Here is a 230,686-nt window from a genome sequence, read left to right as displayed (position 1 = left end):
ATCAGCCGACGCTCGGCTGCGTCGCCGCGTATCTGCTCGCCGGCTCGGACGAGAGCTGGAGCCTCAAGAAAGGCGGTCTGCTGTGGCTTTCGAGTCGCGCGCGCGAGGGCAATGGGCAGACTGTGCTGCGCGCGGCCATCTCGCCCGATCTAGTCTGATTGGCCGCAATCAAACGCTATTTCATCCTTTCTGCTAAAGTCAAATCGGCGACACGTCACCGAATGGACACCGTTTTGCCACGCAAGCGTCACGGCCGGTTACTACATTGGCGGGCATGTCGTCTCCTTCCTTACGACCAGGAAAGCCTAATGCGAGAACTGCCGACGCCCACGCTCCCATTTGCCTCGCTACCTCTTGACCTGCCGCGCCGCCGTCTGCCGCGCGCGTCCGAAACGGTTACTGCTGAGTTCCGCCTGCGCGCCGCCTGGGCGCGTACCGAAGACGAGTTGCGCGAAGCGCAGCGTCTGCGCCACAGCGTGTTCGCCGAGGAAATGGGCGCGCACGTGAGTGGCCCGGCGGGCCTCGACGTCGATTCGTTCGACTCGTACTGCGACCACCTGCTCGTGCGTGATCTCGACACGCTGAAAGTCGTCGGCACCTATCGCGTGCTGCCGCCGCATCAGGCCGCGCGTGTCGGCCGCCTGTACGCGGAGGGCGAGTTCGATCTGTCGCGTCTCACGCACCTGCGCTCGAAGATGGTCGAAGTCGGCCGCTCGTGTGTGCATCGCGACTATCGCAGCGGCGCCGTCATCATGGCGCTCTGGGGCGGCCTGGGCACCTACATGCAGCAAAACGGCTACGAGACGATGCTCGGTTGTGCGAGCGTGTCGATGGCCGACGGCGGCCACTATGCGGCGAATCTCTATCAGTCGCTTGGCGACGCGCTGACGGCGCCTGAGTATCGCGCGTTCCCGCACACGCCGCTGCCCGTCGACGAACTGCAGACCGGCGTGAAGGTCGCGCCGCCGCCGCTCATCAAGGGTTATCTGCGGCTCGGCGCGAAGATCTGCGGCGCACCCGCATGGGATCCGGACTTCAATTGCGCGGACTTCCTGACGCTGTTCCGCCTGTCGGACATCAATGCCCGCTATGCGCGTCACTTCCTGAACGAACCGCTGCTGCGCTGAAGCTGCCCGGCTCGATGCGAACGACGGCACGGCGAATGCATCGCCGTGCCGTTGCTCTATTGGCGGTTATCAAGGAAGCGAAACGATGGAGTGAGTCGTGTCGCGGTGTCGCCGTGCATTCAATTGACGTGCGACGCGCTACGACCGCGCGCATTCCAGCGCGCAAACAACGCCTCTCGCGCCCGCCATGAGCGGGCATCAGGTGATTTCAAACTGGCACCGTCCGCGCGCTATGTTGGCGCGCCGCGCGCATCCGCGGGCGGCGTCGCGTTCGTCGTGCATGAGACGGTGGAAGAGAGGCGGCAGGGTGTCAGTGCTTGCGCCGCCAGTCGAGCAGATGATGCTCAGCCATCCAATGATGGATCATGCCTTCGCCGTTGTGCGAGCGCTTGTATTCACGCGACTCGTACACCGACAAGCTGACGAGCACCAGCAACCCGATACCCAGGCCGATCAGGCCCGCAATCGATTCGGCATCCATGGCAGCCCTCCTTTCACACCGGCATAGCGCCACGTCTACATAGTAGGACATGCCGGCGCGGACGCGAAGTCGCGCGTCGGCGTCATCGCACGCCAATTTCCAGTAGACTCGCCGGGCGCGATCCGGCAGAAACGGGGGCGCGATCGTTCATTGACTCCGAGGAAATTCATGACCCGCATCGTCATCGCCGCGCTCGTGGCGGCCGTGCTCGCCGGCTGCGCAAGCGATCCCCGGCAGGGCCGCCGCGGCACGCCGCCGCAAGATCCTCCCGATTATCAAGGCGTGCCGACCGACATGACGCCGCCGTCGATGCTCGGCGAACCCGGCGCAGGCGGGGAGGCCGCGGCGTCCGCGAAGCAGCCGCAATAAGCGCCGGGCACGGCGACTTGGCGGCGCTCACGCAGCGTCCTACGCGCTTGCGATGCGGGCGACGGTGCGGCTCGCCGATCGGCAGCGTCGAGTCGCACGACCCAGGCCGTTTGACGGCGCATTCACGTCGACAAGGCCGCCATCGGCGATTGACGGGATCGGCAAGCCCTGCGCCGCGGGCGACGCGAAAAACGCGTTAGCCTGCGATGTGCGCGATCGACGGCGCGCGGCCCGCGACAGCTCGCTCGAGCCCGGGCAGATGGCGCGCGAGCGTTGCGCCGCGCGCCGCCATGAACACGAGCAGCCCGACCCAGAGCCCGTGATTGCCGAACGGACCGACAAGCGCGAACGTCGCTGCCACAAACAGCGCGAACGATGCCGCCATCGCGCGCATCAGCGCTCGTGTATGCGTCGCGCCGATGAACACGCCGTCGAGCATGAAACCCCAGACTGAGATCACCGGCGACAGCGCGGCCCAGGGCAGGTAGCGTTCGGCGACGCTGCGAATCGACGGCTGATCGGTGAGTTGCGCGACGATCCAGCTGCCCGCGCCCCAATAGACGAGTGCGAAGCCCAGCGCGCCGATACCTGCCCAGAAGAACGTCACGCGCAGCGCTTGCCGGAACGCGTCGCGGTTGCGCGCGCCCGCCGCCGCGCCGACGAGTGCCTCGGCGGCGTGCGCGAAGCCGTCGAGCGCGTACGCCATGAAGGTCTGGAAATTGAGGAGGAGCGCGTTCGCGGCGAGCGTCGCGTCGCCTTGTCGCGCGCCGAGATGCGCGAACCAGCCGAACGCCGACAGCAGGCACAGCGTGCGCAGGAAGATGTCGCGATTGAGCGCAACGAGGCGCGCGAGCGCCGCGCGATCGAAGAGCTCGACGCGCCTGATCTTCGGCAGGCCGCGCGGATTCAACCAGCGAAGCAACAGTGCGCTGAGCGCGAAGCCCGCGATATCCGCCGTCGCGGTCGCGGCGCCGATGCCCGCGACGCCCCAATCGAAGCGATATACGTAGAGCAGCACTGCGCCGATGTTGACGATGTTGATGAACACCTGGATCGCGAGTGCGACGCGCACGCGCTGCATGCCGAGCAGATAGCCGAGCACGACGTAGTTCGCGAGCGCGAACGGCGCGGCCCAGATGCGCGCATGCGCGTAGTCGAGCGCGGTCGAGCGCACCGCGTCGCTGCCGCCGAGCGCGGCGAACGCAAGGCCTATGAGCGGTGTTTGCAGCGCGAGCACCGCCGCACCGAGTGCGAACGCGAGCAGCAGCGCGCGCAGCACGTTGATGCGGATGCCGGCGAGATCGTTCGCGCCGAACGCCTGTGCGACGAGCCCTGTCGTACCCATCCGCAGGAAGCCGAAGCCCCAGTACACGAAGTTGAAGAAGAGGCCGCCGAGCGCGACGCCGCCGAGATACTGCGGGCCGTCGAGGTGGCCGGCGACGGCCGTGTCGACCGCGCCGAGAATCGGCTGCGTGAGATTCGCGGCGATGATCGGCAGCGCGAGGCCGAGCACGCGGCGGTGCCAGCTCGCGGCGGAGCGCGGCTCGGGGTCTTCGTCGGGGTGCGCGGACGCGGAGGGGGCGGACATCGCGGCGTTACGTGCGTTCCTGCACGCACACCCACGGCGACACGACGACCGCCCACAGCTCCGGATTGCGCGTCGCGTAATCGTGCGCGGTTCCGGCCTGCATCCGTTCGACGTGGCCCGCGGACAGCCAGCGTGTGACCTGATCCTTGTCGTCGCCGGCGATCGCTTCGGCGACGCTCACGAGATCGAGATCGCGCGCGACCGACAACAGTTTGCCTTGCGCGAAGAAGCGCTCGAGATCGCACCAGTCGATCTTGGCGGTTTCGCCGAGAAGCTTTAGGTAGAGCGGGCTGTGTTGCGCGTCGAGGGAGGAGGGGGTATTCGGAGGCATGGAGTGAGGCAATTGAACTACGGTGAGCGCCACTATAAACCATTCGCGCGGCCGGCGAGACTCGGCCGTTCGGACGAGTTTTGCAACGCGCGGCGGCATGGGACGATAAGGGCGTACGCGTGCCGATGGATCTGCTTGAGCGGTGTGCGTGGGCGTAATCGCGTCGCTTTTGCGGCCGGTTCGATGCGCGTCGCTCGCTTGCACCGCACGCGTTTCGAACATCGGATGCATCACGCATTACGTGTCACGCAGTGCACGGCGGATGATCTTGCCCGTTGCGGTCATCGGCAGGCTGTCGACGAATGCGACCGCTCGCGGATATTCGTGTGCGGCGAGCCGGGTCTTCACGTGCGCCTGCAGCTCGTGTGCAAGCGCGTCGTTTGCTTCATAGCCGGTGTTCAGCACGACGAACGCCTTGACGATTTCGGTGCGGGTCGCGTCCGGCACGCCGACGACGGCGGCCATCCGCACCGCCGGGTGCTTGAGCAGGCAGTCCTCGATCGGGCCCGGACCGATCCTGTAGCCGGCGCTCGTGATCACGTCGTCGTTGCGGCCGACGAAGCGGACGAAGCCATCGGCATCGGCGACGCCGACGTCGCCCGTCAGCAGATAGTCGCCGGCGAACTTCTCGCGCGTTGCATCGGGCTTGCGCCAATACCCGATGAACATCACCGGATCGGGCGCGCGCACGCCGATGTTGCCCTCGACGCCAGGCGGCAGCGCATTGCCTGCATCGTCGACGATCACGATGCGATGTCCGGGCGCCGCCTTGCCGATCGTGCCTGCTCGCGGCTCGAACAACGCGCTGCACGACGATAGCACGACGTTGCATTCAGTCTGTCCGTAGAACTCGTTGATCGTCACGCCGAACGCGTCACGCCCCCATGCGACCAGTTCGGCGCCGAGCGACTCGCCGCCGCTCGCGACCGACTCGATTGCGAGCGTGTAGCGTTCGCGCGGCTGGGTGACGGCCGCGCGCATCAGCTTCAGCGCGGTCGGCGGCAAGAACGTGTGCGTCACGCGGTGCCGCGCGAGCAGCTCGAACGCGGCCACGCCGTCGAACTTCTCGAAGCGGCGCGCGAGCACCGGCACGCCGTGATGCAGCGACGGCAGCAGCAGGTCGAGAAGGCCGCCGATCCACGCCCAGTCGGCGGGCGTCCAGGCGAGGTGCGCGCGCGCCGGAAAGAGGTTTTGCGACATCTCGACGCCGGGAAGATGGCCGAGCAGCACCCGGTGCGCGTGCAGCGCGCCCTTCGGCTTGCCCGTCGTGCCGGACGTGTAGATGATGAGCGCCGGATCGTCGGCCGACGTGTCAGCGGGTTCGAGCTTGTCCGACTCGGCCGCGAGCGCCGCATCGAACGCGAGCACGCCGGGCTCGGCGAGATCGGGCGCGCCGTCGATGCAGTAGATCGTCGCGAGCGACGGCAGCGACGCGTGTAACCGCGCGATCTTCTCGTAGCCGGCGCGATCGGTGACGAGCGCGACCGCGCCGCTGTCGCCGAGGCGGAATTCGAGCGCGTCCTCGCCGAACAGCGTGAAAAGAGGCACCGCGACCGCGCCGAGCTTGTATGCGGCCAGATGCGCGATCGCCGTTTCCGGGCCTTGCGCGAGCAGAATGCCGATCCGGTCGCCGCGCTTCACGCCTGCGCGCGCGAAGCTGTTCGCGAGTCGATTAGAGGCGCTTCTCATCTGGTCGAACGTGTAGCGCGCGATGACGCCGTCCGCATGCTCGTGAATCAGTGCGACGCGGCCGCTGCCGTCAGCCCATTTGTCGCATGCATCGACACCGATGTTGTAGCGCGCCGGAACGCGCCATTCAAAGCGGTCGACGCGTTCGGCGTAACTGGCGGCGTGGGGCAGCATCGGGCGTCTCCGGTTGTTTTTTGTGCGGCGTTTCGACGCACAGTACACCGAATCGCCGGGCGTACGCGTGGCCGTTAGGGGCGATCCTAGAGGGCGCGTTCATGCGCATCATGCGCAAACCACAAATGCCGCGTATGATCGTTTCACCAACGATAGATACGACCATGGACCTGTTTCTGATAGCTACGGGGCTCAGCGTGATAGGGATCGGCGCGCTGGTGGTGTTCGCGCGCCATGTCGATCCGCTTTCCGGCCGTCTGCACGGCCGGTTGCGCAAACGCTGATCGTTCTCTTGATCCGATCGCCCGGCTCGCGCCGGAACGCGTATGACGCGCCGTGCCGTGCGCGCCGCTTCGCGCTGCGTCAGCGCGACGGCAGGTAGCGCGACGGATCGATCGAGCGGCCGCCGTAGCGCAGCTCGAAATGCAGCGCGACACGGTCGTTGTCGGTGTCACCCATCTCCGCGATTTTCTGTCCCTGCGCAACCGTCTGGCCTTCCTTCGCGAGCAGCGTGCGGTTATGTGCGTACGTCGTCAGGAAATCGGCGTTGTGCTTGACGATCAGCAGATTGCCGTAGCCGCGCAGACCGTTGCCCGCATAGACGACCGTACCGGCTGCTGCCGCGACGATGGGCGTGCCCGCCGTGTTCGCGATGTCGATGCCCTTCGACTTCGAGCCGTCGAATGAGCGGATCACGTTGCCGGCGGCGGGCCACACGAGCGATATGCTCGACGCGGGCTTCACGGAGGGCGGCGGCGAGGCAGTGGGCGACGACGGCGCCGGGCGGCTCGGGCTGCGCGAGGCGCTCGTCGTGCCCGATGTCGAAGCGGAGCCCGGCGGCGGCGCGATGCGCAGCACCTGGCCGACTTCGATTGCGTCGGGATTCGTGATCTGGTTCCAGCGGATGATGTTCGCGATCGACTGGCGATTCGCGCGCGCGATCTGGGAGAGCGTGTCGCCGCGCTCGACCCGGTAGAAACCGGGGCCGACGGGCGCCGAGCCGCACGCGGCGAGCAGCGCGGCAAGCGATGCGACGACGAGCCGTCTCGTGGTTTTCAGCAACATTGAACCTCGCAAAGCACCGCCGCGACGGTGCGCGGCGGCGGATACAAAAACATCTGATTTTAACGGGTTCGGCGGCGGGCTCGTCGTTTTGGGGTGTTTGGACGTCGGTGGCGGGTGTTCGGAAGGGTTGGCACGCGGGCGGAGCGGGCCCGCGCGGCAGCCGTTCGAGCAGGCTGCCGCGCCCGGTCGAGCGTGGTGCGCGGCGTTACGCGATCGGCGTCACGCGGATGCGCAGCGCTGCGGTTTCGGTTGCGCCCGGCGCGACGTGACGTAGGCCGAGGCCGTTGTGGATCGCGTCCGGCAGGCCAAGCCACGGCTCGACGCAATAGAAATCCGATCCCGGCGCTTCGGTCCACGTCGTCACCGCGTACCACGGCACCGAGCCTGGGCGGTTCAGGTCGATCTCGATTGCGTGGCGGCGGCCGGGCATCAGTACGCGCACCGGCTCGGCGGGCACGCCGTCGAGGCAGTGGAAGCGGTCGAGGATGCTCGGATCATCGAGCGTGTAGCGCGGCAGGCCGGCCTCGGGCGCGCTGATCGAGCCGTCGTCCAGTTGACGGCGTCGCTGCGTCGGCGGCAATTCGAGCACCGTCGACGCGCGTTCGGCATGCGGCAACGCGAAATAGAAATGATGGCCCGCATAGTGCGGCAGCGGCGTGTCGCCGAGATTGGTCGTGGTCAACTCGACGTCGAGCGTGCGCGCGTCGACGAGCCGATAGCGCGCGGTGAAGCGGAATTCGAACGGAAAGCCGGCGCGCGTCCGGTCGCTGCTTTCGAGCGTCAGCGCGACACCGCGGCCATCGGCGTCGACTTGCGCGTCGAACGGCAGGTCGCGCGCAAAGCCATGCATCGGCAATTCGCGGACGATGCCTGCACCGTCGCGCCAGAAGCCGATCCGCCCATCGACGCGGTGGCGGCCGAGAAACGGGAACAGCAGCGGATTGCCGCCGCGGATCTTCGCGGGGAGGGAACGGTCGGCGGATTCCGGCCAGAAGACGACGCTCGCGCCGTCGATGCTCCACGACAGGAGTCGTCCGCCCACTTGGGGCGCGATGCGCGCGAGCGACGCGCCGTCGATGAGTTCGAGGATGTCCTGATTCTGGAAAGAAGGCATGATGGCAGGCGTCGGCGTTCGCTAGGGTAGGGCCGCCAAGGATAGCGGAATCGCCGCGGGCTTGGGTGCGCGGGGCGGTGCAGCGGGTCACGCGCGGACAGCTAAGGGAAATCGCGCATGCGGGAAATCGAGAATGTCAAAAGTGGCAATCTGTAAGGACAATGACGCAAACCGGTCATTCTTAAAGCGCCGGATCTGTACCTAATAAGGAGCGAACATGGATCTGGCAACTGCAATGGCCCTCACGCTGTTCGGCATGTTCACCGGCAGCACCGTGCTGTTCTTCTACAAAGTCGGCCGCTGATTCGCCGCTTTTCGCTCCCAGAGCATTGTTGCAATCTGCGGCGATGCGCTCTCGTCCAAGCTTTCAATCGCATTAAAAGTGTATCTGGCTGTTAGCCAGATGCCCGATTCGCGCCAAACGCCTTGGCGCGGTCATTCTCGCTCGGCATAATCGGGGCGCGGTTTTTTCGGGCGGCGCAGCGATCTGCACGACGCCGTTCCCGTCAGTTCTCCTCGCTTAACCCTCTCCGATAAAAGGACCGACGCGTGAGCCTCTGGTTTCTGGTATTTCTGAGCGTCCTGCAGGGCGTCACCGAACTCTTTCCTGTCAGCAGCTTGGGGCACACGCTCCTCGTGCCCGCGCTTGTCGGCATGCACATCGACAAGCATGCGCCGCAATTGCTGCCCTTCCTCGTTGCACTGCACCTCGGCACCGCGTTCGCGCTGCTGTGGTATTTCCGCGAGCGCTGGGTCGCGCTGATCGCCGGCTTTTTCGCGTCGCTGAACGGACGCAAGAATGACGAGGGCCATCTGATGTGGGCGCTCATCGTCGGCACGATTCCGGCTGGGCTCGTCGGGCTGCTGCTCGAAAAGCGCATTGAGCGGGTGTTCCACGATTTGCGTATCGTCGCGATCGCGCTGATCGTCAACGGCATCCTGCTGTGGCTCGGCGACCGCATCCAGCGTGCGCGCGCACATCGTCCCCCCGAGAAGCTGACGTTCAAGCAGGCGTTTTTCGTCGGCCTCGCACAGATCGGTGCGCTAATTCCAGGCTTTTCGCGCAGCGGTCTGACGATGATCGCCGGCAACGCGGCGGGGCTCACGGCGGAGAAGGCGGCGGAGTTCTCGTTTCTGCTTGGCACGCCGATCATCTTCGCGGCGGGGCTGCTCGAATTGCCGAAGCTTTTCCACGCGCCGGATCAACTTGCCGACGCGTTGCTGGGCGGCGTGTTGACCGCGATCGCTGCGTATCTGAGCGTGCGGTTCCTGATGCGTTATTTCGAAGGGCGCGGGCGGCTTGCGTCGTTCGGCTTGTACTGCGTGCTCGCGGGCCTTTTCTGCCTCGGCTGGTTCATATTCCACACGCAGCCGGTTTGATGCGATTGGCGTTTCCGATCGCTTCCAGGAGGCGATCGGGTATAATTGCCGGCTCGGTTTTTGCCGGGCTTGCCGTGGGATGCTTGTCATGGCCGTCGGAACATTTCGGCAGCCTCCCGCAGCGCTGAAATGTGCGGCGCTTGCCGCCACTTTCCTCCTCCTCGACCGCCCTTAGCTCAGTCGGATAGAGCAACGGCCTTCTAAGCCGTAGGTCACACGTTCGAATCGTGTAGGGCGGGCCAATGAAATCAGTACCTTGGCTGAAATTTTCGAATTTCCCATCCTCTGTTGGCATGCTCGTGTAGGCGACGTGTAGGTATTTGTGGTCAACCTGGATCGCAACCAATCCATGTGAACCGGCTGCTCTCACGTACAGGCGCTTGCAATGCCGAGCGCGGTTGCGCGACAAGATCGAGGCGTGGATGCTGGAGCAGGCGGGTATCGAGTTCCATGTGACCGAGACTCTGGCTGTAGGCGGGCGGTAGCTGAACGTAGCTCGTCTCATTGTTGGTTTGGCACACGTAAAATCCGTGGGTGACGGTGCCGACCCGGCGCCGTCAGTTATTCCAATGCGACGACGGGGCCATGACAGATACAAAATCGCAACAAGAACGCATTGCTGCCGCTAGAGCAGAGGCAGGTGAGCGGAAGAGGATGGGGGAGCGAGAGTCTTTCTATCGCAATTTTCTGTCTTTATCCGAAACGATACAGATGGTTGCCAACTGCATCCAAATTTCGGATGACGAGCTCGACCTGGTTGTACTGCCGGACAGCGAGCTGGGGGATGTTGCCGCTTTTGAGGCAAGGGTTGCTGCAACTTCTCTCAAACAGCTATTTCGAACCTCGCGAGCAGCCGACATACTTGGCTTGAACATTGCCAACACACCGGCAGGTCACCGCTTGCGCTGGTTCGACGTGACGACTGCACGAGGGGAAACCTATTGGCAGAGCGCTGCGGCACGCGACGAAGGGCTGGCGCTTTTGGCTGACATGGCGAAATGGGAGTCCTCGGCTCGCGAAGCGCAACGTCGCCAAGCCATGTTCAATAGTTCACGCTGGTCGGCCCATGAGCCTGCGTCTGCCCCCCGGTTCCGCGATCTGCCGACGACTCCGCGGATTCGGTTGATCGGGTTGTGAACGCCGGTCCAAATCCGACACTAAACGACGGCGTTCTGGAATTGAGCGTTTGAAGTGGCCGTGCTTGGAAGATGATGTTTGCGGGGTAGCGACGCTGCGGATGCCTGACGCTTTGCGCGTCGGAGGGAGCCCGTAGGGCGAGTGCAGACGCGCAAAGCGCGTTGAGGGATGACGGCGCGGATCGGTTGCGGTAGAAAGGCACACCGCCGAAGAAACAACCGGCGCGACACCGGTCAAACCGCCAAGTTCACCCCGGGGTCGCGCCACACTGGACACAGGTGCGGGGCCACGGGGCCAAGCACAGGGACACGTGCAGCCGCAGTATTCCACGGCTGGGCGGACCCTGTCGATATCGACCTGCCATCGGCGTTCCACGGGGACCGCCGATGCTGCCCACGGGCCGCTTCTTCCTGTGCGCCCGCTGCCGGGCGCAGGTGTTCATTTGCCGCCGCTGCGATCGAGGCCAGATCTATTGCGCCGGCGGCTGTGCGCAAGCGGCCCGGCGCGCGAGCTTGCGCGAAGCGGCTCAGCGTTACCAGAGTTCTCGCCGCGGGCGTCTTGCCCATGCGCAGCGCGCCCGTCGTTATCGAGCGCGACACAATAAAGTGACGCATCACGGTTCACCTGCGACGGGGCCCAGTGCTCTACTGCCAGCGGACTCGATGCGCGCCGCTGTCACTCACAGTCGTGTCGCGGCATCGGCGCCGGCGACAACGCATTGCCATCGATGCGGCTGCGCCTGTTCGCCATTCGTGCGCCTTGGCCCGTTCGAGGAGGCTCTAAAGGTGACGATTGACGCTGAACTCGAAGCCCATATCCTGCGGCTCTACCACGTCGAGAAGTGGCGCTGCGGCACGATCGCGCAGCAATTGCACGTGCATCGCGGCACCGTCAAACGGGTGCTCGCACAAGCTGGTCTGCCGCGTCATGGACCGGCGCCGCGGCCTTCGATGATCGAGCCATACCTGCCATTCATTCGCCAAACGCTGGAGAAGTATCCCACGCTCACCGCCAGCCGCCTTTACGGCATGGTGCGCGAGCGCGGCTATCAGGGCCGGCCCACGCACTTCCGACATCTGATCTCTCTGCACCGGCCACGCCCGCCTGCCGAAGCGTACCTGCGGCTGCGCACGTTGCCCGGCGAACAGATGCAATGCGACTGGGGGCACTTCGGTCACTTGCATATCGGCCGTGCGCGCCGGCCCTTGATGGCCTTCGTGATGGTGCTCTCGTACTCGCGCGAACTGTATCTGCGCTTTTTCCTCGATGCGCGTATGGAGAACTTCCTGCGCGGCCATATCGGCGCCTTCACGCGCTGGGGCGGCCTCGGTAGGGTCGTCCTCTACGACAACCTGAAGAGCGCCGTCCTTGAACGCCAGGGCGACGCCATTCGTTTCCACCCGACGCTGCTCGCCTTCGCCGCACACTATCGGTTCGAACCCAGACCCGTAGCCATCGCGCGTGGTAACGAGAAGGGCCGCGTGGAGCGCGCCATTCGTCACGTCCGCGACGCGTTCTTCGCGGCCAGACAGTTCGCCGATCTGGATGACCTGAATGCGCAAGCCGAACACTGGTGCCGCACGCAGGCGGCGGATCGCCCGTGCCCGGAGGATCGCATGATCAGTGTGCGCCAGGCGTTCGCCCAGGAGCAGCCTACGCTGCTTGCGCTACCGGAGAATCCCTATCCCGTCGAGGAAACGCTCGCCGTCAAAGTCGGCAAGACGCCCTATGTACGCTTCGATCTGAACGACTACTCGATCCCGCACACGCACGTGCGGCGCACGCTCACGGTACGGGCCGATCTCGAGCAGGTACGCGTGCTGGACGGTGCCGAGATCCTTGCGCGCCACGCTCGCAGTTACGACCGCGGCGCGCAAATCGAAGAGCCCGTTCACATCGAGACACTGGTCGGCGTCAAACGCGAGGCCCGTCATCATCGCGGCATGGATCGCTTGGCCAAGGCTGCCCCCGCCAGTCAGGATCTGCTGCGCCGCGCGGCTGAACGCAATGCGAATCTGGGCACCATCACGGCGGCGCTGCTGCGGCTGCTCGAACGCTACGGCGCTGCGCAATTGCAGGCCGCGATCGGCGATGCGCTACAAAGCGGCGTGCCGCACCCGAACGCCGTGCGCCTGGCGCTGGAGCGCCGCCGCGAAGCGCTTGAACTGCCACCACCGCTTGCCGTGTGTCTGCCGCCACACGTACGCCAGAAGGACACGCCGGTCCAACCCCACCGGCTCGATACCTACGATCAACTTGCCGGAGGCACGGATGAGCTCGCTTGAATCATTGCGCACACGCGCGCAGGAATTGCGTTTGCACGGGCTGCTGGCCCACTGGCCCGAGGTTGCGCTGCAGCCGTGGGTCGCGCCGCTCGTGCAGTGGGAAGAAGACGAGCGAGCCCGTCGCTCGCTCGAGCGGCGCATCAAGGAATCACATCTGGGCGGCTTCAAAGCCTTGTGCGACTTCGACTGGGGTTGGCCGTCACGGTGTGATCGCGGTGCCATCGAAGAACTGATGACGCTCGGGTTCATGAAGGACGCCGCCAACGTCGTGCTCATCGGCCCCAACGGCGTGGGCAAGTCGACGCTGGCGAAGAACGTCGCGCATCAGGCGCTCGTGCATGGGCACACGGTGCTGTTCACCACCGCCGGCAATATGCTGGGCGAACTGGCTGCGCTCGATAGCGATTCAACGCTGCGCCGGCGCTTGCGTCGCTATGCTGCGCCCGACGTCCTTGTGATCGATGAGGTCGGATATCTCTCCTACTCGAATCGCCACGCCGATCTGCTGTTCGAGTTGATCAGCCGGAGATACCAGAACAACAGCACCATCGTGACATCGAATCGACCGTTTGCAGAATGGTCAGAAGTGTTCCCGAACGCCGCCTGCGTCGTGTCGCTCGTCGATCGCCTTGTGCATCTCGCCGAGGTCATCTCGATCGAAGGCGAATCGTACCGCCTGAAGGAAGCCCGCGAGCGGGCCGACAAGCGCGCCCGGCAGCGTGGCCCGAGCAAATCGGCCAAAGGAGGCGAGTCATCATGACAGCCGTGCCATTGCCCTCAGGCCTCACGCGCGGCTTGAACTTCGTCGTGCCCGACGACTGGACGCCCGAGCAGGCGCTCGCCGTGTTCGAACTGCTCGACGACTTGCGCGAACTCATCTGCGCACGCTATCTGCCCGACATGCAGCGTGTCCTTCGTGGCGATCGTCGGCAACGTGAACTGCCGCTCACCGAGCACGACCCGCCGTTCTGATCGGCGACATTCAAAACAAAGGGGCCCGCGTGGCCCCTTTGTCGTTGACTGTTTCGCTCAACCTTGTGCCGTCGTTTAACGGCGCTTTTACACCGGCGCTAACACGGGTTCGATCCGGACGAACTAATTGATTTCCTGTTGACGCGACAAATCCCCAACACCCTAGTAGCGGCGCTTCCGTTCTCCGAGGTGCGGGAATCTGCTCCGGCTCAGATTCCCACGTCGGCGGTATCTCGTGCAGAGAGACGTCCAAAATTTCGTGGCCCGCTAGCCGCGACTCTCGCGATGGCTTGGCAAATTGCTCATGACCGTGATAGTCCGCATTCCATGCTGCATGCGCTTGTTGAGCTTGCGCAGAGGAAGCCGCCACCGAGACCGCTCCACTCAGCTACGGACGATGGCCAGGAAGTTAAATGGGTGAATGATGAGGGCGAGATTCAAATTTTCACGATCAAGGACATGCAGAGCCGGATGCGTGTAATCCGCAAGACAAATACATAAACTGACGTAACTCGACGTAAGGCTGTCTGTCTGTCCGCATCTCGCTAAAGTTGGCTCCAAGCTGTTCGTATTGATCTAGGTTGATCCTGATCGAAGAAGGTTGATCAGGATCTCCAGGTTCATGCGACGCGAAACCCCACGTTTCACTTTGCTAGGAGCGATAGATGCATCAGAACGCTATCAAGACCGCGACGAATCCTGATCGCCGCCAGTCCATTAATGAGCTGCCGTGTCCGGTTCTCAACCACGCCTGCAACTGTTCCGCCGACGTCGAATCTGTCCATTCCGGGAGCGGTACCGCTGCCCACACTTTCCCCCCTTCGAACGGGCGCGAATACTTCACGACTGAAGAGGCTGCAGATTTCCTTGGCCTCCGTCCTCAGACGCTGCGCAAGGCGTATTCCAACTATGGCCGCTATTTATCCGTCGTGCCACGAAAATCAGCTAACCGGCGTTTGTATTGGAGGGCTGACTTGGTCCGTGCACTGATCGAGGGGGCTTAAATGTGCGCGCGATACAACCGCGGCTTCCATCTGCCAATTAACCCCGAGCGCTTTCCGACTGAGGCTCTCGGAACGAGAATGCGAAGCCTCTACGATTCTCTCGTCGACACGATTAGGATCCCGTCAATCGTCGTTGGACCGATCGTCGTGCATGCCGGTATCGCATATGCGAATCCAGTCGCGAATATGTCCTCACCACGCGGTCGAGACGGTCCGTTCGGTATCAACACGATGTTGAGCGCGGTGTCAGGTTGTGGTAAGACCGAGGCAAAAAACGCGGCGTTCGGTGAAATGTTCGAATTTCAGCGTGAGCAACTCGCGAACGCGGTCGACGGAGAAATCTGCATCGACAGTCACGTGATCCACAACGCATCGATGCCGGCGATCGTCAAGCGCGTCTCGAAGTATCCGGTTGCGAATGAGATCGACGACGAATTTGCATCGTCCCGAACCGGTTCGATGACCCGTGACGCTAATACGCGCGTCCAGTTGTTTGACGGGCAGACATTCTCCGTCGATCGCGCGACGACGGGACGCTACATTCTTCACGATCCGCGATTTACGAGCCTTGTGTTGACTCAGCCGCATGTACGCATCGCGTTCGACGAGCGGCATGCAAAACGCCTACGAGCATTAGGGCTTGCGACGCGCACACAGTTCGCTGAATACGCAGGCGAGCCGGTCGCACTCGATCTTGTCCCAGTTGATTCGCGCATCTGGGATGAAAACTGTCGACGTCTTCTTAACCTGTGGGTCGAAATCATGTGTGGACGAGCGCGGCGAGGGCTCGTTAAGTTTCAGCCAGATGCTATTCGACTCCTGAAAGAGATTGCCGAAGGCTACCGAGTGCGTGGGCTACGTGGCGGTGATCTGGAGGATCTTGTGGAGCACGCTGCTCGTCAGACCGAAAACATCGCGCGGTTGGCCGCCGGAATGCATGTGTTCGAGGATGTTCCCGGTGATGTATCGGCAGAAGAGTTGGAGCAAGCAGAGGCAATTGGTTTGTGGTTCACGGAGCACTACAAGCGCCGTTTTCAGCCGAAGCCAACTATGCCACGGGAGTTCGAAGAAGCCGACTGCCTTGTGCAATGGTTGCATGGGTTTGTGTACCGAACTCGGCAACTGACCATCAAACGTTGCGATTTACTTGCGTACGCACCGGACATGGGATTGAGTAGGGCTGCAGCAGTGCGAGCCTTGACGGTGATTTGTTCGTCCGGCTATGCCCGAATCTCTCCGGGCAAGACAGCATGGATTGAGCTTAATCCTGCCTACTTTCACACGCAATCGTTTGTGAATCCTTGGTCTTTTCGTACGTTGATCTGATCGACTCTGCCCCAGTCCCTGCCCCTTGTACCAGAGGGGTGAGGTAGGAAGTAACGCGAGCCAGTTCGTAGTCGAGGTGAGGATAGTGAATAAATTAGATAGAACTGCAAAGTAAGAAATTCTAAATATCGACAAAATTTCCGTGCGATTGATCGCGCCAAGCAAGCATGTTCGTAGCCACCAACTGGTGGCTACGCGTAACTAATAACGGGTGCCATAACGGATGTGGATGGCAGCGAATAAATAACAGGTGAACGATATGGCAGCAAAAGAAGATTGGTTTCAAGCAGGCCGGATCAAGGATCTGGTTGATGATTCCCGTGATGTCAACAGGTCAGCTAACAGCGTGTGGGGTGACCACGGCAGTGAAATTCTGCTTGGCCGAAACTTAGGGGCGCTGGTGTTCGCGGTGAGGTTCATGGATGGAGTGATCCGGACAAAAGACGTGGCTTTCAAGATTCAAGCCCGCAAAGGCCGGAAAGTGGCGGTGGCGTCGTCCCCCCTCGCGAGGGGGTTCGACCTTTTGGGGGCAATGGTTCGTGTGTACTCGCGCGGCTTTCATTTCTCGCCTCAGTTGAGGCTGCTTTTCGACTGCTTCGCGACGCACGAGATTCGTCGCTGTCTTCGAAGAAATCGAAACCTTCCTTTCGATAAAGACCGTATAGAGGCAGAGGTGTTCGAGGAGTTCATCGCGTTTCTGCGCGAAGAGGGGGCTCGTATCGGCATCGTCAGCCAGATGAACGATTGGGAAAACGCTAGTAACGGAAACGAGAAGAGTGTGTTGAACTATATTGGCGCGCTGTTTAGCCGCAATAGTTCGATCGTTCCTGTGGAAATGCAGTTGTTCTACAAGAAATCTTGCGTCGACGAGTTGAGGTTGCATGAAGTCGCAGAAATGGTAGCCAAAGAAGAGGCCGATGACATGGCGTGCCTGTATCGTCGTGAAGATACAGTCGATGCCTTGCCGGAGGCGCTGAGGCAACATGACGTGACTGAGGTGATTGGGGACCGTGATCGTCTCTTTCGCAACATGCGCTCGAAGCGGTCAATCTTCGGGAACATGGTGGGTTATGTATGGCGGCTTGATTGCTCCTATACCGGGTACTACCTGCGTGTTGTGTTTTTGTTCGATGGTTCGCTGGCAGCAGCAGGTGGCGCGTTGGGGGAACACATCGGCCAATACTGGGTTGACGGGATCACGGACGGTCGAGGTCAGTTCCGCAACATGAGCAGTACATCGCGGAAATTTTCGGGGGATGCTGACTTGATCAGCAAGATCAATCACGATGATGCGGAAAAACGAGAGGCGCTGACGCGCTTTTTATGCCGCTTGGCTCGACGTGACCGGTATGTGTGCGTGCAACCGTTGTCGGGCTTTAAGCGCTTCGGCACAGGTCGCGCGCAGATGGTGGCGCCTGCGGTACCCCAGGGCAAGGCACGAACCAAGACACTGAAGAAGTCGGAATAAGGCTTCTCGCTCGCAAGGTGGCGAGCGATGGGGCATATCGGAGATAGCTCTTGGGTCATATCAGAGTTAGCTCTTTTCCTTACCTGGCAACGACCTCCCGAGAGTCTCATTGGCCTTGCCCGCTTTCTGCATTTCCGCCCGAGTGACGAAACGGTCCCAAGCACGGTGTTCGCATCGGCCGCTGCAAGGTGGTTAGCTCACGTGGTAGCTGCGTCAACGAGGCGTAGCCGTATCGTCAATGAATAGTCCATGCCTCGGGTGCAGGCCGTTTATCGTGCGGGGCACCCGGGCGATTCTTGTTGGAAACTAAAATGAATACAAACGCAAAAACAGGTATCGTCAGCGAAACTGAAAGTTCAATGTCGGAAGCGCTGGCACGTTCACCGGACAACCGTAAGAATAGGGTAGTTGGTGAATTGAACATCGATGCGTTGAAGGCTAGTCTGGAAAGCTACGAACCTCCGAAGAGGTACACGACAATCGAGATCGTCCGTGAGCTATTTCCCCTGCTTGATGCGAAGCGGAAAGCCGGGGCATCGCCCGATCAGCTTGCCGATGTTCTACACGAGAACGGTTGCGAAATCACCGCGCAAACGCTCAAGACACTGATGTCGAAGATTCGGAAAGAAGCCTGCGTTGCGTACGCGACGTGTCCTTGCTGTAATTCGAAGGTGCCGGAGTCGATCATATCGGTTCGGCACGATAGTGCCACTGGCGGATCGTCGACGGTAGCGGCATAGGTGATGAGCGACGACAGCGGCTCACCGAACGACACATTGCCGATGTCGTCGCATTGACGAGGTGTTGTCATCGATTGAGATCTGACCAGAGATGCCAATAAATAGTCGGATAACGAAACAAGCACTCGATCGAACGGAAATGACGCGTTGTTGTAGACAAGACGAAAACACCAAGTTGACCACTTCACTATGTATGTGAACATCCGGCGTACGGAAGGTGATCTCGTACGAGAACTTCGATGTTGACTGAGTGAGATTGCTCTAGCAATTCCGGTTCTTTTCTTATACCTCATAGAGAAGTATCAAGGTATAGAAGTGTCGAGAAGTGTGGTGCGTCCCGTATCGAAAGAATGGCGAGATAGTAGTGAACAACGCTATCCGCAATGGAGCTCTATTCCCATGAGAAGGGCAAAGGTACAGTGCCTATCTCATTGCTCCCATGATGATCGGGAATGACGCATCGTGATGATGCCGCATGACATACGAGAGCGTGATGCCTAGTGATGTCGTTCAGTCTACTTCCGTTGCTTGGTCGAAGAATGTAAAAAAACACAAGAGGTAAATCAGATGGCGAAGCTGATAGAGCGACGCAGCGATGTGGAGGCTGCAGAACTGTTGCTCAATGCTGCAACCTACTCCGCGAAAGATCGTTGGAAAGAAGAACATTACGATGCAGTGGGTACTGTATCGCGAGAGGTGTCGCGTATTGCTAAATGCATGAAAGACGTCATCGATTCGCGAAGACCATTGTTCTCGATCAAGTTCGTGGAAAGTGCATTGCCGTGGCTTCCGGAAAGCGTCGAGGTGGTACCGAGTGGGACCGGAAAAACCTTCTTGGATTGCTTGAAGATTGAGTTGGAAAGTATCCTGTTGGAATATCCGATCGTACAGCAGCATCCGTACGTTGACCTATTCTTGAAGATTCTCTATCGCGATGAGCAATCGGACGCAACGCCGGGCGTGTATACCGTGTTCGATCTCCGTAACCGTATCGGCAATTTGTCGATCTTGAACGATGACGAGCGAAGGGCGGTGGTCGATGGACTGAACAATATTGTCGCGAAGATTCGAGAAGAAGGGCGCGGTGACGTGTTTCGCAAGCAGCTGAAGCGGTACTGGCGTCCTGCAGCAGAGAACTATCGGTCATTGATCGCCCTCGTCCGCGCGATACAGGCTCGGTATCACCACCTGTTAATCCTTCGGCTGGATCTGAGCTACATGAAGGTGCATAGGGCTTCAATCAGTTACACAGAGGCCCGTCGTCATCGAATCGCGTTTCGACGCTACGTGAAGCGTTGCAAGCGCCTGAAGGGGGCGTATTTAGGAGACGCCCTCAAACTAGAGTATGGGGTCGACATGGGGCTGCATTACCACGCGCTGGTGTTCGTTAATGGCGACAAACTGCATGGTGATGTAGACCTTGCACGAGCCTTGGGGGAGCACTGGAAGAGCAACATCACCGCGGGCCGAGGCAACTACTTCAACTGCAACAGTCAATCCTACGGGAAGCTGCGGGGAATTGGTTCGGTGCGGTATCACGACGAGCAAACGCGGCACAACCTCGAGACGCGTGTTGCGGCGTACATCACGAAGCCGGACTTCTACATCCGCTCGGTGAAGCGTGATGAAGATCATACGTTCTGGACGAGCCAGCCGCACAAGGACGAGCCGATAGGGCGAGGGCGCAGGCGCGGTAAGATCGATGCGCTGGCCGCATCGAGCAACAACCCGTTGCCGCTAGGGACAAGGTGCAAGCCACGATTGTCGGAACACAGCAGGGAGTTCGCGATGCACGCGCCGGGAACCTCCGTTGCTGTATCGGCATAGAGGCCGCCTTCAAATAGATGATGAAGTCTTGAAGCGTCAGCGGATTGCCTTCTGACGCCTCATCCACTTTCGAGACGCGTGCCCGCGCTCCAATGCCCCATCGATCCGGGGGAGATCCTTCTGCGTGGATACGACCGCTCTCAGGTGCGCAAGATTCTGGCCGAGGCGGAGTGGCATTTCACGCCGGATAACTTCGATTCCGCGTTGAGCCGGCTGCGCAAAAGGCGCGCGAACCGTACTAGTGAGCAAGGTAGCGCGGATGAATCAAACTCGCGCGCAACGACCGATTCGAGTGTGATAAGAAACGGTGAGCCACAGCCTACTGCTGATAGCTTTCTGGAACGGAAGGGTCCTGGCATGGGACATAGATGGAGATAAGCGAAGGCTCGCTGCATCACCTTGATCGTCGCCGATCGTGTCTATCCTGGACCGAGCGATTACCCCGAAATTGCTCAGCATCCTTGAGATCTACCCCTTGGGCCGGCGGTTGTACAGCCAGCCTGTTTTTTGTTCGATTGACAGTAAATCAGGGGGGTATATTAAGCAGGGTGCGGTAATCTGCTTAACGGTAGCGTCAGCCAGCATACAGTGTGATGCGCAAGATGCTTTCGTCTATATAACTCGATGAATTATGCACAATCTCGACAAGATTCTTGAGCATTTGGGGAAATGCAAGCCCTACGCGCAGCAGAATACCCCTGCCGCGCGGCGAGCAACATTTATTGGATGGGTGCTTTTCCTGATAAGTGCCGCGGCCATACTCGCTGTCAAACTAAGTGTAACGACTCTTCCACCCAGTGGCTCGGATCGATTCATCACAGACTCCGCCCGTATCGGGGTCGTGTTTGGCGCACTGTTACTCTTTCTCGCGTTCATTATCCAGATTGTCGTAGATATTCGAACAACGTTCCGTAATAGAGAGGGAGAGAATCAGAAGGCCGTTACCCAGCGACAACTTGAAGTCGACGAGAATAACGTGCTATTTTTGCTTGATCAGCCCGACAAGTCACTGGCTTATGCGCAGTGCTATCTCAAGCAAATGAATTCTCGATCTGGTGAATGGATCGCCCACCTGTTCGGAAACGCAGCGCCTCTTTTGCCACTCTCGGTCGTTCTGTTTGCTTTCTCTAGGGATCTTGGGGTGGTTCGTTGGCTTGAGAGAACATTGACGCAGGACCACCCGTCGAATCCGCTGGTACTGCGGTTGATCGTCTTTGCTATCGCCGTGGCGATTTTGATCTTTGTTTTTGCCTATGGTTTGGCTGCAGAGCAGCGGAGGAATAGCTACAGACTCGGATTGCTGGAGATGGCGATCACGCTAAAGAGCATGACGGACAAACCGCGTCGTGGTCGGTCGAGAGGCGGTGCTCGCTAACGCACTGCGTTCGATGCAACCGCTGCCGCGCGTGCGCTCCTCCTCGGTCAGGTCTCGGCAGTGCAGCTTGTGACGGGTGTGCAGGTACGCCTGCAACGCCGACGAGAGCATGCACAGGCATGCGTGGCCCAGCACGTCGATTGAATCGCTGGCCTCCTGCCATTCGAGCATGAACGCAGGTTCCAGGTCCTCCGAATATGGCGGCACAAAAGGCTCTTCCTTGTTCTCGATCTTGGTTCGACGATCGACGAAAGGCGCCGACGAACTGGCGTAAAGCTGCCGGATGAAATCCAGGCGGCGGTTCAGAAACCAGGCCACGTCCATGGCGCCGCACTGGGTGTGTTCGAAACGCTCCCGCCCGGCGCCTGGACGGCACCGGGCTCCGTGTCCGCTTACGCGGTTGCGCGCGCCTTCCTTTTCTTGACGTATTCGTCAACGAAGGCCTTGATGCCCTCGCTTCGTGGGAAAGCCTTCTTCGCCTCGGCGGGGGCAACGATGCCCGCGTCGAGGAGACTGGCCAGCCCATCCTTCCACCGTGTGAGGAGGTTGTCGTTCAGGAACTGTTCGACCTGCTCGAACGTGACCACGTTGTCCGTCGGCGAGCCGGTCGCCACGTACAAATCGGCGACCACCTTGTTCCCATCGTGGGACGGGAGGGGGGTGGTGGCTGCAATGGCGATGATGCGGGCCAGCAGGTCCGCCTCCATGTCCCTCCCGCCACCCGCGCGCATCGTGCTCATGAACACGTTCATAACGTCCGCGCCATACGTGCCGCAAATCAGCAGCGCGTCCTCGCTGTACTTCAACAACAGTTCGGGCTCGGTGTAGCTGGGGTGGTAGATCAGGCGGCGATAACCCTGGGCGTAGGCGCTTTCGATCGACGGCAAGAAGGGCAGTTGCTGGATCGCTTCCGGCACGTCCCAATCCTTCGATGGCGTCGAGCGGTGCCGCGCCATGATGCGGGCGGCCGGACCGGCGTGCTCGGTCAGCGCCAATGAGGCTGCCACGAGGTCCATCGCGGAATGTTCGGCGATGACGGCGGACCCGAACAGCAACAAACCATTCGTACGTTCAGCGAGCACATCACGCAGAGGTCCCATGAGCGGCGTCGGCAAAGCGTCGGCGGTTCCCGCCGGCGTGACCGGTTCTATCGTCGGCCATGCTCCGGAGAACGGCACGCGCGCTTGCAACTCGCCCTCGTCGGTGACGACGCCGATCAGCGCCGTTTCTTCGTCCACGTGCCCGTCCCGGCACGTGACCATGAGCCGTACGTCCTCGTGGAGCATCTCGGGTGTCGGGGAGTCGAGCAGCACCGCGACACGGTGCCCTGAGTCCAGCGCATACCTGCAAGCCGTTTCCAGACGGCTCGCGGTTTCGTCCCAGGATTGCTGGTCGAGTTCGAGAGGGCCGACCACCAGCAACGTGCCGCTGGGCACGCGATCCAGTCCGGACGACCAGAGGCCGTATTCACCCAGGTCGATGGCGCTGGGACAACCATTGCCGGCGCGTTCGGCGTAGAGCAGCGCGCCGTCGGTGGCGTCCTCGTACACCTCCAGCAGGGCGTCGATCGCCTTCTGGGCGGTCGCGATGTAGACGCCGGGAACGGGACCTGCCGGCCAGATCTGCGGGACCCTGCGGGCAACGACCGCGCCGGGCGGAGACAGGGCGACGAGCAACTCCTGGGGCGACATGTCGACCGCGTAGCGCTTCTTCAGGCGGAACGCCAGGCGACCGGTCGAGGTGGTATCCAACTCGGCGGCGGCGACGCGTTCGGGGAACGCCATCACCTCGGGCCAGTTACGAAGCCCGGGCAGCGCTGCAATCAGATCGAGCGCCTGGCCATGACCAAGGGAGGGGTGCGTGGGCTGCAAAAGGCCGCGGACGAGCCCGGCCAGCAGCTTCAACTGCTGCGTATTCATTGCTTTCTCCTGGGCGGCAAATCCGGTGCACGCTTTGCGGACCGCCCATCGAAAACAAGGACCATGGAATGGGGTAGGTGCGGCGACACATCGTCTTTGTCATGCCCCGAAGGGCGCGTGCGGCAGGCGACGACAGCCTACCACCACTATATCAGGAATACAGGGTCGTTCGGCACAACGTCAGATAGTCCTCGTACACCCGTGCAAACTGCGCTGCGAGTTTGTCGAGTTCGGCCGCATCGGCCAGGTCGTCAGCGTTCGGACGGTCCCGAAACTGTTCATGCACGACCCATATCCGATCGGCCGCCTTGCCGTACAGGGATGTGCGATCGCCCAGCTCCTCCGACAACGTGTCGCACGCGTTGTACAGTCCGCTAAACGCTTCACGCAGCGTCTCGTCGTAGAACGCGGTGGCGATCGTGCGCCAACCGTGCAGGAACGTGTGCAGGACGGTCACCGATTTGTACGGGAACGGGTGCCGAAAATCATGCTCGGCGAACTGCAAGACGGTCGTGTGGGGCAACGCCGCCTGCAGCTCGTCGAAGCGCGCCCGATCCTTGACCAGTCGTGCGTCGGGGCCACCCAACGCATCCAACCCGAAACCCCCGTAATGCTTGCGCAGCGCGTCTGGGCTGTTGCACAGCAGGTCTTGCAAATCAGCCCAGAACAGCACCTCGACGGTGAACTTCCGCTGTTCCTTGCGTTCGTCCGAGAGCAGCAGAACCTGGCGCTCGACGGGGCCATTCTTTTTCGCCGACGTGGCGATGCAGTAATGCTTGATCGCCGGCTCGAACGCTTCCGCTTTCTGGATCTCGTCGAGGATGATCTCCATCGTGATTCCGTCGGGCATGTTCTTGCACTGGTACGCGATGAAGCGGTCGTCCTTGTCCCGTCCGTAGACATCGACGCCAATCTGCTGTTGCCCAGCACGAGCGTGCAGGCGGAAATCTTTTGTGTCCCAGCGCAGATTCGCGCAGGTGCACACGATCTTTTCAAACGCTTGAAAACCTTCAGGCACGGGGAGGAATGTTTCGATTGGACTGGGCATGGCAGCAGACGGCAGTGGGCAAGGCGTGAGTTTATCGTGCGGAGAACGGGCTTGTTCGCCGCGCTGTGGGCACTCGCTCCCACTCGGTGGTTTAGCTCGGGGTCTTCGCGTTCTAGCTCATATGCCAGGCCTCGCGACCCTCGACGTTCCGCACCCGCAGGGCCCTACGTCCGAAGCGGTCGTTTACGGCATCCAGCGCGGCCATCTGGCGCTCCCGACGTGGAGCCGGGGGCTTTTGATTACAATCGTTCGACACAGGGTGAGGCTGGCGACACCGCTTGGCAGCCTCGCAATGCGTGGCGTAGCGTGAGGGCGGGAGTATCCCGGGCGCTGCGGTGGCGCCCAAAACGACAATAGACGGGAGCGATTTTGAGCATTCAAACGGTTTCGGGGTCGCAGTTCGCCAGAATGTTTTGCCTTCGCCCAACGCAATATGCATGGTTTTTGGGGGCGGGTGCCTCGGCCGCTGCCGGAATACCCACCGGCTACGCGATGATCACCGACTTCAAAAAACGGATCTTTTGCGAGCTGTCCGGGGCCAAGCTCAAGGAGGTTGATACTGACGATCCGCTTTGGATTCAGCGCATCGACGCGTTCCTTGCGTCACGATCGGTCCTCCCTCCGCCGAACGATCCAACGGAGTACGCCGCGGCATTTGAGGCGGTCTACCCGACACCGCAGGACCGGCGAAACTACATCAGCCTGGCGGTGCAAAAGGGCACGCCATCCTACGCGCACCGGGTGCTTGCAGGGTTGATCACCACCGGTCGTGTCCCTTGCGTGTTCACGACCAACTTCGACAGCTTGGTGGAAACTGCGGCGACGGTGACCGACCAGCTCGTGGCTCCCGACGAGCGGGCTAACCTGTCGGTGTCCGGGATCGACAACGCGGAACGTGCGATGCACGCCCTGGGCGAGAGCCGCGCGCTCTTGGCGAAGATCCACGGCGACTATCAGTCGGTCAGCCTGAAGAACACCACCGACGAACTGCGTGAGCAGGATGCGCAAATGCGTACGGTCCTGACAACTGCTTGCGGGCGGTATGGCTTGGTCGTGATCGGCTACAGCGGGCGCGACGCTTCCGTGATGAGTGCGCTGAACGATGCCCTGGCCCAGCCCACGCCGTACCCTGCGGGGATCCATTGGGTAGCCCGATCAGCCGAGGGGTTGTTGCCTGACGTCCAGGCCTTTCTCGAGGCTGCGGCGGCCCAAGGCGTGCGGGTCACGATCGTCGAGTGCCAGACGTTCGACGAGTTGGCGGCAGACATTGCCGATGGTTCGACATGGCCGCAGCAGCTCGACGCCCACATCCGGTCGTTCGCTCCGCCCAGCGTGGTTAGACCAGTACCATTGCCAACCAAGGAGCACAACGCTTTCCCCATTCTTCGTTGCTCGGCCATCCCAGTGCTGGAGATGCCGAGGGTGGCGAGGCGCATCACGCTGGAGCGGAGCGTGACCACGCCGGATGCTCGTCAGATGCTGAGGGACGCCGACGTATGGGCGATCGTCGCCAGCAGAGGAAAAGAAATAGCCGCGTTCGGGAATGACGAAGAATTGGCTCGTGCCTTCGGACCAGCGGGCGGGCGGCTCGACGGTACGGTCAACCTGGCACCCGCCGACGATAGTTGGGCGCTCGGACTGCTATACGACGCTTTGACGCGAGCCGTCTGCCGAAATCGTCCGCTGAGGGTGCGCTGGCGGCGCAGTGGTCATGCGGTGATGGTACGAGGCGACTCGGACAAGGAAACGCCGCAAGCGCGCGAAACGCGGTTGGCCCGGCAGGCTAGACTGCGAAACGCGTATTCGAGCGCGCTATACGGGAAGACGCCTCAGGGGTACCCCTTCCAGGAAGGGGTAGAGCTTCACCTGGAGCAGGCTGCCGATCGCTGGTGGTTGACGTTCGAGCCGGCCACCTTCGTCGACGTCCCTTATCCCGATCCCACGCAAGATCGCCCAGACACCGAAACGAGCCTTGACCGTCCGCGCTTCGTCGACCCCACCATCGACTGGCGGCGGGAGCGATGGGCTCAACGCTACAACCACGTTTGGTCGGCCATCATCGACGCGTGGGCCGATACGCTGGCTGGCGATGGGAACTGCGTTCTGCTGACGACGGGCGTTTCCCTGGACAAGGGAATCGACGCTGTGTTCAAGGTTTCGCCCATCACGGCGTGGAGCCGTCCGAGCCATGAGCATGCGTACTTCCAAAGGAACCAGTAACGATGGACTACAACCTTTCGAAGGCGCCATCGTTTTCCTTGCTGGACGAGCCGGCCCTCACGTTTAACAGCGAAGACACAGACCTCGACGAGAACCCGCTGCGCGGCCTTTTGCGTTTCGGTGCCTACAACGGCAAGACGTTCGAGGGGTACACGCCAAAGCTTCGCGTCGCGACGATCGCCCCTGCGTCAGGGTGGCCGAAGCTCCGAGGGCTGGTGGATACCATCCGATCGGGCCACGAAGCGAGCGACCGGCGCAACTACGTGCCATCGTTCCCCGGATTTGAAAACCTCTTTCGCGTTCCGCTCGTTGCGGGGCCGAAGGACGTGCACATTAAGTGGCCCGACGATCTCATGGCCCTGGCGCGTACTGGGGCGCCCCATGAGCGGTTGTTTTCGGCGATGTCGGGAGCCATGGCGCGCCTGGATGCGTTGCACGACCAGTTTGATGTCGTTTTGGTGCATCTCCCCGATGCGTGGGCTACGGCATTTACGGCCAACGGATTCGACGCGCACGACGCGTTGAAGGCCCTTGGTGCCCGGTACGCCATCCCAACACAGGTCATCAACGATCGTGTTTTCACATTCCGGCTCAAGGCGTCGTTGGCCTGGCGCCTCGCCATCGCGCTCTTCACCAAGGCGGGTGGCATTCCTTGGAAGCTCGCGCCGCTGGCCGGTGTGCCAGAAGACACGGCCTATATTGGTCTCGCCTACGCATTGCGCGGCGACCCCAAGTCCGCGCAGTTCGTCACATGCTGCTCGCAGGTTTTCGATGCGGACGGGGGCGGCATGCAGTTCGTCGCTTTCGAGGCCAAGGAGCAGGTGGCGGATCCGCGCGAAGCCAGGCGTAACCCATTTCTCAGCCGAAGCGACATGCGGGCGGTCATGGCACGTAGCCTGAGCCTCTACCTTGGGCGTAATGGTGGACGGCTGCCGCGACGTCTCGTTGTCCACAAAACGACGTCGTTCAAGGACGAAGAACTGCAAGGCGTCTTCGACGGCCTGTCGACGGTTCCAGAGGTGGAGTGCATCGAGATCGGAAGCAGCGCCACCTGGCGTGGCGTGTGGTTGAAGCAGGGGAAGAAGGGCGGACCCAGAAGTGTGCCTGATCGAGCGCCGGTGCCACGGGGAACTGTCCTCACGCGAACGGACCGGTCGGCGCTGTTGTGGGCGTCGGGCAATGCCCCGTCAGCAGCGCTCAGCGGTGCCTTGTTTTTCCAGGGAAGTAAGAGCATCCCGCGCCCGCTCAACATCATCCGGCACGCGGGCAGCGGTCCGCTGGAAGTGGCTGCGTTGGAAACCCTCGCGCTGACCAAAATGGACTGGAACAACGACGCGTTGTACGACCCGGTTCCGGTGACCATTCGCTATTCTCAACGGCTCGCGCGGACCATCGCCAACGTGCCAGACCTTCCGGGGCATGCGTATCCCTATCGCCTCTTCATGTGACTGCTATGTCGAGCCTGACCTCACGCGATCGTCGCTGCTTAGAACCGTTCCTCGACATGGGCAGCGGGTTCGTGCTCAACTTCTCCGACCGAACGATGGGTGAGTTTTTCCAGGAGCAGGTTGGCGTCAACATCTACGACGAGAAGTACCAGTTCAAAGGCACGTCCAAGGCTAAGCGGATGCGCGCATTCTGGGAACTGGAGTCCGACCACCTAGTGGCTCGGGCGCTCGCCGCGCTGATCGAATGGGGTGAGGCGTTCCGATGCTTGCCGGACGACCCGCAACTGCGCGCTGCCGTCGAAGCGATTGTTGACCGGCTGAAACTCAGCAGTCTGGTCCCCGAGGCCGATGCCTTTACGGCGAGCGTCAACGCGTTGGATTTCGCCGCTGCGGCGAAGCACATTCGGGCCGCGATCGAGGCGAACGAGCCTGCGACGGCTTTGGACCGCGTGCACGTCTTCATGATGAAGTTCTTGCGCACGCTCTGCGAGCGGCGCGGCATTGCCGTTACGCGCGAGAAACCGTTGCACAGCCTGATGGGTGAGTACGTGAAGCACCTGCGCGGCGCCGGCCACATCGAAAGCGAAATGACCGAACGAATCCTCAAGACCAGCATATCCAACCTGGAAGCGATGAACGCCGTGCGCAACGACCAAAGCCTGGCCCACGACAACCCCATGCTGAATCACGACGAGGCCGTACTGATCGTCAGCCACATCGGTGGCCTTGTCCGTTTTCTCAAAACCATCGAAGCGAAGATCCAGGCTAACCAGTCATGACCACCCAGAAGACATCCAAACGCGGCGAGTTCAACCCCAACTGGCCCGTGCCCGATGAATACCTGCTCGAACTCGGGCGCATGGTGAGCGTGTGGGGCTCCCTCGAGTCGACGGCTGCAATCGCAATCTCGAAACTGGCCGGCTATGAGTCTCCGACCGACATCCGCGCGTTGGCGATGGTAGCGCACAGCAACTTCCAGCAGCGGGTGGACATCGTAAGCTCCCTGTGCGGACAGCTCGTGGATCAGGTACCTCACTTAAAGGGCTACGAGATCGTCATCAAGAAAGTTCGGGCGGCCCAGGCGGGGCGCAACAAATACGCGCACAACGCGCTTTCTCTGGACGACGATGGCCAAGTTCACATCGCATACATGTCGGCTAGGGGCACCTTCAAGACCAACGTTGAGATCGTGCGGGTCGCCGATATTAGGGAGGTCACAGCGAAGATCCACGAAGCGGTGGTGGCGTTGCATGGGTTGATCACCAATACCGCAGCCAAACCCATGTGGGAGCGCTGAGCACCGGGCGACCACCCCAGTTTCGGGTGAATATCAAAAGCTTAGCCTTCCGTCAGGCGTGCGTGGTGCCGTGAGCGATTGTAGAGTAGTGGTTCCCCACGCTGGACACTGCGGTTCTGCCGAGATGTGGCGAGGATGCGTCCAACGAAACGAGAGGCGCATTGCGAGCCATCTGTCGCATGAGTAAATGCACCTTCTTTAAGCAGAAACACCATCTCACGGGGGGCGCGCCGAAGAGTATCCGCGCTGGAGTGCCGCCTACGGGCTAGTGACGCTGGCGGCGGTGCGAGGCCGGAAGAAACGGGGTTGCGGCGATTGATGCGAATCGCTCTTGAAACGATGATCATGCATCGCAACCAGGTGGAGCGGAAGGTGGGCCAGCAACTGCGGCAGCTTGGTAACTGGTCATAGGCGTTTGCGCAGACGGAATGTTTGGAGGCGGCGCGTCCACCAGGTCCGCTCGGGGTACGGGTCCGGCAGGTTGCGGAAGCGGCTGGTGCCACGGCTCTCAGAGGCGTCCAGGAACGTCCTGAGTCCGACATTGCCCTTGCGCGGGTCCGTCTCCTCGAAGATTCGATCGAAATCCGCGCGCTCGATCGGGTCCTGGCGATGCTTGGGCCACTTCGCGAACGCGTGGACGATTACGGCAGAATGCGGCTCGATGCCGTCGCGGCGCTGTGCCCGTGGTGCGATTACTTCCCGGTAGTAGGTCGGTTGGTGGTACGCGTCACCTTGGAGCGCGAGGTAGAAGAGGCAGCGCCAATGTTCCTCGTGGTCGTCGGCGATCCGGCGGTGGACATTCACACCGATCTCGCGCTTTAGTGCCTTGTAGGTTTCCAGGTTGCGCGCGGCGGTCAGCCAGTTCAACCGGTCAGCCGGGACAGGAGCGGTCTGGGCCCCGTCAACGGTCAGGGCGTTGTATGCGCGTTCGAGCGCACGCACGGCTTGGTCGAGCAGCGCCGCGCTTTTCTGGTAGCGCAACGGGCGGGTGATAGCGAAGACCGAGATGAGCACGGTCACCACCGACACGGAGCCGGCCAGTAAGCGCAGCTCGCCTTCGTTGAGGTGCCCGACGAACGATACCGCCGCAGTCGAGGCGTGCGACAACCACGCGATCATGCCCGATCTCCCGGCGCCGGCACGTTCAGCGCCACCGGCGCCAGCTCGACACTCAGGCGGTATTCCATGAGTTGCACGCGCGGCGCGACCTTGCCGGCGTATTTGAGCTTGTCGCTGATCGAGTTCGCCACGATCACCCCGGACACATTCTTGCCCTCGGCCACGTGGTGCTCGATCCACCCCATGTAACGCTGCACCTGGCCCAACGCCGCATCGGGGCTCCGGCCCAGTTTCAACTCGAAGACCACGAAGTTTCCGTCACGATCTCGGAATACCAGATCCGCGGGGCCGCAGTCGGTCTGGTACTCCACGCCGTCCCTTCCGTCAGTGTCAACGAATAAGCTGAGGGGGCCGTGTGTCGTGGTGCTGGGAGGGTTGTGCGCCAGGTAGTCACGCAGGTGGCTTTCGAGCGCGAATGCACCGCCGCCGAATCCGTCGCCCAACGGTTCCGCCGCGTCTATGTCCTGCGGGGCCATCACCTCCTCGTTGGTTTCGTCCACGCGACGCACCGCTAGGCGGTTCGACGTTGGCAACGTCTGCTCGATCGACCACATGCCGTGCTTGTCCGGGTCGTACCACGTGACCTTGCCGCGGTTGGTGGCAAAGAGGAAGTCATATGGACCGTTCGCCAGGCGGGGCTTCTTGTTCTCCGGATAGTTGACCCGGCCGACCCGGTTGACCGTGCAAATGGCTATCTGGCAGGCGATGGTAGCCTCGTTTAGATCCGGATACGCACGTAACAGGAGCTGCTTGATTTCCGCGTTGGTTGTCTCGCGGCCCAGTGGGGCCACGGCATCCCGGATGAGTTGCCAGATCGGCGGACGGTTGGTGGTGCTCACGGCTCAGGTTCCTCGTGTTGGTATGGTCGGTGGGCGACATACCCAAGCAGAACACGATTGAACCATGGTGCGACGAGCCGGCGCCAGAGGAAAAGTGTTGACCTGTCTGCGATCGCCAACTCGGTTGCAACGACCGGGTTTCAGCCGATGCGCGAGTGTGGCTGCTAGAAGAGCCGGTGCAGCGGAAAAAAATCAGGCTTGGCTCTTCGACCAACGATCCTTGACTTGCCGTTCTGGAATTTGTCTGCGCCGTTCGTAGCGGTCGGCGGTTCGATGGTAGAGTTGCCTCGCGCGAGGTCGGAAGCAGGAACGGGACCGTGGCAGTCAATTCGTCGAACGTTCTATCGACTCGGGCCGGCCAGCCTAATCTCGATCTTGATCTGACATGTTATGTCCCGATGATCTGCTTGAGAGCCCAGCCTGCGAGCATCTTGACGGTATCAAACGTCAATTCGATACCTTTCGTTTGGGCTGTCGCTTTGATCTTTTCCCAGACAGGTTGAGAACGCATCGTGTCGAGCAGATCGTGACCGGCCATCGTCAGGCGCGGCGAGAATCGACTCACCATGAAATGGCCATTCAGGCCCCGCGTTACCTTGAGTCCGTCAACGTAGCCGTTATCGATCAACAGTTCGAGGTGCCCTAGAATTCGTGATTCAGCAGCACGGTACTGTGCGTCTTGATGAGCGAATTCTTGTTCCGATTGATCCGTCCATTTTGGTTTGGCAGGAATGTCGGCGAGTACGTCGTGCTCTTCTTCAATGTCGATAAGCTGCTTGCGCAGCAGATCCCAGTCGCGTTTCAAGGTTCTCTCCCGAGATCGTGAGTAGGGCGATGGCTAGAATGCTGTTATTGCGCATTGGTCGATAACGCTTGGGGAGTTGCTTGCTCCACATTGTCGTCTTGATTGCTCTTCGACACACGGCGCCTTCGCGGTTTTGGCACGGAGTCAGTGAGCGACGAGCTTGGGCCAGATTGTTTAGTGTATGGCAGCGGATAGATTGTATCCGCCTTGAGCAATCTGCCGGCTGCGTCAGCTCGTAAGGCAACGAAAATCAGAAATGGCACCGCGATCAGGTCGAGCGTAAACATTGCAGCAACCGCGAAAGGGTCGATGAGTTTGCAGATAACGCCGAACAAGGCCAATCCAACATAGGGGAAAATGATCATCAACATCGTAATCTGAAAGATGCGTTGGAACGATAGCCTAGGATTTGGGCGTGCATCCTCAAAGCATTGCTCGTCCGCCCGGAATTTTATGATGGGGCCTGCCTGCTTGATGGTGCGAAGGACCGTCAGTGGGCAATCGCGCATGAGGGCAAATCGAATAGCATCGCCTGATAGCTCAACACCGAGCATATCCTTTGTCGCTAGCTGCAATGCACCAGAGGAGGCCGTATGCCCGCCGTTCTTCCGGTTCATGATGTCGTATAACCGTTTGGTGCGGCCTTGCGCTAACCTTAGACTACCATGTCGGAGTTTGAGCCACGTCACGGCCCCGAGAATTGGGGCAGTGAAAAAAGAGAAAGTTCCAATTGTTGCGATGCGGCTTTGTTGGACGAAGTCTACGATCGAGTTGATGTCCATGCATACTCCCAAACAATCTGCTATAGAAGAGTATGGCAGATTGCGGGCGTGACTTGCTGGATTGGCGGATCTTGTTTGTGCTCCGTTGTTGGAGCTGAGATCGAATAGGTGTCGTTCCGGCGACAGAATTCGCGCGTACATACGTTCATGTTGGCGGTCGCTTGCAGTAATGAAGGCGGTGACTGATGATGCGACACACGTTGTGATCGCTAACGAGAAAAAAAGAAAACGGCAGGGTGGCAAGGGATGCGCCCAAAGCGCATCCCCAACCCAATATGCCCATTGCTGACGACTTTACGACGGGCGCTTGCCGTCTTTACACCACGATCGCCATTCGCCGAGTTGGTCTGCCGTTACGATTGCGTCGTCGCCGTTCTCACGGTGAAAGGCCGCCGTCCAGATCGATACGCAGATCTCGTCGTCCGACGAGCTAGTCGTCGCTGCCGACTCAGATCGTCGTGTCGAGCTCGCGCTGCCTCTGGATTCTTCCTTGCATTCAGCTTCCCACCGGTTTCGTTGTTCGCTATTGACGTTTTCGCGAAGGTCGCCTGAGCGATAGAAAGCGGTGTATCGCCGATCAAGACATGCGGTGACAGCGGGAGCCGGCAGCGATTCTTGTCCGTTCTGATAATCCTTCTCGTAGACAAGCTTGCCGTCAGCATTCCAGCGTTTGACGGTGCCGTTCAACAGCCCATTTGTGTACTCCGCACGACCGGTAAGTTTCCCAGTCATCGGATCGTAGGTTTCCTCGGTACCTTCGGGTTTGCCGTTGACGAATATTGCTCGGTAGGTGATCTGTTTGCCGTCCGCCGCATAGCGCGTGAAAGGGCCATTGACCTGTCCGTTGACATACGTCGCAATCAAGATGCGGTTTCCGGTGTTTTCGTCGAACCCTTCTTCTTGACCTTCGGGAGCGCCCTTGGTCCAGTTCGAGGCGTGAACCAGTCGATGCGTGGTCGGGCTGTAGATTTCCTGTCGCCCGTCCGGTTCGCCGTCCCTGAACGCGATGGTGGCGAGCTTTTGACTCACACCGTCTGGTGTGTAAATGGTCAACTGGCCGTCGGGGCGTCCCCCCTTGAATGCCATTTCAAGCCGAACATTGTCTGTGTTCGGCGCTTTGCAGACGGCGTTACCGTCCAGAATCCCGTTGTCAACGTGCGTATCGCAGTAGACCGGAACCGGTATGCGCAGATCGGTCGGGAAGTAGTCGATGCCGACCGACCGAACGTAGTCATACGTGAGCGCGGGCAAGACGCGCTCAATGCTCGCGACGACTTTGCGGAAGCCCGATTGAGACTCCAGGACGATCCCGCTCGGCACGTTAGTAAGCGTCCCGGAGAACGGTTTGTTCGCGTCCCCAGCATAGACCTTGCCGTTGACGATTTGAGCATTGCGATAGTCGAGTACGTCACCTTTGCAGCCGGCCAACGCGAGGGCCGCAACGAGGCTAGAAAGAATCAGCGGGTAGCGGCAGTTCGGTACTTTCATGTGAATGGTCCTGTTCTTATGTGGAAGTGGAATCAGTTGAATATCAACTCAAAGAGATGAATCTCAACCCTGTAAGTCCTTCATGTCAAGAAGTCGATGCCCAACCATCTAGGTGGAATGGGAGCGGACATGCGGGATACGGAAGAAACGCGGCTCGCCCGGCGGGTCGGCAAGGCGATTGCTCGGCGTCGGGAGGAGAGCCAACTGACGCAGGAGGACGTAGCTGAGCAGCTCGGGGTCGGGAATGAAGCGATTTCGCGCATTGAGCGCGGCATCGTCATGCCGACGGTTGCTCGTTTGGTCCAACTGGCTAAGGTGTTTCAGTGCAATGTCGCCGACCTGTTGACGGAAGCCAGCCATCGGCCCGACGATCAGGCTCGGCATCTCAGCCAGTTGCTTACGAAGCTGAACCCGCAAGATCGAGAAACCTTGGTATCGATCGTCGAAACGCTCGCAGCTCGACTGGCACACAAATAAAAAAACCGACCGGAGAACCGGCCGGCGAAACGGTTCTGGCGATCCGAGGGTGATGTTTGCCAGAACCCAGGCACCGAACTACGACGTCTTTTCGGCCAACACGGTCAGGTGCGTCCGGTTCGAGATGCAGTGAGCGGACAGGACCTTGAAGCCCTGGTCCGTCATGAATCGCCTCATGGCCATCACGGAGAAGTACCAGAGGTGGCCGGGCGGGCCGAAGTGCTTCCAGTTCTGCCCGCGGCGGACAGCGGAGAAATGCGTGACGCACGGCACGACGAAGTACACGCGGCCAGCAGGCGCAAGCACGCGCCGTACTTCGGACATGAACTCGCCCAGATGCTGAACATGTTCGAGTACATGGAAACCGACGATGAACTCGAATCGGTTGTCCGGATAGTGCTGGTCGAACAGGCTGCCTTGCGCCACATCAATTCCGTTTGCGCTCATGTAGGCCATCGGCCCGGTCGCATAGTCGATGCCTCGCAGCTCGAATCGCCGCGTCTGCTTGAGCGCCATCAATAGGTGCCCTTCGCCATATCCGATCTCCAGCAGCTTGCGCCGACCCGCTGCGCACCGAACAAGGTTGCGGGCATGCCACCAGTTCTCAACCGATTTCGAGAAGCGCTTCGATAGCCGCTTCCGGGAGACCGGCACGAATTCGTTGACATCGCCGTAGTAGCCGGAATAGAACGCGGCGAGCGTCGCATCTGACGGTACGTTACGGACGTAGACGAACCGGCATTCCGGGCAGCGATCGATGTAGTAACCGTCCCGCTCGAAATACGGCATCGGCAGACTGCCACATACAGGGCAAGCCAGATTGAGGTAAGCATCCCCGCGGTGATGAACGTCTTTGGTCGTTTGCAACATCGTTTTTCCTTATAAGGGGCGGCTGAGGTCGTTGTCGGTCACCCGCGATGGAGCGGGAGTGCTCTGCTGCGCCTCGACAGGCGGTTCTGTATGCAGGACCGCAGCGCACGCTCGGTAAATCACCGGACCGACCACGCCGACGTTTGCGAGAGCGATTAGCCGCTCCCGACGGACTTGATCGGGAACGGTCCGGTCGCCGACGAGTAACCAAACCGCATCAATCAACGCTTGCCGTGCTGCGCTCCGCCGGCTCAGATAGATCGCCCCCGCAATGGGACCCAGACATACGGACGCAACGCCCCATGCAATCGGTGGCAAGCCGACGCGGCGGGCGCCGAGCCGGCGCATGTCGAAGACGACGGCCAGTGCAGTGACGACGCCGCCTCCCAGCCAAATCAGTTGAAACATGTAAGCCTCCCGAATATACCGTATACGGATACAGAATATTCGAAATGCGTATCTAGAATCTCTTCATGACTCATCCAATCCACGATCCCCGCTATCAGCGGATCGCGACGCTGCTCGGCGAGCTGCGCAAACAGCGCGGTTTGTTACAGCAGGACGTCGCCGACCGCCTCGGGCGCCCACAAGCCTTCGTCTCGAAGGTGGAAAGCGGCGCTCGCCGTGTGGATGTCGTGGAATTGCTCGATTTCCTGAGGGCGCTGGACGCGGATCCGCACACCTTCATCGACGCGCTGCTGAACCCGCCGATTTCGTCCCTGCCGCGATAACGCCTAGTAGTCGCCAGGCAGCAAAAACGTCGTCGATGAGCGATCCCATTCGGTGATGACCCAGACGGTTTGCCCGCCGGGTAGGACGTAGCTGGACAGCAGGCGCAGCCCAGCATCAATCGACAACTCGTTCTGCTGGCGGTCGGATTCGGAGAGGTCGCCCCAGTCGCCGCGGATGTGGCGGATCAACAGGTCGATGATCGACACGTGCGCGTCGGCAATTGCTACCAGCGCGGCGGGCGTGGCGAAGATCCGGCCGAGCTTGAAGCGCGGGCCGGCGGATTGTACGGATGGCGGATTCACGAAATACTCCAGGTAATGGGCGAACACGGGCCTCCGGATAAACCGGATACCGAGTCCGCTGAATGGATAAAGGAAAGACGAGACGCAGGACGCGTCGCGGAATTACCGGGCTTCGGACGCCACGGCGTTCGGATAGTGCTTCGCGAGGATCTTGTTCATTTTGTCGACCAGATCAGTACGCTTGAACATCAGGTGCCCGTTGCCGTTCTTGAACCAGCGCAGGTGGAAATAGCTGTTCTCGGCCTCTGTCTTTCGCTGACGCTGCGCGTCCGAAATGAGCGCTGACATGCCATGCCGATGATCCGGCTCCGGCTCGCCGTCGAGCACGCTGAATACCCGCGTTAGATCGTCCAGTTCGTTCGTGACGTGATAATTTGAGCTGCCTTGCGAGAGCAGATACCGCACGATGATGCGCTTGCCGAACTTGAACGGTTCATTCGTCCTGTAATTCCACGACAGCCGCTGGAAGCACTGCAACACGCCGCGTTCGAGCATGTCGCCGCGTGCGCCGTAGAGTTGAGAAAAAGTGGCTTCGATGTTTGCGACGGTGAGTTCGGGCACGTCGCCTTCGGCAATTTGCTTGCTCCATTGGTCACGCGCCTTCGCATCCATGAAGGTGCGCAGGCCCGACTCTGACAGCAGGTAGTCCCAGCCGCGTATGTCGATGAGGCGCACGAAAGTGGCTTCCGCCTCGTCGCGTTTCGCGTACTCCCCGGTAATGGTCGGTCGGCCGCGACAGCCGTAGCTTTCATCCAGCACGAGACGGGGGAAGCCGAGATGTGCAGTCTTGGCAAGCTGTTGGGCTTCGCCGAGCAGATCGAGGGCGGCGCGTACGCGCTCGACGACGGCGACGCGCTGGTTGGCGAGGTTCACGATACTGATGCTTGGAACGAGTTCGGTGGTATCCATGTGGCATGACGAGAATGAAGTGAAATGAGGGCGACAAGAAGACAGCCGGGCGCGCGGCCCGGCGCTATGCTGTCGAGGTTTGTTCGGCGAGCTGACGACGTAGTTCAGCAGCGCGGGCCTGAGAGCAGCCCAGATGACGGCGTATGTCGGCGACGGTGGGCCGGACGAGACCGGCCGCGACATCCTGAATGAGTCGCGACAGGTGATCGTCGACGGGGGCAGCAGTCGGTAACGGCGCAATCGGATCGTCGCGCGGCGCATGACCGGCGGTCGTACGGTCGGGACTGGCCGTCGTGGATTTGCGACTAACGGTCTCGTCGTTGTGGCTGGCCGCGACGGGCATGACTCCCGGCTGAGTCATGCCGCCCGTATCCGTGACTATCGTGACTACGGGTTCAGTCACGTTCGGCGCTTCCGTGACTGGCGTGACGATTGGCTGAGTCACGGCGGGCGTCACCGTGACTGCTGCGGGGGTAACGCCAGTCACGACGGGTAACGGCTTCGGTAACGGCAACCGAAGCGCGACTGTCCACAGCAGGCACGCGACGCCCTCCAGCACCGCCGCGAACACGAGTCCGGTCAGCAGATCGATACGAGCAGTCGTCGTGCCGAGTAACGCCGCAAGTCGTGACGCGACTGGATCGGCGAGTAACGCGTCCTGTCGTGCCGTGACTCGATCCGCGGCAGCCTGCTGGCGTCGCGCCTCATCGGCTTCGGCATTCAGCGCATCGATCCTGGCGGTGAGCGTGACCCGCCGACCTTCCAGCGTCACGCAGTTGCCGACGCAGTAACGGGCGTTGGCTGTGGCGAGCTGCGCCGTCACGGCGGCGCGTTCCGCCATGACGGCGATCAGACTCCGACCGGGCGACGGAGCAGAAGTCGCTTGCACCGTCGTCGCCCGTTGCTCGCCGGCATGCTGCTGGGCGAATGCGAAAAACACCGCATGCCCGTAGCATGCCGCGACCAGACACGCGCCCCATAAAACGCTACCTATGATCCGAACCGAAATCGGTGCATCCCGAATCAGCGCCGGTAACAGGTGCGCGCTCGTGACGAGCACCGTTCCGATTGCGATCCAGATGAGCCGTTCCGGCAACGTGCCGCCGCGCTGCCAGCCCGCCAGAATAGACAGGCTGAGCGCGGTCACCGTTGCCAGCGTCGCCAGCGCGAACCCCCAGCGTCGAACGCTCATGCTGCCTTGCCGCCGAGCAGGACGGCTTTGCGTTCGAGCTTCTGGCGAAGCGTGGCTGGGGTGTCTGCAGAGCCGCCGTCACCAGCGTCCGATTGTGGCGCATCGTGTGGATAGAACTCTTCGGCAACAGCGGCACGCTCGTCCGGACTGTCCTCGAATGCACCGTTGGCGAACCCGAGCCGAGCGGCGGCATCGAGTGCTGCCTGGTCGAACCCGGCTTCGCGTCGGCGCGTGTCCAGTTCCTTCGCCTGGATCAACGCCTGCTCGAGCGTGTTTCCCGAACGTACACCCAGGTCGACGTAATAGATCGCCGATCGATAACTCTGGGTGGTCGACTTGCCGCGCAACTTCAGTTCGAGCGGTAGACAGGCCAGCAGGTTGCCGGACACCGCGCGGAAGTAGTGCAGGCGCGCGGCGAGCGTCCGGATGCTGTTGTACGACGTGGTACGGAAGATGAATGAACTCATTTCGTCGTCGTCTCCGATGATCACGTTCAGCCGACCGTACGGCTTGCAACCACCCTGACGACCGAAGACGCAGCCGTCCGGCGACGGGCAGGGAAGGGCTTCGATACCTGCATCGGTGACACGTCGGCATTGTTCTCCGTTGCCGACACACACGGGCCGCCCCGTATCGCGATCGAACAGCGAATATTCCGACCTCAGGTTCAGGTCCGGATCGTTGAACAGCACGCGAACCGGAATCGCGCGCAGCTTGCCGGCCGTCGCTTTGCGCAGCGTTTCGTTCAGCGGATGCAGTAACCACTCGCCGCGCTGTTGTACTTGGGTCGTCAGGGTGAATTGGTCGTCGGCGGCGGGCACGCGCTTACCGTTCTTCTCGAGAATTTTGCCGATTGCGATACGACCAACAACAGGCGGAGTAATAGCCAGGCCTTTGAGCATGAGGGTCCTCAAAATAGAAAGGGGGAGGGGAACTGCGAGCACCGCGCCGGCTACTGTGCGAAGTGCGCTTCAAGCTTGTTGTGAATCTATCGAGCGACGTCTTGCCAGGCTTCGGCGCTGATCAGCGGGTGAACGCCGAATTGCTCTTGCAACTTGTCGAGGGGCGCGGTTGCAATACGCTCGGCGTGCTTGCTGAGTGCGTCCATCACGAACGCTTGGGCGAGCGCGCCGTACCGCGAGAAGGTCATGATTTCGGTGAGGCATTCGAGATTCGTTGTCGGCTTCGGCATAAGGAACCTCCGATCAGGTAGAAACGAGGAAGCGCCGGGAACCCGGCTTCGAGGTGGCGTACTGCTGTTCGAGCGATGGGTGATCGGCCAGCAGTCGGCCGAGGTCGACCGCCGACGAATCCTTGCTACGCTTGAAAGACACGGAGCCGGTTTCGAATACGGCCCGGGTCGCGTCCCCCATCGCTTGCTGGATCGTCTGCTTGAATTGCGCTTCGAGCGTTTGTCGTGTTTCGATCTCGGCCCGCACGGCGACAAGGTCAGCGAATACAGACGACAGACGCCGATCGTTGCTGAAGTCGATCGTGTCGCCGTTGCCGGGATACAGATGGCGTAGCGCGCGATCGGCGGATTCCGATCCGTCCGCAGGGGGCGGCGTATCGGTTTCCACGAAACGCCAAAATCGCTGTTCCAGTTCGATGAGCCGGCCGATCAAGGCGTCGTCCCGTTCGATCCGATGCACTTCCAGCGCCTGCCCGCACAACAGCACGGCGACATGCACTGCTGTCTTGCCGGTGACGGCGAGTTGATGTTGAACCTGGATCTGCACATACTCCGGCACGCCTTCGCGCCAGAGGCGGGCGCCATACTCGCCGGCCGTTTTGCATTCGAGGATCTGGACATCGGGCACGCCGACGACTTCCCGGTCGATGTTCGCTAACATCCACGGAATCGATCTATGACGGAGCACGGCATTGACCTTGCGCACGCGATTTCCGGTTGCGGCGGTGTAGGCCGCGGCGACGATGGGCTCCAACAGCGTGCCCCAATACGTCGGGGACGTCGTATCGCCCGGATCGGGCCGGGGCATGCCTTCCGCACGTCCGGTTTTGTCCAGAAATAACTCCAGCGCGCTCATGTACGGATTCAGCCCGACGGCAGCAGCGGCGTCGGAACCACCAATGCCGGTACGGCGCACAGCCAGCCAGTCATCGCGCGATAGATCCGCTGTTTTGACGAGCTTCAGAGCTGGCTTTCGCGTGCGCGGCGGCTCAGGGTGAGGGGTGTTCACGAGACCTCCAAGATGAAGAAGCCCGGCAGACGAATCTGACCGAGCCGAAGATGGGGAAATGCGGGGAAGGGCGCTACGTTGCGTGAGCGCGTCGGAATGCGTCCTGCAACGCGTCGTAGGCGAAGGTCACGAGTTTGCCGTTTCCGAGATGGACCGTCGTACCTTGGGGTTAGATTTGCAGGATCGTGGCGTAGCGGCCGCCGAACCGTAACCCGGCTCCGCGTGGGATCTGAATACGCATGTCGACGACCAGAGGCGGCGCGGGCTTGGTCATGCCACAAGCAGCTTCATCGCCTCGTCCCAGGCGCGTTGCTTGAGCATTGCTCCGGCGCCGAACCAGGCTGCGTCTGTACGGTGGTCATCGCTGCGCGCGCGCCGATGATGATCCACGTATTCAGTCACTGCGTTGAGCAAACCCCACGCGGTTCCCGATGCGGACGGCAGATCGGCACCTTTGCCACGCCCTGCATAAAGCTGGCCGACTGCCTTGATCGCGCGTTCGTTGACCGCGACTATTTCGCGATCCGGGAGACTGGCGGTCGAGTAGGTCAGCACGCGGCGCAGGAACGCTTCGGCCGCCGAGTCCGTCACCTTGCGTTCGGATAACGCTTTGGTGCGAGCCATGAAAGCCGACCAAGACGAAGTAGCGATCCCTAATTGGCGTTTGACTGCTTGCGCATCGAACTGCGAACGGTGTGATACTTTTATTGTGCCGTTGCCTTCTCCCAATGCGATTGCAAGCGTATTTGCACAGACCACTCGGATCGACGTGAACTGCGCCGTCGTCGCGAGCGTGCCGTCGCACGCCGTGGCGAGCAGCAGATAGCCGTTCACCTCGTCTTTGCCCTTGAGCGTGCCGGAATGACCGGTCTTGGCGAGCGCCCAGAGCTTGCGGCCTTCCTTTAACACGCCGGCCGTCTCGAGCTGGAAACCCCCGATCTCCGTCAGGTCTCGATAAAACTCCAAAATCTCTTCAGGTTGCACGACCTGATAGCGCGCGGAGACGACGGACAGCGGCGCCTTGGTGTCCGAGCGATAGAGGACCTTCTGTTCGGGAAACGCGTGAATCGAACCGAGATTGCGGCCGCCAGCGGCGACGAAGCGTACTTCGGCTTCCTCGATGCGCCAGTCCATGCCGGCGGCGCGCCTCCAGACTTCGAGCGGCTGTTTCGGGGCGAGCCGATGGCCGAGACCGTGCCAGGGTTCGGCGCCGACGTAGGCTATTGTTTGAACGAGATGCATGATTGCTCCTTGAAAAAAGACGCGGGCATACAGCCCGGCGAGCGCCGGACGGAAAGGGAATCGAGGGAGAAAGGCGAGAGGGGGCGAGTTGTTCAGCTTTGCTTGGTACTGAAGGTGTGCCCGCAGGCGAGGCAGTGATGATTGTCGAGAACGTTGTCATCAATTGCGCCACCGACAGCGGAACCAGCCGCGCAGCCCGCGGCGCTGCCGACGAGTCCGGCGATCACGGCGCCGGCGAGACCGCCGAACAGCGTGCCGATCGGACCGGCAATCGAGCCGACGACCGCGCCGGTTTCCGCGCCCGCGAGTGCCGCGGCCATGCCGCCCGTGGCGCCAGCAACGCTGCCGATCGTGCTGCCAGCTTTGCGGGCGCGATTGCGTGTGTCGATGCGCGATGACAGGCAACGCGGACAGCGAATCGTCGGCCCGGATGACGACGCCGTGGCAGGCTTGGGCGGTGCCGGCTTGTCCGGTTCGCCCATCAACAATTCGATCGCGTCGTGTAGATCGTGGCGGGCGTCGGTCGCTTGGGGCGCATGGGCGGGCTCTTCACGCCGACCGAACGGCGGATAGCTATCGACCGATTCGGCGCTGGCTTCATGCGCGGCGTGAACGGCGTGGTCGGGATACGGCGCGAACGCCTCCCATTCGTCGAATTCATCGACGTCGACGGAACGCGGGTCGGCAGCGTTGTGAGTCGGCGGGGGCGCAACAGCTGCGTGTCGGCGTGCCGGCCGGTCCTTGGTAGCGAGCCAATAGAAACCCACCGCGAACATGGCGGCGAGCGCGAGGCCCAGCCCGATCAGCACAAAGGTAGGGGGATCAGAGATCACGGAAACTCCTGAGCGAAGTGCGCCGATGCGGAAATGCATCGACGGAGTGGCCATAGCTGGCCTATTCAGGAATGTGATATGTGGTTGAAAAAATGTTAATTACAGGTCGCGCGTCGATTCGACCTCGCAATTCTGTCAGGGATTTTTTTGAGATGACGGGTGAGGTAAGATTCGCGCGGATTGCCATTAACAATACCGTCGATATTTGCAGCCGACGGAGTATGTCGCTCTCCGAAAGATCCAGATAACTGGGTCAGCGCGGCGGTAAAGAGCGATGTAATCGAGTTGCCCCGTCCGTCGCCTCTCGGCAACGATTGACACTCTTTGACGCTGCCTTTCGACAGTTTCAATTAGATTGCATGCGATGTTCGAGGCCGTGAGGGCGGATCGAACGAAAATCGCGAGTAGACCAAGGTCATGAATAAAAATCATTATCGGCTGGTATTCAGCCGTGTGCGCGGTATGCTGGTCGCAGTGGAAGAAACAGCCAGTGCAGCGGGGAAAGCAAACACGGGTGAAACGCGGTATACCGTCAATCGCGGCGGTGTGCATGTGGTGACGCAGTTCGCACTGCGCCGTGCCGCATTTGGTGCGTTGATTGCCGCCGGCGCGATGCCGATGTGGGTGCATGCGCAGATCGTCGGAGCGGGGCCGAACGCGCCATCAGTCATCCAGACACCTAACGGCCTGCCGCAAGTGAACATCAACAAGCCGGGCGGCGCGGGTGTTTCGCTGAACACCTACAACCAGTTCGATGTGCAGAAGAACGGCGCGATCCTCAACAACTCGCCGACGATCGTCAATACGCAGCAAGCGGGCTATATCAACGGCAACCCGAATCTGAGTGCGGGACAGGCGGCGCGTATCATCGTCAACCAGGTCAACAGCACGGCAGCCAGTCAGATCAAAGGGTATGTCGAGATTGCGGGAAGCCGTGCTGAGATTGTGCTGGCCAACCCTGCCGGTATCGTCGTGGACGGTGGCGGGTTCATCAATACCTCGCGCGCAGTCCTGACAACTGGCGTGCCGCAGTTTGGCGCGGACGGATCGTTGACGGGCTTCAATGTTAGTCGTGGCCTCGTGACCGTGCAAGGTGCAGGCCTCGATACTTCGAATGTTGATCAGACTGACATTATCGCCCGTGCTGTACAGGCTAATGCCGCGATCTATGCCAAGGACCTGAATGTAATCGCCGGTACGAATCAGGTCAATCACGACACGCTTACTGCGACGCCGATCGCCGGTGACGGTCCTGCCCCCGCTGTCGCGATTGACGTGGCTCAGTTAGGCGGCATGTATGCCAATAGGGTGTTTTTGGTTGGCAACTCCGCAGGCGTTGGTGTCGCGAACGCAGGGACGATCGCTGCGCAGGCAGGCGATCTAACGTTGCAATCGGACGGCCGGCTCGTGCTCACGGGCAAGACGACTGCGAGCGGCAACCTCGCGCTGTCGGCCTCGGGCGGCATCCAGAATAGCGGCACCACGTATGCGCAGCAATCGCTGTCGGCGAGCACCGCCGCCGATCTCACGAACAGCGGGACGTTCGCGGCACAGCAGAATACAACGGTCAACGCTGGCAGCGTCAACTCGACCGGCACGCTCGGCGCCGGCGTGAACAACGACGGTTCCGTCACGCACAGCGGCGACCTGAACTTGACGGTGTCGGGCCAACTGACCGCCGCCGGCCAGAATGTCGCGGGCGGCAACGCATCGCTGGCGGGCGGCAGCGTGAATCTCGCCGGCAGCCAGACGGCAGCGAACGGTAATCTGTCGCTGAACGCGACAGCCGGCGACGTGAACCTGTCGAACGCGACGACGAGCGCGCAAGGCACCATTCAGGCGAACGCATCGGGCACCGTGATCAACGATCACGGCAGCCTGTCGAGCGGCGGCGGCACAACGCTGACCGGTGGCAATCTGTCGAACCAGAGTGGCAAGGTTTCATCGCAGGGGCCGTTGTCAGTCAACGTGGCTGGCCAGATCGCCAACCAGTCCGGCGAACTGGTATCCGAAAGCACGGCTGACCTGAGTGGCGGCGCCATCGCGAACAACCAGGGCACCCTTCAAAGCGCGGCCGGCATGACGGTGGCTGGTGCGTCACTGGATAACACGGCGGGCCGAATTACGTCGCTCAACGGAGATGGCCTGTCGGTGACGACGAGTGGCCAGTTGACCAACGTCGCAGGGACGACCGCGAACGGTGCGCAAGGCGGTGTGATCGGCGGCAACGGTGATGTTTCGATCCAAGGCGCAAACGTTGTCAATCGCGGCGCGATTACATCCAATACGAATCTGCGGGTATCGGGGCAGGCAGTCGACAACGGTGGTGGCACGCTGCAGGCCGCGCAAAAGGTGGCTGTCGACGCGGGCGCGCGCCTGATCAACAACGGCGGCTCGATCGTCGGTCGGACCGCCGCACTGACTGGTACGACGCTCGACAACAGCGCCGGCACCGTGCAGGCGGACCAGATGTCGTTGAACGCGACCGACCTCGTGAATCACGGCGGCACGATCACGCAGACCGGCGCCGGCGCGATCAGCGTGAACGTGTCGGACATGCTCGACAATTCCAGCGGCGGCACGCTGCAAACCAACAGTACCGATCTGACGCTCGCCCCTGTCGCACTCGTCAACGATGGCGGCACGATCACGCATGCGGGCAACGGCACGCTGACGCTCGGAAGCGGTTCAGGCTCTGTGTCGAACGTCGGTGGAGCGATTGCCAGCAACGGGCGCGTCGTCGCGCAAACTGGCGCGCTGAACAACACATCGGGCTCGATCAACGCGCAGAACGGACTGACGGCAACCGTCGCCGGCACGCTGAACAATGCGGACGGCAAGCTGTTGTCGAACACGGATCTGAGCGTCACCAGCGGTACGCTGGCGAACGACGGCGGCCAGATCGGCGCGAGCACGAACGCGACGATCCACACCGGTTCGATGACGAACCAGGGCGGTTCGATCGTCGCGCCGAACCTGTCGGTCACCGCCGATTCGACGCTGGACAACAGCGGCGGCAAGCTCGAGGCGAATCAGCTTGCGCTGACGGCCGCGAACCTCGTGAACCACGGCGGTACGATCACGCAGTATGGATCGTCAGCGATGGGGATGAACGTCAGCGGCACGTTGGATAACTCAGCCGTCGGCGTAATCCAGACCAACGCCACGGACCTGACGCTCGACCCAACCGAGCTGAACAACGCGGGCGGCACCATTACGCACGCTGGCACGGGTACGCTGACGATCGCGCCGGGCCACGGAACGAGTGCGCTGAACAACGCGTCGGGCACCATCGTGACGAAGGGACAAGCCATCGTCAACGCGGCCGCCTGGACCAACGCAAGCGGTATCCTTGCGGCGCAGCGTGGCATCAACGCGACCATTGCGGGCGACGTGAACAACGCACAGGGCCTGCTGCGATCGGACGCGTCGCTGTCGTTGAAGAACGGCGGCGCTCTATCAAACCGAGGCGGCCACATCCAGGCGGGGCAATCGGTTGCGGGTGACACCAGCACACTTGCCATTCAATCGGCCTCGATCGACAACGCGGACGGCGCCATTATCGACCTCGGTGCCGGCAAGATGACGGTGCAAGGCGGCAGCCAGATCGCCAACAGCCACGCCGGCGGCGTAGCGGGCATGGGCGCGATTACCGGCAACGGCGAGGTGACGGTCAGCGCCGCGTCGATCAGCAACACGCAGAGTGGTCAGCTCAGCGGCGCATCGCTGCATGTTCAAGGCAACACCTTGGACAACAGCGGCGGCCGCATTGGCAACATCGTCGGCAATGTCACGAATTCGAACGGGGACGTGGACGTTACGACGACCGGTGCGATCACCAACACGAACGGTCAGATCAGCTCGACGCACGACCTGTCGGTCACGGCGGCCACGCTGCAGGGTGGCGGCACCTACAGCGCAACGCACGACGCGAACGTGAACCTGCAGGGCGATTACACGACGGCATCCGACACGCAGTTCAATGTCGGTCACGATCTCGCTTTCACGTTGCCCGGCACCTTCACGAACAATGCGAACCTGCAATCGGTCAACAACCTGAGCGTTAACGCTGGCACCATCTTCAACGTCGGTGCGTTGACTGCTGGCGGCTTGCTGCACACGCAATCGACCAACCTGATTAATACCGGCGCGCTCGTGGGCGCCAGTGCCTCGCTCAACGCGACGAATACGATCTCGAACCTCGGGCCGACTGCGCTGATCGGTGCATCGGACAGCAACGGTACGCTGGAAATCCTCGCGCACGACATCGAAAACCGCGATGACGCGACCGCGACCGATTCGATGGCGACGACGGCGATCTTCGGCATGGGCAAGGTCGTGCTGGCAGGAAGCAAGGACGCAAGCGGCAATTACATGAACGCCGCGCTGGTCAACAACGTGTCCGCGCTGATTCAGTCCGAAGGCGACATGGAACTGCATGCGGACAAGATCACGAGCACGCGCCGCGTGATGAAGACCTCGACGAGTTCGATCGATCCATCGCTGCTCGGCCAGTTCGGTATTCCGATCAGCGGCCGTACTGGCCAGGTTGGCGTGAAGGATCCGGACAGCATCGGCGGTGTCTACACCGATCCGCCTCATGGCGGTCAGTGGAACAGCACATATCAGTTCACGACCTACTACGCGGACAGTGCGACGGCGACGACCGTGACAGACATCAGCCCGGCCGCGCAGATCGTGTCCGGTGGCAAGATCGATGCGTCGTCGGTCGGTACCCTGCAAAACTACTGGAGCAACATCGCGGCGGTCGGCGACGTCAAGATGCCGGGTCACTACGACGCTGACGGTTGGGCGGCATCCGGCCAGAAACTGCCGGGCGTGACGGTTTCCTACTCGGGGCAGTATCACTACAACAACTACGACAATTCCGAACACGACTGGCAGTTGCCGTTCGGCAATGCGCCGTTCGTCGGCAGCCGTCCGGGCGGCTACACGCAGGCGGCACCGGCATCCATCAAGGAATACACGCTGCCAGGCTATTTTTCTACCCTGAGCTCGAATGGCACGATTTCGGGCACGGGCGTCAGCGTCAGCAATACGGCGGCCAACGCATCGATTCCGTCGCTCGGCTTGCTGCCGGGGCAGTCGGTGCCGGGTCTCACGCCCACCAACCTGAGCGGTAACGCGAGCGGCGCGAAATCGGGCGCATCGTCCGTGCACGGCGGTCCGCCGGCGCCGGTCAATCCGATCATCGCCAGTGCGACGGCGCTGAACGTGCTGAACAACCTCACGATTCCGCAAGGTGGCCTGTACCGGCCGACGACCGCGCCGAATGCGAACTACGTGATCGAGACGAATCCGGCGTTCACGAACCAGAAGAATTTCATTTCGAGCGACTACTTCTTCGGCCAGCTCGGCGTTGATCTCACGCATATTCCGAAGCGGCTTGGTGACGGCTTCTATGAGCAGCAGCTCGTGCGCAATCAGGTGACGGCGCTGACTGGCAAGGCGGTGTTGGGGCCGTACGCGGATCTGCAAACGATGTACCAGTCGTTGATGACGGCAGGCGCGGATCTGTCGAAGTCGCTCGATTTGCCGATGGGTGCGAGCCTGTCGGCCGACCAGGTGTCGAAGCTGACCGGCAACGTGATCATGATGGAAACCCGCGTGGTCGACGGCCAGTCGGTGCTCGTTCCGGTCGTGTATCTCGCGCAGGCGAACCAGCAGAATGTCAACGGCCCGCTGATCAGCGCGACGAATATCGATTTCCAGAACGCACAGTCGTTCACGAACAGCGGAACGATCAAGGCGGACAACACGCTGGCGATCCAGGGCAAGCAGATCGACAACGCGTTCGGCGCGCTGCAAAGCGGCGGGCTGATGTCGCTGAAGACCGAGAACAACATCGATCTGACGTCGGCGAGCGTCAAGGCCGGCAGTCTGCAGCTGGACGCCGGCAAGGACCTGATTCTCGATACGGCGACGAAGACGAACACACGCGTGAGCCGCGATGGCGCGACGAGCGTGGTGACGACGCTCGGGCCAACCGCCAAACTGGACGTCGCGGGCAATGCGTCGATCGTCACCGGCGGCAACTTCCAGCAGAACGCGGGCAACCTGTCGGTCGGCGGCAATCTCGGGATGAACGTCGGCGGCAACTGGGATCTCGGTGCGGTGCAGACGGGCGAGCACAAGATCGTGCAGCGGGCGAACGGCGTGTCGAATACCGACATCAACAAGGTCACCGGCAGCTCGGTGACGGTCGGTGGACAGTCGAGCATCGGCGTCGGCGGAGACCTGACGGCCAAGGGCGCGCAGATCGACCTTGGCCAGGGCGGGACAATCGCGGCCAAGGGCAACGTGACGCTCGGCGCGGCGAGCGCGACATCGACGGTGAACAGCAACAGTTCGGGCAGCGACAGTCACGGCAGCTATGCGGAGACGCTGCACACGTCCGATCAGGCGCTCACAGGCACGACGCTCAAGGGTGGCGATACCGTCACATTGGCGTCGGGCAAGGATCTCACGATCAGCGGCAGCACGGTCAGCCTGGATAAAGGCAATGCGAACCTGATGGCGAGCGGCGATGTGAATATCGGCGCGGCAACCGAAACGCATGTGCTGAACTCGCACGAAACGCACAGCCACAGCAATGTCGTGAGCGGCGTGCAGGTTGCAAGCGGCATCGACCAGACGGCGACCTATAGCCAGGGCAGCACGGTGTCGGCCGACGGCGTCAACATCGTCAGCAACCGCGACATCAACGTGGCGGGTAGCAACGTCGTTGGCACGAACGACGTGACGTTGCAGGCGACGCGCAACGTCAACATCACGACCTCGCAAGACACGACTCAATCGTCCAGCTATTTCGACAAGAAGGAATCGGGTCTGCTCACGAATGGTGGTTTGTCAGTGACGGTGGGTTCGCGCTCGGCCGCCCAGCAAGACCAAAGCAGCTCGGTGACGAATAAGGGGAGTGTGATCGGGTCATCGCAGGGCAATGTCACGATCCAGGCCGGCAAGGATGCCACGATTACCGGTAGCACGATTGTGGCGGGCCAGGATGTCGGAATCGCCGCTCAAAACGTGACGGTAAATGCCGCGTACGACACCTACAAGGACGCGCAGTCGCAGCAGTTTAGCCAGTCGGGTTTGAGTGTCGGATTGGGCGGCGGCCTGGTCGGACTCGGACAGTCGATGGCAGGCGCCGTCCGCCAAGGCCAGCAGTCGGGCGATTCGCGCCTCGCGGCGGTGCAAGCCGTGGCGGCTGCCGAACAGGCTTACCAGAACCGCGGCGGGATCAAGGACGCGGCCAATGCCCTGTCGAACGGGAACGTGAGCGAAGCTGCCAAGGGCGTTCAGGTACAGCTCAGCATCGGGTCGAGCCATAGCAGCAGCAATGCGACGACATCGATCTCGAGCGCGAAAGGTTCGTCGATCATAGGCAACGGCAACGTCTCCATCACCGCGACGGGCACACCGGACGCAAACGGAAACGCCCAGGCGGGTACCGGAAACATTGCGATGACCGGAGCGTCGGTGCTCGGCAAGAACGTCGCGCTCGACGCCAACAACGCGATTACGCTGCAAAGCGCCCAGAGTACGGAGCAGAATACGAGTTCGAACAGTTCGTCCGGCTGGAATGCTGGCGTCGCGATCGGGGTGGGAAAGAACACGGGCATCAGCGTTTTTGCTAACGGCTCGAACGCACATGGTCAAGGCAACGGGGACAGCGTCACGCAAACCAACACGACGGTGGCGGCCGGCAACACGCTGACGATGAAGTCGGGTGGTGACACGACGTTGTCGGGCGCCAAGGTTTCAGGCGACAAGGTCAAGGTCGATGTCGGCGGCGACCTGACGATGACGAGCCTTCAGGATACGTCGAACTACAGCAGCAACCAGCACAACACGGGCGTCAGCGGCAGCTTTACGTTCGGCTATGGTGGCGGCGTCGACGCATCGATCGGCCACACCAGCATCGACGCGAATTATGCGTCGGTGAACCAGCAAACCGGCATCGTGGCTGGCAAGGAAGGGTTTGATGTCAACGTGGCGGGCCATACGCAGCTCAACGGCGCACAGATCGCGAGCGCGGCGCCGGCAGACAGCAATACGCTGACGACCGGCAGCCTCGGATTTACCGACATCCAGAACAAGATGTCGTATTCGGGATCGTCGGAAGGTTTTTCGACGTCGGGCGGCCCGAGCTTTGCACAGACGGGTGATAGCGCGAGCGGTGTCACGCGCGCCGCGGTGAGCCCGGCGAAGATCGTCGTGAAGTCGGATGAACAGAACGGCACGGACAGCACGGCCGGGCTGTCGCGCGACACCGCGAACGCGAACCAGACGGTGGAGAACACATTCAACCTGCAGAAGGTCCAGAACAATATGGCCTTTGCGCAGGCGTTCGGCAAGGTGGCGACGTTCGCGGTGGCGGAAGCGGCGACTCAGCTGGAAAACAGCAGCCCGCAGATGAAGGCATTGTTCGGCGAAGGCGGTGCAGGTCGCGACGCGCTGCACGCCGCAGTGGCGGCGATCGGGGCAGCGCTGTCGGGTGGCAACATCGGCGGAGCGGTCGCGGGTTCACTGGCCGGTGATGTGCTGCAGTCCCTGGCGCAGCCGATCATCGATCAGACGGTGAGCCAGTTGCCGCTGAGCGCGCAAGCCGCCGCGCGGAATGCGTTGAACGAGATCGTGGCGACGGCCGGCGGTGCGGCGGCTGGCGCTGTCGCGGGTGGAGGTTCATCCGGTGCGCTGGCCGGTGCGGGCTCGGCTGTCAACAACGAGCTTTACAATCGACAGCTTCACGTAGAAGAGGTGAAGGTTGTCGAGCAGCTCGCAAAGGAAAAGGCGCAGGCGGTATGCCGCGGCGATTCAAGCTGCGTGGCGAAGGCAACGACCTACTGGACCGACATGCTCGAGCGCGCGGCGAAGGGAATGGTCGACGACACGGCGAACAAGGAGAACATGGCCTATCTCCAGACGCTGATCCAGACGGCGAACAATCCGACCAGCGAAGGCGCGATGGGGGGCCTCAGCTCCTACCTGACGAACCTTCAGACGGCGCAAGACATGTTGTCGCAGTATATGGGCAAGCCGATTCTGGTACGCGGTTCGCCTATCATCTCCGACGGTTCGGCGCAGACGTATTTCAGTGCGACACCCGAGCAACGTTCCAATCAAAGCCTGAATGCCATATTGGGCTCGCTGCCTGGCTCGATCGTGCCGGGTGCAAGCCAGCGCGATCAGAGTCGAGTGGATTCCTTCGCCACGCAAAACGGCTCCGTGAAACCCGATTACACGATCGAGGAAACGGTCATCGGCGGTATCCTTACAAACAAGATCGCGTCGACGGCTGCACGCGTGGGCGAGTCGATTGATGTTTGGTTGGCGGGACCGGTGAATCCGACAGGCAAAGGATTCATCAGCACCGGCAAGGTGACGATGGAGAGCATGCCGGTGAAATTGAATACCGCGGAACAAGGCGTGCTGTCACAACTCGACCAGCTGCCGTCGAAGGATTTGCAGGGCCAGGCCCGTGAATATGTGGCGAATAACTACTTCGTGCGGAATGGTTTTACCCCGCTTGACGGGAAGTGCGGCGCCAACTGCTTTGACGGAGTCTACGTTAAAGGAAATACTGTCTACGTTAACGAGGTCAAGCCTCTTAATGAATCTGGATCGATCAGTTTGAATCCTCCAAACAGCGCCACGGGACTTCCGGGGCAGCAGACGGATAACTGGGTCGCATATTCGGTTCAAAGACTGAAAGACACGGGTGACCCCCAACTTATTAAGACGGCCGAAGTTGTCGAGCAAGCGTTTAGAAATGGAAATCTCGTCAAAACGGTTTCTGGGGTCAACTCTAATGGGATGGTGGTTGTCAAGGTGCCAAGGAATACGCCATGAATCGTCGAGCCGAAATTGATAAATTGACTAACCTTGTCAATGTCAACAAGGAAATGATCCCCGAGCTGGTCCATGACCTGATCTATCGGAGGTCGAAAGTTCGTCTTGGCACGGTTTACGATGGACTAGCCAGCCGCGCAAGAGCGCAGGCAGTTTTAGATTACTTTGGCGCAAATAATATTGCTGCGAGCAAACAGAATTTTTATCTGTCGTCGAAATTGTCTATAGCGAGTTGTGGTCTGGATGGCGGCGCTAGCTTCACCAACGGACTCGAGCTACTATGCGCAATCTTATCTGACAATCAGAGCGTTATCGAGACGGCGGCGAAGATTGAAACCTCGGCGCTATTGGATGGAAGATGTGATCCGAAGTCAACGGCAGCCTTCCAATACAGATTCCAGCTCGCAATCTTGGGTAAGGATCAGGAGTTGGAAGCCCTGATCGAGAACGTGCGCAAAAATGGAACCAAGGCCGATCGACAGGCTATTTCAAATGGTGAGTATTTTTTCTCATTGCTTCTGGCGCGCGATGCTGCGGGGTTAAGGGCGTTGATTGAAAAGCGGCACGCAAACGTCAAATGCGTTTGGCCGGATTTGGAGAATTTCATCTCATACCTTGGAACGCTTGAGACAAAAATTTGCTGGCGTCGTGGTCTCCCAATTGAAATCGATCATCCGCTAGTGCCAATGGAGTTGATGCCGGTCAAGCCTCTTGATCGCTACGATGACGTCTACGACTTTCTGAAGCCGGGGTGGGTGCCCCCTCCGCAGGGACTGATCGGCCGGGTTTCCCGGTGGTTCAAGGCATGATCAGTCGACGTCGCTGACATTGAGGCAATGATGAAGAAATCCAAATGGCCCGTGGTCCTGGCGTTTGGCATGTCGGCGCTTCTCGCTGCATGCGAGACCGTGCCACCTGATGCACCCCCGCGTCCTCCGCCGAGGCCAGAAATGGAGCCCGTGTTGCCGTCGTGGTCGAGCACGATCTGGATCATGGGCTTTTGGAAATGGAGCGGTACCGAATGGGTTTGGATTCCGGGGCATTTAGCACCCAAGCCATAAAATCGAACGAACAAGACCACATTTATGACAATCCGTACCCCGGTCGTGCTGCTGTCGGCCGCATGGCTGATTCCAATGGCCGTGTCGGCGCAAGAAGCTCCTCGCCCGATCATTTCGGGCAACGACCAGCAAATCCGACAGCAGGAAGAAGCGCGCGAGCGCGAACGGACCGTCACAGCGCCCGGGGTGCGTTCGAGCGTAACGGCGAGCGCAGGGTATCCAGCGCTGCCATCCGAAACGCCGTGCTTTCGCATTGACCGTTTTGGGCTCGACGTACCCGATGCGCTGCCTACCTCGCTGAAATCGCAAGGCGCGTCGGCGTTGCCCATGGATCGCTTCGCCTTCGCGCGTGAATGGCTTGAGCACTATGCTGGCCAGTGCATCGGAAAACAGGGCCTCGACATCCTCGTCAAGGGTCTGTCGCAAGCGATCCTAGCGCGCGGGTACGTCACGACGCGTGTACTACTTCCTGAACAGGATCTGTCGACCGGTATCCTCAAGTTTTCGCTGATCCCGGGTGTGGTCCGCCACGTGCGCTTCGCCGACGAGAAACTGCGCGGCACGTGGAAGACCGCATTTCCAACGGGCGACGGCGAACTGCTGAACCTGCGCGATCTCGAACAGGGCCTCGAGCAAATGAAACGCGTGTCGAGCCAGGACGTTTCGATGCAAATCGTTCCGGGCGAGCTGCCCGGCGAAAGCGATGTCGTACTCGACGTGAAGCGAGGCAAACCGTGGACCGTCGTCGCGTCCGTCGACAACTCCGGCACGCGTGCGACTGGCAAGCTGCAAGGCAATCTGTCGCTCGGCATCGACAATCCGCTCGGCCTGAACGACGTCTTCAACATCGGCGTCAGCCAGGATCTGGAGTTTGGGGACAAGCGCCTCGGCTCGCACGGCTGGAACGGTTTCTATTCGATTCCGTGGGGTTACTGGACGGCCACGCTGTCCGCTTACACGAACACGTACTACCAGCAGATTGCTGGCGTGAATCAGACATTCGTCGCGAGCGGCAATTCAAAGACTGTCGATTTCAAACTGGCGCGCGTTCTGTCGCGTAGTCAGAACGATGTGTTCGGCGTGTACGTTCGCCTGTCGCGCCGTTTTGGACAAAGTTTTATCGAAGACACCGAGATCTCGCAGCAGCGCCGCAATAACACGATGATCGAGCTCGGCCTGACCGATCGTCACTACTTCGGCGGCGCGCAGTTCGACGGATCACTTGCATATCGTCAAGGTGTCGGTGGATTGGGCGCTCAGGACGATATGTTGGCGGCGGGAGGCGGGCCGACCTATCGCTTCAAGATGGCGGTGCTCGACGCGAACCTGTCGGTGCCCTTCGCGATCGGCAAGCAGCCATTCCGCTATGTCGGCACATTCCACGGTCAGTACACCGGAAACACGCTTTACTACATTGACGACTTGACGATTGGCAGTCGCTATACGGTGCGTGGGTTCGATGGCGAGACGATGCTCGCCGCAGCACGCGGATTCTACTGGCGCAACGAATTGCAGGCGCCGATCGGGCAGACGGGGCAGGCAGTTTATGCCGGACTCGACTATGGTCGCGTATGGGGCCCGCAGCCTGTCGCCCTCGTCGGGACGCAACTGGCCGGCGCCGTGGTCGGCATAAAGGGCAGCGTGGGCACGCGATTCGGAGCCTATGCGTACGATCTCTTCGCGGGTACACCTGTCTACAAGCCGTCCGGTTTTCCAACCGCGCGCGTGACGCTCGGTTTTCAGGTGACTGCTCAGTTCTGAAGACAATGAGCCAAGGCGCATCAACGCTGGTGTTCTGACGGCTTCGAGTTTCGTTGCGACAACGGCGAACCGCTGCGCCTAACGTTTGCGTTGGACTGCTGCGACCGCGAAGCGATGAGCTGGGCGGCGACGCTGAGAGTGTGGAGCGGTATCGCCGGCACACTCTGTCACTGATCGACGCGGCACATGCGGCGTTGACGGCGATGAACACGCAGCCGACACCGTCGGATGAGGCGCTGATCGCGTTCGTGAAACAGACAGACGACGCATGGAAAGTCTCGACTGCGCGAAAAATATCGTGATGTCGTTCACGTCACGAACACGAACGTGCCTACGAGATTTCTTGAGCCTCGATTGATTGAGGTGCCAGGAGCGCTGATGCGTCCCTGGCGCCGAAGGAACCGCTGCCCCCTATTCACCATCGTCGAGCGTGGCGAAAAAACCATCGTGGCGGTCGAGCCAAGTCGGCTGACCGCCATTTTCTTCGATCAGCGCGATCTCCTCGTCGGTGAGATCGAGTTCGAGTTTATCGCTCGTTTCGTGGAACTCGTCTTCGGTCTCATAAAACTGCTGGACTTTCAGGTTCGGCATGGCGGTTTCTCCACTTCGGGATTCTCCATCATATCCTGATCTTATAAGGATCGCACTCCCCTGTGAGCCGGGTGTATAAAGATCGGTCTTCCGTGGATTGTTATGCCTCGCGCTTGTGCCTCGCGTCGTAGCGCTCTCGCAGCGGTTTGGTGATTCGCAGGAGTTCCGAAAAATCATCGAAGGCCACCTCCCGGAGTTTTTTTGCGAAAACCTCATACGACTCCATGATCGGATTCGGATCGCGTTTCATATCTGAAAGCCATGATATTTTTCGCGTAAGCATCTGCTCCTCGAATCCACCGTGGACATAGCTCGATAGGTTGTCGTAAACCTTCGCAATCTCGGGAATCTTGTCCTCTAGCGACTTCACAAGGGTCATGACGTTGAAGCCGTCGCCTTTGAATATTCCACGAGCGGATTTCTCGTTCGATCGATATTTCGCCATTAAGCGTCCGACTCCTGATCGCAGATCTTCAAGAGTTGTTGTCCCTGCTTTGTATTGACGCCAAAGCCGCAGCCCTTTGTGGAGCCTGCCTGCCACTTCCACGTAGGCCCTAACAGAAAGCGCGTATGCATACTCGTTCCTAAATTCCTTTTCGACGAACAACGCGCTTTCGATCTGAACGATCGGCACAACGCCGGCGAAGTAGGAACTTCCAGTCAAATAGACTATGGTCTGCGAGAACAGATCCTCGACCTCCATCTCGTTCGCGTAAAGCCTAACCTTATTTAATTCAGTCCCAATCTCATTGAGTCGTCTCTGATGCTCAGAGCCCCAAATTCCATCGTAGAAAAGCTGCGCTATGTCTATTTCAGGCACCGAACTTGTCATAGATCATCCATCCCCTAAAGGGGTGTTGTTGGGTGAATACGTCTCATGGACATTCGTCGCCCGCGCGGCGCGATTCGAATGGCCCCAGTGCCGCCGCTCCCTCAGTCTTGCAGTCCCGCGTGCCGTATATGGGATCAGGGGAGAACAGTTCCGGCTCGACGAGCTCGGGTGAGGAGAAGTCAGGCCGCCACCTTGGCAAGTATTGATGCCCGTAGAGAGCCGGGCTCGGTCTCGTCACGGCCTTGCGGCATGCCGCACTTGCGCGTCAGTTTCGCACAGCGCGCCGCCGTCATGCGCGAGCCGTTTGCTTCGCCCAAATTTTCTCGACCGCGAACTTCTCCTGCTGTTCATTTCGATGCGGACGACATGCAATCCACATAGATCGGTCGGCGGTGGGATCTCGTCGACTCGAACGCTCGGTCCGCATCTACCTCTCGCGCGAATGAGAAGATATAGTTTGGCGATACGAGTCGCGGCGCGCATGCCGCGGTCATGAGAGAGCGCGAGAACAAGCCGATAGCGCGGAGGCCGTATGCAAAATGAAAGAACTGGGTCCACATGGAAAAAGTGGGATTTGCACGTCCACACCCCGGCATCAATCATTCACCATTACCCAGGAGGCGAAGACGCCGCGTGGGAGGCTTTCCTCTCCGATCTCGAGGAGCTGCCGGCCGAATTCAAAGTCATCGGCATCAACGATTATGTGTTCGTCGACGGTTACGAGCGGGTTCTGCGCGCGAAGCGGGAGCAAGGCCGACTCAAGAACCTTGACCTGATTCTGCCGGTTGTTGAGCTTCGGCTCGACAAGTTTGGCGGCGTCGTCCAAAAGACGAAAGAGGGATACTCCGAGTCGAATTGGAGCCGGATAAACCTGCACGTCATTTTCGACGAGATTGATCCCGCGTTGATCCGGGATCAGTTCCTAAGCGCGATCACGCGGCATTACAAGCTGATGCCGGAGGCGCGCGACCATGAGGCGCGATGGGGCGGCGTGATCACGCGCGAGAATCTACGCGCGCTCGGCGAGGCCATCATTGCGGCGGCGCCCGACGATCAAAAGTCAGGCTATGACGATCCGCTGACCGAGGGCTTCAATTCGTTGAATGTCAGCCTGGAGAAGGTCAAGGAGGCGCTCAACACGCCGTTCTTCGAGCGTCGCCATTTGCTTGCCATCGGCAAAACCGAATGGGACAGCTTGCGTTGGAGCGACCACACGATCGCCGACAAGAGAAGCGTCATCAACGAGGCGGATCTGGTCTTCACCGCGGCGGAGAGCCCGGCGGCCTACGAAAAAGCGCGCAAAAGCCTGGCCGAGGCGAATGTGAACGATTTGCTTCTGGATTGCTCGGACGCTCATTGGTTGCGCGAGGAGAAGGATAAGGACCGCATTGGCAACTGCTTCACGTGGATCAAAGCGGACGTCACGTTCGCGGGCCTGGTCCAGGCGGTCCGCGAGTTTTCGAACCGTGTCTACGTCGGCGACAATCCGCCGAAGCGCCAATTGGTCGAGCGTCATAGGACGAAATACGTTTCGTCCATTCGCGTGAAAAAGAAGCCTGGCTCGACGCTGCGGGATCCATGGTTCGATGTCGACATGCCCCTCAACAGCGACCTGGTGGCGATCATCGGTAACAAGGGGAGCGGCAAGAGCGCCTTGTCCGACATCATTGCGTTGGCGGGCGACACGAAGAACAGGGGCGGTTTTTCATTCTTGAACGAGCAGCGCTTTCGAAACCCGAAGGGCAAACCGGCGCAACATTTCACGGCGTCGATTGTTTGGCGAGACGGCACGGAATCGACGAGGCAGCTTGACGAAAATCCTTCGTCGACCAGCGTCGAACGAATCAAGTATCTGCCGCAACTGTATCTCGAAACGCTGTGCAACGAGCTCGGCGAGGGCGGCTCATCCACGTTCGACAGCGAGCTTAGAAAGATCATCTTCTCCCATGTTCCCGAAGAGGACCGACTTGACCAACCCTCAATGGACGCGTTGATCGACTTCAAGGTCGCGGAAATCAACGCCGCGAGGCAAGCCATCATCAAAGAGATTTCGAGGATCAACGCTGACATTCTGGCCACCGAGGATCGGATGAGTCTGAGTTCCGGACGGGGCTGGAAAAGCAGCTTGAGGCGAAGCGCTCCGAACTGGCGGCGCTTGACGCAGGCAAACCCGTCGAGGTCACAGACCCTGGCGCCTCACCGGAAGCGCAGCGCGAATCGGAGCAAGCGGCCGAGTTGATCCAGCAACTCGAAGCGCAAGCGGCGGCCGTCGACAAGGAGGAGGCGGAGCTTCGCGATCGCAAGGGGGCGGCTGTCAAGCGGCAGGCGTTGGCGAAGCGAATCTCGCAGGCGGTCGACAATCACAAGAAAGCTCACGACCAGTTTCTCCAAGAGCTGGCTCCTTTGTTGGACGAATTGGGCGCGGAAATTCTCCCCGATCAGCTTGTCTCATTGCAAATCAACCTGACTCCCGTCAATGAAGTTGGCGTGGCGGCGGCCACGGAGATTCTCAGCGTTGACGGGGCGCTTCTGAGTGAAGAGGCGGACGGCCTCGTTAAGCGACGCGAGACCGTCAAGGCGTCCATCGAGGCGACGAAGACGAAGCTCGGCGAGAGGCAGCGCCTATTCATCCAATACAAGGAAGCGCTCGCAGCGTGGGAAAGGGCGAAAACCGAACTGATCGGCGGGAAGGACAAGGCGAATAGCATTGGCTGGCTGGAAGCGGAGATCGAGGGGCTCGCCGCGTTGCCGGGGCGGCTTTCGGATTTGCGCGCGAGCCGGGTCGAGAGGGCCAAGCAGGTTCATGCGTTGATCGTGGAGGCCGTCAACGAATATCGTCGGCTATACGAGCCGGTTCAATCCTTTGTTCAATCGGCGCAGCAGATGGACATGCCTCTTCCGCTCGACTTCCAAGTTCGGATCGACGAGTCGGGTTTTCAGGAGCGCTTCTTCGCAAGCATTAATCGCCAAGCGCGAGGATCGTTTTACGGGATCGAGGACAGCGACCAACGGATGCGGGACCTTCTGAGCGAAGCAGACTTCTCAACGGCGGAAGGGACTATCGCTTTTGCGGAAAAGCTTGACGATTTGCTTCGCCACGACCGCAGAGACGACGCAGGGCGGCCGACGAGGCTGGCCGACCAAGTTCGACGCACGGCCGGGCCAAGAGAGGTGCTCGACTACCTCTATGGACTCGATTACCTGTCGCCGCGATATTCGCTGACTTACGCGCAGCAGGAAATCGGGCAATTGTCGCCGGGGGAGCGTGGGCTTTTGCTGTTGGTCTTTTACCTGCTTGTGGACAAGGACGACATCCCCATCGTCATCGATCAGCCTGAGGAGAATCTCGACAACCAGACGATCTACAAGATCCTGGTCAAATGCATCAAAGCAGCCAAGGAGCGGCGCCAAGTCATTATCGTCACCCACAATCCCAACCTGGCGGTGGTGTGCGACGCCGAGCAGATCATCTACGCGGAGTGCAACAAGACCGAGCATAGCTTCACTTATGAGGCCGGGGGTATCGAGAACCCGAAGATGCTCGAAAAGGTGATTCACATCCTTGAAGGGACGAAGCCGGCGTTTAAGAACCGCAGCGACAAATACGCGCTTTGAGCTTCATCGGCGATGGGCGCGAGGTGGCTGGCTGGCGCGTAGCAGGGCACCGATCGTGTTGATCGGCGCAGAGATTGAACGGGGAAGAGCCATGTCGCAGCGCAAGCATCAGTTGCCTCCTTTTCTGAGTGGCATAGTGTCGGAGCAAGTCTATTTCCGTTGGCTTGCTCGCAAGGCCGTTGCTCATGTGCGCCGAGACCGCAAGCGCTTTGCGAATGATGCGATCGGAGCCGCTTATCGCCAGGCGATTCACGAAGCGGTTGTCGCGAGTGGGGGGCGCGACGACTACACAGGCGAAGAGCTCGACTGGACGCTCCTCAGCAAATACGCGAACGCCGAATCCCAAGAGGGCCGGCATCATTACAAAGCGGGCTTCGCGTTGTTGCCCACAGTGGACCACGTCGAGGCGTCGGCAAGCGCAGCGGTGTTCAAGGTATGCGCGTGGCGCACGAACGACGCAAAAAGCGATCTGTCCATCGATGGCTTCATCGCTTTGTGCGCGCGGGTTCTGATTCATGCCGGGTATCGCGTTGAGCCTCCCGAGCAAGAGCGCGCGGCGTAGCGCACGCGGTATCAAACATAATCAGGGCGACTCCCTTTCTGAGTAACCGGCGCTTCTCGTCTAATTTCATTGATTGAGCGATCGAGCGCGCGCGTCGGAAAACCCGCCACCGTCACGTTGTTCGCATGGCGTAGGCGTCTATCGCCTTTTCAAGGGCGGCGCGCAGTTCGTTTTGAAACGTCACTCCTGTTGCGGTCTCTGCCGCGGCTAGCAATCTCGCTATCTGCCTCGGCGGATTCAAATCGTCGTTGATTGCATCGCGAAGTGATGACGCGGAAATTTGAGGTAACTTCAATAGCGCTGGGACCATGAGATGCTCTCGCCACATGTCCGCGAAATGAGGCGCCAGTGAGGCAAGAATGCCGCCGAATGCGAAAAGATTGGAAGCTCCCTTGCGCAAGCACAGCAGGCTCCAATGTTGGGCCAACGCGGTCAGCTTGGGCGAGCGTTTCGGGCTCGCGAGAAGCCGACACGCTGCGCCAAGTCGCGTTAGCGATGGGAGTCGATGGTCCATAAACGTTGACTCGGCGACTTGCAGATCAATCTGAATGCGACCTACTGCGACTTCGAGCGAATCGCGAAGCGCGCAACCGTCCGCGCTTTCGGCGAGTTTTTCGCGCCATCTCGTGGCAAGGACATCGCAGGGAATTTTTTTCAGAAGGCCGGCAAACAAGCCAAAAATCAAGAACAGTTCCATGTCGATGGAGCTATTTCGATCGATCTCTTCGTCCGAGCCATCGTATGGCTGGCGCGAATCAAGCCCACGTTTCTCCTGTGCCAAGTGCAACCATTGGGAGCGTTGGAGGCCGAGCACTCGATCGCATATTTCATGGAGGCGGCCTCGTTCGAAAGCGTCGTTGCACCAAAACAAACAATGTAGAAACTTCGCGGATGCGACACGGGTTTTTTCGAGATGACGGTCAAGCACCCCAACAATATCGCTATCGGGTGCGAACGCCAACGCAACACCGAAAAGGGACGCCGCATGCATGTCCCAGCTTACCAATGGGCCGTCGCCGATACGCTTGTCTGGCCGCGGAGCGCTGCACTGACCCGGCGCGGGCTCGTTGACGGTTTCTGCTGCGTCATAGCCTGGATAAACTTCACCTGTCATCCAAAGCAGGACCAACAGCGCCATCCTTTGTGCAGCGAAGATTTCGAAATGCTCCTCGGGATCAAAATCGCCTTGCAGAACCGAAATGCCTGCATAACTTAGGGAAATCGCTCGAGTCCATGCCTCGTCCTTGAACGCACAATAGGCGGCGTCCAGCAAAGCGCCTCCGACGAACGCATCTTCGTTCATTCCCGAGTCTTTTGCGGCCTCAGCAGCCCACTCGAACCATTGCGAGGCGCTGGAGAAATCACGCCGGAGTCCGGCTGCGATGCCCGCGCATCTAAGCATGTTTTTGTCTTTGTCCACCGTCTCGGTGTCAGCGCCAGGGCGCCAGAGCGATGTCTGCCAGACGGACAGCGCCTCCTCGTATTTCTTCGACTGAAAGTGGATATTCCCTCTTTGCGCTTCGAGGATAGCCGACTCCCCAAATCGAGAGGCGACGTCTCGAAGACAATTGATAGCTTTTTCCTGATCGTTCAAATGGCTGGCATAGACGACGGAGAGAGTTCGTCCCGCAGAGATCGCAAGGCGTTTGCATTTCCATTGGTCCGCCATGTTAATCATCCGCAGGAGGATGGACGTCGCATATTCCCAGCGAGGCGGCTGGCGCCTCGACTCCGCGACGAACGGCCCATCGACGAACAGATGACTCTTTCGAAAAAATGGAATATTGAAGGCCCGCAGCATTTGCTGTCGTGCTCCGGCGTTGGTCGCTTCCATTGCGTCTAGAAGCTCGCTGAGAGCATCGAGGCTGTCGAGCTGTCCGAAGATGAAGCCGAACGTTGTCGGGACTAGGTTTTGAGGCGTTGCAATGCCGTCTGGGAATAGGTCCGGGGAAATGTCGTCTTGTGCGTCGGGTTGGAATAGATGCTGGTGGCGATGCAGATCGACCAGCGCTTCAATGACGGTGTGAGTTGACAGCGAGGCTTCTCGTTTGCCTGTAATGAGGAAGGCGCGTATCAAGCAAGCACCGTCGCGCATACGGCCTTCTGGCAGCAGTTCGATCGTCGACTGCCATTCTTTCGCGATAAGCGGCAATTCAGCCGTTTTTTCTTGCTGGGCGACACGAAATTGAATCAAACGCAGAATGGCAAGCGTGCGTGGCCTGATGTTGTCTGGGATAACGCTACCGCTACGCCCGATAGACATAATCGGAGCGAGATGCTCGTAGACGATGGATCGCATCTCGCTTTGCTCATTCACGAGACATGCAAGGTATCCGGCGGCCCGATCGTCATCTCCGCTGTGCCAGGCATGCAGAAAAATCGGAAACGCTTGGTCAACGCTGATAGTTCCCTGGCCCGATAGCGCGTCGAACAAAGATGCATGGGCACCGCGGACTTTGCTTTTGGGCCATACGGACTCGGCTTGACCAGCTAGGAGAGCGGTAGTCCGATAACCTTGGACGCCAACCGACTCGATCCATCGTCCGACAAGGCGGTCCAAGGTGTCGCCCGGCATGTCCAAATTGGCAAATTCTGAACCGATCGACAGGATCGTGCTGCGATCGATTGGGTGAAGCGCGAGACTCATCGCGTAGAGCAGCTCTCGTTCCTCGTTTGTCAGCGACCTGGTCGCCTGTCTTCTTGCAAAATTTCTGGCTTCTTGAATGCTTCGCGGTGGCGAGGACGGCAATTCCGCTGTCGGCGTCGGCCAAGCCGCGTCTTGAAGCTCCAATCCTCGTAGATGGACGAGTTTGGGATGTCCACCACCGCTCTCCGCGAGGATTCTTTCGGACCAGAGATCGGACAAGTCTTCTGGACAGCCAAGGCGTCCCACAAAATCTTTTACTTCTGGCAGCGACAGGTCGGGAATTGAGTGAATGGCGACTTGTGCCGCACGCAACTTAGGATCGACAGCTTCGGGATGCACACCCTTGGCGGTGCAAATCAGCCTATGGTTGCCATTCCCGCACTCGTCAAAGATCGCGCTTACGCGAGCCCAGACGTCTTGCGCGAGTCCCTCGGTGACCGGAAGGTCATCAATGACGACCACGCGCGCCATTTTCGCGTAACGAAGTTCGGTCAATAGTCGCTCCAGAACGTCCGGAAGAGACGCGGTCTCCGTCGCTGAAAGGTCTACCCACCAATCGACATCGCCCAACTGTTGACCCGCGAGGCTGGCAACAGTCGTCTTCCCACGGCCCTCGGTTCCGACGATCAGCACCGGCCGCTTTGACTCAGTGATAGCTTTGACTAGGGGGCTTCGGGGTAGCACGAACGCAGGAAGCGATGGCTCCACGCCGAAAGTGGCTGGCGTGAATGTGATTGCGCCACCGCTGGTAGGCGCAGTGAGAGTCGACATGAGGGAGCTCGCCAGCTTGGTAAACATGGCCCGCGTCCCTGGAATCCTAATGTCGGTCTTCTCCTCAAAAATCCGAATCATGTCTTCGAGTGTCAGGCTTCGAAGCTCCAAAGTCTCTTTGGTCGCAGTGGCGCGGCAATGCGCGAGAAGGCCGTCGAGTGCCCTCAAAGAGTCTAAGGCTCCAACATCCCGAGATCGCCCGAGCTGAATTGCAAGCCTTTCGACGGTAATGACTGTCGCCTCGAAGCTAGGCTCTTCGGTTACCCACGCCAGACGCTGAAATAGTCGCTCGCGTAGCGCATCCGCGTTCGCCGTGGAGAGGAATTGGTTCAATTGCGCATCTTTGAACACGCCTTTCAGATAGAGCGCAATACGATCGGCCGCTTCGTCTGATCCCGATGCGGCCCTTTGCCAGAGCTTGATGCCGGGTTCTTTGCCGAATGGGTTGCCCTGTTCAAGTCCAATGCCGCCGCGCGTTAGAAATCGCATGGTGACGGATGCTCTTCCGACGTTGCGCTCAATCAGAAGCCAGCAATTTTCAATCGCTTTGCGCACATCTGCGGAGCCGAGAGTGATGTTGCTGGTGGTGATCTTGACTTGGGTGCTCTCGGCCGCGGAGTCGCTCACAATATCGAAGTCTTCGGCGCCCTCGAGAAAGAGGGCTTGGCCATCCGCGAGGTGCATCCAGGCTTCAACCGAGCGCCAGATCTGATAGTCGTATCCTCTGAGCGAGTCGACAGCTTGCCGTGCCGGATCGCCTGCCAAGGGGGCCGGAGATTTATGAGTGTGTTCGTTCACTGCTCGCCCTTCGGTTATGTCGCTTCCGCGCGGGCCATCCGTCGGCTCTGGCAAACCACTGGCTCACATCGGGGCACGTGATTTCGCCGCCTCGCGCGTCGCTCGCCAGCTTGTTTCGGCAAATACGGTTTCTCTGCGGCTATGCGTATTGGCTGCTTTGCTTCTGATTTGACGATGCCGGCCCGGCGCGCTCGAGAATGCTTGATTTTACTTGGCTATCGCAAGCGGACGATGAGCTTTTCGCAGGTGGAGCGACTTGCGAGCCTCTGCAAGGACGGGCTTAGTCGGGGAGCGTTGAAGGGAGTGGGAGGGGACTGTCGCGCAGGAACAACGGCCGGATGCTTGTCTAGCCGCGCTTAGAAAGTCGCACGCAGGTAATGCTGCATCATCGGGCTTGTGCAACTCAGCTATGAGCGGTTTTAGGTGTGGCCGTTATCGTCAGGGCGCCGTTTTTCCGCTTCACCAAGTAACGAGATGGTCGAGACCTGCTTGCAGCAGCATCCACGACTCAATTTTATCGTGCCACATCCGAAGAAGGTCGAGTGGCCGACGTCGATAGTGTTTCTCGGCCAACGCGGACGGTTTGTGTCCTTGGATCTGTGCGACGACGCCAACAGGGACTTCAACCCATTCCGAAAGCGTACCGAACGATCGTCGCAGGCCGTGTAATGTCAGGGGAGGCAGATCGGCGGCCTCGAGTGCACCGTTGTGGGCCTTTCTGGGCTCGGCGATCTTTCCGTCCTCCGATCTGTTACTGGTGAATACCCATTCAGAGGGCGACCAAGATTTTCCCTTTTCGGTGAGGCTGGCCAACTGCCGTCTGTTCGGCGGTATCTCGTTCATCTGCTTGAGATTCGTCAGGAGGCTCGCTAGGTACGGTGTAAGTGGGATAGTGCGGCCGCCGGTCCCCTCGATCTTGTCGTTCATGGTCAGGCTGCGCCAGCGGAAGTCCACGTCCTTCCAGCGCAATGCGGCGAGCTCCTCACGGCGAGCACCAGTAAGGAGGAGCCCCTGCAAGTATGCGCTGATAACCGGATTGCCGATCTGACGTACGGCCGCGAACCACGCAGGCAGCTGCTCTCGCTGTAGGCAATCACTTTTTGCCTTGGTGCGCGGTACTGCTGCGCGCACGGCCCGAGCGGCATACGCATTTGGAGCAATAGATCCTGAGTATTCCGGCTTGTCGTCGCACCACCGAATGAATGCGCGCAGTTTGCGGTAACTCTGCTCAGCGTTCGTAGGCCGCTTTTCTGCTTCGGCTTCAAGCCAGGTAGCCACTCGCTCAGCGTTGATATCTGTTAGCTTCAGCGGCATTAGTGTCGCCAGCGGCCCAGGAATTGTCGTCCCACGTCCACGCTTCCAAGGAAGGCCGCCCGCTTGTGCGAGCTTCTCGTGATCGTAGTAGTGTCGATCGCTCCATTTGCTGCGGTGTGCGTCCAGATAGGCCGACCATGCTTCCGATACAGTTGCGTTTTGCCTGAGGGATTCGAGTTTGCGGGCTTCGTGCTCAGCGCGCTGTTCCGCTCTTTCTTCGCGAGGATCAATGCCGCGATCCATCAGTGCTTTGAGTCGGGCCGCTTCCTGTCTCGCACCGAGACGTTCGATCGTTTTTCCTGTGGCTGCGTCGGTCGTGGCGTGTCGCTCGAGTAGCCATGCGTTGGGCGATCCGATGGTGATGCGAACGGTCTTGCCAAACAAGCGGCCCTCGAATACGTAGGACTTCACGCCCGAAGCCGTGACGCGAAGACCGAGCCCTTGCTGCTTCTTGTCCCAGTAGATCGTCTGTTGTCGTCCGGGTGCACACTCGTAACCCGTCACGCGTTCGATCGTGAAATTTTCCTTTGTCACCTGTAGTCCCCGCTTGTAGTGCCATGTAGGCGCCGTGTAGGGGAATTCTAGGGATGTCGGTCAATCCGAGTCAACATCGTAGGATGGTGAAGGGTTAAAATATCTTTATATTTCAAATATATAGTGAGGTGTTGGGATGTCGATCAATCTTGGTTCAAGTGATGGCGCTCGGCCTTCTAAGCCGTAGGTCACACGTTCGAATCGTGTAGGGCGGGCCAGAATTCTTCGCTTATTGTCAATGATCGCCGCTATGGAGCCAAACCGGGATCGGCGTATTGGCGCCACCTCAGGATCGGCGTAATGGAGCCAGCGGATGATCGCCGTATTGGCGCCACCCCAGGATCGCCGTAAAGGCGCCAGCCGATGATCGGCGTAATGGCGCCCCCCCCGCCGTAATCGGGAACGCGTTTCGAACTTCCATCAACTGGTTACCCTTCGAGCTTTTTGCTCGGAGGGGCCGTGAGTAACCGGAGGTTCGAAGTGTTTGAGTACCGCCAAGTCCTCGCGCGCATGCGCCAGGGCGATTCCGATCGCGACATCGCCCGCGCCGGGCTGATGGGCCGCAAGAAGTTAGCGACCATCCGCCAGGCTGCCCTCCAGCACGATTGGCTCACCCCCACCCGGCCACTGCCCGATGACGCCGTGCTGGCCGGCATGTTCGGCCGCAATCCGCAACTGCCGCGCACCTGCGTGTCGACGCTGGAGCCGTTTCGCGAGTTGATCACGCAATGGTTCCACGCCGACATCCAAGGCACCACGATCCACAGCGCGCTGCAGCGCAATCACGGCTACAGCGGCAGCTACTCGGCCGTGCGGCGCTTCCTGCAAGCGCTGGTCGTCGAGCGCGGAGTTCCGGCCACCACGGTGCTCGACTTCGCACCGGCCGACGCCGTGCAGATCGACTTCGGCGCCGGCCCGCAACTGCTCGACGCCGCCGGCAAGCCAGTCAAGACCTGGTTTTTCGTCGCTACGTTGTGCTGGTCACGCCACCAATACGCAGAGCTCGTGCTCGATCAAACGGTAGCGACGTGGCTTGCTTGTCACCGCCGAGCATTCGACTGGTGGGGTGGCGTCCCGGCGCGAACCGTGATCGACAACGCCAAGTGCGCCATCACACGGGCCTGCATGTATGACCCGGAAGTTCAACGCTCCTACGCCGAACTGGCCGAAGGGTATGGCTTCAAGATCGATGCATGCCCGCCGCGTGACCCACAGAAGAAGGGGATCGTCGAATCAGGAGTCAAATACATTAAGAAGTCCTTTGCTCCTTTGCGCGAGTTTCGTGATCTCGCCGATGCCAACCGTCAATTGCGCGAATGGATCATGAGCGAAGCCGGCAATCGCCTACACGGCACGACGCGCGAACAGCCGCTGGCGCGCTTTGCGCTCGAGCGATCGTTACTGGCGGCGTTGCCCGATGTGCCGCCGGTGCTCGCTGAATGGACCAAGGTCAGCGTGCACCGCGACTGCCACGTGCAGTTCCATAAAGGGCTGTACTCGGCGCCGTGCAAGCTCGTGGGCCAGACGTTGTGGCTCAAGGCGACGGACACCACGGTGCAACTGTTTCGTGAGCATGAGCTGGTCGCCGCGCACCCGCGGCTACATCGCCCTGGCGCTCGCTCCACCGTGCGTGATCATCTGCCGCCCGAAGCCCAGGCTTGGCAGATGCATGACCCGCAATGGTGTTTGGCCGAAGCCAAACGCATCGGCCCGGCTTGCCATGCCGTGATCCTCGCGTTGTTCAACGATCAAGTGCTGGTCAACTTGCGGGGCGCGCAGGGCATCTTGCGGCTCGAAGCGAAGGTCGGCGCCGCTCGTCTGGAAGCCGCCTGTCAGCGCGCGATGTCCTTCAGCAGCCCGCGCTACCGCACCATCAAGACGATCCTCGACAAGGGCCTGGATCAACTGGCCGAGCCCGTCCAGCCCGATCTGATCGACGTCGCCGACACCTATGCCCGCGGCGGCCGCTTCTGCCGTGACCTGCCTTCCATGATGAGCCACTGAGATCCCGACATGAATCCGATTCCCGAACTGAGCCCGATGCTCAAACAACTGCGCCTGTCCGGCATCCTCGACTCGCTCGAGCAACGTAACCGCCAAGCCATCGACGGCAAGCTCGCCTACACCGAGTTTCTCGCGCTGCTAATCCAGGACGAGATCGCCCGGCGTGAGCACAAGAAGCTGAGCACGCGGCTGGCGCGCGCGAGCTTCCGGCCCGGCAAGACGCTCGAGTCGTTCGACTTCGATCGGCTGCCCAAACTGAACCGCGCCGTCATCCAGGACCTGGCCACCGGCCGTTACCTACAGGAGAACGCCAACGTGCTGATCGCCGGCCCCACCGGCGTCGGCAAGTCGCATCTGGCGCAGGCGCTGGGCCACTGCGCCGCGCGTCAGGGGCACGACGTGCTGTTCCTCACGCAAACCAAGCTGCTCAACACGCTGCATGCCGCGCGCGCCGTCGGCAACTACGAGCGCCGGCTGCAGCAACTGGTGCGCGTGCCGCTGATCATCGTCGACGACTTCGCCCTCAAACCCATCACGGCGCCGCATGACGAAGCGTTCCACGACCTCGTCGCCGAGCGTTATGAGCGCCGCGGTTCACTGGTCTTGACGAGCAATCTGGACTTCAGCGAATGGGGCGACGCGTTCCCGGCCAACCGCATGCTCGGCGCCGCCACCCTCGACCGGCTGCGCCACGGCGCCTACCGGATCATCCTCGACGGCGACAGTTATCGAGTGCCCAAATCGATGCCGGAATCGCCTGTTTCAGGCATTGAAAAACGCGGCAAAAACTAGCATTCTTGACGGCGTTCGAAACTGCGTTTCCCAACCCTTCCAAGTGGCGCCTTTACGCCGATCTTCCCAGGCTCCATTACGCCGATCCGTGACACTTATTCAAGTATTTACGCTCTACACGCGTTCGCCCACATCCGACGGGTTGCAGGGCCAATCACAATTCACTGTGACTGGAGTGTGACCGGATTCTAGCTCCGGCTGCTCGACATCTGCTACCTCCCGACCCAAATTTGGTTTGCTTATCTGCGCGGCCTTACGCCACCCGCTCGCGCCTGCGCTCCCCGTGCGGGCCTGCGCATGTGCGCGTTCTGGAAGACGTGTGCGCGGGCGAGCGATAGCTCCATTGCAGCGCTGCGGATTGCCTCGCTGAGGCAGTGGACAAGGCGCATATGACAAGGCGCACGACAGCCCTTGAGACAGACGGGAGACGGTCAGGCATTCCAACGGGTAAACGGGTAGCCGAAAGGGCTGAGGAGGGCGCAGCGGGGCTGTGATCGAGCCTGAGCGTATCAGGTGCGGATAGCCCGGCACAAGCTGGACGCTTGTGCTTAGGCTCGCGTGCGTGCGCGTGTTGGCGGGCATCTGCTCGACCCAATACCGGCATGCACCCGCGATGGCGTCCAATCGGTCGTCGTGCTAAAGGGTGTTCTTGTCGCGCGTGATGTGCGCGATCTGGTGAAGCAGGGAGTAGCTCGGTCGCTTCTCCACGGGGTAGCGCTGAAGGGACTTCTCCTCGTCACGCGGAATGTCGTCGTTGAACACGAGCGAGCCGCGCGCGATGATCGGTTCGAGCACGTCGATGAGCTGTTCAGCCTTGCTTTGTGCTGAAGGCGTGCCCGCAGGCGAGGCAGTGGAGATTGTCGAGCACGTTGTCATCAATAGCACCACCGACAGCCGAACCGGCTGCACAGCCCGCGGCGCTGCCGACGAGCCCGGCGATGACCGCGCCGGCGAGGCCGCCGAACACGGTGCCGATCGGACCGGTGATCGAGCCAACGACCGCGCCGGTTTCTGCGCCGGCGAGTGCGGCGGCCATGCCACCCGTGGCTCCCGCGACGCTGCCGATTGTGCTGCCGGCCTTGCGGGCACGATTGCGCGTATCGATACACGAGGACAGACAACGCGGACAGCGGATTGCCGGATTGGGCGACGACGGCGCGGCGGACTTGGCCGCGGCTGGATCGGGCTTGCCCGGTTCGCCCATCAATGATTCGATCGCGTTATGCAGGTCGTGGCAGGCTTCGACCATAGGGGATGGGGCAGGTTCTTCGCACCGACCAAACGGCGGATAGCTATCGCCCGCTTCGGAACTGGCTTCATGCGCGGCGTGAACGACGTGATCGGGATACGGCGCGAACGCCTCCCATTCGTCGAATTCGTCGACATCGACGGAACGGCACGCAATCGGGAGCCGCCGCGATCAAGGGCAGTACGCCCGCCTGGATTGATCCGGTGATCGCGAGCGCGACCGCCGTGAACGTGCTGAACAACCTGACGATTCCGCAAGGCGGCCTGTACCGGCCGAATCCTGCACCGAACCCAACATATCTCATCGAGACGAACCCCGCGTTCACTCGAATGAACAATTTCCTGTCGAGCGACTATTACCTGAACCAGATCGGCGTGAATCCGCTGACCACCGAAAAGCGTCTCGGCGACGGGTTCTACGAACAGCAACTCGTGCGTAACCAGGTCACGCAACTGACGGGCAAGGCGGTATTGGGCCCGTATACGGACCTTCAGGGCATGTATCAGTCGTTGATGCTCGCGGGCGCGGAATTGTCGAAGTCGCTGAACTTGCCGCTCGGCATGAGCCTGTCGGCGCAGCAGGTGGCCGCGCTCACGACCAACGTGATCATCATGCAGACCGAGACGGTCGGCGGCCAGCAGGTATTGGTACCGGTCGTGTATCTGGCGAAGGCCGATCAGCAGAACACGAATGGCCCGCTGATCACGGCCGGCAATATCGATTTGAAGAACACGCAGGTCTTCACGAACAGCGGCACCGTGAAGGCGGACACGACGCTCGCGCTTCAGGGCAAGCAGATCGACAACGCGTTCGGTGCGTTGCAAAGCGGCGGGCTGATGTCGCTCGACACGACGGGCAATGTGGATCTCACGTCGGCCAACGTGAAGGCCGGCAGCCTCGACCTGAACGCGGGCAACAAGCTGATTCTGGATACTGCGACGCAGACGACGCACCAGGTGAGCCGCGATGGCGCAACGAGCGACAAGACGACGCTCGGGCCGGCCGCGAACCTGAACGTGGCCGGCGACGCGTCGATCAAGACCGGCGGCGACTTCCAGCAGAATGCGGGCAACCTGAATGTCGGCGGGAACCTGAACGCCAATATTGGCGGAAACTGGAATCTCGGCGTGCAGCAGACCGGCGAACACAAGGTCGTGCAGCGTGCGAACGGCGTGTCGGATACGGACCTCAACAGCGCAACCGGCAGCACAGTGAACGTCGGCGGCAAGTCGGCCATCGGTGTGGGCGGTGACTTGACGGCGCAAGGTGCGCAGCTCGACTTCGGCCAGGGCGGCACGATCGCGGCCAAGGGTGACGTAACCTTCGGCGCTGCGAGTACCACGTCAACCGTGAACGCCAACAGCTCGGGCAATGAGGGCAGCCGAAGCTATGCTGAAATGCAGCATGCATCGGACCAGACGGTGACGGGCACGACCGTCAAGGGTGGCGATACACTGAATGTGGTGTCGAACAAGGACATCAACGTCATCGGCAGCACGATCGACCTGAAGAAAGGCGATGCGAACCTGCTGGCGGCCGGCGACGTGAACGTCGGTGCGGCTACTGAAACGCATGTGTACAACTCGCGCGAGACGCACAGCCGCAGCGGCGTCGTGAGTGGCACGAAGATCGCCAGCTCGCAGGATGCAACCTCGACGATCGCGAACGGCAGCCTGATTTCGGCGGACGGTGTGTCGATCGGCAGCGGTAAGGACATCAATGTTCAGGGTAGTACGGTCGTCGGCACGCACGATGTGGCGCTGAACGCGGCGCACGACGTGAACATAACGACGTCGCAGGACACCAGCCAATCGTCGACCACGTACCAGGAGCAACACTCGGGCCTGATGTCGGGCGGCGGCCTATCTTTCTCGGTCGGCAACAGCAAGCTCGCGCAGCAGAATCAATCCTCGATCGTCACCAACAACGCCAGCACGGTCGGCTCGGTCGACGGCAATCTGACCGTCAACGCGGGCAATACGCTGCACGTACAAGGCAGTGATCTGGTCGCGGGCAAGGATGTGACCGGGACGGCCGCGAACATCGTGATCGAATCGGCCACCGACACCACGCATCAAGCGCAACAGCAGCAGACGAGCAAGAGCGGGCTGACGGTTGGCCTGTCGGGCTCGGTGGGCGATGCGATCAACAACGCGATCAGCGAGACGCAGGCCGCGCGCGAATCGGCGAAGGACAGCAACGGCCGCGCATCCGCGCTGCATAGCATCGCGGCGGCCGGCGACGTGGCATTCGGCAGCATGGGTGCCGCAAAGCTGCTGGACGGTGCCAAGGGGCCGCAGGCCCCGAGCATTGGTGTGCAAGTCAGCGTCGGTTCGAGCCATAGTTCGATGCAGTCGTCCGAAGACCAGACGATTCAGCGGGGTTCCAGCATCAATGCAGGCGGAACCACGAAACTGATCGCGACAGGCAACGGCACGCCGAAGGACGGCAACATCACGATCGCAGGCTCGAACGTGAACGCGGCTAACGTGGCGTTGATCGCGAACAATCAGGTCAATCTCGTCAACACAACCGATACGGACAAGACGCAAAGCTCGAATTCGTCGTCGGGATCGAGCGTTGGCGTGTCGATCGGTACGAACGGCATCGGCGTGTCCGCATCGATGCAGCGTGCGCACGGCGACGGGAATTCGGATGCGGCGATCCAGAACAATACGCATATCAACGCCAGCCAGACCGCGACCATCGTGAGCGGCGGCGATACGAACGTGATCGGCGCGAACGTGAACGCGAACAAGGTCGTGGCCGACGTGGGCGGCAACCTGGACGTGGCGAGCGTCCAGGATACGACCGTGAGCGCCGCGCATCAGTCGAGCGCGGGCGGCGGCGTCACGATCAGCCAGGCGGGCGGCGTCGGCGGGAGTTTCAGTGCGCAGAACGGTCACGCGGACGGCAACTATGCGGGTGTGAACGAGCAGGCCGGCATCCAGGCCGGTGCGGGCGGGTTCGACGTGACCGTGAAGGGCAACACCGACCTGAAGGGCGCGTATATCGCCAGCACGGCCGATCCGTCGAAGAACAGTCTGACGACCGGCACGTTGACGACGAGCGACATCGAGAACCACTCGCACTACAGCGCGAACAGCGCGGGCTTTAGCGCGGGTGCATCGGTCGGGCCGAGCAACAAGGCAGTTGGTCCGTCGTCGGTATCGGGCTCGGGCGGCGTGACGCCGATGGTGTTCCAGAACGACAGCGGCGACCAGAGCGCGACGACGAAGAGCGCGGTGAGCGCTGGCGCGATCAACATCACGAAGCCGAGCGAGCAGACGCAGGACGTCGCGAACCTGAACCGCGACACGGCGAATCTGAACGGGACCGTTTCGAAGACGCCCGATGTGCAAAAGACGCTGTCGCAGCAGGCCGATACGATGAACGCGGCGCAGGCAGCGGGGCAGACGGTTTCGCAGGGGATCGGGTTGTATGCCGACCACAAGCGCGATGCGGCGTTGGAAGCGGCCAAGGCGGCGTATGACAGCGGGGATCTGGCTGGCGCACAGGCGGCGCTGAACGAGGCCAAGGGTTGGATGGAAGGCGGGGCGTCGCGCGCGGAATTGCAGATGGGCGGCGGTGCGCTGATCGGCGGGCTCGGCGGCGGCAGCGCGCTCACGGCGATTGGTGGCGCAGCGGGTGCCGGCATGTCGTCGCTGCTGGCGAACCAGGCGGAGAAGATCAGCAAGTCGGTGGGCGATACCACCGGCTCGTCGCTGGTCGGCAATATTGCTGCGAACGTCGCGGCAACGGTCGGTGGCGCACTGGTTGGCGGTAGCGCGGGCGCGGCGATGGCGTCGAATGTGCAGCTTTACAATGCAGGTAACGATTCGAACAATCAAACGTCAAACGACATTTTTGCATCGTTGTCGAAGAAGGTCGCTCAAGCCATCGTCATGACGGCAGATGGCAAGGCCGGTGTCTGGAACGGAATGGTCAACGTCGCGGGCGTGATCGTCAACCTTCCGAACGGTGGGCCGTTTGCCACGCCGGGCGATCCGGGCTATGTCTCGCTTGACGGGCTGAAGAAGCCGTACAAATCGGGGACGTCGGTTGGTCCTGACGCGGAGTTCTGGACACCTGTCCTGGCGACACTGGGTCTCGGTGGCAAAGCGGCAGCCGGAACCGGTGCGACAACAACATCGGTGGATGGGGTCACGGTTGGAAACGGTGCGCTCAAAACCGCCAGTGGAGACTTGAGCGCAGCCGGCAATGCGGCAAGAACCCAACCGTATGGCAATGGCGCAAGCGCGTCACCCTCGCCGGGTACGGCGACAGCGGGGAGTTCGGGAGCGAATGCGCAACTTCCAACGGCCAATGGTGGAGTTGCGACGGCCGGTACATCATCGGCCACAAACGTGGGCAAGGTTGTTATCGACGGCAAGATCGGCGGCCAACTTGAGGCTCGTGGATGGACGCAGCAAGAAGTGCAAGCAGTCGTAAATGAGGGACCTGTCGGAACGACGATGGATAATCGATCCGCGGGGAAGACCCCAGATGGGGTGCCGAGAAATGATTCCGCATCCGTGTACGGTTCTAAGAGTGGTTACGTTGTGGTCAACGACCGGACCGGCGAAGTTGTCCAGGTGAGCGGCAAAAACGATCCTGGTTGGATTCCCGATAGTCGAATTAAATGGAAGTGAGTCGCGATGAATATTGATCTCCAACGACGCTACGATTCGTCGGATGACTTTTTCTCACTCGGCGGAAGCGTTGTGATGAAGCTGTCTGCCGATGCAGCAATTGCGGTTTGTGAACGGGCGGGTCAGCACGGTTTGGTTGTTGCTCGGGTCGAGGGAGGTATTTGGCATTTCCCTGGATTTGAAGCGAGGCTCGATTGCATTTGGGATGGAGTCGATCCGCCCGTTGATGTTGGTGTTGCGGAACAAAGCAATCTAGCCGCGGCTGAGTTCGTTCGTTCAGAGAGTCAAGAGCACGATGTCTTTGTTGTGACGGCCCCCCAGATGACGGGCTGGTAAAAGTGATTGTGAACGGGATTGAGTTCGCGGTGCCTATCAGAGTGACACCGGGTTCGCCTCCGTCGGTTCCTACCGCATATCCGATACGAGGTGCGAAATGAAGTGGGGCCATGCGCATGAAGTCGAGGGACCCGAGCAACTACTATATTGGGTTCTTACATGGGTGGTCGCACAGTCAGTGCCCCTGGATCATTGGCTCACCCCCATATTGCAGCCTAATGGGGGATTGGGGGGCGATCCGGGGTGGGAAATAGACCATATCCCAGACGCAGATCACCCTGGAAGGTACAAGGTATGGGCTGATCCTGATGTGAGCGGAATTGAGCCATCTGAAAGTATCTTTGACGCCCAGGCGTTTCGAAACGCATTGAAGGTGACATTGCTGGCCTTCGGGGATGAATTCCCTGAAAGAGGGGAAGAGGTTCGCGATGTTATTGCGAGGTTTGATTTGTTAATTTAGGTTTTGTCGCTTTCAATTTTGATCAAATGAGGCGAAAATGGCAGGATCGATAGTTATCTTTAAAGATATTCGCGTTCCGGTGAGTACGAGTCAGTTCGATTATTTGGTTAGCAGAATCGGTGATTGGTTTGACTCGTCTGACATTTGGGTTAAGGATGAGGTTTATCTTCCCATGGAAGAGGGAGAAATGAGCTTTATCTCAACGGAATCGTTGAATTCTAACGGGCTGTCAATTTTTTTGACGGCTGTGACGCGAGCTAGAACCGCTTCTCAGGCTGAGGAATCATTTCCCCTGTACGAGAATGTGTGGGATCAATTGGTTGAGAAGTTACGGCAAGACACCCGACTCGGAAATACGGGGAATTGATTCAAATCGCGACTATAGTTGGGGTGCTGATGCGAATTGATGGTCATTACCATATCGATAACGGGGGATGTTTGCTGTCTATTCCCGTCAATCAGAAAAATTAAATGAAAACGACCAGACGGCTGGCTGTGTTGCCAATCACTACTCTGATCACGCTTGCTGCGCAAGCACAACAGGCGCCGTCTCTGAGCGACCAGGCAGCAGCTGCTCGCGCGAACGCCGAGCAGAATCAGCAGGCGCAACAGCGCCGTGACGCCCTGCAGCGCGACGCCACTGTGCAAGCCCCGAGCGTGCGCTCGGACATACCGCGCCCGGAAGCCTATCCGGTATTGCCGACCGAAACGCCGTGCTTTCGAATCGGTCGTTTTGCGCTCGACGTGCCCGACTCGTTACCGGCCGCGTCGAAGGCGCAAGGCGCGTCAGCCTTGCCGATGGACCGCTTCGCTTTTGCGCGCGACTGGCTTGCGCACTACGCCGGCCAATGCGTAGGTAAGCAAGGCGTCGACCTGATCGTAAAGGGACTATCGCAAGCCATCCTCGCACGCGGCTACATCACGACCCGCGTGCTCGTGCCAGAGCAGGATTTGTCCACTGCCACATTGAAGCTCGCCCTGATTCCGGGCGTGATCCGTCACGTACGTTTCGAAAACGAGAAATTGCGTGGAACGTGGAAGACCGCTTTCCCGACTCGCGACGGCGACGTGTTGAACCTGCGTGACATCGAGCAAGGGCTTGAACAAATGAAGCGCGTGTCAAGCCAGGATGTGTCCATGCGGATCGCACCGGGCGACATGCCTGGCGAGAGCGACGTCGTCCTCGACGTGAAGCGCGGTAAGCCATGGACCGTTGTTGCGTCCATCGACAATTCGGGCACACGCGCAACCGGCAAGCTGCAAGGCAATGTGTCGCTCGGCATAGACAACCCGCTGGGCCTGAACGACATCTTCAACGTCGGCTTCAACCAGGATCTGGAATTCGGAGACAAACGTTTCGGTTCGCACGGCTGGAACGCGTTCTACTCGATCCCTTGGGGATACTGGACCGGTACGCTATCGGCCTATACCAGCACGTACTTTCAACCGCTCGCGGCCGTGAACCAGACGTTCGTTGCCAGCGGCAACATGAAGACGGTCGACTTCAAGCTCAACCGCGTACTGACCCGCAGCCGGAACGATGTGTTCGGTGCTCAGGTTCGCCTGACGCGCCGCTTCGGCGACAGCTACATCGAAGGCACGACGATACCGTCGTCACACCAGAACGCCACCTTCCTTGAGTTCGGGCTGAACGACCGGCACTATTTCGGCTCGGCGCAGTTCGATGGCTCGCTTGCCTATCGTCAAGGGCTCGGCTGGCTCGGCTCGACCGACAGCATGTTCGCGGTGGACGGCGGGCCGACTTATCGATTCAAGATGGCCGTGCTCGATGCGAATCTGTCGATACCGTTCGTGATCGGTACGCAGCCGTTCAAATACGTGACGACCTTTCATGGCCAATACACGGGCAATACGGTTTCGTACCTCGATAGCATCACGATCGGTAGCCGTTATACCGTGCGAGGGTTTGACGGTGAAACGCTGCTGGCGGGATCGCGCGGGTTCTACTGGCGCAACGAGTTACAAGTTCCAGTCGCGCAGACCGGGCTGTCAGCCTATGCCGGTCTCGACTACGGTCGTGTATGGGGGCCGGAACCGATTGCCTTGGTTGGCACGCAGCTCGCTGGGGCAGTGATTGGCGTCAAGGGTAGTATCGCAACGCGGTTCGGCGGATATGGTTACGATCTATTTGCCGGCACGCCTGTCTACAAGCCCTCGGGTTTTCCGACCGCGCGTGTGACCCTCGGTTTCCAAGTGACTGCACAATTCTGAAGACAATGAGCCAAGGCACTTCTCCGACACGTACACGTCGCAAGCCCGATGTTGCATATGCCCGTCTGGTCGAGGTTGCCGCTGAACGGGGGCTTACGCTTCTGACGCTCGAATGGCGCGGGCTGAAGTCCTACTATGAATTCCGCTGCGCGTCGGGCCATGACGTCACTCGCATAGGCACGGTCGCGATGCGAGGCACGATAACTTGCCTCGAGTGCGAGCAAATGCGCGTGCAGGACCGCTTTCGGGAGCTACCGAGTGAACGCGGTCTTGTTTGTCATGAGGGAACCTACCTCGGTCAAACGGCGCGGCAACATTTCACCTGTCGTTCTGGACACGAATGGACTACCGAGGCGCGCAAGATTCTAGACGGCCATGGCTGTCCACGATGTGCCAAAAACGAGTTGGCTGCTGAGCTTCTCCATTCCGATGGCTTGGAACGTCTTCATGACGCGGCGACGGAGCGCGGCGGTCGTTGTCTCACTGACACGTATAATCATGGCGTCGAGGCCGTTCTTGCCGAGCGGCTTGAGGCGTTGCTCACAGTCGGTGAGTTGCCCGATCTCAAGCAGTTGCAGCATGAATTTGCGCCGAGCCAAGCGCAGTGTCCGGACGTGGCGGTCGACATGTCGACGGCGGCGCTCTACGACAGGTTGATCGGCGAGGAGGTCGTGTCGTCGGGCTCCAGGCCCTTGAACTCGGCCCAGGGTGCCCGAAAACGAGCAAGTAACGCTTCGTTCATGATCAATTCGCTTTGAACTCTTGATGACATCATGGATGCAGACGCTTGTTCAGCTTTGCCTAAACACAGGGTGAACGTCGAAAGGTTGCGCAGTAATCGAGTGTGATGACAAGCCAGGTAGGACCGGGACTCGCTAAACCTGCATGCCGTGTAGAGCTTCGAGCTCGCCAGGAGAATGAGGTGCGAGTCAGCGTATTTCATAGGGGCCCGCAGCGGGCAGTATCGGCTGCAACAAGGCCGGGTATAGAGCTGCAGCCCATCCTGTCAAGTCTGACCACACGAAAACCGTTGCAAACGGGACGCGTTCATATTGAGTGGCAGCATGAACCGGCTCATCGACAGATTGGCGCTGATCGCCTTCGCGATCGTGATTACGGCGGTCGTATGGGCGTTGCTACATTACTCTGGCGAATGGTTTTTTCCAGTCGCGACGCTGACTGCTCTCACGCTGCTCGTGATCCAGAACCAGAAGCTCAAAAAGCGCCTCAAGGACCTCGGTGACGACGGCGGAAGCCGAAAATAGGGTGTAGAGTCAGTCGTCCGACGCTCTCGTCCAGATGGTGTGGTCGTCCGCGGAGATTATTCGCGCTTCGCTGCCCGTGCTCCGGGCGCACTCGTGGGGCGAACAACGAATGCATTTCGCCCCGCCAGCAGCCACGTCCCGCGTATGCCGAACAAGTGCGGCCCGCTGCGCGATGTAGTAAACGGACGCTCAGATCTTTTTCCAACCGAACGCACGTATTTCCGTCACCGATTGCGCAACAGATACGGCAGCTCGGATCTCTCCAGGCATGGGGACATCGATGACATGCCAGCGCTGAGTTGCCTCGACCGTCACGAAGCGAGCACTCGCTACACTACTTAACGAGCATTGAGCAACGTCAGCCGGCAAATCTTTCGATGCGCCGAGCAAGCTGTGCAAACGGGCCTGCTGTTGCGAATGGCCCGCATGTCGACGCGCTTCCGTGACATGATCCGGCATGGTCATGGTCCATACGCTCGATCTGGCGCCCTCTGGTAGCACGGCAGTAACGCCAGGTATCGGCATCGTAATGCCGATCCCCAGTGCGGTCGATGCAACGCCGATCACGATCCAGATGCCGCCGTATGCGATGTCCGCACATAGCGGTTCCGAGTCCGTCAGGAACCGGATGCCGGGATGGGTTGCCTGGCCATCGACGAGTTGCACGTCTCGCGGATCCATGTCCAGCAAGTTCGATGCGATCCAGCGCAGCACCACGCGTCCGGCGATGAATCGCTTGAGCAGTGCAGCATTGGGTCCCAGTCTCGCCCGTTCACGTTCGCTCTCGGAGAGCCAGCTTTCGCCTTTCTGCACTGTCACCGGAAGCCATCCGTAACGGAATCGCCAGAGATGCAGTTCGCCTGCGTGAGGTGGACGAAGTTCGGCCGGGTATTGCCGAGTCAGGCGCTGAGGATAAAAGGCGAATGTGTTGGCGTCGATCATCACGTCGGGTGAGCATTCGCGTATCACTTGATGCATCGGCGAGGGCGCCGACGAAGAGACTCGCGGGAGCATGCGATTTCCTCCTTCATGCACGATGATGCCTAGCGAGACGGTATGTCGCGCGAAGTCAATCGGTGCGTGATCAGCATCGGATCGCGTTCGATTGCCGCGTCGGAAAATGGCACCTGCAGCCAGCGCTTCGCGGCATACGCGCGCGTGCCGTCAGCGTAGTGCGGCGAATCGGAGTCGTCGGACTCGGAAGAGGCGAGCAGCGTCCGCGCGGAGACGCCATCGTCTGCGAACGATACGATCTGCAGATAGGTGTTGCCGAGCAATGTCCCGCTGGCGGGTGACGCGTGCGGATCCGGCTGACCGGACACGCAGGCCGCCGTGAAATAGCCGGCTGCATCGCACCCGCCGAACAGTGCGATGCGCTCGTTCTTGCGCTGCACGTACAGCGTTGCGTCGCGCGGCGCGTCAAGCGCGATACCCGCATTGCGCAGCACCGCGATGGCTTCGTGCAGCGCGGCGGCGAGCTGGGCAGGGGCGGCGGCGATGCCGGCAGGCGTCGCCAGCGGCCGGCTTGGATCGAACGGTACGGCATAAAGCTGTTCGGGCGGGATCAGCAGCAGGCGCCGCCACAGCGCGTCCCACAGAGCGGCACCGGCTGCATCGCTGGCGCCGGTGTCGTTCCATGCGGCGAGCACGGCGCATGCTTCGCGAAGCTCGTCGGGCGATGCTTCGGCCGGTCGCGTGTTACCGCACAGGCGATCGAGGACAGGCTTCTTGTAGAGTCGAGCCGACATTGACGTGCTGTCGAGCGCGGCACTGCCCAGCGCGTTGGCCGACACGCCCTCCGGGTCGGCCTGAAGGCGCATGGCGATCGCGTGGCCGAGGCGTGTGCGCAATGATTGCGGCACATCCGTCTGGCCGACGATCCGGGCATAGCCCGTCAGGGGCGTCGCTGGGTTGGCGAGCCAGTAACTGCCGTTGAAGTTGCCGACATAATCGCGCCGTAGCAGGCTCGGCATCTGTTCGGCCGGGAGCGCCCCGGCTTGAACTGAACGCGTGTCGACTTGCCAATTGCACGCGGTGTTCGAGCCGTCAAGCACCGGCACGCCCGGCATCACATGCGCGATCGCCACGCCGGTCGACGGCGTGCAACGTTGGATGAGCGCGTCCGGCGCATCGGGAACCGCGCCGATGTCCGCATACCACGCGCGCGGATCGCCACGTCCGATCGCGAGCGTATTCACCCAAGGTACAGCCGCGTTCTTCCGCTGGATGCGAATGAAATCGTCAAGCGAGCTTGCCTGGTCCCATTCGAGGAAGTTTTCGAACACGCGGAAATTGTCGGCGTTGACGTCGCGTATCGCGAAGGCCTGCTGCGTGTTCCAGGCGAGCGCGGGCGACATTGAACCGAGATTGACGAGCGGACCGAATCTCGAACGGTACAGCGTGCGCGAGACCGTCTGAAGCGAGCCGTCTGCGGCACGCACGGCGACCTGGATGCGGGTCGCCGTCATCGCCTCGACGCGGCCGTCGTAGACATACGTGGTCGGCGAGCCCGGCGCGAGCTTCAGTCTGAACAGGCCGAAACGCTTTGCGGTCGACACCGTATGCGTCCACGCAACGTTTCGGTTGAAGCCGATGACGATCAGAGGGACGCCGAGAAAGGACACGCCGCTCACGTCAAGTTTGCCGGGAATCGTCAACTGCGCCTGGTAGAAGCGGTCGGGTCCGGTCCAGAACCAGTGCGGATTGCCGAGCAGCAGTGCACTGCTGTTCCGGGTGGCATCGGCGCCGAATGCGAGGGCGTTGCTGCCGATTCCGGCGTGTCCGCCGACGTAGGGCAGTGGTGCATCGCTGGCGAGGGCGCCGGCCGGCCGGTTGCCGCGCAGGGGGCGGGCGCCCAGCGTAGCGGCTGCCGGGGCCGTTGGCGCTACTGCCGTCGCGATCGCGCTGGCAAAGCGGGCTTCTCCACCCGCCAGATTCGCCGCATACAGGCGCCGATACACATCTGCGCTGGTGATTCTGCCCACCCAGGGCGCTGAGCGGCATGCGCCATGCGCCGCAGGCACGGCGGCGTGGGCAAGATCGTCGAGATAGCGGTTGTAGCCTTCGGCAAATCCGTCGATCAGCGCGCGCATGTCGCGGGTCTGCGCGCGCCGGTAGCGCGCGACGGCCGCATCGTCGTCGACGAAACGGAAGAAGAAATCCGCATCGAGATTGTCCGGTTGCCCGAAGGTTGCCTGGTCGCTGGGACGGGCATTGGCGCCAAAATAGCGCGAGCGTTCGCCGCGATACGTGACGAAGCTCTCGGCCATCGTGCACAGATTGTCCTGTGCCTGCACGTAGCCGTAGCCGTAGCCGAGGCTGCCCCAATCGTCGGCCTTCAGGTGCGGAATGCCGAGGGCGGTACGGCGAATCTGCACCTGATAACGGGTGTCGGAGACAGGGTGCTCGCCGCCCGGATGGACGCAGCTTTGCAATCCGAGCGCGAGGGGCACACATGCGAACCAGCGAAGAAAACGATTGCGGCGTGACGGTAGTTTCGACGGCATGAGATTCTTTACGGTCGGGGTAACGTGCCGATGAGGCGGAAGATCGTCAGGACACGCGTGCGGCCGCAGGCGCGGCAGGTTCGACGCGCTGCAGCCGGACTTCCTCGACGATGCGACCTTCGTCGAGACGGATGTAGCGATCGGCGGCGCCGAAATAGCGGTCGTCGTGGGAGATCACGATCAGCGTTTTGCCCTGGCGTTTCAGGTCCGGCAGGATCTCTGTGTAGAAAATGCGCCGGAACGTCGGGTCCTGGTCGGCCGCCCATTCGTCGAGCACCATCACGGGGCGGCGTTCGAGATAGGCGTGCACCAGCGCGAGCCGTTTACGCTGGCCCGTCGACAGATCCGTGGTGGAGAATGCGCCGTCGCGGATGGCGACTTTGTGAGCGATTCCGAGGCGCTCCAGATAGCGTTGCGCCTCGGCGGTGATGTCGGCTTCGCCGGGCAGCAGCGTGTCGAACAGATAGTAGTCCGAGAACACAGCCGAGAACAGCTGGCGATACGCGTCAAGTTGCTCGTCGCCCACGGGTTTTCCGTCGAGCCGCAATTGCCCGGCGTCGGGCCGGTAAAGACCGAGCAGCAGCTTGATCAGCGTTGTCTTGCCGCAGCCGTTCTCGCCGACGATGAAGAGCGTTTCGCCGCGCTCGATCGTCAGGCTGAGCGGCCCGAGCTCGAATCCGCCGCCGCCATGAACCGGTGTGTCGCGCTCGTCTTGCGGCTGTGCGAAGCGGTAATGGGCATCGGTGAGCGAGAGGGTGCCGAATGCACCGTTGCGCAGCGCGGTATCGGCCGCCGGGTTGCCATCGACGAGCGACGGTTCGCGGGTCGAGAAGCGGGCAGACAAGTCCGTGATGCGCTGGAACGCGACCTGCGCGCGTCCGATCGACGGCAGGGCCGCGACGATCTCCTGGATTGGCCCTTTCATGTACAGCAGTACCAGCACGAAGCCGGTCACGACCGCCCGGTCGGCGTCGGGCGACCAGCGCTGCAATGCGAGCATCAGGCCGACGACGAAGAAGAACAGCAGCGAGCCGAACGCGTTCGCACTGACGAATACGTTGGCGGCGCGAACCCGCAGACGGCTGATCGCGTCGATCGTGCCCGACAGTTCGTGTCCGTACACGAAGCGGCGGCGCGGGCTGTTCAGGCGCAACTCCTTCGCGCCGTCCGTGATCGAGCGATAGTGCTTCTGCAAGCGGTCTTCCGCATCGCGCGCCGCGCCGAAGCGGCGGATGCCGACGCGTCGGGCCAGTGCCTGCACGATCGAGCCGAACGCGATCGCGACCAGCGCGACGAGCAGCATCGTGGGCGACAGGAAGAACAGGTAGCCGAGGCATCCGATAATCGTCGCGGTCGCGATCGCCAGGCTGGAGAACAGGAAGGCGAAAGCACTGATCGTGTCGATGTCCTGGTTCAACGCGGTGACGAGCCGATGCGTGCGGAACTGTTCGATCTGGCTGACCGGCGCGGCGATGATCTTCTCGCACAGATCCCGGCGTAGTGCCGCAATCACGCGCTGGCCGACGAGGTTGTTGCCGATGTCCGAGACGATCTCGCCGACGAGCGCGAGCGCGCACAGACCGGTGAAGCCCCACAGCAGCGCGGGCAGGGAGGCGGTGTCGTCGTGCAGCGAACGGTTGGTGACGGCAAGCAGCGCTGCGGTCGCGATGCCGCTCGCCGCGCCCATGGTGGTGGCGAGCGCGCTGATTGGCCAGAGTCGTTTGAGCAGTCCGAAAAGTTCTGCAAGCATCGAATGTTCCTCGTTTCTCTCGGGTTCCGGATTTAGCGGCGCCGGCTGAGCAGCCACATCAGATAAGGGGCGCCGATCAGCGTCGCGACGAGGCCGGCGGGCAACTCGCGCGGCATCAGCAGCGCGCGGCCCAGCCAGTCGGAAACGACGACGATCAACATGCCGATCAGCGCGGCCAGCAGCGCCTGCTGGCCCGGCCGGCGCGCACCCAGCAGGTGCGCGAAGTGAGGCGCAGTCAGGCCGACGAACGACAGCGGCCCGACGACCAGCGTGGCGGCGGCGGTCAGCAGGGCGACGAGCATCAGCAGCACGAAGCGGGCGCCGCGCGTGGCGACGCCAAGCGCGCGCGCCGACGCGTCGCCGAGCGGCAGGATCTGCAGCCAGCGATCGCACAGCGGCGCCAGCGCGCACAACGCGATGGTCAGTGCGGCGGCGTGCATCGCGTCGCCGGGCGTGATCGTATAGGTCGAGCCGGCCAGCCATTGCAGCAGCGCGGTCGCGCGCTCGCCGCCGCTCGCGATCGCGACGGCGACGACTGCCTGGAACAGTGCGCCGATGGCGATGCCGGCGAGCAGCACGCGGTCGGGCGCAAACCGCGAGCGCTGCGAAAACCACAGGATCGAGAGCAGGGCGGTCAACGCGCCGGCTGCCGTCGCGGCGATGCGCGCGGCGTGCCCGGTGTCGTAGCCGCCGACCACGAGCACGATCAGGCCGAGCGCCGCGCCGCCGCTCACGCCGAGCACGTCGGGGCTCGCGAGCGGGTTGCCGGTCAGGCGCTGCATCAGCGTGCCGGCGACCGCGAGCATCGCACCGGCCGCCGCCGCGGCGACGGCGCGCGGCACGCGCCAGACGGCGACGCGGGACAGTTCGGCAAGCGCACTGAAATGCCAGCCGTACGCGTCGCGACCGAAGTCCAGCGCCAGCACGCCTGCCGCGATCGTCAGCAGCACGAGCCCGAGCGCGCGTCGGCGCAGCGTCGAGGCGTCGACGATGCGAGCGCGGCTCGCATCCGTGTTGCGAGCGGGTAGCCGTGTGGCGCGATGAAGGCGGGCGAGAAGCAGCAGCATCAGTGGTGCGCCGAACAGCGCCGTCGCCGCGCCGGTCGGAATCAGGTCGCCCATGACGCCGGAAAGCTGCTGCACGGCCTGATCCGCGAGCCAGAGCAGCAGCGCGCCATAAAGCGGCGCGATCACCAGGCGCTTCGGCAGGCGCCGTGCCCCGGACATCTGCGCGAGCGCGGGCGCCGCGAGGCCGACGAAGCCGATCACGCCGACAGCGCCCACGACCGCCGCGCTCAGCGCCACCGCCAGCGCCAGCGCCGCCAGCCGCATGCGCTGCAGCGGCAGGCCGAGGCCGCGCGCGTTGGCGTCGTCGAGCCCGAACAGCGTCATGGGCTTCAGCAGCAGGAACGCGAACAGGCCGCCGATCGCGAGACGCGACGCGAGCAGTGCCACGTTGCTCCAGTCCTGCTGGACGAGCGAACCGCCGCCCCAGATGAACAAGCCGCGCAGGTAGGGCGCGTAGAACAGTTGCAACGCGACGCCGATCGAACCGCAATACAGCGTGACCACGAGCCCCGCGACCGCGACGCCGGCTGGTGCGAGGCCGCTGCGCCAGGACAGGCCGAACACGATCAGCGCGGCGAGCAGCGCGCCGCCGAAGGCGATCCATTGCGATGCATCGAGCAGAACGGGCGCCCACAGCGTCGCCACGGTCAGCGCGAGCTGCGCGCCGGCGGACACGCCGAGGGTCATCGGCTCGGCGAGCGGATTGCGCAGGACCTGCTGGAAGACCGTGCCGGCGAGCCCCAGCACGGCGCCGCACAGCCAGCTCACGAGCAGGCGCGGCAACCAGCTGTCGTGAACGACGATCTGGTGAAGGTCGCGCGCATCCGGCGACCACAGCGCGCGCCACCAGAGCGCGGGCGGCAGCAGGGCCGACAGGCTGACGATGCTGAGCGCGACGGCGATCGTCAGTGCGATCGCCGTGCACAGCGGCGGCAGCCACGAACCCGATGGAATGCGCGAGGCGCGCAGGCTGGCGATGTTCATGTCCTGCTCCGCGCGTCCGGCGTGCCTGCCTGCTTGAACGACGCAGTCAGCAGGCGGGAGAAGCGGGCGGCCGACGGCAGCATGCCGAAGCCCCAGAACGGCGGCAGCGGCGCGACGCGTCCGGCGCGGACCGCGGGCAGCGCGCGCCACAGCCGATTCGCCGCGAGCGTGCGCGCGACGCCGGCGGGCAGCGGATCGAAGAACAGCACGTTCGCGTCGGGCGTGGCGGCGAGCTGCTCGATGCCGGCCACGCCGATGCCCCAGTAGTCGGTCGGGCCGCGCCACGCGTTGGCGACGCCGAGTGCGTCCATCACGTCTTGGAACAGGCTGCGCGCGCCGTAGATGCCGATATGACGACCGTCGAAGAAACGTATCAGGTAGAGCGGCCGCGATGCATCGTGCGGCCGCATCGCGCGCCGGTACGCGGCGATACGCGCGCTGTCCTGTGCGATCGTGCGCGCGGTCGCGTCGACCAGCGCCTGTCCGGCGCTCGCGCGGTCGCACAGTGCGGCCAGTTGCAGCGTGACGTTTTCCGAATGGCGGTACGGCGCGCCGGCATCCGTATACACCGCGAAAGCGCGCACCGGCGCGATGCGTTCGAGCATCGCGCGCTGCGATTCCTGGCTCGAATTGATCAGGATCAGGTCGGGCGCGAGCTGCTGGAGCAGTTCGAGGCTCGGCGCGAGGCGCAGTCCGACGTCGGGTACATGGGCGGGCACGCGCGGCGTGACCACACTGTCGTTGTACGCGCCGATCTCGGCGACGCCGGCGGGTATGACGCCCAGTGCAAGCAGCGTCTCCACGAGCCCCCAGTCGAGCACGACGAGCCGGGGCGCGCGGGCCGGCGCCGCGGCTCGCGTCGCCGGCAGTCCGGTGGCGAACAGCGACGCGAGCATCGCGGATTGCAGGAAGGGGCGACGCCGCATGTCAGCGCGCCACGCCGAGCCGGCTGCCGCTATGCGGGTGCACGACGATGTCCATCGGAAGGCCGTAGATCGATTCGAGCACGTCGCCCCGCATCAGCTCGGCGGGCGTGCCGCTCGTGAGCAGCCGGCCGCTGTGCAGCGCGACGAGTTCGTCGCAGAAGCGGGCGGCCAGATTGATGTCGTGCAGCACGATGACGACGGTCAGGCGCTGGCGGTCGGTCAGCTCGCGCAGCAGCCGCAGCACCTCGATCTGATGTGCGATGTCGAGTGCCGACGTCGGTTCGTCGAGCAGCAGGCACGACGCGCATTGCGCGACCAGCATCGCGAGCCAGACGCGCTGGCGCTCGCCGCCCGACAGGTGATCGGCGAGCGTGTCGGCGAAACGCAGCGTGTCGGTGACGCGCATTGCTTCGTCGATCCTCGCATGATCGTCTGCGCGCAGGCGGCCGAGCGGACCGCGCCACGGATAGCGGCCGAGCGCCACCAGCTCACGCGCCGTCATGCCGGTGTCGAGCGGCGGATTCTGCGGCAGGTAGGCGACCTGCCGCGCGAAGTCGCGCGCTGCCCACGTGGCGAGGTCGGCGCCGTGCAGTTGCAGCGAGCCGCCCGACGGCCGCTGCTGGCGGGCGAGCAGCTTGAGCAGCGTGCTCTTGCCCGAGCCGTTGTGACCGATCAGCGCGATCATCCGCCCAGTGGGCAGCGACAGGTCGAGCGGCTGCAACAGGACCCGGCCGTCGGCTCTGAACGATACGCCGTCGAGCCGATACAGCGCAGGCGCGGCCGCGCAACCGGCCGGCGTCGCATGCTCGGCCGGTTGTCGTTCGCATGACTGCCGGATCATGTCGGTCAGCACGTTCATCCCTCCGCGGTTACCAGCGATAGCGGGCCGTGGCGAGGACTTCCACGCCATCGCCGTAGTTGCAGATGCCGCCGGTCTGGCACGATGCCACGTAGGTGCGGTTGAACAGGTTCTTGCCGTTCAGCGAGAACAGCCAGTGCTTGCCTGTGTCGTAGTGGACGGTCGCGTCGACCAGCGTGCGCGAGCCTACATGGATCGTGTTCGTCTCGTCGTAGCTCCCGCCGATGTAGCGCAGCCCGCCGCCGAAGCCGAGGCCGCGGAACGCGCCGCCGTGCAGCGTGTAGTCGAGCCATGCGGATGCCACGTGACGCGGAATGCCCCACGTCTGCAGCCCCTGCAGCGAAACCGTCGCGCCGGCGAGCGTCGTGCCGGTCAGGTTGGTGTCGGTGCTGACGTCGTTCAGGTACGTGTACGACGCGGCAACGTCGAGGTTGTCGGTCAGGCTCGCATGGCCTTCGAGCTCGAGCCCGCGCGCACGCACCTGGCCGATCTGGACGCTGTAGCCGAAGTGGTCCGGATCGCTGCTGGCGACGTTGCGTTCGCGCAGATCGAACAGCGCTGCGGTCACGAAGCTGTTGTAGCCAGGCGGCTGGTACTTGACGCCGATTTCATACTGCTCCGCGGTACGCGGGCGCAGCGGCCCGCCCGCATAGGTCAGGCCGATCTGCGGATCGAACGATTTCGCATAGCTCGCATACGGAGCGATGCCGTTGTCGAACAGATAGACGACACCGGTCCGCCAGGTGAATGCACGCGACGATTGCGTGACGTCGTAGCCCTGCAGCGGATTGTTGTCTTCGGACGATGCCCAGTCCTCGCGCACGCCCAGCAGGACGCGCCACTTTCCGTACGCGATCTGGTCCTGCGCATAGACGCCGAACTGTTTCATGCGCTCCATGTCGTCGGACGTGGTGTTGGGGGCAGCGATCGGCAGATACACCGGGTTGAACAGGTTCAGCGACGGCTCGGCGAAATTCGATCCGACGGTCTCGTTGTACAGCACGCGCTGGAAGTCGAAGCCGAACAGGACGGTATGCGACAGCGGCCCGGTCGCGAATTTGGCCTGGACCTGGTTGTCGATGTTGAAGAACTTGCCGGTTTCCTCGTTTCTGAACGCATACCGGTTGACGGTGGTGTTCGACCCGGCGACATAGCCGTTCGAGAATGGGAAGACGTTCGCGAAATCGTCGCTCACGACCGTGTAGCGCAAGTTCTGGCGGAACGTCCAGATGGGATCGAAGCGATGCTCGAACTCGTAGCCGACCGAATACTGGGTGCGCGTGTGGTGGTCGAAATCGGGGTCGCCGACGTTCGTATGGCTCGAAATCCTGCCGTTCGGGTTGAATAGCACGCTGCCGACCGCCGGCACGTAGTTGTAGTAGCCGACGCTCGGATCGCGTTGATATTTCGCGAGCACGGTGAGCGTGGTGTTTTCGTCCGGTTTCCACGTCACGGCGGGGGCGATGTAGATGCGCTGCTGCTTAACGCCGTTGACCTGCGTATCCGCGTCGAGCCCGACGCCGGTCAGGCGGTACGACAGCTTGCCGTCCGGCGTCAGTGCGCCGCCGAGGTCGAAGCCGAGCTCGGCGCGATTATGGCTGCCGGTCGTGAAGAACACTTCGTGGATCGGCGTCGTTGTCGGTCGCTTGCTGACCAGGTTCGCGATGCCGCCGGGGTTGGCCTGCCCGTAGAGCACCGACGACGGGCCGTGCAGCACGTCGATGCGCTCGAGCCCGTACGGATCGAAGTTCGGGATCGCGTAGCCGAACCCGGTGTCGCTCGGCAGGCGCGTGCCGTCGAGGAACTGTTCGAGCACGAAACCGCGGCTGTACAGGTACGGCGCGCCGGCCGTGGAGTCGCCGCGGATTTCCGGCAGCACGCTCGCGGTGTAGCGCAAGGCTTCGGCGACGCTGCGCGCGCCCTGGGCGGTCATCTGGTCGTTCGTGACGACCGACACGGACTGCGGCGTCTCGATGAGCGGCGTGTCCGTCTTGGTCGCGGTCACGGCGGTGATCGGCACGTAGCCGCCGGCGTCGCCGGTGCGCGATGCGGGGCGCTGACCCGTCACGGAAATGGTCGGCAATTGCCCGCCGTTCGACGACGCATCGTTCGACGGCGTCTGCGCGTGCGCGGCGGAGATGCCGCCCAGCAAGCAGATCAATAACGCGTTGTTCAGCGCAACGGCTCTGTACACCCCGGTCGTCATGTAGCTTCCTTCAGTCGTTAGTGAATAATGGTGCGAATGATTCGTAATAACTTCTCGGGTGCTGCACTGCCCGGGCTCTGATCGGCCGTCGGCAGGAATTCAAAACGAGTGGGGGGGACAACGGAACGCGAAGCGCGTGGTCCTGAATCAGACCAATTGCCACTATAATCCGGGCTCTTGTTGTCAGTCAGGACAACATTGGCATAAAGATGGACATTTTTGTCTGATTCAATGCATTGTTTCGAAATTTGTAACTGATCAGGTCATGGCCAAACCCATGTTGCAGACCTTCGGCGACGGATTCGCTGCGAGGAAGGTGATCGCGCAGGCGATCGACTACGCCGACGGCACCCATGAAATCGCGCACGTGCACTATCGTGCGCAGCTCGTCTACGCGACGAGCGGCATCGTGCGCGTCGTCACGCCGTTCGGCCTCTGGATGCTGACGCCCGGCAATGCGTTGCTGATCGGTTCGCAAGTCGAGCACGAATTGCATATGGTCGGACAAGTCGCGATGCGCACGCTGTACATCGATCCGGACGTGCTGGCGCTGCAAAAGCAGGCGTGCCGGGTGATCCCCGTCGGGGATCTGCTGCGCGCGTCGATCCTCGGCCTGTTTGACACCGATTCCGACGACGTGGAGGAAAGCCGCACCGCGCTCATCGTGCCGCTGATCCTGCGGCTGCTGCAGGATGCGAAGGACGAGCCGTCGACCGTGCGCCTGCCGTTGCCGGCCCACGCGCGACTGCGGCAGATCTGCGAAAACCTGATCGCGCAGCCCGCCAGCGCCGATACGCTGGAGCGCTGGGCCGAGCGGGTCGGCGCCAGTTCGCGCACGGTCGCGCGGCTGTTTCGGCAGGAAACCGCGATGAGCTTCGGGAAGTGGCGCGAGCAACTGCGGCTCGCGGAAGCGATGTCGCGGCTCGCGATCGGTCATTCCGCGGCGCAGGTCGCGGAGGAACTGGGCTATGCGGACGTGCGCACCTTCACCGTGATGTTCAAGCGCGCGTTCGGCAGTACGCCGCAGCAGTTCCGGCAGCAGTTCCGCGAACCGGCGGCGGTGTGACGCGCGCCGGGCACCGGGCGCGCGCAGCGGCGGCGATGCGGTGCCGCTCATTCGAACAGTCCGCGCACGCTGTCGAGCAGCATCGGGTGATGCATGATGCTCGTGTGTCCCGCCGGCACTTCGGCCAGCACGGTTTCGGTCGTGCCGATGCGCGCCGCCCAGTCGCGCGGCTTGCCGCTTTCCACCGATTCGGTCGACCACCACAGCGCGAGCGGCGTGCGCAGCGCCGGCATCCGGAACGTATCGGCGAGGCGGCCGTGCTCGAGAATCACGTCGCATGCCGCTTCGAATAGCGCGCGCTCGGCGGCATGGAGGCCGAGCGCGGCGTGTCGTGCGATCCACGTGCGCAGAGCGCGGACTTCGTCCTGTACGTTGTCGTCCGCGTCGCGATCGGGCAGTGCGTCGATCAGGCCGGCCAGTGCGACCTGCTGTGCGTCGCGCTCCAGGCGCTCGACCATCGACACCAGCACCCGGGCGCCGAACGACCAGCCGAGCAAGCGATACGGGCCGTCTGGCTGCACGTCGCGGATGCGGGCGACATAGTCGGCCGCCAAGTCGTCGAAGTCCGCCGCGCGCCAGCGCGGGTCGCCGAGCCCGGGGGCCTGCAGGCCGAAAAACGTCGCCCGCCCGTTCAGCGCCCGGGCAAGCGAACGGTATTCGGCCACGAGGCCGTGTCCAGCGTGAATGCAGAACACCGCGTGCGGCGCGCCCAGGTCGTTCAGCGGAACAATGCCTGCCGGCAGCGGGCCGAAGCGGCGCTCCGGCCCCGACGCGATCTTTCGCGGCGGCGCGAACCGGCTGCGGGCGAGCGCGCCGAGCGCGATTTCGAGCCGTACGCGCTGTCGCCACAGAGCGAAGACTGCGCGGTCCGCATCGTCGGCAGATTCGGCGTCTCCCTGGCTGTCTGGCAGCGTGACGGGCGATACGTCAGCCGGCGCCGGAGTCGGCGCATCGCGGCGGCCGCTCTCCGCCGGTTGCGTCGCGTCACGGCCGATCAGATCGAGGAGTACCGCTTCGAACCGGTTCGCCAGCCGCGCAACGGTTGCCTCGCTCAACACCCCCGGGCTGTATCGCCAATGTACGTTCAGCCGATCCGACGACACGAGCGCGCCGATATCGAGCGCATGGTCCATTGTGTCGCGATCGTCGGTTTGCGGGCCGGCATGCTCGCCGGAGAAGCGGAAACGCCCGTTCGCCGGCAGTGTCTGGTCGAATCGGCCGAGATAGTTGAAGCGCAGCGACGGCGCCGGCAGCGCGGCCAGCGTCGCGCGGCTCGCGTCGTCGCCGAAGCGCAGCAGCGATCCCCACGAAAACCCCTTGTCCGGCACCGCGCGCAACAGGTCGCGCACGGACGACAGCGTGCGCGCGGCGTCGCCGTGATGCGGCAGCGCAAGCGGATACTGGGTCGTGAACCAGCCGATCGTGCGGCTTAGGTCGATGCCGTCGATCAGGTCTTCGCGACCGTGGCCCTCGAGGTCGATCAGCAGGCGCGATGCGCCGGCCCACGGTCCCAGCGTCTCGGCCAGCGCGGCCAGCAGCAATTCCTCGGTGCGTGCGTCGTCCGGGCGCGCGCCGCGTCGCAGAAGCGCGCGTGTGGCTTGCTTCGGCAACGCGACGGTCACGACCCGGCTTTTCGACAGGCGCCGGTCACCGTCGCCTTCGAGCGGAAGCGCGGCGCTCGCGCCGTGCAGCATGCGCTGCCACCACGCGAGTTCCCACAGGCGCTCGGCCTGCTGCGCATGGTGCGGCTGGCGGGACACCCATTCGCTCCAGGGCGTCGTGACGGGCGGCAGCGCATCGTCCGGGCGTGCATGGAGCGCCTGCAATTCTTCGAGCAGAATGCGCCACGAGACGCCGTCGACAACAAGGTGATGGACGACGATCAGCAGCCGCCGGACGACGCCGGCATCGACGTACGCCGCGCGCAGCAGCGGTCCGTGCCGGAGGTCGAGGCTGCGGTGCAGCACGGCGCCTGCGGCCGCCAGCCCGGTTTCCCATGTGTCCGGTTCGAGCCGGACATGCCGCAGCAGCGTGGCCGGTTCTTCCGGTGCGACGCGTTGTCTCCAGTGCTGCGCGGCCGGCGACGAGAGCGATGCGGCGTCTGTGCGTTCGAAGCGCAATCGGAGCGCGTCGTGGCGCGTGACCAGCCGGCGCAGCGTGGTCTCGAGCGCCGCGGGATCCAGTTCGTCGCGCACTTCCAGCAGCACGGCCTGGTTCCAGTGTGCGAGACCGTCGGGGTGCTTGTCGAAGAAGGTTGCCTGGATCGGCGCGAGCGGCTGCGCGTCGTGCCGCTCGGCGGCCGCGGGCACGGCGTCGTCGTCGATATCGCGGGCGACCTGCGCCATCTGCGCGACGCTCGGATGCTCGAATACCTGCTTGGGCGTGAGCAACAGGCCGGCATCCCGGGCGCGCGACAGCAACTGCAGGCTCAGGATCGAATCGCCGCCCGCCGCAAAGAAATTGGCGTGAACGTCGCCGATCTCGCAACCGAGCACCTGTTCCCAGATTGCCAGCAACGTTTGCTCGCGCCGGTTGCGCGGCGCGACGCACGCGGCACCGGCGCCGGCGGCGGACGCGGGCTTGGGCGCCAGCAGCGCGCGCCGGTCGAGCTTGCCGTTCGCCATGACCGGCAGTCGATCGAGCAGGACGAAGGCGGCCGGCACCATGAACGCAGGAAGGCGCCCGGCCAGCGCCGCGCGCAACGTATCGGCGCCGGTGCCCGTGGCGGCGACGACGTAGGCGACCAGCCGTTGCTGCAAGCCGTCCGTATGCAGTGCGACGGCGGCTTCCGCGACGTTCGCGTCAGCGCGCAGCGCCGACTCGATTTCGCCGAGCTCGATGCGCTGGCCGCGCAGCTTGACCTGCTGATCGAGGCGCCCGAGAAACAGGATGGCGCCGTCGTTGCCCACCCGGCACAGGTCGCCGCTGCGGTAGAGCCGCGCGCCGGGCGGCCCTTCCGGATCCGGCACGAACCGCTCGGCCGTCGGCGACGCGCGGCCGAGGTAGCCGCGTGCGACGCATGCGCCCGTGATGCACAGCTCGCCCGCGCCGCCGTGGGGCATCCGGTTGCCGTCGGGATCGAGCACGACGGCGCCGCGCTCGGGGAAGGGGCGCCCGATCGGCACGACCGCTCGGTCCGCGTCGAAGGCGGCAGTCGCATGCCGTAACGCGGCGATGGCCGTTTCGGTGGGACCGTACAGATTGTCGAGTGCGATATGCCGCAGCGGCCCATGGTGCCAGCGCCCGAGTTCGTCGCGGGGCAGCGCTTCGCCGCCCACCGTGATCTGGCGCAGCGCATGCAGCGCCGCGGGCGGCGGCGCATGGCGCTGCCACTGTTGCCAGAGCGCGGTCGGAATTCGCGCGAAGGTGACGCCGCCGTCGACGAGCGTCGCGTTCAGCGTATCGAGCGTCCAGGCCTGCGGCCCGCGCATGCGGACTGCGCCGCCGGCGAGCAGCGCCGGCAGCAGTTCGTGCAGCGCGACGTCGAAATTGATCGTCGACGATTGCAGCATGATGTCGTCCGCGCCGATGCGGTAGGTGCCGCAGAAGTCGCGCAGATGCAGGCTGAGCGCCTCGTGATCGAGCGCGACGCCCTTGGGGCGGCCGGTCGACCCGGACGTGTACAGCACGTATGCGAGCTGGCGCGGATGCACGGATTCGTCCCATCCCGTCGCGTCTTCGTGAGCGACGTCGCCGACGTCGACCTGCGTGCGGCCGGCCAGCAATTCCCCGAGCTGCGCGCCGCATTCGCGATCGACGACGACCGCGCGGATGTCTGCATCGTCGAGCATGTCCCGCAGCCGCTCGCGCGGATAATCCGGATCGAGCGGCACGTATGCGCCGCCGGCCTTCCAGACCGCCAGCAGGGCCGCTGGCAGCGCGGCGGAGCGCGTCATGCAGACGCCGACCCGGGCGTCCGGGCCGATGCCCGCGCGCTTGAGCCTGCGCGCGATCCGGTTGCTCCAGGCGTCGAGCTCGCGATAAGTCAACCGCGTTTCGCCGCAATACACCGCGATCGCATCGGGGCGCGACGCGGCGCGCGCGAGGATGCGCGGCACGACGGGCTCGAACGGTTCGCGGCGCAGGGGCTGCGACGACAGGGCCGCGCCGGATAGCGCGATGTCGCCCGGCAATTGCTCCGGATGCCCGGCGAGCTGTGCGAGCACGGCGCGATAGTCGCGGGCCAGCCGCTCGACGGTGGCTACGTCGAACATGTCGCACGCGTAGCTGAATACGGCCCGCAGGCTATCCGCCGCCTCGACGATGTTGAGCGTGAGATCGAAGCGCACGGTGCCGGCGTCGCTGTCCACCGGCGTCGCGCGGAGGCCCGGCAGCTCGACGCGGGCGGCCGGATCGGCGTAGTCGAAATTGAACATCACTTGGAACAGCGGCGCTTGCGACAGATCGCGATCGGTTTGCAGCGCGTCCAGCAGTTGCGCGAACGGCAGGTCGGAGTGAGCCTGGGCGTCGAGCACGGTGTCGCGCAGTGTCCGCAACTGCTGCTGCAGGGACCGTGCCGGCGCGAGGCGGCTGCGGATCACCAGCGTGTTGACGAAGAAGCCCATCACCGCATGCGTCTCGGCGCGCTCGCGTCCGGCCACCGGCACGCCGACCCAGATGTCGGTTTCGCCGCTGTAGCGGTGCAGCAGCAGGTTGAACGCATGCAGCAGCGTCATGAAGAGCGTAGCGTCGTTGCGGCTCGCGAGGCGCCGCAGTCCGGCGGCGAGCGCCGGATCGAGATCGACCGCCACGCGAGCGCCGCGGCCGTCGCGTGCCGCAGGCCGGGGCCGGTCCGCCGGCAGCGACAGCACCGGCGCCGGCCCGGCCAGTTGCGCGGACCAGTACGACAGATGCCGGGCCAGCGCGTTGCGGTCGACCCACTCGCGTTCCCACGATGCGACGTCGCGGTACTGCAGCGCAGCCGGGGCCGGCGGCGGCGCGTCCTGCCGCTGCGCTGCACCGTACAGCGACACGAACTCGCGGATCAGCAGCCCCATCGACCACGCATCGGACACGATGTGGTGAATCACGATCTGCACGACGTGCGATTGCGCGCCGATGCGCAGCACCTCGAAACGCATCAGCGGATCGTGTTCGAGATCGAACGGGGCCGACGCGGTCAGCCGCAGGTGCGCGCGGAGCGCTTCGCTGCAGGCGTCGTGCTCTTCAGGCGAGGCTGCCGCGCGCAGGTCCCGATAGACCGCGCGCGGCCCACCGTCGACCGTGCGTACGTGCTGAAACGGCACGCCGCCCGCTTCGCCGAACGCAGTGCGCAGCGCTTCGTGGCGCTCGACGAGCGCGGCGAGCGCCGCGTCGAGCGCTGTGACGTCGAGTGGCCCGTCGATTCGCAGCGCGCGGACGATGTTGTACGCGCTGCTGGCGGGATCGAGCCGCCACATGAACCACAGGCGCTCCTGCGCGTGCGACAGCGGCGCGTGGGCGGGGCGTTCGGCGAGCGGCACGATCGGCAGAACCGAGCCGTCGATGCCATGCTCGCGCAGTCGCGCCTTGAAGCGTGCGCGCTTGTCGGCGGGCAGCGCGGCATAGCGTTGCGCGATGTCGAGATTGTCTTGTCTTGCGTCGGCGAGCATGGGGGTCTCAATCCAGTTCGGCCAGCAGCTGTTTCATCGTGTCGCGCTGCGCGGCGTGTGCCTGCCGCGCATGCGCGTCGGCATCGGCGGCGTCGGCCAGGTGCGCGGCCAGCCGCGCGACCGTGGGCTGCGCGAGCACGGCCGCTAGCGCGACCGGCCGCTGCAGCGTGCGCGTGAGTCGCGCGGCGATCTGCACTGCGAGCAGCGAATGCCCGCCGAGTTCGTAGAAGTTGTGGTGCACGGATACCGTCGACACGCCCAGCACGTCCTGCCAGACGTCGGCGATGGCCTGCTCGACCGGATCGCGGGGCGCCACCGGCTGCGCGTCCGCAGCGGATTCGGGCGCGGGCAGCGCGCGGCGGTCGAGCTTGCCGTTCGGCAGCAGCGGCAGCCGGTCGAGCGTGACGAAGGCAGTCGGCACCCAGGCTTCCGGCAGCCGGGCGCGCAGCGCGTGCGCCAGCGACGCGGGGGCGGCGTCGCCCACGACGTACGCGACCAGGCGCTCGCGCTCGCGTTCGCCATCGAGCGCGACGAGCGCGTCCGTCACGCCTGTGCACTGCCGCAGCGTCGCCTCGATTTCGCCGGGCTCGATGCGCTGGCCGCGCAGCTTGATCTGCTGGTCGATCCGGCCGAGGAACTGCGCTGTGCCGTCCGCGTCCAGGCGGCAAAGATCGCCGGTTCGATAGAGGCGCGAACCGGGCGGGCCGTCCGGGTCCGGCACGAACTGCGCTGCCGTCAGCGCCGCGCGGCCGAGGTAGCCGCGCGCGAGACAGTCGCCGCTGATGCACAGCTCGCCGATTCCTCCATGCGGTACGCGCAGGCCGGCTTCGTCGAGCAGCGCGACGCCGCGCCCCGGGTAGGGGCGCCCGATCGGCACGATCACGTGCGTCGCGTCGGCCGGGCCGGTGCGGTGATGCAGAGCGGCGACGGCGGTCTCGGTGGGGCCGTACAGGTTGTCGAGACGGATGCCGGCGAGCGGCCCCGCTTGCCAGCGCGCGAGTGCGTCCCCGGCGAGCGCTTCGCCGCCGACGGTGATCTGCCGCAACGCCGCGAGTGCATCGGCGGGCGGCGCGGCGAGCTGCCATTGACGCCACAGCGATGTGGGGATGCGGGCGAACGTGATGCCGGCGCCGACGAGCGTCGCATTGAGCGAGTCGATGTCCCATGCGTCGGGGCCGCGCATCTCGACTCGTCCGCCCTGCAGCAGGGCGGGCAGCAATTCGTGCAGTGCGACGTCGAAATTGATCGTCGACGATTGCAGCACGACATCCTGTGCGCCGATCGCATAGACCGACTGGAAATCCGCGAGGTGCAGGCTCAGCGCGCGATGGCTGAGCGCGACACCCTTCGGCTTGCCGGTCGATCCGGACGTGTAGATCACGTACGCGAGCTGACCGGGTTCGATCCGCGGCTGCCAGCCGGCGGGCGCCGGCGCGGCTCTCGCGTCGCGTTCGACCCGGATCACGCGGCGCCCGGCGAACCATCCGCCCAACTGGCGGATGCACGCATCGTCGGCGACGACGTGGTGCACGCCGGCGTCGTCGAGCATGTCGCGCAGGCGTTCGGGCGGATACACGGGATCGAGCGGCACGTACGCGCCGCCCGCTTTCCAGATGCCGAACAGCGCGGCGGGCAGGCCGACGCCGCGCGTCACGCATACGCCGACGCGCTCGTCGGCGCGCACGCCGGCGCAATGCAGTTGCCAGCCGAGCTGGTCGCTCCATGCATCGAGCTCGCCGTAGCCGAGTGTTTCGCCGCGGCAGGCGATCGCGACGGCATCGGGCTGCCGTGCCGCGCAAGCGGCGAAGCGCGGCATCACCGGCGAGAAGTCGTAGACGCGCTGCGGCTGCGAATCGAGCGCGCCGCCCGATAGCGCAATGTCGCCGAGCACGGCGGCGCGGCCGTCGGATGCGGTTGCGCGTTCCGTCACGGCGTCCGCCAGTTGCGTGAGGATCCGCGCGTAATCCGCCGCGAGCGCGTCGACCGTTGCGCGCTCGAAGCATTCGCCGTCCCACGACCATTGCAGGTCGAGCCGGGTGCGGGGCAGCACCGCGAGCGTCAGCGGGTAATGGGTGCGGTCCGCGCTCAGCACGCTGCGAATGGACAGGCCGTCGTCGTCCGCGCCGGCGATCTGGTCGAGCGGATAGTTCTCGAACACGAACAGCGTGTCGAACAGGTTGTCGCCGCTGCGGCCGGTCCATTGCTGGATGCGCGTGATCGGCGTGTGCTCGTGCTCGCGCAGCGCGTGGTTGAGCGCCTGCAGGCCGCGCAGCCAGTCCGTCGCCGGCGTGCCGGCGGGAACATCGACCCACAGCGGCACGCTGTTGATGAAGAGGCCGGTCATGCGCTCGACGCCGGGCAGGTCCGCCGGGCGCCCGGACACGGTCACGCCGATCGCCGCCCGGCGCCGCCCGCCGTATCGTGCGACGAGAATCGCCCACGCGCCCTGCATCAGCGTATTCAGCGTGACCTGCGCGCGTTGCGCCGCCTGCAGCAAGCGCGCGTGCAGCGTGTCGTCGAGCCGGGTCGACGTATCGTGCGAGCCGGGCCGCGGCGAACGCGGGCGCGCGAGCGCCGGCGCGAGCAGCGCCGCTTCGTCGGCGTCGGCCGCGAGCGATCGCCACCAGCCGGCATGGTCGCGCGCGGCCGCGTCGTGCATCAGCCACCGGACGTAATCGCGGTACGGCGTGGCGGCGGCCGTGTCCGCAGGCGGCTCTGCGCCGCCCGCGCGGACGCGATAGGCGGCGCAGAGCGCGGCCAGCAATTGCGCGCTGCTCCAGCCGTCGAGCAGTGCGTGATGGCTTGTCCACACGAGATCGTGCGCGCCGTCGGGCCGCGCGAACAGGGTGACGCGCATCAGTGGCGCCGCGCCCGGCTCGAAGTCGGCGCGCACGTCCGATGCGAGCCACGCGGCGAGCCGGGCATCGTAATCGGCGCCGGCCTCGCTGAAATCGTGCGCCGCGAAAGGAAGCTCGACATGGCGATGCACGACCTGCAGCGGCCCGCTTTCCTGGCCGAGTTCGAAGTGCGTGCGCAGGACCGGGTGACGGTCGAGCATGTCCTGCCATGCGAGGCGCAATGCCTGCGAGTCGAGCGCGCCGTCGATCGTCAGGCGCAACTGGTTGACGTACATCCCGGCGCCCTTGTTCAGCAGGCTGTGAAACAGCAACCCTTGCTGCAGCGGCGTGGCGGGATAGATGTCCTCGATGTCGCCGAGCGGCAGCCGCATCGCGTCGAGCGTGTCCTGACGCAAGCGCGCGAGCGGGAAATCGGCGGCGGTGGCGCCGGCAGGCGCCGCGGCGCAATGGTCGATCAGTGCGCGCAGCGTCTGCGCGGCCTGCGACGCGATCCGCTCGACATACGCCGGCGCCAGCAGGCCGGGACTGAAGCGCCAGTGCAGGTCGAGCGCGCCGTCCACCACGACGGCGGTGAGGTCGAGCCGATGATCCATCGTGTCGTGACCGGCGATCGGCGCACCGGCGAAGTCTGCAGAAAAGCGCAGGCGCGGTTCGTCCGGCGCGCCGTTCGCGGCCGCGGCAAGCGCCTGGTCGAACTGCCCGAGATAGTTGAAGCGCACCTGCGCGTGGCGCCATGCATCGGCGCTTGCCGGCAGGCGGCCGGCCGAGCGGAGGCGGCCGAAATTGAAACCGTGCGCCGGCACGGCGCGAAGCGACTCCTTGACGGCGATCAGCGTGGCGGTCTGCGTCGTCGCGTGCGGCAGCGCAAACGGATGCTGCACCGTGAACCAGCCTACCGTGCGGTCGAGATCGCAGTCGTCGAGCGGCGTGCTGCGGCCGTGCGCCTCGAGCTCGATCAGGATCGGCGCGTCGTCGGCGCCGATGTCGGACGACTCGCGCAGCGTGTGCGCGAGCGCGGCCAGCAACAGGTCGTCCGGACGGGTTCGATACGCGTGCGACGTATGCTGCAGCAGGCGTCGCGTCGTATCGGCGTCGAGTGCCGTGGTGATCGTGCGGCTGGCCGAGAGGCGGCGGTCGGCTGCGGGTGCGACGGTGTCGCGCCAGGCGTGCCGCGCGTCGCGCAGTGTCCGGGTCCAGTAGTCCGTTTCGGCCTGTTCGTGGTTCGCGCCACCATTCTGTGCGGCCACCCATGCGCTCCACGGCATCGTGATCGCGGGGAGCGGCGCGCCGGCGTACAGCGCGCGCAGGTCGTCGAGCAGCACGCGCCATGACACGCCGTCGACCGCGAGATGGTGGATCGCGATCAGCAGGCGGCGACGCGGGCCCGCTTCGAACCAGGCGGCGCGCAGCAACGGGCCGTGCTCGATGTCGAGACTTTGCTGGATTGCCGCGCCGCCGCTTGCCAGCGCGTGCTCCCAGTCGGCCGGGCCGATGGAGACGGACTGCAGCAGCGGCGCATCTTCGTGCTCGATCACGCGCTGGCGCCAGCCGGTGTCGTCGCGCACGAAACGCAGCCGCAACGCGTCGTGGCGCCGGACCAGCGCGGCCAGCGCGGCATCCAGGCGCGCAACGTCGAGCGGGCCGGCCGCATCGAGCAGGACCGACTGGTTCCAGTGCGATTCACCGTCGGGATGTTTCGCGAAGAAAGCCGCCTGGATCGGCGTCAGCGGCAGCAGGTCGTGCCGCTCGATCGCATCGGGCGTGCCGCTGCGACGCGCCGTCATCAATTGTGCTTGCTGCGCGATCGTCGGGTGCTCGAAGATCTGCCTGGGCGTCAGATGCCAGCCCGCGCTGCGCAGTCGCGAGATCAGCTGCAGGCTCAGGATCGAGTCGCCGCCGGCCTGGAAGAAGTTGATGTGGACGCTGGCGACGGGGTGGCCGAGGACGGACTGCCAGATGTCGAGCAGGGCGGCTTCGCACGGCGAGCGCGGGGCGACGGCGGGAGTGTCGTCGTCCTGCCAGGCGGGGTGGGGCAGCGCGCGGCGGTCGAGTTTGCCGCTGGGCGTGAGCGGGAAAGCGTCGAGCGTGACGATGGCCGACGGCAGCATGTGGGCGGGCAGCGTGTCGGCTAGTTGTGCGCGAAGCGCGGCGCTATCGGCATTGCCGGTCACGTAGCCGACGAGTTGCTGCCGCGGCGCTTCGCCGTGCAGCGAGACGGCGGCATTCTTCACGCCGTCGCAGGCGCGCAGCGCGGTTTCGATCTCGCCGGGCTCGATGCGGAAGCCGCGCAGCTTGATCTGCTGGTCGAGGCGGCCGAGCGGCTCGGGGCGGCCGTCTTCGCGCAGGCGGCAAAGGTCGCCGGTGCGGTACAGGCGTGCGCCCGGGGGGCCGTCGGGATCGGGGACGAAGCGCTCGGCGGTCAGGCCGGGTCGGCCGAGATAGCCGCGGGCGAGGTTGGCGCCGCCGATGCAGAGTTCGCCGAGGCCGCCGTCGGGGACGGGGAGGCCGTGTTGGTCGAAGACGCGCAGCACGGTGTGGGGCAGCGGATCGCCGTGAGTGATGGGCTGGCCGTCGAGGACGGGTGCGCCGGCCGAATAGATGGTGGTTTCGGTGGGCCCGTAGAGGTTCCAGAGGGTCACGCCGCGCGCGATGAGATCGGAGGCGAGATCGTCGGGGAGGGCTTCGCCGCCGCTGAGGCCGAGTAGCGGCGGATGAGCGACGTTGAGATCGTTTCGCCAGCCGGCCTCGACGAGCATGCGCCATCCGGAGGGGGTGGCCTGGAAGACGGTGGCGCGGGACGCGTCGAGGCGCTGGGCGAGCGCGATGCCGTCGCGTGCGGTGTGGGCGGAGACGAGTTCGACGGGAATGCCGCGCACGAGGGGGAGACAGAACTCGAGCACGGAGATGTCGAACACGGGGGCGGACTCGCTGAGCCAGAGATCGTCGTCGCGCAGGCCGGGCCGACGGGCGATGCTGGCGACGAGGCGATCGAGCGCGCCGTGGGTGACGCCGACGCCCTTGGGTTGTCCGGTGGAGCCGGAGGTGTAGATGACGTAGGCGAGCTGGTCGGGGTGGACCGGAGCAGACGTAAAACGCGAATGGGCCGCTGCGCCGCGCAGTGCGGACGGATGGATGACGGCGAGCTTGTCGAAAGCGGCGGGATGCTGATCGATGACGGCGTGAGCGACCCGGGCATCGGCGAGCATGGCGGCGATGCGGGTTTGAGGATAGGCCGGATCGATCGGGAGATAGGCTGCGCCGGCCATCCAGACGCCGAGCATGGCGGCGATGAGAGCGGGGGTGCGCTCGAGGCAGACGGCGACGCAGGCATCGGGCTGCACGCGATAGGCGCGCAGGCGCTCGGCGATGGCGGAAGCCCAGTTGAGCAGTTCGGGACCGGTCAGGGAGTCGGCTTCGCCGACGAGCGCGATCCGGCCGGGGTGCGACGCGGCCATGTCGGCGATGCGTTGCGCGATGGGCATGAACGCATGGCCGTCGAGCGGCACGGCGGTACGCGCCGGCGCACCCAGCGCTAGCGAACGCAGCTCGATACCCGGCGTCGCGATCACCCGATCCAGCGTTTCGACGAAATGGTCAGCGATCTGCTCGATCATGCGCGTCGCGAAAAGATCGTCCGCGAAATCGAAATGCAGCCGGACATGGTCCGCCGCGCCTGTCACGTCGAGCTTGAGGTCGAACTGCACCGCATCCGCCTGCGCGGCCATCGGCTCGATGCGCAATCCGGGCAGCGGCTGGGCGACATCCGCCGCCTGCTGGTAATTGAACATCACCTGAAACAGCGGGGAGGTGTTCAGCGCGCGATTCGGCTGCAGCGCCTCGACGAGCCGTGCGAACGGCAGGTCGGCATGCGCCTGCGCATCGAGCGCGCGTTGCCGCACCTGGGCGATCAGCGCAGCGAATGTATCCGCGGCGCCGACGTTCGCCGTCATGACGAGCGTGTTCACGAAGCAGCCGACCGTGCGTCCGGTGTCGGCGTGCGTGCGGCCCGTGACCGGCACGCCGACGCGAATCCCGTCCTGGCCGGCATAGCGTTGCAGCAGCACGTCGAAAGCGGCCAGCATCACGATGAAAAGACTGGCCTGATGCGACGCCGCGAGATCGCGCAGCGCCCGTAGGCGCGCGGCGTCGATCGTGCGCACGATGCGGCCGAGCCTGCGTTGCCGCTGCGCGGCGCGGGTCCGGCTGAGCGGCAGTTCAAGCACGGCGTCGTCGTTCCCGAGCATCCCGCGCCAGTAGTCGAGCTGGTTCGCGAGTTCGGCGCTGTCGGCATGGCGGCGCTGCCAGCATGCGTAGTCGCCGTATTGCGCATCGGGCGCCGGCAGCGCGGCGGCCAGGTCGCCGCCGGTGCACGCCGTGCGATACAGCACGGCCAGTTCGTCGATCATCAGATCGAGCGATTCGCCGTCGCCGATGATGTGATGCAGCGCGAGGTGCAGCACGTGACGAGCGTCGCCGGCGCGGGTCAGCGTGACGCGCAGCAGCGGGCCGTCCGTCAGGTCGAACGGCGCGCGCGCGGCCTGCTGCCACAGCGTCGCGACAGCGGCGTCGCGCATGTCCGCCGGATTCGCGCGCAGATCGTGCTCGGTCCATGCAAAACGCGGCAGCGCGTGAATCTGCTGATAACCGACACCGTTCTCCTCGCCGAACGACGTGCGCAACGCTTCGTGCCGGATCGACAGCGCGTCGAAGGCCCGGCGCAGCGCCGCGGCATCGAGCGCGCCATGCAGATTGACCGCGCAGGTGATGGTGTACGCGGTATCGCGCGGGTCATACTGCCAGAGGAACCACAGACGCTCCTGCGCATGCGACAGCGGCACGCGCGTCTCCGATGCGTCGCGTCGTGCGATCGGCTGCCGCGATGCCGGCGTGACCGTGCCGGCCGCGTCGATCCGCTCCGCCAGCGCATCGAGCCGTGGATGATCGAAGAACGCGCGCAGCGGCAGGCGTACGCCGAACGTCTGCTCGATGCGTGCTCCGAGCGCAATGGCCAGCAGCGAATGGCCGCCGCGTGCGAAGAAGTCGTCGCAGGCCTCGACGCGATCGACGCCCAGTACGTCACGCCAGAGGGCCGCGAGGCGGAGACCGGTCGCCGTCAGCGGCGTGGCGGCGTCGCCGGCAGGCGCATCGAAAGCAGCGTCGTCCGGCACGGGCAGCGCGCGGCGATCGAGCTTGCCGTTGATCGTCAGCGGCATCGCGTCGAGCACGACATAGGCCGACGGCACCATATGTGCGGGCAGGCGAGCGGCCGCGTGCTCGCGCACATCCCGCCGCAACGTTGCGATGGCGCGGCGCGCCACCAGGTAGGCGACCAGTTGCGCGCCGCGCCGCGGATGGTCGTGCACCACGACTTCGGCCGCGGCGATGTTCGGATGATTCAGCAGCGCCGCGCGCGTCTCGCCGGGTTCGATCCGGAAGCCGCGCAGCTTCGCTTGCGCATCGTTACGTCCGAGATAACGGAGCTCGCCGTTCGCAAGCCGTCGCGCGAGATCGCCGGAACGATAGAGGCGCGCGCCGGACCGGCCGTAAGGATCGGGCACGAAGCGCTCGGCGGTGAGCGCCGCGCGATTCAGATAGCCGCGTGCAAGCCCTGCGCCGCCGACATACAGTTCTCCCGTCGCGCCCGGCGGAACCGGGTTCAGATCCGCGTCGAGCAGATGGAGTTGAAGATCGCCGAGCGCGTCGCCGATCGGGCTTGCCGCCGCACTCGACGCGCCGTGAATATCGTCGCTGTGCAGCGCGCGATGCGTGACGTGTACGGTCGTTTCGGTGATGCCGTACATGTTGACGAGTGCCGGCGCACCGGCGCCGCGGGCGTGCTGCCACGCGGCGAGCGCGGCCGGCTCCAGCCGCTCGCCGCCGAACACGACGACGCGCACGTCGCCGAATGTTTCGGGAGCATCGAGGTCTGCCTTCATCAACGCATCGAACGCGGACGGCGTCTGGTTCAGCACCGTCACGCGCTGCTCGCGCAGCAGGCGCTGCATCGCGGCGGGATCGCGGGTCGTCCAGTACGGGACGACCACCAGCCGCCCGCCGTGGACCAGCGCGCCGAAGAGTTCCCACACGGAAAAATCGAACGCGTGCGAATGGAACAGCGTCCACACGTCCTGCGCATCGAAGCGGAAGTGCGCGGCCGTGCTGTCGAACAGGCGCGCGAGATTGGCATGGGTGATGCCCACGCCCTTGGGGCGCCCGGTCGAGCCGGACGTATAGATTATGTAGGCGAGCTGCTCCGGATGCGGCGCGGCGTGCGGCATCGGCGGTGCGGCGTCGGCGCCGCACGCGTCTTGCAGCGCGGTGGCGTCGATCATCGTCATCCCGCGCGCGGCGGCCCAGTCCCCCAGCGCGGCGAGGCCTTCGGCGTCGGCGACGATGCTGCGCACGCCGGCGTCGAGCAGCGTATCGTGCAGGCGCTCGGCGGGATAGCGCGGATCGAGCGGCACGTAGGCCGCGCCCGCCTTCAGGATGCCGAGCGTCCCGGCGACGAGGGCGGAGGAGCGGCCGGTGCACAGGCCGATGTGCGCGTCGGCCTTCCGGTTCGCGGGAAGCTGCGCGACGATTCGCGAGCCGATCCGGTTCGACCAGCTGTCGAGTTCGCGGTAAGTCAGCGTGCCGGCGTCGGTGGTGACCGCGGGCGCGTCGGGACGCAGCCGCACGTGGTCGGCAATCCGCTGCAGCACGTCGCGCGGCGGAGGCGCGCCGTCCGCGAGCCCGGCGGCCGGCCGCGCTCGCACCGCATCGCCGACCTGCAGGTCGGCGATGCGGTGCGTCATGTCGTTTGCCAGTTGGGCGAGCAGCGCGAGGTAGTGATCGGCGAGCCGTTCGATTGTGGACGCGTCGAAGCGCTCGGTGGCATAGATGACGTTCAGTCGCGCGCCGTGCGCGTGCTCGACGAGATTGAACGACAGGTCGAACTGCGCGCTGCCGGTTTCGACCGGCCGCGCAGCGACCGTCAGCCCGGGCAGCCGCGCGAGCGCCGCGCGGTCGCTGTGCTGCATGCTGAACATCGCGTGAAAGAGCGGCGCGTCGTCGGTGCGCGACGCGCGCAGCGCCTGTACGAGACGCGCGAACGGCAGTGCGCGGTGCGCTTGCGCGTCGAGCAGCGTCTGGCGCGTGTGCACGAGCAGCGAGTCGAATGTCTGCGTGCCGGTCACGTGCTGACGCACGACGAGCGTGTTGACGAAAAATCCGATCAGGTTTTCCGTGCCGACATCGTCGCGCCCGCTCGAAGGCACGCCGATGCGCAGGTCGGTCGCGCTGCTGTAGCGGTACAGCAGCACGCCGAACGCAGCGAGCAGCGCCATGAAGAGCGTCGCGTCGTGCGCGGCGGCCCGGCTTTGCAGGCGAGCAAGCCGCGCGGCATCGATGTCGCGCTGTACGCGTGCGCCGGCGCCGGTGGCGTGAGACGGTCGCGGCCGATCGAATGGCAGCGGCGACGGCGGCGTGTTCGTGCCCAGTTGCGCGCGCCAGTAGTCGAGATGCACCTGCAGCGCGTCGTCGTCGAGCCATTCGCGTTGCCAGGCCGCACAGTCGCGAAACTGCAGCGCGGGTGGCTCGGGTCGCGCCGGCTCGCCGCTCGTCGCGACGCGATACGCGTGCACGAGCGCCCCGATCAGCACGGTCATCGAATGCCCGTCGGTGACGACATGGTGCAGCGTCAGCAACAGCACGTGCCGCGCGTCGTCGACCTGGAACAGGTCGGCTCGCAGCGGGGGGCCGGATTCGAGATCGAACGACTCGACGGCCGCGTGCCGTAGCGCTTCGTCGAGCGTCTGCGGAGCGCCGCGCAGGTCGTGCAGCCGGAGTGCCGGCAGCGGCGCGTCGCGGACGGTCTGGCGCAACGTGCCGTCCGGTTGCCGGACGAACCGGGTGCGCAGGCTCTGGTGCTGCTGCGAGACGATGCGCAATGCAGCCGCGAGCGCGGCGACATCGAGGTCGCCGTCGAGATCGATGGCGCCCGGCATGTGGTAGGCGGGATTGTCCGGCTGCAGCTTCCACAGGAACCACAGGTGCTCCTGTTCGAACGACAGCGGCGCGTCGTCGCCGGCGGTCGCGATCGGCACGATCGGCAGCGTGGCGGGATCGATTTGCTGAGCGACGACCCGTTGCCGGAAGGCGGCGCGCCGTTCGGGCGGCAGCGCGGCGTATCGGAGCGAGATGGTCCGCATGTGCGGCGTGGCTTGAGTCATGAAGTCGAATCCAGGGTGGGAGATGGAGCCATGGCGTTACTCGAGGTCCGCAAGCAGTCGGCCAAGCACGACGGCGTCGGCATCGGCGGCGCCGGCATGCGCGTCCTCGGCGTCGAGGTAGTCGGCGAGCGCGCGGATCGTCGGATGGCGGAACAGCACCGCGAGCGGCACGGTGCGCGCGACCATCTGGTTGATGCGGGCTGCGACCCGCACGCCGAGGATCGAGTCGCCGCCGGCCTGGAAGAAGTTGATGTGGACGCTGGCGACGGGGTGGCCGAGGACGGACTGCCAGATGTCGAGCAGAGCGGCTTCGCGCGGCGAGCGCGGGGCGACGGCGGGAGTGTCGTCGTCCTGCCAGGCGGGGTGGGGCAGCGCGCGGCGGTCGAGTTTGCCGCTGGGGGTGAGCGGGAAAGCGTCGAGCGTGACGATGGCCGACGGCAGCATGTGGGCGGGCAGCGTGTCGGCCAGTTGTGCGCGAAGCGCGGCGCTATCGGCATTGCCGGTTACGTAGCCGACGAGTTGCTGCCGCGGCGCCTCGCCGTGCAGCGAGACGGCGGCATTCTTCACGCCGTCGCAGGCGCGCAGCGCGGTTTCGATCTCGCCGGGCTCGATGCGGAAGCCGCGCAGCTTGATCTGCTGGTCGAGGCGGCCGAGCGGCTCGGGGCGGCCGTCTTCGCGCAGGCGGCAAAGGTCGCCGGTGCGGTACAGGCGTGCGCCCGGGGGGCCGTCGGGATCGGGGACGAAGCGCTCGGCGGTCAGGCCGGGTCGGCCGAGATAGCCGCGGGCGAGGTTGGCGCCGCCGATGCAGAGTTCGCCGAGGCCGCCGTCGGGGACGGGGAGGCCGTGTTGGTCGAAGACGCGCAGCACGGTGTGGGGCAGCGGGTCGCCGTGGGTGATGGGCTGGCCGTCGAGGACGGGTGCGCCGGCCGAATAGATGGTGGTTTCGGTGGGCCCGTAGAGGTTCCAGAGGGTCACGCCGCGCGCGATGAGATCGGAGGCGAGATCGTCGGGAAGGGCTTCGCCGCCGCTGAGGCCGAGTAGCGGCGGATGAGCGACGTTGAGATCGTTTCGCCAGCCGGCTTCGACGAGCATGCGCCATCCGGAGGGGGTGGCCTGGAAGACGGTGGCGCGGGACGCGTCGAGGCGCTGGGCGAGCGCGATGCCGTCGCGTGCGGTGTGGGCGGAGACGAGTTCGACGGGAATGCCGCGCACGAGGGGGAGACAGAACTCGAGCACGGAGATGTCGAACACGGGGGCGGACTCGCTGAGCCAGAGATCGTCGTCGCGCAGGCCGGGCCGACGGGCGATGCTGGCGACGAGGCGATCGAGCGCGCCGTGGGTGACGCCGACGCCCTTGGGTTGTCCGGTGGAGCCGGAGGTGTAGATGACGTAGGCGAGCTGGTCGGGGTGGACCGGAGCAGGCGTAAAACGCGAATGGGCCGCTGCGCCGCGCAGTGCGGACGGATGGATGACGGCGAGCTTGTCGAAAGCGGCGGGATGCTGATCGATGACGGCGTGAGCGACCCGGGCATCGGCGAGCATGGCGGCGATGCGGGTTTGAGGATAGGCCGGATCGATTGGGAGATAGGCTGCGCCGGCCATCCAGACGCCGAGCATGGCGGCGATGAGAGCGGGGGTGCGCTCGAGGCAGACGGCGACGCAGGCATCGGGCTGCACGCGATAGGCGCGCAGGCGCTCGGCGATGGCGGAAGCCCAGTTGAGCAGTTCGGGACCGGTCAGGGAGTCGGCTTCGCCGACGAGCGCGATCCGGCCGGGGTGCGACGCGGCCATGTCGGCGATGCGTTGCGCGATGGGCATGAACGCATGGCCGTCGAGCGGCAGCGCCATCCGTAACGGCGCGCTCGGAACAAACGTTCGCAACTTCCGCTGCGCAGCTGCGACTTCCGGCGTACCGCATTGTGCGAGTTGCGTCAGCAGTTCGACGTAAGCGCGGGCCAGCCGGTCCACGGCGGATGCGTCGAGCCGCAGTCCGTTCCATTCCCATTCGAGTCGCAGCGTCGGCTTCGGAACCACCATCAGCGTCAGCGGATAGTGGGTTCGACCGGTCGACTGCACGGCGCTCACGTTCAGCGCGCCTTCCTCATCGGCGGCGCCCAGCGCATCGAGCGCTGCGTCGAGCGGGTAGTTTTCGAACACGAACAGACTGTCGAACAGCGCGTCGCCGCTGCGTCCCACCCAGCGTTGCAACTGCACGAGCGGCGTGTGTTCGTAGCGCCGCAGGTCCGCGGCCTGTTGCTGCAGCCGGCGCAGCCACGCACCGACCTCCGCGTCGCCGGGCAGGTCGGCCCAGACGGGCAGGCTGTTGATGAACAGCCCCAGCATCCGCTCCGCATCGTCGAGCGCTTCCGGGCGGCCCGACACGGTGACGCCGAACGCGACCTGCTCGCGGTTCCCGAAGCGGGCGAGCAGCAGTGCCCACGCGCCTTGCATCACCGTGTTGAGCGTCACGCCGAACGTGCTGGCAGCGGCGCGCAACCGCGCGTCGAGCGTCGCGCCGAGTTCGCGTTCCGCGCGAAACGCGCCGGGCCGCGGCACGGGCGGCGGCGCGAGCGATGCGGTCAGTGTCGCGGGATCGTCGCAGGCCGCGGCTGCCGCGCGCCACCAGTCACGCCCGTCGGGCTGCGCCGCGAGCCAGTCGACGTACGCGCGATAGGGTGTCGTGCGGACTGCGTCCAGGCCTATCGCGTCGTCGAGTGCGGCGCTCGATGCGCGATAGGCTTCGCCGATTTCCGCCAGCAGCCGTGCCGCGCTCCAACCGTCGAGCAGCGCATGGTGCGTGGTCCACACGAGATCGTGCCGGCCGTCGGGGCGCGCGAACAGGTCGATGCGCATCAGCGGCGCGTGCGTCGTGTCGAAACCGCGCGCGAGATCGTCGCGCATCCATGCCGCGATGCGCGCTTCGTACGCATCGATGGTGTCGTCGCGCGCATCGTGCATGCCGAAGGGCAGCTCGACGGTTCGTTCGACGACCTGCCACACGGTATCGTCGCGCCATTCGAAGCGGGTCCGCAGGATGTCGTGGCGGGTCGCTGCGCGCTGCCACGCGGCGCGCAGGCGCGCGACATCGAGCGAGCCGGCGAGCGTCAGGCGACGCTGCGTTACGTACATGCCGCCATTGTCGTCGTGGTTCTCGCGTTGGGCGAGGCTATGGAACAGCAGGCCCTGCTGCATCGCTGTTGCCGGATACGCGTCCTGCACCTGCCGTGGGTCGAAGCCGAGCGCCGCGAGCGCATCCGCGTCGAGCGGCGTCGTGGCCGGCGGGGGCAGCGCGCCGGCTGCATCCGGACGAAGCGGCTGGGCGAGCACGGCGAGCGCGCGCACGGTCGGCTGCGCGAACAGGTGGCGCGACGTGATGACGAGGCCCGCACGGCGCGCTTGGGCGATGATCCGGAACGCGTTGATCGAATCGCCGCCCGCCGAGAAGAAATCGTCGTCGATACCCAGCGAGGGCTGGTGCAGAACCTGCCGCCACACATCCAGCAGCGTGCGTTGCAGCGGCGTGTCGGGCTCGGCGGCGGCGCCGGCCGCGCCGTGCTCGCGCGGCTCGGGCAGCGCACGGCGGTCGATCTTGCCGTTGCGGGTCAACGGCAGCGCGTCGAGCACCACGATCGACGCGGGCACGAGCGCCGCGGGCAGACGGGCGGCGAGCGCATCGCGCAGGGTTGCCGCGTCGAGGGCCGCGCCGACCGCGTACGCGATCAGCCGTGTCCGTTGCGACGCATCGGGCCGGCCGATCGCCACCGCGTCGCGCACGCCCGGCAGCGCGCGCAGATGCGCGGCCACTTCGGCCGGTTCGACGCGATAGCCGCGGATCTTCAACTGGTCGTCGGTGCGGCCGAGGAATTCGAGCTGGCCGTCGTCGCGCATGTGCGCTTCGTCGCCGGTGCGATAGAGGCGTGCGCCTGCGACGAACGGGTCGGGGATGAACCGCTCCGCGGTGAGCGCGGCCCGCCCGCGATAGCCGCGCGCGGCGGCGTGTCCGCCCGCGTGGATTTCGCCGCGCGCGCCCGGCAGCGCGGGATGGCCGTCGAGATCGAGCAGGCAGACGCGCGCATGGCCGAGCGGCTCGCCGAGCGGCAGCGCGCCGTCGGCGCCGCGTTGCGACGTCGTGACGCCGATCGTCGTCTCCGTGGGGCCGTAGTGGCCGAGGATCGCGCAATCGGGCCGCAACTGCGCAACGCGTTCGAGCAGCGTGCCGCCGGCTGCTTCGCCGCCCAGCAGCAGCGCGCGGCGCGGCAGGACCGAGGCGGCGTCGGCGGCTTGCAGCAGGCCTTCGAGATGACTGGGCGCGATCTTCAGCAGGTCCGCCGGATGGGCGCGGCACCAGTCGGCATACCGGTCGGCGTCGAACGCACGCGCGTCGTCGATCAGGTGCAGCGTCCAACCCGACCAGAGCGCGGTCATCAGCGTCGAATGGCCGAGGTCGGCAGCGGGCGTCGACAGGTAGGCGGCGCTGCTTATGCCGTCGGGCAGCCGCGAGAGCAGCGCGTCGACGTACGCGGCGAGCGCCCGGTGCGACACCAGCACGCCCTTCGGTGTGCCGGTGGAGCCCGACGTATAGATCAGGTAGGCGCCGAGATCGGCAGGCAGCGCGGCGGGCGAGGGCAAGGCGGCATCGGCGGCCGGTGCATCGGAGCCGGTTGCGGCGGCGGCGACGAACGCGACGTCGGCGGGGCGCCAGCCGGCGTCCGCTTCCGCGATCACGCAGTGCGCGCCGGCATCGCGAATCTGCCAGCCGAGACGGCCGGCCGGCGCGGATGGATCCAGCGGCGCATACACGCCGCCCGCGCGCCAGACCGCGAGCATCGCGACGACCAGCTCCGCGCCGCGCGGCAGCACGACCGCCACGACCGTCTCCGTGCACACGCCGCCCGCCACGAGGCGAGCCGCGAGCTCGGCGGAGCGGCGCCAGAGCGTCGCCCAATCGAGCGCCTGCGTTGGGTCGCGCAGCGCCATTGCGCCGGGCTGGTGCGCGGCATGCCGCGCAACGCGCGCCAGCAGGCCGCCGTGCCATGCGGGGGCCGACGGCGCGGCGCCGCCGTCGGCGGGCACGTGCACCGCGCCGAGCGGGCGCGCCGCATCGGCAGTCAGCGCGGTCAGAGCGAGCTGAAGCTGCGCGAGCAGGCGCCGCAAGGTCGCGTCGTCGAAGTGCCGCGGCTGCGCGGCGAGCGTCAGGGTCAGTTCGTCGCCCGGTACGGCGATCAGACTCAGCGCAAAGTGATTGCGCCCATCGTGCGCGTGGCCGTCGGCGCCCGCGGCGAGGCGTTCGATCGCCAGACCGCCGGCGAGCGGCGCGCGCAACGACGCATCGAGCGGATAGTTTTCGAATACGAAGATGCTGTCGAACAGCGGCTCGCTCGCCGCCCCCGCGATCTCGTGCTGCAGGGTCGCGAGCGGTGTTTGCGCGAGCGCCTGCAGCGCCAGATTATTTGCCTGCAGGCCGTTCAACCAGGCGTGCACGGTTTGTGCGGGGGGCAGCGACACCGACAGCGGCAGTGTGTTGATGAAGAGTCCGGCGGTGTCGCCGGCACCCGGCCAGCCATCGCTGCGCCCGGATACCGTGACGCCGAACGACACCTCGCGGCGGTTCGCGTGGCGCGCCAGCAGCCAGGCCCATGCGCCTTGCACGAGCGTGTTCAGCGTCACGCCGCAATCGCGCGCGAAACGCTCGGCGTGTGCGTTCAGTGCGGCGGGAAGCCGGATCGTGTGTTCGAGCGGAGGCGGTTCGCGACTGGGGCCGGGCGCGGTACGCAGCGGTGCGGCGGCGGTTGCGCCGGTAAGCGGCAGCGGCGTGCGCGACCAGCCGGCGAGCCGCTCGCGCCAGGTCGCGAGCGCCGCCGAGCCGTCGCCGCGTTGCCGGTCGAGCCAGCGCACGTAGTCGCTGAACGCCGGCGCTGCGGGCAGCGCGCGTAGCCGTTGCGTCGAGGGGGGCGCGTGGCGCGCGGCGTCGTACGCGCGCAGCACGTCGCGCAGCACGAGGCCGATGCTCCAGCCGTCGAGCTGCGCGTGATGGAAGCGCCAGACGAACCAGCGGCAATGCGCGCCGCGCTCGATCAACCACAGTTGCGCCTGCGACGCATGCTCGAAATCGAAGCTGCGGGATTGTGCGTCGCGCCAGTGCGACGCAAGTGCATCGCGTGCCGTGCATTCGTCCAGATGGCGCCAGTCGAGCTTCTGCACCTTCACGTCCGCCCGCGCATGAACCAGCTGCACCGGCGCATCGAGTCCCTCCCATCGGAAATCGGTGCGCAGCGCGGCATGCCGGTCGACGGCGGCTTGCCACGCGGCGGCGAACGCATCGGTGTCGAGCGGTCCGTTCAGCTCGAACACGCGCTGCAGATAGTACGGGTCGCGCGTCGCGCGCTGCGCAAGCGACAGCAGCCCTTGCTGCAACGGCGTGGCGACGCAGAGATCCTGAAGCGCGGCGCGTTGTGCGGCCGTCAGACGCAGCGCGTCGGCGAGGGCGCGATCAGGCATCGCGGGCGCCGGCCGGTCGTCGCTCTGCACGGCGCTCGCGGCGGGTGTCGCGACGCGGGCCAGCCGTTCGACGGTCGGATGTTCGAATACCTGCTTCGGCGTGACGACGAGGCCGGCGTCGAGCGCGGCGCCGGCCACGCGCAGGCTGACGATCGAATCGCCGCCGGCCGCGAAGAAGTCGGTCGTGACGCCGAGCGGGCCAGTCGGCAGCAACGCGCGCCATATTTCGAGGAGACGCGCCTCCGGTGCGTTGCGCGGTGCGACGGGGCTTTCCGCGTCGTTGTCGGGCGCCGGCAGCGCGCGCCGGTCGAGCTTGCCGCTCGACGTCAGCGGCAGCGCGTCGAGCTTGACCCACGCGGCGGGAATCGACGGGGCCGGCAGGCGCTCGGCAAGCGCGTCGCGCCAGCGCGCGGGATCGGCCGCGGGTTGGTCCGCGCACACCACGTATGCGACGAGCCTCGGCGCGCCGCCGTCGCTGCGCAGCGTGACGGCGGCATCCTGGATGCCGTCCAGCGCGCGCAGCGCGGCCTCGATTTCCGCCGGTTCGATCCGGTGTCCGCGCAGCTTGATTTGTTGATCGAGTCGACCGAGATAGTCGAGCCCGCCGTCATCACGCCGCCGGCACAGGTCGCCGGTTCGATAGAGCCGCGCGCCCGGCGGCCCGAACGGATCCGGCACGAAGGTCGCGGCGGTGGCGGCCGCTCGGCCGAGATAGCCGCGGGCGAGATTGTCGCCGCCGATGCACAGCTCGCCCACCGCGCCGGCGGGCGTCGGCAGCGCGTCCGCGTCGAGCACGCGCAGCACCGTGTCATGCAGCGGCCGGCCGAGCGTGATGGGCTCGCCGGGGCCGAGGGACGCCATGCTCGACCAGATCGTCGTTTCGGTCGGGCCGTACAGGTTCGAGAGCGTCAGGCCGCGCGCCAGCAGCGCCGCGGCGAGATCGGTCGGCAGCGCCTCGCCGCCGCACAGCGCCTGAAGCGGGCCGCGCAGCGCGAGGCCGGCGCGGGCTTCGCTGGCGATCAGCATGCGCCAGCCGGCCGGCGTCGCCTGCATGACGGTGGCGCGACTGTGCGCGAGCAGACGCAGCAGCCGGGCGCCGTCCAGTACCGTTTCGCGTGTCGCCAGTTCGACACAGGCGCCGCGCGTGAGCGGCAGATGCAGTTCCAGTCCCGCGATGTCGAAGGACAGCGTGGTGACGCTGAGCCAGACGTCCCGCTCGCCGAAATCCAGACGCTCGCCGACGCTCGCGAGCAACCGGTCGAGGCTGCCGTGCGTGACGCAAACGCCCTTCGGTTCGCCCGTCGAGCCGGACGTATAGATCACGTAGGCGGCTTGCCGCGGGTCGACAGGTTGCGGCCAGCCGCGAGGCGCTTCGTCGTCCACGTCGTCGGTGCGCACCAGTGTGCGGCCCGCAAGGCAGCCGGCGAGGCGCGCGGCACCGGCCGCGTCGGCGACGACGAGATCGACGCCGGCGTCGTCGAGCGTGCGGCTCAGCCGCTGCGGCGGATGGCTCGGGTCGAGCGGGACATAGGCGGCGCCCGTCTTCGCGATGCCGTAGAGCGCCGCAACCATCGCGCCGGAGCGCTCGACGCATACGCCGATACGGTGCTCCGCCTGCACGCCGAGCGTCATCAGGCGACGGCCGATGCGGTTCGACCACGCGTCGAGCGCCGCATAGCTGAGCACGTCGCCGTCGCAACGCACCGCCGGTGCGTCAGGGCGTCGCGCGGCCTGCGCGGCGAGACGCGCGCCGATCGGCTGAAAGCGGTGATCGGCGAGACGGTGCGGCGTTTCGTGCGAGGCGACGGCGGCTGGCAGGTTCCCGACGGCCGAGTCGCCGGCCGCGCAGAGTGCGGCAAGCATGTCGCGCCAGCCGTCCGCGACGCGGGTCAGCAGGGATTCGGTGATCCGCGCGCGATCGGCCAGCCAGACGACGCGGCCCTGCGCGTCGTTCGACACCAGCATCGTCAGCGGGTAGTGGGTCTGTTCGACCGACGCCACGCCGCTGACCGTCAGGCTGCCGAAGCGGCCGCGCAACGCGGCATCGACGGGATAGTTCTCGAACACCAGCAGGCTGTCGAACAGCATGTCGCCGGTCCTGCCGCTCCAGTGCTGAACGTCGGCCAGCGGCGTGTGTTCGGCGGCATGGCGCTCGCCCTGTGCGGCGTGCAGCGTGCGCAGCCACGCCGAGACGGGCTGTGCGGCCGGCACTTCGATCCACACGGGCAGGCTGTTGATGAGCAACCCGACCATGCGCTCCACGCCCGGCAGTCCGGCGGGGCGCCCCGAGACCGTCGTGCCGAACGCGACGTGGCGGCGATTGCCGCGCCGCGCGAGCACCAGCGCCCAGGCGGCCTGCACCAGCGTGTTGACCGTCACGCGGTGGCGTTGCGCCGCGGCGCGTACTTGCTCGACGAATGCGCCGCCGAGGATCTGCTCGCGGGTGAGCACCGCGTGGGGCGCGTGGCCCGGCGTGCCGGCGAGCGATTGATGCTGGAGCAGGGGCGCCGGTTCCGGGTGGCGCGCGAGCTGCGCGAGCCACCAGTCGCGCGGCGGCGTTTGCGCCGCGAGCCATTCGACATAGCGCCGATACGGGACTGCGTCGACGTCCGGCGGCGTGCGGCCGGCTGCCCGCGCGGCGTAGTCGTCGGCGATCTCACCGAGCAGTTGTGCGCTGCTCCAGCCGTCGAGGAGCGCGTGATGAATCGTGCGAACCAGATCGTGGCGTCCGTCCGGCCGCGCGAAAAGCGCGATGCGCAGCAACGGCGCGCGAGACAGATCGAAGCCGCGCCGCCGGTCGGCTTCGCACCATGCGTGCAGCGCCTGCTCGTATTCTTCCGGCGTGCGTGCGGACCAGTCGAATGCGTCGAACGGCAGCGCGACACGGCGCTGTACGATCTGCAGCGGATCGGCGCCGCCGGGGATGACGAACCGCGTGCGCAGAACGTCGTGCCGCGCGACGGCCGCCTGCCACGCCTCGCGCAGCGCGTCGCGTTGCAGCGCGCCATCGAGCGTCAACCGCAACTGGTTCACGTACACGCCGTGTTCGCCGTCCGACAGCGCATGGAACAGCAAGCCCTTTTGCAGCGGCGTCGCCGGATAGACGTCCTGCACGTTTTCGGCGTCCGGCAGCAGCGCGTCGAGCGTGGCCGCATCGAGTCGAGCGAGCGGAAAATCCTCGGCGTCGAGTGGGCGCGCCTCCGTCATGCAGCGGCGGGCGAGCGCGGCCAGCTGCGCTTCGAAATCGGCCGCCAGCGCGTGCGCGGTGTCGCGATCGATCCGTCGCGGGTCGTAGCGCAGCGCGACCGTCAGACGCTGGTTCGATACCCAGGCGTTGATGTCGAGCGCATGGTCGAGCGGGGTCGCGGCACTGACTGCTTCGCCGACTGCTTCTTCCATCGCGAACGACAGCCGGCCCGCCAGCGCGCCGGTGCGCGGCAGGCTCTCGTCGAAGCGGCCCAGGTAGTTGAAGCCGATCTGCGGGGCCGGCAGCGTATCCGCGAAGCGTGCGCGCACGCGATGCCAGTGGACGCCGCGTTGCGGAATCGCACGCAGTGTGCGGCCCGCGGAAGCGAGCGGATCCGCTTGCAGGTCGCACCACACCGGGAAGCGGGTGGTGAACCAGCCCACCGTGCGACTGACGTCGCGCGCCGGATCGTCTCCCGCTTCGCGACCGTGTCCTTCCAGTGCGAGGAGCGCGCCGCGCGCGCCGCTCCAGCGCGCGAGCGACGCATTCAGCGCGGCGAGCAGCAGCGCTTCGGTGCTGGTGCGCGCGGCGGACGGTGCGTCGCGCAGCAGCGTCGCCGTGAGGGCCTCGGGCAGATGCAGCGTGTGCGTCGCGCTGTCGCGCAGCAGCGGCCGCGCATGCGGGCCCGCCATGGGCGCGCCGGTGACGATCGCCGCAGCGTCGTTGCCGGGCAGCGCGCCGCGCACGTCGGCATCGCGCAGCATGCGCTGCCACGCGGCGAACTCCTGGTCGAGCGCAGCCGCATCCGGCGAAATCTGCTGATGCCCGACCCATCGGCTCCACGGCAGGCTCGACGGCGGGATGACCGGCGCATGCTGCGCGAGCGGGTCGTAGGCCTGCCGGAGCGTGTCGAGCAGCACGCGCCACGATACGCCGTCCACGGCCAGATGGTGGATCGTGAACAGCAGGCGGCCCTCGTCGCCCCGCAGGCGGACATACGCCGCCTTGAACAGGCGGCCGGCCCGGATGTCGAGGCCGCGTTGCAGCGCCGTGCCGATGTCGAGCAGACGCGCGGGCCATTGCGGCGAGTCGCTCGCGTCGTCGAAATCGACGACGTCGAGCAGCGCCGCCGTGCCCGGCACGTGCTCGGGCGGCCTCACCTGTTGCCGCCAGTCGTGCGCGTCGCGCAGGAAGCTCAGGCGCAGCGCGTCGTGTGCTCGGACGACGGCGTGCAGCGCCCGTTCCAGTGCCGCCGGATCGAGCTCGCCCCGCACGCGAAGCGCGATCGTCTGGTTCCAGTGCGATTCGCCGTCGGGAAAGCGCTCGAAGAACCACGCCTGCATCGGCGCGAGCGGCAACGGATCGTGCCGTTCCGCGACGGGCGCGGAACAGGGCGATCCGTCTCGTGCGACGTCGGACGCGAGGGCGGCCAGCCGGGCGATCACCGGCTGCGCGTAGAACTGCTGCAGGCTGAAATGAATGCCGCGTTGCGCGGCGCGCGCGACCACCTGCAGGCTCAGGATCGAATCGCCGCCGATTGCGAAGAAGTCGTCGTCGACTCCGATCGCGTCGGCGCCGAGCACGGTGCGCCAGATGTCCAGCAACTCGGCTTCCCGCGCGGTGTGCGGCGCACGGCCGGCGCGACCGCCGACGTCGTTGGGTTCGGGCGGCTCAGGCAGCGCATGACGGTCGATCTTGCCGTTGAGCATCAGCGGCAGTGCGTCGAGGCGCATCAACGTCGACGGCACCATATGCGACGGCAGGCGCGTCGCCAGCCGGTCGCGCACGGCCTGCAGATCGAGCGACGCCGCGCCCGTCACGTATCCGGCCAGCGTCACGCGTCCGTCCTTCGCACGCGCTTCCACGGCCGCGTCGCGAACCCCCTCGCATTGCCGGAGCATGGCTTCGATCTCGCCGGGTTCGATGCGAAAGCCGCGCAGCTTGATCTGCCGGTCGATCCGGCCGAGAAAATCGATGCCGCCGTCGGCGCGCTGGCGGCACAGGTCGCCACTGCGGTAGCAGCGCGCACCCGGCGTTCCGTCCGGGTCCGGCACGAAGCGCTCGGCGGTCAGCGCCGGCTGGCCGAGATAGCCGCGCGCGAGCGTCGCGCCGCCGATGCACAGCTCGCCGACACCGCCGGGCGGCACGGCGTTGCCGTCGGCGTCGACGACTTGCGCGCTGCGCGATGCGAACGGCTTGCCGATCTGCACGACGGTCTGTTCCGCGTCGGCTTCGCTGGTGCGGTGGCGCAGGCATGCCACCGTCGTTTCGGTCGGACCGTACAGGTTGTCGACGTGGATCGCGCGCAGCGGCCCCGCTTGCCAGCGCGCGAGCGCATCGCCGGGCAGCGCTTCGCCGCCGACCGTGATCTGCCGCAGCGCGGCGAGCGATGCGCGCGCCGGCGGCGTTTGCAGCCATTGCTGCCAATAGGCGGTCGGGATGCGGGCGAACGTGACGCGAGACTGGCTCAACTGCCGGCTCAGCGTGGCCAGATCCCACGACTGAGGGCCGCGCATCACGACGCGGCCGCCTTGCAGCAGTGCGGGCAGCATTTCGTGCAGCGCGACGTCGAAGTTGATCGTCGACGATTGCAGCTGGCAATCGCGCTCGGTGATCGCGTAGGCCGCGATGAAATCGGCGAGGTGCAGCGACAGCGCGCGATGGCTGATCGCGACGCCCTTGGGCAGGCCGGTCGAGCCCGACGTATAGATCGCGTAGGCGAGCTGCTCCGGGTGTGGCGGCGCGAAACGATGCCGGGTGCGTACCGGGTCGCGACGCCGTGCCGCGTCGATGTCGAGCGGCGTGCAGGCGTCGAATACGTCGGCGAGCCGCGCGAGGCAGCCGGCGTCGCCGACGACAACCTTGACCCGGGCGTCGTCCAGCATGTGCCGCAGGCGTGTCTCGGGGTAGACCGGATCGAGCGGCACGAATGCCGCGCCGGCCTTCCAGACGCCGATGAGTGCTGCGATCATGCCGAGTGAGCGCGCGGTGCACAGGCCGATGCAGGCATCGGCGGCGACGCCGAGGTCGAGCAGGCCGTGCGCGATCCGGTCGGACCACTGATCGAGTGCCTGATACGTCAGTGCTTCGCCGTCGCATTCGAGCGCGATCCGCTGCGGCCAGGTGTCTGCCGCTCGCGTGAACAGTTCGGTGACGGACGCGGGCGCGGCGGCGTCGTGCTGCGCGCGGCCGGGCGCAGGGGCGGGCCGGCGCAGCGCGACGTCGCGCAGGTGACGCGCCGTGCCGTCGGCCACTTGTTCGGCCATCGCGAGATAGGCGTCGGCCAGTTGCTCGATCGCGCCGCCTTCGAACGACTCGAGCGGGTAGTCGAACGTCAGTTGCACACCGGTGCGGTCGCGGTGGAGGTTCAGCGCGAGATCGAACGGCGTCGCCTCGGCGCCGTGCTCGAAGCGCTGCAGTTCAAGCGTGGTCGACCGCAGCGCACGGCGCCAATCGACCTGGTCGAAATTGAACACTGCCTGGAAAAGCGGTGCGCGGCGCTGTTCGCGCGCGGGCTGCACGGCAGCGACCACGCGGTGGAATGGCACGTCCTGGTTGGCTTGCGCGTCGAGCAGCGCGTCGCGGGCGGCGCGCAGCAGGTCGTCGAAGGGCAGCGAGCCGGCGAGCGCGAGGTGAACGACTACCGTATTGATGAAATAGCCGATTGACGCATCCGCGTCCGCGTCGCGCCGTGCATTCATCGGTACACCGATCCGGACGGCGGGTTGGCCGCCGTAACGGTAGAGCAGCGCGGCGAAAATCGCCATCAGCGTCATCGGCAGGGTGGCGCCGTGGCGGCGGCTCAATGCGTCGATACGCGCGACGAGCGTCGCGGACAGGTGTCGCGTGATACGGCCGCCCACCGTGTCGCCGGCCGCGTGGCGGCGCGTCGCCGGCAGGATCGGCGCGGGCTGCTCGCCGCCGAGGCGCGACCGCCAGTAGTCGAGTTGCGCATCGGTTCTCTCCGCGCTCAGCGCGCGGCGCGCGCGCTCGATCGACGGGAAATACGTGGATCGCGCCGGCGTGCTGGCCGGCGCATGTCTGTCGTAATGGCGGAACAGCGATTCGACGAGAAGCGCGAGCGACCAAGCGTCGGCGATGATGTGATGCAGCGTCAGTTGCACGATGTGCTCGTCGGGGCCGATCCGCAACAGCGCGACGCGCAGCAGCGCGTCGCGGTGCAGATCGAAGGGCGCATGCGCGATCGCGATCAACTGATCCTGCAGATATGCCTCGCGGCTTGCCGCGTCGAGCGACGAGAAGTCGGCGTCGTGCCAGTCGAAGCGAGGCGCCGCCGTGCGGATCTGGCACGGCACGCCATCTTGCTCGTCGAAGCGGACCCGTAACGCATCGTGATCCGAGCCGGCGCGGACAAGCGCATCGCGCAAGCGTGCGGCATCCAGCACGCCGCGGGCGCGCAACGCGCCGGATACGTGATATGCGGTGCTGGCCGGATCGAGTCGCCACTCGAAATACAGACCTTCCTGGGCCGGAGAGAGCGGGAGCGGCACGCCGTCCGTCACCGGCAGCGCCACGGCCGGATCGGGTTCGGCATCGGCGTGCGGGTTCACGTCGAACGCGGCGTCGAGGTCTGCATCGCCGAGATGTCGCGCAAGCCGGGCAGCTTGCGATGCGATCGTACGGGACTCGAACACGATGCGCGCGGAGGTTGCGGTGCGACAGACTTCGCCGATGCGTGCCGCGACGCGCGCGGCCTTGAGCGAATCGCCGCCGAGCTCGAAGAAATCGTCGTCCACGCCGATGGGCGAGTGTCCGAACACGGCCTCCCACACTGTTGCGAGATGGCGTTCCGCGGCCGACGACGGCGCGCGATACGGGGCCTGTCCGCGCGCGGCGCCGGCGTCGTTCGATTGCCGATAGACGGCGACGGCGGACAGCGTGCCGTCGCGCCAGCCCGACGCGCACGCGCTACGGCGCAGCTTGCCGCTCGACGTGCGCGGGAGCATGCCGGGCGCAAGCAGCAGGATCACGCTCGCCGGCTCGCCGTGCGCCTCGGCGACGGCCCGGCGGATCTGCGCGAACAGCTCGCCGGGGTCGGCCTTCGCGACGGCATGCGGCACTTCCGCTGCGATGCCGATGCCTTCCGCTCCGCCTTGGTCGACCGGGAAGGCGATGACGCGCCCCTTGCGCACGCGCGTGACCTGCTTGCCGAGTGTCGCCTCGATGTCCTGCGGATAATGATTCTGCCCGCGGACGATGATCAGATCCTTGACGCGCCCGGTCACATGCAATTCGCCGTCCAGCATGCAGCCGAGGTCGCCCGTGCGCAGCCACCGGCCTGCGGTATCCGCGACGAACGTCTCGGCGCTTGCCGCCGCGTTGCGCCGGTAGCCGGTGGCGACGCTCGGCCCGTTGACCCATATCTCGCCGATCAGCCCTTCGGCGAGCGGCGCATGCGTGCCGGATTCCACGATGCGCACCGCATGGGCCTGTGCGACGCGTCCGCAGCTGACCAGCGCGGCGTGCTCGTTCGCGCGCGCGGTGGCGCCGTCGGCGAGCGCGGCCGTAGCGACATGGCGGACCGTCATGCCCTGGCCGGGTTCGGCGCCGCTGACGAACAGCGTGGCTTCGGCCAGCCCGTAGCAGGGGAACAGCGCGCTTTCGTCGAAGCCTTGTTTGGCGAAGCGCGCGGAGAACTGCGCGAGCGTCTCGGCCCGGATCGGTTCGGATCCGCAGAACGCGACCCGCCAGCGATCGAGCGCGATGCCTTCGAGCTGCGCGTCGCGCACCCGTTCGGCGCTGAGCTGGAACGCGAAATTCGGTCCGCCGCTGACCGTGCCGCCATACTTGCCGATCGCTTTTAACCAGCGGGCCGGCGCCTCGAGAAAATGCTGGGGCGCCATCAGCACGACCGGAAAGCCGGTGAACAGCGGCGCCAGCAAGCCGCCGATCAGCCCCATGTCGTGAAAGAGCGGCAGCCAGCTCACCATCGTGTCGGCGGACGTGAACGCCATCGCCGCGCCGATCGCGCGTTCGTTGGCGGCCAGATTGGCGTGACTGACCATCACGCCCTTCGCGGCGCTGGTCGAGCCGGACGTGTATTGCAGAAAGGCAATGGTGTCGCCGTCGATGCGAGCGGCGCGATCCGCCGCTGTTTCGCTGGCGGCCGGCGTCGGCGCATCGATGCACAGCGTCAGTGGTGAACCGGCTGTACCGTCGGGGCGCGGGCGGTCGGCGTCGAGTGTGCGGACAGCGTCGACATGCGCTGAGTCGGTGACGAGCAGGCGCGGTTCGGCATCGTCGAGAATCGACAGCAGTCGCTCGAACGGCTGAACCTGAGCGGGCTCGGGCGGATACAGCGGCACGGCGATGATGCCGGCGTACAGGCAGCCGAGAAAGGCAACCGCGTAATCGAGGCCGGACGGCAGCAGCAGCATGGCCCGCTCCTCCGGCGCGGCATGCACGAGCAGCGTGGCCGCGAATTGCCTTGCACGCGCATCGAGCTCGCGATAGGTCAGCGTGCGTTCGTCGGTTTCGCCGTCGGCGAGAAATCGGATCGCGATTTGCTCCGGCTGCTGCGCGACGTGCTTCGACAGCGCCTCCAGCAAGGTGACCGGCGCGGACCGGGGCGCTTCGATCGATTCGGCCGGCCCGTCGGCGGATGGCGTGGCGGCCTGCTCGCGCGGCGGCGCGCCATGCGTGATGCCGTCGGCGCCCGCTGCGTCACCGTGGCGATGCGCGTCGATGGCGGCTTGCATCAGCCCGGGGTTGCGCCGCAGGAACGGGCACGCGCCGAAGTTCGGCACGTCGGCGTCCTGCAGGAAATACTGCTTCCATTCGCGATTTTCCGTATCGCCGAAGTAGCCGAGATCGGGGTGAGGCGGCACCTCGTCCCACACATGCAGGCGGCGCCGGACCTCGGTGCGCGCCTGGGTGCTGATGGCCCGATTGGTGACCTTGTCGACGAACACGGCGCGCGGCTGGAACAGCAGCACCATGCCGGGCCCCAGATTCCGGCTGTGGCGCTGGCCGAAGGACGGGCACGCGCAGACCACGAAGGTTTGCAGGCCGGCGAACGAAAATTCCCAGTCGGGGTGCGATGGATCCAGCTGCTCGCCGACCTTCGGGTCGGGATCGTGATCGTGCAGGTACTGCAGCGTGTGCCAGAACGCGTCGTGATACGCGTCGTGAGACAGCGGCTGTGGATCGGGTTCGAAGAAGACGGCGATGTTGTTCTTCTCATACTGCGGTTGCGTGGCCAGCTCGGCGAAGGTGGCCATGGTCGCGGGCAGCAGCGAGATGTCCTTGCCGTCGACCCACGAATAGAACATTTCGCCGCGCTTTTCGGCCTGTGTGCCAAAGAAGCATGGATAGCCGGGATCCATGACGTCGGCGCGCATCCGTTCGTATGACGTCGTCAGCCAGTCGGGAATCGGGCGATCGAACGCGTGGGCGCCGACGCGCCGGCCGCTGATGATGCGGGATTGCCAGTCGGCCGGGTCGATTGCATCGCCTTCCGGATCAGGGCGAACAGGGTCCTTGTCAGACAGCATCAAATGCTCCAGATGTGCGTGTGCTTGCACCGGGGCGCCGCGTGCGCTCCGGATGGCTCGGTCCATGAGGGGAGGCTCTGCGTCGAGCCTTCAGCTGATCGGCGGAGCGGCTTGCCCCACCGATCGACGACATCAGGTTGCGACCGCCGTCGTGGCCGCTCGGGCGGTTGCCGGAGGGGCGAGCTCCGCGATCCATTCGTCGGGAATGATGGGCTGGTGGTAGGTGCACGAATCCGACGTCACGGTCGAGCCGTGCAGCCGGCCGTCAGGTATCAGCACCATGTCGCCGGGGTGCATGGCGAGCTTCATCCCGAGGTTGCCCCAGAACAGCATGTCGCCGCTTTCGATCACGACGAGCCGGTGCTCGTTGTGCACGTGCGTGGTTGAACAAAGTTCATGCGGCTCGATGAACGTATCGCGGTCGATGTCCGGATGGTCCATTTCGATCTTGTCGTAGATCTGGCGTGCGTAGTCGCAGTACGTAGCGATCGACGACAGCCAGTCGAGTTGCTCGCCGAGATCCCAGCGGGCTCGCTCGGCCAGGCGTTGCGCGCCGGCCACGCCCTGCGAGAACTGATGAAGCGCACGGGCGCCGTGCCGTTCCAGGAGCGTTTCGACCGTCCGTTCGAAACGGAACCGCAGCGCCTTGCCCAGTGCGATCAGATCGTCGCCGGCCGCGAGGTTCGGCGCGATGTGCGCGCAGGCCTTGAGCAGGGCGCCGCCGAACGCAAGATGTTCCGCTTCGGCGACGAATGCCGAGCCGGCGAGCGCGAACGCGCGATCCGGCCGGGAACCGAGTGCGTAGAGCAGGTTGCATCTGGCCAGGGTGGTCGGCAAGTAGAACTGCCAGTACGAATGGGTCTGGCGCGTGACGCCGCACATCGCGGCGATGCGCGCGAAGCGGGTATCGTCGGGTAGTGAGCTCGCAAGACTCGGGCGCAGCTCGCTTGCGAGCCAGTCGAAGTAGCCGGAGCCGGCGGCGCGTGCGAGCGCGGCGCGCCGCGATGGCAGCGTCGCCCAGCGTTGCAGCACGATGAAACGCAACCCTTCCTCGAGGAAGTGGCGTTGCAGCAGCTTCTCGAAGCGGGCATGCCAGAACTGGAGCTCGTCGTGCAGCGTTGCGTCCAGGCGCGCGCTCAGCATCTCGAGCGTCTCGGCGGGCCGCGCCTCGTTGCCCAGATATTCGAACGCGTAGGCTTCGAGGTAGGGCCGCAGGCGCGCCCCGAGAATGCGCGGCTCGTCGGCATAGAACGCGGCCCAGCGCTGCTGGTCGCTTTCGTCGAGTCCCGGCGCGCGCGCAATGTCGAGCTCGTTGATCGTCAGCAGCGTACGCTGGCTCGCGAGCGACGGAAGGCGGCTGACGTTGCCGGCCCGCACTGGCTTCTGATACTGCAGGAAGTTGAAATCCTCGGGGCGCAGCGGGCGCCGGTAGAAATCGTCGTTCAGCACCAGCTCGTCGACCGTCGCGCTGCGAAACGGCTCGTAGGTCGCGAATTCACGCAGCAGCGCGAGGAACATGTCCCGATGCGCATGCTGCGCGGAAAAATTGAATAGCGGCAGTGAGTCTCTCGAATTCATGAAAAGCGGCTCCGATTATCGGAATTGGCCGGCACGCAGCGGACATGCGGATGACTGCGCGCCCATCTTCGTTTCAGTCGACCGGCTGAATATCGGCGTGTGTTCGATGCGACAGGGCGTTGTTCAGGGATACTTCGATCGTTCCGATCAAATCGGCACGATGACTGTTGATGAAAAAATGGCCGCCTTCGAACATCGAACGTTCGAAACCGCCGTACGTTTCGTCTCGCCATGCGTCGAGTGTCGCGATATCGCGCGTGTCGTCGTCGTGACTGCCGCCGAACGCATGAACCGGGCAGCGGAGCAGCGCCCGTGCACCGGCCCGTGGCAAGCGCCAGGTGCCGTAAAGATGGAAGTCGTTGCGCACCACGGGCAGGATCAGTTCGACGAATTCGCGATTCGCAAGCAGTTCGGGCGCGGTTTGTTCGAACGACCTGAGTTCGTCGAGCACGTCGCTCTCGGAGCAGGTCAACCAGTCGGATCGAGGTGCGTGGTGCCGAGGCGCGACACATCCCGACACACCCAGCCAGCAGGGCTCCGAGCCCGTCCTGCGCCGCAGTTCGTGCGCCAGTTCGAACGCGATCAACGCTCCGAGGCTATGCCCGAACAGTGCGTACGGTCGGTCGGGGGCGGCTTGCACATCCTTGCTCAATCGATCGATCAGCGACGACCAGTCCGGGATCAGCGATTCGTGATGGCGGACGCCGCGGCCCGGCAAATGAATCGGCGCGATGCGCAGCCACGCTGGTGCGAGGCGCGGCCAATCGCGGAAGATCGCGGCCGCTCCACCCGCATACGGCAGGCAAAACAAGGTGATCGATTGCATGGAGACGGATTAGTGCGTGGTTGGCGCGGTGGAGGGCGTGTCGTCGGCCTGGGTCGATGCTTCCATTGCACGACGCAGGCTGAGCGGGCGCATGTCCACCCACACTTCGTCGATATAACTGAGGCATTCGGCCTTGCTGCCCTGCTTGCCCGCGGTCCGCCAGCCTGCTGGCAGACTCTTGTAGGTCGGCCAGATCGAGTACTGTTCTTCGTGATTCACGACTACGTCATAGACGGTGTTTTCATCGCCCCAGCTCATGATGACCTCATTAGTTATCCGAAATATATGACAGGGTCATATAGTCGGATGAGGGTTGAAATGAAAATGAAATGATTTTCTAGGGAATTCGGCAAGGAGGTTAAGATTCCTTACTGATTCATAACGGCTTGCGAGAAAAGGCTGGCGTTATACATGGAAAGCAGAATAGGGTACCCGCGAAAGCTCGTCAAGAAATGAGAATCATTCTCATTTAAAATTGGATTCGCGGAGTGGAACGCATCCCGACGTTGGTCTGCGTCGAACGGGTCTGCCGATGGCCTGCACCGTCGTATTGCCGATTCGGCGGAAGTTCTGCATGACCGATGGCGAGACTGACGTGATGTCATGCCAAGGCGAATCGGGTTCGGTCGTTGAAGTATTTGGCGATTTTGATTCGTTGAAACCACGCTTGGCCCGACCGATTGATCGCATCCGTCGGAGCGGAGCGGGGCGGCAGCAGCCAACTGTGTCTGCTCAGATCGGAGTCGTGCGATCCCAGTCATTATCCGGACACCGGCATGGACGATTTGCTTCGTGCGGTCTGCCGGACACCGGACGGGATCGAGAGCAGCGATCCTTTGTGGTCATCGGCACGTTCAGGCTGCCCAGGTCGGATAACGTCGGCAGCCTGGAGAATATAGATGGCAGCATCACGCGTTCGGCCGGATCGCGTTTTGCCACGGCTCGGCGGGCTTGCCTTGGTACGCCGAAGTTCGAGTGGCAACGGTGCCGTCCGCAGATCGCCGCGCAAGACCATTCACCGCTATGGGCAATTCTGCGAAGCAACAGGCTGCCCATCGCGATATGGATCATGGCCTCGGAGATGTCGGCACGCTGCTCGTAGTCGCGCACCAGTCGACGCCTGCGCACCATCCAGCCGAAGGTGCGCTCGACGACCCAGCGGCGCGGCAATACGACGAAGCCCGTCTGCTGTTCGTGGCGCCGTGCGATCTCGATCACGAAATCCAGGGTCGCGGTCTTGTCCATGAGTGCCGTTCGGTCGTATGCGCCGTCGGCAAATAAGTGCTTCACGGCCGGCCAGCGCTTTCTCACGGCTTCCAGCACGGCCTGCGCACCCGTGCTGTCCGCGATGTCCGCCGGCGTCAGGTCGACCATCAGCAGTCGCCGCTCGGTATCCACTGCCGCTCGGTATCCCCTGCGATATGCCGTTTCCGGCCGGCGATCTTCTTCCCCGCATCGTAGCCACGCTTGCCGGCCGATGGCGCCTTCACCGACTGGCTGTCGATGACGACTGCGCTCGGACACGATTGTCGCCCCGCACGTTCCCGATCCAGCATGACTACCACGTCATGCAGCGTGCGAAACAGGAAACGACGCATCAGTCGGCGAAACCACCCGTACACCGTTTGCCAGGGCGGAAAATCCTTCGGCAGCATGCGCCAGCCGCAACCGGCGCGCACCAGGTAGCGCAATGCGTTGACACCTCGCGCAAATCGCACTTCCGACGACGCCCGCCTGAAGCCGCTCGAGGCAGCAATTCCCTGATCGCAGCCCACTCGACGTCCGTCATGCCACTTGGGTACCGCTTCGTTTTGCGAGCCAGCTTCGCTTGCCGTTCATGATGTTCTTTTTTCCACATGCCTCCTTTAAATCATGTCCGAGCCCAATTTTCAAACGCGCTCTAACTCAGAACGGAGGGTGCATCGTGCAGCGCGGCTCCGTGCAGCGCGGCTCGACCGGGAAAGCGCCGTGCGCTTCGTCGTCGCGACGTTCCGGACGCTCGGCGCGAGCGGGACGCGCCCGCGCGGCGAGGGCGCGGAATATCCGCGGCATCCGGTCGCCGGTATGATCGCGATGACGCATTCGACGTTCGCCGCTTGCTACGATCGACGTCGCCGCGAATGGCACGATCGGCCAACGCACGGGGCGCGACGTGGACTGCACCCGAATGTTCCGGTAAAGTGGGCCGTCGCGTCGGCCCTGGCTGATTGTCCGCGCAACGTTCGTCCATTGAGGGGCCGCCCGGCGGCTCCGGCCGTTCGCGAATCCGCCGAACGAGGTGGGCCGTCGTGTCGTCGGCATCGGTTGACCGGCGTGCGACGGCACTTTCGAGAATCGCTGATGGATGAACTCCTCTCATACTACGAACGCGAATTGGCGCTTCTGCGCCGCCATGTGCGCGATTTCGCCGAGCGCTATCCGAAGATCGCGAGCCGCATGCAGCTCGCGAGCGGCGCCGACGGCAGCAGCGAGGATTCCCAGGTCGAGCGATTGTTCGAGTCGTTCGCGCTGACGGGCGCACGTGCGTCGCGGCACATCGAGGACGACTACTCCGAATTCACGAAAGCGTTCGTCGAGGCGCTGTATCCGCATTATCTGCGGGCCTTCCCGTCGTGCGCGATCGCCTGCTTCGACGTGGATGCGAGCCGCGCCGCGCAGATGTCGACGTCGGTCGTCGTGCGGCGCGGCACGGAGCTGTCCAGCCGGCCCGTCAAGGGCGCGAAGATATTCTTCCGCACCGCCTACGACGTGACGCTGTCGCCGCTGCAACTGACCGCCGCGCGCTTTCACGGCATGTCACAGGCGCCGCAGTCGTTCCGGCTGCCGCCGAAGGCGGGGGCGCAGATCTCGCTGTCGTTCGCGATCCGTTCGCCGCATGCGTCCGTCGCCGACCTGAAGCTCGATGCCGTTCGCCTGTACGTCCGCGGCGAGCCGCTGATGAGCGCCGCGCTGCGCGATGCGCTGTCGATTCGTGCATTGCAGGCGTACGTCGAGCCGGATCACAGCGGGCGATGGGTGGCGCTCGATCGGGTGCCTTTCGCCGCAGTCGGCGTGTCGCGCGAGGACAGCCTGATCCCTTGCCCGGAGACCGTGCATCCCGCGTATCCGCTGCTGACCGAGTATTTCGCGTTTCCGGAGAAGTTCGGCTTCTTCGACTGCGACCTGCGTCAAGCCGGGCGTCTCGGCGGGCGGCATTTCACGCTCCATTTACTGCTGAAAGACATTCCGGCCGATTCAGCAACGGCGAACGTGCTCGAATCGCTGAGCGCCGAGCACGTGCAGCTCGGCTGCACGCCGGTGGTCAATCTGTTCGAAACGTCCGGCAAGCTCGGCCCGCAGCCGAGCGCCGCGTCGGACACGCAGATGTATCCGCTCGTCGTCGACAAACAGAATGCCTATGCGTTCGAGGTCTATTCGGTCGATGCGGTGACGCAGGTCCAGGACACGCCGCAAGGCGACCGGATTACCCCCTTCCCGTCGCTTCATTCGCTGTACCACGGTGGGCACGCGACGCGGGCGTCGTTGTATTGGCGGGTGCATCGCGACGCGCTGATCGCGAGGAGCGAGCCGGGGCACGAGCTGTCGCTCGGCTTCGTCGACGGCGCGCTCGAGCCGGCCGCGCCGCCGCCCGGTCTCGATTTCGAGCTCACGTGCAGCAATCGCGATCTGCCGGAACAACTGCCGCACGGCGTGCCGGGCGGCGATCTGATGATGGAAGGCGGCACGCTCGCGAGCCGGATCAATCTGCTGCAGCGGCCCACGCGGCCGCTTCGTTTCCGGGAGGCGCGCGGCGCGCTGTGGCGATTGATCTCGCAGCTCTCGTTGAATTCGCTGTTGCTGGCGGGCGGCGCGGGCGCCGTGCGCGACATGCTCAAGCTTCACGACCTGCAAGAGTCGCCGGCAACGGCTCGCCAGATCGCGGGTGTCGTCGACGTATCGCAGAAGCCCGTGACGGCCTGGGTATCCGAAAAGCCGTTCGCGAGCGTCGTGCGAGGCCTCGAGATTCGCATCACGGTCGACGCGGACTGCTTCGCGGGCACCGGCGTCAACACGTTCGCGCAACTGATGGATTGTCTGCTGAGCCAGTACGTTGCGCCGACCGGCTTCACGCAGCTCGTGCTCGTGTCGAATCAAACCGGCGACGAGCTGTGCCGATGTCCGCGCCGGTCGGGCGGCGGATTCCTGATCTAGCGGACGTAGCGGGCATGGTGGCGGTCCGTGTGCGGCGGGCCGCCGCGCTCGCTCAGGCCGCGGCTGCCAAGTCGGGCGCGATCAGGGCGGGCGTGACGAGCATCACGCCGCGCGCAACCGGATCGCCGATCGATGCCGCGAAGGTCGGCTGCTGTGCGTCGATCGCGCGCCAACCGGCGACCGCGATCACGCCGAGCGCCAGTGCCGCACCGCTTTCCCCGTTCGTGATGCCGAGGTGGCGGCAGCGTCCGCGGGCGTCGCCGGGCCATGTCCGCTCGGTGACGCCGGCGATTTCGGCGCGGCGACTGCTGCGCTGATCCGCGTCGCTGACGAGTCCGCAGTCGGCCGTCTCGAGGCCGGACGCGGCCGTTTGCACGCGCGCCGCGTCGAGCAATTGTGCGAGCGTATCGGCCGGCGGCTTGGCCGCCGCGTCGCCGGAATCGAGGCGGCGAGCCGCGACGAGCCGGTGGATGCGCGCGGCGTCCGCCGCATCCGCCGACACGGGATGGGCGAGCAGCAGCGCACATGCACCTTCGCTCGGCACCTGGCCGTTCGGTTGATTGTGTCCGAAGAGCCCGCCGGCATTGTCGAGCGCGTGCACGGTCGTCTCGCTCAGCGACGAATCGCACGCCAGCACGATGTGGCTCGCGGCCGACGGCTCGTGATGGCGCGATGCGATCAGCTCGTCGATGACGATCCACGCCTGCACCGGGTCCGTGATCGTTCGCGTCTGCACGTGTTCGACGCCGGGCATCCAGCGTTCGCGCGCGACGTGCGCGTCGAGCCACGCGGCGAGCGTGGCCGCCACCGGCTGCCAGCGCTCCGGCAGCAGCAGATGCAGCTTGAGCGGCTCGGCGGCGCGGTTGGCGTCGCCCATCGACAGCACCGCGTGGCGCTCGAGCAATTCGTCGAGCGTGTCCGCGGCGAGCAGCAGCGCGCGCCAATGTTCGCCGTTCAGCGCAGCGCCGGCGCCGGGCGGCAGCAAGCCTTCGTCGAAACGGTCGAGCGAAACCGATGCCACGCCGCTCGCGAATACGCCCGTGCCGTCGGGTCGCCGTAGTTCGGGGTGCAAACCGACGGCGGTTTCGTCGCGGGCGGCGTCGTCGATTTCGGCGGTCGTCGCGCCCGTCGGGAGTCGCACGGCGCTGTCGAGCAGCGCGATCGTCCATGTGCGCCTGGCTTCTTCATCCGCAGCCTGCGAGGCATCGGCCGCAGGCGCAGCGGAGGCGGTCTCCCGTGGTGCGTCGGCCTGCGATTCGCGCAGCCGGCCGACGGCCTTGCGTCCCCACGCGATGCCCATGGACAGCAGCGACGGCAGCGCGATGCCGTACAGCAGCAGTTCCGTTCCGCTCGGCGGGTGGTAGGTCGCTTTCCAGTGCTCGTCGCCATGCTCGTCAATGCGGCGATCCTGATTTTGGCCGGAGCGGCGTTCCATGCGATCGGGCAGGGCGTCGCCGACATCGAGCAGGCCTACAAGCTGATCACGCCGATCGCCGGCGGCGCAGCGGCCTTGCTGTTCGGCGTCGCGCTGCTCGCGTCCGGCCAGAGTTCGACGCTGACCGGCACGATCGCGGGCCAAGTCATCATGGACGGCTTCCTGCACGTGAAAATACCGTGTTATCAGCGCCGCCTGATCACGCGCGGGCTCGCGTCCCGGTGCTCATCGGCGTGCTGTGGCTCGGCGACGGTGCGATCGGGCAGTTGCTCGTGTGGAGTCAGGTCCTGTTGAGCGTGCAACTGCCGTTCGCGATGTGGCCGCTGATCCGCTCGGTCAGCGATCGATCGTTGATGAGCGACTATGCGATCGGCCGTGGTGCGCAGGTCGTCGCATGGACGTTGTTCGCGTTGATCGGCGGAACGAATCTGTTGCTCATGACAGGCTTTCTGGGCTGACGCGAATGGCAATCGCATCGGAAGACGGATGCATTCGACGTTTTCGGCGGCCGGTCGATTGGATCGATGTGCAGTGTGCGGCGCTCGCTGATTGTAGCGTCGTACTTTCGGATGCCGAATGGATTGTCTGCAACGTTCGGTGCGTCATGAAACGGCGCTGAGCGAGCCTGCCATGACGGTTAAGACGTCGCCGGCTACAAAGCGACATCGCGCGCTTCATTGTGATCACCGAGATGCTGGCGACGCGCTGATGGAACGGCCCGGGTTTCCCGGGCCGCGTCGCTTGTGGACGGTCTGTTTCGTCCAATAGGCGCGGACTATGACCGGCAGAGCCAATCGATAGTTGTCGCGTTCGTCGAATCCGCGTGTAATGGACGATCCCATTGCACGACGCGCATCCATCCAGCTCGGAGACGGAATTGAAAATCCCGGCGCCAGTGAAGAGAGTGGTCGATTACAACGTGAAGGTCCGGGTGAAGACGGACGGCACGGGGGTCGATATCGCGAACGTGAAGATGTCGATGAATCCGTTCGACGAGATCGCGGTCGAGGAGGCGGTGCGCCTGAAGGAAGCGGGCGTGGCGACGGAAGTGATCGCGGTGTCGGTGGGCGCCGCGCAGGCTCAGGAAACGCTTCGCACGGCGGTCGCGATCGGCGCGGACCGTGCGATTCTCGTCGGATCGAACGACGAAGTGCAGCCGCTCGGCGCCGAGAAGATCGAGACGGCGGCGAATGCGGGCGCGTCGCAGTTCGTGAGCCGCGAGGTGACGAAGCTGGACCGTCCGGAGCTGACGTCGGCGAGCATCATCGTGTCGGGTGGCCGGGGCTTGGGCGGCGGCGAGAACTACACGAAGGTGCTGGAACCGCTGGCGGACAAGCTCAGCGCGGCGGTCGACGCGGGCTACGTGCCGAGCGACTACCAAGTGGGCCAGACGGGCAAGATCGTTGCGCCGCAGCTGTACATCGCGGTGGGCATTTCGGGCGCGATCTGGCATCTGGCGGGGATGAAGGATTCGAAGGTGATCGTCGCGATCAACAAGGACCCCGAAGCGCCGATCTTCAGCGTGGCCGACTACGGCCTCGTCGGCGATCTGTTTACGCTCGTGCCGGAACTCGCCGGCGCGTCGCGGTAACCGGCCGGACATCGACCCATCTGAAGCAGGAGGCCAACATGCCGAACAACGCCGCGATTGCGCCGCAGTCCTATCTGTTCGTCCCGGGTAGCCGGCCGGACCGGTTCGAGCGCGCTTTATCGAGCGGTGCCGATGCGGTGATCGTCGATCTCGAGGATGCGGTCGAGCCGGCCGCGAAGGAAGCGGCGCGCGAAGCCGTCGCCGCGTGGGCGTCCCGCAGCCACCCGGTGCTCGTGCGGATCAACGGCCGCGACACGCGCTGGTTCGAACAGGATGCGAAGCTCGCTGCGCTCGACGGGGTGGCGGGCATCGTGATCCCGAAAGCCGAGCGTCCGGACGATGTCGTCGCCGTGGTCGAGCGCGCGCGGCGCAAGGTGCCGATCTTTCCGCTCATCGAGACCGCGCAAGGCATGTGGTCGGCGATGGATATCGCGAAAGCGCCGTGCGTGAAGCGCCTGATGTTCGGCACGCTCGATTTCATCGCCGAAATGGGGATGGATGACGATCGCGATCCGCTGAATCCGCATCGTGCGCAACTGGCGCTCGTGTCTCGCGTCGCGGGGCTCGACGCGCCCGTCGACGGCGTGACGCCCGACGTGCACGACGTCGACCGGCTGACCGCCGACACGCTGAACGGCAAGCATTACGGCTTCGGCGCGAAGCTCTGCATTCACCCGGCGCAGGTCGCGGCCGTGCATGCGTGCTACAGCCCGAGCGAGCGCGAGCTGGATTGGGCGGCGCGCGTCGTCGACGCGATGTCGCGCGCCGAAGCGGGGGCGATTACCGTCGACGGGAAGATGGTGGATCGCCCGGTCATGTTGCGGGCGCAGCGGCTGCTCGCTTGCGCGGCATACCGTCGATCGGGAACGTCCGAGTGACGGTCGCGTCCTTCGCAGGCGGAAGTCCGGATGCAACCGCCGCGCGGTCTCGGCGTAGCCAGTCTGTTCGACATTCGACATCCAACATTCACGGCTCGTCGCTCGTCAGGCGACAATGAAGAGCATGCGGCCGACGGCGAGCGACTGTACGGCCCGAATGCATTCCATTTCCGGCGTTGTCCGACGCTTGGTGAAGATCGAAACGTCGATCGGAAATAGCGCATTCCGAAGCAATCGCTGCAACAGCGCAGACTCGAGCGATCCACGCACACGCCCGATTCGAATCACGCAAGCTGCGGGCCAAACGCGATTCCCGTGCGATGAAGCGCGGAGATCGCCATTCAATCAAAAAGCGCCGCCCGAAGCGGCAGCGACACTCCACGACATGTCACGGAGCCGCGGCCCGCGCGGCATCCCGATCGCCCTCGACGGTCGTCGGCGAGATGTCCTCGAGCGCATGCCGGCTCGTCTCGATTCGTAGCATCCCGATCGCGATGCACAACGCGACGAAGATAGCGCTGACCATCGCGATCACACCGCTCACGCCGAAGTGCTGGTAGAGCGTCAGCGCGAGATACGGCGTCGCGATCGACGCGGCGCGGCCGGTCATGCCCGCGAAGCCGGTGCCGCGCAGCCGCACCTCCGTCGGGAACAGCTCGGGAATGAAGCCGAACAGGCCGAGCGTCGTGATCGTGTAGATGCCCGTCACGAGGCAGAAGCCGACGACGACGATCGCCGTGACGTCGCGCAGCGACACGTAGATCCAGCCGAGCACGATGCTGACGACGGCCGCGTAGACGATGCCTTTCGCGCGGCCGATCCGGTCCGCGATCAGGTAGCCGCACACGCCGCCGACGGGCGAGCCGATCGACATCAGCATCACGAAGCCGAGCGACTTCACGACCGACAATCCCTCCGACACGAAGAACGTCGGCAGCCATGCAATGAATCCGTACAGGCCGATGTTGACGGCGATCGCGGTCATCGCGGCGACGATCGTGCGGTTGCGCATGTCGGGCTTGAAGAGCGCGTTGAACGGCGCCGTGCCGACGTTCAGGTCGACGATGCGTTTGACGGGCGGCAGTTCGCCGACTTGCGCGGCGACTTCGCGCTCGATGTCCCGCAGCGTCTTTTCCGCTTCGTCGAGCCGTCCGACGGATTCGAGCCAGCGCGGCGATTCGGGCATCCGGTGCCGCAGGAACCAGACGACGAGCGCGCCGCATCCGGCGATCGCGAACATGTATCGCCAGCCGAGATTCGGGATGACCCAATAGCCGACGGCGAGCGCGAAGAACAGGCCGCTGTTGATGATGATCGCGAGCAGCGACACCCACTTGCCGCGCGTCGACGGCGGAACAAACTCCGCGAGCGTGCCGGCCGCGACGACGAGCTCCGCGCCGAGCCCGAGACCCATCACGAAGCGCAGGCCGACCAGCCAGCGGATGTCGGGGGCGAAGCACGCGGCGAGCGACGCGAGGCCGAACACCGCGAGATTCAGCTGATACGAATAGCGTCGGCCGAGCCGGTCGCCGACGTAGCCGGCAAGGCCGGCCCCGATCATCATGCCGACGAAGGTCGCCGACACGAAGGTCGCGCCGCTGCGCAGATCGGCGAAGCCCGTCTTCACCATCGCGGCGACGGCGCCGTTCGCGAGATAGAGATCGAACGCGTCGAGGAACGCGCCGGCCGCGATCAGGCCGAGGATTTTCCAGTGGAACGGTGAAACGGGCAGGCGGTCGAGTCGACCGGCCGCGTTGACGATCGGTGTCATGCGTGTCTCCTGATAGGGGTGATGCGTGTCGGCCGGCCCTGCTTCTGGGGCGGGGTCCCGGCCAGGTATCGCCGCTAGACGACGCGCTTGTCGCGCAAGCCGGCTATGCGGTCGTCGCCGTAACCGAGCTCGCGCAGGATCGCCTCCGTGTGCTGGCCGAGCGCCGGCACGGGCGCCATCGCGGGTTCGTCCTGCGCGGCGAGTCCGGGCGGGTAGAGCGCGGGCACCGGGCCCGCCGGCGTGTCGACGCGCGTCCAGCGATGCCGCGCCTTGAGCTGGCCGTGCTGCCAGACCGCTTGCATGTCGTTGACTTGCGCATTCGCGATGCCGGCCTCGTCGAGGCGGGCGATCACCTCGTTGGCCGTCAGCGTCGAAAAGGCCGTGCGGATGATGTGCTCGAGCGCGTCCCGATGGCTCGAGCGCTGGCTGTTCGTGCAGAAGCGATCGTCGGCGGCGAGGTCGGGCAGGCGCACGACGACGTCGCAAAAGCGCGTCCATTCGCGTTCGTTCTGCAGGCCGAGCATCACGGTCTTGCCGTCGCCCGCCGGAAACGGACCGTACGGATAGATCGTCGCGTGCGATGCGCCGGTGCGTCGCGGCGGAGTCTGGTCGTCGATCGCGTAGTAGAGCGGATAGCTCATCCACTCGACCATGCTTTCGAGCATCGACAGATCGATGTGCCGCCCGCGCCCGGTGCGCTCGCGCTCGATCAGCGCGGCGAGGACGTTCGTATACCCGTACATGCCTGCTGCGATGTCGGCGATCGAGCAGCCGGCTTTCGCCGGATGCTCATCGGTGCCCGTGATGCTGAGAAAGCCCGATTCGCTCTGGATCAGCAGGTCGTACGCTTTCTTGTCGCGATACGGGCCGTCGAGCCCATAGCCCGAGATGTCGCAGGCGATCAGATGCGGATAGCGATCGCGCAGCGACGCGTAGTCGAAGCCGAGCCGTTGCATCGCGCCGGGCGCGAGGTTCTGCACGAGCACGTCCGCGTTCGCGAGCAGCTGATGCACGATATCGACGGCCTCCGGCTGCTTGACGTCGAGCGTCACGCTTTCCTTCGAGCGGTTCGTCCACACGAAATGCGACGCGAGTCCGGACACGCGCTCGTCGTATTGCCGCGCGAAGTCGCCGGTGCCGGGACGTTCGATCTTGATCACGCGCGCGCCGAGATCGGCGAGCTGACGCGTGCAGAACGGCGCCGCGATCGCATGCTCGAACGTCACGACGGTGATGCCGGTAAGCGGGCGCATGGCGGTCCTCCGTCAGAACGAGCGCGGCAGACCGAGGATGTGCTCGGCCACGTGCGACAGGATCAGGTTCGTCGAGATCGGCGCGACCTGGTACAGGCGCGTTTCGCGGAACTTGCGCTCGACGTCGTATTCGCACGCGAAGCCGAAGCCGCCGTGAAATTGCAGGCATGCGTTCGCGGCTTCCCACGACGCATCCGCGGCGAGCAGCTTCGCCATGTTCGCTTGCGCGCCGCAGGGCTCTTGCGCGTCGAACAGCGCGCACGCGCGATAGCGCATCAGGCTCGCCGCCTCGATGTTCACGTACGCGCGCGCGATCGGGAACTGCACGCCCTGGTTCTGGCCGATCGGGCGGCCGAACACGACGCGATCCTTCACGTATTGCGACACCTTGTCGATGAACCAGTAGCCGTCGCCGATGCACTCGGCCGCGATCAGCGTGCGTTCCGCATTCAGCCCGTCGAGGATGTACTTGAAGCCCTGGCCTTCTGCTCCGATCAGGTTCTCGGCGGGAATCTCGAGGTTGTCGAAGAACAGCTCGCTGGTCTCGTGATTCACCATGTTCGGGATCGGACGAACCGTCATGCCCTTGCCGATCGCATCGTGCAGATCGACGAGAAAGATCGACATGCCTTCGCTCTTCTTCTTCACGTCCGACAACGGCATTGTGCGCGCGAGCAGGATCATCAGATCGGAGTGCTGAATCCGCGAGATCCAAACCTTCTGGCCGTTCACGACGTAGCGGTCGCCGCGCCGTGCGGCCGTCGTCTTGATCTTCGTCGTGTCGGTGCCCGTCGTCGGCTCGGTGACGCCCATCGACTGGAGCCGCAGCTCGCCGGACGCGATGCGCGGCAGATAGCGCTGCTTCTGCTCGGCGGAGCCGTGGCGCAGCAGCGTGCCCATGTTGTACATCTGGCCGTGGCATGCGCCGGAATTGCCGCCCGAGCGGTTGATCTCTTCCATGATGACCGACGCTTCGGTGAGCCCGAGGCCCGAGCCGCCGTATTCCTGCGGGATCAGCGCGGCGAGCCAGCCGGCTTTCGTCAGCGCGTCGACGAATGCTTCGGGGTAGCCGCGCGCTTCATCGACCTTGCGGAAATACTCGGCGGGGAACTGACTGCAGAGATCGCGGACCGCTTCGCGGATGTCTTGATAGGAATCGATGACGTGATTCATGAGTGTTCGGGGCGACGTTTGACGTTATCGGGCGAGCGACGCGCGGGCGGACATCGTCAGCCAGCCGTCGTGATCTTTTGCCCACAGTTCGACCGAGCTGCCGTCGGGCGCGAGGCGGCCGCACAGCGTGAACGCGTGACCGAAGAACGTCGGCCGCACGGCCCGGTATGCGTAGTCGACGACGACAGCCTCCGGCATGGCGTGCGACACGAGATCGAGCAGCAGCGTCGCGATCAGCGGGCCGTGAACGACGAGGTCCGGATAGCCTTCCGCCTGCTGCGCATAGGATCGGTCGTAATGGATGCGATGGCCGTTGAAGGTCAGCGCCGAATAGCGAAAGAGGAGCGCCTCGGTCGGCGCGATCTCGCGTTGCCACTGCGCGCCGTAGGGCGGTGCTTTCGGCGGCGGCAGCGGCGCGCCCGGTTCGGCGGGCTCGCGATAGACGATGTCCTGCGCTTCGTGGATGACGGTCGCGCTGTTCGACTCGATCACGTGCTCGACCGTGACGAACGCGAGCCGGCCGCTGTGTCCGTCCTTGTGCGTGAGCGACGCGACGCGCGACGTACGCGTCGCGGTATCGCCGATCGCGAGCGGCGCGAGAAAGCGCAGGCGGCCGCCTGCCGCCATCCGGCGCGGCAGGCCGAGATCGGGCAGGAAGCCGCCCGTGCGCCGGTGGCCGTCGGGGCCGAGTCCGGATTGTCGCGCGGCTGTCCAGAAGTACGCCCAGTGCCAGATCGGCGGTAGCGCGTCGCCGATGCGCGGGGGCGCGTCGCGGTCGAGCGTCGCGGCGAGCGCGGCGGCGGGAGCGGGGGAAATGAGGTCGGTGACGATCCGGACCGCGTCGTCGCGGCGGTCCGCGGGTGTAGCGTGCATTGTCGTCTCCATCGCCGGGCGGGCCGGGCTGCTTGGAATAGGATGGAGACGACTTTAGGTGAACCGGCGTCGCGCGGGAAATACCAATTGAATGTGCCTGACATAGGCGTATCCTATGGCTTTTCGATCGACCGGCCTTGCCATGGACGTCCGTCAGCTTCGCTATTTCGTCAGCATCGTCGAGTACGGCAGCCTCGGCAAAGCGGCGGAGAAACTGTACATCGCGCAGCCGTCGCTGAGCCAGCAGGTCGCGAAGCTCGAGGACGATCTCGGCGTCGCGCTGCTCGTGCGCAGTCCGCAAGGCGTGAAGCCGACGGCGGCGGGGCAGGCGCTGTATCGTCATGCGCGGCTCGTGCTGCGGCAGATGGATCAGCTGCGGCAGGAGGTGCGCGAAGGCGCGGGCGCGGAATCGGGGACGGTCGCCGTCGGTTTTCCGACGACGATGGCGTCAGTGCTCGCGATGCCGGTGTTCGAGCGCGTCCGCGCGCGCTATCCGGGTATTCGTCTGCAGTTCTTCGAGAGCATGAGCGGTTACATCAACGAGCTGCTCGCGAACGGCCGGCTCGATCTTGCAATCCTGTTCCGCGAATCCAACACGACGGGCATCACAGCGATGCCCGTGCTCGACGAGGCGCTGTACCTGCTCGGCGAGCCGGGCGGCGCCGTGTCGCCGCGCGCCCGCACCTGTGCGTTCGCCGCGCTCACGGGCGTGCCGCTCGTCGCGCCGAGCGTGTCGAACGGGCTGCGACTCTTGCTCGAGCGGATCTTCGCGCGCGAGGAGGTGCCGCTCAACATCGTCGCCGACATCGATTCGCTGCCGACGCTGCTGTCGATCGCGCAATCGGGCGCCGCTTGCACGATTCTTCCCGCGTCGGCGCTCGCGTTGCGCGATGCGGCGAACCGGCCGAAGATGCGCCGCATCGTCGAGCCTGAGATACGGCGTCCGGCGAGCTTGTGCTGGTCGAACACGTCGCCCGTGAGCTCGGCTGCGCTCGCGGTGCGCGAGACGATCGTCGAGCTGATCGCGGAGCTCGCGGACAGTGGCGTGTGGGCGGGCATCTCGCTGCGTCCGCGCGCCGAGCCGCCCGCGTGACGGCTGATCGGGGGCGCGGCGCGCGGCGCGCGCAATCGCCGAGGCCGTGCAGGACGCACGGGTTTGATTCGCGATCCTGAAAAGGGTGGACATTCGCGCAATCGATGCGTCGCATGTGCTTCGCTCCGCACGCCGCGTTCGACGGAAGCGCAGCGTGACCGCGCGCGTGCGCACGTCGAACGGCGAAGTCGGGCGGCGTCGACGGTCCGGACGAAATCATCGAGCCGAGCCGAAGGTCGCGAAGATGACGCGCGTCGGAGACGCGTTTTCCGAACCGTCCGCAAACGATCGCCCGTCACACCTGCCGTGGCGGCGCTATCGCAACGACGCGACGTGCCGCTCGACGATCGACGCGAACGTGCCGAGACAGCCGGTGAAGAAATGATTCGCGCCCGGCACGACGACGACCGGAAGCCGCTGCGGACGCGCCCATTCCATCACGCTCGCGAGTGCGACGACCGCATCCGTTTCGCCGTGAACGACGAGCGTGTCGCCCGGCACCGCGGGCGTGTCGTATCGACGCTCGCGTTGCACGGTGCCGAACGGAACGCCGGCGAGCACCGCGCAGGCGGGCGGCGCGCCGGCGTCGGTCAGCGTCCGCGCGACCCGCGCCTGAACGAACGCGCCGAACGAAAAGCCGGCGAGCGCGAAAGGCTTGCCCGGATGCTCGCGACGCATCGCTTCGACGATCGCGAGCGTGTCGTCGGTTTCGCCGTGGCCTGAGTCATGCGCGCCTTCGCTGCTGCCGACGCCGCGGAAATTCGGCCGGATCGCGAGCCAGCCGTGCAACTGAAACACACGGGCGAGCGCGCGAGGAATCTTGTGCTCGGCATTGCCGCCTTGCAGCGGATGAGGATGAGTGACGACGACGATGCCGCGCGCGTCGCCGGGCGGCGCGTCGACGAACGCCTCGATCCGGCCGGCGTGGCCGTGCAGCGTCGTTTGGGTCGTGTTCGGACTGAAGAAGTCCATGGCGTACGGATAAGGAGATGCGTCGGAGTGCGTCCGTGGTGCGGACGATCAAGGTCCAAAGAGCGAGCATCGGGCCGGGCTTGCGCGACCGTGACTTTTGACCTTGACCTTGACCGTGCGCCAGACGCCGCAACGGCGGCGAGGAGCGCGGGGCCGATCGGGACTCGCCGATACGTCGATGCTTTCATGTTCTCGGGGATGTCTCGGCGATGCGCCGCCCGATACGATTATTTTCGCGGTCCCGCGGACAATGCGGTAGGACGAGTTTCCTCTGTCCGGCATAGGCGATGCCTATGGAGGGAGGGCGTGGCTCACATGCGTCGTGCGGACACGCGAGCCTTCCCACGTCTTGGGCTGCGGCGTCGCCAGACTTCCGCTGCGCGGCGGACGGCGGCGTGCGCGCATGGTTGCGGACAGCGAGGGAGGGTCGGATGCGTCGCTCGACGACGCCGCGTGCGGCGTGGCGCTCAACCGGGAAGCGCGGACAGAGTCCCGCGTATGCGACACACATTGTTTGCGTTAGTGAAACGGACTGTTAAGCGTGAGGGCAATGATCTATCGCGAAGAGCCGGGCATACTTTCGCGTGTCCCATTGTTCCCAGTCTGCTCGAAGAGCACGCTTTCGAAATTGAAACTACGCGTTCTCAAATCGTCGTCCTTATCGATCGTGGTCAGCGGGCTGCTGCTGGCCGCGTGTTCAAGCGCATCCGACATCAGCGCGACCGAAAAGCCGAACGTCTACACCGTCGATTCGAGCTCGCGCGGCATTCTGCTGTCGTGGGCCCGCGCGCACGAGCGGGCCGTTAACGAAGCGACGAGCTACTGCGCGCAGCGCGGGATGCAAGCGAGCATGAAGCGGGAATCGGTCGATCGCGGCAGCGGGCCTCAAGCGCACGCACAACTCGCGTTCGAGTGCCATCCGGCTTTCTGACAGGCGGATGCCGTTGCGCATCGCCGGCGGCTCGATAACAGGATCGTTTGTTGCTCAGTCGTGATGGCGCGTCATGCGAAACGGCGGCCGCGCTGCACGCACAGCAGAGTCCGTCGAATTTCGCGTGCATCCGCACGATGAAACAACCCGGGCGGACATGATTCGATCATGGCCGCCCGGTCGTTCGGGCATCGGCTTCGATACGCGTGGATCAGGTGAGCGACCGATGGCAGATCGTTTCCCGTCTCGGTGCGCGATTCCCGACACAAACGGCGAACAACGCAGCAGCCGGTCGCGTGCGCTAACGGATAGCGGCAATGAAAAAGCCCACACGGCTCGAACGAGCGGTGCGGGCTTTCTTGTCGCTTGTGCGTAGCGCCCATGGCGCAAGCAAACGTTGTCGTCCGACGCGAAGCGGAACCGGCGTCACACGACGAACGCTGCGCGATCCTTCCCGGCGATCCACGACGGCGGGCGGCCGCGGCCGCTCCACGTCGCGCCGGTTTTCGGATCGCGGTACTTCGGCTTGAGCTTGCCGCGACGGCGCAACGCGCCTGCACGTCCGAACACCTCCTGCGTCGTGAACTCGAATTCCTCGACGATTCGCTTCACTTCGGACAGCGCCGTGCTTCGCGCTTCCGTGCGGGCGGCGTCCAGTTTGATCATCAGGGCTTCTCGTTCAGCCAGAAGGTCGAGATAAGTTTCCATCGAAAAATTGCTCCCTTGCCGGTCGGGATTCGATCGCGTCCCGTATCGGCTGGCAAATGCATGGTTGTGTGTGATTGACGAATGACGATAAGTCGGCCGCCGATCGAAAACAGACGAAATCCGACGCGGCGATCGGCGAGTAAAACGAAAAATGCGACCGTGCTTCGGCGTCGATCGCGCTGCCGTCCGCGGTCAAACGGCGGCGTACTGCAAGCAGGCGAAGCGTCGGCCTGGTCTGCTTGCGGAGATGAAAAACCGGTATCCATTGGCGATGCCCGATGTCCTCGCGATGGCACGCCGATTCGACATCCGCTCGAGCGCGAAGCCCGTCGGACAGGGACTCGGAAGATCGTCATTTGGATGACAAAATTCTAACGGCCGGTGTCGATGCAATCCAGCGGATCGAATTTAGTTATTCATAAATTTCTGACATACATCGGATGTGCACGACGTGATGCATCGATGCCCCGAACGAAGTCGTCATCGATCGAAGCGAAACAGCGCGCGCGCCGAGTCGCAGAGAATGATGCGCCGTTGCGATGGGTCGGGGACCCAGTCATCGAGCGCCGAGCGCGTCGTGCGGAAATCGGTTCGATCGCGATGCTGCGTGTGCGGCCAATCGCTGCCCCAGACGAGACGATGCGGCGGAAATGCGCCGAGCAGCTCGCAGGCCGCACGCGTGCCGAATGCAGTGCCGTCTCCGGAATCGATGTTGCGATACGCGGCGGACAGCTTGACCCACACTTGTCCGGTGCCGGCGATCGACAGAAGAAACCGGAAGCCTGGATCGCGCGTGCCGAGATGCGGCGCCGGCCGCCCGAAATGATCGACGACGACGCGGCAAGACTGGTCGAGCAGCGCTGGAATGATCGCGGGGAGGTCGGCCGCGTCCCGGTGCACTTCGACATGCCAGCCGAGCGCGTTCGCCCGCGCGAGCAGCGCGCGCCAGCGGGGCGAGGTGAAATCCGGAATCGGCGAGCCGACGAGATTCAGGCGGATGCCGACCACGTCCGTTGCTTCGAGCCGCGCGAATTCGTCTTCGGCAGTACCCGGATTCACGACCGCGACGCCGCGAAAGCGCTGCGGATAGCGCGCGAGCACGTCGACGAAGAAGTGATTGTCGGTACCGAGAAAGCTCGGCTGCACGAGCACCGCGTGCGTGATTCCGCACGCGTTCAGATGAGCGACGTACGATTCGAGCGTCGCGTCATACTCCGGCGAGTGCCGCGCGGACGGAATGCGCGGCAGGCTTCGCAAGAACACGTGCGCGTGCGAATCGACGGCTTCGATCGGTGCGGCGCCGTCCCCGTACCACGCGTCGATCAGCGGATCGCACGCGTCGTGCGCGCGAGTGGCGGCGGTGCGGCCCGTCGTTTCGACTGCCGGATCGTTCGATGCCTGATCCATGAGAAATCCACGAAATGACGGACGCCTGAAAATGCCGGTCGACTCCTACAGCGCCGCTTCGCGGATCCGGGACTCGGGCTGCGACGCCTGGAAATCGCGCGCGCGCGTCTCGGGCAGGAACCAGACGGCGACGAACACGAGCCCGTAAGCGATGCCCGCGTCGATGCCGAGTGCGAGGCCGAGCGGCATCGACGTGCCCATGTGCCCGACGAGCACCGGGAAAATCGCCGACGCGACGCGTCCGAAGTTGTAGCAGAAGCCGACGCCGCGTCCGCGCACATTCCTCGGATAGAGTTCGTTGAAGAGCGCGCCGAGCGTGGCCGGGATGCCGGCCGCGAAGAAGCCGAGCGGGAAGCCGAGCAGCAGCATCGCGACGTTGTTGAGCGGCAGCAGCACGTACAGATTGACCGTCACGACGCAGCAGGCGGAGAACAGCATCAGGTTCCGGCGACGGCCGATGCGGTCCTGCAAGTACGCGCTCGTCATGCATCCGATGATGAACGCGACGATGATCACGGCGAGATAGGCGCCGGTGCCGAGCACGGACAGGTGGCGCTCGGTCTTCAGGTAAGTCGGCAGCCAGGTCGTGATCGCGTGGTAGCCGCCGTGCGCGCCGACGCCGATCAGGCCGCCGACGATCGTCATCCTGAGCACCGACGGATCGAAGATGCTCTTGGCCGGCTGCACGGGCGCCGCCGCTGCCGCCGCCGTGCGCGTATCGTCGCGCGCCGGCTCCGGAATGGCGCGCCGGATGTACAGCACGAGGAGGGCGGGCAGCACGCCGATCGCGAACAGCACGCGCCACGCCCATTCGGGCGGCAGCCACGAGAAGATCAGCGTGTAGAGCAGCACGGCGCCGCCCCAGCCGAAGCCCCACGCGCTCTGGACGATACCCATCGCCTTGCCGCGGTGCTGCGCACGAACCGTTTCGCTCAACAGCACCGCGCCCGCCGTCCATTCGCCGCCGAAGCCGATCCCTTGCAGCGCCTTCAGCACCAGCAATTGCTCGAAGTTCTGCGCGAATGCGCTCAGGAACGTGAACAGCGAGAACCAGCACACGGTGATCTGCAGCGCGCGCACCCGGCCGAAGCGATCGGCGATCGCGCCGGCGAGCAGTCCGCCGATCGCGCCTGCGGCGAGCGTCGCGCCGCCGATCAAGCCCGCTTGCCCTTTGCCGATACCCCATGACGTGAGCAAGGCAGGAATGACGAGGCTGAACATCTGCGTGTCGACGCCGTCGAGCGCCCATCCGGAAAAACATCCTTTGAATGTGCGTCTTTCCACGGGCGATATTTCTTTGTACCAGCTCACTCACGCTCTCCAGAATGATGTCGCTTTAAAAGATTGGGAAAAAGCCCGCATCATATCGCCATATTTTATCGATGGGTAAACGACATATGCATCACGAATCCAAGCGTTATTGATAAAAGAAAATTATGATTACGGATTCCGTTGCGGCGTCGATCTTGCAAGTGGGAATGCCCGTCAAGGCCTATGTGGATTTGCTTGCGTCGTCGTATGTCCGATTCGATATGGCTTGAGTGGTCTTGCGAAACGATCGATCAAGTCGTTTCGATTGGTTGAATAGTTGGGCGTTGGAAATCGGGCGGCGAGTTCGTCTATTTTGAATGAGGGCAGAATGAAATCGTGTATTCGCGAAGTCTGTATGTCGATTCGGCGATGCGACGGCGCGACGATCGAAGCGGAGACTCATCGAGCTGCGTGATTATGGAATCCAAGCATCTTCGTTATTTCCTGGCCATCGCCGACACCGGCAGCCTGACCCACGCGGCGATCCGCTTGGGCGTCGCGCAACCCGCGCTCAGTCATGCGCTGACGAAAATGGAGCGGGAGCTCGGCGTAAAGCTGTTCGATCGTTCGAGACGCGGTGCGACGCTGACGACGGCCGGCGAAGCGATCGTCGACGACATTCGCCTGAGCCTCGCGCGGATGGACGCCGCCGCGCGCCGCGCGAGCGAGATCGGTGCGCAGCGAGCCGGGCGGCTCAGCATCGGATTCGTGTCGGCCGCGCTGTTCGGCACGCTGCCGTCCGCGGTATGCGCGCTGCGTGCGGCCGCGCCGCGCGTCGATCTCGTGATGCGCGAGATGAGCAATGCGGAGCAGGTCGTCGCGCTCGAGCGCGGCGAGATCGACATCGGGATTCTCCATACGCCCGTCGCGATCGGTGGTCCGGTCAACGAAAAGCTGATTCGCCGCGATCCGCTGATCGCTGTGATTCCGAAGTCGTTTCCCCGACAGCCGGACGGCACGATCACGCTGCGGGAACTGTCGCGCGCCGGACTCATCTGGTTCCCGCACGAGCAGTTGCCGTCGATACGCGCGGCGATTCTCAGTGCGTTTCGGCTGGCGGGGCATCCGATCGAGGTCGTGCTGGACGCGAACCGCACGCTGACCGTGATCGCCTGTGTCGCGGCGGGCTGCGGCGTGTCGCTGCTGCCGTCGTCGATCCGGACGCTGACGTTCGAGGGCGTCGATTTCAGTACGGTCGCCGACGGACAGGCGCTGCCTGAATTTCCGTTGACGGCGATCTGGCCGAAGCGCTCGCGCCGGACGCTCGCCGACCGGTTCGCGGAGCTGCTGCCGCAGTTCCAGGCGAGCTGACGCTCGGGCGTGCGGCGCGGCCGTTCGACGGAACACATGTGTGACCTGTCGGCGACGCCATTGCGTTACATGTCGCATGCGATCGGCATCAATCATCCGGATGTCGAAATATTCGAATTATCTTATGTGTCGCGATTAAAGGGGAATTTGACATTTTAATTAATGAGATGACGCCGGCATAAGACACTTATGGCAAGTGTCGTCGGCATGGTGAAATTGAATGGTCGAATAATTCATTAACATCGAAATTATTAATCTACGCGCACACGCCATTTATCGAGATCATTCGTTCGGGATGACGGAATCCGACTGTTCCAGCCGCATGAATCCCGTTTCGATTTTCCCGCTTTCGGTCGCGTAATGCAGCGCCGGTGCCGGATCAGTGCGAGCTGCGGCTGCGCCGATCGTGTTTCAAACGGTCATTCTGACGGCCGGAAAGAATCTTTAAATATTGTCAAATTTTCAGAAAATCGGATTATTCTGATAGTAACAATTACGATGACCATTCATCATCTATTCGATTATATTTTCGATGGAATCGGAGCGCGATTCTGAGATAGCTGCAATCGAGTAGACCAATCTAGTCGACCGCAACCAATTAAAAACCGGGTCGACCGAATCTGATTTCCGACTTTGCCTCCCGCGGCGGCGGTGCGCGATGCGCAGCCGTTCGCCCGTGCTCGTCCGCAGCAATCGCGGCGCGGGCCGGGCGGCAAGCGTCGGTCACGCATGGCGCGCGCGAGGCGACGGGGCCGCTGCGCGCGGCGATTGGGCCATCGAAACACAACAAAGAGATCAACGGGCGATCGTGTGGAGAGCGAAATGCGCAAGCGTGTGGTGCAGAGGGTGAGCGGGGCGGCATTCATGTTGTTTTTCGCGGCTGTCTCGGCCGGGCAGCTGACCGGCACGATGCAGGTGAATTTGCAAGTCAGCCGCGGATGCGAGGTCGCGGGCGTTGCCGGAAGCGTGGATTTGGGCCGGCTGGAATTCGGCACGCAGGGACCGCTCTGGTCCGACTACCTCACGGCCGATGGCCGCGCGACGTCGAACGGTGCGGTGCGCATCGTGTGCAGCCCGGACGTCAGCGGCTTTCTGGTGTCCATCGACAGCGGTCGCAACGGCGACCAGTCGACCCGCTATCTGGTCAAGCGCGGCGCGGACGGGCGCGTCGTCGGCCGGATTCCGTACAACGTATACCGCGACGCGGCGCGCAGCGTGCCGTACGTGCCGCTTTTGCCGCAGTCGTTTTTCGTCGACGGGCGACAGGACGACGTGACGCTGCCGCTCTTCGGCGTCGTCAACGGCATGACGCGCGCGCTGCCGTCGGGGACTTACGAGGATTTGCTCGGGATCACGCTCGACTGGTGATCCGGGCAGGTAAGCAGCAACAGTTCATTTTCACCACACGGAAGGAAACTATATGAAGGCTCACTGGAAAGTTTGGGCGGCTGTCGCCTGCTTGTCCGCTTGTGCAGGCGCGCAGGCGCAAACCAGCCCGCTCACGGGGACGGTCAACTCGCAACTCGTGCTGACGACGGGCTGCGCGGTCGATACGGGCGGCGGCTCGGTCAGCGCGACGAACTTCGGCACGCTCGACTTCGGCACGCAGCCGAGCGGCTTCACGGGCCAGCTCGCCAGTGCGGCAAACGGCGGCGGCTCGACGACGACGCAAGTCACGTGCTCGCCGGACGTTACGTCGATCCAGGTGACGATCGACGGCGGCCAGAACGCGTCGAAGGGCGCGACGGTCGGCACGGGCACGCGTGCGCTCGCAAACGGCGGCAGCTTCGTGCCGTACGAAGTCTATGCGGACGCGGGCCACTCGCAGCAGTACGTCGCGGGCACGCCGCAATCGGTGTCGGTGCCGACGCCGGGCTCCGCGTTCGCGCTGCCGCTTTTCGGCGTCGTCAACAAGACGAGCTCGTCGGCGCTCGCCGCGGGCACGTACACCGACGTGCTGAACGTCACGCTCGGCTGGTAAGCGCGCGCGCCGAATCCGTTCAGTCCGGCCTCGCGGCCCGCGCGCAAGCGAGCCGCGAGGCGATCCCAGATTTCCGTTCGTCATGTCGACCTTACAACGAGTGGTTTTTCTGCTGTGCGTCGCGTTGCTGCCGGCTCCCGGCCGGGCCGACACGCTGTTGCCCAGAACCCAGGCCTTCACGGTCAGCGCGCAGATCGTCGCGGGCTGCGGCGTCGCAGGCGGCGGGCCGACGAGCGGCCTGAACTTCGGCACGCTCGACTTCGGCGCGCATCCGGCCGTGGCGACAGGGCAGGCGATTGCGGCGGTCGGCGGCGGCGCGCTGCAGATCGAATGCTCGCCCGGCTCGACGCTGAAGATGACGATCGACGGCGGCGCGAACCCAAGCGCGGGCAACACGCAGCGCAATCTGGCGAGCGGCGGCGCACGCGTTGCCTATCGGCTGTATTCGGATCCCGGGCGCACGCGGGCGATCGCGATCGGGCAGGCGGTGTCGCTGCCCGTGTCCGGGACGGTCACGCTGCCGATCTATGGCGCATTGACGTTGCCGGGCGGCAACGCGCCCGCCGGCACTTACACGGACACCGCGCAGGTCACGCTCAGTTACTAATCAATCAGGAATCCGTCATGAATGTATCGAGATCGCCTGGCACGCCAGCGCGCGCCGGCCGTATGCTGCGCCGCGCGCTGCTGTGCGCGGCGTCCGCGGCGTCGTTCGCCGTGCAGCACGCGCATGCGGCGGCGTCCGTGATGATCTGGCCGATCGATCCCGTGATCGAGAGCGACCAGCGCGCGGCGGCGCTGTGGCTCGAGAACCGCGATCGCCGGCCGGTGACGCTGCAGGTGCGTGTGCTCGGCTGGCGCGAAGCGAACGGCGAGGATGTCTACGACGAAAACCAGCCGCGCATCGCGGGCAGCCCGCCGATGGCGACCGTGCCGCCCGGCAAGCGCCAGCTCATCCGGCTGACGCGCCTCGCGGACGTCGCGCCCGGCACCGAGGAAGCGTACCGCGTGCTGATCGACGAGATCCCGCAGCCGGACGACGACGCGCAGAACTCGGCGAACGAGGCGTCGCTCGGCGTCAAGTTCCAGATGCACTACTCGGTGCCGCTCTTCGTCTACGGCGGCGGCCTGTGGACGAAGGAGAACCCGGACAAGCGCCGCGACCCGGCGACGGCGGGGCGGCCGGCGCTCCGCTGGCACGTCGCGAACGGCGGCGGCAAGCGGTGGCTCGTCGTGTCGAACCGCGGCCCCGTGCACGCGCGGATCACGCACGCGGCATTCGAATCGAACGGTGCGCGCGCCGACTTCGCGCGCGGTCTGCTCGGCTACGTGCTGCCTGGCGCGCAGATGCGCTGGGCGCTGCCCGACGGCCTGACGGTCAATTCCAATTCCAAGCTGGTCGCCACCGTCAACGGCGTGGCCGACCTCGCAATCGACGTGGACGGCGCCGCTTCGAACCGGTAATCCGCATCACGACACAAGCGACGACGTCGCGACGGGGAAATGCCTTGAAGCGGTACAACGAACACGGAACGAGAAGACTGCCGCGACGGCGCGCAGCGGCGTGGGCGGTGGGAATTGCGTTCGCGGCGGCGGGGGACGCGCGGGCGGGCGAGCCGATGACGCTCGCGGACAGCTTCGGCCGAGCGCCGCCGCCCGCCGGCGGCGCGGCGACGCACGGCACGCTGTACCTCGAGCTCGTCGTCAACGAGCTGTCGACGGGGCGGATCGTGCCGATCCGCTATCGCGAGGGTGTCTACTATGCGCGCGCAGGCGACCTCGCGCAGGCGTCGGTGCGCATGAACGCCGATCCGGACGCGCTCGTCGACCTGTCCAGGCTCGACGGCGTGCAGGCGGAATATGAGAGCGCCGATCAGCGTCTGAAGCTGACCGTGCCGCCCGACTGGCTGCCGCAGCAGGCGGTCGGCTCGCGGCGGCTGTACGACCGCACGCCCGCAGCCGTGAGCTTCGGGCTTCTGTTCAATTACGACGTCTACGCGAATTCGCCGACGCTCGGCACGAGCTACACGTCCGCGTGGACCGAAGCGCGGCTCTTCGACACATGGGGCACGGTGACGAACACGGGCGTTTACCGGCGCGATTACGGCGGCAGCGGCGGCGTCGCGAGCAACCGCTATCTGCGCTACGACACGTCCTGGCGCTACTCGGACCAGGACCGGATGCTCACGTACACGGCGGGCGACGTGATCACGGGCGCGCTGTCGTGGAGCAGCGCGGTGCGCTTGGGCGGCGTGTCGGTCGAGCGCGACTTCAAGGTGCGGCCCGACATCGTCACGTATCCGCTGCCGCAGTTCTCGGGCCAAGCCGCGGTGCCGACCGCCGTCGATCTGTTCATCAACGGCAGCAAGACGACGACGGGGCAGGTCAATCCCGGGCCGTTCACGCTGAACAACGTGCCGTTTATCAACGGCGCGGGCGAGGCGACCGTCGTGACCACCGACGCGCTCGGCCGCCAGGTCGCGACGACGATTCCGTTCTACGTCGCGAACACGCTGCTGCGGAAGGGGCTGTCCGATTATTCGCTGTCGGTCGGCGCGATGCGGCGCGACTACGGAATCCGCTCGTTCTCGTACGGCAAGCTCGCGGCGTCGGGCACCGCGCGCTACGGTCTCACCGATTACCTGACGATCGAAGGCCACGCGGAAGGCGGCGAACGCTTCGCGCTCGGCGGCCTCGGGCTCGACGTCGGCGTCGGCATGTTCGGCGTGCTCAACTTCGCGGCGACGCAAAGCAGCCTCGCGGGCACCTCGGGTCAGCAGTACGCGTTCGGCTACAGCTATTCGTCGCAGCGGTTCAGCGTGGCGCTGCAGCGGATCCAGCGCACCGGCGGGTTTCGCGACCTGTCGGTCTACGATCTGCCGTCCGACGTCACGTATCGGCTCGTGCGCAACAGCACGCAAGCGACGGGCGCGCTGAATCTCGGCGCGATCGGCGGCACGCTCGGCGCCGGCTACTTCGACGTGCGCGGCGCGGACGGCTCGCGCACGCGGATCGCGAACCTGTCGTACACGCGGCCGATCTTCCGGCGCGCGACGATCTACGCGTCGGTCAACAAGACGATCGGCGACCACGGGCTCGCCGCGCAAGTGCAACTGATCGTGCCGCTCGGCGACAAGGGCGTCGTGACGGGCTCGGTCGCGCGCGACGAGAACAACGGCGTAAGCGAGCGCGCGCAATACAGCCGCAGCGTGCCGAGCGACGGCGGCTTCGGCTGGAACCTCGCATACGCGGGCGGCGGCTCCCACTATCAGCAGGCGGACGCGACGTGGCGCAACCGCTACTTCCAGGTGCAGGGCGGCGCGTACGGTTATGGCGCGGGACGCGGCTATGCGCGCTGGGGCGAGGTGCAGGGTTCGGTCGTCGTGATGGACGGCGCGATGCTGCCCGCGAACCGCGTCGACGACGCGTTCGTGCTGATCGACACGCAAGGCCGCAAGGGCGTGCCGGTGCGCTACGAGAATCAACTCGTCGGCAAGACCGACGGCGGCGGCCACCTGCTCGTGCCGTGGGCGCCGTCGTACTACGCGGGCAAGTACGAGATCGATCCGCTCGATCTGCCGAGCAACGTGCGCGTGCCGGTCGTCGAGAAGCGCGTTGCCGTGCGCGATCACGGCGGCGCGCTCGTCACGTTTCCGATCCAGCGGGTCGTCTCGGCGCAAATCGCGCTCGTCGACGCCGCGGGGCGGCCGCTCGGGATCGGCTCGCGCGTGCTGCACGAGGAGAGCGGCCAGACCGCGCTCGTCGGCTGGCAAGGCGAGACTTATCTCGAAGGATTGTCCGCGGTCAATCACCTGCGCGTCACGACGCCGGACGGCCGCACGTGCCGCGCGACGTTCGACGCCGACGTCGGCGCGGCGCAGATGAGCCGCATCGGTCCGCTCGCGTGCGGCGAATAACGACAGGGATTCTCGATGAAGCCATTCTGCAATTTCTTCGTGCGCACCGCGGCGGCGCTCGCGCTCAGTCCCTTCGCGGCGCTGCACGCGCACGCGTCGTGCTCGGTCGTGAGCGCGGCGCCCGCGTCGTTCGGCACGGTCACGTCGTTCGTCGTCGCGAGCCAGCCGCAGTCGACTTCGACGACGAGCAGCGGTCTGTCATGCTCGGGCGCGCTGCTCGGCCTCTTCGTGATCGGCGACAAGATCAACGCGACGATCACGTCGGCGAACGGCGGCAAGCTCGTCGGCTCGACGGGCGACTCGGTGCCGTACTCGACGTTCGCCGACCAGAACTACTCGATCAAGCTCGACTTCGGCGTGACTTACAACTGGGCGAGCGGGCAACTGCTGAACCTGCTCGGGATCTTCGGCGGTCCCGCGCAGACGCTGCCGCTATATTTCCGGACGATCCAGGGCAGCAACGTCGCGGCGGGCACGTACACCGACACGCTGACGATCTCATGGACCTGGAATTACTGCAGCGGGATCGGCATTCTCGGCATCTGTCTCGGCCGCGACCAGGGCTCGGGCACGGCGGTCGTGCCGGTGACGATCACCGTGACCAACGATTGCGTGATCGCCGCGCCCGACGTGAACTTCGGCGCCGCGCCGACAGTCGCCGGCTTCGCGCCCGTGACGGGCAGCGTGTCGCTCACCTGCACGAAAGGGATGGTCTACACGGTCGGCCTGAGCAGCGGCGCGAACCCGCATGCGAGCGGCCGCCGGCAGATGGCGAACGGCGCGAACCGCCTGCAGTACGACATTTTCGGCACGGGCGGCGGTGTGGTGTGGGGACAGTCGACGAACCGCGCCGGCAGCGGCGCGGCGGCCGACGGCCAGGCGGCACAGCAGTTCCCGTATACCGCGCGGATCTATTCGGATCAGCAAACGCCCGCCGTCGGCACGTATACGGACAGCGTGGTCGTCGACGTGCGCTATTAGCCGCGAGCCGGCGCTTTTCGGAAATCGTTTCGGACATTCGAATCGAGCGGGGGACATGGAGGTGAGAAGGCAAAATGGATTAGTTTCTTTCGTTTTCGAACGACGTGTGGATTTGACGACGTGCGAAGCCCGAAATGGCCAAATCGGGCGCGAGAATATCGCATTGCGCAAGCGTTGATCGTCGACATTCGCGAGAGGCCGTCCCACGTTCGTTTCGGGCCGGTTGAAATGCGGACGGCGCCGCTCGCGACTGCGCGCCATCGAATCGAAGAATCGGAGAAAGCGCACGTGCGATGGGATAAACGACCCTACCCATAAACGGAACGCCGACAAGAAAAAGGAGGTGCGGGTTTTTTCCGGAAACGGAAGAGATGCGTATTCTGGCGAGGTTCCAAATGGGATAAAGGTATGAAAAGCGACGGCTTTTGCGGAGGCAAATTCTGTCGACGCATACTGGTGTGCATCTCTGCTGCAGCGCTCGCGTTCTGGACGCTGTCGCAGGCCTCGAATCGGATGCAGGACGGCATGCTGGTCGCGACGGCGCCCTGCAAGTGGTCACACCTGTACCCGTTGCTATGGGGCGGCAGCAATGTGCTCGTCGCGCTGGTGAGCTATGGATGGGCGCACCGCGATCTGAAGCGCTTGCAGGCGGCGCTGCGCGCGAGCCGGGGCTCGCTCGCGACCGCGAGCCACGAGCTGCGCGCGCCCGTCAACGGCATGCTCGCGCTCGTCGAGCTGTTGAAGGAAGGGCTGCGCGCGCCTGAGCAACAGCGGCTGCTGAGTCTCGTGCAGGACTCCGGGCAGTCGCTCGCGCGCGTGCTGAACGACATTCTCGATCACGCGAGCATCGAGGCCGGGCAATTCGCGATCGAGAAGACGCGCGTCGACGTGCGCGAGCTCGTCGACAGCGTGACCGCGATGCTCGCGGTGCGCGCGCATCGCAAGGGCTTGCAGGTCAGGCTGCACGTCGACGCCGACGTGCCGGCTGCCGTGCTGACGGACGGCAACCGGCTGCGGCAGATTCTCGTCAACCTGATCGGCAACGGCATCAAGTACTCGGAGCGCGGCAGCGTGTCGGTGCGTGTGCGCGCGGCGGACGGCGTCGACGGCTCGGTCGAGATCGTCGCGACGATCGTCGACACGGGGATCGGCATCGCCGCAGACGAACTGCGGCGGCTCTTCACGCCGTTCGTGCGCGCGCGCCGCGGCGCGCGGAGAACGGAACCAGGAACGGGACTCGGGCTTGCGATTGCGCGCAGGCTTGCGAGATTGCTAGGGGGGGACGTGACGCTGGCAAGCGAAGAAGGCAGGGGAACCACGGCGACGGCGCGCATCCGCTGCGGGGTCGTGGCGCGCGGCTATGCGCCGGATGCGCTCGCCGAGCGCGTGGTGTCGATCGATGTCGGCGATGCCGCGCTCGCGGCGACGCTGACCGCATACGCGCGCGCGGCAGGCATGCGGCTCGCCGCGCGCGGCGCGGCGGACGTCGACGCGGTGTTGTGCGACGACGCGCGCGTTGACGCGTCGAGGCCGCGAATCGGCTGGGTCGGCGTGACCGATGTCGCGGAGCCGGCCGGCTGGATCGACGGCGGGACGCACGTGCGGCTGAGCAGCAACCCGCTCGGCTGGCGCGCGTTCGTCGAGAGCTTGCGCGCCGCGCTCGATGCGCGCGATTCGGCGCGCGCGCGCGCGACGGAGGGGGCGCAGTCGCGCGCGTATCGCGTGCTCGTCGCCGACGATCAGGAGATGAACCGTGTGGTGATTCGTTATCAGCTCGACGCGCTCGGCCATCGCGCGCACCTGTGCGGCAGCGGCGACGAAGCGCTGCGCGCGCTCGAGACGAGCGCGTTCGACGTCGTGCTCACCGATTGCCGGATGCCGGGCATGGACGGCGTCGCGTTGACGACGGCGATCCGCGCGCATCCGGATGCGCGCGTGCGCGCGACGCCCATCGTCGGCGTGACGGCGCTCGTGTCGGAAGGCGAGTTCGCGCGCTGCGTCGCGGCCGGCATGACGTTCTGCATCGGCAAGCCGACGACGCTCGATGCGCTCGAGCGCGCGCTCGCCGATGCGATCGAGCCGTCGCCTCCGCTGCGCTTCGATCCGTCGCGGATCGACAAGACGCGCTTGCTGGCGGGATTCGGCGCGTCGCCCGCCGACGGCGCGGCGCACACGGAGATCCTGCTCGCATGCCGCCGCGCGCTCGAGCGCGACCGGGACACGCTGACGCGCCACCTGCGCGATGGCCTGTCCGAACGCGAGCTGCGCGCGTGGGGCCACACGGCGCGCGGCACGTACAGCTTGTTCGGCCACGCGCATGTCGATGCGCTGCTCGACGAATTCCACCATCTGCTAGGGGCGGGAGACGCGCGCGCGATCCGCGGCGCGGCCCGCGAAATTCTCGCGATGGTGAACCATCTGCTGCGCTGCGTTGCGCATCCGGCGCAATCGCGCGATCGCGGCGATCCAAAAGGAGGAACGTAAATGAGCGTTCAAGTGTTGATCGCGGACGACCATCCGCTCGTGCTGTTGGGCGTGCGTCACGTGCTGGCGAGCATGAGCGACGTGTCGATCGTTGGGGAGGCGCACGACCCGGCCGGGCTGCTCGCGCTGCTCGCGACGACGCCGTGCGACATCGTCATCACCGATTTCGCGATGCCCGACCCGCCCACGGCCGACGGCCTCGCGATGCTGACCGCGATCCGCAACGGCCATCCTTCGGTTCGCGTGATCGTCTTGACGATGCTCGACAACCCGGTGCTGATGCGGTCGATGCGTCAGGCGGGCGCGCTCGCGGTGCTGAGCAAGCGCGGCGACCTCGACGAGCTGCCGCGCGCGGTCGGCGCCGTGCGCCAGGGGCGGACGTTCGTCGGCACGCACGCTGGCGCGGCGAGCGGGCTCGCGATGCGCGCGGCGGACGCGCCGCCGCAGCTGAGCCCGCGCGAGATCGAGGTCGTGCGCCTGTGCGCGACCGGCATGACGATGACCGACATCGCGAACCGCTACGGCCGCAGCATCAAGACGGTCAGCACGCACAAGCACAACGCGATGGGCAAGCTCGGCCTCAAGTCCGACGTCGATCTGTTCATGTATGCGTCGGAGAACGGGCTCGTGTAGCGAGTGCGTGGACATGCACGTCGCATCTCGACATCCGGCGGATCGACTGCCCGCAGATCGTCGAAGGCGACAGCCCGGGATTCGACCGGATCGAGTCGCCGGTCCGCGAGTCGTCACCGACAGCCTCACGGCCGACGCGTGCAGCCGCTTGTTCGAACGGTGCGTGCCGCGCCCGCATGCGCTTTCTCTGTGCGCTGCGCGACGAAGGTCATACGCCGCTTCCGTTCAAGCGGCTCGTGATCGTCGCGCAGACGCCGTTGCGTTGATTGCGGCGGCGTGCGGCGTCGTTCCGCGCGGACGCTTGCGACCGCTCGTCCGATTCGCGAATCACTCGATCAGATTCGGAATCCGTACGTTCGTATCGACGTCCGCGTCGTAATCGACGCCGTCGATCTCAAAGCCGAAGAGGCGCAGGAATTCGGTCTTGTAACCGGCGAAATCGGTGAGCGTGTAGAGATTGTCGTCCGTCACCCGGTCCCACAGCGCGAGCACGCGTTCCTGCACGGCGGGATCGAGCTCGAGGCCGTCCGCGCGCAGCCGGCCTTCGGCATCGACGTGCGGATTGGCGCCGTAGAGACTGTCGCGGAACAGGCCGTCGATCTGCTCGATGCACCCTTCGTGCGTGCCGCGCGCCTTCATCGCCTTGAAGAGCAGCGACAGGTACAGCGGCATCATCGGAATCGCGGAGCTCGCCTGCGTGACGACCGCCTTCAGCACCGACACGCGCGCGTCGCCGCCGCGCGCCGCGAGCTTGTCGCGGAGGGCGAGCACGGTCCGGTCGAGATCCTTCTTCGCTTCGCCGATCGAGCCGTTCCAGTAGATGTCGTGCGTGACCTTCTCGCCGAGATACGTGAACGCGCTCGTCTTCGCGCCGTCGGCGAGCACGCCCGCGGCGTCGAGCGCGTCGATCCACATCCGCCAGTCCTCGCCGCCCATCACGGCGACCGTGCCCGCGATCTCGTCGGGCGTCGCCGGCTGCAGCAGTGTTTCCTTGATCGCCTCGTTATCGGTGTCGATCCCGCGCAAGCGCACCGCGCGTCCGATCGGCTTGAGCGTCGACTGGAACGTCTCGCCCGTCTTCGGATGCGTTCTGCGCGGCGCGGCGACGCTGTAGACGACGAGGTCGACCTGGCCGAGGTCGCGCTTGATCGCGTCGATCGTCTTTAGCTTGATCTCGTCGGAGAACGCGTCGCCGTTGATGCTCGCCGCATACAGGCCGCGCGCGGCCGCTTCGTCGTGGAACGCGGCGCTGTTGTACCAGCCGGCCGTGCCGGGCTTCGCGTCGCTCGGCGCGCGCTCGAAGAACACGCCGAGCGTCGCCGCGCCCGCGCCGAATGCGGCGGCGATGCGCGCGGCGAGCCCGTAGCCCGTCGACGCGCCGATCACGAGCACCTTCTTCGGACCGTGTTCGATCGGGCCGCGGCCAGCGACGTGGGCGATCTGCTCGCGGACGCTCGCCGCGCAGCCGGCGGGGTGGGTGGTGACGCAGATGAAGCCGCGTACGCGCGGTTTGATGATCATGGCTGTCTCGCTAGGAATGCAGGGGACGGTCAAAAAAGCAGCGTGCATTCTAATCGAGCTGGGCGCCGGGTCGTGCGTTCGTGGGCGGCGGGCGGCGTGCGAGACCGCGCGGGGTTTCGAGCGGACGTGTTCGGTGCAGACGATACCGCATTGCTACGGGTCGTGCGTCGCAAGTCGCGCCGCGCGGCTCGCATGTCGCGCACGCGACGAGGCGCGCGTGGACGGCCCCGTGTGTTCAATCAAGCCCTGACGCGCCGCGCGGCACCGCCGCTCGCCGCACACGCGCGGCATGCGAGCAACAAAAAGGGCGGCCGAAGCCGCCCGAAGAAGCGATGTTGCGTCGTCTCGAATCGGTCGCGTGCTCAGTTGCCCGTCGGCAGCGTGAGCGCGCTCGTCAGGTCGCCCATCGGCTTCAGGCCGTTCGCGGCGAGCGCGTCGTCGCGCTGCTTGAGGCCGGCGAGGCGCGGCAGCGCGTAGCGGCGCGTGATGAAGCGCAGGATCGACGCGGTGTCGTATTGCGTGTGATCGACGAAGCCCTGCTTCGCGAACGGCGAGATGACGAACGCCGGAATGCGCGTGCCCGGGCCCCAGCGGTCGCCCTTCGGCGGCGCGACGTGATCCCAGAAGCCGCCGTTTTCGTCGTACGTCACGATGACGACCATGTTGTTCCACTGCGGGCTCTTCTGCAGGTGCGAGATCACGTCGGCGATGTGCTGATCGCCCGACGCGACGTCGGTGTAGCCCGGGTGCTCGTTCAAATTGCCTTGCGGCTTGTAGAACGTGACCTGCGGCAGCTTGCCCGCGTCGATCGCCTGGATCAGCGCGGCGCCGTTCGAGCCGGCGTCGAGCAGGTGCTGCGCGCGGTTCGCGGTGCCGGGCGCCTGGTTCGCGTAGTAGTTGAACGGCTGGTGGTGCGGCTGGAAGTTCGGCGCCGTCAGGTTCGGCCCGTAGATCACGCCCGACGTGCCGCTTTGCGCGGCCTGCAGCGCCGCGCCCCACGCGCCGCTATACCATGCCCACGAGACGCCGGCGTTCGTCAGCAGATCGCCGATGTTCTGCTGCGTTTGCGGCGGCAGCGTCGACGGATTCGACGGATCGGCGAGGTTCGGATCGCCGCCCGTCGCGGCCGCGTTGCCGCTCGGCTGATACGGCGGCTGCATTGTGTTGACCGCGTAGAAATCCGGCGTGAGGCCGCCCGACTTCACGAACTTCGGCGGGCCCGACAGCGCGGACGCAGGCGAATTCGACGCGAGCGTGAGCGTGACGCCGTCCGGATTGACGGCCGAGATCTGGCTTGCCGCCGGGCTCTTGTCGGCGTTCGGATAGTACGGCGCGCATGCGCAGATCAAGTACTGGTGGTTCAGGAACGAGCCGCCGAACGCGCCCATGAAGAAGTTGTCGGCGAGCGTGTATTGCTGCGCGAGCTTCCAGAGCGGCAGCTTCGACGGATCGGCCGTGTAGTGGCCCATCACGAGGCCGCCCGCGTCGGACCACGCGGCGAACCGGTCGTTCTTGCCGCCGTCGATCTGCATCTGGTTCTCGTAGAAGCGGTGAACGAGATCGCGCGTCGTCACGCTCATCGGCGTATTGAAGCCGTTCGGATCGTCGATCGCGAACGGCGCGTTCGGCAGGTTCGCCGTCATCGCTTCCGTCACCGCGGGCGTCACGCCCGCCGCGGTCAGGCCGTTCCAGATCTTCGGCAGCGTCGCGAGCGTCGTGCCGTCGCGATCGACTTGCGCCGCACTCGCGGCCGTCACGTTCTGCAGGCCGTTCGCGCCCGGGAAGTTGCCGTAGAGGTTGTCGAAGCTGCGGTTTTCCGCATAGATCACGACGACGTTCTTGACTGCCGACAGGCCGGGCGACGTGACGTCGTCCCCGCCGCACGCAGTGAGGCCGATGGCGGCCGACAGCGCGATCGGCGTCACGCGAATCCAATGCTTGTTCATCCGTTTTCTCTCTTGTCGCACGAGGTGTGTGGGTATCGAGGGGCCGGCCAAGCGCGCGCGCGAACGCGCGCGCCGCATGAATGTCGACTGACAGCCGGTTGCGCGGATTGTGTAAGGTTCGTTTGACAGCAACATGTTGTAATGCTTTCGCCGGGCTGTCGATTCGCCGTCATCGAATTGTCATTTGCATGACATACGCTCGCGCCTTTCCCATTCGACATCGCCGAATCGATGATGCGCCGCCCGCTGCGACACGCTTCCCGCAATCGTTCGCTTTTCTCCGCGCTGCGCGCGCTCGCGGCGGCGGCCGCGCTCGCGGCGGGCGTCGCCGCATGCGATGCGGACGGACCCGCCGCGACGCGCGCTGCGACGCCGGCCTCGCAGGCGAGCGCGCCCGCCGTCGTCGACCATCAGCCGCAGACGCGCGCGCAGGTGTATGAAGCGGTGAAGCAGATGACGGCGCTCGGCCGGCAACTGTTCTTCGATCCGTCGCTGTCGGGCAGCGGCAAGCTCGCATGCGCGTCGTGCCACAGCCCGCAGCATGCGTTCGGGCCGCCGAACGGGCTGCCCGCGCAATTCGGCGGCGACGATCTGCGTCAGCAGGGCTTTCGTGCGGCGCCGACGCTCAAGTACCTGCAGAAAGTGCCCGCGTTCAGCGAGCACTATCACGAGTCGGACGACGAGGGTGACGAGAGCGTCGACGCCGGCCCGACGGGAGGCCTCACGTGGGACGGCCGCGTCGACAGTGGCGCGGAGCAGGCGCGCGTGCCGCTCACGTCGCCGTTCGAGATGAACAGCACGCCCGCGAAGGTCGCGCGCGCGGTGCGGGCAGCGCCATATGCGGACGCGTTTCGCAACGCGTTCGGCCCGCGCGTGCTCGACGACGATCGCGCGACGTTCGAAGCGGTGCTGCAGGCGCTCGGCACGTTCGAGCAGACGCCCGACGTGTTCTATCCGTACACGAGCAAGTACGACGCGTATCTGGCGGGCCGCACGCAGCTGACGAGCGCCGAGTTGCACGGGCTGCAGGTTTTCAACGACGAGAAGAAGGGCAACTGCGCGAGTTGCCACGTGAGCCGGCGCGGGCTCGACGGCTCGCCGCCGCAGTTCAGCGATTTCGGCCTGATCGCGCTCGGCGTGCCGCGCAATCACGAGCTCGCGGTGAACCGGAATCCGAAGTTCTACGATCTCGGCGCATGCGGGCCCGAGCGTCAGGATCTGAAAGGGCGCGACGAATTCTGCGGGCTGTTCCGCACGCCGACGCTGCGCAACGTCGCGCTGAAGAAGACGTTCTTCCACAACGGCCTCTATCACTCGCTCGAGGACGTGATGCGCTTCTACGCGCAACGCGACACGCATCCCGAGAAGTTCTATCCGGTGAAGAACGGCGTCGTCCAGAAATTCGACGATCTGCCGAAGCGCTATTGGAAGAACCTGAACGACGAACCGCCGTTCGATCGCAAGCGCGGCGATCCGCCTGCGATGACCGATGCGGAGATCAAGGACGTGATCGCGTTCCTCGGCACGCTCACCGACGGCTACGACGCGCAAGCGAAGCCCGCAGGCGGTAATCGCTGAGCGGCGCAACGGGCGGGCGGTGTGCTGCGGCTGCATCGCGCTACGCGTCGCCAGCGCACGCAGCCCGTGCGGTTGTGTGGCTTGCATGTGGCGCGTGCGCGATGCTTGTCCGCGTACGTCTGCCGGTTTGCTGCCGCGAGCGGCGAGCCGATCGTCGGATGACGATTCGGGTCGAAGTCCGCGCGGCCGACGCTGAAGCGGATTTCGTAGCCGAGTCCGTCGAGCACGCGGCGCTTCGCGCGCTTGGTGCGCAACCGGCGCACGAACGCATCGACGCCGAGCTCGCGGGCGACACGACGAGCGCCGTGAACGTCGCCCGGTCGAGCCGCCCGGGCGCTCGTCCGGTGCCGCCCGTTTCTAACGAAACTGCCGTATCGCTGTCGCGATCCGCTCGACGTCGCCGTCCGAAAGATGGTGATGGCACGGAATCGTCAGGATTTCCCGCGCGAGCCGTTCGGTGTTCGGCAGCGACACGTCCGGTTGGCTACGCAGCCACGCCCGTTGCCGATGAATGGGAATCGGATAGTGAATTGCCGCTTGAATGCCGTGGTCGTCGAGATGCCGACGCAGCTTGTCCCGATAGCCCGACCTCACGACATAGTGATAGTACGCGTTCCCCGGCCGTCCGCCGCCGAGGTCCGTGCCGGTGGCGGTTCCGGCGAGCGCTTCGTCGTAGAACGCGGCAATGGCTTTGCGGCGATCCAGCCACGAATCCAGTTGCCGGACCTTGACGTTCAGCGCCGCCGCCTGCAGCGAATCGAGACGCGAATTGATGCCGAACGTGACGGCTTCGTCGCGGGTCTGCAATCCGTGATTGCGCACGCTTTTCGCATATTCGGCGATCTCCGGATCGGTCGTGACGAGCGCGCCGCCGTCTCCCAGGCCGCCGAGCGTCTTGAGCGGGTGCAGCGAAAAGGCCGCGGCATCGCCGGCCGTGCCGACTTGCTGGCCATCGATCGTGGTGCCAATCGCCTGAGCGCAGTCTTCGACGACGGCCACGCCGTGCGCGCGGCACAGAGCGACGATCGGCGCGATGTCGACGGGCCGCCCGCGCAAATGGACGGGGATGACGGCCTTGGTGCGAGCGCTCAAAAGCGGCGCGATCGTGTCAATGTCGACGAGTTCGTCGTCGCCGACGTCGGCAAGGACCGGCCGCGCGCCGACGGCGACGATCGCGCCGACCGTGGCGACGAACGTGTTTGCGCACGTGACGACCTCATGGCCGGGCCCGACGCCGAGCGCCCGAAGCGCGATCAGCAGCGCGTCGGTGCCGGAATTCATCGCGATCGCGCAGGCTCCGCCGCAACGCTGCGACATCCACGTTTCGAAGCGCGACACCTCCTCGCCGAGCACGAAATCGCCGGCTTCGAGCACGTCGCGCCAGCGCTCGATGAGCAGACCGGACAAGTCGCGCGCCTGTTCCTGGACATTGTTGCACTGGATCATTGCGTGTTTCCTCCCGATGTTCGTCTGACGGCAATCAGCGCGATAACGGCGGTCCCGACGGCGCTGAGCGCGGCGGCAATCGTCAACGTTTGCGGATAGCCGAGCGCTTCGCCGACGAGGCCGCCGCCGAGATAGATGAACGGATGCACGCCGCTCGTCACGACGGTGTCGACCGCCACGACCTTGCCGAGGTCCTTTTCGGGCGAGTGCGTCTGCATGGCGGTCGCCCATCCGGTAAGCCACGAAGCTTCGACGACGCCGACGAACGTCGCGCCGAGCACCGCCATCCACGGCGCTTGGCCCATCCCGAGCAAGATCATCGCGCCGCCGAGGAGCAGCCCGCAAGCTAGCCCCAGCAGCTTTAGGTGGCGATGGCCCGCGACGAGCACCGTAACGACGGAGCCGATGCACGCGCCGAGTCCCGACGAGGCGAGGCATACGCCCCACATGGTTTCGCCGAAGCTGGCGCTGACCGCATAGGGGGCGACCACGAGGAAGATCGGAAAGCACAGCACGTTGACGACGAGCGTGGCGGCGAATCCCAAGAACAGCTCGGCGTTGCCCGCGATCACCGTGACGCCGTTCAGCGCTTCGCGAATGGAGAACTCGTCGTCGGATTCCAGCTTGCCTTTGTCAGGCAACAGGGTGGTATAAAAGGCGGCGCCGAAGAACGTAAGGCCGTCGATCAGCACGCCCCATACCGGGTCCCACAGGATGACCACGACGCCGAGCGTGGCCGGAAAGATCACGGCCACGAGATTGTCGAGGAAGTGCATCGCGCCGTTGCCGGCGACAAGCGCGTGCTTCGGAAGCAGATTGACGAGCAGCACTTGCGTGCACGGGCGCGACACGCCGATGCCGATGCCGAACGCCAGATAGACGAGCACGAGGCTCCACCACGGCGCGCCCGACACGATGAACGCCGCGGCGGCGACCTGCGCGATGCCTCGTGCTGTGTCCGTGGCGATGAGGACGTGCTTGGGCGACTTCCGGTCCGCGAGCATGCCGCCGGCTGCTGCGCCGATGACGGTGCCGATTCCGACGGCGGCCATGATCGCGCCGAAGATCTCGCCGCTGAAGCCGGCATGGATGACCGCGACGGGAAGCGCCGCCAGGCAGACGGCGTCGCCCGCCATCGACAACCCCTGCCCGATCAGCAGTTTTCGAAACGACGAGAAGCGCAACGCAACGCGATAGGGTGACGCTCGCTCGGCGAGTGAGCTCATTCGATTCCTCCAAGAACATAGACGCGTCCATCGGCGCTGCGCTGGGTCGGAAGCGCGTTCCCGTCGCACTCGACGCGGACCGTTCCGTTCGCGGGAACCGTGACTTTCAGCCGTCGCCCTCGAAAATGGACGGCGAACCGATACGCATCCCAATGCGGCGACAGCCGCGGTCGAAAACAAAGCCTGCCGCGTTCGATGCGCAAGCCGGCCAGGCCTTGGACGAGACCCTGCCACGCGCCGGCATAGGCGGACAGGTGCAGCCCGTTGCCGTAGTCCGCGGTCGGCGTGAAGTCCAGGTTGTAGCGGCTTGCTCGGGCGATGAAGTCGGCGCAGTCGCTCGTCTTGCCGATGTCCGCGGCGACCATCGCGTGCGGGCCGTAGCTGAGCGACGATTCGTGAACCGTGCGAGGTTCGTAGAACGCGAATGCCGCCCGCTTGACGTCGGCCGGGAAGTCGTCCGGGAACAAGGACATGAGGAGGATGACATCGGCCTGCTTCACGATCTTGGACGTGAAATTCCGCAACGCCTCCGCCGATTCTCGCTCCGATTCGTCGACGAATTGCGGGCCGCGTTTCTTCGTGATTCTGAGCTCCGTATCGGGAAGTTTCGCGTACCCTTCGAATTCTTCCGGAATGGAAACGCCTCCGACGCTCATCCACGGCAGATAGACGCGATCGCTGATCGCGAGCCAATCGTCCAACTCGGCTTTCGGCACGTCGGGGAAGGCTTCGTGTCCCGCCGACGAGATGGCGAGCCTGATGCACCATCTAAGCAGATAATTCGTGAAAAAGCTATTGTCGACGTGGTAATGATATTCGTCCGGGCCCATCACCGAATTGACGACATAGGCCTGCTTCGAGTCCGACCACTCGAACGCGGATGCGGCAAATCTCGCGCATTCGGCGATGATGCGATAGCCGCGCGTCGTCATGTAGGCGTCGTCGCCGGTGACTTCCCGGTAGCAATGCAGTGCGTAGCAGACGTCAGCCGAGATGTGCAGCACTTCGTCGACGCTCCATTCCCGCGTCGTCTTCGCGTCCGGATACGACAGCACGTAATGCGGCCCGTTTTCGGTTCCACGGTCGTTCGAAGCCTCCGGGAAGCGAGCGCCGGAGAATCTGGTCGATTTGGCGAACTCGATCGCTTGCTCCAGGCGATGGTATCGATAGTCGATGAGCGCGCGAGCGACGCGCGGATCGTTCCAGATCCAGAACACGCACTTGTGCAGTTCGGTGTCGAAGAATGTGGCGCCGGAGTGGTAAGTGCTCGTCAAGCCGCGCGCCGGTGACACGAATCCGCGCGGATGGCGATGCGATGCGATTCCGTGCTGCAAGAGCTGGAAAACGGCATATCGTATGCCGAGTTCGACCGGTTCGCCGCGCGCTTCGATCGTCACGCCATGATCTTCCCAGAATCCGGCCCAGCGGGTCCGGTGCACGTCTTCGGCGACCGCCGGATCGAACGGCGGCGCGGTTTGCGGCATTGACCAGGACGCGGAGCCGGAACATAGTTTCCAATGCGCGTCTATTCGATGGCGATCGGCATTGGAAAAATCGAAAGTCGTCGATATCGTGCAGCCGGGCCCCGGATGCTCCCATGTGGCGGACGCGCTGGCGGAAGGCGGCGAGCGCCGGATGATCACGTCGTAACGGAGCCTTTGACCGGCGACGGCGGCGATGATGCTGAAGCCATCGCTTTCGCAATGGCATCGTTCGAGATTGTAGTGACGAGCCGTCAGCCAAGAGGACGTGCCGAGGTACTCGTTGACCGCGAGCGCGTCAATGCCGTAATCGAGGCGCAATCGCCGCGGGGCGTCGCCGCCGCCGTCCGTCCGGCGCAGTTCGATGACGGTTGCGACCGACGCGCGGTCCGGCGCGTCGACGAACTGCCGCACGGTCAATTCGAACGTCGCTCCCCCGACATGCAGGCGCTCGGCGCTCGTCACGGATGCGCGGTCGAGCGACAGCACGACGGTCGCCGCCGCGCTGCCCGGACGGCGCGCGGGCTCGCCGGTGTCGACGTCGTAGACGTGAAGAATCCTCGGCGCCGGCAGCGACGCAATCTCGCGCGACACGCCGACGCCGGGTGCGTAGACGTCGCTCGCCAGCAACTGGATCCGCTTGCTCCGCTCCGAGGCGCCGGGCACGTGCGGACGCACGCCGATGAACGCATTGGCGAGTGTCGCCACGCACGACACGAACGCGGAGGACGCCGAATCGAGGTCGCTCACGATCTCGCGTCGTTTTCCGTCGGAAACGATCAGCATGGGCCGCCCGCAGGCGACGCGAATGACCAGTCGGAAACGCGCATGTTGATGAGATTGTGGTAACGCGGATCGCTCAGGACGTCGGCGCTGTCCTGGAACCAGCCCGATTGCCATTGATCGCATATTTCCAGTACGGCGTCCCGGATGGTGTACGCGAACTCGAAGCCAAGTTCCCGCCGCGCTAGGCTTGAGTCGAGCCGGTACGAGCGCACGTCGTCGGATGCGGTCGTCGTGATCGGAACGTTCGCCGAGAAGTAGCGGTCGACGACGTCTTTGACTTGCGCCGCGATGTCGGCCACCGTGTGGTTTTCGTATCCGACATTGACGGCGCGCCCGCAGGCTGCGCCGAGAGAATCGCGTCGGACGAGTGTCGTATAGAGCCGGCTGAGATCGCCGACGTGGACGTTGGGCCGGTACTGGCGTCCGCCGAAGACCGTGATTTCGCCGCGCGCGAGCGCGCTCGCCGTCAGGATGTTCACCGTGAGGTCCAGGCGTTGCCGGGGCGACCAGCCGCATACGGTCGCCGCCCTGACCGCGACCGTTTCGAAAGACGGCGAGCTCAGGCCGAAGAGGATGTTCTCGCCCTCGGCCTTGTACCGGTTGTAGTCGGTAATCGGCACGCACGGCTGGCGTTCGTCGACGACCGGCTCGTCGCTGATCCCGTAGACGCTCGCCGAAGACGCGTAGATGAAGCGTCGGCAGCCCTGGCGCTTCGCGCTCTCCATGAGATGTGGCAGGCAGTCGATGTTGATGGAGCGGCTCAGCGCCGGATCGGAGTTGAAGCTCGGATCGTTCGCCACGGCGGCGAGATGGATCACCGTCGTGACGCCTCGCAGCGATCGTTCGACGGTCCGCTTGTCGCGGATGTCCCCTTTGATCGCGTCGAGACGGGGATGACGGCCAAGCTGCTCGAGCCCGTTCGAGAAAAACTGCGCATCGAGCACTCTGACACGGTGGCCGGCGGCGAGCAACCTCGGCACCAGCCGCGATCCGATATATCCCGCGCCGCCCGTCACGAGCACAAATGTGGGTTCGGTCATGTCACGTCCTTGCGAAGCCGTTGATGGGTACGGCGAGGGCGTCGAGCGTCGGAAGAATGGTGACGCGCGGATCGGCCGCCGCCGGCTCGAAGGCGTGACGGCGGATCTGGCAGGCCCGGATGCCGAGGCCGCATGCCGCATCGACGGCATGCGGCGCGTCGTCGACGAGCGTGACCGAGTCCGGCGCATGCTTGCCGATGAGGCGCAGGAACAGCGCTTCTTTTGTCTGATCCCGCCGCTGCTGCACGATCGCGTGCGGATCGAACAGTTTACCCGCCCTGCGCAGCGCGGCGTCGAACAGGCCGGGCGCGTTGCGCGACGCCGTGTAGAAGAGAACGCGTTGCTTCGCCGCTTCGATTCTTTCGAGCAATCTCAGCGCGTCGTCGAAAAGCCGGGTATGAGCGGCGAGCCGAAGAAATTCGCGCTGCTTGATTTTTGCGAGCGCGCCGCTGTCGGCCGCAGCGCGCGGATTGGCGCGCGCGCGACCTTTCTTGAGGAGGAGAAGGCGAGCGGCGCCGTCCACGCGCGGGTGTCCCGCTATGTGCGTGACATATTCCGGGTAGGTGAGCTCTTCGGCCCCGATGCGGCGCGCGGCGTTGCGCCAGGCTTCGTAGTGCGGGGTATCGACGAGCGTTCCGTCGAGATCGAGCAATAGAAGAGTCGGCATTCCACGCTCCGATGAGTCACGCGCTTTCGGACAGGATGATATGCGCAATTCGCGACGTCGAATCCATGATCGCGTCGTCGGTCAGGACCATGCGACCGCCGTTGTTTTCGACGAGCGCGCGCTCCACGTTTATTCTCGGATCGGAGCTCGACCGGTAGTCGGCGCCCTTGAAGAACACGTCGGGCCGGAGCTTCGAAATGACGGATTCGGCGGTCGGCGAATGATTGACGATGGCGTGATCGCAATATCGGATCGACGCGATGAATTCCGCGCGAACACGGGCCGGAAATATCGGCCGATTGGGTCCCTTATTGACGTGCTCGTCGGCGGTGACCGATACGAACAAGCGATCCACGAGCGCGCTGGCTTGCTGCAGATGGTGGATGTGCCCGAGATGAACGATATCGAAACAGCCGTGACACAGCCCTACGATGAGACCATCCGCCCGATAGCTGCGGGCGAGGCCCTGCAATTCGGTGATTCTCTGTAGAACGGTCATATCAGTGTCGATTCTGAGAAATGAGACATTTCGCCATGATGTTGAGATGCTCGAATTTTCCCCAATAATCGGGAATCTGTCCGACTATTTGGAATCCGTTGCGCAGATGAAAGACGTAGGCGGCGCGTTCGCGATCGATGTTGCCGATGTCGAGGCACATATGGTTTTTTTCGAGACTTCGTGCGAAAGCCTCGATTTCCGCATAGAGCAGCGACGCGATGTCGCGCCGGCGATAGTCGCGATCGACGATCAACCAATCCGCCCACAGTACGTGCTTCGAAGGGATCGGCCCAGGGCCGCAGCCCATCGTTCCCACGATGCGGCCTTCATGAGTGGCGACGAACCGCGCTTCTTCGTCGCCGGGGCATTCCAATTCGCGGATGAATTGGAGGTTCGCGGAGCGAGTCAGGTCGTCCGGCGAGTCGATTTGTGAAACCAATCGGAGAACCGCCTGGATGTCGGCGGCTTCGAGGCGCCGAACGAGAATGGTGCTCTCTTTTTCAGTTGGCATGATATTCCAGTTCGTCGAGTGCGCGATCCAGTCGTTCGCACGCGTCGTCGATCATCTGCGGCGTGTGCGCGGCGGAAAGCGTCACCGGCTCCGGGCAATAGCTCAGAGGCATTAAAAATCCGTATAGCCTGTACTCGGTCGACAATCGGCGGAACAGTTCGTGCGCAAACGCTACAGGGTAGGTGCGCTCGATGTCTCTCATCGTGCGCGGACGTTCCGACGCGCCGATGTGAACGCCGATCCGGCCGCCATATCCGTCGATGTGGCATGGGATGCCGTGCCGGTCGAACACTTCTCTCAGGCCGCTTTCGAGCCGGTTTTCCAAAGCCGCGACATATCGATAGATGGTCCCGTCCGCGAGATGTTCGAGAACCGACAGTGCGGCGGAAACCGCCAGATAGCGTCCGGTATTCGTGCCGCTGATCTGCACGGGGCCTCTCGGTGCGATGACGTCCATATATTCAGCCTTGCCCGCGATTCCCGCAATCGGCATGCCGCAGCCGAATGCCTTGCCGTATGTCGCGATGTCGGGAGTGACGCCGAGCGCTTGCTGAGCGCCGCCGAGATTGGATCGAAAGCCCGTCAGGACCTCATCGAAGATCAGCAACGCTTCGTGCTTCGTCGCAAGCGCGCGCAGGCCTTCGAGGAAACCGTCGTCGGGCCTGATGCAGCCGATGTTCAGCGCGATTGGCTCCAGGATGACGCCCGCGACGTCGCCCGAGTAACGTTCGAACGCGTTTCGAGCCGCATTCAGATCGTTCCACGGCAACGGAACGGTCAATTGACCGAGTTCGCCGGGAATGCCGACGGTGCCCGCGACGCGTTCGAGTTCGCCGTTCTCCAGCATCGCTGCGCTTCGCGGGGACGAGTCGATGTTCCAGGCGAGCGTGTCGTTTAGACCGTGGAAGTGCCCCTCAAACTTCAAGATCAATCGCTTGCCGGTGACGGCGCGCGCGATCCGCGTCGCATACATGGTGGCTTCCAGGCCGGAATTGACGAGGCGCAACTTTTCCGCGCACGGAACCGCGGCGCAAAAGCGTTCGCTCAGAAGTTGATGACGCTCGGTCTCATATTGCTGCAGGAAGCCGCGCGACATGGCGCGAGTGACGGATTCCCGGATGACGGGGCTGTCATGGCCCAGAAAGCACGAGCCCCAGCCCATGATGTAATCGTCGCGCCATTCGCCCGAGCACGTTTGTATTCGGGATCCTAGGGCATTTGAAATTTGAAGGGGGCCGATCCCCGCCAGATGATTCCAGCCGGCTAATACGTTGCCGACTCGCGTTTCGTCGACTTCTCTTTTCATGGCCGATGGTGATCCGATAACAATATGGATTTAAATTAGTTGATATGTGTTGAAACGGCCCTCCGAATTTATGGAGCGGATGGCGGAAATTGTGCATCTCGGGTTGGCGGGCGAAGCCGATGGTTGGCGGAAATCGCGCAAGCCGTATCGGCGCGCATGGACGAGTCGGGCTCGGGGGCGAGCGCAACTTGAAAAGGTTCTCGAATGTGTCGCGTCGTTGTTTTTCGCGCGATCGGCGAACGATTCCATGCGGCTAAAAGCCGCGCCGACTGGGCGCTCGACGCCATGCACCGCTTCGGTGGCGAACGAACGCGCGCGATGCCCTTCGCCAAGCTTCACGGCGACGTGGGCGTTCGGCCGTCAGCGCGTCGCCACGCTGTGGGCGCGCCAGGCGCGGCCGCATCGCGTCATTCGCGCAGCGCGTCGGCCACGCATGCGGCGCGCGCCGCCGCGTGGCTCGCGTGCGATGCGCGCGCGATGCAGTCCGCGTACGACGCGACATACTGCTCGAACATCCGGCGCGCATCGTCGGGCGACGCATCGACCATCCGCGCGACGAGCGCGCGCGAGCCCACTTCGAAGTGCTGATAATCGATCGGATCGTCCCAATAGCCGCCCCAGCGCAGGAAGCCGTTGCTCGCGAACACACCGACGACGCGCTCGGCCATGCCCGGCCGCACAGGCTTGTCCGGCCGCTCGTCGAGCCGGTTCATCGACGTCTTCGCGGCCGACGACGGCAGCACGCGCGCGCTGCCGTCGCCGCCGAACGACACGTACGGGTTCTGATGCGGATTGACGTCGATCGCGACGCCGTACGCGTGCACCGACCATTCGTCGCGGCCTGTTTTCTGCCGCGAGTTGAACGCCGACGTGTTGTTGTCGTTCATCGACGCTTCGTCGTCACCGCGGTAGCGCTCGATCGGCACCGCCCGGTTCAACGGGAAGCGCATTCGGTATAACGTGTCGAAGATCGTCTGCACGCGTTCGGCGAGCGCATCGAGCACGACGACTTCGCCTTTTTGCGTTTGGCCGTCGAAATTAACGTAATCGAACGACACGTTTTTCAATCGCTCGCATTGAACCGGCGAATGCTCGTTTATTACGCGTTCGACATGCATATTCGCGCATTGCGCGGCCGTGATTCGGCTGATATCGGCAAATGCACTCGTTGCGCCGAAAACCGAAAGCAGCACGAAAAGCACCGTGCTATGCTGCGCGCACTGCCGAATCGGCGAGAATGTTCGCGGCAGAAGTCGCATATCGATCATTGGCTTGATGAATTCGCATTCAGAGTGAATGAATATGCATGAAGTTCCGGAGTACCGATGAACCGAAAGCCGATAGGGATGCCGGATGACGAATGGAATGGCGTAAATGCCGCGGGCATTCACGCGGCAAGGATTCGGTGAAAATGCGCAAGAAAAGCTTGGTTCATTTCCCCGTCGCGCTGGCGGTGACGGCAGCGCTCGGCGCCTGTTCGTCGGGCGACGACGATGCGACGATCGAGTCGCGCGCGGACGCGATCGTCGAGCGGATGTCGATCCGGCAGAAGGTCGGCCAGAAGATCATGATGGCGTTCCGGTACTGGTGCCCAGACGGGCAGCCGACCTGCACGACCGGCATGACCGCATTCCCCGACGCCGCGCGCGACGCGCTGCGCGAGAACGGCATCGGCGGCGTGATCCTGTTCTCGAACAATCTGACGGGCATCGAGCAGACGCGCCGGCTGATCGACGGGATCAAGGCGGCGCCCGCGGCCGACAGCCCGGTTGGCCTGCTGATCGGCATCGACGAGGAGGGCGGCAACGTGTTCCGCCTGCCGCGCGTCGAGGCGACGGCGTTCGCCGGCAACATGGCGCTCGGCGCGGCCTACGAGGCAACGAAGAACGATCGGCTCGCCTACGACATGGGCCGCGTGCTCGCGGCGGAAATCGCGGCGGTCGGCTTCAACGTGAACTTCGCGCCGGACGTCGACGTCAACAGCAATCCGCTCAATCCCGTCATCAACGTGCGCTCGTTCGGCGACGACCCGGCGACGATCAGCCAGCTCGGCCGGCGCATGGCGCAGGGGATGAAGAGCGAGCGCGTGATCGGCACGTTCAAGCATTTTCCCGGGCACGGCGATACCGATACCGATTCGCACTACGGACTGCCCGTCGTGATCAAGTCGCGCGCCGACGCATACGCGATCGATCTCGCGCCGTACCGGCAGGCGATCGACGCGGGCGAGGCGCCCGACATGATCATGACCGCGCACATCCAGTATCCGTCGCTCGACGACACGCGCGTGACGACCCGCACGGGCGAGCCGATGATCGCGCCCGCGACGATGTCGCGGCGCATCCAGCACGACATCCTGCGCGGCGAGTTCGGCTACCGGGGCGTGACGATCACCGATGCGCTCGACATGAAGGGCATCGCCGATTTCTTCGAAGAAGACGATGCGGTCGTCAAGGTGTTCCAGGCGGATGTCGACATCGCGCTGATGCCCGTCGAGTTTCGCACGGCGGCGAACGCGGGCCGCCTGACGGCGCTCGTCGATCGCGTCGCGGCGGCGGTCGAGTCCGGCCGGATCGATCGCGCCGAGTTCGATCGCTCGGTGCGCCGGATCGTGCTGATGAAGCTGCGCAACGGCATCACCGCGGCGGACCGCGGCAGGCCGGTCGACGAGCTCGCGTCGATCGGCGGGCCCGCGCATCGCGCGGTCGAGCGCGACATCGCGCAGAAATCGATCACGCTGCTGCGCAACGAGAACGGCACGCTGCCGCTGCAGGCGCAGGGCCGGCGAATCTTCATCCTGACGCCGTGGGGCGAGCAGGCGGAGGCGATGCGGCGCCGCTTCGCCGAGCTCGGCCATCCGCTCGTGACGGGCGCGAAGCTGAGCGCGATCACGTGGGCCGAGCAGCAGCAGGCGATCGATGCGGCGGACATCGTGATCGTCGGCACGCTGTCGACGGGCGTCACGCCCGTCGAGCACAACGGCGATCCGAACGCGCGCGTCGCGCCGCCCGCGGCCGCGCTGATGCGGCAGACGGCGCCCGCGAACGGGCAGGAAGAAGGCTCGGTGATCTTCGATCACGTCGAGAACGCGGACGCGGCTGCGGGCGCGAACCTGGACGCGGGCGCGCGCAGGAGCGTGCTGGCCGTCGCCGTGCGAAGCGAGGCGCAGCAGATGCGCGACGCGATGGATTACGCGAAGGCGCGGCGCAAGACGGTGATCCACGTGACGATGCGCGCGCCATACGACGTGATCAGCTACGACGACGTCGCGGACGCGACGCTCGCGACGTACGCGTACTACGGCTACGAAGGCGGGCTGCGCGGCCCGTCGCTGCCCGCCGTCGTCGACGCGATGCTGGGCGTCGAGCGGCCGGTCGGCAGGCTGCCGGTCGCGATCCATGCGCTGAACGCGGATGGCTCGACGGGGCCGCTGCGTTATCCGCGCGGCTTCGGGCTGCAGTACTGAACGCCGAGAAGGCGTCGCGACGGAGGCGGGCAGCGGCGCGGCCGATTGCCGCGCATTGCCCGCCGCCTGCCGCGAATTCGCCGCCGAATCCGGGCGGCAAAGCTCTGACGAAGCGGCGCGGCGCTGCCGGATCGGTTTCAAATACGGTTCGTTGCAGTTATCCTTGAGCGCTCTTCCGGCGCGCGAGCGAAGCCGCGCGCCGGACATTCGATCGTTTCCAAAGGAGAACAACATGACGATGCGAGCCCGTGTCTCGATCCTGTCGCGCGTGCTGGCGGGCGCCGTGTGCGCGGCGGCCGCGTTTGCCGCGCACGCGCAGAACAACCTGGGCTTCCTGAACGACACGCCGATCAGCTATTTCAGCAAGGCCGACACCGCATCGCTGACGAAGGCCGTGCAGAAGGTCCGCGACGAAGGGAAGGACGGCGAGACCGTCGACTGGCTGAACCAGGGTCGCGGCACGAAGCTCTCGGCGAAGCTGACGCCGAGCACGACCGAGCAGGCAGGCCGCACGTGCCGCGAGATCAAGACCGAGATCGAGGCGAAGGGGCAGTCGATGACGTTGCGGCCGCTCTATTGCAAGACCGCGGCCGGCATGTGGCAGTTGCAGAAGCGCTGATGCGGGCGTGACGCGCGAATGAGCGCGATGAAGCCGCGCGGCCGGCCGCGCACGGTGTCGTGCGGGGTGGTGTTCCTCGATCCCGCTGGCCGCGTGTTGCTCGCGCACGCGACCGACACGACGCACTGGGACATCCCGAAAGGCCAGGGCGAACCGGGGGAAACCGCGCAGCAGGCGGCGCTGCGCGAGCTGGTCGAGGAGACGGGCATCGTGCTAGATCCCGTGCGGCTCGTCGATCTCGGCCTGTTCGCGTACCGGCGCGACAAGGATCTGCACCTGTTCGCCGCGCGCGCGGCCGAGCACGAGACGGATCTGTCGCGCTGCGAATGCACGTCGATGTTTCCGAGCCGCCGCGATGGGACGATGATCCCGGAGATGGACGCGTTTCGCTGGACCGAGCCGGGCGACGTGGACGCATACGCGAGCCGCAGCCTTGCGCGGCTTTTCCGGACGACGTTGTCGCTCGCGGATCTGCATCGGTCGCTGCCCGTCTGAGCGCGACAAGCGCGACAAGCGCGGCTGCGGTCCCGCGCCGTTCGCGGATGCCGGGCCGGTGGCGAGTCCGGATGCGAGACTGGAAACCGGCATGAATCGCGGCGGCCGGAGCCGATTGCCGAAGCGGCCGCCACGTCGGCGCGAGGCTCAAACGAAAATGCCCGGCGCAGGCCGGGCATTTTCCTTTCGCATGACGCAAAGCGGCGAGCGTGCCGCAGCCGCCGTCAGGCGGGCTTGCCCCAACTGTCGCGCAGGCCGACGATCCGGTTGAACACCGGCTGGTCGGGCTTCGAATCGACGCGGTCGGCGACGAAGTAGCCGTGGCGCTCGAACTGATAGCGCGCTTCCGGCGTCGCGTCGCGCGCGCCGGGCTCGAGATAGGCGTGGACGACCTTCTTCGAATCCGGATTCAGCGCCTCGAGGAAGTTGCGTCCGCCCGCGTCCGGATGCGGCTCCTTGAACAGGCGATCGTAGATCCGTACTTCGGCCGGGCACGCGTGCGGGGCGCTCACCCAGTGGATGTTGCCCTTCACCTTGTAGTTGTTCGCGCCTTCGGTGCCCGACTTGCTGTCCGGATAGTAGTTGCAGTGGACGGCGGTCACGTTGCCGTTTTCGTCCTTGTCCGCGCCCGTGCATTCGATCACGTAGCCGTATCGCAGCCGCACCTTGTTGCCCGGGAACAGCCGGAAATAGCCCTTCGGCGGATTCTCGTTGAAATCCTCGCGCTCGATCCACAGCTCGCGCGAGATCGGGAACGTGCGCTGGCCGCGCTCCGGATGGTGCGGGTGCACGGGCGCCGTGCATTCCTCGGTCTGGCCTTCCGGGTAGTTGTCGATGACGAGCTTGAGCGGATCGAGCACGGCGACCGTGCGCGGCGCCTTGTCGTCGAGATCGTCGCGCAGCGCGCCTTCGAACACGCTCATGTCGATCCACGAATCGATCTTCGTCACGCCGATCCGCTCGCAGAACAGGCGGATGCCCTCGGGCGTGAAGCCGCGGCGGCGCACGCCGACGATCGTCGGCATCCGCGGGTCGTCCCAGCCGTCGACGTGGCCTTCCGTCACGAGCTGCAGCAGCTTGCGCTTGCTCGTGATCGCGTACGTGAGGTTCAGCCGCGAGAATTCGATTTGCTGCGGCAGCGGCCGCGTGAACACGCCGGCGTCCGCGAGCTCGTTCAGCACCCAGTCGTAGAGGGGGCGGTGATCCTCGAACTCGAGCGTGCAGAGCGAGTGCGTGATGTTCTCGATCGCGTCCGAGATGCAGTGCGTGTAGTCGTACATCGGGTACACGCACCACGCATCGCCCGTGCGGTAGTGATGCGCGTAGCGGATCCGGTAGATCACCGGGTCGCGCATGTTCATGTTCGGCGAGCTCATGTCGATCTTCGCGCGCAGCACGTGCTCGCCTTCCTTGAACTCGCCCGCCTTCATCCGGCGGAACAGGTCGAGGTTCTCCTCGGGCGAGCGATCGCGGAACGGCGACGGCGTGCCCGGCTCGGTCAGCGAGCCGCGGTTCGTGCGCATCTCGTCGGCGGTCTGGCTGTCGACGTACGCCTTGCCGCGCTGGATCAGCAGCTCGGCGAATTCATAGAGCTTGTCGTAGTAGTCGCTCGCGAAATACTGGTGGTCGACGCCGTCCTTCTGCCAGTCGAAGCCGAGCCAGCGCACCGCGTCGACGATCGAGTTCACGTACTCGACGCTTTCCTTTTCCGGATTCGTGTCGTCGAAGCGCAGGTGGCACACGCCGCCGTAGTCGCGGGCGACGCTGAAGTTCAGGCAGATGCTCTTCGCGTGGCCGATGTGCAGATAGCCGTTCGGCTCGGGCGGAAAGCGCGTCTCGACGCGGCCGCTCCATTTGCTCGTGCGGTTGTCGTCGTCGATGATGTTGCGGATGAAATTGGATGGCGCGGCGGCGTCGTTGCGTTCGGTGCTCATGCGGGACAGGGAAGAAAAGGGGAGAGGACGCCTGCTGCGTCGCTCGAACTTGTCAATTCTACCTGACGGACGACCGTCGTGAGGAGCGCGGCCCCTTGCGGCGGGCGGGCGGCGCGTTTTCCGGCATTTGTGCGGCGTGTGTTGCCGCTGTAACAGGAGGTAAATCGCTTTGCCGGCCGGATTCGGCTTTCATAAGATGCGCTCACCCAGGTTTCATGCCGCCGCGCCGTGCCATGCGCGGCAACGCTTTCGAAGACAGCATCATGATGAAGAAGACCCGCTTTCTCGTTCGCATCACCGTCATCGCCGTGGTGCTCGCCAGCCTCAGCGCGTGCGCGATGACTCACACGCAGCGCAATGCCGGCATCGGCGCGGCGGCGGGCGGCGCGCTCGGCTACCTGATCACGGGCGGCCCGATCGGTACGGTCGCGGGCGCGGCGGCGGGCGGCCTCGTCGGCGCCGGCGTGCGCTAAGCGGCGGGGCGGCCGAACGCCCGGCGTTTCGGCCGTGCCGGTGGGGCTGGTGTCGCAGGCGGCCGCCGGGAGCGGCGCGGGATGCCGGTTCGGCGAGTCGGTTTCGGCGTTTTCGTGGTTGCCGTCGTTCCCGTCGTTCCCGTCGTTTCGATCGCAGGAATATTGACGCAGGCTCGCCGCAACGGTCTAGCCGAAGGGCGCGCCACCGACGCGCCCGTTTCGTTTTGGGAACGGCTTTTGTCGAGCCTTCCGGCTCGGGAGGGCTCGCGGTGGGCGTCTTCGTCGATCGCTCTTTGGGGCCCTTCGTTCGGGGCGTCCGCGGGCGTGGTGTTGCCGCTTCGTGCCCGCGGTTTACGATCGATGCCGTGCATCGGCCATTCGTGCCGCTTTCGTGCTTTCCCGCTTTCGAGCCCACGAGCGATCGCTGCCGAATCAGCCGTTCGGATAGGCAGCCGCGGATAGGCAGCCGCGGATAGGCAGCCGCGGATAGGCAGCCGCGCTCAGGTTCGCGCGCAGCGTCGCGAGCTGCGCGTACATGTCGTGAACGAAGTACAGGTCGCGGCGGCGCGTCCATGCCTGGCCGGACTGCGGGTCGTACAGCGTCGGCAGCGCGACCTCCGCGACCGCGGCTGCCTTCATCCCGCGCGCCCGTGACGTCTGGATGCAGCGCTTCGCATGATCGCGATGGCCGACGACCACGACGTTGCCCATCGCTGCGCCGCCGCCTTCCGGTGCGAGCGACGCCGTCGGTGCTCAAGTACGTGATCGAGCCGTCCGCGGCGATGACGGGCTCGAGCGAATGGATGTCGGTCATCTGGTACATCGACGCGAGAAAGCGCGCGTCGCGGGTTCGGCGATGCTGTCGTTGCACGCGCTTAGGACCGCGCTGACGAGCGGCAGCGTGGCGGCGGCGGACGTGGTGGGCAGGAACTTGCGGCGCAATGACATGCGGAACATTGGCGGAGAAAGCGGGATAGCCCGCTTTGTACCGTTCGGTTACGACGGGGCGATGTCGCCGCGTGTTCGCGCGGCGTGCTGCGCGCGAGGGGCGAATGATTGATGTTGCGAAGCCACGAAGTTCCGAAGTTCCGAAGTTCCGAAGTTCCGAAGTTCCGAAGTTCCGAAGTTCCGAAGTTCCGAAGTTCCGAAGTTCCGAAGTTCCGAAGTTCCGAAGCGCGGAGTCTCAAAGCCTCGAAAGTTCACCGGTTCGGAAGCTCGAATTCGTGAGGAGCCAAAAAAGCGAAGCGGCCCGCACGGGCCGCCCGCGAGAAAGAACGCGGACACGCGATCCGACGCCGCGCGCCCGCCGGCCGCGCTCACACGACGCGCTTGTCCCGGAGCGCCGCGATCGCCGTGTCGCCATAGCCGAGCATGTCGCGCAGCACCGCGTCCGTGTGCTCGCCGAGGAGAGGCGGCGCAGTGCGCGCGTCGGGCGGCGTCTCGCTCATCCGGATCGGGTTGCGCACGAGCTTCACGTTCGCGCCGCTCGGATGCGGCAGCTCGACCTGCATGCCGCGCGCGCGCACCTGCTCGTCGTCGAACACTTCGGCGAGATCGTTGATCGGCCCGCACGGCACGCCGACCGCCTCGAGCGCGTCGAGCCATTCGCGTTTCGTGCGCGTTTTCGTCATCTCCGCGATGATCGGCACGAGCGTATCGCGGTGGCGCACGCGCGCCGGGTTCGTCGCGAAGCGCTCGTCGTCGGCGAGCTCCGCGCGTCCGCCCGCCTCGACGAACTTGCTGAACTGCCCGTCGTTGCCGACCGCGACGATGATCCACCCGTCGCTCGTCTCGAACGTCTGGTACGGCACGATGTTCGGATGCGCGTTGCCCCAGCGCATGGGCGGCTTGCCGCTCGCGAGGAAATTCGTGTTCATGTTCGCGAGGAGCGCGACCTGTACGTCGAGGAGCGCCATGTCGATGTGCTGGCCTTCGCCCGTGCGGTCGCGGTGCGCGAGCGCGGCGAGGATCGCGATCGTCGAGTAGAGGCCCGTCGCGAGATCGGCGATCGCGACGCCGGCCTTCTGCGGCCCGCCGCCCGGCAGGCCGTCGCGCTCGCCCGTGATGCTCATGAAGCCGCCCATCCCCTGGATGATGAAATCGTAGCCCGCGCGGTGCGCGTACGGGCCCGTCTGGCCGAAGCCCGTCACCGAGCAGTAGACGAGGTCGGGCTTCACGGCTTTCAGCGACGCAAAGTCGAGCCCGTACTTCGCGAGCTGGCCGACCTTGTAGTTCTCGAGCACGACGTCGCACCGCGCGGTGAGCTCGCGGACGATCCGCTGGCCTTCGGGCGTCGCGATGTCGATCGTCACCGAGCGCTTGTTGCGGTTCGCGGCGAGGTAGTACGCGGCTTCGCGGGTGTCGGCGCCGTCCGGCGTCTTCAGGTACGGCGGGCCCCAGTGCCGGGTGTCGTCGCCGACGTCCGGGCGCTCGACCTTGATCACGTCGGCGCCGAGATCGGCGAGTGTCTGAGCGCACCACGGGCCCGCGAGCACGCGGCTCAGGTCCAGGACGCGGATATGGCTGAGGGCTCCCATCTTCGATCAGTCTCCTCTGTTGGCTGCTCGGTTGGCCGGCGTGCGCCGGGCGGCGTCGCGCCGGTCGCGCCGGTCGTGGCGCGGCCGCGCGGGTGCGCGGCCGGTCGGTCGTCTCCCGCCGCATCTTAAAGCGATTCGTGCGCGGCTGTCGCGATAGCGGGGCAGCGCGGGCGGCCCGGTCGCGCCTGAATGCGGCGATTGCGGTCGATTCGGCGGCGGGGCGAGTGCGGTTCCGGCGAGGCTTCATCGTGCCACTTACGAGACTCCGGCGAAGCATCAACGAAGCATCAACGAAGCTCCAACGAAGCTCCAGCGAAGCTCCAGCGAAGCTCCAACGAAGCTCCAACGAAGCTCCAGCGAAGCTCCAACGAAGCTCCAACGAAGCTCCGGCGTAGTTCCGGAACGGCTCGGGCGTAGTCTCCGCGTGTCTTTGGCGCGTTCCTGCGTGAATCGGCTGGCGCATGGGCGCATCGCGAGCGGCCGTTCGCCGCAATCCTCACGTGTTCGCCGCGTCATGGTCAAGCCTGTCGCCCCGACGTTCCCCGCGTATTCATCGGACGCTTCCACCGAACGATCCCCCGAATGCACTCCCGAACGCTCCCCCAAAACCGCGCCGCGTCCGCCCGGAGCGCTCGCCGGCCGCGAGCCGGGATCTATCCCGTATAATTGATCGTTTTAGAAACGCGCCGCCGCCCGCCCGCCGGAACGGCCGGCGCTCAACCCCCAGTTTTGGCCTGACCGTCCCCGCACGCTATGAAAGCCGCCGAAATCCGCGAGAAATTCCTCAAGTTCTTCGAATCGAAGGGCCACACGATCGTCCGCTCGTCGAGCCTCGTGCCCGGAAACGACCCCACGCTGCTCTTCACCAATTCGGGGATGGTGCAGTTCAAGGACGTGTTCCTCGGCGCCGAGACGCGCCCGTACTCCCGCGCGACCACGTCGCAGCGCAGCGTGCGCGCGGGCGGCAAGCACAACGACCTCGAGAACGTCGGCTACACCGCGCGCCACCACACGTTCTTCGAGATGCTCGGCAACTTCTCGTTCGGCGACTACTTCAAGCACGACGCGATCCACTATGCATGGGAGCTGCTGACGGCCGTCTACCGGCTGCCCGCCGACAAGCTCTGGGTGACCGTCTATCACGACGACGACGAGGCGTACGACATCTGGGCGAAGGAAGTCGGCGTGCCGGCCGAGCGGATCATCCGGATCGGCGACAACAAGGGCGCGCGCTACGCGTCGGACAACTTCTGGCAGATGGGCGACACGGGGCCGTGCGGCCCGTGCTCGGAAATCTTCTACGACCACGGCCCGGACGTCTGGGGCGGCCCGCCGGGATCGCCCGAAGAAGACGGCGACCGCTACATCGAGATCTGGAACCTCGTGTTCATGCAGTTCAACCGCGATGCGCAAGGCAACATGACGCGTCTGCCGAAGCCTTGCGTCGACACCGGCATGGGCCTCGAGCGGATCGCGGCCGTGCTGCAGCACGTGCACAGCAACTACGAGATCGATCTGTTCCAGAATCTCATCAAGGCCGCCGCGCGCGAGACCGGCATCAGCGACCTGACGAACAACTCGCTGAAGGTGATCGCCGATCACATCCGCGCGTGCTCGTTCCTGATCGTCGACGGCGTGATCCCCGGCAACGAAGGCCGCGGCTACGTGCTGCGCCGGATCGTGCGCCGCGCGATCCGCCACGGCTACAAGCTCGGCCGCAAGGAATCGTTTTTCCACAAGCTGGTGGCCGATCTCGTCGCGGAAATGGGCGAAGCGTATCCGGAGCTGAAGGAGGCCGAGCAGCGCGTGACCGACGTGCTGCGCCAGGAAGAAGAGCGCTTCTTCGAGACGATCGAGCACGGGATGTCGATCCTCGAGGCCGCGCTCGGCGACCTCGACGCCGCGGCAGGTGACAAAACCGGCGGCAAGACGCTCGACGGCGAGCTCGCGTTCAAGCTGCACGATACCTACGGCTTCCCGCTCGACCTGACGGCCGACGTGTGCCGCGAGCGCGGCGTGACGGTCGACGAGCCGGCGTTCGACGACGCGATGGCGCGCCAGCGCGAGCAGGCGCGCGCGGCCGGCAAGTTCAGGGCGACGCAGGGCCTCGATTACACGGGCGCGAAGACGACGTTCCACGGCTACGAGGCAATCGCATTCGACGACGCGAAGGTCGTCGCGCTGTACGTCGACGGTTCGTCGGTCAACGAAGCGAAGGCGGGCCAGAGCGCGGTCGTCGTGCTCGACCACACGCCGTTCTATGCGGAATCGGGCGGCCAGGTCGGCGACCAGGGCGTGCTCGCGAACGCGGTCACGCGCTTTGCGGTCGCCGACACGCTGAAGGTCCAGGCCGACGTGATCGGCCACCACGGCGAACTCGAGCAGGGCGCGCTCAAGGTCGGCGACGTAGTCCGCGCGGAAATCGATGCCGAGCGCCGCGCGCGCACCGCTCGCAACCACTCGGCGACGCACCTGATGCACAAGGCGCTGCGCGACGTGCTCGGCTCGCACGTGCAGCAAAAGGGTTCGCTCGTCGACGCGGACAAGACCCGCTTCGACTTCGCGCACAACGCGCCGCTGACGGACGACGAAATCCGCCGCGTCGAAGCCATCGTCAACGAGCAGGTGCTCGCGAACGCGCCCGGCGTCGTGCGCGTGATGCCGTACGACGACGCGGTGAAGGGCGGTGCGATGGCGCTCTTCGGCGAGAAGTATGGCGACGAAGTGCGCGTGCTCGATCTCGGCTTTTCGCGCGAGCTGTGCGGCGGCACGCACGTGCATCGCACGGGCGACATCGGCTTCTTCAAGATCGTCGCGGAAGGCGGCGTCGCGGCGGGCATCCGCCGCGTCGAGGCGATCACGGGCGACAACGCGGTGCGCTACGTGCAGGCGCTCGATGCGTGCGTGAACGCCGCGGCGGCCGCGCTGAAGGCGCAGCCGTCCGAGTTGATCCAGCGGATCGGCCAGGTGCAGGACCAGGTGAAGTCGCTCGAGAAGGAGCTCGCCGCGTTGAAATCGAAGCTCGCGTCGAGCCAGGGCGACGAGCTCGCGCTGCAGGCGGTCGAAGTGGGCGGCGTGCACGTGCTTGCCGCGACGCTCGACGGCGCGGACGCGAAGACGCTGCGCGAGACCGTCGACAAGCTGAAGGACAAGCTGAAGAGTGCGGCGATCGTGCTCGCGGCGGTCGACGGCGGCAAGGTGAGCCTGATCGCCGGCGTGACCGCCGACGCGAGCAAGAAGGTGAAGGCGGGCGAGCTCGTCAACTTCGTCGCGCAGCAGGTGGGCGGCAAGGGCGGCGGCCGGCCGGACATGGCGCAGGCGGGAGGCACCGAGCCGGCGAATCTGCCGGCGGCTCTGGCGGGCGTGAAGGGCTGGGTCGAAGCGCGGCTGTAACGCGGCCGTAACGCGCGGCCGGGTGGCGCGTCGAGGCTCGGCGCGCCGCCTTCGCAGCGGAGGCGCGTGACGCGGCCGGCGCACGGTGTCGTGGGCGGCGGCGGCCGGGCGGCCGAAGGCCGGTATGTTCGGCTCGCTTGCGGTGGTCGCCGGGGCGGTCGCCTGTACCGTCCGTGATCACCACGGCAAAGACCAGATGATCGAATGACCGAGACGGTCCAATCGGCTTGCGCCGGTTGGACCGTTTTCTTTTGGGGCGACGATGTTCGCGGCAGTGTTTTGCATCGTCATGTCTTGCCATGGCACGCCCGTCACGCCACGTCCACGCCGCGTCCGCGCGTCGACCTCGTCAGGCCGGCAGCGTCTCGTCCGCCGTGCCGCGGCGCGTGCGCCGGCGCGAGGCTTTCGCGGCTTCGTCTGTCGCGACGTCGGTCGGGCTCGCCGCGGCGGCGGCGTCTCGCAACGCATCGCGCAGTGCAGCGAGCGCCGCCGACAAATGTCCCTGGCGCCAGACCAGCATCGTGTCGATCGGCGTGAAGTCCGCGAGCGCGTGCACGCCGAGGCTGTCCGGCTCGCGCTGGACCGTGAGCACCGAGCGCGGCGCGACCGCGACGCCCGCGCCCGCCGCGACGCACGCGACGATCGCGTGATACGAGCCGAGTTCGAGCACGCGCCCGGGCTTCAGTCCGTATGCGGCGTACCAGCGCTCGACGCAGCCGCGATACGCGCAGCCGCGCTCGAACGCGACGAGCGTCGGCAGTAGCACATCGCGCGGCGTGCGCACACGCGGATGGCCGCGCGGCGTCAGCAGCACGAGTTCTTCGGTGAATGCGGGCGCGGTCTCGAACGGCTCGCCGAGCGCCTCGGAGCCGGCCGGCGTCGCGACCAGCGCGGCATCGAGCTCGAATTCGCGCACCTGGTGGATCAGTTTGCCGGTCGTGCCGATGACGAGCTCGAGCGTGACTTCGGGCCACGCCTGGTGATAGCGGGCGAGAAGCGCGGGCAGCCGGCTCGCCGCAGTGCTCTCCATCGCGCCGAGCCGCAATCGGCCGCGCGGCCGGTTCTCGCGGACCGCATGGCGCGCCTCGTCGGCGAGCGCGAACAGGCGCTCCGCGTACGGCAACAGCGTCTCGCCGGCGGGCGTCAGCACGAGCCGGCGGCCGTCGCGCACGAAAAGCGGCGCGCCGAGCTGTTCCTCCAGTTGCTTGATGCGGGTCGTGACGTTCGATTGCACGCGATTGAGCTTCGCGGCCGCACGCGTCACACCGTTCTCGCGCACGACCGCGCGAAAGATCGCCAGCGCCGCCAGATCCATGATTCTCTCCATGGGATGGATTGAATCTGAATTATTCATTTTTCGAGAACGATTGGTCAAGCTAGCATCGAGTCGACTTTGGCCTTGCCGCGACGCTTCCGACCCTTCGAGTGGGCCGCTTCGCCCCTGAATTCGATCGCCCCTGAATCCGATGAGCTCACTTTCTTCTTCCCGTGGCGAAGCCGGCGCGCCGCCTTATGTGTCGTCCGGCGAGCGCGCGGCGCGCGATGCGGCGCTCGCGTGCGCGGCGGCGCTCGCTGTCGCGCTCGGTGTCGGGCGCTTCGCATTCACGCCGCTGCTGCCGCTGATGCTCGCGGGCGGCGAGCTCGACATCCGGCATGGCGGCTGGCTCGCGTCCGCGAACTACGCCGGCTACTTCGTCGGTGCAATGACCTGCGCGCGCATCGCTGTCGATCCTGTGCGGATGGTGCGCTACGGGCTCGTGGCGACGGTCGCGCTGACGCTCGCGATGGGCATCGCGAGCCCGTTCTGGGTATGGGCGCTCGTGCGCTTCGTCGGCGGCGCGGTCAGCGCATGGACGTTCGTGTTCGCGTCGCAGTGGGGGCTGCGGCGTGTCGCCGAGCGAGGCGCGCTTGCGTGGGGCGGCGTGATCTTCACCGGGCCGGGGGTCGGGATCGTCGTGACCGGGCTGATCGGCTCCGTGTTGGCGGGGCAGCGCGCGGCGCTCGGATGGATCGGGTTCGCGGCGGCGTCGGCGGTGCTGTCGGCGGTGGTGTGGCGCGCGTTCGGGACGACGGCGCGCGAGCCGGTGCGCGACGCGGGCGGCGAGCGTTCTCGCAACGGCGCGGAGAATGGCGGCGACGCAGCCGGCGCGGCAGATGCGAGCGGCCGCGCCGAGGCGAGGCGTGCGATCGGGTTGGCCGGAGCGACCAACGCGACCAACGCGACCAACGCGACCAACGCGACCAACGCGACCAACGCGACCAACGCGACCAACGCGACCAACGCGACCAACGCGACCAACGCGACCAACGCGACCAACGCGACCAACGCGACCAACGCAGCGACAGCCATATCCGCGAAAAATTTCACGTCCGCGAACGTCGCCCGCCCGCGTGAGGCGGTTGCGGCATCGACCGGGAGCGCGCCGAACGCATCGCCGGCCGACGCCCGACGCGACGCGTTCTGGCTCGTGCTCCTTTACGGGCTGCCCGGCTTCGGCTACATCGTCACGGCGACGTTCCTGCCCGTGATCGCCCGCGCCGCGCTGCCCGCGCGCTCGCCGTGGCCCGATCTGTTCTGGCCGATGTTCGGCGCGGCGCTGATCGTCGGCGCGCTGCTCGGCGCGAGGCTGCCGAGCCGCTGGGACAACCGGCTGTTGCTCGCGGTCTGCTGCGCGGTGCAGGCGATCGGTGTCGCGCTCGGCATCGTCTGGCCGACGGCGCCCGGATTTGCGCTCGGCAGCGCGCTCGTCGGCTTGCCGTTCACCGCGATCACGCTGTTCGCGATGCGCGAAGCGCGCCGCCTGCGCGGCGAACGCGCGGCGGGCCTGATGGGCTATGCGACCGCGTCGTACGGCGTCGGCCAGATCGTCGGGCCGCTGGCGGCCGCGCCGCTCGCCGCGCATGCCGGCTCGTTTTCGCCGGCGCTGTGGCTCGCGTCGGCCGTGTTGGCCGTCGGGGCGGCGGGGTTTGCGGCCGTCGCGTTGCACGCCACACGTGCGGCGAAACACGGCAGCGGCGTTGCTTGAGCGCTCGACCGGTAGCCGCCGGGCGAAGCGGTTGCGTGCGTTTCGAGCGTGTATGTCGAACCGATGCCGCCGGCACGCGTCGTGCTCCGCGCCCGGCGCGACGATGCTTCGTTCGCGCTGCTGTCGATTTTCTTTTTCGCATCGGGTGCGAGGTCGCCGACTCTTGCCGCCGCTTTCCCCCTTTCTTGTTCGGATCCAATTCACGGCGAATCCACGTTGCCGTTCGGCGCGCGTTCCGCATCGATCGGGCGAGCGCCGACCGAGCCGAATCGCCGCCGCGATTCACGTCATCCGGCGTGCACAGACTCGCGGCTCCTTTCGAATGTTCGCACGGCGCTCGCCGAGCATCCACGCATGCTCGGCGAGCGTCTGACGAGCGTTCGCCGCGAGTAGCGGCCCGTTGCAGATTTTATGGAAGCACGGACTCACGGCCGTCGGCCGCTATGCAATAATCGATCTATCAGTGCTTGCTAGTCCTTTGCGCGCCGCGCAACGGGCCCCTGGCGTAACGATTGCCTTGGAGGTGCACTGTGTATCGTCAAACGCTTGGCCGCACCTTGGTTCACGCTGCAGCGATCGGGGTGGTGCTTGCTGGCTATGCTTGCCTGCAGCCGACGGCGACCGCAGCAGGCACCCTGCCGCAGCCTGTGAAGGCGAAGCGAATCGCACAGACCGGTCCGGTAGGGCCGGTCGATTTCCCCACGCTCGTCGAGCGATACGGGCCCGCCGTCGTGAACGTCAGCGTGGCCGCGCCGGAGCCGCAAATGTCGGCATCCGGTCTCGAGGCCCTTGATCCCGACGATCCGTTCTCCGCGTACTTCAAGCTGGGCGTGCCGCAGCCGCCGACGTCGCAGGACAACCCGCCGCGCGCGATGGCGGGCGCCGGATCCGGTTTCATCGTCAGCGCCGACGGTCTCATCCTGACGACCGCCTACGTGGTCGGCCAGGCTTCCGAGGTGACGGTCCGGCTGATCGATCGACGCGAGTTCAAGGCGCGGGTGTTGGCGGTCGACGATCAGAGCGACGTCGCCGTCCTTCAGGTCGATGCGACGAGGCTGCCGACGGTGAGGCTCGGCGACTCGTCGCGGGTGCGCGTCGGCGAGCCGGTGCTGACGATCGGCACGCCCGACGGCTCGGCGAACACGGTGACGACGGGCATCGTCAGCGCGATGTCGCGCACGCTGCCGGACGGCGGCAGCTTCCCGTTCTTCCAGACCGACGTGACCGGCAATCTCGACAACTCGGGCGGCCCGGTATTCAACCGCGCGGGCGAGGTGATCGGCATCGACGTGCAGATCTATGCGGGCGGCGACCGTTATCCGAGCGTGACTTTTGCAATCCCGATCAATCTGGCGGCGAAGGTGCGCACGCAGGTGCTGGAGGCGCAACAGCAAACGCGGCAGCAAGCGCAGCAACAGGCGCAGCAGGTGCAGCGCACGGCGCCGCCGGGCGGGCTGGGCGTCGACGTGCAGGACGTCGGACCGGGGCTTGCGGCCGCGTTCGGTTTGCCGCGGTCGGCGGGCGCGCTCGTCAACGCGGTCGAGCCGGGATCGCCCGCCGCCGCGATCGGCCTGAAGCCGGGCGACGTGATCGTGCGGATCGGCGACAAGCCGATCGGCCGCTCGGCCGAGCTCGCCAGCGATGTAGCTGCGCTGCCGCCCGGGACGAACACGGCGCTCACGCTGCTTCGCAACCGGGCGCCGATGACGCTGATGCTCGGGCCGGGCGCGGCCGCAGCCGCAGGAACGTCGGCCGGGATGTCGTCGGGGAGTGCGAGCGTCGGTCGGAGCGGAGTCGGCGGCGCGGACCGCCTGGGTCTGACGATGCATCCGCTGACGGACGACGAGCGTCGTTCGACCGGGCTGCCGGTCGGCATGGTGGTCGACGCGGTGCGCGGGCCGGCGGCGAACGCAGGCATCCAGCCGGGCGATGTCGTGCTGGAGTTCAACGACACGCTGATCGAGACGCCGGACATGGTGCCGGCGTTGGAGGCGAAGGCCGGGAAGGTGGTGGCGGTGCTGATTCAGCGGGGCGGAGAGCGCAAGTTCGTGTCGGTCAAGCTGAGATGAGCCGCCGTGCGCGGACGGCTCGAGGTGCGGGGACCCGCGGAGGCGCGGCGAAGCGTTTCCAGGCCCCGGTGCCGTGCAACGGCCCCATGGCTCGCGATTTTCGTCGTTACGCCGGATGAGCTTGCGTCGCGGGCGCTTCGCGCATTGGCGCGTCCTGACCGTCGGCCCGGGAGACGGCTGCCACGATGCGGCTCATCAAATCGTGCAAATCCCCGATGTCGGCGAAGTCGGCGGCCGCCAGCAGCACCTCGAATCGGCCGTTCTCCAACAGAAGCGCGAGCGGGTAGGCCGAGAAAGCTTGCGCATAGGTCTTGAAGAACGTATCGCGATGATGGTATTCGACTGCCATGCCGAGTCGTTCCGCGAAATCCTTCCAGTCTTCGTTCAGTTTCATCCCGTCGTAGATCAGCGCGCACAAGCGGCATTCATAGGTGCCGGGCGAAAACGTTTTATGCATCAGATGCATGACGCTGTTGATGAAGCCGCTGTCGCCGTTGTAGACAAAAACGAGTTTTCGCATGAATCGCTCCTAGTGGGTGGAAAGATATTCGCGCATCAAGGCTCGCGCCCGATGCAAACGACTCTTGATCGAAGAAGGGCGTTCTCCTAGATCGTCGGCTATTTCCTTGATGCTCTTCTCCTCGAAATCGCGCAGGAGAATGATTTCGAGGTAATGCGGCGGGAGCGATTCGAATGCCCCGAGCAGATCCACTCGCATGGCGGCGCTGTCGACGTCGGTGCCGCGTTCCTCGAGGCCGCCGTCCGATTCGCCGACGAACCGGGACTGCGCATGATGCAGTCGATGGCATTCCCGCTTGACCGTCGTCGACAGCCACGCGGGCAGGGCATCCGGGGATCTGATCAGGCGAAGGTGCTGGACGAATGCGAGCAGCGCCGCCTGGACCGCGTCCTCCAGGTCACTGAAGCGGCAATGGGCCCTGGCGTAGCGTTTGACGTCCGTTCGGCAGACGGCCAGCAGCTGCGCCAATGCGCTGGCGTCGCCGGATCTGGCGGCTTCCATGAGGGTAGGGCGATCGGATATCGGCGTTTTCATCTGGGGATCATCGGAGCGACAAGATTATCGATTCTCAAAAGAGAAGAGCACCCGGCCGGCCATTTGGATTCGCGGCGCCGGCGTTTTTTTCGAAACCGAATCGGGCGCTTCGCGTGGTTGCTTGGGAAGATGCCGAAATGCACGCTGCCCCGTCGAAATAGCGCCCGACGGCCTTTGGTAATCAGGCGAAAGTATTTTGAATGGTAGCGCCGACGCGAACGGTGAGAACCCCGCCGGCCACGTCCCTCTCGGCCAAATTCGCTAGAATGAAACCTTCCAGACCCGAGCGGCTTGCCAGGCTCGGTCGCTCCAAGAATCGAGCCAGTTCCCGCATCTCTCCCCGACGATGACCATCGCAGACTACCAATTCTGTCCACGCTGCGCGCGCGCGCTCGCCGAGCGCGCCGATTCCGTCGAGGAGGGCGGCCGCGTGCGCCGCGCGTGTCCCGACGCAACCTGCGGCTATGTCCATTGGAACAACCCGATCCCCGTCGTCGCCGCGATCGTCGAGTACGAAGGCAAGATCCTCCTCGCGCGCAACGCCGCGTGGCCCGAAGGCGTGTTCGCGCTCATCACCGGCTTTCTCGAGCATGGCGAAACGCCCGAGGCGGGGATCGCCCGCGAAGTGCGCGAGGAGACGGCGCTCGACGCCGAATCGGTGAAGCTCGTCGGCGTCTACGAATTCATCCGCAAGAACGAATTGATCATCGCGTATCACGTCCGCGCGAACGGGACCATTCGCCTCTCGCCGGAACTGCTCGAATACCGGCTCGTCGAACCGCCGAAGCTGCGCCCGTGGCGCGCCGGCACGGGCCAGGCGCTCGCCGACTGGATGCGCGCGCGCAGCCTCGACTTCGAATTCGTCGACTTCCCCGGTCAGTAGGGAACGAAGCAGCGGGCCGCGCGGGCGCGGCCCGCCGGCGGCGGCGTTAGCCGGCGCGCGCCGCCTGCACCGCGGTGCCGTAGCACAGCACTTCGGTCACGCCCGATGCGATCTCGGTCGCGTCGTAGCGCATGCCGATGATCGCATTGCCGCCCATCTGCCTCGCCTGTTCGACCATCCGCTCGTAAGCATCCTGCCGCGCCCGCTCGCACAGCGACGTGTAGAGCGAGATGTTGCCGCCGAACAGCGTTTGAATCGATGCGCCGAACGTGCCGACGATCGACCGCGAACGCACGACGACGCCGCGCGCGACGCCGAGCGAGCGTTCGATCCGGTAGCCCGGAATGTCGAACGCGGTCGTGATGAGCTGCGGATCTGCCATGATGTTTCCTCGTCAATGTGAAAATACCCGTGCGCCGCGCCGCTTGGAATTTGCCGCAATCTGTGCTTTTCTGTGCGGCACGCCCGCTGCGCCGCGCCCGGCGTCGCATGTTCGCCCGGACGGCGGCCGCTTGTCCAGCGTCGGGCGGCGTGTCGGCCCCGCGTTCGCGCGCCGCCTGACGATTCGAACGAGCACGATCGGAGGAGACTTCCCGTGGCCTACATCTATTACCTGACGCACATCCATCTCGGCGACGACGCGCTCGCGATGCTCTCGGCCGAATGCGCACGGAGCGGCATCACGCGCCCGCTCGTCGTGACCGACAAGGGCGTCGCGGCGGCGGGGCTCGTCGATCGCACGCTCGACGCGCTCGGGTTCGGCGCGCTGCCGGTATTCGACGACACGCCGTCGAATCCGACCGAGGCGGCCGTGCTCGCCGCCGCGCAGCGCTATCGCGACGACGGTTGCGACGGGCTCGTCGCGGTCGGCGGCGGTTCGGCGATCGATCTCGCGAAGGGCGTCGCGATCGCGGCGACGCATCCGCTGCCGCTCACGCAATACGCGACGATCGAAGGCGGCAGCGACAGGATCACCGCGGCCGTCGCGCCGCTCGTCGCGGTGCCGACGACGTCGGGCACGGGCAGCGAGGTCGCGCGCGGCGCGATCCTGATCCTGAACGACGGCCGCAAGCTCGGCTTTCACTCGTGGCATCTGTTGCCGAAGGCGGCGATCTGCGATCCGTCGCTGACACTCGGCCTGCCGCCCGGGCTCACGGCCGCGACCGGCATGGACGCGATTGCGCACTGCATCGAGACGTTCCTCGCGCCGGCGTTCAATCCGCCCGCCGACGGCATCGCGCTCGACGGCCTCGAACGCGCATGGGCGCACATCGCGCGCGCGACGCACGACGGCGGCGACCGCGCCGCGCGTCTCGCGATGATGAGCGCGTCGATGCAAGGCGCGCTGGCGTTCCAGAAGGGGCTCGGCTGCGTGCATTCGCTGTCGCATCCGCTGGGCGGCGTGAAGGTGAACGGCAGGACGTCGCTGCATCACGGTACGCTGAACGCGGTCGTGCTGCCCGCCGTGCTGCGCTTCAACGAGCGCGCGCCGACCGTCGTCGCCGAGCGCCGCTATGCGCGGATGCGCCGCGTGATGAACCTGCCCGACGGCGCGGACCTGCCGCAGGCGCTGCACGACATGACCGAGCGCCTCGGCCTGCCGACGGGGCTGAGGCAGATGGGCGTCGACGAAAGCGCGTTCGATCACGTGATCGAGGGCGCGCTCGTCGATCACTGCCACAAGACGAATCCGCGCGTCGCGTCGGCCGACGATTACCGGCGCATGCTCGTCGAATCGCTCTGACGGCGCGGCGCGGTTCGTCGCGCAACGCATCGCCGGCATTCGACCATGCAGCCCACATCCAGAAAGCATCCAACAAGCATCCAGCAACCGCCTTTTCGCCTCGCGCCGACATGTCCGCCGCCAAACCCGTTCCGCTGCCGCGCAGCGCCTATCGCCACTTCCTGCCGATCACGACGCGCTGGATGGACAACGATGTCTATGGGCACGTCAACAACGTCGTCTACTACAGCTACTTCGACACGGTCGTCAACGAATACCTGATCCGCCGCGGCGTGCTCGACGTCGAGCACGGCGAGACGATCGGCCTCGTCGTCGAGACGCAGTGCAACTACTTCGCGCCGCTCGTGTTTCCGCAGCGCGTCGAAGCGGGGCTGCGGGTCGCGCGGCTCGGCGCGTCGAGCGTGCGCTACGGGATCGGCCTCTTCGCGGACGGCGGGACGTCGGCCGCCGCGCAAGGCCATTTCGTGCACGTGTACGTCGATCGCGCGACGCGCCGTCCGGTGCCGCTGCCCGAACCGCTGCGCGCCGCGCTCGAGTCGCTCGCCGTGGAGGCGGCCTGACGCGGTGCAGTCGATCGTCATCAATCTGCTGAACGGCCTGAGCTACGGGCTGTTGCTGTTCATGCTGTGCGCGGGGCTCACGCTGATCTTCAGCATGCTGGGCGTGCTGAATTTCGCGCATGCGAGCTTTTACATGCTGGGCGCCTACGTCGGCTTGGCGATCGCCGCGCACACGAATTTCTGGTTCGCGCTCGCCGTCGCGCCGCTCGTCGTCGGCGCGTTCGGCGCGCTGTGCGAGCGCACGCTGCTGCGGCGCGTGAGGGCGAGCGGCCATCTCGACGAATTGCTGCTGACGTTCGGGCTCGCGTATCTGATCGCCGAAGGCGTGAAGCTCGCGTGGGGGCTCGCGCCGCTCGCCGCGCCCGTGCCGGCCGCGCTCGACGGCGCCGCGTTCACCGTCTACGGCGCCGCGTTTTCGCGGTATCGCGTGTTCATGATGGCCGTGTCGGTCGCGATGCTCGGCGTGTCGTGGGCGGGGCTGCGCGTGTCGCAAACGGGGCTCGTCGTGCGCGCGGCGCTCACGCATCGCGCGGCCGTCGAGGCGCTCGGCCACGACGTGCCGCGCGTGATGACGCTCGTGTTCGCCGCGGGCACTGCGCTCGCCGCGCTGGCTGGCGTGATCGGCGCGCCGCTCACGGTGATCGAGCCTGCGATGGCGGAGACGCTCGGCTCGGTCGTGTTCGCGGTGATCGTGATCGGCGGGCTCGGCTCGCTCGCGGGCGCGCTCGCCGCATCGCTCGTCGTCGGCTGCGCGCAGACGTTCGCGACGGCGAGCAGCGCGTCGCTCGGCGCGGCCGCCGAGTGGGCCGGCATCGCGCTGCCCGACGCGTGGCGCGCGCTGACGGTCGCGCAGCTCGCGCCGCTGATTCCGTATCTGCTGCTCGTCGCGGTGCTCGCTTGCCGCGCGCGCGGCCTGTTCGGCGAGCGCGCCGATGTCTAGCGCGACCGTGCGAAGCCGCCTGTCGCATGCGTGGCCGTGGTTCGCGCTGATCGTGCTCCTCGCCGTGCCCGCGCTCGCGTGGCCGCGCGGCTGGATGCTCGGCTATCTAGCGCAGACGGCCGCGCTGATCGTGCTCGCGCTGTCGTACAACCTGCTGCTCGGCACGACCGGGCTGCTGTCGTTCGGGCACGCAGCGTTCGCGGGGCTCGGCGCGTTCGCCGCCGCGCACGTGTTCAACCGCTATGGCTTGCCGCTGCCGCTCGTGCCGCTCGCGGGCGGCGTCGCGGGCGCGGGCTTCGGCGCGCTGTTCGGCTTCATCGCGACGCGGCGCGCGGGCACCGCGTTCGCGATGATCACGCTCGGGCTTGGCGAACTCGTCGCCGCGGCCGCGTGGAGCGTGCCCGACTGGTTCGGCGGCGCGGGAGGCGTGTCGATCGACCGGGCGAGCGGCCCCGCGCTCGGCGCGTGGCATTTCGCGCGGCCGATGCACGCGTATGCGCTGATCGCGCTCTGGTGCATCGGCGCGGCGGCCACGATGCGCGCGCTCGCGCGCACGCCGTTCGCGCGGCTCGCGAACGCGGTCCGCGACAACCCGGCGCGCGTCGCCACGCTCGGCACCGATCCGCGTCGCGTGCGCTACGCGATGGCGGTCGCGGCGGCGTTTTTTGCAGGCGTATCGGGTGCGCTCACGCTGATCGATGTCGAGGTCGCAACGTCGGAGAGCGTCGGGATGCTGCGCTCGGGCGCCGTGCTGTTCGCGACCGTGATCGGCGGCGCGACGGGGTTCTTCGGGCCCGTCGTCGGCGCGGCGCTGCTGACGTTCTTCAGCGTGTTCGTCGCGAGCGTATCGCGGGCGTGGCTGCTGTATCTGGGCGTGTTGTTCGTCGCCGTCGTGCTGGCGGCGCCGGGCGGCGTGAGCGGCGGGTGGCGCGCGCGGCGCGATGCGCGGCGGCAGGGCGGCGCGCGCGTCGACTGGCGGCGCGAACTGCTCGGCGCGGGCGCGGCGATCGCGCTGGGCGTCGCGATCGTGTTCGTCGTCGAGCTCGCGTATGCGCTGCGGTTCGCGCAGGACGAAGGGCGGCGCGCGGTCATCGGACTTTGGCGGTTCGATGCCGGCGCGCCGTTCGGTTGGGGCATCGCGGCGGCCGCCGCGGCAATCGGCGCGGGACTCGCGCAGGCGGCGCGGCGGCGGGGCGGCGTGCATCGATCGAATGAGGCGGATGTCGATGTCGCCGACGCATCCGATGTGCGTGACGCGAGCGACGTGGTTGGCCCGGCGAGCGCGCGTGATCGCGCGAGCGTGTCCGACGACGCCACGTCGTTCGCTATGCAGATGGAGCCTGGCGCCACCGCGGGAAGCCTCGACCGCGCGAGCGTGCGGGCCGCGACCTCGCCGCCCGCGCTGCGCGTGACGAACGTCGGCAAATCGTTCGGCGCGACGCCGGTGCTCGCCGGCGTCGATCTGACGATCCGGCACGGCGAGCGCCACGCGCTGATCGGCCCGAACGGCGCGGGCAAATCGACGCTCTTCGACCTGATCGCGGGCGCGCGCGCGCCGACGCGCGGACGCATCGCGCTGAACGGCGTCGAGCTCGGGCGGCGCGGCCCGCATGCGGTCGCGCGTCTCGGGCTCGCGCGCAGCTTCCAGCAGACGAGCGTGTTCGCGCGGATGACCGTCCATGACAACCTGCGTTGCGCGGCGCTTCACGCGCCTGGGCAGCGTCGCCGCTGGCGCAACTGGCTCGCCGGCGCCGCCGCGATCGATCGCGCGGCCGACGCCGCGCTCGCGTCGATCGGCCTCGCCGCGCGCCGCGACGTGCTTGCGGGCAGCCTCAGCTATGCGGAGCAGCGCGCGCTCGACGTCGGCCTCGCGCTCGCGAGCGGCGCGTCGGTGTTTCTGTTCGACGAGCCGACGGCGGGCATGAGCCGCGACCAGGCGCGGCGGACGATCGAACTGATTCGGCGCGCGACGGCGGGCAAGACGGTGCTGATGATCGAGCACGACATGGACGCGGTGTTCGGTTTCGCCGATCGCGTGTCGGTCCTCGTGCGCGGCGAACTCGTCGCGACCGGCACGCCCGCGGCGATCCGCGCGAACGCGGCGGTGCGCGCCGCGTATCTCGGCGAGGCGTTCGAGCGATGAGCGCGCTGCTCGAACTGCGCGGCGTGCGCGCCGGATACGGCGCGCTGCCGGTGCTCGACGGCGTCGACCTGCGGATCGCGGCGGGCGAAGCAGTCGCGCTGATCGGCCGTAACGGCTCGGGCCGCTCGACGCTCGCGAAGGCGATCATGGGCATGGTGCGGGTCGCCGGTGCGGTGCGCATCGACGGCGTCGACGTCGCGGGCGAGCCGCCGTTCGCGATCGCGCGGCATCGCGTCGGCTACGTCGCCGAGATCCGCGACGTGTTTGCGCTGCTGAGCGTCGAGGACAATTTGCGGCTCGGACTGCGCGGCGCGTGTCGCTCGGCCGCGCGCGCGGCGCTCGCCGACGCGCGCGAGCGCTATCCGATGCTCGCCGAGCGCTGGCGGACGAAGGCGGGTGTGCTGTCGGGCGGCGAGCAGCAGATGCTCGCGCTCGCGCGCGCGTTGATCGGCGCGCCGCGCGTGCTGATCGTCGACGAGCCGGCCGAAGGGCTCGCGCCGCTCGCGGTCGAGCAGGTTCGCGCGTGTCTTGCCGACGCAAAGGCGCAAGGCGTCGCGCTGCTCGTGATCGAGCAGCGGATGCAGCTTGCGCCGGCGCTCGCGTCGCGCGTCGCGGTGATGGGGCGGGGAAGAATCGTCCATGACGGCGCGCCCGATGCGCTCGATGCGGAAACGGTCGCGCGTTGGCTCAGCGTCGGTTGAGCGTCGGCCGGGCGAGCGGGTTCCGCCGCCGTCGCTTGGATGGTCCGTCGATTTTCTGACCGGAGCGGCGGCTGGTCGTCGGCCGGGCGACTCGGCGGTGCTTCGTGCGAGCGTCGGGCGGCCGATGCCGGGAACGGGCCGGCGCATCGGCTGCGAGGGCGATAGCCGATGTAGGCCGAGGCCATGAGGGCAACGCGGACCGCACGCAGCGTCGAGCGCCGCAATCGAAAAGCGCGACCTGCGTGGTGGGCGAAAAAGCTCGCCGAACACTTACCGTGCGACGATCCGCTCGCGGCCGGGCCAGCGCTGAGCAAGCGGTGTTTCCGACGAACCGGCAGCCGGGCGCCGGGCGTTCGACGCCCGCACCCCGACACGAGGGAAGCGCGGGCGATCGACCCGAACGTCGATCGCCCGCGCGCGGCCCGGCTTCGCATACGCCGGCCCGCACCGCCCCGTCGTCACCGTCCGCCGCTCAGCATCCACTCGTGCGCGGGATCGTTCTTGAAGTGCCACGCACGAGTCGGCCCGGCCATCACGTTCAGGTAGTACGACTCGTACCCGTAGGGCACGACGACCGGGTGATAGCCGCGCGGCACGAGCACGACGTCGTGGTCGCACACGGCCATCGATTCGTCGATGTCGCGCGAATCGGTGTACACGCGCTGGAACACGAAGCCCTGCGGCGGATGCACGCGGTGGTAGTACGTCTCCTCGAGCGCGCTTTCGACGGGCGCGTTGTCGGTATCGTGCTTGTGCGGCGGATAGCTCGACGAGTGCCCGGACGGCGTGCGCACCTCGACGACGAGCAGCGATTCGGCCGGCTCGGTTTGCGGCAGGATGTCGCAGACGTAGCGCGTGTTCGCGCCGCTGCCGCGCACCGAGCGCTGCATCTGCGACGGCTGGATGAGCCGCGCCGGATAGCGCCCGGCCGCAGGCGCGCTCGCGACGCCGAGCTCCGCGTCGCGCGACGCGCGCACGGTCACGCGCCGCTGCGGCGGCAGATAGAGCGCATACGGCGCGACGCCGTCGAACACGCTGTCGCGCGAGCCGAGCTCGGTCCAGCGCGCGCCGTCGCCCGCTTCGACGTCGACGGTGCCCGTCAGCACGACGATGCACATCTCTCGCGCGGCCTCGACGAGCTCGAGCGCCTCGCCCGCCTTCAGCCGATACGCGGCGAAGCCGACGTGCTTCCAATGCGCCGATTCCGGCGTGACGCGCGCGATCGACGCGCCGTCGCCCGCGCCCTTGACGAGCAAACTCATTTAAGCCGCCTCCTGGTGATCGGCGGGCGAGAGCGGCGCGTCGACGAGCGCGCGCAGCGTCCGGTAGCCCTGTTGCGCATACGCGTAGCTCGGCGCGACGGCCGGATCCTGCTCGGCCTCGACGACGAGCCAGCCGTGATAGCCGTGGCGCTTGAGCATGTCGATGATCGTCGGGAAATCGATCGAGCCGTCGCCCGGCACCGTGAACGCGCCGGCGATCACGGCGTCGAGAAAGCTCCAGTTGCGGTTGCGCGCGAGCCGGATCACGGCCGGGCGCACGTCCTTGCAATGGACGTGGCACACGCGGCCGATGTGCTTCGCGAGCTCGGCCGCCGGATCGCCGCCGCCGAACGTCATGTGCCCGGCGTCGAACAGCAGGCCCACCGCGTCGCTGGTGCTCGCCATCAGGCGGTCGACGTCGGCGGGGGATTCGACGTACGCGCCCATGTGATGGTGATAGCCGAGCCGCACGCCCTGCGAGAGCGTGTAGCGCGCGAATGCGTCGATGCGCTCGGCGTACGCGTCCCATTGCGCGTCGTCGACGAAGCGCGGGCGCTGGTAGAGCGGCGCGGGCGAGCCCTGGATCGTGCCGGCCACTTCGCCGTACACCATCACGGTCGCGCCGTTCTTCGCGAGCAGCTCGAGATGCGGGCCGACCGCGTCGATCTCTTCCTGCACGCCGCGCTCGGCGAGCCGCCCCGAGTACCAGCCGGACACGAGCGACAGGTTGTACTGCGCGAGGAGGGCCTTCAGCGCCTGCGGTTCGCGCGGAAACTTGTTGCCGAGCTCGAAGCCTTCATAGCCGATCTCGCGGCCTTCGGCCAGCGCGACGGACAGCGGCGTCTCGCCGCCGAGCGACGGCAGGTCGTCGTTCATCCACGACAGCGGATTGACGCCGATACGGATGTCGGATGCGCTCATGTCGATGATTCCGGGGTAGAGGTTGCGGAAGATGAGGCGGAGCCGGCGCTCGTGCGGGCGGCGACCTGCCGCTCGTAGTTCGCGCGTGCGTCGCGCACCGCGTCGCGCGGCGACACTTCGGGCACCGCGACTTCCCACCACCAGCCGCCGTCGGCCGTCGTGCGGGCGGGATCGGTGTCGATGCAGATCACGTACGTGCGATCGGATGCGCGGGCGCGCGCCATCGCCGCTTCGAGCGCCGCGACGTCGGCGACGTGCTCCGCGTGCGCGCCGAGCGCGCGCGCGTGCGCGGCGAAGTCGATCGGCGGCGCGCCGGGCGGGCCTTGCACGCAGTCGTCGAACAGGTTGTTGAACGGCGCGCCGCCGCATGCCTGCTGCAGCCGGTTGATGCAGCCGTAGCCGCGGTTGTCGAGCACGACGACGATGAGCTTCGCGCCGAGCATCACCGACGTCGCGATCTCGCTGTTCATCATCAGATAGCTGCCGTCGCCGACCATCACGATCACTTCGCGATCGGGCTTCGCGAGCTTCGCGCCCAGGCCGCCCGCGATCTCGTAGCCCATGCACGAATAGCCGTATTCGACGTGATAGCCGCCCGGCGCCGCCGAGCGCCACAGCTTGTGCAGCTCGGCGGGCAGCGTGCCCGCCGCGCAGACCGCGATGTCGCGCGCGGCCGAGCCGGGCGCCGAGCGCTGGACGGCGCCGATCACGTCGGCGTCGTACGGCAGCACGCCCGCGCGCTGCGGCGCGTGCGTGACGGCCGTCACGGCGTCGCGCCAATCGCCCGCGAGCGCGTGCGCGCGCGCGGTCCACGCGGTGTGAGCGCGCCAGCCTTCGAGGCGCGCGCCGAGCGCGTCGAGCGCGAGCCGCGCATCGGCCTCGACGATCGACGCGCGGTGCTTCAGCGCATCGAATGCGTTCGCGTTGATGCCGACGACGCGCGCCTGCGCGAACAGCGTGTTCGAGCCCGTCGTGAAGTCCTGCAGCCGCGTGCCGACCGCGATCACGCAGTCGGCGTCGTTCGCGAGCGCGTTCGCGGCGGGCGAGCCCGTGACGCCGACGGCGCCCGCGTTGAGCGGATGATCCCACGGCAGCGCGCTCTTGCCCGCTTGCGTCTCGCCGACCGGAATCCCGTGTCGCTCGGCGAACGCGGCGAGCGCGGCCGCGCCGCCTTCGCTGTAGAGCGCGCCGCCGCCCGCGACGATGAACGGCCGCTTCGCCGCGCGCAGTTGCGCGAGCGCCGCTTCGAGTTCGGCCTCGACGGGGGCGGGCGCATGGAACGTGACGACGCGCGGCGCGAAGAATTCGGCCGGGTAGTCGTACGCCATCGCCTGCACGTCCTGCGGCAGCGCGAGCGTGACGGGGCCGCAGAGGGCCGCGTCGGTCAGCACGCGCAGCGCGCGCGGCAGCGCGGTGAGGAGCTGCGCCGGATGCACGATCCGGTCGAAGTAGCGCGACACGGCCTTGAACGCGTCGTTCGCCGAAATCCCGCCGTCGTGGAAATCCTCGATCTGCTGCAGCACCGGGTCCGGCGCGCGCGACACGAAGACGTCGCCCGGCAGGAGCAGCACCGGCAGCCGGTTTACGTGCGCGAGCGCGGCTGCGGTGACGAGGTTCGTCGCGCCGGGGCCGATCGACGTCGTCACGGCCATCATCCGGCGGCGGAAGTGCGCCTTCGCGTACGCGATCGCGGCGTGCGCCATCGCCTGCTCGTTGTGCGCGCGATAGGTCGGCAGCGTGTCGCGGTGCTGATAGAGCGCTTCGCCGAGGCCCGCGACGTTGCCGTGTCCGAAGATCGCGAACACGCCGCCGAAGAGGAGCTCGGCGCCGCCGGCATGGCCGTTGCCGCCATTGCCACCGTCGCCGGCCGCGACGCGCTGCGCGGCCAGATAGCGCACGAGCGCCTGCGCGGCGGTCAGCCGGATCGTGCCGGAGGCGTTCGCGGCCGGATCGTCGATGATGTCGTTCACGCTCGGGTCTCGTAGGGTTTCATTGTCCATTGCGCTGCGATTCATGCATGGGCTCCTAGGCGGCCACGCGCCGCGCGGCCGCGTGCCGGCCGTGCGCGCCATCGCTTGCGCGGGCCGCGCGCCATGCGCCGATCAGCGTCTCGAACGTTTGCCGCACGCGGGCGATCACCTCGGCGTCGCCGATCTCGCCCGCGAGCCACGCGCGGCTCGGCTCGTGGAAGATCGTGCGGCCGACCGTGAAGCCGCGGCACGTCGCGGACGCGGCCGCCGCCTTGAAGCCGTCGACGAGCTCGTCGACGGGCGCCGAGAGGCCGAGCAGCACGACGCCGCGGCAGTACGGATCGCGCTCGGCGATCAGTGCGTCAATCGCCTTCCATTGCGCGGCGTCGAGCGGCGCGAGCTTCCACCATTCCGGATGGATGCCGATGTTGTACAGGCGCTTGAGCGCGCGGTACACAGTGTCGGCGGCCTGCGGCAGGTCCGCGCGGCGCGGCGGGATCACTTCGAGCAACAGCGCGTGGCCGCTCGCCTGCACGGCGTCGTACAGCGCGCGCAACTGCGTCTCCTGTTCGATCCGCTGCTCGGCGGGCTCGTCCGGATGGTATTGGACGAGGCACTTCGCGATGTGCTCTTGCGGCCACGACACGAGCGTCGTGCCGATCGAGCGGCCGTGATCGAATTCGAGCGGCAGCGAGCCGGGCAGCTCGACCGGCCGGCCGATCCACCAGCCGCGACCGGTCGCGTCGTTGAGCGCGTCCTGCCCGTAACGGTCGTCGATCAGCACGCCGATCCGGCCGGCGAGCCCGAGCTGCGCTTCCGTCTGCGCGACCGCCTCGACGAACAGGCGCTTGAGCTGCTCGACGCGCGCAACGCTCGCGCCCGTCAGCCGCGCGAGCTCGAAGAACGGGTTGCGATGATCGAACGCGAAGCCGAGCACTTCGTCGCGCGGCGCGCGCGCGGGCGTCACGCGGTGCAGCCGCGCGAGCGTCGGATCGAGATCGGGGCGGCGCATCCGCGCGGGGTCGCGTTTCGCCTCGCCGAGGAAATACGCGAGCTCGGCGGGCGTCGGCATCGCGGGCGAGCAGCCGTGCCGCGACACGACGAGCGCGCCGCACGCGTTCGCCGCGCGCGCCGCTTCGTCGAACGGGCGGCCGCGCAGCCATTGCGACAGGAAGCCCGACGCGAACGCGTCGCCCGCGCCGAGCACATTCATCACGTCGACTTCGACGCCGCCGATGAGCGGCAGCGCGTCGAGCGTCGCGGGCACGTCGCCGTCGACGATCGAGCAGCCGAGCGGCCCGCGCTTGACGACGAGCGCAGCGCTCGTCACCGCGCGCACCATCGCGAGCGCGTCGAGGAGCGCGTCCTTGCCGCCCGCGATGCGGAATTCCTCCTCGGTGCCGATCACGACGTCGAAGCGCGGCAGGATCCGCTGCAGGTGCGCGGTCACGCCTTCGTTCGCGATGAAGCGCGTCTCGCCGTCGGCCTTGCCGGTCAGGCCCCACAGCACCGGGCGATAGTCGATGTCGAGCACCGTGCGCACCTGGTTGCGGCGCGCGTAGTCGAGCGCGCGCCGGCTCGCGCGCATCACCTGCTCGGTCGAGAAGTGCGTGCCGGTGATGAGGAGCGCCTTCGACGACGCGATGAACGCCTCATCGAAGTCGTTCTCGTCGAGCGCCATGTCCGCGCAGTTCTCGCGATGGAAGACGAGCGGGAACGTGTCGCGGTCTTTCAGGCCGAGCAGCACGAGCGCGGTCAGGCGCTCGGGATCGGTGCGCAGGCGGCTCGTGTCGCAGCCTTCGCGCGCGAGCGTCTCGGACACGAAGCGGCCCATGTGGTCGTGGCCGACGCGCGAGAGCATCGCCGATTTGAGGCCGAGCCGCGCGCAGCCGAACGCGATGTTGCCCGACGAGCCGCCGAGATACTTCGCGAAGCTCGACGCGTCCTCGAGCCGCGCGCCGATCTGCTGCGCGTAGAGATCGACCGCGACGCGGCCGATGCAGATCACGTCGAGCGGGCGATGCTGCGCAAAGGAGAGAGTAGGGGAAGTCATCGCGAGTCCTGGATCAAATGGTCGCGCCGTCGAGTTCGGCGATCATCTTCTGCATTTCGGCGCCGCCCGCCATCATGTCGAGCACTTCGTTCTTGCCGATCGTCTCCTTCGTGAAGGTGCCGAGCGAGCGGCCGCGGTTGAGCAGCGTGAACGAATCGCCGATCGGGTACGCGTGATGCACGTTGTGCGTGATGAAGATCACCGAGATCCCCTTTGCGCGCGCGGCGTGGATCAGCTTCAGCACGTTGAAGCTCTGCTTGACGCCGAGCGCGGCGGTCGGTTCGTCGAGGATCAGCACGCGCGCGCCGAAGTGGATCGCGCGCGCGATCGCGAGGCACTGCCGCTCGCCGCCCGACATCGTGCCGATCGGCTGGTGCGCGTCGCGCACGTTGATGCCCATCTCGGCGAGCTTCGCGCGGGCGATCTGCGCGCTCGCATCGAGATCCATCACGTTGAAGAGGCCGAACAGCTTCTTCTGCGGCTCGCGGCCCATGAAGAAGTTGCGCGCGACGGAGAGGAGCGGCACGAGCGCGAGATCCTGGTAGACGGTCGCGATGCCGAGGTCGAGCGCGTCCTTCGGCGATTCGAACAGCACGGGCTTGCCGTCGACCAGGTACTGCCCGTCGGACGGCGGGTGAACGCCCGCGAGCGTCTTGATGAGCGTCGACTTGCCGGCGCCGTTGTCGCCGAGGAGGCAGTGCACTTCGCCGCGCTTCAGGCGCAGCGTGACGCCCGACAGCGCGATCACCTTGCCGAAATACTTGCTGACGTTCTCGAGCGAGAGAATCGTCTCGTTGGATGCTGGCGTGGACATGCTTGAACTCCGTTACGATTGCGACACGCGGCGGCGGACATAGTGGTTGAACAGCACGGCGACGAGCAGCATCACGCCGAGGAACACGCGGAACCAATCCGAGCTGATGTTCGTGTAGGTGATGCCGATCTGCACGACGCCGAAGATGAGCGCGCCGAACGCCGCGCCGATCACAGATCCGTAGCCGCCCGTGAGCAGCGTGCCGCCGATCACCGCGGCGATGATCGCCTCGAATTCTTTCTGCAGCCCGCGGTCGGCCGCGGCCGAGCCGATGTCGGCCACTTGCAGCACCGCGAACAGGCATGCGCAGAACGCGGTCAGCACGAAGAGCGAGATCTTCACGCGGCGCACCGGGACGCCGACGTTCTTCGCCGCGTGCGCGTCGCCGCCCGACGCGAGGATCCAGTTGCCGTAGCGCGTCTTCGCGAGCACGAACGCGCCGATCGCGGTGACGGCGAACCACCACAGCAGCACCTTCGGCACGCCGGGCACGAGCGGCTCGCCGTTGTCGAGCACCTGGCCGACGCCGACGTGCGCGAGCCAGCGGAACAGGTCGTGGAACGCGACGCCCTGGAACAGGACATGCGTGATCGGATCGGCGTGCGCGTAGTCGCCGAGGCCCGACACGATCGTGCGGTCGGCGAACATGATCGACAGCGCGAGCGTGAGCCCGCGCAGGATGAACAGGAAGGCGAGCGTGACGATGAACGACGGCAGCTTCGTGCGCATCACGAGATAGCCGTTCAGCGCGCCGAGCGCCATCGAGCCGGCGAACGCGAACAGGATAGCGAGCCAGATCGGCCAGTGGAAGTAGACGGTCGGGATCGCGACCATCATCCCGGCGAAGCCGATCATCGAGCCGATCGACAGGTCGAACTCGCCCGCGACCATCAAGAGGCACGCGCCGACCGCGAGGATGCCGAGATAGGCCGCGACCTGCGACCAGTTCATGATCCCGTCGAGATTGAACATGCCGGAGCCGCCCGCGCCGAACGCGAACACCGCGAACACGAGCACGGCGCCGGAAATCGCGGCGAACTCGGGACGATTGAGAAAGCGCTGGAACCACGCTTCGCCGCGCAGCCGTTCGTCGGACGCGGCGCCCGGCTGCGGCTTCTCGTGCGCATGCGCTGACATGTGCTTGCCGACTACACCCATGATGTCTCCTTGATGCCCGGCGCTCGGCGCGTTCGGCTCCGCGTCGCCGGTAAAGCGCGCGGGCGAGCGCCCGCGCGTCGTGCGAATCGATGCGATGGACGTTAGCGGTACTGGCCCGCGTACTTGAGCACTTTGTCGATGTTCTCTTTCGTGATGAAGCCAGGGCCGGACCGGATATTCTTCGGCCCGTACGACGGTTGCAGCCCGTAAGTCGAAAGCCGCGCCTGGAACTTCGGATTCGCCTCGAGGATCTGGCGGATCTTTGCGGGATCGGCGGTCTTGTTCTGCTTCGCGATCGCGAGCACGGCGACCGGGATGTAGCCCTGCAGGTACGGCTGCTGGTCGATCGCGAACTTGATCGCGCCGCTCTGGATCGCCTTCGCGATGTCGTCCGAGAAATCGAACGTCGCGAAGAACAGCTTGTTCGCGAGGCCCATCTGCTGGACCGCCTTCAGCGTCGCCGCGGCGGGCACCGGGCCGAGCGTCAGGATCGCCTGCGTGTCCGGATGGTTGCGCAGGTACGCGCTGACCTTCGACTGGATCTCGGTCGGGTCCTGGCCGGAGTCGATCGTCGAGCGCTTGTAGTCGGCGCCGATCGCGTCGGCGAAGCCGCGGCAGCGGTCGAACGACACGCTGTTGGTCGCGATGTGGTTCACGCAGACGAAGGTCTTCACGCCCGCCGCCTTCGCCTTCTCACCCGCCGCGTGGCCCGCGACGTACTCAGGCTGGCCGACGTGCATGATCGCGCCGAGCTGCGCGCTCTGTTCCTCGGTGCCGGAGTTGATCGTCACGAGCGGGATCTTCTTTGCGGTGACTTTCTTGAGCGCGTTCTTCAGTACGTCGTAGTCGGCGATCGTCGTGATCACGCCGTCGTAGTCGCGGGCGGCCGATTGCTCGATCAAGCGCGCCATGTCGGCAATGTCGCCGTTCGGCGGGTTGCGATAGTCGGTCGTGACGTTGAAATCCTCGTCCGCCTGCTTGATCGCGTTCTTGATCGTGTTCCACCACGAATCGGAATCGGGCGCGTGGCTGATCAGCGCGAACCGGGCGTCCGCCGCCTGGGCCGCCGGGACCGCGGCGCCCACGCCCGCCGCGACGGCGATCGCGGCGACGCACGCGCGCAGGACGGCCTTGCCAGTGCAAAGTCTCATGTCTCCACCTTTCTCTGTCTGTCGTTTTCGGGCGAACGCAGGCCGGGCCGCGTTCACGAGCAAGGTTAGGTCAATCCGCCTTGGATTGCAAAGAAAATTTTATTTAATCATGCAATGGAAAATTTATTCCATTTTGAATCCGGAATGCCTATACTCGGTGCACGACAAGACAACGAGCCGGATGCTGTCCGCGGCGCGCGCGATGCGCGACGCGGCGCCCGCCGGCCGCAACGGACATGGACGACACGACACCACCGGAGACGCCCGCCGTCGACGACCTGCTGCAACGGATCGCCGACGCCTACGACGCGCTGCCGCGCCAACTGAAGCACATCGCGTCGTACATCGACGCGCACCGCTCGAGCGTGATGATGGACCGCACGAGCGACATCGCCGAGCGCTGCGGCGTGCATCCGTCCGCCGTCGTGCGTTTTGCGCAGCGTTTCGGCTTTTCCGGGTTTTCCGATCTGCAGGCGGTGTTCAAGGACGCGTACACGGGCCAGAACCCGACCGTGCAGAGCTACCAGCAGCGGATTCGCAACCTGATCGACGGCAAATCGGGCCCGATGACGGGCGGCGCGGTGGCGCGGCAGTTCATCGACGCGTCGCGCGCGGGCCTCGACGAGCTCGCGGCGGGCCTCGACGACGACCAGTTCGACGCGGCCGTCACGATGCTCGAGAAGGCCGAGAACATTTATGTGGTCGGCGTGCGCCGCTCGTTTCCGGTCGCGAGCTACATCGTGTACGCGCTGCAGCATACGGCGAAGCGCGTGCACCTCGTGTCGGGGCTCGGCGGCATGTACCGCGAGCAGATCCGCAGCGTGAAGAAGGGCGACGTCGTGATCGCGATCAGCTTCGCGCCGTACGGCAAGGAGACGCAGTACTGCCTGCGCGCCGCGCGCCACAACCATGCGCAGACGCTCGTCATCACCGACGGCCGCCTGTCGCCGCTCGCGCGCGACGCGAGCGCCCATTTGCTCGTGAAGGAGGGGAGCGCGTTCGCGTTCCGTTCGCTGACGAGCACGATCTGCCTGTGCCAGGCGCTCTTCATCGCGCTCGCGTACCGGCTGGAATTGAACGTCGAAGAAGTCAAGGACACTGGAGGATACGATGACTGACGCAGTACCGACGATCAACGTCGCCGTGTTCGGCGCCGGGCGGATCGGCCGCATCCATGCGGGCAATCTCGCGCGCCGGCCCGGCGTGCGGCTCAAGTACGTGGTCGACGTGAACCGCGATGCGGCGGCCGCGCTCGCCGCGCAGCACGGCGCGCAGGTCGCCGACGTCGACGGTGCGCTCGGCGACGCGTCGATCGGCGCATCGGTGATCTGCTCGAGCACCGACACGCACGCCGACCTGATCGCCGGCGCCGCGCGCACGGGCAAGCACGTGTTCTGCGAGAAGCCCGTCGACCTGACGGTCGCGCGGGCGCGCGCGTGCGAGGCGGCCGTCGCGCAAGCGGGCGTCGTCTGCATGATCGGCTTCCAGCGCCGTTTCGATCCGACCTTCGAGGCGGTGAAGCGCCGCATCGACGCGGGCGAGATCGGCGCGCCGGAGATGCTCGTCGTGACGAGCCGCGATCCGGGCGCGCCGCCCGTCGACTACATCAGGCACTCGGGCGGGATCTTCAAGGACATGCTGATCCACGACTTCGACATCTTCCGCTGGATCCTGGACGACGATGCCGACACGCTGCACGCGACGGGCAGTTGCCTCACCGATCCGGCGATCGCGGACGCGGGCGACGTCGATTCGACCGCGGTCACGATCCGCACGAAGCGCGGCCGGCTCTGCCAGATCAACACGACGCGCCGCGCCGCGTATGGCTACGACCAGCGCTTCGAAGTGCTCGGCAGCGCCGGGATGCTGCAGGCGGGCAACGTGCGGCCGACCGAGGTGACGGGCTATTCGGCGCACGCGGTGTCGACCGACCTGCCCGAAGCGTTCTTCCTCGAGCGCTACCGCGCCGCGTACGCGCGCGAGATCGAGCATTTCTTTGCCGCGGTGACGCACGGCGAGCCGGTGCGCACGACGGTCGCGGACGGCGTGAAGGCGCTCGAGCTCGCCGAGGCCGCGACGCGGTCGTGGCGCGAAGGGCGCGCGGTGAAGCTCGGCGAAGCGCCGGCCTGAAGGAGCGATGCGATGACAGTCAGCCATAGCGCAGCCCCCGTGCGGATCGGCATCGCGGGGCTCGGCCGGCTCGGCCGGCGACATGCGGAAAACCTCGCGCGCCGCGTCGCGGGCGCGGCGCTTGCCGCCGCGTGCAGCCCGGTCGCGGACGAATGCGCGTGGGCGCGCGACGCGCTGAAGGTGCCGCGTGTCTACGAGGATTTCGACGCGCTCGTCGCCGATCCCGAGCTCGATGCGTTGTGGCTCGTCACGCCGTCGGCGCTGCACGCGGACCAGATCGTCGCGGCGCTCGCCGCCGGCAAGCACGTGTTCTGCGAGAAGCCGCTGTCGCTCGATCTCGCCGAGTGCGAGCGGGTGCTGGCCGAGGCGCGCGCGCGGCCGCATCTCGTCGCGACGATCGGCTTCATGCGCCGCTTCGATCCGAGCTACCGCGACGCATACGAGCGCGTCGCGGCGGGCGCGATCGGCCGGCCGTTCCTCGTGCGCTCGCAGACCTGCGACCGGAACGATCCGGAGGGCTTCTTCGTGCGCTTCGCGCCGAGCTCGGGCGGCATCTTCCTCGACTGCACGGTGCACGACATCGACGTCGCGCGGTGGCTGCTCGGCGCGCCGCGCGCGAAGCGCGTGTACGCGGCGGGCGCGATCGCGCTGCACGAGGGCCTGCGCGCGTGCGGCGACGTCGACAATGGCGTCGCGATCTGCGAGTTCGAGGGCGGCCGGCTCGCGATGTTCTACGCGTCGCGCACGATGGCGCACGGCAACGACACGCACTCGGAGGTGATCGGCGCCGCCGGGGCGCTCACGATCGGCCGCAACCCGCGCGCGAACCGCGTCGAGATCCACGACGCGACAGGCATCCGCAACGCCTGCACGCCGACGTTCTTCGATCGCTTCGAGGAGGCGTTCCTGATCGAGGCGCAGGCGTTCGTCGCGGCGGTGCGGGGCGAGAGCGGCTTGGGCGGCGCGACGCTCGCGGACGCGCTCGAGGCGACGCGGATCGGCCATGCGCTGCGCGAGTCGCTGCGGACCGGGCGCGCGGTGGAACTGTAGCCCTCTGACGCGCGCCGGGCAGCCGGCTGCGCGCGCGTCGGCGCTTGCTCGCGCGCGGGTGCGGTTGGGGGCGCATGCGGTAGAATCGTGCGTTCCGACAAGCGCCGCGACGGCGCGCCATTCGAAGGTCGAAAGCCGATGCTCATTCACAAGGAAGTGGACGCGCGCGGGCTCAATTGCCCGCTGCCGATCCTGCGCGCGAAGAAAGCGCTGGCCGACATGGTAAGCGGCCAGATTCTCAAGGTGCTCGCCACCGATCCCGGCTCGCAGCGCGATTTCGCCGCGTTCGCGAAGCAGACGGGCAACGAGATCGTCGAGTCGTCGACGACGCAGGACAAGACGTTCGTTTTCCTGATGCGCCGCCGCTGACGCGCAAGGCGGCGGCGCCGCATCGTTCCGATGCCGCGCGGGCGCGCCCGACGCGGCATTTTTCATTGCGCGCTCCCCGCGCGAACGCCGCAGCGAATGCCGCGAGCGAACGCCGCAAGCCGCCGTCGCCGGGCCGAAGGCGGCTCGTCGCATCTGACAATCCTTAAACCACCTGTCGCCGCGCACTGCCTATACTGCGCTGTCGGATCTCGTCTGCAGAAACACACCGCGCGGTGCCGCGGCTGCGGACGGGACGTATCGCGAAGGACATGCCCCGTGCGTGTCGTTGCGGCAAACAGGGGAGTGTCATGCTGTTCAAATCGGGAACGATTCGGATACCGTTCGAGCCGAACGGCAAGGCGCGCGAGCGGATGCGGCCGATGCAGCGCGTCGAGCTCGATCCCGAGCATGATCGCCATGCGCGTGCCGCGTTGGAGGCATATGCGGATGCGAGCGCAGTCGAGATGCCTTGGCTCGCCGAATGGATGCGCGAAGCGCTCGGCAGTCCGCAGCCGGACTTGACGCGCTGCGCGGCGACCGTCGAGCGCGTGTTCGATCTCGCGCACGCATGGGCGGCCGATCAGCCGGACTATGCGCGCGCCGCTTGGGAACACGTGCGCGGCCGTCTGCATGACGCATTGCAACACGCGTCGCGCCCGATCGCACGCGACGTATTCGAAACCGATCCGGCCTAGCGGAGCGCTCCCGGTGCGCTCGTCGGGCAATCAGCCGGCAGCGCGGCGAGCGACTCGATCACCGTTGACATAATTACGCGGCGATACGCACATTTCTCAGGACGTTTTCATACTACCATCATGAAAACGCACGCTCAGGCGTGCCCCGTTTTTGAGATATGGGGGCATCGATCACTTAGAATACCGGTTCGCGCGTAGCGCGCCGGACAATCATCACCATTCAGCCGATAATGGCGGGTTATTACGAATCGGGGCTCGTGCGGGCTTGCCCATGGCCGCTCGGCGAACGCGGCCCGAATGGATTTCGTTTTGCGGGGTGCTATGAGAATTGCTGTACTGGATGACGATCAGGCCCAAACGGATTTTGTCAGTCAGACGCTGACGGCCGCAGGCCATACGTGCTATGCGTTCAAGGAAGGCAAGGCGCTGAAGAAGCGCCTGCAGCGCGAGACGTTCGATCTGCTGGTGCTCGACTGGAACGTGCCGGACATGTCCGGCGAGGAAGTCCTGAAGTGGGTGCGGGCGAACCAGGTCGAACATCGTTTGCCGATCATCTTCATGACGAGCCGCGACGACGAAGCGGGCATCACGCAGATCCTGAACGCGGGCGCCGACGACTACGTCGTGAAGCCCGTGTCCGGTCCGATCCTGCGCGCGAGGATCGGCTCGCTGCTGCGCCGCGCGTATCCCGTCAACGCGGAGTCGTCGATCCGCGAGTTCGACAACTACAAGTTCGACGCGAACCTGAAGCAGGCGTACGTCGGCGACAAGCCGGTGAGCCTCACGCAGAAGGAGTTCGAGCTCGCGCTGCTGCTGTTCCAGCACCTCGACCGGCCGCTGTCGCGCGCGCACATCCTCGATCTCGTCTGGAAGCAGGCCACCGACATTCCGTCGCGGACGATGGACACGCACATCTCGATGCTGCGCACGAAGCTCGGCCTGCGTCCGGAGAACGGTTACCGTCTCGCGCCGATCTACGGCTACGGCTACCGGCTCGAGCGCGTGACGCAGGGAGACGCCGAGTGAGCGCAAGCGGCATCGTGACGAAGTACGTGCTGACGGCGTGCTGCGCCGCGGCAGTGGCTCTGGCGGCGCAGCACGCCGCCGCGCAGCAGGCGAAGCGCCCGGCCGCGCAGACCGTCGACTACACGACGCGCAGCGGCGACACCCTGTACGACGTCGCGGCCCGCTACCTGCAAGGATCGGACGACTGGTCGCTCGTTGCGCAGCTGAACGACGTGCCGGTGCCGAAGCACCTGCAGCCGGGCGCCGTGCTGAAGCTGCCCGCGGCGCGGCTGCGCAAGGAGCGGCTGTCGGCGCGCGTGATCGCCGCGCACGGCGCGGTCGAGAGCGCGGGGCGCGGCTCCGCGCGGTTCACGCCCGTGGCCGTCGATGCGACGCTGACGGAAGGCGACCGCCTGCGCACGGGCGCGAACGCGTTCGTCACGCTCGAGCTCACGGACGGCACGCACCTGAGCATGCCGCCCGACAGCCAGATCGATCTCGCGACGCTGCGCCGTACGGTGCTGACGGGCACGCTCGAGCGCGTGATCGACCTGCGGCGCGGCTCCGTCGACAGCGAAGTCACCCACCTGAAGAAGAAAGACGATCGCTTCCAGATCCGTTCGCCGTCGGTCGTCGCCGGCGTGCGCGGCACGCGCTTTCGCGTGAATTACGACAAGGACGGTCGCGCGTCGACGACGGTCGAAGTGCTGGACGGCACGGTCGGCGTTGCGCCGAGCGCGAAGCGCACGACCGACACGCTCGTTCATGCGAACTTCGGCAACGTGTCGAGCGCGAACGGCGTGGTCGGCAACCCGATCGCGCTCCTTGGCGCGCCGCAGCTCACCGATCCGGCGAAGGTGCAGGACGAGCCGCAGGTGGCGTTCGATCTCGTGCCGCTGGGCGGCGCGCAGAACTACCACGTGCAGATCGCGCGCGACGCGGGCCTGTACGATCTCTTCCAGGAAGTACGCGTGAATGCGCCGCACGCCGCGTTTACGGACGTGCCAGACGGCACCTATTTCGTCCGTCTCTCTGCTGTCGATTCGCACGGCCTCGAAGGCCAGCCGCGCATCTACGCGTTCGAGCGCCGACGCTTCGGAATCAACGCGTCCGCGGCGCCCGCCGACGGCGGGTACACGTTCCGCTGGTCGACGACGGACGGCGGCTCCGCGGGCGGCGCGACGCGCTTTCGCTTCGTGCTGTCGGGGGCGAAGGATCTGAGCAACCCGATCGTAGACCAGGTCGACGCGCAGGGCGGGCGCATCGCCGTATCGAACCTGAAGCCCGGCGACTACTACTGGTCCGTGATCGCGGAGCGCTTCGAAGGCGGCCGTTTCTACGAGAAGGCCAGCGCGGTCAACGCGTTCACGATCGCGCGTTGATGGGCGGCGGATGAGATTCGACCGCACGCAACGGCGGCGGCTGCTCGGCCGCCGCTTTCTCGTCGAATGGATCGCGATCGGCTGTCTCGGGATCGCGGTGATCCTCGGGGGCGTCGCGGGCCGGATGACGGCGAGCGTCGATCGGATCATCTACGACCGCTTGCTGACGCTGCGCAAGCTGCCGATCGAGCCGAACATCGTGATCGTCGAGATCGACAACCGCAGTCTCGACACGCTCGGCCGCTGGCCGTGGCAGCGCAGCGTCCATGCGGAATTCCTCGACGCGCTCGCGAAGACGCAGCCGGCCGCCGTCGTCTATGACGTGCTGTTCACCGAGCCGTCCGCCGACGACAAGGCGTTGGCGAAGTCGCTCGATCTCGTGCCGACGTTCCTGCCCGTGCTGCTGAGCCCCGAGGAGGGCGATGGCACGCGCACCGTCAATCCGCCCGTGCCGGTGCTCGCGCAGCACGTCGCGGGCGCGGGCCACATCAATCTGGAAGTCGACCCGGACGGAATCGTGCGCAGCGTCGCGCTCTTCGAGAGCGACGGCCGGCACCGCTGGCCGCAACTGATGGTGCCCGTGTTCCACGCGCTCGAGAACGGCCAGCTGAAGCTCGCGCAGCCGGCGCCCGTCGCGCGGCGCGCGCACGACATCGCGCGGGACGACAACGGCGAATCCCGCTATTTCATTCCGTTCAGCCGCGCGTCGCAGAACTACCCGGCGATCTCGTTCGTCGACGTGCTCGCGGGCCGCGTGGATCCCGGGCAACTCCGCGGGAAGATCGTGATCGTCGGCGCGACCGCGTCGGGACTCTACGATCGCTTCGCGACGCCGATCTCGGGCGAGTTCGGCCCGCTGCCGGGCGTCTATATCCATGCGAGCGTGCTCGATACGCTGATGACGGGGCGCGCGATCTCGCCCGTGTCCGGCTGGCTCGTGTTCAGCGCGTCGCTGCTGCCGCTCGTCGTGCTGCTCGCCGGCTTCCTGATGCTGTCGCCGTGGCGCTCGCTGCTCCTCACGCTGAGCCTCGCGGCGCTCGCGGTCGCGTCGAGCACGGCGCTCCTCTACGAGGCGAGGCTGTGGCTGTCGCCCGCGCCGGCGATCTTCGGGCTGATCGCGGTCTACCCGATCTGGAACTGGCGGCGCCTCGAGATGACGATGTCGTACCTGCGCCACGAGCTGCAGCGTCTTGCCGACGAGCCGCATCTGCTGCCCGAGGCGCCGCGCGAGCGCAGCGAATTCGGCGGCGACGTGCTCGAGCGGCAGATGGCGCTGATGGCGCAGGCCGCGCAGCGCGTGCAGGACATGAAGCGCTTCGTTTGGGACAGCCTCGACAGCATGCCGGAACCCGTCGTCGTCACCGATCTCGCGGGTACCGTGCTGATCGCGAACCACGCGGCGAAGCGCTATTGCGCGCGGCTCAACGCGCCGGCGCCGGAAGGGCGGCCGCTGCGCGTCGCGTTCGGCGAGCTGTCGTTTACGAAGACGGTCGACGGCAACGCCGAGCATGACCTCGAGATCCGCACGCACTGGCCCGCCGCGCTCGACCCGACACGCGACTACGAGAACGACGTGATGGAGCGCGGCATCGAAGTTCGCGACCTGAGCGGGCTCGATCATCTGCTACGCTACGCGCCGTGCACGAACGCGCAGGGCAACGTGACGGGCTGGATCGCGAGCCTCGTCGACGTGACCGCGCTGCACGCGGCCGAGCGGCAGCGCGAGGAGGCGCTGCATCTGTTGTCGCACGACATGCGCTCGCCGCAGTCATCGATCCTCGCGCTCGTCGAGATCGAGCGGCAGCGGGCCGAATCCGATCACGCGCGCGGGCTGCTCGCGCGGATCGAGCGCTATGCGCAGCGCGCGCTGATGCTCGCCGACGAGTTCGTGCAGCTCGCGCGCGCCGAGTCGCAGACGTACCAGCTCGAAGCGGTGAGCTTCACCGACCTGCTGATCGACGCGAGCGACGAGGTCTGGCCGCAAGCGCAGGCGAAGCGGATTCGCATCGACACGTCGCTCGGCGACGAGCCGTGCTGGGTCGGCGCCGACCGCTCGCTGATGACCCGCGCGCTCGTGAACCTGTTGAACAACGCGGTCAAATACAGTCCGACGGATACGGTGATCACGTGTACGCTATCGGTCGAGCCGGACACGAGGCGCCTGCACTGCACGATCCGTGACCAGGGCTACGGCATTTCGCTCGAGGATCAGCGGCACCTGTTCGAGCGCTTCAAGCGGTTTCACACGAGCGAGCGGCCGGAAGTCGCCGGGTCCGGGCTCGGGATGGCGTTCGTCAAGACCGTGGTCGTGCGGCATGGCGGCGGCATCGGCGTCGACAGCACGCCGGGCGTCGGCACGGCGATTACCGTGTCGCTGCCGACGTTCGACGAGCCGCCGGCGTGACGTCGGCAGGATTCGACGCTCGGCGCGGGTGGGGCCCGTGCATGGGCGAATGAGTACGGGGCGAAGCGATATGGGAGAAGCTATGAAGATCTTGTGGGCGGGGGCGGCGCTGGCGGTCGCATGGTTGTCAGGATGCGCGTCGGTGACGACAGGCGTCAGCGCTTCGGCGGCGCCGGGCGCGCTCGCGGGCACGCGGACCTACGATTTCGCGCGGACGGCCGTGCAGGCCGACAACGCGGACTACCGGCAAGTAGAAACGCTCGTGCGCCGCGAGCTTGCGCAGCGCGGCTTCGACGAAGCGGCCGACGCGCAGGCCCGCTATCGCGTGACGATCGCCTATGCGACGCAGCCGGCATCCGTCGTGCTGACGATGCCGGGTTGCGGCGGCGCGCAGCAACCGGCGTGCGTCGCGGTCGACGGACCAGCGCCGTTCGGACTGCCGTTCGCGGGCACGATCTACCGGCACGTGCTGACGTTGCGTTTCGTCGAGCGCAGCAGCGGCGCCGAGGCGTATCGTGTCTCGGCGGCCGTGCAGGACCGGCGTCCCGACGCGCTGCGGGCGGCGCCCGCGCTCGTGCGCAGCGCGCTTGCGCGCGTGCCGTATACGGACGGGAATGGCTGGCTGGTCGAAACGAAGAAGCGCGACGCGGATGCGATGCCGGGCATCATATCGGTGAAGCCCGCCCGCTCGAACTAAGCGGGGGCGGGCGGTGGCGCGGCAGGCGGGCATGGCCGCCCGCCGCGCTTGACCGGGGTTACGGTTGCTGCGTTTCGCTGCGCGAGCGCAGATACGCTTCGAACTCGGTCTTCACTTCGGGATGGCGCAGCGCGAACTCGACCGTCGCCTTCAGATAGCCGAGCTTGCTGCCGCAGTCGAAGCGGGTGCCGCGGTACTTGTACGCGAGCACCTGCTCGTCGGCGAGGAGCGCCTCGATCGCGTCCGTCAATTGCAGCTCGCCGCCCGCGCCGGGTTTCAACGCGCGCAGGTGATCGAAGATCCGCGGCTTCAGCACGTAGCGGCCGACGACGCCGAGGTTCGACGGCGCGACTTCGGGCGCGGGCTTCTCGACGATCGCCGACATCTTGATGATCGAGTCTTCCCACTCCTTGCCGTCGACGATCCCGTAGGACTTCGTGTCCTCAGGCGGAATCTCTTCGACGCCGATCACCGAGCTGTGATAGTGGTCGAACACGTCGACCATCTGCTTCATCACGGGCGGGTCGCCGTCGAGCAGGTCGTCCGCGAGGATCACGGCGAACGGGTTGTCGGCGACGAGCTTCTCCGCGCACAGCACCGCGTGACCGAGGCCGAGTGCTTCCGGCTGACGCACGTAGAAGCAATCGACATGGCTCGGCTTGATGCTGCGCACGAGCTCGAGCAGCTTTTCCTTGCCGCGCGCTTCGAGCTCCGCCTCGACTTCATACGACTTGTCGAAGTGGTCCTCGATTGCGCGCTTGCTGCGGCCCGTCACGAAGATCATTTCGGTGATGCCCGCTGCAATCGCTTCTTCCACCGCATACTGGATCAACGGTTTGTCGACGACCGGCAGCATTTCCTTCGGGCTCGCCTTCGTGGCGGGCAGGAACCGCGTGCCCAAGCCCGCGACCGGGAAAACCGCCTTGGTGACTTTCAGCATGATTGAACCCTTGTTCCTCGTATTGATTCGGTCGAATCAAATGGTGATTGCAGCATTATAGTGAACGCAAGATTCCTTACGGACTGTTACGACGGCAGGCGGGCAAGCTGCGCGCTCAGTTTCGTCAATGTATTCCGAAACTCCGCGAGCCGCTTTTGCTCTTGTTCAACCACGGCGGGCGGCGCTTTTGCGACGAACGCCTCGTTGCCGAGCTTCGCGTTGCACTTCACGACCTCGCCTTCGAGACGCGCGATCTCCTTCGACAGACGCTCGCGCTCCGCCGCGACGTCGATCTCGACCTTCAGCACCAGCTTGTTGTCGCCGACGATCGCGATCGGCGCGCCGTGCGCTTCTGCGTCGAGCGCCGCTTCGTTCGCGAGGACGCGCACTTCGGACAGGCGCGCGAGCGCCTGGACGTACGGCGCGAACGCCTGCAGCTTCGCGGCGTCGCCGGCTGCGAGGAGCGGCACCTTGGTCGCGGGAGACAGATTCATCTCGCCACGAAGATTACGACATGCATCGACTACGGTCTTCAGTTCGGCCGCCCACTGTTCGGAGGCCTCGTCGAGCTTCTTCGGATCGGCGATCGGATACGCCTGCGTCATCAGCGACGCTTCGCCTTCCGCCGTGCACGCCGGATAGCGGCCGGCGAGCGGCGCGACTTTCTGCCACAGCGCCTCGGTGATGAACGGGACGATCGGATGCGCGAGACGCAACACCGTCTCGAGCACGCGCAGCAGCGTGCGGCGCGTCGCGCGCTGCTGCTCGGGCGCGCCGTTCTGGATCTGCACCTTCGCGAGCTCGAGGTACCAGTCGCAGTACTCGTCCCAGACGAACTTGTAGATCGCGTTCGCGATGTTGTCGAAGCGGTAGTCGGTGAAGCCCTTCGCGATGTCCGCCTCGACGCGCTGCAGGAGCGACACGATCCAGCGGTCCGCCGCCGAGAAGTCGAGATACCCGCCCGGGCCGCAGTCGCCCGCGCCGCACACTTCCGGCTTGTCGAAGCCGCAGTCGTGGCCTTCGCAGTTCATCAGCACGAAGCGGGTTGCGTTCCACAGCTTGTTGCAGAAGTTGCGGTAGCCTTCGCAGCGCGCGAGGTCGAAGTTCACGTTGCGGCCGAGCGTCGCCATCGACGCCATCGTGAAGCGCAGCGCGTCGGTGCCGAACGCCGGGATGCCGTCGGGGAACTCCTTGCGCGTCTTCTTCTCGATCGTCGCGGCCTGCTTCGGATTCATCAGGCCCGTCGTGCGCTTCGCGACGAGCGCGTCGAGACCGATGCCGTCGATGATGTCGATCGGGTCGAGCGTGTTGCCCTTGCTCTTCGACATCTTCTGGCCTTCGGCGTCGCGCACGAGGCCGTGCACGTAGACCGTCTCGAACGGCACCTTGTTCGTGAAGTGCGTCGTCATCATCACCATCCGGGCGACCCAGAAGAAGATGATGTCGAAGCCCGTCACGAGCACCGACGACGGCAGGAAGTGCTTTAGTTCCGGCGTGTCGTTCGGCCAGCCGAGCGACGAGAACGGCACGAGCGCCGACGAGAACCACGTGTCGAGCACGTCGTCGTCGCGCTTGAGCGGGCCCGCGTAGCCCTTCGCGGCGGCCTGCGCGCGCGCGTCGTCCTCGCTGCGCGCGACGAAGATCTCGCCGTTCTCGCCGTACCACGCGGGAATTTGATGGCCCCACCACAGCTGGCGCGAGATGCACCAGTCCTGAATGTTCTCGAGCCACTGGTAGTAGGTGCTCGTCCAGTTTTCCGGCACGAACTTGATCCGGCCGCCGCGCACGACGTCGAGCGACACTTCCGTGATCGACTTGCCCGGATGGAACGTGCCTTCCGGCGCGGGCTTCGTCATCGCGACGAACCACTGATCGGTGAGCATCGGCTCGATCACGACGCCCGTGCGGTCGCCGCGCGGCACCATCAGCTTGTGCGGCTTCACGGATTCGAGGAAGCCTTGCGCGTCGAGTTCGTCGACGATCGCGCGGCGCGCGTCGAAGCGGTCGAGGCCCCGGTATTGCCCGGGCGCGTTGTCGTTGATCTTCGCGTCGAGCGTCAGGATCTCGATCGGCTCGAGCTTGTGGCGCAGGCCGACCTGGTAGTCGTTGAAGTCGTGCGCGGGCGTGACCTTCACGACGCCCGTGCCGAATTCGCGGTCGACGTAGTCGTCGGCGATCACCGGAATCTCGCGATCGCAAAGCGGCAGCTTCACGTGCCGGCCGATCAGTTGCCTGTAGCGCTCGTCTTCCGGATGGACCATCACCGCGACGTCGCCGAGCATCGTCTCGGGGCGCGTCGTCGCGACGGTCAGGTGGCCCGAGCCGTCGGCGAGCGGATACCTGATGTGCCACAGATGGCCGTTTTCCTCTTCGCTCGCGACTTCGAGGTCGGACACGGCGGTAAGCAGCACGGGGTCCCAGTTGACGAGGCGCTTGCCGCGATAGATGAGGCCCTGTTCATAGAGGCGCACGAACACTTCGCGCACGACGTCCGACATCTTGTCGTTCATCGTGAAGTACTCGCGCGACCAGTCGGGCGATGCGCCGAGCCGGCGGATCTGGCCGGTGATCGTCGAGCCGGATTTTTCCTTCCATTCCCATACGCGCTCGACGAATTTCTCGCGGCCGAGGTCGTGCCGCGACACGCCTTGCGCATCGAGCTGGCGCTCGACGACGATCTGCGTCGCGATGCCCGCGTGGTCGGTGCCGGGCAGCCACAGCGTGTTGTGGCCGAGCATCCGGTGGTAGCGCACGAGCCCGTCCATGATCGTCTGATTGAACGCGTGGCCCATGTGCAGCGTGCCCGTCACGTTCGGGGGCGGCAACTGGATCGAGAAGTCCGGCCGGCTCGGGTCGAGCGCGGGAGTGGCATAGCCGCGCTTTTCCCATTCCGGCCCCCATTGGGATTCGATGGTCTGGGGCTCGAAACTCTTCGCAAGCGTGGTGTCGCTCATGGTAGGAAATTCGCCGAAAGGTGGGGTGATTGTTGCGGAAACCCTCGATTATAAATGGATGCGCATCCGCCGGGCGGCGCAGGCCGCGCGCGATTTATAATGTCCGGTCTGCGTCCATCCGTTCGACCGCCTTCTCTCCATGCCCGATCTGCTCGCAAACCTGAACCCCGAACAACTCGCCGCCGTCACGTTGCCGAACGAGCCGGCGCTGATCCTCGCCGGGGCGGGCAGCGGCAAGACCCGCGTGCTCATCACGCGGATCGCGTGGCTGATCCGGCATGGCTACGCGTCGCCCGCGACGGTGCTTGCCGTCACGTTCACGAACAAGGCCGCGCGCGAAATGATGGCGCGCCTGTCCGCGATGATGCCGATCGACACGCGCGGCATGTGGATCGGCACGTTCCACGGCCTCTGCAACCGGATGCTGCGCGCGCACTACCGCGACGCGGGGCTGCCGCAGACGTTCCAGATCCTCGACACGGCCGACCAGCTCTCCGCGATCAAGCGGCTGATGAAGGCGGCGAACGTCGACGACGAGAAATATCCGCCGAAGAACGTCCAGTACTTCATCAACAACGCGAAGGAGCAGGGGCTGCGTCCCGACCGGGTCGACGCGACCGACAGCTTCAACCGCAAGTTCGTCGAGCTGTACCAGGCGTACGAGCAGCAGTGCCAGCGCGAGGGCGTCGTCGATTTCCCCGAGCTGCTGCTGCGCTGCCACGAGCTGCTCGCGCACAACCCGCCGCTGCGCGCGCACTACCAGGCGCGCTTCAAGCACATCCTCGTCGATGAGTTCCAGGATACGAACAAGCTGCAGTACGCGTGGCTGAAGCTCCTCGCGGGCGGCCACAACGCGATCTTCGCGGTCGGCGACGACGACCAGTCAATCTATGCGTTTCGCGGCGCGAACGTCGGCAACATGCGCGATTTCGAGAACGAATTCCGCGTGCGCAACCTGATCAAGCTCGAGCAGAACTACCGGTCGCACGGCAACATTCTCGACGCGGCGAATCATCTGATCGCGAACAACGCGCACCGGCTCGGCAAGAACCTGCGCACCGACGCGGGCCACGGCGAGCCGGTGCGCGTCTACGAGGCGGCGACCGACGCGCAGGAAGCGGCGTGGATCGTCGAGGAGATCCGCTCGCTCGTGAATACGGGCCTCGCGCGCAGCGAGGTCGCGGTGCTGTACCGGAGCAACGCACAGTCGCGCTCGATCGAGCACACGCTGATGACGGCGGGCATCCCGTATCGCGTGTACGGCGGCCTGCGCTTCTTCGAGCGGCAGGAAGTGAAGCACGCGCTCGCGTACCTGCGCCTCATCGACAATCCGAGCGACGACACCGCGTTCGCGCGCGTCGTCAACTTCCCGACGCGCGGGATCGGCGCGCGCTCGATCGAGCAGCTGGCCGACGCCGCGCGCCTATACGACTGCTCGATGGCGGCCGCGATTCCGTACGTGACGGGCAAGGCGGGCACGAGCCTCGGCGCGTTCGCGAACCTGATCGCGAAGATGCGCGCGGAAACGGCGCAGATGAGCTTGCCCGAGACGGTCGAGTACGTCGTGCGCGCGAGCGGCCTCGCGGACTTCTATCAGGGCGAGCGCGAAGGGCAGGATCGCCTCGAGAACTTGCAGGAACTGGTGAACGCGGCCACCGCGTTCGTCTCCGAGGAAGGCTACGGGCTCGACACGCCCGCGCGGTCGATTCCGCTGCATGCGCGCGCGAGCGCGGCGCCCGAGCTCGCCGCGGGCGACGCCGATCCGGCCGATGCGGTGCTCGCGCCCGCGAACCTCGCCGATCCCGCGCAGAACCCCGATGCGATGACGCCGCTCGCGGGCTTTTTGTCGCATGCGTCGCTCGAGGCGGGCGACAACCAGGCGCAGGCGGGCCAGGATGCGGTGCAACTGATGACCGTCCACGCAGCGAAGGGGCTCGAGTTCACCGCGGTGTTCATCACCGGGCTCGAGGAAGGCCTGTTCCCGCACGAGAACAGCGCGGTCGAATCCGACGGCCTGGAGGAAGAGCGCCGGCTGATGTACGTCGCGATCACGCGGGCGAAGGAGCGGCTCTACCTGTCGTTCGCGCAGAGCCGGATGCTGCACGGCCAGACCCGCTACAACATCCGCTCGCGCTTCTTCGACGAGCTGCCGCAGCACGTGCTCAAGTGGCTGACGCCGAAGGTCGAAGCGGGCGCCCGCTGGGGCGGTCGATCGGACAACGCAGGCTGGGGCCGCGACTGGTTCGCGCGGCCGGGCGGCGCGCGCGACAGCGTCGTCGACGCGGCGGTGTCCGCGCCGCTGCCCGCGTTTGCGAACCAGCAGCGCGAGGCCGAAAACGGCTTCCGGATCGGCCAGCAGGTGTTCCACACGAAGTTCGGCGAAGGCACGGTGACCGCGCTCGAAGGCAGCGGCGCCGACGCGAAGGCGCAAGTCAAATTCAAGCGGCACGGCGAGAAGTGGCTCGCGCTCGCGGTCGCGAAACTGCAGGCGGTCGAATGATTCAGCAGACGTTTTCGAACCGGCCGCTCGGCATCCTCGCCGCGCTGCCGGAGGAGTTGGGCGACCTCGTCGCCGCGATGCGCGACGACGGCCCGGTCGACACAGTCACGCTCGGCCAGCGCGATTACCACGCCGGCGTTGCGTACGGCGTGCCGTGCGTCGTCACGCTCGCGCGAATCGGCAAGGTCGCGGCCGCCGCGACGGCGAGCGCGCTCATCCATCGCTTCGACGTGCGCGCGGTCGTGTTCACGGGCGTCGCGGGCGGCGTCGCGAGCGACGTGAGCGTCGGCGACGTCGTCGTCGCCGACACGCTGCTGCAGCACGATCTCGACGCGTCGCCGCTCTTTCCGCGCTTCGAGGTGCCGCTCCTCGGCGTCACGCGCTTCGCCGCCGACGCCGCGCTCGCCGCGCAGTTGAAGGCCGCCTGCGCGCGCTTCGTCGAGGACGAGGGCGATGCGCTGAACCTGCGCTTCCGGCTGCGCGGCGCGCGCGTGCGCGCAGGGCTCATCGTCAGCGGCGATCGCTTCGTGTCGAGCGAGCGCGAAGTGACCGCGCTGCGCGACGCGCTGCCGGATGCGCTCGCGGTCGAGATGGAAGGCGCGGCGCTCGCGCAGGTGTGCCACGAATACGACGTGCCGTGCGCGATCGTCCGGACGATTTCCGATACCGCCGACGATCACGCGAGCGCGTCGTTCACGACCTTCCTGACCGACATCGCCGGCACGTATTCGTCGGGCATTCTGAAGCGCTTTCTCGCCGCGCATGCGAAGGCGGCTTGATTCGATGGCGGGTTGAGCGGCGCGCTGCTGCGGACCGCGCCGGGTAACGGCGGTTCGACGCGCGGCGTGGGCTGGGCGATCGGTTCGGCAGCGGAGCCGCTCGTCGAGGCCGCCGCCACCGCGCGCCATTTCTTTTGACCGGAATCAGGCGGTATCTGCTACCGCCGCGACGCGGTGTTTGCGGCGATTGCGGCCTGCGGCGCTCGCACCGTACGCAGCGCGCAGCGCTACGCGCAGATCCACATCGATTTATCGACAGTCGACGCGGGCGACGCGCAGGCAGCGGCCCCGAATCCGGCTCCGCCTTTCCATCCGTCGCCGATCGCGTCTGTCTCAGGCGGCCCCCGGATTGCGCCGCTCCCTCAAGCAGCCCGCTTGCCGGGCGTCTTCTTGCTCTCGACGTTCGGCAGAAACACCGTCAGCACGCCGATCAGCGGCAGGAACGAACAGACCTTGTAGACGAACGCGATGCTCGTCGCGTCGGCGAGCTGGCCGAGCACCGCCGCGCCGACGCCGCCGAGGCCGAACGAGAGGCCGAAAAAGAGGCCCGCGACCGTCCCGACCTTGCCCGGAATCAGCTCCTGTCCATAGACGATGATCGCCGCGAACGCCGACGCGAGCACGACGCCGATCACGACGGTCAGCACCGTGGTCCAGAACAGGTTGGCGTACGGCAGCATCAGCGTGAACGGCGCGACGCCCAGGATCGACGTCCAGATCACGTACTTGCGCCCGATCCGGTCGCCGACCGGCCCGCCGATGATCGTGCCCGCCGCGACGGCCGCGAGGAACACGAACAGGTGGATCTGCGCGGCCTGTACCGACAGATGGAATTTGTCGATCAGATAGAACGTGAAATAGCTGTTGATGCTGGCGAGATAAAAGTACTTCGAGAACACGAGCATCACGAGCACGCCGACGGCGAGCATGACCTGGCGCCGCGACAGCGTCGGGTGCGCCGTATGCACGGCCTTCTTCTTCGCGGCCGGATGGCGCTGGTACCAGCGGCCGATCTGCACGAGCACGAAGATCGCGACGAGCGCCGCGACCGAGAACCACGCGATGCTGCGCTGGCCGTGCGGGATCACGATGAGCGCGGCGAGCAGCGGCCCGAGCGACGAGCCGGCGTTGCCGCCGACCTGGAACAGCGACTGTGCGAGTCCGTGCTGGCCGCCCGACGCCATCCGCGCGACACGCGACGATTCCGGATGGAACACCGATGAGCCGCAGCCGACGAGCGCCGCCGCGACGAGCAGGAGCGGGAATGTCGGCGCGAACGACATCAGCAGCAGGCCCGCGAGCGTGAAGCCCATGCCGATGGGCAGCGAGTACGGCTGCGGACGCTTGTCCGTGTAGAGGCCGATCACGGGCTGCAGCAGCGACGCGGTGATCTGGTAGGTCAGCGTGATGAGGCCGATCTGCGCGAACGACAGCGCGAACGCCGATTTCAGCATCGGATAGATCGCGAGAATCAACGACTGGATCATGTCGTTGAGCAGATGCGAGAAGCTGATCGCGCCGAGCACTGGATAGACGGTGCGCGAGACGGCGGCAGCCGGCGCGGACGGCGCGGCGGAGCGGGCAACGGACGGACGGTTGTCGAGGCTGGTTTCCATAGGAATGCGAGTGTCTCGGAAGGGGCGCTGCGTGCTCGAAAGGGCACGGCGCGTGTTTTTCTTTGATGCGTCAACGAAGTGTAGTGTGGCTCATCGGCAATGTCCGGCCAATTTTTATCGCAAATCGGACAACTCTGCACGCGACTGTTGCACGCTTTTGTGTGCCGGCCCGCGTGCCCGACGTGTTTAGCGTTTGCGCCGTTGCCGGCCGGGCGCCGCGTGCGGCAAAACGGGTTTCACCCCACTCAAGAAAAAAAAGCGTCTGCCGTAGAGTCAGGCGAGACGTCTCGCGCGAGCGCCGACGGTCACGCCGAAACCGCCTTTTTGGCCGCAGCACAAGAACGGGGATCTATCGATGAAAGGAGTATCGCTGCACGGCAAGCACTTCCTGCCCGACGACTCGACGGGGAGCCAGGGGCGCGCGCCCAAGCCCGGCAAGTCGCGCCGAAGACGCCGCGCATGGTCGGTGAAGACGACGCTGCGCGCCGCGTTCGCCGTGCTGCTCGTGGGCACGCTCGCCGTCGGCCTGTTCTCGCTCGTGCAGATCAGCCGGCTCAACAGCTCGATCAAGTCGGTCTACGATCAGGGGCACGTCGCGAGCCGCGCGGCCGAGGAAGTGCGCGCGTCGGTGCTGCGCGCGAGCCGGGCGCAGAAGATGTTGATCACCGCGACGACCGCGAAGGAGCGCGACGACCTCGGCGCGGACATCGACAAAGGGCTCGCGGCGATCGGCGCCGAGCTCGCGACGCTGCAGCGGCATGCGGACGGCGCGGCCGACGACGCCGCGCGGCTCAAGGCGTTCAGCGCGGCCGTCGCCGCGTGGAGCGGGCATCTGCGCGATTTCGTGAAGCTCGTGCGCGAACAGCCGCTCGATCTGTCTCAGATGAGCTGGCAGGTCGGCTCGCAGGACGTGTCGCTGCTCGTCGAGACGGGCAAGCTCGAGAAGCGCGTCGACGGGCTCGTCGACGCGCGCGGCGACGCGTCGAAGGCGACGCTCGACGCATCGGGCGCGATCTACCGCGAATCGTTCGCGATGCTCGCCGCAATGACGGCCGCGCTCGTCGTGCTCGCGTTCGTGATCGCCGCGTGGGTCGTGCGGCGGCTCGGCGCGCAGCTGGGCGGCGAGCCCGCGTATGCGAAGGAGATCGCGGTCAGCATCTCGCGCGGCGATCTGTCGAACGCGATCCGGCTCGACCGCCGCGACCACGGCAGCATGCTGCACGCGCTGCGCGACATGCAGGAGGGCCTGGCCGGCACCGTGCGCGAGATTTCGGCGAGCGCGGAGGCGATCGCGTCCGCCGCGGGCCAGATCGCGATGGGCAATCTCGATCTGTCGCAGCGCACCGAGCAGCAGGCGGTCGCACTCGAACGGACCGCGACGAGCGTAGGGGAGCTGACCTCGACCGTCCACCAGAATGCGGAAAACGCTCGCCAGGCGAGCGCGCTCGCGGCGAATGCGTCGTCGGTCGCCGAGGCGGGCGGCGCGGTCGTCGGCCGCGTGGTCACGACGATGAACGAGATCGACGAGAGCGCGAAGAGCATCCGCGACATCATCGGCGTGATCGAGAGCATCGCGTTCCAGACCAACATCCTCGCGCTGAACGCGGCCGTCGAGGCGGCGCGCGCGGGCGAGGAAGGGCGGGGTTTCTCGGTCGTCGCGAGCGAGGTGCGCTCGCTCGCGCAGCGCTCGGCGACGGCCGCGAAGGAGATCAAGGCGCTGATCGGCGCGTCGGTCGAGCGGGTCGCGAACGGCGCGGTGCTCGCGCAGGACGCGGGGCGCACGATGGACGAAGTCGTGCGCGCGGTGAAGCGCGTGACCGACATCATGGGCGAGATCTCGGCTGCGTCGAACGAGCAGAGCTCGGGTATCGACGCGATCGAGCGCGCGGTCACGCAGATGGATGCGGGGACGCAGCAGAACGCGGCGCTCGTCGAGGAGGCGGCCGCGGCCGCGCGCGCGCTCGACGAGCAGGCGCAGATGCTGAAGGCGATGGTCGGGCGCTTTCATTTGCCCGCGCACGCGGCGGGTTGAGCGGGTGCGCCTCGGCTCGCTCGCTGTCGCGCGTGCATCGCATCGCGCGGCGGCGGACAGGCCGAGATGCCCTGACGGCTCCGGCGCGAACGCGGCGCTCGACGTCGCGGCGCGCTGCGAAGCGGCGGCGCCGGAGCAAGTCGCCGCCTCCGCTCGCTCGATTGCGCCGTGTCGTGCTCTCCAGTGACGAGGCATGTTGCTGCTCGCCGTCGAATCTTTCCGCCGTGGCTTGCTAGCAAGCGCTCCTGACGCAAGACGGCCGGCGCGCAATCCCGCCTGGCCGTTTTCTCATGCCGCGCGCCGTTTCGCGGACATGCCCGCATTCGAATCGCGACCCACGACCTACGACTTGCGCTTGCCACCGTCGTCCGGCTCGACGATCACCGTGCACGTCGTGCCGGCCGACAGCACGAGATCCTTCGGCACTTCGTCGATATGGATGCGCACCGGCACGCGCTGCGCGAGCCGCACCCAGTTGAACGTCGGGTTCACGTCGGCGACGAGATCGCGGCTCTGCGGATTGTCGCGGTCGTAGATGCCGCGCGAGATGCTCTCGACGTGGCCTTTCAGCACGCCGCCGCTCATGAGCCGCATCTGCGCCTTCGCGCCGATCTTCACGCGCGGCAGCTTGGTTTCCTCGAAGTAGCCGTAGACCCAGAACGAGTGGCTGTCGACGATCGCGAGCTTCGCCTGGCCGGCCGTCGCGTAGTCGCCCT

The 230,686-nt window shown here is 65.4% G+C and carries 161 protein-coding genes, 1 tRNA gene and 7 pseudogenes (2 of these 169 cut by a window edge); 85 read left to right on the top strand and 84 right to left on the bottom strand.

The window, feature by feature from the left end:
- Together sixA and WS70_RS11825 are read left to right on the top strand one after the other, a co-directional pair.
- Nucleotides 1-158, top strand: the 3' portion of a protein-coding gene (sixA, locus tag WS70_RS11830) for a phosphohistidine phosphatase SixA (RefSeq protein ID WP_059473171.1). It extends 301 nt beyond the left edge of the window; the window shows 158 of its 459 coding nt (coding positions 302-459); its start codon lies off the left edge, out of view; its stop codon occupies nt 156-158.
- A gap of 150 nt (nt 159-308) precedes the next feature.
- Nucleotides 309-1,127 carry a GNAT family N-acetyltransferase gene (locus WS70_RS11825; RefSeq protein ID WP_059597151.1) on the top strand — a complete coding sequence of 273 codons (819 nt, stop codon included), beginning with the start codon at nt 309-311 and terminating at the stop codon, nt 1,125-1,127.
- A 310-nt stretch (nt 1,128-1,437) separates the two neighbouring features.
- Here the strand turns inward: WS70_RS11825 and WS70_RS32360 are convergent, their stop codons facing one another.
- Nucleotides 1,438-1,608 (bottom strand): hypothetical protein, encoded by a 171-nt coding sequence (locus tag WS70_RS32360; protein WP_010102873.1) that lies wholly within the window; start codon nt 1,606-1,608, stop codon nt 1,438-1,440.
- A gap of 168 nt (nt 1,609-1,776) precedes the next feature.
- Here WS70_RS32360 and WS70_RS11815 point away from each other — a divergent pair, with 168 nt between their 5' ends.
- A complete protein-coding gene (locus tag WS70_RS11815; protein WP_059473173.1) occupies nt 1,777-1,977 on the top strand; it encodes a hypothetical protein in 201 nt (66 codons plus the stop codon).
- A 196-nt stretch (nt 1,978-2,173) separates the two neighbouring features.
- On the opposite strand, the gene WS70_RS11810 is transcribed toward WS70_RS11815, so the two are convergent.
- From WS70_RS11810 to WS70_RS11790, 5 genes are all read right to left on the bottom strand, one after another.
- Nucleotides 2,174-3,565, bottom strand: a complete 1,392-nt coding sequence (locus WS70_RS11810) for an MATE family efflux transporter (protein WP_059473174.1) — start codon at nt 3,563-3,565, stop codon at nt 2,174-2,176.
- A 7-nt stretch (nt 3,566-3,572) separates the two neighbouring features.
- Nucleotides 3,573-3,896, bottom strand: coding sequence for a DUF2288 domain-containing protein (locus WS70_RS11805; protein WP_059473175.1), 324 nt, complete (start codon nt 3,894-3,896; stop codon nt 3,573-3,575).
- Between the two features lie 237 nt (nt 3,897-4,133).
- The gene (locus WS70_RS11800) at nt 4,134-5,759 is read right to left on the bottom strand and encodes an acyl-CoA synthetase (protein ID WP_059597150.1); all 1,626 of its coding nucleotides are present in this window, start codon (nt 5,757-5,759) and stop codon (nt 4,134-4,136) included.
- 363 nt (nt 5,760-6,122) lie between these two features.
- Nucleotides 6,123-6,824, bottom strand: coding sequence for a peptidoglycan DD-metalloendopeptidase family protein (locus tag WS70_RS11795; protein ID WP_059473177.1), 702 nt, complete (start codon nt 6,822-6,824; stop codon nt 6,123-6,125).
- Nucleotides 6,825-7,029: 205 nt separating this feature from the next.
- On the bottom strand, nt 7,030-7,938 hold the full coding sequence (locus WS70_RS11790) for an aldose epimerase family protein (RefSeq protein ID WP_059473178.1): 909 nt from the start codon (nt 7,936-7,938) through the stop codon (nt 7,030-7,032).
- A gap of 549 nt (nt 7,939-8,487) precedes the next feature.
- Between WS70_RS11790 and WS70_RS11785 the strand changes: the two genes are divergently transcribed.
- The 12 genes from WS70_RS11785 (at nt 8,488) to WS70_RS31505 (ending at nt 21,452) form a co-directional block, all read left to right on the top strand.
- Complete coding sequence (locus WS70_RS11785; protein ID WP_059473179.1) at nt 8,488-9,318, top strand: undecaprenyl-diphosphate phosphatase; 831 nt, start codon at nt 8,488-8,490, stop codon at nt 9,316-9,318.
- A 165-nt stretch (nt 9,319-9,483) separates the two neighbouring features.
- Nucleotides 9,484-9,560: transfer RNA gene (locus WS70_RS11780), tRNA-Arg, on the top strand.
- A 343-nt stretch (nt 9,561-9,903) separates the two neighbouring features.
- On the top strand, nt 9,904-10,455 hold the full coding sequence (locus tag WS70_RS11775) for a hypothetical protein (protein ID WP_159082892.1): 552 nt from the start codon (nt 9,904-9,906) through the stop codon (nt 10,453-10,455).
- A gap of 785 nt (nt 10,456-11,240) precedes the next feature.
- A complete protein-coding gene (gene istA, locus WS70_RS11770; protein ID WP_108033939.1) occupies nt 11,241-12,740 on the top strand; it encodes an IS21 family transposase in 1,500 nt (499 codons plus the stop codon).
- Nucleotides 12,727-13,500: an IS21-like element helper ATPase IstB gene (gene istB / locus WS70_RS11765; protein ID WP_108033932.1), complete on the top strand. Its 774-nt coding sequence runs from the start codon at nt 12,727-12,729 to the stop codon at nt 13,498-13,500. Before istA (WS70_RS11770) ends, istB (WS70_RS11765) begins: the two co-directional genes overlap by 14 nt.
- Nucleotides 13,497-13,712, top strand: coding sequence for a hypothetical protein (locus WS70_RS11760; protein WP_059472649.1), 216 nt, complete (start codon nt 13,497-13,499; stop codon nt 13,710-13,712). The genes istB (WS70_RS11765) and WS70_RS11760 overlap by 4 nt, the downstream gene beginning before the upstream one ends.
- A 665-nt stretch (nt 13,713-14,377) precedes the next feature.
- On the top strand, nt 14,378-14,716 hold the full coding sequence (locus WS70_RS31510) for a MerR family transcriptional regulator (protein ID WP_154234485.1): 339 nt from the start codon (nt 14,378-14,380) through the stop codon (nt 14,714-14,716).
- Between the two features lie 78 nt (nt 14,717-14,794).
- Complete coding sequence (locus WS70_RS11755) at nt 14,795-16,042, top strand: DUF3987 domain-containing protein (RefSeq protein ID WP_226382750.1); 1,248 nt, start codon at nt 14,795-14,797, stop codon at nt 16,040-16,042.
- A gap of 259 nt (nt 16,043-16,301) precedes the next feature.
- Entirely contained in the window at nt 16,302-17,510 is a 1,209-nt protein-coding gene (locus WS70_RS11750; RefSeq protein ID WP_159082891.1) for a DUF3296 domain-containing protein, read from the top strand.
- A 311-nt stretch (nt 17,511-17,821) separates the two neighbouring features.
- Complete coding sequence (locus WS70_RS11745; protein WP_082722382.1) at nt 17,822-18,250, top strand: hypothetical protein; 429 nt, start codon at nt 17,822-17,824, stop codon at nt 18,248-18,250.
- Between the two features lie 567 nt (nt 18,251-18,817).
- Nucleotides 18,818-20,077: a YagK/YfjJ domain-containing protein gene (locus WS70_RS11740; RefSeq protein ID WP_082722380.1), complete on the top strand. Its 1,260-nt coding sequence runs from the start codon at nt 18,818-18,820 to the stop codon at nt 20,075-20,077.
- Nucleotides 20,078-20,708: 631 nt separating this feature from the next.
- Nucleotides 20,709-21,452, top strand: coding sequence for a hypothetical protein (locus tag WS70_RS31505; RefSeq protein ID WP_159082890.1), 744 nt, complete (start codon nt 20,709-20,711; stop codon nt 21,450-21,452).
- On the opposite strand, the gene WS70_RS11735 is transcribed toward WS70_RS31505, so the two are convergent.
- From WS70_RS11735 to WS70_RS33820, 4 genes are all read right to left on the bottom strand, one after another.
- The gene (locus WS70_RS11735; RefSeq protein WP_059598010.1) at nt 21,396-21,776 is read right to left on the bottom strand and encodes a hypothetical protein; all 381 of its coding nucleotides are present in this window, start codon (nt 21,774-21,776) and stop codon (nt 21,396-21,398) included. The genes WS70_RS31505 and WS70_RS11735 overlap by 57 nt on opposite strands.
- A 68-nt stretch (nt 21,777-21,844) precedes the next feature.
- A complete protein-coding gene (locus WS70_RS11730) occupies nt 21,845-23,371 on the bottom strand; it encodes a hypothetical protein (protein ID WP_059598009.1) in 1,527 nt (508 codons plus the stop codon).
- A 151-nt stretch (nt 23,372-23,522) separates the two neighbouring features.
- A complete protein-coding gene (locus WS70_RS11725; protein ID WP_051644145.1) occupies nt 23,523-24,389 on the bottom strand; it encodes a hypothetical protein in 867 nt (288 codons plus the stop codon).
- Nucleotides 24,390-24,531: 142 nt separating this feature from the next.
- Nucleotides 24,532-24,624 carry a DUF4113 domain-containing protein gene (locus WS70_RS33820; RefSeq protein WP_418230137.1) on the bottom strand — a complete coding sequence of 31 codons (93 nt, stop codon included), beginning with the start codon at nt 24,622-24,624 and terminating at the stop codon, nt 24,532-24,534.
- A 287-nt stretch (nt 24,625-24,911) separates the two neighbouring features.
- On the opposite strand from WS70_RS33820, the gene WS70_RS11715 reads away from it, so the two are divergent.
- The 4 genes from WS70_RS11715 to WS70_RS11700 are packed head-to-tail and all read left to right on the top strand — an operon-like array spanning nt 24,912 to nt 29,384.
- Complete coding sequence (locus WS70_RS11715) at nt 24,912-26,639, top strand: SIR2 family protein (RefSeq protein ID WP_082722381.1); 1,728 nt, start codon at nt 24,912-24,914, stop codon at nt 26,637-26,639.
- Nucleotides 26,640-26,641: 2 nt separating this feature from the next.
- Nucleotides 26,642-28,087 (top strand): argonaute/piwi family protein, encoded by a 1,446-nt coding sequence (locus WS70_RS11710; RefSeq protein ID WP_059598007.1) that lies wholly within the window; start codon nt 26,642-26,644, stop codon nt 28,085-28,087.
- 5 nt (nt 28,088-28,092) lie between these two features.
- Complete coding sequence (locus WS70_RS11705; protein WP_059598006.1) at nt 28,093-28,866, top strand: abortive infection family protein; 774 nt, start codon at nt 28,093-28,095, stop codon at nt 28,864-28,866.
- Complete coding sequence (locus WS70_RS11700) at nt 28,863-29,384, top strand: hypothetical protein (protein WP_059598005.1); 522 nt, start codon at nt 28,863-28,865, stop codon at nt 29,382-29,384. The genes WS70_RS11705 and WS70_RS11700 overlap by 4 nt, the downstream gene beginning before the upstream one ends.
- 405 nt (nt 29,385-29,789) lie before the next feature.
- On the opposite strand, the gene WS70_RS11695 is transcribed toward WS70_RS11700, so the two are convergent.
- The 5 genes from WS70_RS11695 to WS70_RS11675 form a co-directional block, all read right to left on the bottom strand.
- Nucleotides 29,790-30,503, bottom strand: a complete 714-nt coding sequence (locus tag WS70_RS11695; RefSeq protein ID WP_059598004.1) for a hypothetical protein — start codon at nt 30,501-30,503, stop codon at nt 29,790-29,792.
- The gene (locus WS70_RS11690; RefSeq protein WP_226382749.1) at nt 30,500-31,342 is read right to left on the bottom strand and encodes an endonuclease NucS domain-containing protein; all 843 of its coding nucleotides are present in this window, start codon (nt 31,340-31,342) and stop codon (nt 30,500-30,502) included. Before WS70_RS11690 ends, WS70_RS11695 begins: the two co-directional genes overlap by 4 nt.
- A gap of 388 nt (nt 31,343-31,730) precedes the next feature.
- Nucleotides 31,731-32,147, bottom strand: coding sequence for a DUF2513 domain-containing protein (locus tag WS70_RS11685; RefSeq protein WP_059598003.1), 417 nt, complete (start codon nt 32,145-32,147; stop codon nt 31,731-31,733).
- Nucleotides 32,148-32,191: 44 nt separating this feature from the next.
- Nucleotides 32,192-32,929, bottom strand: a complete 738-nt coding sequence (locus WS70_RS11680; protein ID WP_059598002.1) for a hypothetical protein — start codon at nt 32,927-32,929, stop codon at nt 32,192-32,194.
- A 294-nt stretch (nt 32,930-33,223) separates the two neighbouring features.
- Complete coding sequence (locus WS70_RS11675; RefSeq protein ID WP_059598001.1) at nt 33,224-34,417, bottom strand: toxin-antitoxin system YwqK family antitoxin; 1,194 nt, start codon at nt 34,415-34,417, stop codon at nt 33,224-33,226.
- 129 nt (nt 34,418-34,546) lie between these two features.
- Here WS70_RS11675 and WS70_RS11670 point away from each other — a divergent pair, with 129 nt between their 5' ends.
- The gene (locus tag WS70_RS11670) at nt 34,547-34,894 is read left to right on the top strand and encodes a helix-turn-helix domain-containing protein (protein ID WP_043224931.1); all 348 of its coding nucleotides are present in this window, start codon (nt 34,547-34,549) and stop codon (nt 34,892-34,894) included.
- Between the two features lie 78 nt (nt 34,895-34,972).
- Here the strand turns inward: WS70_RS11670 and WS70_RS11665 are convergent, their stop codons facing one another.
- The gene (locus WS70_RS11665) at nt 34,973-35,764 is read right to left on the bottom strand and encodes a methyltransferase domain-containing protein (RefSeq protein WP_108033938.1); all 792 of its coding nucleotides are present in this window, start codon (nt 35,762-35,764) and stop codon (nt 34,973-34,975) included.
- 9 nt (nt 35,765-35,773) lie between these two features.
- The gene (locus WS70_RS11660) at nt 35,774-36,172 is read right to left on the bottom strand and encodes a hypothetical protein (protein ID WP_059597999.1); all 399 of its coding nucleotides are present in this window, start codon (nt 36,170-36,172) and stop codon (nt 35,774-35,776) included.
- A gap of 65 nt (nt 36,173-36,237) precedes the next feature.
- Between WS70_RS11660 and WS70_RS11655 the strand changes: the two genes are divergently transcribed.
- Nucleotides 36,238-36,495, top strand: coding sequence for a helix-turn-helix domain-containing protein (locus WS70_RS11655; protein WP_038761981.1), 258 nt, complete (start codon nt 36,238-36,240; stop codon nt 36,493-36,495).
- A gap of 3 nt (nt 36,496-36,498) precedes the next feature.
- Here WS70_RS11655 and WS70_RS11650 read toward each other — a convergent pair whose 3' ends face one another.
- The 8 genes from WS70_RS11650 to WS70_RS32875 all read right to left on the bottom strand — a co-directional run bounded on the left by WS70_RS11650 (nt 36,499) and on the right by WS70_RS32875 (nt 43,175).
- Complete coding sequence (locus tag WS70_RS11650) at nt 36,499-36,825, bottom strand: hypothetical protein (protein WP_082722379.1); 327 nt, start codon at nt 36,823-36,825, stop codon at nt 36,499-36,501.
- A 75-nt stretch (nt 36,826-36,900) separates the two neighbouring features.
- Complete coding sequence (locus WS70_RS11645) at nt 36,901-37,707, bottom strand: DUF4942 domain-containing protein (RefSeq protein ID WP_059597998.1); 807 nt, start codon at nt 37,705-37,707, stop codon at nt 36,901-36,903.
- A gap of 64 nt (nt 37,708-37,771) precedes the next feature.
- Nucleotides 37,772-38,899 (bottom strand): hypothetical protein, encoded by a 1,128-nt coding sequence (locus WS70_RS11640; RefSeq protein WP_059597997.1) that lies wholly within the window; start codon nt 38,897-38,899, stop codon nt 37,772-37,774.
- Complete coding sequence (locus WS70_RS11635) at nt 38,896-39,801, bottom strand: recombination directionality factor (RefSeq protein ID WP_059597996.1); 906 nt, start codon at nt 39,799-39,801, stop codon at nt 38,896-38,898. Before WS70_RS11635 ends, WS70_RS11640 begins: the two co-directional genes overlap by 4 nt.
- 86 nt (nt 39,802-39,887) lie before the next feature.
- Complete coding sequence (locus WS70_RS11630; protein WP_059597995.1) at nt 39,888-40,091, bottom strand: hypothetical protein; 204 nt, start codon at nt 40,089-40,091, stop codon at nt 39,888-39,890.
- A gap of 13 nt (nt 40,092-40,104) precedes the next feature.
- Nucleotides 40,105-41,100 (bottom strand): YqaJ viral recombinase family nuclease, encoded by a 996-nt coding sequence (locus tag WS70_RS11625; protein ID WP_059597994.1) that lies wholly within the window; start codon nt 41,098-41,100, stop codon nt 40,105-40,107.
- Between the two features lie 270 nt (nt 41,101-41,370).
- Nucleotides 41,371-42,342, bottom strand: a complete 972-nt coding sequence (locus WS70_RS11620; RefSeq protein WP_059597993.1) for a DUF932 domain-containing protein — start codon at nt 42,340-42,342, stop codon at nt 41,371-41,373.
- Between the two features lie 92 nt (nt 42,343-42,434).
- Entirely contained in the window at nt 42,435-43,175 is a 741-nt protein-coding gene (locus WS70_RS32875) for a hypothetical protein (RefSeq protein WP_226382748.1), read from the bottom strand.
- A gap of 417 nt (nt 43,176-43,592) precedes the next feature.
- Here WS70_RS32875 and bcpA point away from each other — a divergent pair, with 417 nt between their 5' ends.
- The 5 genes and pseudogenes from bcpA to WS70_RS33815 form a co-directional block, all read left to right on the top strand.
- Nucleotides 43,593-53,048 carry a contact-dependent inhibition toxin BcpA gene (gene bcpA / locus WS70_RS11610; RefSeq protein ID WP_059597992.1) on the top strand — a complete coding sequence of 3,152 codons (9,456 nt, stop codon included), beginning with the start codon at nt 43,593-43,595 and terminating at the stop codon, nt 53,046-53,048.
- Nucleotides 53,045-53,857 (top strand): contact-dependent inhibition immunity protein BcpI, encoded by an 813-nt coding sequence (gene bcpI, locus WS70_RS31500; protein ID WP_011402464.1) that lies wholly within the window; start codon nt 53,045-53,047, stop codon nt 53,855-53,857. Before bcpA ends, bcpI begins: the two co-directional genes overlap by 4 nt.
- A 27-nt stretch (nt 53,858-53,884) precedes the next feature.
- Nucleotides 53,885-54,109, top strand: a complete 225-nt coding sequence (bcpO, locus tag WS70_RS11600; RefSeq protein WP_165981570.1) for a CDI system lipoprotein BcpO — start codon at nt 53,885-53,887, stop codon at nt 54,107-54,109.
- A gap of 24 nt (nt 54,110-54,133) precedes the next feature.
- On the top strand, nt 54,134-55,870 hold the full coding sequence (locus WS70_RS11595) for a ShlB/FhaC/HecB family hemolysin secretion/activation protein (protein ID WP_059597990.1): 1,737 nt from the start codon (nt 54,134-54,136) through the stop codon (nt 55,868-55,870).
- Nucleotides 55,871-55,882: 12 nt separating this feature from the next.
- A pseudogene (locus WS70_RS33815) lies at nt 55,883-56,020 on the top strand (IS3 family transposase); the annotation flags it as partial.
- 261 nt (nt 56,021-56,281) lie between these two features.
- Here WS70_RS33815 and WS70_RS11590 read toward each other — a convergent pair.
- Both WS70_RS11590 and WS70_RS11585 read right to left on the bottom strand, forming a co-directional pair.
- On the bottom strand, nt 56,282-56,461 hold the full coding sequence (locus WS70_RS11590; RefSeq protein ID WP_059597989.1) for a hypothetical protein: 180 nt from the start codon (nt 56,459-56,461) through the stop codon (nt 56,282-56,284).
- Nucleotides 56,462-56,561: 100 nt separating this feature from the next.
- Nucleotides 56,562-57,293 (bottom strand): hypothetical protein, encoded by a 732-nt coding sequence (locus WS70_RS11585; RefSeq protein WP_059597988.1) that lies wholly within the window; start codon nt 57,291-57,293, stop codon nt 56,562-56,564.
- A gap of 532 nt (nt 57,294-57,825) precedes the next feature.
- Between WS70_RS11585 and WS70_RS32870 the strand changes: the two genes are divergently transcribed.
- The 3 genes from WS70_RS32870 to WS70_RS11575 all read left to right on the top strand — a co-directional run bounded on the left by WS70_RS32870 (nt 57,826) and on the right by WS70_RS11575 (nt 61,470).
- Nucleotides 57,826-59,532 (top strand): P-loop NTPase family protein, encoded by a 1,707-nt coding sequence (locus WS70_RS32870; RefSeq protein ID WP_226382747.1) that lies wholly within the window; start codon nt 57,826-57,828, stop codon nt 59,530-59,532.
- The gene (locus WS70_RS32865; protein ID WP_226382746.1) at nt 59,529-60,908 is read left to right on the top strand and encodes an AAA family ATPase; all 1,380 of its coding nucleotides are present in this window, start codon (nt 59,529-59,531) and stop codon (nt 60,906-60,908) included. The genes WS70_RS32870 and WS70_RS32865 overlap by 4 nt, the downstream gene beginning before the upstream one ends.
- A 91-nt stretch (nt 60,909-60,999) precedes the next feature.
- A complete protein-coding gene (locus WS70_RS11575) occupies nt 61,000-61,470 on the top strand; it encodes a hypothetical protein (RefSeq protein ID WP_082722378.1) in 471 nt (156 codons plus the stop codon).
- Nucleotides 61,471-61,582: 112 nt separating this feature from the next.
- Here the strand turns inward: WS70_RS11575 and WS70_RS11570 are convergent, their stop codons facing one another.
- Together WS70_RS11570 and WS70_RS11565 are read right to left on the bottom strand one after the other, a co-directional pair.
- Complete coding sequence (locus WS70_RS11570) at nt 61,583-65,572, bottom strand: hypothetical protein (RefSeq protein ID WP_059597987.1); 3,990 nt, start codon at nt 65,570-65,572, stop codon at nt 61,583-61,585.
- 573 nt (nt 65,573-66,145) lie between these two features.
- Nucleotides 66,146-67,534 carry a tyrosine-type recombinase/integrase gene (locus tag WS70_RS11565; RefSeq protein ID WP_059597986.1) on the bottom strand — a complete coding sequence of 463 codons (1,389 nt, stop codon included), beginning with the start codon at nt 67,532-67,534 and terminating at the stop codon, nt 66,146-66,148.
- A gap of 480 nt (nt 67,535-68,014) precedes the next feature.
- Between WS70_RS11565 and istA (WS70_RS11560) the strand changes: the two genes are divergently transcribed.
- Both istA (WS70_RS11560) and istB (WS70_RS11555) read left to right on the top strand, forming a co-directional pair.
- Complete coding sequence (istA, locus tag WS70_RS11560) at nt 68,015-69,538, top strand: IS21 family transposase (protein WP_082722130.1); 1,524 nt, start codon at nt 68,015-68,017, stop codon at nt 69,536-69,538.
- Between the two features lie 9 nt (nt 69,539-69,547).
- Nucleotides 69,548-70,330, top strand: a complete 783-nt coding sequence (gene istB, locus WS70_RS11555) for an IS21-like element helper ATPase IstB (protein ID WP_059471300.1) — start codon at nt 69,548-69,550, stop codon at nt 70,328-70,330.
- A 636-nt stretch (nt 70,331-70,966) separates the two neighbouring features.
- Here istB (WS70_RS11555) and WS70_RS11550 read toward each other — a convergent pair.
- Both WS70_RS11550 and WS70_RS32860 read right to left on the bottom strand, forming a co-directional pair.
- On the bottom strand, nt 70,967-71,125 hold the full coding sequence (locus WS70_RS11550) for a hypothetical protein (protein ID WP_162498949.1): 159 nt from the start codon (nt 71,123-71,125) through the stop codon (nt 70,967-70,969).
- A gap of 13 nt (nt 71,126-71,138) precedes the next feature.
- Entirely contained in the window at nt 71,139-71,579 is a 441-nt protein-coding gene (locus tag WS70_RS32860; RefSeq protein WP_226382745.1) for a hypothetical protein, read from the bottom strand.
- Between the two features lie 143 nt (nt 71,580-71,722).
- On the opposite strand from WS70_RS32860, the pseudogene WS70_RS11540 reads away from it, so the two are divergent.
- The 7 genes and pseudogenes from WS70_RS11540 to WS70_RS11520 all read left to right on the top strand — a co-directional run.
- Nucleotides 71,723-76,231: pseudogene (locus WS70_RS11540) on the top strand (hemagglutinin repeat-containing protein); the annotation flags it as partial.
- Between the two features lie 6 nt (nt 76,232-76,237).
- Nucleotides 76,238-76,567, top strand: coding sequence for a toxin-immunity protein system imunity protein CdiI (gene cdiI, locus WS70_RS11535; protein WP_082722357.1), 330 nt, complete (start codon nt 76,238-76,240; stop codon nt 76,565-76,567).
- Between the two features lie 97 nt (nt 76,568-76,664).
- On the top strand, nt 76,665-77,027 hold the full coding sequence (locus WS70_RS31495) for a hypothetical protein (protein WP_159082889.1): 363 nt from the start codon (nt 76,665-76,667) through the stop codon (nt 77,025-77,027).
- Nucleotides 77,028-77,064: 37 nt separating this feature from the next.
- Nucleotides 77,065-77,394: a hypothetical protein gene (locus WS70_RS31490; protein WP_159082888.1), complete on the top strand. Its 330-nt coding sequence runs from the start codon at nt 77,065-77,067 to the stop codon at nt 77,392-77,394.
- A gap of 104 nt (nt 77,395-77,498) precedes the next feature.
- Nucleotides 77,499-79,259, top strand: coding sequence for a ShlB/FhaC/HecB family hemolysin secretion/activation protein (locus WS70_RS11530; RefSeq protein WP_059597845.1), 1,761 nt, complete (start codon nt 77,499-77,501; stop codon nt 79,257-79,259).
- 5 nt (nt 79,260-79,264) lie between these two features.
- Complete coding sequence (locus tag WS70_RS33585; protein WP_335639689.1) at nt 79,265-80,017, top strand: hypothetical protein; 753 nt, start codon at nt 79,265-79,267, stop codon at nt 80,015-80,017.
- A 306-nt stretch (nt 80,018-80,323) separates the two neighbouring features.
- Entirely contained in the window at nt 80,324-80,524 is a 201-nt protein-coding gene (locus WS70_RS11520) for a hypothetical protein (protein WP_059597844.1), read from the top strand.
- Nucleotides 80,525-80,713: 189 nt separating this feature from the next.
- On the opposite strand, the gene WS70_RS11515 is transcribed toward WS70_RS11520, so the two are convergent.
- The 7 genes from WS70_RS11515 to WS70_RS11485 all read right to left on the bottom strand — a co-directional run bounded on the left by WS70_RS11515 (nt 80,714) and on the right by WS70_RS11485 (nt 91,822).
- Complete coding sequence (locus WS70_RS11515) at nt 80,714-81,502, bottom strand: 4'-phosphopantetheinyl transferase family protein (RefSeq protein WP_156438458.1); 789 nt, start codon at nt 81,500-81,502, stop codon at nt 80,714-80,716.
- A gap of 65 nt (nt 81,503-81,567) precedes the next feature.
- On the bottom strand, nt 81,568-84,030 hold the full coding sequence (locus WS70_RS11510) for a penicillin acylase family protein (protein WP_059597843.1): 2,463 nt from the start codon (nt 84,028-84,030) through the stop codon (nt 81,568-81,570).
- Nucleotides 84,031-84,076: 46 nt separating this feature from the next.
- Nucleotides 84,077-85,780: a cyclic peptide export ABC transporter gene (locus tag WS70_RS11505; protein ID WP_059597842.1), complete on the bottom strand. Its 1,704-nt coding sequence runs from the start codon at nt 85,778-85,780 to the stop codon at nt 84,077-84,079.
- 32 nt (nt 85,781-85,812) lie between these two features.
- A complete protein-coding gene (gene fhuB / locus WS70_RS11500; protein ID WP_082722355.1) occupies nt 85,813-87,831 on the bottom strand; it encodes a Fe(3+)-hydroxamate ABC transporter permease FhuB in 2,019 nt (672 codons plus the stop codon).
- The gene (locus WS70_RS11495; protein WP_059597841.1) at nt 87,828-88,757 is read right to left on the bottom strand and encodes an ABC transporter substrate-binding protein; all 930 of its coding nucleotides are present in this window, start codon (nt 88,755-88,757) and stop codon (nt 87,828-87,830) included. The genes fhuB and WS70_RS11495 overlap by 4 nt, the downstream gene beginning before the upstream one ends.
- A gap of 1 nt (nt 88,758) precedes the next feature.
- Complete coding sequence (locus WS70_RS11490) at nt 88,759-89,616, bottom strand: ABC transporter ATP-binding protein (RefSeq protein ID WP_203235979.1); 858 nt, start codon at nt 89,614-89,616, stop codon at nt 88,759-88,761.
- Nucleotides 89,617-89,626: 10 nt separating this feature from the next.
- Complete coding sequence (locus tag WS70_RS11485; protein WP_059597840.1) at nt 89,627-91,822, bottom strand: TonB-dependent siderophore receptor; 2,196 nt, start codon at nt 91,820-91,822, stop codon at nt 89,627-89,629.
- 265 nt (nt 91,823-92,087) lie between these two features.
- Between WS70_RS11485 and WS70_RS11480 the strand changes: the two genes are divergently transcribed.
- Nucleotides 92,088-92,888: an AraC family transcriptional regulator gene (locus tag WS70_RS11480; RefSeq protein WP_082716592.1), complete on the top strand. Its 801-nt coding sequence runs from the start codon at nt 92,088-92,090 to the stop codon at nt 92,886-92,888.
- Nucleotides 92,889-92,935: 47 nt separating this feature from the next.
- Here WS70_RS11480 and WS70_RS11475 read toward each other — a convergent pair whose 3' ends face one another.
- The 7 genes and pseudogenes from WS70_RS11475 to WS70_RS11445 all read right to left on the bottom strand — a co-directional run.
- Nucleotides 92,936-98,479, bottom strand: a complete 5,544-nt coding sequence (locus WS70_RS11475; RefSeq protein ID WP_059597839.1) for a non-ribosomal peptide synthetase — start codon at nt 98,477-98,479, stop codon at nt 92,936-92,938.
- Nucleotides 98,480-98,486: 7 nt separating this feature from the next.
- Nucleotides 98,487-109,547: a non-ribosomal peptide synthetase gene (locus WS70_RS11470; protein ID WP_082722354.1), complete on the bottom strand. Its 11,061-nt coding sequence runs from the start codon at nt 109,545-109,547 to the stop codon at nt 98,487-98,489.
- A 36-nt stretch (nt 109,548-109,583) separates the two neighbouring features.
- Entirely contained in the window at nt 109,584-126,746 is a 17,163-nt protein-coding gene (locus WS70_RS11465) for a non-ribosomal peptide synthetase (protein ID WP_059597837.1), read from the bottom strand.
- A 132-nt stretch (nt 126,747-126,878) separates the two neighbouring features.
- The gene (locus WS70_RS11460) at nt 126,879-128,324 is read right to left on the bottom strand and encodes a cupin domain-containing protein (protein ID WP_059597836.1); all 1,446 of its coding nucleotides are present in this window, start codon (nt 128,322-128,324) and stop codon (nt 126,879-126,881) included.
- 73 nt (nt 128,325-128,397) lie between these two features.
- On the bottom strand, nt 128,398-129,150 hold the full coding sequence (locus WS70_RS11455) for a thioesterase II family protein (protein ID WP_082716595.1): 753 nt from the start codon (nt 129,148-129,150) through the stop codon (nt 128,398-128,400).
- A 9-nt stretch (nt 129,151-129,159) separates the two neighbouring features.
- Nucleotides 129,160-129,408 carry an MbtH family protein gene (locus WS70_RS11450; protein ID WP_059474104.1) on the bottom strand — a complete coding sequence of 83 codons (249 nt, stop codon included), beginning with the start codon at nt 129,406-129,408 and terminating at the stop codon, nt 129,160-129,162.
- 765 nt (nt 129,409-130,173) lie between these two features.
- Nucleotides 130,174-131,008 (bottom strand): annotated as a pseudogene (locus tag WS70_RS11445) (IS5 family transposase); the annotation flags it as partial.
- 482 nt (nt 131,009-131,490) lie between these two features.
- Between WS70_RS11445 and tssF the strand changes: the two are divergent.
- Nucleotides 131,491-133,341, top strand: a complete 1,851-nt coding sequence (gene tssF, locus WS70_RS11440; RefSeq protein WP_059597835.1) for a type VI secretion system baseplate subunit TssF — start codon at nt 131,491-131,493, stop codon at nt 133,339-133,341.
- A gap of 52 nt (nt 133,342-133,393) precedes the next feature.
- Here the strand turns inward: tssF and WS70_RS11435 are convergent, their stop codons facing one another.
- Nucleotides 133,394-134,776 carry a hypothetical protein gene (locus tag WS70_RS11435; protein ID WP_059597834.1) on the bottom strand — a complete coding sequence of 461 codons (1,383 nt, stop codon included), beginning with the start codon at nt 134,774-134,776 and terminating at the stop codon, nt 133,394-133,396.
- On the opposite strand from WS70_RS11435, the pseudogene WS70_RS11430 reads away from it, so the two are divergent.
- The 4 genes and pseudogenes from WS70_RS11430 (at nt 134,699) to WS70_RS11420 (ending at nt 137,245) form a co-directional block, all read left to right on the top strand.
- Nucleotides 134,699-135,234 (top strand): annotated as a pseudogene (locus tag WS70_RS11430) (divalent metal cation transporter). The gene WS70_RS11435 and the pseudogene WS70_RS11430 overlap by 78 nt on opposite strands.
- Nucleotides 135,235-135,749: 515 nt before the next feature.
- Nucleotides 135,750-135,863 (top strand): annotated as a pseudogene (locus tag WS70_RS33370) (electron transfer flavoprotein subunit beta/FixA family protein); the annotation flags it as partial.
- Nucleotides 135,864-135,944: 81 nt separating this feature from the next.
- Nucleotides 135,945-136,367 (top strand): annotated as a pseudogene (locus WS70_RS32850) (electron transfer flavoprotein subunit alpha/FixB family protein); the annotation flags it as partial.
- Nucleotides 136,368-136,405: 38 nt separating this feature from the next.
- Nucleotides 136,406-137,245 (top strand): HpcH/HpaI aldolase/citrate lyase family protein, encoded by an 840-nt coding sequence (locus WS70_RS11420; protein WP_059597833.1) that lies wholly within the window; start codon nt 136,406-136,408, stop codon nt 137,243-137,245.
- A 388-nt stretch (nt 137,246-137,633) separates the two neighbouring features.
- On the opposite strand, the gene WS70_RS11415 is transcribed toward WS70_RS11420, so the two are convergent.
- From WS70_RS11415 to WS70_RS11400, 4 genes are all read right to left on the bottom strand, one after another.
- Complete coding sequence (locus tag WS70_RS11415) at nt 137,634-139,016, bottom strand: MFS transporter (RefSeq protein ID WP_059597832.1); 1,383 nt, start codon at nt 139,014-139,016, stop codon at nt 137,634-137,636.
- A gap of 74 nt (nt 139,017-139,090) precedes the next feature.
- Nucleotides 139,091-140,269, bottom strand: coding sequence for a CaiB/BaiF CoA transferase family protein (locus WS70_RS11410; protein WP_059597831.1), 1,179 nt, complete (start codon nt 140,267-140,269; stop codon nt 139,091-139,093).
- Nucleotides 140,270-140,281: 12 nt separating this feature from the next.
- Nucleotides 140,282-141,442, bottom strand: coding sequence for an acyl-CoA dehydrogenase family protein (locus tag WS70_RS11405; RefSeq protein ID WP_059474111.1), 1,161 nt, complete (start codon nt 141,440-141,442; stop codon nt 140,282-140,284).
- A 24-nt stretch (nt 141,443-141,466) separates the two neighbouring features.
- Nucleotides 141,467-142,315 (bottom strand): HTD2 family dehydratase, encoded by an 849-nt coding sequence (locus tag WS70_RS11400; protein WP_059597851.1) that lies wholly within the window; start codon nt 142,313-142,315, stop codon nt 141,467-141,469.
- A 142-nt stretch (nt 142,316-142,457) separates the two neighbouring features.
- Here WS70_RS11400 and WS70_RS11395 point away from each other — a divergent pair, with 142 nt between their 5' ends.
- Nucleotides 142,458-143,408 (top strand): LysR substrate-binding domain-containing protein, encoded by a 951-nt coding sequence (locus tag WS70_RS11395; protein ID WP_059597830.1) that lies wholly within the window; start codon nt 142,458-142,460, stop codon nt 143,406-143,408.
- Nucleotides 143,409-143,723: 315 nt separating this feature from the next.
- Here WS70_RS11395 and WS70_RS11390 read toward each other — a convergent pair whose 3' ends face one another.
- Complete coding sequence (locus tag WS70_RS11390) at nt 143,724-144,380, bottom strand: alpha/beta hydrolase (RefSeq protein ID WP_059474114.1); 657 nt, start codon at nt 144,378-144,380, stop codon at nt 143,724-143,726.
- 667 nt (nt 144,381-145,047) lie between these two features.
- Here WS70_RS11390 and WS70_RS11385 point away from each other — a divergent pair.
- Nucleotides 145,048-145,311 carry a hypothetical protein gene (locus tag WS70_RS11385; protein WP_059597829.1) on the top strand — a complete coding sequence of 88 codons (264 nt, stop codon included), beginning with the start codon at nt 145,048-145,050 and terminating at the stop codon, nt 145,309-145,311.
- Nucleotides 145,312-145,737: 426 nt separating this feature from the next.
- On the opposite strand, the gene WS70_RS11380 is transcribed toward WS70_RS11385, so the two are convergent.
- The 4 genes from WS70_RS11380 to WS70_RS11365 form a co-directional block, all read right to left on the bottom strand.
- Complete coding sequence (locus tag WS70_RS11380; protein WP_059474116.1) at nt 145,738-146,019, bottom strand: H-NS histone family protein; 282 nt, start codon at nt 146,017-146,019, stop codon at nt 145,738-145,740.
- A complete protein-coding gene (locus WS70_RS11375; RefSeq protein ID WP_226382854.1) occupies nt 145,977-146,285 on the bottom strand; it encodes a hypothetical protein in 309 nt (102 codons plus the stop codon). The genes WS70_RS11380 and WS70_RS11375 overlap by 43 nt, the downstream gene beginning before the upstream one ends.
- 214 nt (nt 146,286-146,499) lie before the next feature.
- Nucleotides 146,500-147,426: an amidohydrolase family protein gene (locus tag WS70_RS11370; protein ID WP_059597828.1), complete on the bottom strand. Its 927-nt coding sequence runs from the start codon at nt 147,424-147,426 to the stop codon at nt 146,500-146,502.
- A 45-nt stretch (nt 147,427-147,471) separates the two neighbouring features.
- Nucleotides 147,472-148,710, bottom strand: coding sequence for an MFS transporter (locus tag WS70_RS11365; RefSeq protein WP_059474118.1), 1,239 nt, complete (start codon nt 148,708-148,710; stop codon nt 147,472-147,474).
- 444 nt (nt 148,711-149,154) lie between these two features.
- On the opposite strand from WS70_RS11365, the gene WS70_RS11360 reads away from it, so the two are divergent.
- The 9 genes from WS70_RS11360 (at nt 149,155) to WS70_RS11300 (ending at nt 160,044) form a co-directional block, all read left to right on the top strand.
- Nucleotides 149,155-150,048: a LysR family transcriptional regulator gene (locus tag WS70_RS11360; RefSeq protein ID WP_059597827.1), complete on the top strand. Its 894-nt coding sequence runs from the start codon at nt 149,155-149,157 to the stop codon at nt 150,046-150,048.
- A gap of 822 nt (nt 150,049-150,870) precedes the next feature.
- Complete coding sequence (locus tag WS70_RS11340; RefSeq protein WP_059474204.1) at nt 150,871-151,416, top strand: Csu type fimbrial protein; 546 nt, start codon at nt 150,871-150,873, stop codon at nt 151,414-151,416.
- Nucleotides 151,417-151,468: 52 nt separating this feature from the next.
- Entirely contained in the window at nt 151,469-152,029 is a 561-nt protein-coding gene (locus WS70_RS11335; RefSeq protein WP_059474120.1) for a Csu type fimbrial protein, read from the top strand.
- An 82-nt stretch (nt 152,030-152,111) separates the two neighbouring features.
- A complete protein-coding gene (locus tag WS70_RS11330; RefSeq protein WP_059597826.1) occupies nt 152,112-152,636 on the top strand; it encodes a Csu type fimbrial protein in 525 nt (174 codons plus the stop codon).
- A gap of 17 nt (nt 152,637-152,653) precedes the next feature.
- Nucleotides 152,654-153,493 carry a fimbrial biogenesis chaperone gene (locus WS70_RS11325; RefSeq protein WP_059597825.1) on the top strand — a complete coding sequence of 280 codons (840 nt, stop codon included), beginning with the start codon at nt 152,654-152,656 and terminating at the stop codon, nt 153,491-153,493.
- Nucleotides 153,494-153,537: 44 nt separating this feature from the next.
- Nucleotides 153,538-155,946: a fimbria/pilus outer membrane usher protein gene (locus tag WS70_RS11320; protein WP_059597824.1), complete on the top strand. Its 2,409-nt coding sequence runs from the start codon at nt 153,538-153,540 to the stop codon at nt 155,944-155,946.
- A gap of 15 nt (nt 155,947-155,961) precedes the next feature.
- Nucleotides 155,962-156,927 (top strand): Csu type fimbrial protein, encoded by a 966-nt coding sequence (locus tag WS70_RS11315; RefSeq protein WP_059597823.1) that lies wholly within the window; start codon nt 155,962-155,964, stop codon nt 156,925-156,927.
- 408 nt (nt 156,928-157,335) lie between these two features.
- The gene (locus tag WS70_RS11305) at nt 157,336-159,411 is read left to right on the top strand and encodes an ATP-binding protein (protein ID WP_059597822.1); all 2,076 of its coding nucleotides are present in this window, start codon (nt 157,336-157,338) and stop codon (nt 159,409-159,411) included.
- Entirely contained in the window at nt 159,412-160,044 is a 633-nt protein-coding gene (locus tag WS70_RS11300; RefSeq protein WP_059474126.1) for a response regulator, read from the top strand. It abuts the gene before it with no gap.
- A gap of 327 nt (nt 160,045-160,371) precedes the next feature.
- Here WS70_RS11300 and fabV read toward each other — a convergent pair whose 3' ends face one another.
- Together fabV and WS70_RS11285 are read right to left on the bottom strand one after the other, a co-directional pair.
- Nucleotides 160,372-161,565, bottom strand: a complete 1,194-nt coding sequence (gene fabV, locus WS70_RS11290; RefSeq protein ID WP_059597821.1) for an enoyl-ACP reductase FabV — start codon at nt 161,563-161,565, stop codon at nt 160,372-160,374.
- Between the two features lie 362 nt (nt 161,566-161,927).
- A complete protein-coding gene (locus WS70_RS11285) occupies nt 161,928-163,511 on the bottom strand; it encodes an acid phosphatase (RefSeq protein WP_059474128.1) in 1,584 nt (527 codons plus the stop codon).
- 231 nt (nt 163,512-163,742) lie between these two features.
- On the opposite strand from WS70_RS11285, the gene WS70_RS11280 reads away from it, so the two are divergent.
- Nucleotides 163,743-165,089: a cytochrome-c peroxidase gene (locus WS70_RS11280; protein ID WP_059597820.1), complete on the top strand. Its 1,347-nt coding sequence runs from the start codon at nt 163,743-163,745 to the stop codon at nt 165,087-165,089.
- A gap of 357 nt (nt 165,090-165,446) precedes the next feature.
- Here the strand turns inward: WS70_RS11280 and WS70_RS11270 are convergent, their stop codons facing one another.
- From WS70_RS11270 to WS70_RS11260, 3 genes are read right to left on the bottom strand one after another with little or no spacing between them, the layout of a single operon-like run.
- Nucleotides 165,447-166,535: a DegT/DnrJ/EryC1/StrS family aminotransferase gene (locus WS70_RS11270; RefSeq protein ID WP_059597819.1), complete on the bottom strand. Its 1,089-nt coding sequence runs from the start codon at nt 166,533-166,535 to the stop codon at nt 165,447-165,449.
- Nucleotides 166,532-167,761 carry an MFS transporter gene (locus WS70_RS11265; protein WP_226382744.1) on the bottom strand — a complete coding sequence of 410 codons (1,230 nt, stop codon included), beginning with the start codon at nt 167,759-167,761 and terminating at the stop codon, nt 166,532-166,534. The genes WS70_RS11270 and WS70_RS11265 overlap by 4 nt, the downstream gene beginning before the upstream one ends.
- A complete protein-coding gene (locus WS70_RS11260; RefSeq protein ID WP_226382838.1) occupies nt 167,758-169,158 on the bottom strand; it encodes a glycosyl hydrolase family 65 domain-containing protein in 1,401 nt (466 codons plus the stop codon). Before WS70_RS11260 ends, WS70_RS11265 begins: the two co-directional genes overlap by 4 nt.
- Here WS70_RS11260 and WS70_RS32350 point away from each other — a divergent pair.
- Together WS70_RS32350 and WS70_RS32345 are read left to right on the top strand one after the other, a co-directional pair.
- Complete coding sequence (locus WS70_RS32350; RefSeq protein WP_203236001.1) at nt 169,087-169,248, top strand: hypothetical protein; 162 nt, start codon at nt 169,087-169,089, stop codon at nt 169,246-169,248. The genes WS70_RS11260 and WS70_RS32350 overlap by 72 nt on opposite strands.
- Before the next feature lie 171 nt (nt 169,249-169,419).
- Nucleotides 169,420-170,091: a hypothetical protein gene (locus WS70_RS32345; RefSeq protein WP_203236000.1), complete on the top strand. Its 672-nt coding sequence runs from the start codon at nt 169,420-169,422 to the stop codon at nt 170,089-170,091.
- Here the strand turns inward: WS70_RS32345 and WS70_RS11255 are convergent.
- From WS70_RS11255 to WS70_RS11235, 6 genes are all read right to left on the bottom strand, one after another.
- Nucleotides 170,022-171,050 carry an NAD-dependent epimerase/dehydratase family protein gene (locus WS70_RS11255; RefSeq protein WP_159082886.1) on the bottom strand — a complete coding sequence of 343 codons (1,029 nt, stop codon included), beginning with the start codon at nt 171,048-171,050 and terminating at the stop codon, nt 170,022-170,024. The genes WS70_RS32345 and WS70_RS11255 overlap by 70 nt on opposite strands.
- A gap of 19 nt (nt 171,051-171,069) precedes the next feature.
- Nucleotides 171,070-171,735, bottom strand: a complete 666-nt coding sequence (locus tag WS70_RS31485; protein ID WP_159082885.1) for an HAD family hydrolase — start codon at nt 171,733-171,735, stop codon at nt 171,070-171,072.
- A 16-nt stretch (nt 171,736-171,751) separates the two neighbouring features.
- Nucleotides 171,752-172,207, bottom strand: coding sequence for an adenylyltransferase/cytidyltransferase family protein (locus WS70_RS11250; RefSeq protein ID WP_159082884.1), 456 nt, complete (start codon nt 172,205-172,207; stop codon nt 171,752-171,754).
- Nucleotides 172,208-172,235: 28 nt separating this feature from the next.
- Nucleotides 172,236-172,745 (bottom strand): GNAT family N-acetyltransferase, encoded by a 510-nt coding sequence (locus WS70_RS11245; protein ID WP_082716600.1) that lies wholly within the window; start codon nt 172,743-172,745, stop codon nt 172,236-172,238.
- Nucleotides 172,735-174,051, bottom strand: a complete 1,317-nt coding sequence (locus WS70_RS11240) for an aspartate aminotransferase family protein (protein ID WP_082722350.1) — start codon at nt 174,049-174,051, stop codon at nt 172,735-172,737. Before WS70_RS11240 ends, WS70_RS11245 begins: the two co-directional genes overlap by 11 nt.
- 407 nt (nt 174,052-174,458) lie before the next feature.
- Nucleotides 174,459-175,244 (bottom strand): M15 family metallopeptidase, encoded by a 786-nt coding sequence (locus WS70_RS11235; protein WP_226382743.1) that lies wholly within the window; start codon nt 175,242-175,244, stop codon nt 174,459-174,461.
- On the opposite strand from WS70_RS11235, the gene WS70_RS32845 reads away from it, so the two are divergent.
- From WS70_RS32845 to WS70_RS11220, 4 genes are all read left to right on the top strand, one after another.
- Complete coding sequence (locus WS70_RS32845; RefSeq protein WP_226382853.1) at nt 175,140-175,361, top strand: hypothetical protein; 222 nt, start codon at nt 175,140-175,142, stop codon at nt 175,359-175,361. The two genes, WS70_RS11235 and WS70_RS32845, sit on opposite strands and share 105 nt — an antisense overlap.
- A gap of 101 nt (nt 175,362-175,462) precedes the next feature.
- Nucleotides 175,463-177,517 carry a glycoside hydrolase family 3 protein gene (locus tag WS70_RS11230; RefSeq protein WP_082722349.1) on the top strand — a complete coding sequence of 685 codons (2,055 nt, stop codon included), beginning with the start codon at nt 175,463-175,465 and terminating at the stop codon, nt 177,515-177,517.
- A 232-nt stretch (nt 177,518-177,749) separates the two neighbouring features.
- Complete coding sequence (locus WS70_RS11225; RefSeq protein WP_059474140.1) at nt 177,750-178,136, top strand: hypothetical protein; 387 nt, start codon at nt 177,750-177,752, stop codon at nt 178,134-178,136.
- Between the two features lie 18 nt (nt 178,137-178,154).
- Nucleotides 178,155-178,631 (top strand): NUDIX hydrolase, encoded by a 477-nt coding sequence (locus WS70_RS11220; protein ID WP_059474141.1) that lies wholly within the window; start codon nt 178,155-178,157, stop codon nt 178,629-178,631.
- 224 nt (nt 178,632-178,855) lie between these two features.
- Here WS70_RS11220 and WS70_RS11215 read toward each other — a convergent pair whose 3' ends face one another.
- Nucleotides 178,856-180,565 (bottom strand): glutamine--tRNA ligase/YqeY domain fusion protein, encoded by a 1,710-nt coding sequence (locus WS70_RS11215; RefSeq protein WP_059474142.1) that lies wholly within the window; start codon nt 180,563-180,565, stop codon nt 178,856-178,858.
- 233 nt (nt 180,566-180,798) lie between these two features.
- Here WS70_RS11215 and WS70_RS11210 point away from each other — a divergent pair, with 233 nt between their 5' ends.
- Nucleotides 180,799-181,038, top strand: coding sequence for an ornithine acetyltransferase (locus tag WS70_RS11210; RefSeq protein ID WP_197419331.1), 240 nt, complete (start codon nt 180,799-180,801; stop codon nt 181,036-181,038).
- Nucleotides 181,039-181,470: 432 nt separating this feature from the next.
- On the opposite strand, the pseudogene WS70_RS11205 reads toward WS70_RS11210, so the two are convergent.
- Together WS70_RS11205 and WS70_RS11195 are read right to left on the bottom strand one after the other, a co-directional pair.
- Nucleotides 181,471-181,882 (bottom strand): annotated as a pseudogene (locus tag WS70_RS11205) (hypothetical protein); the annotation flags it as partial.
- A 472-nt stretch (nt 181,883-182,354) separates the two neighbouring features.
- Complete coding sequence (locus tag WS70_RS11195; RefSeq protein WP_059474143.1) at nt 182,355-183,575, bottom strand: CaiB/BaiF CoA transferase family protein; 1,221 nt, start codon at nt 183,573-183,575, stop codon at nt 182,355-182,357.
- 753 nt (nt 183,576-184,328) lie between these two features.
- Between WS70_RS11195 and alaS the strand changes: the two genes are divergently transcribed.
- Nucleotides 184,329-186,968: an alanine--tRNA ligase gene (gene alaS / locus WS70_RS11190; protein ID WP_059474144.1), complete on the top strand. Its 2,640-nt coding sequence runs from the start codon at nt 184,329-184,331 to the stop codon at nt 186,966-186,968.
- A 349-nt stretch (nt 186,969-187,317) separates the two neighbouring features.
- Here alaS and WS70_RS11185 read toward each other — a convergent pair whose 3' ends face one another.
- Complete coding sequence (locus WS70_RS11185) at nt 187,318-188,283, bottom strand: LysR substrate-binding domain-containing protein (RefSeq protein WP_059597813.1); 966 nt, start codon at nt 188,281-188,283, stop codon at nt 187,318-187,320.
- Nucleotides 188,284-188,434: 151 nt separating this feature from the next.
- On the opposite strand from WS70_RS11185, the gene WS70_RS11180 reads away from it, so the two are divergent.
- Both WS70_RS11180 and WS70_RS11170 read left to right on the top strand, forming a co-directional pair.
- Nucleotides 188,435-189,994 carry a YbfB/YjiJ family MFS transporter gene (locus tag WS70_RS11180; RefSeq protein WP_108033936.1) on the top strand — a complete coding sequence of 520 codons (1,560 nt, stop codon included), beginning with the start codon at nt 188,435-188,437 and terminating at the stop codon, nt 189,992-189,994.
- Between the two features lie 530 nt (nt 189,995-190,524).
- The gene (locus WS70_RS11170) at nt 190,525-192,063 is read left to right on the top strand and encodes a trypsin-like peptidase domain-containing protein (protein WP_059474148.1); all 1,539 of its coding nucleotides are present in this window, start codon (nt 190,525-190,527) and stop codon (nt 192,061-192,063) included.
- Between the two features lie 106 nt (nt 192,064-192,169).
- Here the strand turns inward: WS70_RS11170 and WS70_RS11165 are convergent, their stop codons facing one another.
- A complete protein-coding gene (locus WS70_RS11165; RefSeq protein WP_059474149.1) occupies nt 192,170-192,583 on the bottom strand; it encodes a hypothetical protein in 414 nt (137 codons plus the stop codon).
- Nucleotides 192,584-192,592: 9 nt separating this feature from the next.
- Nucleotides 192,593-193,117 carry an RNA polymerase sigma factor gene (locus tag WS70_RS11160; protein ID WP_059474150.1) on the bottom strand — a complete coding sequence of 175 codons (525 nt, stop codon included), beginning with the start codon at nt 193,115-193,117 and terminating at the stop codon, nt 192,593-192,595.
- Between the two features lie 346 nt (nt 193,118-193,463).
- Between WS70_RS11160 and WS70_RS11155 the strand changes: the two genes are divergently transcribed.
- Entirely contained in the window at nt 193,464-194,000 is a 537-nt protein-coding gene (locus WS70_RS11155) for an NUDIX domain-containing protein (protein ID WP_059597810.1), read from the top strand.
- A gap of 46 nt (nt 194,001-194,046) precedes the next feature.
- Here WS70_RS11155 and WS70_RS11150 read toward each other — a convergent pair whose 3' ends face one another.
- Nucleotides 194,047-194,382, bottom strand: a complete 336-nt coding sequence (locus WS70_RS11150; RefSeq protein ID WP_059474152.1) for a YbjQ family protein — start codon at nt 194,380-194,382, stop codon at nt 194,047-194,049.
- A gap of 213 nt (nt 194,383-194,595) precedes the next feature.
- On the opposite strand from WS70_RS11150, the gene WS70_RS11145 reads away from it, so the two are divergent.
- The 5 genes from WS70_RS11145 to WS70_RS11125 all read left to right on the top strand — a co-directional run bounded on the left by WS70_RS11145 (nt 194,596) and on the right by WS70_RS11125 (nt 200,088).
- Nucleotides 194,596-195,744 carry an iron-containing alcohol dehydrogenase gene (locus tag WS70_RS11145; RefSeq protein ID WP_059597809.1) on the top strand — a complete coding sequence of 383 codons (1,149 nt, stop codon included), beginning with the start codon at nt 194,596-194,598 and terminating at the stop codon, nt 195,742-195,744.
- 110 nt (nt 195,745-195,854) lie between these two features.
- The gene (locus WS70_RS11140; RefSeq protein ID WP_059474154.1) at nt 195,855-196,304 is read left to right on the top strand and encodes an acyl-CoA thioesterase; all 450 of its coding nucleotides are present in this window, start codon (nt 195,855-195,857) and stop codon (nt 196,302-196,304) included.
- 4 nt (nt 196,305-196,308) lie between these two features.
- Complete coding sequence (locus WS70_RS11135; protein ID WP_059474155.1) at nt 196,309-197,244, top strand: branched-chain amino acid ABC transporter permease; 936 nt, start codon at nt 196,309-196,311, stop codon at nt 197,242-197,244.
- Nucleotides 197,237-199,387 (top strand): branched-chain amino acid ABC transporter ATP-binding protein/permease, encoded by a 2,151-nt coding sequence (locus tag WS70_RS11130; protein ID WP_059597808.1) that lies wholly within the window; start codon nt 197,237-197,239, stop codon nt 199,385-199,387. Before WS70_RS11135 ends, WS70_RS11130 begins: the two co-directional genes overlap by 8 nt.
- Nucleotides 199,384-200,088, top strand: coding sequence for an ABC transporter ATP-binding protein (locus WS70_RS11125; protein WP_059597807.1), 705 nt, complete (start codon nt 199,384-199,386; stop codon nt 200,086-200,088). Before WS70_RS11130 ends, WS70_RS11125 begins: the two co-directional genes overlap by 4 nt.
- A gap of 458 nt (nt 200,089-200,546) precedes the next feature.
- Here WS70_RS11125 and iolB read toward each other — a convergent pair whose 3' ends face one another.
- The 7 genes from iolB to WS70_RS11090 all read right to left on the bottom strand — a co-directional run bounded on the left by iolB (nt 200,547) and on the right by WS70_RS11090 (nt 209,417).
- On the bottom strand, nt 200,547-201,350 hold the full coding sequence (gene iolB / locus WS70_RS11120) for a 5-deoxy-glucuronate isomerase (RefSeq protein ID WP_059597806.1): 804 nt from the start codon (nt 201,348-201,350) through the stop codon (nt 200,547-200,549).
- Entirely contained in the window at nt 201,351-202,271 is a 921-nt protein-coding gene (gene iolE / locus WS70_RS11115; RefSeq protein ID WP_059597805.1) for a myo-inosose-2 dehydratase, read from the bottom strand.
- On the bottom strand, nt 202,268-204,286 hold the full coding sequence (iolD, locus tag WS70_RS11110) for a 3D-(3,5/4)-trihydroxycyclohexane-1,2-dione acylhydrolase (decyclizing) (RefSeq protein ID WP_059474207.1): 2,019 nt from the start codon (nt 204,284-204,286) through the stop codon (nt 202,268-202,270). The genes iolE and iolD overlap by 4 nt, the downstream gene beginning before the upstream one ends.
- Before the next feature lie 10 nt (nt 204,287-204,296).
- Entirely contained in the window at nt 204,297-206,294 is a 1,998-nt protein-coding gene (locus WS70_RS11105; protein WP_059597804.1) for a bifunctional 5-dehydro-2-deoxygluconokinase/5-dehydro-2-deoxyphosphogluconate aldolase, read from the bottom strand.
- Between the two features lie 13 nt (nt 206,295-206,307).
- Nucleotides 206,308-207,108 carry an ATP-binding cassette domain-containing protein gene (locus WS70_RS11100; protein ID WP_059597803.1) on the bottom strand — a complete coding sequence of 267 codons (801 nt, stop codon included), beginning with the start codon at nt 207,106-207,108 and terminating at the stop codon, nt 206,308-206,310.
- 12 nt (nt 207,109-207,120) lie between these two features.
- The gene (locus tag WS70_RS11095) at nt 207,121-208,266 is read right to left on the bottom strand and encodes an ABC transporter permease (protein WP_059474162.1); all 1,146 of its coding nucleotides are present in this window, start codon (nt 208,264-208,266) and stop codon (nt 207,121-207,123) included.
- 101 nt (nt 208,267-208,367) lie between these two features.
- Nucleotides 208,368-209,417, bottom strand: a complete 1,050-nt coding sequence (locus tag WS70_RS11090) for a sugar ABC transporter substrate-binding protein (protein WP_059597802.1) — start codon at nt 209,415-209,417, stop codon at nt 208,368-208,370.
- A gap of 236 nt (nt 209,418-209,653) precedes the next feature.
- Between WS70_RS11090 and WS70_RS11085 the strand changes: the two genes are divergently transcribed.
- From WS70_RS11085 to WS70_RS11040, 9 genes are all read left to right on the top strand, one after another.
- Nucleotides 209,654-210,535 carry a MurR/RpiR family transcriptional regulator gene (locus tag WS70_RS11085; RefSeq protein ID WP_059474164.1) on the top strand — a complete coding sequence of 294 codons (882 nt, stop codon included), beginning with the start codon at nt 209,654-209,656 and terminating at the stop codon, nt 210,533-210,535.
- Complete coding sequence (iolG, locus tag WS70_RS11080; RefSeq protein WP_059474165.1) at nt 210,528-211,547, top strand: inositol 2-dehydrogenase; 1,020 nt, start codon at nt 210,528-210,530, stop codon at nt 211,545-211,547. Before WS70_RS11085 ends, iolG begins: the two co-directional genes overlap by 8 nt.
- 12 nt (nt 211,548-211,559) lie before the next feature.
- Nucleotides 211,560-212,597 carry a Gfo/Idh/MocA family oxidoreductase gene (locus tag WS70_RS11075; RefSeq protein ID WP_059474166.1) on the top strand — a complete coding sequence of 346 codons (1,038 nt, stop codon included), beginning with the start codon at nt 211,560-211,562 and terminating at the stop codon, nt 212,595-212,597.
- Between the two features lie 138 nt (nt 212,598-212,735).
- The gene (locus tag WS70_RS11065) at nt 212,736-212,966 is read left to right on the top strand and encodes a sulfurtransferase TusA family protein (RefSeq protein ID WP_059474167.1); all 231 of its coding nucleotides are present in this window, start codon (nt 212,736-212,738) and stop codon (nt 212,964-212,966) included.
- A gap of 308 nt (nt 212,967-213,274) precedes the next feature.
- Nucleotides 213,275-213,661 carry a hypothetical protein gene (locus WS70_RS11060; RefSeq protein WP_059597801.1) on the top strand — a complete coding sequence of 129 codons (387 nt, stop codon included), beginning with the start codon at nt 213,275-213,277 and terminating at the stop codon, nt 213,659-213,661.
- Nucleotides 213,662-213,982: 321 nt separating this feature from the next.
- On the top strand, nt 213,983-214,687 hold the full coding sequence (locus WS70_RS11055; RefSeq protein WP_059474169.1) for a response regulator transcription factor: 705 nt from the start codon (nt 213,983-213,985) through the stop codon (nt 214,685-214,687).
- Entirely contained in the window at nt 214,684-216,048 is a 1,365-nt protein-coding gene (locus tag WS70_RS11050; protein WP_059474170.1) for a FecR family protein, read from the top strand. The genes WS70_RS11055 and WS70_RS11050 overlap by 4 nt, the downstream gene beginning before the upstream one ends.
- Nucleotides 216,049-216,058: 10 nt before the next feature.
- Entirely contained in the window at nt 216,059-218,452 is a 2,394-nt protein-coding gene (locus WS70_RS11045) for a CHASE2 domain-containing protein (RefSeq protein ID WP_059474171.1), read from the top strand.
- Between the two features lie 82 nt (nt 218,453-218,534).
- Complete coding sequence (locus tag WS70_RS11040) at nt 218,535-219,149, top strand: DUF4136 domain-containing protein (RefSeq protein ID WP_059474172.1); 615 nt, start codon at nt 218,535-218,537, stop codon at nt 219,147-219,149.
- Nucleotides 219,150-219,207: 58 nt separating this feature from the next.
- On the opposite strand, the gene galU is transcribed toward WS70_RS11040, so the two are convergent.
- Together galU and WS70_RS11030 are read right to left on the bottom strand one after the other, a co-directional pair.
- Nucleotides 219,208-220,089, bottom strand: coding sequence for a UTP--glucose-1-phosphate uridylyltransferase GalU (galU, locus tag WS70_RS11035; RefSeq protein ID WP_059474173.1), 882 nt, complete (start codon nt 220,087-220,089; stop codon nt 219,208-219,210).
- Nucleotides 220,090-220,175: 86 nt separating this feature from the next.
- Complete coding sequence (locus WS70_RS11030) at nt 220,176-223,043, bottom strand: valine--tRNA ligase (RefSeq protein ID WP_059597800.1); 2,868 nt, start codon at nt 223,041-223,043, stop codon at nt 220,176-220,178.
- A gap of 139 nt (nt 223,044-223,182) precedes the next feature.
- Between WS70_RS11030 and WS70_RS11025 the strand changes: the two genes are divergently transcribed.
- From WS70_RS11025 to WS70_RS33440, 3 genes are read left to right on the top strand one after another with little or no spacing between them, the layout of a single operon-like run.
- Nucleotides 223,183-225,543 carry a UvrD-helicase domain-containing protein gene (locus WS70_RS11025; RefSeq protein WP_059474175.1) on the top strand — a complete coding sequence of 787 codons (2,361 nt, stop codon included), beginning with the start codon at nt 223,183-223,185 and terminating at the stop codon, nt 225,541-225,543.
- The gene (locus WS70_RS11020) at nt 225,540-226,322 is read left to right on the top strand and encodes a 5'-methylthioadenosine/adenosylhomocysteine nucleosidase (protein WP_059474176.1); all 783 of its coding nucleotides are present in this window, start codon (nt 225,540-225,542) and stop codon (nt 226,320-226,322) included. The genes WS70_RS11025 and WS70_RS11020 overlap by 4 nt, the downstream gene beginning before the upstream one ends.
- A 12-nt stretch (nt 226,323-226,334) precedes the next feature.
- Nucleotides 226,335-226,460: a hypothetical protein gene (locus tag WS70_RS33440; RefSeq protein ID WP_257791883.1), complete on the top strand. Its 126-nt coding sequence runs from the start codon at nt 226,335-226,337 to the stop codon at nt 226,458-226,460.
- A gap of 224 nt (nt 226,461-226,684) precedes the next feature.
- Here the strand turns inward: WS70_RS33440 and WS70_RS11015 are convergent, their stop codons facing one another.
- A complete protein-coding gene (locus WS70_RS11015) occupies nt 226,685-227,938 on the bottom strand; it encodes an MFS transporter (protein ID WP_059474177.1) in 1,254 nt (417 codons plus the stop codon).
- A gap of 355 nt (nt 227,939-228,293) precedes the next feature.
- Here WS70_RS11015 and WS70_RS11010 point away from each other — a divergent pair, with 355 nt between their 5' ends.
- Entirely contained in the window at nt 228,294-229,970 is a 1,677-nt protein-coding gene (locus WS70_RS11010; protein WP_059474178.1) for a methyl-accepting chemotaxis protein, read from the top strand.
- Between the two features lie 342 nt (nt 229,971-230,312).
- Here the strand turns inward: WS70_RS11010 and WS70_RS11000 are convergent, their stop codons facing one another.
- A protein-coding gene (locus WS70_RS11000; RefSeq protein WP_059597849.1) for an efflux RND transporter periplasmic adaptor subunit crosses the window boundary here: on the bottom strand, nt 230,313-230,686 show its 3' portion. Its footprint extends 508 nt past the window's final position; 374 of the gene's 882 nt are visible here — the last part of the coding sequence; its start codon lies off the right edge, out of view — the gene reads right to left on this strand; the stop codon is at nt 230,313-230,315.

This window comes from Burkholderia mayonis, from assembly GCF_001523745.2.
Taxonomy (GTDB): domain Bacteria; phylum Pseudomonadota; class Gammaproteobacteria; order Burkholderiales; family Burkholderiaceae; genus Burkholderia; species Burkholderia mayonis.
This window is presented reverse-complemented; position numbering and strand designations above follow the sequence as displayed.

What these genes read in the sequence shown, in the direction of transcription:
- WS70_RS31490 (WP_159082888.1), top strand. Translation starts at nt 77,065, where the DNA reads ATGGCAGGATCGATAGTTATCTTTAAAGATATTCGCGTTCCGGTGAGT.
- WS70_RS31485 (WP_159082885.1), bottom strand. Translation starts at nt 171,735, where the DNA reads ATGCCGACTCTTCTATTGCTCGATCTCGACGGAACGCTCGTCGATACC.
- WS70_RS11825 (WP_059597151.1), top strand. Translation starts at nt 309, where the DNA reads ATGCGAGAACTGCCGACGCCCACGCTCCCATTTGCCTCGCTACCTCTT.
- fhuB (WP_082722355.1), bottom strand. Translation starts at nt 87,831, where the DNA reads ATGAACATCGCCAGCCTGCGCGCCTCGCGCATTCCATCGGGTTCGTGG.
- WS70_RS11100 (WP_059597803.1), bottom strand. Translation starts at nt 207,108, where the DNA reads ATGTCCACGCCAGCATCCAACGAGACGATTCTCTCGCTCGAGAACGTC.
- WS70_RS11675 (WP_059598001.1), bottom strand. Translation starts at nt 34,417, where the DNA reads ATGAAAGTACCGAACTGCCGCTACCCGCTGATTCTTTCTAGCCTCGTT.
- WS70_RS32360 (WP_010102873.1), bottom strand. Translation starts at nt 1,608, where the DNA reads ATGGATGCCGAATCGATTGCGGGCCTGATCGGCCTGGGTATCGGGTTG.
- WS70_RS11360 (WP_059597827.1), top strand. Translation starts at nt 149,155, where the DNA reads ATGGAATCCAAGCATCTTCGTTATTTCCTGGCCATCGCCGACACCGGC.
- WS70_RS11790 (WP_059473178.1), bottom strand. Translation starts at nt 7,938, where the DNA reads ATGCCTTCTTTCCAGAATCAGGACATCCTCGAACTCATCGACGGCGCG.
- WS70_RS11815 (WP_059473173.1), top strand. Translation starts at nt 1,777, where the DNA reads ATGACCCGCATCGTCATCGCCGCGCTCGTGGCGGCCGTGCTCGCCGGC.
- WS70_RS11315 (WP_059597823.1), top strand. Translation starts at nt 155,962, where the DNA reads ATGAAGCCATTCTGCAATTTCTTCGTGCGCACCGCGGCGGCGCTCGCG.
- WS70_RS11375 (WP_226382854.1), bottom strand. Translation starts at nt 146,285, where the DNA reads ATGGATACCGGTTTTTCATCTCCGCAAGCAGACCAGGCCGACGCTTCG.
- WS70_RS11450 (WP_059474104.1), bottom strand. Translation starts at nt 129,408, where the DNA reads ATGAGCTGGGGCGATGAAAACACCGTCTATGACGTAGTCGTGAATCAC.
- WS70_RS11645 (WP_059597998.1), bottom strand. Translation starts at nt 37,707, where the DNA reads ATGGATACCACCGAACTCGTTCCAAGCATCAGTATCGTGAACCTCGCC.
- WS70_RS11270 (WP_059597819.1), bottom strand. Translation starts at nt 166,535, where the DNA reads ATGATCCAGTGCAACAATGTCCAGGAACAGGCGCGCGACTTGTCCGGT.
- WS70_RS11655 (WP_038761981.1), top strand. Translation starts at nt 36,238, where the DNA reads ATGACTCATCCAATCCACGATCCCCGCTATCAGCGGATCGCGACGCTG.
- WS70_RS11010 (WP_059474178.1), top strand. Translation starts at nt 228,294, where the DNA reads ATGAAAGGAGTATCGCTGCACGGCAAGCACTTCCTGCCCGACGACTCG.
- WS70_RS32860 (WP_226382745.1), bottom strand. Translation starts at nt 71,579, where the DNA reads ATGGTCGAAGCCTGCCACGACCTGCATAACGCGATCGAATCATTGATG.
- cdiI (WP_082722357.1), top strand. Translation starts at nt 76,238, where the DNA reads ATGAATATTGATCTCCAACGACGCTACGATTCGTCGGATGACTTTTTC.
- WS70_RS11670 (WP_043224931.1), top strand. Translation starts at nt 34,547, where the DNA reads ATGCGGGATACGGAAGAAACGCGGCTCGCCCGGCGGGTCGGCAAGGCG.
- WS70_RS11730 (WP_059598009.1), bottom strand. Translation starts at nt 23,371, where the DNA reads ATGAATACGCAGCAGTTGAAGCTGCTGGCCGGGCTCGTCCGCGGCCTT.
- WS70_RS11680 (WP_059598002.1), bottom strand. Translation starts at nt 32,929, where the DNA reads ATGGACATCAACTCGATCGTAGACTTCGTCCAACAAAGCCGCATCGCA.
- WS70_RS11530 (WP_059597845.1), top strand. Translation starts at nt 77,499, where the DNA reads ATGAAAACGACCAGACGGCTGGCTGTGTTGCCAATCACTACTCTGATC.
- WS70_RS11095 (WP_059474162.1), bottom strand. Translation starts at nt 208,266, where the DNA reads ATGGGTGTAGTCGGCAAGCACATGTCAGCGCATGCGCACGAGAAGCCG.
- WS70_RS11325 (WP_059597825.1), top strand. Translation starts at nt 152,654, where the DNA reads ATGAATGTATCGAGATCGCCTGGCACGCCAGCGCGCGCCGGCCGTATG.
- WS70_RS11475 (WP_059597839.1), bottom strand. Translation starts at nt 98,479, where the DNA reads ATGCTCGCCGACGCAAGACAAGACAATCTCGACATCGCGCAACGCTAT.
- WS70_RS11040 (WP_059474172.1), top strand. Translation starts at nt 218,535, where the DNA reads ATGAAGATCTTGTGGGCGGGGGCGGCGCTGGCGGTCGCATGGTTGTCA.
- WS70_RS11395 (WP_059597830.1), top strand. Translation starts at nt 142,458, where the DNA reads ATGGACGTCCGTCAGCTTCGCTATTTCGTCAGCATCGTCGAGTACGGC.
- WS70_RS11075 (WP_059474166.1), top strand. Translation starts at nt 211,560, where the DNA reads ATGACAGTCAGCCATAGCGCAGCCCCCGTGCGGATCGGCATCGCGGGG.
- WS70_RS11280 (WP_059597820.1), top strand. Translation starts at nt 163,743, where the DNA reads ATGATGCGCCGCCCGCTGCGACACGCTTCCCGCAATCGTTCGCTTTTC.
- WS70_RS11480 (WP_082716592.1), top strand. Translation starts at nt 92,088, where the DNA reads ATGGCCAAACCCATGTTGCAGACCTTCGGCGACGGATTCGCTGCGAGG.
- WS70_RS11060 (WP_059597801.1), top strand. Translation starts at nt 213,275, where the DNA reads ATGCTGTTCAAATCGGGAACGATTCGGATACCGTTCGAGCCGAACGGC.
- WS70_RS11735 (WP_059598010.1), bottom strand. Translation starts at nt 21,776, where the DNA reads ATGGACGTGGCCTGGTTTCTGAACCGCCGCCTGGATTTCATCCGGCAG.
- WS70_RS11740 (WP_082722380.1), top strand. Translation starts at nt 18,818, where the DNA reads ATGGCGAAGCTGATAGAGCGACGCAGCGATGTGGAGGCTGCAGAACTG.
- iolB (WP_059597806.1), bottom strand. Translation starts at nt 201,350, where the DNA reads ATGAGTTTGCTCGTCAAGGGCGCGGGCGACGGCGCGTCGATCGCGCGC.
- WS70_RS11665 (WP_108033938.1), bottom strand. Translation starts at nt 35,764, where the DNA reads ATGTTGCAAACGACCAAAGACGTTCATCACCGCGGGGATGCTTACCTC.
- WS70_RS11065 (WP_059474167.1), top strand. Translation starts at nt 212,736, where the DNA reads ATGCTCATTCACAAGGAAGTGGACGCGCGCGGGCTCAATTGCCCGCTG.
- WS70_RS31510 (WP_154234485.1), top strand. Translation starts at nt 14,378, where the DNA reads ATGCATCAGAACGCTATCAAGACCGCGACGAATCCTGATCGCCGCCAG.
- WS70_RS11585 (WP_059597988.1), bottom strand. Translation starts at nt 57,293, where the DNA reads ATGACAAGTTCGGTGCCTGAAATAGACATAGCGCAGCTTTTCTACGAT.
- WS70_RS11460 (WP_059597836.1), bottom strand. Translation starts at nt 128,324, where the DNA reads ATGAATTCGAGAGACTCACTGCCGCTATTCAATTTTTCCGCGCAGCAT.
- WS70_RS11795 (WP_059473177.1), bottom strand. Translation starts at nt 6,824, where the DNA reads ATGTTGCTGAAAACCACGAGACGGCTCGTCGTCGCATCGCTTGCCGCG.
- WS70_RS11470 (WP_082722354.1), bottom strand. Translation starts at nt 109,547, where the DNA reads ATGACTCAAGCCACGCCGCACATGCGGACCATCTCGCTCCGATACGCC.
- WS70_RS11660 (WP_059597999.1), bottom strand. Translation starts at nt 36,172, where the DNA reads ATGTTTCAACTGATTTGGCTGGGAGGCGGCGTCGTCACTGCACTGGCC.
- tssF (WP_059597835.1), top strand. Translation starts at nt 131,491, where the DNA reads ATGGATGAACTCCTCTCATACTACGAACGCGAATTGGCGCTTCTGCGC.
- alaS (WP_059474144.1), top strand. Translation starts at nt 184,329, where the DNA reads ATGAAAGCCGCCGAAATCCGCGAGAAATTCCTCAAGTTCTTCGAATCG.
- WS70_RS11710 (WP_059598007.1), top strand. Translation starts at nt 26,642, where the DNA reads ATGGACTACAACCTTTCGAAGGCGCCATCGTTTTCCTTGCTGGACGAG.
- WS70_RS11380 (WP_059474116.1), bottom strand. Translation starts at nt 146,019, where the DNA reads ATGGAAACTTATCTCGACCTTCTGGCTGAACGAGAAGCCCTGATGATC.
- WS70_RS11330 (WP_059597826.1), top strand. Translation starts at nt 152,112, where the DNA reads ATGTCGACCTTACAACGAGTGGTTTTTCTGCTGTGCGTCGCGTTGCTG.
- WS70_RS11180 (WP_108033936.1), top strand. Translation starts at nt 188,435, where the DNA reads ATGAGCTCACTTTCTTCTTCCCGTGGCGAAGCCGGCGCGCCGCCTTAT.
- WS70_RS11520 (WP_059597844.1), top strand. Translation starts at nt 80,324, where the DNA reads ATGAACCGGCTCATCGACAGATTGGCGCTGATCGCCTTCGCGATCGTG.
- WS70_RS11750 (WP_159082891.1), top strand. Translation starts at nt 16,302, where the DNA reads ATGGCAGCAAAAGAAGATTGGTTTCAAGCAGGCCGGATCAAGGATCTG.
- WS70_RS11775 (WP_159082892.1), top strand. Translation starts at nt 9,904, where the DNA reads ATGACAGATACAAAATCGCAACAAGAACGCATTGCTGCCGCTAGAGCA.
- WS70_RS11150 (WP_059474152.1), bottom strand. Translation starts at nt 194,382, where the DNA reads ATGGCAGATCCGCAGCTCATCACGACCGCGTTCGACATTCCGGGCTAC.
- WS70_RS33585 (WP_335639689.1), top strand. Translation starts at nt 79,265, where the DNA reads ATGAGCCAAGGCACTTCTCCGACACGTACACGTCGCAAGCCCGATGTT.
- WS70_RS11400 (WP_059597851.1), bottom strand. Translation starts at nt 142,315, where the DNA reads ATGCACGCTACACCCGCGGACCGCCGCGACGACGCGGTCCGGATCGTC.
- WS70_RS11695 (WP_059598004.1), bottom strand. Translation starts at nt 30,503, where the DNA reads ATGATCGCGTGGTTGTCGCACGCCTCGACTGCGGCGGTATCGTTCGTC.
- WS70_RS11810 (WP_059473174.1), bottom strand. Translation starts at nt 3,565, where the DNA reads ATGTCCGCCCCCTCCGCGTCCGCGCACCCCGACGAAGACCCCGAGCCG.
- WS70_RS11085 (WP_059474164.1), top strand. Translation starts at nt 209,654, where the DNA reads ATGGACGACACGACACCACCGGAGACGCCCGCCGTCGACGACCTGCTG.
- bcpO (WP_165981570.1), top strand. Translation starts at nt 53,885, where the DNA reads ATGATGAAGAAATCCAAATGGCCCGTGGTCCTGGCGTTTGGCATGTCG.
- bcpA (WP_059597992.1), top strand. Translation starts at nt 43,593, where the DNA reads ATGAATAAAAATCATTATCGGCTGGTATTCAGCCGTGTGCGCGGTATG.
- WS70_RS11340 (WP_059474204.1), top strand. Translation starts at nt 150,871, where the DNA reads ATGCGCAAGCGTGTGGTGCAGAGGGTGAGCGGGGCGGCATTCATGTTG.
- istB (WP_059471300.1), top strand. Translation starts at nt 69,548, where the DNA reads ATGAATCCGATTCCCGAACTGAGCCCGATGCTCAAACAACTGCGCCTG.
- WS70_RS33820 (WP_418230137.1), bottom strand. Translation starts at nt 24,624, where the DNA reads ATGGCCGCGCTGGATGCCGTAAACGACCGCTTCGGACGTAGGGCCCTG.
- WS70_RS31505 (WP_159082890.1), top strand. Translation starts at nt 20,709, where the DNA reads ATGCACAATCTCGACAAGATTCTTGAGCATTTGGGGAAATGCAAGCCC.
- WS70_RS11760 (WP_059472649.1), top strand. Translation starts at nt 13,497, where the DNA reads ATGACAGCCGTGCCATTGCCCTCAGGCCTCACGCGCGGCTTGAACTTC.
- WS70_RS11015 (WP_059474177.1), bottom strand. Translation starts at nt 227,938, where the DNA reads ATGGAAACCAGCCTCGACAACCGTCCGTCCGTTGCCCGCTCCGCCGCG.
- iolG (WP_059474165.1), top strand. Translation starts at nt 210,528, where the DNA reads ATGACTGACGCAGTACCGACGATCAACGTCGCCGTGTTCGGCGCCGGG.
- WS70_RS11630 (WP_059597995.1), bottom strand. Translation starts at nt 40,091, where the DNA reads ATGCCGAAGCCGACAACGAATCTCGAATGCCTCACCGAAATCATGACC.
- WS70_RS11435 (WP_059597834.1), bottom strand. Translation starts at nt 134,776, where the DNA reads ATGGAACGCCGCTCCGGCCAAAATCAGGATCGCCGCATTGACGAGCAT.
- WS70_RS11225 (WP_059474140.1), top strand. Translation starts at nt 177,750, where the DNA reads ATGACGATGCGAGCCCGTGTCTCGATCCTGTCGCGCGTGCTGGCGGGC.
- WS70_RS11220 (WP_059474141.1), top strand. Translation starts at nt 178,155, where the DNA reads ATGAGCGCGATGAAGCCGCGCGGCCGGCCGCGCACGGTGTCGTGCGGG.
- WS70_RS11125 (WP_059597807.1), top strand. Translation starts at nt 199,384, where the DNA reads ATGAGCGCGCTGCTCGAACTGCGCGGCGTGCGCGCCGGATACGGCGCG.
- WS70_RS11485 (WP_059597840.1), bottom strand. Translation starts at nt 91,822, where the DNA reads ATGACGACCGGGGTGTACAGAGCCGTTGCGCTGAACAACGCGTTATTG.
- WS70_RS11420 (WP_059597833.1), top strand. Translation starts at nt 136,406, where the DNA reads ATGCCGAACAACGCCGCGATTGCGCCGCAGTCCTATCTGTTCGTCCCG.
- WS70_RS11230 (WP_082722349.1), top strand. Translation starts at nt 175,463, where the DNA reads ATGCGCAAGAAAAGCTTGGTTCATTTCCCCGTCGCGCTGGCGGTGACG.
- bcpI (WP_011402464.1), top strand. Translation starts at nt 53,045, where the DNA reads ATGAATCGTCGAGCCGAAATTGATAAATTGACTAACCTTGTCAATGTC.
- WS70_RS11495 (WP_059597841.1), bottom strand. Translation starts at nt 88,757, where the DNA reads ATGCGGCGTCGCCCCTTCCTGCAATCCGCGATGCTCGCGTCGCTGTTC.
- WS70_RS11745 (WP_082722382.1), top strand. Translation starts at nt 17,822, where the DNA reads ATGAATACAAACGCAAAAACAGGTATCGTCAGCGAAACTGAAAGTTCA.
- WS70_RS11025 (WP_059474175.1), top strand. Translation starts at nt 223,183, where the DNA reads ATGCCCGATCTGCTCGCAAACCTGAACCCCGAACAACTCGCCGCCGTC.
- WS70_RS11030 (WP_059597800.1), bottom strand. Translation starts at nt 223,043, where the DNA reads ATGAGCGACACCACGCTTGCGAAGAGTTTCGAGCCCCAGACCATCGAA.
- WS70_RS11055 (WP_059474169.1), top strand. Translation starts at nt 213,983, where the DNA reads ATGAGAATTGCTGTACTGGATGACGATCAGGCCCAAACGGATTTTGTC.
- fabV (WP_059597821.1), bottom strand. Translation starts at nt 161,565, where the DNA reads ATGATCATCAAACCGCGCGTACGCGGCTTCATCTGCGTCACCACCCAC.
- WS70_RS11705 (WP_059598006.1), top strand. Translation starts at nt 28,093, where the DNA reads ATGTCGAGCCTGACCTCACGCGATCGTCGCTGCTTAGAACCGTTCCTC.
- WS70_RS11020 (WP_059474176.1), top strand. Translation starts at nt 225,540, where the DNA reads ATGATTCAGCAGACGTTTTCGAACCGGCCGCTCGGCATCCTCGCCGCG.
- WS70_RS11805 (WP_059473175.1), bottom strand. Translation starts at nt 3,896, where the DNA reads ATGCCTCCGAATACCCCCTCCTCCCTCGACGCGCAACACAGCCCGCTC.
- WS70_RS11305 (WP_059597822.1), top strand. Translation starts at nt 157,336, where the DNA reads ATGAAAAGCGACGGCTTTTGCGGAGGCAAATTCTGTCGACGCATACTG.
- WS70_RS11245 (WP_082716600.1), bottom strand. Translation starts at nt 172,745, where the DNA reads ATGCCAACTGAAAAAGAGAGCACCATTCTCGTTCGGCGCCTCGAAGCC.
- WS70_RS32870 (WP_226382747.1), top strand. Translation starts at nt 57,826, where the DNA reads ATGCAAAATGAAAGAACTGGGTCCACATGGAAAAAGTGGGATTTGCAC.
- WS70_RS11415 (WP_059597832.1), bottom strand. Translation starts at nt 139,016, where the DNA reads ATGACACCGATCGTCAACGCGGCCGGTCGACTCGACCGCCTGCCCGTT.
- WS70_RS11240 (WP_082722350.1), bottom strand. Translation starts at nt 174,051, where the DNA reads ATGAAAAGAGAAGTCGACGAAACGCGAGTCGGCAACGTATTAGCCGGC.
- WS70_RS11620 (WP_059597993.1), bottom strand. Translation starts at nt 42,342, where the DNA reads ATGCATCTCGTTCAAACAATAGCCTACGTCGGCGCCGAACCCTGGCAC.
- WS70_RS11515 (WP_156438458.1), bottom strand. Translation starts at nt 81,502, where the DNA reads ATGCATCAAGTGATACGCGAATGCTCACCCGACGTGATGATCGACGCC.
- WS70_RS11265 (WP_226382744.1), bottom strand. Translation starts at nt 167,761, where the DNA reads ATGAGCTCACTCGCCGAGCGAGCGTCACCCTATCGCGTTGCGTTGCGC.
- WS70_RS11465 (WP_059597837.1), bottom strand. Translation starts at nt 126,746, where the DNA reads ATGCTGTCTGACAAGGACCCTGTTCGCCCTGATCCGGAAGGCGATGCA.
- WS70_RS11405 (WP_059474111.1), bottom strand. Translation starts at nt 141,442, where the DNA reads ATGAATCACGTCATCGATTCCTATCAAGACATCCGCGAAGCGGTCCGC.
- WS70_RS11210 (WP_197419331.1), top strand. Translation starts at nt 180,799, where the DNA reads ATGCGCGGCAACGCTTTCGAAGACAGCATCATGATGAAGAAGACCCGC.
- WS70_RS11370 (WP_059597828.1), bottom strand. Translation starts at nt 147,426, where the DNA reads ATGGATCAGGCATCGAACGATCCGGCAGTCGAAACGACGGGCCGCACC.
- WS70_RS11715 (WP_082722381.1), top strand. Translation starts at nt 24,912, where the DNA reads ATGATCACCGACTTCAAAAAACGGATCTTTTGCGAGCTGTCCGGGGCC.
- WS70_RS11140 (WP_059474154.1), top strand. Translation starts at nt 195,855, where the DNA reads ATGTCCGCCGCCAAACCCGTTCCGCTGCCGCGCAGCGCCTATCGCCAC.
- WS70_RS11335 (WP_059474120.1), top strand. Translation starts at nt 151,469, where the DNA reads ATGAAGGCTCACTGGAAAGTTTGGGCGGCTGTCGCCTGCTTGTCCGCT.
- WS70_RS11185 (WP_059597813.1), bottom strand. Translation starts at nt 188,283, where the DNA reads ATGGATCTGGCGGCGCTGGCGATCTTTCGCGCGGTCGTGCGCGAGAAC.
- WS70_RS11300 (WP_059474126.1), top strand. Translation starts at nt 159,412, where the DNA reads ATGAGCGTTCAAGTGTTGATCGCGGACGACCATCCGCTCGTGCTGTTG.
- WS70_RS11590 (WP_059597989.1), bottom strand. Translation starts at nt 56,461, where the DNA reads ATGCCGAACCTGAAAGTCCAGCAGTTTTATGAGACCGAAGACGAGTTC.
- WS70_RS11635 (WP_059597996.1), bottom strand. Translation starts at nt 39,801, where the DNA reads ATGCTCAAAGGCCTGGCTATTACTCCGCCTGTTGTTGGTCGTATCGCA.
- WS70_RS11455 (WP_082716595.1), bottom strand. Translation starts at nt 129,150, where the DNA reads ATGCAATCGATCACCTTGTTTTGCCTGCCGTATGCGGGTGGAGCGGCC.
- WS70_RS11105 (WP_059597804.1), bottom strand. Translation starts at nt 206,294, where the DNA reads ATGACTTCCCCTACTCTCTCCTTTGCGCAGCATCGCCCGCTCGACGTG.
- WS70_RS11510 (WP_059597843.1), bottom strand. Translation starts at nt 84,030, where the DNA reads ATGCCGTCGAAACTACCGTCACGCCGCAATCGTTTTCTTCGCTGGTTC.
- WS70_RS11700 (WP_059598005.1), top strand. Translation starts at nt 28,863, where the DNA reads ATGACCACCCAGAAGACATCCAAACGCGGCGAGTTCAACCCCAACTGG.
- WS70_RS32845 (WP_226382853.1), top strand. Translation starts at nt 175,140, where the DNA reads ATGCTCGTTTATTACGCGTTCGACATGCATATTCGCGCATTGCGCGGC.
- WS70_RS11045 (WP_059474171.1), top strand. Translation starts at nt 216,059, where the DNA reads ATGAGATTCGACCGCACGCAACGGCGGCGGCTGCTCGGCCGCCGCTTT.
- WS70_RS31495 (WP_159082889.1), top strand. Translation starts at nt 76,665, where the DNA reads ATGAAGTGGGGCCATGCGCATGAAGTCGAGGGACCCGAGCAACTACTA.
- WS70_RS11410 (WP_059597831.1), bottom strand. Translation starts at nt 140,269, where the DNA reads ATGCGCCCGCTTACCGGCATCACCGTCGTGACGTTCGAGCATGCGATC.
- WS70_RS11160 (WP_059474150.1), bottom strand. Translation starts at nt 193,117, where the DNA reads ATGAAAACGCCGATATCCGATCGCCCTACCCTCATGGAAGCCGCCAGA.
- WS70_RS11130 (WP_059597808.1), top strand. Translation starts at nt 197,237, where the DNA reads ATGTCTAGCGCGACCGTGCGAAGCCGCCTGTCGCATGCGTGGCCGTGG.
- WS70_RS11490 (WP_203235979.1), bottom strand. Translation starts at nt 89,616, where the DNA reads ATGAACGTGCTGACCGACATGATCCGGCAGTCATGCGAACGACAACCG.
- istB (WP_108033932.1), top strand. Translation starts at nt 12,727, where the DNA reads ATGAGCTCGCTTGAATCATTGCGCACACGCGCGCAGGAATTGCGTTTG.
- WS70_RS11640 (WP_059597997.1), bottom strand. Translation starts at nt 38,899, where the DNA reads ATGAGCGTTCGACGCTGGGGGTTCGCGCTGGCGACGCTGGCAACGGTG.
- iolE (WP_059597805.1), bottom strand. Translation starts at nt 202,271, where the DNA reads ATGAGCGCATCCGACATCCGTATCGGCGTCAATCCGCTGTCGTGGATG.
- WS70_RS11505 (WP_059597842.1), bottom strand. Translation starts at nt 85,780, where the DNA reads ATGCTTGCAGAACTTTTCGGACTGCTCAAACGACTCTGGCCAATCAGC.
- WS70_RS11595 (WP_059597990.1), top strand. Translation starts at nt 54,134, where the DNA reads ATGACAATCCGTACCCCGGTCGTGCTGCTGTCGGCCGCATGGCTGATT.
- WS70_RS11755 (WP_226382750.1), top strand. Translation starts at nt 14,795, where the DNA reads ATGCGAAGCCTCTACGATTCTCTCGTCGACACGATTAGGATCCCGTCA.
- WS70_RS11570 (WP_059597987.1), bottom strand. Translation starts at nt 65,572, where the DNA reads ATGCACCTCGCGGATGGCCAAGCCCTCTTTCTCGAGGGCGCCGAAGAC.
- WS70_RS11155 (WP_059597810.1), top strand. Translation starts at nt 193,464, where the DNA reads ATGACCATCGCAGACTACCAATTCTGTCCACGCTGCGCGCGCGCGCTC.
- WS70_RS11215 (WP_059474142.1), bottom strand. Translation starts at nt 180,565, where the DNA reads ATGAGCACCGAACGCAACGACGCCGCCGCGCCATCCAATTTCATCCGC.
- galU (WP_059474173.1), bottom strand. Translation starts at nt 220,089, where the DNA reads ATGCTGAAAGTCACCAAGGCGGTTTTCCCGGTCGCGGGCTTGGGCACG.
- WS70_RS11390 (WP_059474114.1), bottom strand. Translation starts at nt 144,380, where the DNA reads ATGGACTTCTTCAGTCCGAACACGACCCAAACGACGCTGCACGGCCAC.
- WS70_RS11800 (WP_059597150.1), bottom strand. Translation starts at nt 5,759, where the DNA reads ATGCTGCCCCACGCCGCCAGTTACGCCGAACGCGTCGACCGCTTTGAA.
- WS70_RS11165 (WP_059474149.1), bottom strand. Translation starts at nt 192,583, where the DNA reads ATGCGAAAACTCGTTTTTGTCTACAACGGCGACAGCGGCTTCATCAAC.
- WS70_RS11575 (WP_082722378.1), top strand. Translation starts at nt 61,000, where the DNA reads ATGTCGCAGCGCAAGCATCAGTTGCCTCCTTTTCTGAGTGGCATAGTG.
- WS70_RS11090 (WP_059597802.1), bottom strand. Translation starts at nt 209,417, where the DNA reads ATGAGACTTTGCACTGGCAAGGCCGTCCTGCGCGCGTGCGTCGCCGCG.
- WS70_RS11195 (WP_059474143.1), bottom strand. Translation starts at nt 183,575, where the DNA reads ATGGGAGCCCTCAGCCATATCCGCGTCCTGGACCTGAGCCGCGTGCTC.
- iolD (WP_059474207.1), bottom strand. Translation starts at nt 204,286, where the DNA reads ATGAATCGCAGCGCAATGGACAATGAAACCCTACGAGACCCGAGCGTG.
- WS70_RS11285 (WP_059474128.1), bottom strand. Translation starts at nt 163,511, where the DNA reads ATGAACAAGCATTGGATTCGCGTGACGCCGATCGCGCTGTCGGCCGCC.